This window comes from Gracilibacillus sp. JCM 18860, assembly GCF_055395245.1.
In genome coordinates this window covers 979826-1210511 of the sequence record NZ_AP043868.1, presented here as the reverse complement: position 1 = coordinate 1210511, position 230686 = coordinate 979826, and the positions used below count along the sequence as shown (strand labels likewise).

At 36.8% G+C, this 230686-nt stretch carries 210 protein-coding genes, 3 rRNA genes, 2 pseudogenes, 4 riboswitches and 4 other annotated features (2 of these 223 cut by a window edge); of the genes and pseudogenes, 162 read left to right on the top strand and 53 right to left on the bottom strand.

Annotation, left to right across the window (positions count from 1 at the left end):
* Positions 1 to 177, top strand: the 3' portion of a protein-coding gene (locus ACZ5R4_RS06290) for a metal-sulfur cluster assembly factor (RefSeq protein WP_054787398.1). The gene continues 123 nt to the left of window position 1, outside the view; the window shows 177 of its 300 coding nt (coding positions 124–300); its start codon lies beyond the left edge, outside the window; it ends in the stop codon at positions 175 to 177.
* 52 nt (positions 178 to 229) lie between these two features.
* Here ACZ5R4_RS06290 and ACZ5R4_RS06285 read toward each other — a convergent pair whose 3' ends face one another.
* On the bottom strand, positions 230 to 1207 hold the full coding sequence (locus ACZ5R4_RS06285) for a family 43 glycosylhydrolase (protein ID WP_054787399.1): 978 nt from the start codon (positions 1205 to 1207) through the stop codon (positions 230 to 232).
* A gap of 190 nt (positions 1208 to 1397) precedes the next feature.
* Between ACZ5R4_RS06285 and ACZ5R4_RS06280 the strand changes: the two genes are divergently transcribed.
* Complete coding sequence (locus ACZ5R4_RS06280; protein WP_109984965.1) at positions 1398 to 1757, top strand: VOC family protein; 360 nt, start codon at positions 1398 to 1400, stop codon at positions 1755 to 1757.
* Positions 1758 to 2327: a winged helix-turn-helix transcriptional regulator gene (locus ACZ5R4_RS06275; protein WP_464368206.1), complete on the top strand. Its 570-nt coding sequence runs from the start codon at positions 1758 to 1760 to the stop codon at positions 2325 to 2327.
* Positions 2328 to 2394: 67 nt separating this feature from the next.
* On the opposite strand, the gene panF is transcribed toward ACZ5R4_RS06275, so the two are convergent.
* Together panF and ACZ5R4_RS06265 are read right to left on the bottom strand one after the other, a co-directional pair.
* A complete protein-coding gene (gene panF / locus ACZ5R4_RS06270; protein ID WP_054860627.1) occupies positions 2395 to 3822 on the bottom strand; it encodes a sodium/pantothenate symporter in 1428 nt (475 codons plus the stop codon).
* The gene (locus tag ACZ5R4_RS06265) at positions 3819 to 4106 is read right to left on the bottom strand and encodes a DUF997 family protein (protein WP_054860628.1); all 288 of its coding nucleotides are present in this window, start codon (positions 4104 to 4106) and stop codon (positions 3819 to 3821) included. Before ACZ5R4_RS06265 ends, panF begins: the two co-directional genes overlap by 4 nt.
* A 193-nt stretch (positions 4107 to 4299) precedes the next feature.
* Positions 4300 to 4401: riboswitch (purine riboswitch) on the top strand.
* Positions 4402 to 4542: 141 nt separating this feature from the next.
* Here ACZ5R4_RS06265 and ACZ5R4_RS06260 point away from each other — a divergent pair.
* The 12 genes from ACZ5R4_RS06260 to ACZ5R4_RS06205 all read left to right on the top strand — a co-directional run bounded on the left by ACZ5R4_RS06260 (position 4543) and on the right by ACZ5R4_RS06205 (position 18617).
* Entirely contained in the window at positions 4543 to 5130 is a 588-nt protein-coding gene (locus ACZ5R4_RS06260; protein ID WP_109984963.1) for a xanthine phosphoribosyltransferase, read from the top strand.
* On the top strand, positions 5127 to 6425 hold the full coding sequence (locus ACZ5R4_RS06255; protein ID WP_109984962.1) for a nucleobase:cation symporter-2 family protein: 1299 nt from the start codon (positions 5127 to 5129) through the stop codon (positions 6423 to 6425). Before ACZ5R4_RS06260 ends, ACZ5R4_RS06255 begins: the two co-directional genes overlap by 4 nt.
* Positions 6426 to 6613: 188 nt before the next feature.
* The gene (locus tag ACZ5R4_RS06250) at positions 6614 to 7963 is read left to right on the top strand and encodes a VWA domain-containing protein (RefSeq protein ID WP_054860631.1); all 1350 of its coding nucleotides are present in this window, start codon (positions 6614 to 6616) and stop codon (positions 7961 to 7963) included.
* A gap of 154 nt (positions 7964 to 8117) precedes the next feature.
* The gene (locus ACZ5R4_RS06245; protein ID WP_054860632.1) at positions 8118 to 8741 is read left to right on the top strand and encodes a TetR/AcrR family transcriptional regulator; all 624 of its coding nucleotides are present in this window, start codon (positions 8118 to 8120) and stop codon (positions 8739 to 8741) included.
* Entirely contained in the window at positions 8738 to 9145 is a 408-nt protein-coding gene (locus ACZ5R4_RS06240; protein ID WP_054860633.1) for an OsmC family protein, read from the top strand. Before ACZ5R4_RS06245 ends, ACZ5R4_RS06240 begins: the two co-directional genes overlap by 4 nt.
* Positions 9138 to 10475, top strand: a complete 1338-nt coding sequence (locus ACZ5R4_RS06235; protein WP_277678920.1) for a purine-cytosine permease family protein — start codon at positions 9138 to 9140, stop codon at positions 10473 to 10475. The genes ACZ5R4_RS06240 and ACZ5R4_RS06235 overlap by 8 nt, the downstream gene beginning before the upstream one ends.
* A 13-nt stretch (positions 10476 to 10488) precedes the next feature.
* The gene (locus ACZ5R4_RS06230; RefSeq protein ID WP_109984960.1) at positions 10489 to 12585 is read left to right on the top strand and encodes a hydantoinase/oxoprolinase family protein; all 2097 of its coding nucleotides are present in this window, start codon (positions 10489 to 10491) and stop codon (positions 12583 to 12585) included.
* Complete coding sequence (locus ACZ5R4_RS06225) at positions 12582 to 14048, top strand: hydantoinase B/oxoprolinase family protein (RefSeq protein WP_109984959.1); 1467 nt, start codon at positions 12582 to 12584, stop codon at positions 14046 to 14048. The genes ACZ5R4_RS06230 and ACZ5R4_RS06225 overlap by 4 nt, the downstream gene beginning before the upstream one ends.
* Positions 14049 to 14050: 2 nt before the next feature.
* The gene (locus tag ACZ5R4_RS06220) at positions 14051 to 15775 is read left to right on the top strand and encodes a hydantoinase B/oxoprolinase family protein (RefSeq protein WP_464368205.1); all 1725 of its coding nucleotides are present in this window, start codon (positions 14051 to 14053) and stop codon (positions 15773 to 15775) included.
* 220 nt (positions 15776 to 15995) lie between these two features.
* Entirely contained in the window at positions 15996 to 17015 is a 1020-nt protein-coding gene (locus tag ACZ5R4_RS06215; protein WP_464368204.1) for an ABC transporter ATP-binding protein, read from the top strand.
* Complete coding sequence (locus tag ACZ5R4_RS06210) at positions 17015 to 17800, top strand: ABC transporter permease (protein WP_277678925.1); 786 nt, start codon at positions 17015 to 17017, stop codon at positions 17798 to 17800. The genes ACZ5R4_RS06215 and ACZ5R4_RS06210 overlap by 1 nt, the downstream gene beginning before the upstream one ends.
* 28 nt (positions 17801 to 17828) lie before the next feature.
* Positions 17829 to 18617: an ABC transporter permease gene (locus tag ACZ5R4_RS06205; protein ID WP_109984956.1), complete on the top strand. Its 789-nt coding sequence runs from the start codon at positions 17829 to 17831 to the stop codon at positions 18615 to 18617.
* A 65-nt stretch (positions 18618 to 18682) separates the two neighbouring features.
* Here ACZ5R4_RS06205 and nagB read toward each other — a convergent pair whose 3' ends face one another.
* Positions 18683 to 19420, bottom strand: coding sequence for a glucosamine-6-phosphate deaminase (gene nagB, locus ACZ5R4_RS06200; RefSeq protein ID WP_054860637.1), 738 nt, complete (start codon positions 19418 to 19420; stop codon positions 18683 to 18685).
* A gap of 451 nt (positions 19421 to 19871) precedes the next feature.
* Here nagB and ACZ5R4_RS06195 point away from each other — a divergent pair, with 451 nt between their 5' ends.
* Positions 19872 to 23015: a rhamnogalacturonan lyase family protein gene (locus ACZ5R4_RS06195; protein ID WP_464368203.1), complete on the top strand. Its 3144-nt coding sequence runs from the start codon at positions 19872 to 19874 to the stop codon at positions 23013 to 23015.
* Positions 23016 to 23149: 134 nt separating this feature from the next.
* Here ACZ5R4_RS06195 and ACZ5R4_RS06190 read toward each other — a convergent pair whose 3' ends face one another.
* Positions 23150 to 23704, bottom strand: a complete 555-nt coding sequence (locus tag ACZ5R4_RS06190; protein WP_054860638.1) for a hypothetical protein — start codon at positions 23702 to 23704, stop codon at positions 23150 to 23152.
* 93 nt (positions 23705 to 23797) lie between these two features.
* Here ACZ5R4_RS06190 and ACZ5R4_RS06185 point away from each other — a divergent pair, with 93 nt between their 5' ends.
* Positions 23798 to 24712: a phosphatidate cytidylyltransferase gene (locus ACZ5R4_RS06185; RefSeq protein ID WP_109984953.1), complete on the top strand. Its 915-nt coding sequence runs from the start codon at positions 23798 to 23800 to the stop codon at positions 24710 to 24712.
* 66 nt (positions 24713 to 24778) lie between these two features.
* Here ACZ5R4_RS06185 and ACZ5R4_RS06180 read toward each other — a convergent pair whose 3' ends face one another.
* Positions 24779 to 25264 carry a universal stress protein gene (locus ACZ5R4_RS06180; protein WP_054860640.1) on the bottom strand — a complete coding sequence of 162 codons (486 nt, stop codon included), beginning with the start codon at positions 25262 to 25264 and terminating at the stop codon, positions 24779 to 24781.
* 19 nt (positions 25265 to 25283) lie between these two features.
* The gene (locus ACZ5R4_RS06175) at positions 25284 to 25574 is read right to left on the bottom strand and encodes a hypothetical protein (protein ID WP_054860641.1); all 291 of its coding nucleotides are present in this window, start codon (positions 25572 to 25574) and stop codon (positions 25284 to 25286) included.
* Positions 25575 to 25803: 229 nt separating this feature from the next.
* Between ACZ5R4_RS06175 and ACZ5R4_RS06170 the strand changes: the two genes are divergently transcribed.
* The 5 genes from ACZ5R4_RS06170 (at position 25804) to ACZ5R4_RS06150 (ending at position 28631) form a co-directional block, all read left to right on the top strand.
* Positions 25804 to 26289, top strand: coding sequence for a hypothetical protein (locus ACZ5R4_RS06170; protein ID WP_109984950.1), 486 nt, complete (start codon positions 25804 to 25806; stop codon positions 26287 to 26289).
* 18 nt (positions 26290 to 26307) lie between these two features.
* Positions 26308 to 27336, top strand: a complete 1029-nt coding sequence (locus tag ACZ5R4_RS06165) for a DUF3231 family protein (protein ID WP_464368202.1) — start codon at positions 26308 to 26310, stop codon at positions 27334 to 27336.
* A 9-nt stretch (positions 27337 to 27345) separates the two neighbouring features.
* On the top strand, positions 27346 to 27846 hold the full coding sequence (locus ACZ5R4_RS06160; protein WP_464368201.1) for a fluoride efflux transporter FluC: 501 nt from the start codon (positions 27346 to 27348) through the stop codon (positions 27844 to 27846).
* Positions 27843 to 28229 (top strand): fluoride efflux transporter CrcB, encoded by a 387-nt coding sequence (gene crcB / locus ACZ5R4_RS06155; protein ID WP_054860645.1) that lies wholly within the window; start codon positions 27843 to 27845, stop codon positions 28227 to 28229. Before ACZ5R4_RS06160 ends, crcB begins: the two co-directional genes overlap by 4 nt.
* A 213-nt stretch (positions 28230 to 28442) precedes the next feature.
* Positions 28443 to 28631, top strand: a complete 189-nt coding sequence (locus tag ACZ5R4_RS06150) for an aspartyl-phosphate phosphatase Spo0E family protein (RefSeq protein WP_109984947.1) — start codon at positions 28443 to 28445, stop codon at positions 28629 to 28631.
* Positions 28632 to 28893: 262 nt separating this feature from the next.
* Here the strand turns inward: ACZ5R4_RS06150 and ACZ5R4_RS06145 are convergent, their stop codons facing one another.
* On the bottom strand, positions 28894 to 29760 hold the full coding sequence (locus tag ACZ5R4_RS06145) for a Cof-type HAD-IIB family hydrolase (RefSeq protein WP_109984946.1): 867 nt from the start codon (positions 29758 to 29760) through the stop codon (positions 28894 to 28896).
* A gap of 188 nt (positions 29761 to 29948) precedes the next feature.
* On the opposite strand from ACZ5R4_RS06145, the gene ACZ5R4_RS06140 reads away from it, so the two are divergent.
* A complete protein-coding gene (locus ACZ5R4_RS06140) occupies positions 29949 to 30746 on the top strand; it encodes a methyltransferase domain-containing protein (RefSeq protein WP_464368200.1) in 798 nt (265 codons plus the stop codon).
* A gap of 96 nt (positions 30747 to 30842) precedes the next feature.
* Here ACZ5R4_RS06140 and guaC read toward each other — a convergent pair whose 3' ends face one another.
* The gene (guaC, locus tag ACZ5R4_RS06135) at positions 30843 to 31826 is read right to left on the bottom strand and encodes a GMP reductase (RefSeq protein WP_464368199.1); all 984 of its coding nucleotides are present in this window, start codon (positions 31824 to 31826) and stop codon (positions 30843 to 30845) included.
* Positions 31827 to 32168: 342 nt separating this feature from the next.
* Here guaC and ACZ5R4_RS06130 point away from each other — a divergent pair, with 342 nt between their 5' ends.
* Entirely contained in the window at positions 32169 to 32987 is an 819-nt protein-coding gene (locus ACZ5R4_RS06130) for a helix-turn-helix transcriptional regulator (protein ID WP_054787420.1), read from the top strand.
* An 89-nt stretch (positions 32988 to 33076) separates the two neighbouring features.
* Entirely contained in the window at positions 33077 to 33496 is a 420-nt protein-coding gene (locus ACZ5R4_RS06125; protein ID WP_054787421.1) for a VOC family protein, read from the top strand.
* Positions 33497 to 33565: 69 nt separating this feature from the next.
* On the opposite strand, the gene ACZ5R4_RS06120 is transcribed toward ACZ5R4_RS06125, so the two are convergent.
* Positions 33566 to 34873 carry a lysine N(6)-hydroxylase/L-ornithine N(5)-oxygenase family protein gene (locus ACZ5R4_RS06120; protein WP_245902346.1) on the bottom strand — a complete coding sequence of 436 codons (1308 nt, stop codon included), beginning with the start codon at positions 34871 to 34873 and terminating at the stop codon, positions 33566 to 33568.
* Positions 34874 to 35020: 147 nt separating this feature from the next.
* Positions 35021 to 35794 (bottom strand): FixH family protein, encoded by a 774-nt coding sequence (locus ACZ5R4_RS06115; protein ID WP_181397580.1) that lies wholly within the window; start codon positions 35792 to 35794, stop codon positions 35021 to 35023.
* A gap of 220 nt (positions 35795 to 36014) precedes the next feature.
* On the opposite strand from ACZ5R4_RS06115, the gene ACZ5R4_RS06110 reads away from it, so the two are divergent.
* From ACZ5R4_RS06110 to ACZ5R4_RS06055, 12 genes are all read left to right on the top strand, one after another.
* Positions 36015 to 37010, top strand: coding sequence for a metal ABC transporter solute-binding protein, Zn/Mn family (locus ACZ5R4_RS06110; protein ID WP_109984942.1), 996 nt, complete (start codon positions 36015 to 36017; stop codon positions 37008 to 37010).
* A 208-nt stretch (positions 37011 to 37218) separates the two neighbouring features.
* Entirely contained in the window at positions 37219 to 37818 is a 600-nt protein-coding gene (wrbA, locus tag ACZ5R4_RS06105) for an NAD(P)H:quinone oxidoreductase (protein WP_109984941.1), read from the top strand.
* A 235-nt stretch (positions 37819 to 38053) separates the two neighbouring features.
* A riboswitch (TPP riboswitch) is annotated at positions 38054 to 38163 on the top strand.
* Between the two features lie 118 nt (positions 38164 to 38281).
* Positions 38282 to 39226: an ABC transporter substrate-binding protein gene (locus tag ACZ5R4_RS06100; protein ID WP_425454588.1), complete on the top strand. Its 945-nt coding sequence runs from the start codon at positions 38282 to 38284 to the stop codon at positions 39224 to 39226.
* Between the two features lie 15 nt (positions 39227 to 39241).
* Positions 39242 to 39535 (top strand): MTH1187 family thiamine-binding protein, encoded by a 294-nt coding sequence (locus ACZ5R4_RS06095; RefSeq protein WP_109984940.1) that lies wholly within the window; start codon positions 39242 to 39244, stop codon positions 39533 to 39535.
* A 43-nt stretch (positions 39536 to 39578) separates the two neighbouring features.
* Positions 39579 to 40325 (top strand): ABC transporter permease, encoded by a 747-nt coding sequence (locus tag ACZ5R4_RS06090; protein ID WP_109984939.1) that lies wholly within the window; start codon positions 39579 to 39581, stop codon positions 40323 to 40325.
* Between the two features lie 2 nt (positions 40326 to 40327).
* Positions 40328 to 41062 carry an ABC transporter ATP-binding protein gene (locus ACZ5R4_RS06085; RefSeq protein ID WP_464368198.1) on the top strand — a complete coding sequence of 245 codons (735 nt, stop codon included), beginning with the start codon at positions 40328 to 40330 and terminating at the stop codon, positions 41060 to 41062.
* A gap of 4 nt (positions 41063 to 41066) precedes the next feature.
* Positions 41067 to 41858 (top strand): TatD family hydrolase, encoded by a 792-nt coding sequence (locus tag ACZ5R4_RS06080; RefSeq protein WP_464368197.1) that lies wholly within the window; start codon positions 41067 to 41069, stop codon positions 41856 to 41858.
* 187 nt (positions 41859 to 42045) lie between these two features.
* Entirely contained in the window at positions 42046 to 42435 is a 390-nt protein-coding gene (locus ACZ5R4_RS06075) for a hypothetical protein (RefSeq protein ID WP_054787425.1), read from the top strand.
* 89 nt (positions 42436 to 42524) lie between these two features.
* A complete protein-coding gene (locus ACZ5R4_RS06070; RefSeq protein ID WP_054860652.1) occupies positions 42525 to 43358 on the top strand; it encodes an ABC transporter permease in 834 nt (277 codons plus the stop codon).
* Entirely contained in the window at positions 43330 to 44205 is an 876-nt protein-coding gene (locus tag ACZ5R4_RS06065) for an ABC transporter ATP-binding protein (RefSeq protein ID WP_109984936.1), read from the top strand. The genes ACZ5R4_RS06070 and ACZ5R4_RS06065 overlap by 29 nt, the downstream gene beginning before the upstream one ends.
* Positions 44199 to 44963 (top strand): hypothetical protein, encoded by a 765-nt coding sequence (locus ACZ5R4_RS06060; RefSeq protein ID WP_277680118.1) that lies wholly within the window; start codon positions 44199 to 44201, stop codon positions 44961 to 44963. Before ACZ5R4_RS06065 ends, ACZ5R4_RS06060 begins: the two co-directional genes overlap by 7 nt.
* Positions 44964 to 44979: 16 nt before the next feature.
* Positions 44980 to 45717, top strand: coding sequence for a hypothetical protein (locus ACZ5R4_RS06055; RefSeq protein WP_054860654.1), 738 nt, complete (start codon positions 44980 to 44982; stop codon positions 45715 to 45717).
* Positions 45718 to 45751: 34 nt separating this feature from the next.
* Here the strand turns inward: ACZ5R4_RS06055 and ACZ5R4_RS06050 are convergent, their stop codons facing one another.
* Complete coding sequence (locus ACZ5R4_RS06050) at positions 45752 to 46432, bottom strand: thermonuclease family protein (protein ID WP_109984934.1); 681 nt, start codon at positions 46430 to 46432, stop codon at positions 45752 to 45754.
* Positions 46433 to 46621: 189 nt separating this feature from the next.
* On the opposite strand from ACZ5R4_RS06050, the gene ACZ5R4_RS06045 reads away from it, so the two are divergent.
* The 20 genes from ACZ5R4_RS06045 (at position 46622) to ACZ5R4_RS05950 (ending at position 71351) form a co-directional block, all read left to right on the top strand.
* Entirely contained in the window at positions 46622 to 46996 is a 375-nt protein-coding gene (locus tag ACZ5R4_RS06045; protein ID WP_054787433.1) for a cupredoxin domain-containing protein, read from the top strand.
* A 116-nt stretch (positions 46997 to 47112) separates the two neighbouring features.
* Entirely contained in the window at positions 47113 to 48141 is a 1029-nt protein-coding gene (locus tag ACZ5R4_RS06040) for an LLM class flavin-dependent oxidoreductase (protein WP_109984932.1), read from the top strand.
* Positions 48142 to 48204: 63 nt separating this feature from the next.
* A complete protein-coding gene (locus ACZ5R4_RS06035) occupies positions 48205 to 48384 on the top strand; it encodes a hypothetical protein (RefSeq protein WP_054787434.1) in 180 nt (59 codons plus the stop codon).
* A 149-nt stretch (positions 48385 to 48533) separates the two neighbouring features.
* On the top strand, positions 48534 to 48722 hold the full coding sequence (locus tag ACZ5R4_RS06030; RefSeq protein WP_054860656.1) for a hypothetical protein: 189 nt from the start codon (positions 48534 to 48536) through the stop codon (positions 48720 to 48722).
* Positions 48719 to 50197: a sodium:solute symporter family protein gene (locus ACZ5R4_RS06025; protein WP_464368196.1), complete on the top strand. Its 1479-nt coding sequence runs from the start codon at positions 48719 to 48721 to the stop codon at positions 50195 to 50197. Before ACZ5R4_RS06030 ends, ACZ5R4_RS06025 begins: the two co-directional genes overlap by 4 nt.
* Before the next feature lie 102 nt (positions 50198 to 50299).
* A complete protein-coding gene (locus tag ACZ5R4_RS06020; RefSeq protein ID WP_464368195.1) occupies positions 50300 to 52051 on the top strand; it encodes a methyl-accepting chemotaxis protein in 1752 nt (583 codons plus the stop codon).
* Between the two features lie 71 nt (positions 52052 to 52122).
* On the top strand, positions 52123 to 52341 hold the full coding sequence (locus tag ACZ5R4_RS06015) for a YdbC family protein (protein ID WP_054787435.1): 219 nt from the start codon (positions 52123 to 52125) through the stop codon (positions 52339 to 52341).
* Positions 52342 to 52541: 200 nt separating this feature from the next.
* Positions 52542 to 53912 (top strand): type I glutamate--ammonia ligase, encoded by a 1371-nt coding sequence (gene glnA, locus ACZ5R4_RS06010; protein ID WP_109984929.1) that lies wholly within the window; start codon positions 52542 to 52544, stop codon positions 53910 to 53912.
* 180 nt (positions 53913 to 54092) lie between these two features.
* On the top strand, positions 54093 to 55313 hold the full coding sequence (locus ACZ5R4_RS06005) for an EAL domain-containing protein (RefSeq protein ID WP_464368194.1): 1221 nt from the start codon (positions 54093 to 54095) through the stop codon (positions 55311 to 55313).
* Positions 55314 to 55333: 20 nt separating this feature from the next.
* Positions 55334 to 56212 carry a diacylglycerol/lipid kinase family protein gene (locus ACZ5R4_RS06000; RefSeq protein WP_109984927.1) on the top strand — a complete coding sequence of 293 codons (879 nt, stop codon included), beginning with the start codon at positions 55334 to 55336 and terminating at the stop codon, positions 56210 to 56212.
* Positions 56213 to 56607: 395 nt separating this feature from the next.
* Positions 56608 to 58926, top strand: a complete 2319-nt coding sequence (locus tag ACZ5R4_RS05995) for a helix-turn-helix domain-containing protein (protein WP_464368193.1) — start codon at positions 56608 to 56610, stop codon at positions 58924 to 58926.
* 13 nt (positions 58927 to 58939) lie between these two features.
* Positions 58940 to 61453, top strand: coding sequence for a glycosylhydrolase-like jelly roll fold domain-containing protein (locus ACZ5R4_RS05990; protein WP_109984925.1), 2514 nt, complete (start codon positions 58940 to 58942; stop codon positions 61451 to 61453).
* A gap of 12 nt (positions 61454 to 61465) precedes the next feature.
* The gene (locus ACZ5R4_RS05985; RefSeq protein ID WP_054787445.1) at positions 61466 to 62089 is read left to right on the top strand and encodes a rhamnogalacturonan acetylesterase; all 624 of its coding nucleotides are present in this window, start codon (positions 61466 to 61468) and stop codon (positions 62087 to 62089) included.
* 112 nt (positions 62090 to 62201) lie between these two features.
* Positions 62202 to 64766 carry an exo-rhamnogalacturonan lyase family protein gene (locus ACZ5R4_RS05980; RefSeq protein ID WP_109984924.1) on the top strand — a complete coding sequence of 855 codons (2565 nt, stop codon included), beginning with the start codon at positions 62202 to 62204 and terminating at the stop codon, positions 64764 to 64766.
* Between the two features lie 224 nt (positions 64767 to 64990).
* The gene (locus ACZ5R4_RS05975) at positions 64991 to 66520 is read left to right on the top strand and encodes an extracellular solute-binding protein (protein ID WP_109984923.1); all 1530 of its coding nucleotides are present in this window, start codon (positions 64991 to 64993) and stop codon (positions 66518 to 66520) included.
* Between the two features lie 250 nt (positions 66521 to 66770).
* Complete coding sequence (locus tag ACZ5R4_RS05970) at positions 66771 to 67724, top strand: ABC transporter permease (RefSeq protein ID WP_109984922.1); 954 nt, start codon at positions 66771 to 66773, stop codon at positions 67722 to 67724.
* A 26-nt stretch (positions 67725 to 67750) separates the two neighbouring features.
* Entirely contained in the window at positions 67751 to 68629 is an 879-nt protein-coding gene (locus ACZ5R4_RS05965; RefSeq protein WP_109984921.1) for a carbohydrate ABC transporter permease, read from the top strand.
* A 71-nt stretch (positions 68630 to 68700) separates the two neighbouring features.
* Positions 68701 to 69393, top strand: a complete 693-nt coding sequence (locus ACZ5R4_RS05960) for a DUF1961 family protein (protein ID WP_054861272.1) — start codon at positions 68701 to 68703, stop codon at positions 69391 to 69393.
* Positions 69394 to 69416: 23 nt separating this feature from the next.
* The gene (locus tag ACZ5R4_RS05955; RefSeq protein ID WP_109984919.1) at positions 69417 to 70058 is read left to right on the top strand and encodes a YesL family protein; all 642 of its coding nucleotides are present in this window, start codon (positions 69417 to 69419) and stop codon (positions 70056 to 70058) included.
* A 27-nt stretch (positions 70059 to 70085) separates the two neighbouring features.
* Complete coding sequence (locus ACZ5R4_RS05950; RefSeq protein WP_464368192.1) at positions 70086 to 71351, top strand: hypothetical protein; 1266 nt, start codon at positions 70086 to 70088, stop codon at positions 71349 to 71351.
* 117 nt (positions 71352 to 71468) lie between these two features.
* On the opposite strand, the gene ACZ5R4_RS05945 is transcribed toward ACZ5R4_RS05950, so the two are convergent.
* The gene (locus ACZ5R4_RS05945) at positions 71469 to 73571 is read right to left on the bottom strand and encodes a methyl-accepting chemotaxis protein (protein ID WP_464368191.1); all 2103 of its coding nucleotides are present in this window, start codon (positions 73569 to 73571) and stop codon (positions 71469 to 71471) included.
* Between the two features lie 303 nt (positions 73572 to 73874).
* Positions 73875 to 74579: a DsbA family oxidoreductase gene (locus ACZ5R4_RS05940; protein WP_054861273.1), complete on the bottom strand. Its 705-nt coding sequence runs from the start codon at positions 74577 to 74579 to the stop codon at positions 73875 to 73877.
* A 244-nt stretch (positions 74580 to 74823) separates the two neighbouring features.
* Here ACZ5R4_RS05940 and ACZ5R4_RS05935 point away from each other — a divergent pair, with 244 nt between their 5' ends.
* The 8 genes from ACZ5R4_RS05935 to ACZ5R4_RS05900 all read left to right on the top strand — a co-directional run bounded on the left by ACZ5R4_RS05935 (position 74824) and on the right by ACZ5R4_RS05900 (position 85584).
* Complete coding sequence (locus ACZ5R4_RS05935; protein ID WP_054861274.1) at positions 74824 to 75084, top strand: phage holin family protein; 261 nt, start codon at positions 74824 to 74826, stop codon at positions 75082 to 75084.
* Between the two features lie 18 nt (positions 75085 to 75102).
* Positions 75103 to 75969 carry a peptidoglycan-binding protein gene (locus tag ACZ5R4_RS05930; protein ID WP_109984917.1) on the top strand — a complete coding sequence of 289 codons (867 nt, stop codon included), beginning with the start codon at positions 75103 to 75105 and terminating at the stop codon, positions 75967 to 75969.
* Between the two features lie 424 nt (positions 75970 to 76393).
* Complete coding sequence (locus ACZ5R4_RS05925; RefSeq protein WP_277678372.1) at positions 76394 to 78232, top strand: diguanylate cyclase domain-containing protein; 1839 nt, start codon at positions 76394 to 76396, stop codon at positions 78230 to 78232.
* Positions 78219 to 79502, top strand: coding sequence for an ABC transporter substrate-binding protein (locus ACZ5R4_RS05920; RefSeq protein ID WP_464368190.1), 1284 nt, complete (start codon positions 78219 to 78221; stop codon positions 79500 to 79502). Before ACZ5R4_RS05925 ends, ACZ5R4_RS05920 begins: the two co-directional genes overlap by 14 nt.
* Positions 79503 to 79657: 155 nt before the next feature.
* Positions 79658 to 82201 (top strand): PEP/pyruvate-binding domain-containing protein, encoded by a 2544-nt coding sequence (locus ACZ5R4_RS05915; protein WP_464368189.1) that lies wholly within the window; start codon positions 79658 to 79660, stop codon positions 82199 to 82201.
* 81 nt (positions 82202 to 82282) lie between these two features.
* Positions 82283 to 82852 carry a biotin transporter BioY gene (locus ACZ5R4_RS05910; RefSeq protein ID WP_109984913.1) on the top strand — a complete coding sequence of 190 codons (570 nt, stop codon included), beginning with the start codon at positions 82283 to 82285 and terminating at the stop codon, positions 82850 to 82852.
* A 247-nt stretch (positions 82853 to 83099) separates the two neighbouring features.
* Positions 83100 to 84188 carry a D-alanine--D-alanine ligase gene (locus ACZ5R4_RS05905; RefSeq protein ID WP_109984912.1) on the top strand — a complete coding sequence of 363 codons (1089 nt, stop codon included), beginning with the start codon at positions 83100 to 83102 and terminating at the stop codon, positions 84186 to 84188.
* Positions 84189 to 84204: 16 nt separating this feature from the next.
* Positions 84205 to 85584 (top strand): UDP-N-acetylmuramoyl-tripeptide--D-alanyl-D-alanine ligase, encoded by a 1380-nt coding sequence (locus tag ACZ5R4_RS05900; RefSeq protein WP_109984911.1) that lies wholly within the window; start codon positions 84205 to 84207, stop codon positions 85582 to 85584.
* 106 nt (positions 85585 to 85690) lie between these two features.
* On the opposite strand, the gene ACZ5R4_RS05895 is transcribed toward ACZ5R4_RS05900, so the two are convergent.
* Positions 85691 to 86557, bottom strand: coding sequence for a helix-turn-helix domain-containing protein (locus tag ACZ5R4_RS05895; RefSeq protein WP_109984910.1), 867 nt, complete (start codon positions 86555 to 86557; stop codon positions 85691 to 85693).
* Between the two features lie 217 nt (positions 86558 to 86774).
* Here ACZ5R4_RS05895 and ACZ5R4_RS05890 point away from each other — a divergent pair, with 217 nt between their 5' ends.
* Complete coding sequence (locus tag ACZ5R4_RS05890) at positions 86775 to 89063, top strand: beta-L-arabinofuranosidase domain-containing protein (RefSeq protein WP_347836406.1); 2289 nt, start codon at positions 86775 to 86777, stop codon at positions 89061 to 89063.
* A 35-nt stretch (positions 89064 to 89098) separates the two neighbouring features.
* Here ACZ5R4_RS05890 and ACZ5R4_RS05885 read toward each other — a convergent pair whose 3' ends face one another.
* Positions 89099 to 89242, bottom strand: a complete 144-nt coding sequence (locus tag ACZ5R4_RS05885; protein ID WP_109984909.1) for a YjcZ family sporulation protein — start codon at positions 89240 to 89242, stop codon at positions 89099 to 89101.
* 489 nt (positions 89243 to 89731) lie between these two features.
* On the opposite strand from ACZ5R4_RS05885, the gene ACZ5R4_RS05880 reads away from it, so the two are divergent.
* A complete protein-coding gene (locus ACZ5R4_RS05880) occupies positions 89732 to 90739 on the top strand; it encodes a methyltransferase domain-containing protein (protein WP_464368188.1) in 1008 nt (335 codons plus the stop codon).
* A gap of 113 nt (positions 90740 to 90852) precedes the next feature.
* Here the strand turns inward: ACZ5R4_RS05880 and ACZ5R4_RS05875 are convergent, their stop codons facing one another.
* The 3 genes from ACZ5R4_RS05875 to ACZ5R4_RS05865 are packed head-to-tail and all read right to left on the bottom strand — an operon-like array spanning position 90853 to position 93441.
* Positions 90853 to 91644 (bottom strand): HAD family hydrolase, encoded by a 792-nt coding sequence (locus tag ACZ5R4_RS05875; RefSeq protein ID WP_464368187.1) that lies wholly within the window; start codon positions 91642 to 91644, stop codon positions 90853 to 90855.
* Between the two features lie 18 nt (positions 91645 to 91662).
* Complete coding sequence (lipA, locus tag ACZ5R4_RS05870; RefSeq protein WP_277678378.1) at positions 91663 to 92610, bottom strand: lipoyl synthase; 948 nt, start codon at positions 92608 to 92610, stop codon at positions 91663 to 91665.
* 12 nt (positions 92611 to 92622) lie between these two features.
* The gene (locus tag ACZ5R4_RS05865; RefSeq protein WP_464368472.1) at positions 92623 to 93441 is read right to left on the bottom strand and encodes a lipoate--protein ligase family protein; all 819 of its coding nucleotides are present in this window, start codon (positions 93439 to 93441) and stop codon (positions 92623 to 92625) included.
* Between the two features lie 219 nt (positions 93442 to 93660).
* Between ACZ5R4_RS05865 and ACZ5R4_RS05860 the strand changes: the two genes are divergently transcribed.
* Positions 93661 to 94572, top strand: coding sequence for an AEC family transporter (locus tag ACZ5R4_RS05860; protein ID WP_109984906.1), 912 nt, complete (start codon positions 93661 to 93663; stop codon positions 94570 to 94572).
* A 131-nt stretch (positions 94573 to 94703) separates the two neighbouring features.
* Positions 94704 to 95450 carry a sulfite exporter TauE/SafE family protein gene (locus tag ACZ5R4_RS05855; protein WP_109984905.1) on the top strand — a complete coding sequence of 249 codons (747 nt, stop codon included), beginning with the start codon at positions 94704 to 94706 and terminating at the stop codon, positions 95448 to 95450.
* Positions 95451 to 95825: 375 nt separating this feature from the next.
* Here the strand turns inward: ACZ5R4_RS05855 and ACZ5R4_RS05850 are convergent, their stop codons facing one another.
* Together ACZ5R4_RS05850 and ACZ5R4_RS05845 are read right to left on the bottom strand one after the other, a co-directional pair.
* Positions 95826 to 96998, bottom strand: a complete 1173-nt coding sequence (locus tag ACZ5R4_RS05850; protein ID WP_277678381.1) for an aminotransferase class I/II-fold pyridoxal phosphate-dependent enzyme — start codon at positions 96996 to 96998, stop codon at positions 95826 to 95828.
* A complete protein-coding gene (locus ACZ5R4_RS05845) occupies positions 96991 to 98097 on the bottom strand; it encodes a methionine biosynthesis PLP-dependent protein (protein ID WP_109984903.1) in 1107 nt (368 codons plus the stop codon). Before ACZ5R4_RS05845 ends, ACZ5R4_RS05850 begins: the two co-directional genes overlap by 8 nt.
* Before the next feature lie 83 nt (positions 98098 to 98180).
* A riboswitch (SAM riboswitch) is annotated at positions 98181 to 98280 on the bottom strand.
* A gap of 230 nt (positions 98281 to 98510) precedes the next feature.
* A riboswitch (SAM riboswitch) is annotated at positions 98511 to 98611 on the top strand.
* Positions 98612 to 98850: 239 nt separating this feature from the next.
* On the opposite strand from ACZ5R4_RS05845, the gene ACZ5R4_RS05840 reads away from it, so the two are divergent.
* Together ACZ5R4_RS05840 and cobA are read left to right on the top strand one after the other, a co-directional pair.
* A complete protein-coding gene (locus ACZ5R4_RS05840; RefSeq protein ID WP_109984902.1) occupies positions 98851 to 99927 on the top strand; it encodes an inorganic phosphate transporter in 1077 nt (358 codons plus the stop codon).
* Positions 99920 to 100684: a uroporphyrinogen-III C-methyltransferase gene (gene cobA, locus ACZ5R4_RS05835; protein WP_109984901.1), complete on the top strand. Its 765-nt coding sequence runs from the start codon at positions 99920 to 99922 to the stop codon at positions 100682 to 100684. The genes ACZ5R4_RS05840 and cobA overlap by 8 nt, the downstream gene beginning before the upstream one ends.
* Before the next feature lie 45 nt (positions 100685 to 100729).
* Here the strand turns inward: cobA and ACZ5R4_RS05830 are convergent, their stop codons facing one another.
* Positions 100730 to 101002 (bottom strand): hypothetical protein, encoded by a 273-nt coding sequence (locus tag ACZ5R4_RS05830; protein WP_054787460.1) that lies wholly within the window; start codon positions 101000 to 101002, stop codon positions 100730 to 100732.
* Positions 101003 to 101242: 240 nt separating this feature from the next.
* Between ACZ5R4_RS05830 and ACZ5R4_RS05825 the strand changes: the two genes are divergently transcribed.
* Positions 101243 to 101674, top strand: a complete 432-nt coding sequence (locus ACZ5R4_RS05825) for a cell wall hydrolase (protein WP_054787461.1) — start codon at positions 101243 to 101245, stop codon at positions 101672 to 101674.
* 11 nt (positions 101675 to 101685) lie between these two features.
* Here the strand turns inward: ACZ5R4_RS05825 and ACZ5R4_RS05820 are convergent, their stop codons facing one another.
* The gene (locus ACZ5R4_RS05820) at positions 101686 to 103167 is read right to left on the bottom strand and encodes an MDR family MFS transporter (RefSeq protein WP_245902344.1); all 1482 of its coding nucleotides are present in this window, start codon (positions 103165 to 103167) and stop codon (positions 101686 to 101688) included.
* 132 nt (positions 103168 to 103299) lie between these two features.
* On the opposite strand from ACZ5R4_RS05820, the gene ACZ5R4_RS05815 reads away from it, so the two are divergent.
* A complete protein-coding gene (locus tag ACZ5R4_RS05815) occupies positions 103300 to 104463 on the top strand; it encodes a serine hydrolase domain-containing protein (RefSeq protein WP_277678385.1) in 1164 nt (387 codons plus the stop codon).
* A gap of 11 nt (positions 104464 to 104474) precedes the next feature.
* The gene (locus ACZ5R4_RS05810) at positions 104475 to 105263 is read left to right on the top strand and encodes an alpha/beta hydrolase (protein WP_109984898.1); all 789 of its coding nucleotides are present in this window, start codon (positions 104475 to 104477) and stop codon (positions 105261 to 105263) included.
* A 21-nt stretch (positions 105264 to 105284) separates the two neighbouring features.
* Here ACZ5R4_RS05810 and ACZ5R4_RS05805 read toward each other — a convergent pair whose 3' ends face one another.
* On the bottom strand, positions 105285 to 106289 hold the full coding sequence (locus ACZ5R4_RS05805; RefSeq protein WP_464368186.1) for an LLM class flavin-dependent oxidoreductase: 1005 nt from the start codon (positions 106287 to 106289) through the stop codon (positions 105285 to 105287).
* Positions 106290 to 106420: 131 nt separating this feature from the next.
* On the opposite strand from ACZ5R4_RS05805, the gene ACZ5R4_RS05800 reads away from it, so the two are divergent.
* The 5 genes from ACZ5R4_RS05800 (at position 106421) to ACZ5R4_RS05780 (ending at position 113477) form a co-directional block, all read left to right on the top strand.
* Entirely contained in the window at positions 106421 to 106783 is a 363-nt protein-coding gene (locus ACZ5R4_RS05800; RefSeq protein WP_464368185.1) for a DUF488 domain-containing protein, read from the top strand.
* Positions 106784 to 106902: 119 nt separating this feature from the next.
* The gene (locus ACZ5R4_RS05795; protein WP_109984895.1) at positions 106903 to 108627 is read left to right on the top strand and encodes a pyruvate oxidase; all 1725 of its coding nucleotides are present in this window, start codon (positions 106903 to 106905) and stop codon (positions 108625 to 108627) included.
* Positions 108628 to 108639: 12 nt separating this feature from the next.
* Positions 108640 to 109332: a cytochrome c oxidase subunit II gene (coxB, locus tag ACZ5R4_RS05790; RefSeq protein ID WP_464368184.1), complete on the top strand. Its 693-nt coding sequence runs from the start codon at positions 108640 to 108642 to the stop codon at positions 109330 to 109332.
* Positions 109333 to 109402: 70 nt separating this feature from the next.
* Positions 109403 to 111889 carry a cytochrome c oxidase subunit I gene (gene ctaD, locus ACZ5R4_RS05785; RefSeq protein ID WP_109984893.1) on the top strand — a complete coding sequence of 829 codons (2487 nt, stop codon included), beginning with the start codon at positions 109403 to 109405 and terminating at the stop codon, positions 111887 to 111889.
* Positions 111890 to 111905: 16 nt separating this feature from the next.
* On the top strand, positions 111906 to 113477 hold the full coding sequence (locus ACZ5R4_RS05780; RefSeq protein WP_464368183.1) for an FMN-binding glutamate synthase family protein: 1572 nt from the start codon (positions 111906 to 111908) through the stop codon (positions 113475 to 113477).
* Between the two features lie 73 nt (positions 113478 to 113550).
* Here ACZ5R4_RS05780 and ACZ5R4_RS05775 read toward each other — a convergent pair whose 3' ends face one another.
* Complete coding sequence (locus ACZ5R4_RS05775) at positions 113551 to 113751, bottom strand: cold-shock protein (protein WP_035726336.1); 201 nt, start codon at positions 113749 to 113751, stop codon at positions 113551 to 113553.
* Positions 113752 to 113973: 222 nt separating this feature from the next.
* Between ACZ5R4_RS05775 and ACZ5R4_RS05770 the strand changes: the two genes are divergently transcribed.
* The 8 genes and pseudogenes from ACZ5R4_RS05770 to ACZ5R4_RS05735 form a co-directional block, all read left to right on the top strand.
* Positions 113974 to 115101 (top strand): tellurite resistance/C4-dicarboxylate transporter family protein, encoded by a 1128-nt coding sequence (locus tag ACZ5R4_RS05770; RefSeq protein WP_245902343.1) that lies wholly within the window; start codon positions 113974 to 113976, stop codon positions 115099 to 115101.
* 76 nt (positions 115102 to 115177) lie between these two features.
* On the top strand, positions 115178 to 116254 hold the full coding sequence (gene rlmN, locus ACZ5R4_RS05765; RefSeq protein ID WP_054861293.1) for a dual-specificity RNA methyltransferase RlmN: 1077 nt from the start codon (positions 115178 to 115180) through the stop codon (positions 116252 to 116254).
* 77 nt (positions 116255 to 116331) lie between these two features.
* Positions 116332 to 116542: a binding site (T-box leader), on the top strand.
* Between the two features lie 68 nt (positions 116543 to 116610).
* Positions 116611 to 119028: a leucine--tRNA ligase gene (gene leuS / locus ACZ5R4_RS05760; RefSeq protein ID WP_109984891.1), complete on the top strand. Its 2418-nt coding sequence runs from the start codon at positions 116611 to 116613 to the stop codon at positions 119026 to 119028.
* A 389-nt stretch (positions 119029 to 119417) separates the two neighbouring features.
* Positions 119418 to 120979, top strand: a 16S ribosomal RNA gene (locus ACZ5R4_RS05755).
* Between the two features lie 427 nt (positions 120980 to 121406).
* Positions 121407 to 124320, top strand: a 23S ribosomal RNA gene (locus ACZ5R4_RS05750).
* A 100-nt stretch (positions 124321 to 124420) separates the two neighbouring features.
* Positions 124421 to 124537: ribosomal RNA gene (rrf, locus tag ACZ5R4_RS05745) — 5S ribosomal RNA — on the top strand.
* The 16S, 23S and 5S rRNA genes sit together here, the layout of an rRNA operon.
* Before the next feature lie 87 nt (positions 124538 to 124624).
* Positions 124625 to 125380: a transposase gene (locus ACZ5R4_RS05740; protein WP_464367501.1), complete on the top strand. Its 756-nt coding sequence runs from the start codon at positions 124625 to 124627 to the stop codon at positions 125378 to 125380.
* Positions 125338 to 126342: pseudogene (locus ACZ5R4_RS05735) on the top strand (IS3 family transposase); the annotation flags it as partial. The gene ACZ5R4_RS05740 and the pseudogene ACZ5R4_RS05735, both read left to right, overlap by 43 nt.
* A 149-nt stretch (positions 126343 to 126491) precedes the next feature.
* Here the strand turns inward: ACZ5R4_RS05735 and ACZ5R4_RS05730 are convergent.
* Positions 126492 to 127751 (bottom strand): BaiN/RdsA family NAD(P)/FAD-dependent oxidoreductase, encoded by a 1260-nt coding sequence (locus ACZ5R4_RS05730; protein WP_109983029.1) that lies wholly within the window; start codon positions 127749 to 127751, stop codon positions 126492 to 126494.
* 192 nt (positions 127752 to 127943) lie between these two features.
* Between ACZ5R4_RS05730 and ACZ5R4_RS05725 the strand changes: the two genes are divergently transcribed.
* The gene (locus tag ACZ5R4_RS05725) at positions 127944 to 129566 is read left to right on the top strand and encodes a putative polysaccharide biosynthesis protein (RefSeq protein ID WP_464368182.1); all 1623 of its coding nucleotides are present in this window, start codon (positions 127944 to 127946) and stop codon (positions 129564 to 129566) included.
* Positions 129567 to 129587: 21 nt separating this feature from the next.
* Complete coding sequence (locus ACZ5R4_RS05720; RefSeq protein WP_277679889.1) at positions 129588 to 130301, top strand: pseudouridine synthase; 714 nt, start codon at positions 129588 to 129590, stop codon at positions 130299 to 130301.
* 142 nt (positions 130302 to 130443) lie between these two features.
* Here the strand turns inward: ACZ5R4_RS05720 and ACZ5R4_RS05715 are convergent, their stop codons facing one another.
* The gene (locus tag ACZ5R4_RS05715) at positions 130444 to 130662 is read right to left on the bottom strand and encodes an HTH domain-containing protein (protein ID WP_109983026.1); all 219 of its coding nucleotides are present in this window, start codon (positions 130660 to 130662) and stop codon (positions 130444 to 130446) included.
* A 143-nt stretch (positions 130663 to 130805) separates the two neighbouring features.
* Between ACZ5R4_RS05715 and ACZ5R4_RS05710 the strand changes: the two genes are divergently transcribed.
* From ACZ5R4_RS05710 to ACZ5R4_RS05695, 4 genes are all read left to right on the top strand, one after another.
* Positions 130806 to 131822, top strand: coding sequence for an ion channel (locus ACZ5R4_RS05710; RefSeq protein WP_054861379.1), 1017 nt, complete (start codon positions 130806 to 130808; stop codon positions 131820 to 131822).
* Between the two features lies 1 nt (position 131823).
* Positions 131824 to 132381, top strand: coding sequence for an RNA 2',3'-cyclic phosphodiesterase (gene thpR, locus ACZ5R4_RS05705; RefSeq protein WP_464368181.1), 558 nt, complete (start codon positions 131824 to 131826; stop codon positions 132379 to 132381).
* 2 nt (positions 132382 to 132383) lie between these two features.
* Entirely contained in the window at positions 132384 to 133310 is a 927-nt protein-coding gene (locus tag ACZ5R4_RS05700; RefSeq protein WP_109983024.1) for an NERD domain-containing protein, read from the top strand.
* 127 nt (positions 133311 to 133437) lie between these two features.
* The gene (locus ACZ5R4_RS05695; protein ID WP_054789108.1) at positions 133438 to 134235 is read left to right on the top strand and encodes a phosphotransferase family protein; all 798 of its coding nucleotides are present in this window, start codon (positions 133438 to 133440) and stop codon (positions 134233 to 134235) included.
* Here the strand turns inward: ACZ5R4_RS05695 and ACZ5R4_RS05690 are convergent.
* On the bottom strand, positions 134216 to 134500 hold the full coding sequence (locus ACZ5R4_RS05690) for a YtzH-like family protein (protein WP_054789103.1): 285 nt from the start codon (positions 134498 to 134500) through the stop codon (positions 134216 to 134218). The two genes, ACZ5R4_RS05695 and ACZ5R4_RS05690, sit on opposite strands and share 20 nt — an antisense overlap.
* 88 nt (positions 134501 to 134588) lie before the next feature.
* Between ACZ5R4_RS05690 and trmB the strand changes: the two genes are divergently transcribed.
* Positions 134589 to 135230 (top strand): tRNA (guanosine(46)-N7)-methyltransferase TrmB, encoded by a 642-nt coding sequence (gene trmB / locus ACZ5R4_RS05685; protein WP_054861382.1) that lies wholly within the window; start codon positions 134589 to 134591, stop codon positions 135228 to 135230.
* Between the two features lie 110 nt (positions 135231 to 135340).
* Here the strand turns inward: trmB and ACZ5R4_RS05680 are convergent, their stop codons facing one another.
* Entirely contained in the window at positions 135341 to 135646 is a 306-nt protein-coding gene (locus ACZ5R4_RS05680) for a PepSY domain-containing protein (protein WP_054861383.1), read from the bottom strand.
* 140 nt (positions 135647 to 135786) lie between these two features.
* On the opposite strand from ACZ5R4_RS05680, the gene ACZ5R4_RS05675 reads away from it, so the two are divergent.
* From ACZ5R4_RS05675 to ACZ5R4_RS05630, 10 genes are all read left to right on the top strand, one after another.
* A complete protein-coding gene (locus ACZ5R4_RS05675) occupies positions 135787 to 136851 on the top strand; it encodes a M42 family metallopeptidase (protein ID WP_109983021.1) in 1065 nt (354 codons plus the stop codon).
* A 5-nt stretch (positions 136852 to 136856) separates the two neighbouring features.
* Positions 136857 to 137366: a DUF84 family protein gene (locus tag ACZ5R4_RS05670; RefSeq protein WP_109983020.1), complete on the top strand. Its 510-nt coding sequence runs from the start codon at positions 136857 to 136859 to the stop codon at positions 137364 to 137366.
* A gap of 80 nt (positions 137367 to 137446) precedes the next feature.
* On the top strand, positions 137447 to 137971 hold the full coding sequence (locus ACZ5R4_RS05665; protein WP_054861386.1) for a hypothetical protein: 525 nt from the start codon (positions 137447 to 137449) through the stop codon (positions 137969 to 137971).
* Between the two features lie 15 nt (positions 137972 to 137986).
* The gene (locus ACZ5R4_RS05660; RefSeq protein ID WP_109983019.1) at positions 137987 to 138301 is read left to right on the top strand and encodes a thioredoxin family protein; all 315 of its coding nucleotides are present in this window, start codon (positions 137987 to 137989) and stop codon (positions 138299 to 138301) included.
* Positions 138302 to 138493: 192 nt separating this feature from the next.
* On the top strand, positions 138494 to 139297 hold the full coding sequence (locus ACZ5R4_RS05655; RefSeq protein ID WP_054861388.1) for a DUF1444 domain-containing protein: 804 nt from the start codon (positions 138494 to 138496) through the stop codon (positions 139295 to 139297).
* Positions 139298 to 139318: 21 nt separating this feature from the next.
* Positions 139319 to 139921 carry a YtpR family tRNA-binding protein gene (gene ytpR / locus ACZ5R4_RS05650; protein WP_109983018.1) on the top strand — a complete coding sequence of 201 codons (603 nt, stop codon included), beginning with the start codon at positions 139319 to 139321 and terminating at the stop codon, positions 139919 to 139921.
* A 198-nt stretch (positions 139922 to 140119) separates the two neighbouring features.
* Positions 140120 to 142237 carry a DNA translocase FtsK gene (locus ACZ5R4_RS05645; protein WP_464368180.1) on the top strand — a complete coding sequence of 706 codons (2118 nt, stop codon included), beginning with the start codon at positions 140120 to 140122 and terminating at the stop codon, positions 142235 to 142237.
* Between the two features lie 368 nt (positions 142238 to 142605).
* The gene (gene murC / locus ACZ5R4_RS05640) at positions 142606 to 143901 is read left to right on the top strand and encodes a UDP-N-acetylmuramate--L-alanine ligase (protein ID WP_109983016.1); all 1296 of its coding nucleotides are present in this window, start codon (positions 142606 to 142608) and stop codon (positions 143899 to 143901) included.
* 161 nt (positions 143902 to 144062) lie between these two features.
* Positions 144063 to 144470 (top strand): DUF948 domain-containing protein, encoded by a 408-nt coding sequence (locus tag ACZ5R4_RS05635; RefSeq protein ID WP_054789097.1) that lies wholly within the window; start codon positions 144063 to 144065, stop codon positions 144468 to 144470.
* Between the two features lie 17 nt (positions 144471 to 144487).
* Positions 144488 to 144922: a YtxH domain-containing protein gene (locus ACZ5R4_RS05630; RefSeq protein ID WP_277678819.1), complete on the top strand. Its 435-nt coding sequence runs from the start codon at positions 144488 to 144490 to the stop codon at positions 144920 to 144922.
* A gap of 171 nt (positions 144923 to 145093) precedes the next feature.
* Here the strand turns inward: ACZ5R4_RS05630 and ACZ5R4_RS05625 are convergent, their stop codons facing one another.
* Entirely contained in the window at positions 145094 to 147223 is a 2130-nt protein-coding gene (locus ACZ5R4_RS05625; RefSeq protein WP_464368179.1) for a cell division protein FtsA, read from the bottom strand.
* A gap of 153 nt (positions 147224 to 147376) precedes the next feature.
* On the opposite strand from ACZ5R4_RS05625, the gene ACZ5R4_RS05620 reads away from it, so the two are divergent.
* The 4 genes from ACZ5R4_RS05620 to motS all read left to right on the top strand — a co-directional run bounded on the left by ACZ5R4_RS05620 (position 147377) and on the right by motS (position 151665).
* Positions 147377 to 148444 (top strand): bifunctional 3-deoxy-7-phosphoheptulonate synthase/chorismate mutase, encoded by a 1068-nt coding sequence (locus ACZ5R4_RS05620; protein ID WP_054789096.1) that lies wholly within the window; start codon positions 147377 to 147379, stop codon positions 148442 to 148444.
* A 544-nt stretch (positions 148445 to 148988) separates the two neighbouring features.
* Positions 148989 to 149990 carry a catabolite control protein A gene (gene ccpA / locus ACZ5R4_RS05615; RefSeq protein ID WP_464368178.1) on the top strand — a complete coding sequence of 334 codons (1002 nt, stop codon included), beginning with the start codon at positions 148989 to 148991 and terminating at the stop codon, positions 149988 to 149990.
* 81 nt (positions 149991 to 150071) lie between these two features.
* Entirely contained in the window at positions 150072 to 150890 is an 819-nt protein-coding gene (gene motP, locus ACZ5R4_RS05610) for a flagellar motor protein MotP (protein WP_109983012.1), read from the top strand.
* On the top strand, positions 150880 to 151665 hold the full coding sequence (motS, locus tag ACZ5R4_RS05605) for a flagellar motor protein MotS (protein WP_464368177.1): 786 nt from the start codon (positions 150880 to 150882) through the stop codon (positions 151663 to 151665). Before motP ends, motS begins: the two co-directional genes overlap by 11 nt.
* A gap of 21 nt (positions 151666 to 151686) precedes the next feature.
* On the opposite strand, the gene ACZ5R4_RS05600 is transcribed toward motS, so the two are convergent.
* The 4 genes from ACZ5R4_RS05600 to ACZ5R4_RS05585 all read right to left on the bottom strand — a co-directional run bounded on the left by ACZ5R4_RS05600 (position 151687) and on the right by ACZ5R4_RS05585 (position 157158).
* Positions 151687 to 152847 (bottom strand): acetoin utilization protein AcuC, encoded by a 1161-nt coding sequence (locus tag ACZ5R4_RS05600; protein ID WP_109983011.1) that lies wholly within the window; start codon positions 152845 to 152847, stop codon positions 151687 to 151689.
* Positions 152844 to 153491 (bottom strand): CBS domain-containing protein, encoded by a 648-nt coding sequence (locus ACZ5R4_RS05595; RefSeq protein WP_054861393.1) that lies wholly within the window; start codon positions 153489 to 153491, stop codon positions 152844 to 152846. The genes ACZ5R4_RS05600 and ACZ5R4_RS05595 overlap by 4 nt, the downstream gene beginning before the upstream one ends.
* A 14-nt stretch (positions 153492 to 153505) precedes the next feature.
* Positions 153506 to 154129, bottom strand: a complete 624-nt coding sequence (locus ACZ5R4_RS05590; RefSeq protein WP_464368176.1) for a GNAT family N-acetyltransferase — start codon at positions 154127 to 154129, stop codon at positions 153506 to 153508.
* 86 nt (positions 154130 to 154215) lie between these two features.
* Entirely contained in the window at positions 154216 to 157158 is a 2943-nt protein-coding gene (locus tag ACZ5R4_RS05585; protein WP_464368175.1) for a transglycosylase domain-containing protein, read from the bottom strand.
* A 185-nt stretch (positions 157159 to 157343) separates the two neighbouring features.
* Positions 157344 to 157550 (top strand) — a binding site (T-box leader).
* 49 nt (positions 157551 to 157599) lie between these two features.
* On the opposite strand from ACZ5R4_RS05585, the gene tyrS reads away from it, so the two are divergent.
* On the top strand, positions 157600 to 158874 hold the full coding sequence (tyrS, locus tag ACZ5R4_RS05580; RefSeq protein ID WP_464368174.1) for a tyrosine--tRNA ligase: 1275 nt from the start codon (positions 157600 to 157602) through the stop codon (positions 158872 to 158874).
* Between the two features lie 30 nt (positions 158875 to 158904).
* On the opposite strand, the gene cydS is transcribed toward tyrS, so the two are convergent.
* From cydS to ACZ5R4_RS05565, 3 genes are read right to left on the bottom strand one after another with little or no spacing between them, the layout of a single operon-like run.
* Positions 158905 to 158991: a cytochrome bd oxidase small subunit CydS family protein gene (gene cydS / locus ACZ5R4_RS05575; protein WP_425454557.1), complete on the bottom strand. Its 87-nt coding sequence runs from the start codon at positions 158989 to 158991 to the stop codon at positions 158905 to 158907.
* 18 nt (positions 158992 to 159009) lie between these two features.
* Positions 159010 to 160026 (bottom strand): cytochrome d ubiquinol oxidase subunit II, encoded by a 1017-nt coding sequence (locus tag ACZ5R4_RS05570; RefSeq protein ID WP_109983006.1) that lies wholly within the window; start codon positions 160024 to 160026, stop codon positions 159010 to 159012.
* Positions 160027 to 160028: 2 nt separating this feature from the next.
* Positions 160029 to 161354, bottom strand: coding sequence for a cytochrome ubiquinol oxidase subunit I (locus ACZ5R4_RS05565; RefSeq protein WP_109983005.1), 1326 nt, complete (start codon positions 161352 to 161354; stop codon positions 160029 to 160031).
* A 384-nt stretch (positions 161355 to 161738) separates the two neighbouring features.
* Between ACZ5R4_RS05565 and ACZ5R4_RS05560 the strand changes: the two genes are divergently transcribed.
* The 3 genes from ACZ5R4_RS05560 to ACZ5R4_RS05550 all read left to right on the top strand — a co-directional run bounded on the left by ACZ5R4_RS05560 (position 161739) and on the right by ACZ5R4_RS05550 (position 163992).
* Positions 161739 to 163172, top strand: a complete 1434-nt coding sequence (locus ACZ5R4_RS05560) for an alanine/glycine:cation symporter family protein (RefSeq protein WP_277678592.1) — start codon at positions 161739 to 161741, stop codon at positions 163170 to 163172.
* Between the two features lie 75 nt (positions 163173 to 163247).
* Positions 163248 to 163703 (top strand): ASCH domain-containing protein, encoded by a 456-nt coding sequence (locus tag ACZ5R4_RS05555; protein WP_054861409.1) that lies wholly within the window; start codon positions 163248 to 163250, stop codon positions 163701 to 163703.
* A 112-nt stretch (positions 163704 to 163815) separates the two neighbouring features.
* Positions 163816 to 163992 carry a hypothetical protein gene (locus tag ACZ5R4_RS05550; protein ID WP_181397408.1) on the top strand — a complete coding sequence of 59 codons (177 nt, stop codon included), beginning with the start codon at positions 163816 to 163818 and terminating at the stop codon, positions 163990 to 163992.
* 124 nt (positions 163993 to 164116) lie between these two features.
* Here ACZ5R4_RS05550 and ACZ5R4_RS05545 read toward each other — a convergent pair whose 3' ends face one another.
* The 4 genes from ACZ5R4_RS05545 to ACZ5R4_RS05530 form a co-directional block, all read right to left on the bottom strand.
* The gene (locus tag ACZ5R4_RS05545; protein ID WP_464368173.1) at positions 164117 to 165016 is read right to left on the bottom strand and encodes a nucleoside hydrolase; all 900 of its coding nucleotides are present in this window, start codon (positions 165014 to 165016) and stop codon (positions 164117 to 164119) included.
* 298 nt (positions 165017 to 165314) lie between these two features.
* Entirely contained in the window at positions 165315 to 165755 is a 441-nt protein-coding gene (locus ACZ5R4_RS05540) for an NUDIX domain-containing protein (RefSeq protein ID WP_464368172.1), read from the bottom strand.
* 470 nt (positions 165756 to 166225) lie between these two features.
* On the bottom strand, positions 166226 to 166828 hold the full coding sequence (rpsD, locus tag ACZ5R4_RS05535) for a 30S ribosomal protein S4 (protein ID WP_054788238.1): 603 nt from the start codon (positions 166826 to 166828) through the stop codon (positions 166226 to 166228).
* A gap of 378 nt (positions 166829 to 167206) precedes the next feature.
* Positions 167207 to 167686: a GAF domain-containing protein gene (locus ACZ5R4_RS05530; protein ID WP_054861398.1), complete on the bottom strand. Its 480-nt coding sequence runs from the start codon at positions 167684 to 167686 to the stop codon at positions 167207 to 167209.
* 303 nt (positions 167687 to 167989) lie between these two features.
* Here ACZ5R4_RS05530 and ACZ5R4_RS05525 point away from each other — a divergent pair, with 303 nt between their 5' ends.
* The 5 genes from ACZ5R4_RS05525 to ACZ5R4_RS05505 all read left to right on the top strand — a co-directional run bounded on the left by ACZ5R4_RS05525 (position 167990) and on the right by ACZ5R4_RS05505 (position 174279).
* A complete protein-coding gene (locus tag ACZ5R4_RS05525; protein ID WP_054861399.1) occupies positions 167990 to 169693 on the top strand; it encodes a septation ring formation regulator EzrA in 1704 nt (567 codons plus the stop codon).
* A 214-nt stretch (positions 169694 to 169907) separates the two neighbouring features.
* Positions 169908 to 171050, top strand: a complete 1143-nt coding sequence (locus tag ACZ5R4_RS05520) for a cysteine desulfurase family protein (protein ID WP_109982999.1) — start codon at positions 169908 to 169910, stop codon at positions 171048 to 171050.
* A gap of 5 nt (positions 171051 to 171055) precedes the next feature.
* Entirely contained in the window at positions 171056 to 172255 is a 1200-nt protein-coding gene (gene thiI / locus ACZ5R4_RS05515; protein WP_109982998.1) for a tRNA uracil 4-sulfurtransferase ThiI, read from the top strand.
* A 106-nt stretch (positions 172256 to 172361) separates the two neighbouring features.
* Positions 172362 to 172568, top strand: coding sequence for an alpha/beta-type small acid-soluble spore protein (locus tag ACZ5R4_RS05510; RefSeq protein WP_054788239.1), 207 nt, complete (start codon positions 172362 to 172364; stop codon positions 172566 to 172568).
* A 121-nt stretch (positions 172569 to 172689) separates the two neighbouring features.
* Positions 172690 to 174279, top strand: a complete 1590-nt coding sequence (locus ACZ5R4_RS05505) for an amidohydrolase (protein WP_464368171.1) — start codon at positions 172690 to 172692, stop codon at positions 174277 to 174279.
* 433 nt (positions 174280 to 174712) lie between these two features.
* On the opposite strand, the gene ACZ5R4_RS05500 is transcribed toward ACZ5R4_RS05505, so the two are convergent.
* A complete protein-coding gene (locus tag ACZ5R4_RS05500; RefSeq protein WP_054861400.1) occupies positions 174713 to 175513 on the bottom strand; it encodes an NAD kinase in 801 nt (266 codons plus the stop codon).
* 141 nt (positions 175514 to 175654) lie between these two features.
* Here ACZ5R4_RS05500 and ACZ5R4_RS05495 point away from each other — a divergent pair, with 141 nt between their 5' ends.
* The 4 genes from ACZ5R4_RS05495 (at position 175655) to ACZ5R4_RS05480 (ending at position 179119) form a co-directional block, all read left to right on the top strand.
* Positions 175655 to 176185 carry a DUF2953 domain-containing protein gene (locus ACZ5R4_RS05495; RefSeq protein ID WP_464368170.1) on the top strand — a complete coding sequence of 177 codons (531 nt, stop codon included), beginning with the start codon at positions 175655 to 175657 and terminating at the stop codon, positions 176183 to 176185.
* A gap of 18 nt (positions 176186 to 176203) precedes the next feature.
* Entirely contained in the window at positions 176204 to 176665 is a 462-nt protein-coding gene (gene ytfJ / locus ACZ5R4_RS05490; protein WP_109982995.1) for a GerW family sporulation protein, read from the top strand.
* 158 nt (positions 176666 to 176823) lie between these two features.
* Positions 176824 to 177789 (top strand): class I SAM-dependent methyltransferase, encoded by a 966-nt coding sequence (locus ACZ5R4_RS05485; RefSeq protein ID WP_054861403.1) that lies wholly within the window; start codon positions 176824 to 176826, stop codon positions 177787 to 177789.
* 130 nt (positions 177790 to 177919) lie between these two features.
* Positions 177920 to 179119, top strand: a complete 1200-nt coding sequence (locus tag ACZ5R4_RS05480) for an acetate kinase (protein WP_109982993.1) — start codon at positions 177920 to 177922, stop codon at positions 179117 to 179119.
* A 92-nt stretch (positions 179120 to 179211) separates the two neighbouring features.
* On the opposite strand, the pseudogene ACZ5R4_RS05475 reads toward ACZ5R4_RS05480, so the two are convergent.
* The 3 genes and pseudogenes from ACZ5R4_RS05475 to ACZ5R4_RS05465 form a co-directional block, all read right to left on the bottom strand.
* Positions 179212 to 180045, bottom strand: a pseudogene (locus ACZ5R4_RS05475) (IS3 family transposase); the annotation flags it as partial.
* Complete coding sequence (locus ACZ5R4_RS05470; RefSeq protein WP_464368471.1) at positions 180003 to 180704, bottom strand: helix-turn-helix domain-containing protein; 702 nt, start codon at positions 180702 to 180704, stop codon at positions 180003 to 180005. The pseudogene ACZ5R4_RS05475 and the gene ACZ5R4_RS05470, both read right to left, overlap by 43 nt.
* A 124-nt stretch (positions 180705 to 180828) precedes the next feature.
* Complete coding sequence (locus ACZ5R4_RS05465; RefSeq protein ID WP_109983874.1) at positions 180829 to 181272, bottom strand: universal stress protein; 444 nt, start codon at positions 181270 to 181272, stop codon at positions 180829 to 180831.
* Between the two features lie 225 nt (positions 181273 to 181497).
* Between ACZ5R4_RS05465 and ACZ5R4_RS05460 the strand changes: the two genes are divergently transcribed.
* From ACZ5R4_RS05460 to ACZ5R4_RS05425, 8 genes are all read left to right on the top strand, one after another.
* Positions 181498 to 182250, top strand: coding sequence for an SDR family oxidoreductase (locus tag ACZ5R4_RS05460; RefSeq protein ID WP_054788242.1), 753 nt, complete (start codon positions 181498 to 181500; stop codon positions 182248 to 182250).
* A 94-nt stretch (positions 182251 to 182344) separates the two neighbouring features.
* Positions 182345 to 182866 (top strand): DUF4178 domain-containing protein, encoded by a 522-nt coding sequence (locus tag ACZ5R4_RS05455; protein WP_464368169.1) that lies wholly within the window; start codon positions 182345 to 182347, stop codon positions 182864 to 182866.
* 1 nt (position 182867) lies between these two features.
* Positions 182868 to 183539 (top strand): PspA/IM30 family protein, encoded by a 672-nt coding sequence (locus ACZ5R4_RS05450; protein ID WP_054861410.1) that lies wholly within the window; start codon positions 182868 to 182870, stop codon positions 183537 to 183539.
* A gap of 202 nt (positions 183540 to 183741) precedes the next feature.
* Complete coding sequence (locus ACZ5R4_RS05445) at positions 183742 to 184380, top strand: DUF4247 domain-containing protein (RefSeq protein WP_347836531.1); 639 nt, start codon at positions 183742 to 183744, stop codon at positions 184378 to 184380.
* A gap of 20 nt (positions 184381 to 184400) precedes the next feature.
* The gene (locus ACZ5R4_RS05440) at positions 184401 to 184796 is read left to right on the top strand and encodes a DUF350 domain-containing protein (protein WP_109983877.1); all 396 of its coding nucleotides are present in this window, start codon (positions 184401 to 184403) and stop codon (positions 184794 to 184796) included.
* A gap of 91 nt (positions 184797 to 184887) precedes the next feature.
* Entirely contained in the window at positions 184888 to 186417 is a 1530-nt protein-coding gene (locus ACZ5R4_RS05435) for a polyamine aminopropyltransferase (protein WP_464368168.1), read from the top strand.
* Positions 186418 to 186495: 78 nt separating this feature from the next.
* Positions 186496 to 187176, top strand: a complete 681-nt coding sequence (locus tag ACZ5R4_RS05430; RefSeq protein WP_464368167.1) for a metal-dependent hydrolase — start codon at positions 186496 to 186498, stop codon at positions 187174 to 187176.
* Positions 187177 to 187437: 261 nt separating this feature from the next.
* On the top strand, positions 187438 to 188751 hold the full coding sequence (locus tag ACZ5R4_RS05425; RefSeq protein ID WP_109983880.1) for a DRTGG domain-containing protein: 1314 nt from the start codon (positions 187438 to 187440) through the stop codon (positions 188749 to 188751).
* Positions 188752 to 188992: 241 nt separating this feature from the next.
* Here ACZ5R4_RS05425 and ACZ5R4_RS05420 read toward each other — a convergent pair whose 3' ends face one another.
* Entirely contained in the window at positions 188993 to 189289 is a 297-nt protein-coding gene (locus ACZ5R4_RS05420; RefSeq protein WP_054861414.1) for a YtpI family protein, read from the bottom strand.
* A 164-nt stretch (positions 189290 to 189453) separates the two neighbouring features.
* Here ACZ5R4_RS05420 and ACZ5R4_RS05415 point away from each other — a divergent pair, with 164 nt between their 5' ends.
* Positions 189454 to 190395: a DHH family phosphoesterase gene (locus ACZ5R4_RS05415; protein WP_464368166.1), complete on the top strand. Its 942-nt coding sequence runs from the start codon at positions 189454 to 189456 to the stop codon at positions 190393 to 190395.
* A gap of 22 nt (positions 190396 to 190417) precedes the next feature.
* Here the strand turns inward: ACZ5R4_RS05415 and ytrI are convergent, their stop codons facing one another.
* On the bottom strand, positions 190418 to 190927 hold the full coding sequence (ytrI, locus tag ACZ5R4_RS05410) for a sporulation membrane protein YtrI (RefSeq protein ID WP_109983881.1): 510 nt from the start codon (positions 190925 to 190927) through the stop codon (positions 190418 to 190420).
* Positions 190927 to 191259 carry a sporulation membrane protein YtrH gene (gene ytrH / locus ACZ5R4_RS05405; RefSeq protein ID WP_054788245.1) on the bottom strand — a complete coding sequence of 111 codons (333 nt, stop codon included), beginning with the start codon at positions 191257 to 191259 and terminating at the stop codon, positions 190927 to 190929. The genes ytrI and ytrH overlap by 1 nt, the downstream gene beginning before the upstream one ends.
* A 150-nt stretch (positions 191260 to 191409) precedes the next feature.
* On the opposite strand from ytrH, the gene dnaE reads away from it, so the two are divergent.
* From dnaE to ACZ5R4_RS05375, 6 genes are all read left to right on the top strand, one after another.
* A complete protein-coding gene (gene dnaE / locus ACZ5R4_RS05400; protein ID WP_464368165.1) occupies positions 191410 to 194709 on the top strand; it encodes a DNA polymerase III subunit alpha in 3300 nt (1099 codons plus the stop codon).
* Between the two features lie 280 nt (positions 194710 to 194989).
* Positions 194990 to 195871, top strand: a complete 882-nt coding sequence (accD, locus tag ACZ5R4_RS05395; RefSeq protein ID WP_109983883.1) for an acetyl-CoA carboxylase, carboxyltransferase subunit beta — start codon at positions 194990 to 194992, stop codon at positions 195869 to 195871.
* Positions 195849 to 196814 (top strand): acetyl-CoA carboxylase carboxyl transferase subunit alpha, encoded by a 966-nt coding sequence (gene accA / locus ACZ5R4_RS05390; protein ID WP_109983884.1) that lies wholly within the window; start codon positions 195849 to 195851, stop codon positions 196812 to 196814. Before accD ends, accA begins: the two co-directional genes overlap by 23 nt.
* Before the next feature lie 405 nt (positions 196815 to 197219).
* Positions 197220 to 198179 carry a 6-phosphofructokinase gene (gene pfkA, locus ACZ5R4_RS05385; RefSeq protein ID WP_054861422.1) on the top strand — a complete coding sequence of 320 codons (960 nt, stop codon included), beginning with the start codon at positions 197220 to 197222 and terminating at the stop codon, positions 198177 to 198179.
* Positions 198180 to 198261: 82 nt separating this feature from the next.
* On the top strand, positions 198262 to 200025 hold the full coding sequence (pyk, locus tag ACZ5R4_RS05380) for a pyruvate kinase (RefSeq protein ID WP_109983885.1): 1764 nt from the start codon (positions 198262 to 198264) through the stop codon (positions 200023 to 200025).
* A 137-nt stretch (positions 200026 to 200162) separates the two neighbouring features.
* Positions 200163 to 200555: an FxsA family protein gene (locus tag ACZ5R4_RS05375; RefSeq protein WP_054788251.1), complete on the top strand. Its 393-nt coding sequence runs from the start codon at positions 200163 to 200165 to the stop codon at positions 200553 to 200555.
* Here ACZ5R4_RS05375 and ytvI read toward each other — a convergent pair.
* Positions 200552 to 201670 carry a sporulation integral membrane protein YtvI gene (ytvI, locus tag ACZ5R4_RS05370; RefSeq protein WP_109983886.1) on the bottom strand — a complete coding sequence of 373 codons (1119 nt, stop codon included), beginning with the start codon at positions 201668 to 201670 and terminating at the stop codon, positions 200552 to 200554. The two genes, ACZ5R4_RS05375 and ytvI, sit on opposite strands and share 4 nt — an antisense overlap.
* Positions 201671 to 201983: 313 nt before the next feature.
* Here ytvI and citZ point away from each other — a divergent pair, with 313 nt between their 5' ends.
* The 18 genes from citZ to thrS all read left to right on the top strand — a co-directional run bounded on the left by citZ (position 201984) and on the right by thrS (position 221827).
* Entirely contained in the window at positions 201984 to 203099 is a 1116-nt protein-coding gene (gene citZ / locus ACZ5R4_RS05365; RefSeq protein WP_054788255.1) for a citrate synthase, read from the top strand.
* Between the two features lie 60 nt (positions 203100 to 203159).
* Positions 203160 to 204425, top strand: coding sequence for an NADP-dependent isocitrate dehydrogenase (gene icd, locus ACZ5R4_RS05360; protein ID WP_109983887.1), 1266 nt, complete (start codon positions 203160 to 203162; stop codon positions 204423 to 204425).
* A 657-nt stretch (positions 204426 to 205082) separates the two neighbouring features.
* Complete coding sequence (locus ACZ5R4_RS05355; RefSeq protein ID WP_109983917.1) at positions 205083 to 205778, top strand: response regulator transcription factor; 696 nt, start codon at positions 205083 to 205085, stop codon at positions 205776 to 205778.
* Positions 205778 to 207157: a two-component system histidine kinase PnpS gene (gene pnpS / locus ACZ5R4_RS05350; RefSeq protein ID WP_464368164.1), complete on the top strand. Its 1380-nt coding sequence runs from the start codon at positions 205778 to 205780 to the stop codon at positions 207155 to 207157. Before ACZ5R4_RS05355 ends, pnpS begins: the two co-directional genes overlap by 1 nt.
* Before the next feature lie 113 nt (positions 207158 to 207270).
* Entirely contained in the window at positions 207271 to 208266 is a 996-nt protein-coding gene (gene hflK / locus ACZ5R4_RS05345) for an FtsH protease activity modulator HflK (protein WP_054788258.1), read from the top strand.
* The gene (gene hflC / locus ACZ5R4_RS05340) at positions 208253 to 209182 is read left to right on the top strand and encodes a protease modulator HflC (protein WP_109983919.1); all 930 of its coding nucleotides are present in this window, start codon (positions 208253 to 208255) and stop codon (positions 209180 to 209182) included. Before hflK ends, hflC begins: the two co-directional genes overlap by 14 nt.
* Before the next feature lie 92 nt (positions 209183 to 209274).
* Positions 209275 to 209850: a histidine phosphatase family protein gene (locus ACZ5R4_RS05335; protein ID WP_464368163.1), complete on the top strand. Its 576-nt coding sequence runs from the start codon at positions 209275 to 209277 to the stop codon at positions 209848 to 209850.
* Complete coding sequence (locus tag ACZ5R4_RS05330) at positions 209847 to 210005, top strand: hypothetical protein (protein ID WP_464368162.1); 159 nt, start codon at positions 209847 to 209849, stop codon at positions 210003 to 210005. Before ACZ5R4_RS05335 ends, ACZ5R4_RS05330 begins: the two co-directional genes overlap by 4 nt.
* 102 nt (positions 210006 to 210107) lie before the next feature.
* The gene (gene polA, locus ACZ5R4_RS05325) at positions 210108 to 212747 is read left to right on the top strand and encodes a DNA polymerase I (RefSeq protein WP_464368161.1); all 2640 of its coding nucleotides are present in this window, start codon (positions 210108 to 210110) and stop codon (positions 212745 to 212747) included.
* A gap of 18 nt (positions 212748 to 212765) precedes the next feature.
* On the top strand, positions 212766 to 213593 hold the full coding sequence (mutM, locus tag ACZ5R4_RS05320) for a DNA-formamidopyrimidine glycosylase (RefSeq protein ID WP_464368160.1): 828 nt from the start codon (positions 212766 to 212768) through the stop codon (positions 213591 to 213593).
* 16 nt (positions 213594 to 213609) lie between these two features.
* On the top strand, positions 213610 to 214209 hold the full coding sequence (coaE, locus tag ACZ5R4_RS05315) for a dephospho-CoA kinase (protein WP_109983922.1): 600 nt from the start codon (positions 213610 to 213612) through the stop codon (positions 214207 to 214209).
* A 280-nt stretch (positions 214210 to 214489) separates the two neighbouring features.
* Positions 214490 to 214864, top strand: coding sequence for an adenosylmethionine decarboxylase (gene speD, locus ACZ5R4_RS05310; RefSeq protein WP_109983923.1), 375 nt, complete (start codon positions 214490 to 214492; stop codon positions 214862 to 214864).
* A gap of 152 nt (positions 214865 to 215016) precedes the next feature.
* On the top strand, positions 215017 to 215406 hold the full coding sequence (locus ACZ5R4_RS05305; RefSeq protein ID WP_054861431.1) for a hypothetical protein: 390 nt from the start codon (positions 215017 to 215019) through the stop codon (positions 215404 to 215406).
* Positions 215407 to 215448: 42 nt separating this feature from the next.
* Entirely contained in the window at positions 215449 to 215913 is a 465-nt protein-coding gene (gene nrdR / locus ACZ5R4_RS05300; RefSeq protein ID WP_054788263.1) for a transcriptional regulator NrdR, read from the top strand.
* Positions 215914 to 215976: 63 nt separating this feature from the next.
* Positions 215977 to 217365: a replication initiation and membrane attachment family protein gene (locus tag ACZ5R4_RS05295; RefSeq protein ID WP_054861432.1), complete on the top strand. Its 1389-nt coding sequence runs from the start codon at positions 215977 to 215979 to the stop codon at positions 217363 to 217365.
* Positions 217349 to 218311: a primosomal protein DnaI gene (gene dnaI / locus ACZ5R4_RS05290; protein ID WP_347836535.1), complete on the top strand. Its 963-nt coding sequence runs from the start codon at positions 217349 to 217351 to the stop codon at positions 218309 to 218311. Before ACZ5R4_RS05295 ends, dnaI begins: the two co-directional genes overlap by 17 nt.
* Before the next feature lie 194 nt (positions 218312 to 218505).
* Positions 218506 to 219360 (top strand): sporulation protein YtxC, encoded by an 855-nt coding sequence (gene ytxC / locus ACZ5R4_RS05285; RefSeq protein ID WP_109983924.1) that lies wholly within the window; start codon positions 218506 to 218508, stop codon positions 219358 to 219360.
* A 45-nt stretch (positions 219361 to 219405) separates the two neighbouring features.
* Positions 219406 to 219642, top strand: a binding site (T-box leader).
* Positions 219643 to 219883: 241 nt separating this feature from the next.
* The gene (gene thrS, locus ACZ5R4_RS05280; RefSeq protein WP_109983925.1) at positions 219884 to 221827 is read left to right on the top strand and encodes a threonine--tRNA ligase; all 1944 of its coding nucleotides are present in this window, start codon (positions 219884 to 219886) and stop codon (positions 221825 to 221827) included.
* A 54-nt stretch (positions 221828 to 221881) separates the two neighbouring features.
* Here thrS and ACZ5R4_RS05275 read toward each other — a convergent pair whose 3' ends face one another.
* On the bottom strand, positions 221882 to 222046 hold the full coding sequence (locus tag ACZ5R4_RS05275; RefSeq protein ID WP_347836539.1) for a DUF2197 domain-containing protein: 165 nt from the start codon (positions 222044 to 222046) through the stop codon (positions 221882 to 221884).
* A 119-nt stretch (positions 222047 to 222165) separates the two neighbouring features.
* Positions 222166 to 223545: an alanine/glycine:cation symporter family protein gene (locus ACZ5R4_RS05270; protein ID WP_109983927.1), complete on the bottom strand. Its 1380-nt coding sequence runs from the start codon at positions 223543 to 223545 to the stop codon at positions 222166 to 222168.
* A 223-nt stretch (positions 223546 to 223768) separates the two neighbouring features.
* Positions 223769 to 223901 (top strand) — a sequence feature (ribosomal protein L20 leader region).
* Between the two features lie 124 nt (positions 223902 to 224025).
* Here ACZ5R4_RS05270 and infC point away from each other — a divergent pair.
* From infC to ACZ5R4_RS05245, 5 genes are all read left to right on the top strand, one after another.
* The gene (gene infC, locus ACZ5R4_RS05265) at positions 224026 to 224532 is read left to right on the top strand and encodes a translation initiation factor IF-3 (RefSeq protein ID WP_109983928.1); all 507 of its coding nucleotides are present in this window, start codon (positions 224026 to 224028) and stop codon (positions 224530 to 224532) included.
* A 48-nt stretch (positions 224533 to 224580) separates the two neighbouring features.
* The gene (gene rpmI / locus ACZ5R4_RS05260; protein WP_109983929.1) at positions 224581 to 224775 is read left to right on the top strand and encodes a 50S ribosomal protein L35; all 195 of its coding nucleotides are present in this window, start codon (positions 224581 to 224583) and stop codon (positions 224773 to 224775) included.
* Between the two features lie 35 nt (positions 224776 to 224810).
* Positions 224811 to 225167 (top strand): 50S ribosomal protein L20, encoded by a 357-nt coding sequence (rplT, locus tag ACZ5R4_RS05255; RefSeq protein WP_054861435.1) that lies wholly within the window; start codon positions 224811 to 224813, stop codon positions 225165 to 225167.
* Between the two features lie 83 nt (positions 225168 to 225250).
* Positions 225251 to 225526, top strand: coding sequence for a DUF1294 domain-containing protein (locus ACZ5R4_RS05250; RefSeq protein WP_054788267.1), 276 nt, complete (start codon positions 225251 to 225253; stop codon positions 225524 to 225526).
* Positions 225527 to 225589: 63 nt separating this feature from the next.
* Positions 225590 to 226165, top strand: coding sequence for a TVP38/TMEM64 family protein (locus ACZ5R4_RS05245; protein ID WP_109983930.1), 576 nt, complete (start codon positions 225590 to 225592; stop codon positions 226163 to 226165).
* Here the strand turns inward: ACZ5R4_RS05245 and ACZ5R4_RS05240 are convergent.
* Complete coding sequence (locus ACZ5R4_RS05240; RefSeq protein WP_109983931.1) at positions 226156 to 226542, bottom strand: sigma-w pathway protein ysdB; 387 nt, start codon at positions 226540 to 226542, stop codon at positions 226156 to 226158. The genes ACZ5R4_RS05245 and ACZ5R4_RS05240 overlap by 10 nt on opposite strands.
* Positions 226543 to 226676: 134 nt before the next feature.
* Here ACZ5R4_RS05240 and ACZ5R4_RS05235 point away from each other — a divergent pair, with 134 nt between their 5' ends.
* Positions 226677 to 227162, top strand: coding sequence for a dUTP diphosphatase (locus ACZ5R4_RS05235; RefSeq protein ID WP_054861437.1), 486 nt, complete (start codon positions 226677 to 226679; stop codon positions 227160 to 227162).
* Between the two features lie 78 nt (positions 227163 to 227240).
* On the top strand, positions 227241 to 228326 hold the full coding sequence (locus ACZ5R4_RS05230) for a M42 family metallopeptidase (RefSeq protein WP_109983933.1): 1086 nt from the start codon (positions 227241 to 227243) through the stop codon (positions 228324 to 228326).
* A 172-nt stretch (positions 228327 to 228498) separates the two neighbouring features.
* On the opposite strand, the gene ACZ5R4_RS05225 is transcribed toward ACZ5R4_RS05230, so the two are convergent.
* On the bottom strand, positions 228499 to 228918 hold the full coding sequence (locus ACZ5R4_RS05225) for a nuclear transport factor 2 family protein (RefSeq protein ID WP_054861438.1): 420 nt from the start codon (positions 228916 to 228918) through the stop codon (positions 228499 to 228501).
* 312 nt (positions 228919 to 229230) lie between these two features.
* Between ACZ5R4_RS05225 and ACZ5R4_RS05220 the strand changes: the two genes are divergently transcribed.
* Positions 229231 to 230686, top strand: the 5' portion of a protein-coding gene (locus ACZ5R4_RS05220) for a family 43 glycosylhydrolase (protein WP_464368159.1). It continues 1844 nt past the right edge of the window; the window shows 1456 of its 3300 coding nt (coding positions 1–1456); the start codon lies at positions 229231 to 229233; the stop codon falls past the right edge of the window.

The following is a 230686-nucleotide window of genomic DNA, read 5'->3' as shown; positions in this document are numbered from 1 at the left end:
AGAATGACACTTACTACACCAGGCTGTCCTCTCCATGCAACCATTGTTACAGGGGTAAAGACAGCTATCGAAAAAGTAAATGAAGTGGAAAATGTCGAGGTAGACTTAGTTTGGACACCAGCATGGTCACCAGCTAACATGAGTGATTACGCGAGAGTGCAGTTAATGCATCGGTAGTTGGTACAAAAACACCCTGTTCCAGTAAATGGACAGGGTGTAATCATTGGAATTAGTCTTCTGGATAGGGATCAATGGTTTGGATCGTTCCATCCTCATTATAAGTCAATTCAGTAAATTTAACAGAGCGCTGATGATTCAATCCTTTAGATAAGGAGCTGTCATGATAGAACAGATACCACTTTCCTTTAAACTCTACAATAGAGTGGTGAGTGGTCCAACCAATGACAGGCTTCAGAATCGTTCCTTTAAAGACAAATGGTCCTAGAGGATTTTCACTAACAGCATAAACTATTTTATGTGTCGTTCCTGTTGAATAGGAAAGATAATAGAGGCCATTATATTGATGCACCCATGGTCCCTCGAAAAATCTTCGATCCTCATCGCCTGCAAGAATTGGATGACCATCTTCATCGACGATGGAAATTTCTTTCGGTTCTTCTTTAAATGTAAGCATATCCTCACTTAATTCTGCAACTTGTGGCCCTAAAGCAGGTTCAGTAGGTGCTGGCCCTTCCGCATCAGGATTAAAGCTTCCTGTTTGCCATTTTTCTAGCTGACCGCCCCATAATCCCCCGAAATAAACATATGCTTTCTCATCGTTATCAATAAAGACAGCTGGATCAATGCTGAAACTTCCAGGAATATAATTATCTTCTGCCTTAAAAGGTCCAGCAGGGCTAGAGCTTGTGGCAACACCAATTCTGAAAATGTTCTCATGATCTCTAGCAGGAAAGACAAGATAATATTTGCCATTTTTGTAGGCAGCATCTGGTGCCCATAGCTGTTTGCTTGCCCATGGTATATCTTTAACATGAAGTACCTCTCCATGGTCCTCACATGCAGCGCTTACATCATTCATTGACAAAACATGATAATCTTCCATCGCATATTGATCACCATTATCATTAGATGGACGATCATGCTCCAAATCATGTGAAGGATAAATATAGAGTTTTCCCTCAAAAACATGTGCAGAAGGATCTGCTGTATAAATATGTGTCACAATAGGTTTATTAGGCTTTGTCATCGTATTCCTCCTGTTTCATAAATAATTAGATATAATGCTAGTATACTAGAGGATCAGAACTTTGTATAGTCGAAAAACAAACTTTTCAGAAGAATAATAGTGGAATGGTATTTCATTTATCAATTTTATTCATTGACTTCCGTTTTTATAGTTAATATAATATAGGTATTAACTATGAGGAGTGGGAAATATGTATAAGCCTGGTCTAACGATTTGGTACAATGTCAAAAGTTTTGAGCGATCTGTAAAATATTTTACAGAAGGTTTGGGATTTTCATTAGACTTTAAGGATGAGGATCAAGGAATAGCGATAGTAACAACTAATACAAAGGATTGTTGTATTGGCTTTGCTGAGTCAGAGACAGTTGTTCCTGTTACTTCTTCCGCCGTTTTTGAAGTAGAAGACATTGATTTAGCATTTTCTGAGTTGAAAAAGAAGGGTATCCAGTTCACAGGGGACATAGAAGTAATTCCTGGTTTTGTAAAGCTTGCTACTTTTCAGGATCCAGATGGTCATAGTTTTGAATTATCCCAGACGATAGTGGATTAAATGAATTTAGAAGAGGCGATTCAACATACACAACAACTATCTGGACGGTGGATAATGCCCATTTTACTTCATCTAAAGTCATCAGGAGGGCGTTTTACTCCTTTGCAAAAACAGTTACAAATATCGCCATCTCGATTAAGTGATAATTTTTCTAGACTTGTTTCGAAACAAATTGTGAAGCGGTTATCTCCATATGAAAGGCGACATCCTTTGTTACCTGAATATGAATTGACAGAATATGGGGAATTATTATTTGTGATTACACAATGCCTTCAAAAAGCAGAGGAGACTATAGAAGCTGGTCCATTACACCGCAAATCCTGGACATGGCCACTAATGATTTCCTTATACCACGATTACACCCGATTTCAAGCTTTACAAAGACTTTTAGGTAACCCTTCACCACGAATCTTATCGATGAGATTAAATGAGCTTTGTGATCTAAAACTAGTAAAAAAAGAGATAACAGAACAACCGCGCCTTCGCTATACCTATCAATTAGAGGATAGATTGTATCCGATTGTTGATATGCTATGGGGAGAATTATTAAAAATAGAAATTATTCAATAGAGCATAACGAATAAATCTATAGGTAAATGACAAAGAACCCTGTTGAAAAATACAAGGTTCTTTGTTATCATTGAATACGGTTTTTCATCACTAAACTAAACCCAATATAAGACACAAATGATAAAACAATAGAACTTACCACTGTATGCATTCCAAATGGATCAGGGTAGTAGGCCTGAAATAAAATATAAGAGCTAATCCCCACTATCATCGAAGCAAGTGCCCCAAAACGATTTCCTTTATCCCAATAAAGTCCCATAACGATTGGCCAAATAAAAGCAGCCTCCAGTCCACCTATTGCAAATAGATTTAACCATATAATTAAATCAGGTGGATTTATAGCAAGTAAAAAAACGATAATACCTAAAATTGCTGTGATCGACATACTTAGTATTTGAACTTTTTTTCTAGTTACATTGGGATTTATGTAGTTGATATAAATGTCCTTTACGATGGTTGAGCTAACTAATAATAACAGTGAATCTACCGTAGACATAATGGCAGCGAGTGGTGCGGCTAATACAAACCCTGCTACCCAAGGTGGCAATACATCTAAAGCGATTAATGGCATCACCTTATCTCCAACCTCGATGCCAGGTAATACAGCACGTGCAAAGACACCAATTAAGTGCATATTCAACATAATAAAACCAACAACAATTGTTCCAATAATTAATGCTCGGTGAAACGATTTCGTTGACCGATAGGACATAGCACGAACGGCGATTTGTGGTAAAGCAACGACACCGACCCCTACTAAAACCCAGTAGGAGGAGACATATGCCTTGGTCAGGGTTCCATCAGCTCCAAAAGGTGTAATTAAATTTGGATTCTCTACTTGAAGCTTTGTCATAATTTCTGTTACTCCTCCGCCAGCAATAATCACAGCGATTAACAAGACTAGTGTACCGATAAACATAATCGTTCCTTGGATCGAGTCTGTTAAAGTAACCGCACGGAACCCACCAAATGTAACATAAATAAGTACAGTGATAACAAAAATAAATAACGCTCCATCGTAAGAGAGTCCTGTAAGGGATTGAATTAGACGTCCACCACCGATCCATTGAGCTGCCATTGCAGAGAATAAGAATATTACGATACTAAAAGACGATAATACAACCACCCACTTTGATTGATAGCGTTCCTTCAGAAAATCGACCATGGTGACCGCATTATATTGTTTGGTGATAATCGCGAATTTTTTTCCTAGTATCATTAAGGTAAAATAACCGGTTGCTACTTGTGTAACGGAAAGCAATACCCATCCTAATCCTTCATTATAGGCGACACCAGGACCTCCGATGAAACTACTGGCACTTCCATAGGTTGCAGTCATTGTCATGGCAAGCACAAACCCACCTAAACTACGGCCACCTAAATAGTAATCTTGTATAAAAGATGTACTTGTTTTACTTTTTCTGCTAGCAAATAATCCGATGATAAAAATAATAGCAACAGAACCAAATAATGAAATAGTCGCATGCCAATTCATTTATCTTCAAACCCTTCCTCATCAAATGACACATCCACGAAAAAAAATTTTACCATAATAAATACAAGTATTGCCATGATGGTTACCCCGATAATACAGCTGTAAAAAAACCAAGCTGGGAAACCAAAGACATAGTTATACTCATTAACATCTTGGCTTCCTAATCCATAAGCAAAGCCATACCACCAGATAAAATTAAAAAGTACTAGTCCAATTCCTACCAGTGCTTCTCTGTTGGCGATTTTAAACCGAGGATCTTTTTTGTTTAGGTTAGGCTTATTCAAAAAAATACCTCCCTTATTGAAAAAAATATATAAGAATAAATTACATGATCCTCCATTGCAATTCAAATGATCGCAATTATAAATGGCGTACATCATAAAAAAATTAAATGAGACTAGTATCTAGAATTCTAATAAACCACATAAATCTTACAAAAAATCGCTTGTCAACAGCTGATAACATGTTACAATATAGAATATCATTATACAAATCACTCGTATAATCGTAGGGATATGGCCTACAAGTTTCTACCAGATTACCGTAAATGATCTGACTATGAGTGAGCAATGAAGGTTTTACTAGTATAGCTATGCTATTCTATTCGAATCGATGCCCAAAGATCATTGCTCATCACATAGGATGAGTTTTCGATCTTTGGGTTTTTTGTCGTTCTATTTTGCAAGAATTTAAGGAAAAAATATAGAAGAGGTGAGCATCGTGGAAAAACTACAACAAAAGATTTTAACAGAAGGGATAGCATTGTCTAATACTGTTTTAAAAGTCGATAGATTTCTTAATCATCAAATAGATCCTCATTTAATGAAAGAAATTGGGGAGGAGTTTGCTAATCGATTCAAGAATGAAAAGTTAACCAAAATTGTCACACTGGAATCATCTGGTATTGCGCCAGCTGTGATGACAGGCTTAATCCTAGATGTACCCGTGATTTTTGCTCGAAAGAAAAAGTCATTAACTTTAACAGAGGGTTTGATTACTTCGAAAGTTTATTCCTATACGAAGCAAGAAACGAATGATATTTCGATATCGAGTAAATTTTTAAACAAAGATGATCGAGTTTTAATCATTGATGATTTTCTAGCAAACGGACAGGCAGCACTTGCCTTAATTGACATTATCGCTAAAGCGGAAGCAGAAGCTGTGGGACTTGGAATTGTCATCGAAAAGGCATTCCAGGACGGAGGAGAGCTCTTAAGAAAGAAAGGATATCGGGTGGAGTCATTAGCAAGAATCAAATCCTTAGAAAACAACACGATTCAATTCATCAATGAGGAGGAAAAAATATGAATTTATCAAAAGGTAAAATGGCCTCACTAGGCTTTCAGCATGTATTGGCAATGTATGCTGGTGCTGTTATTGTTCCATTAATTGTTGGTGCAGGTATTGGGCTGACAAATGAACAGCTTACTTATCTAATTTCTATTGATATTTTAATGTGTGGAGTAGCAAGTATTCTGCAGGTATGGAAAAATCGCTTTTCTGGTATTGGACTACCAGTGGTACTCGGTTGTACCTTTACAGCGGTTGGACCAATCATTGCAATAGGAAATGAATATGGGGTTACATCTGTATATGGTTCCATTCTCGTTTCAGGGCTAGTAGTGGTTGTTATTGCAAAGTTTTTTAGTAAACTAATTAAGTTCTTCCCACCTGTCGTAACAGGAAGTGTTGTGACAATTATTGGGATTACATTAATACCTGTTGCCATGAATGATTTAGCAGGCGGAGAAGGAAGCGAGAACTTTGGTAGTTTGACGAACTTAGCACTAGGCTTTGGGACATTACTGATTATCTTACTTATCTTTCGTTTTGGTAAAGGTTTTGTTCAAGCGATTGCGATTCTAATCGGTATCCTCCTAGGAACGATAGTAGCATCCTTCTTTGGACAGGTCGATTTAAGTCCAGTGGCGGAAAGCTCCTGGTTCCATATGCCAACACCGTTTCACTTTGGTGTTCCAGAATTCCATCTTACCCCAATCCTAACAATGATCTTAGTTGCGATAGTTAGTTTAGTAGAATCTACTGGTGTATACTTTGCATTAAGTGATATTTGTGATAAAAAGATTGAAGATAAAGATTTGGAAAGAGGTTATCGAGCAGAAGGGTTAGCGATTATTTTTGGTGGAATCTTTAATTCTTTTCCATATACTACCTTTTCTCAAAATGTTGGCTTAATCCAATTATCTGGTGTAAGAACGAATAATGTTATTTATACTGCCGGATTCATGCTTGTTCTACTTGGACTTGTTCCTAAAATCGGTGCCTTAACCTTAGTGATTCCCAAATCAGTACTAGGTGGAGCGATGATCGCGATGTTTGGTATGGTTATTTCTTACGGTATAAAGATGTTGAGTAAGGTGGACTTCTCGTCACAGGAGAATCTTCTCATCGTCGCTTGTTCTGTCGGAATGGGGCTAGGTGTAACCGTGGTTCCAGAAATCTTCGCAGATTTTCCTGAAAGTGTACAAATCCTGACAGATAGTGGGATCGTGCTTGGCAGTTTAACTGCTATATGTTTAAATATTGTTTTTAATGTCAGAAAATCAAAAAAAGCAATCCTAGCAGAAAAGAAAACAGCATAAATAGCTTATCACCAGGGGTTAGAGGACTCTGGTGATTTTTTTTTGTTTCATAAGAAGGCTTTTTCACAAATTATAGGTCTAATGACACCTAAAAAAGTAAAATGAAGGGAGATAAGAACCATTGAACAATATTACCAAGTTATGAGAAAATATGTTGGTATGCTAATTAAAGTGGAGGTTAGATTGGTGTGAAAAAGCATGTCAAATGGATTTCTCTTCTAATTGCTTTATTGCTAATGACAGGTTGTGGTGATAAAGAAGATGCTTCCTCGGAGGAACAACCTAGTAAGAAAAACTCAGAAGAAGGAACGAACGAAGAGATCGATAATTTAAACTATGAAACATATTTAGTATCAACCGTTGAAGAAAGGATGCAATTAGAACCTGGTGACTATAGTGGAGAGAAATATAAGGAAGAAAAGATAAAAGATTTGATTAATCAGTTTCCTAAGGATTTATCTGGTGAGGAGTATTACTCTCGCTTACTAGCATTAACAGCTGAGGATTATCGGAATTATTATGAATTTTTCAATAATGTGGATACATCTTTTGAATCGGCAAGCTCACAGCCTGGCGAAATAGAGACACCAGACCAAGCGGAACAACACAAGGTAAATATAGAAATATTGTTTGACGCAAGTGGAAGTATGGGCGCATTAATTAATGGGAAAACAAAAATGGAGCTTGCCAAAAATGCGATTGACACCTTTGTCAGTGAACTACCAGAACAAGTAAATATTTCATTGCGAGTTTATGGACATAAGGGTACTGGAAGTGATGAGGATAAAGAGCTTTCCTGTAGTAGTACCGAAGAGATTTATCCATTGGGTCATTATGATGAAAAAACATTCAATCAAGCATTAGATAGTTTTTCGCCTGCTGGCTGGACTCCTCTTGCTAGTGCCATTCAAATAGCGAAAGAGGATTTAAGTAAGCAAACTGGTGAAAATGTTGAAAATATTATTTATGTCGTAAGTGACGGTGTAGAGACATGTGATGGAGATCCCGTAAAAGTAGCAAAAGATCTAAATGAATCAGACATTGAAGCAATCGTTAATATTATAGGCTTTGATGTTGACGATGAAGGACAACAGCAATTAAAAAAAGTTGCGGAAGCAGGAAAAGGGAAGTATTCCACGGTACGAAATGAACAAGAATTGAAGGATTACTTTGAAAAAGAAAAATCTAGCTTAATCAATGAATGGTTTGAATGGGAAAGTGAAAATGTTAATAAGTATTTTCAATCAGAATCCGAAAGAGTCAACAAGCTATTCGAAGTAGAAAATGAAATGGTGACATTAGCTCAAGAGGAAGAGAACCGCATTATAGAGCTTTCCTATTATATGGAGGAAACTTTAGAAATTGATGGTTATGACATCCGAGAAATAGCACGCGATCTAGGCTATCAGCTGAGAGAATACGCACGTGATACTGCTTATCAGTATAGAGAAGAATTAAGAAACAAAGGTTATGAAAATCGCGAAAAGGTTCGAGACGAAGCATATGAAAAAAGAGAAAAATTACGCAATGATGAGTAAGATCCGATAAAGCATACTTCTTTGAAGTGTGCTTTTTTTTATTTTCTAAAAGAAGCTTTGCAGATTGACAATTAGGAATCCAGAAACTATAGTAAATCTATCGGAATAGTTTTGTTCAAAACTGACTGAACTGTCAATCGAGGAGGATTGTTCTTTGAAAAAGGATACGAGGGATCTACTGTTAGAAGTGGCATTAGAGCTATTTGCGACCAAAGGATATCATGCGACTAAGGTATCTGATGTCGTAAAAAAAGCTGGAGTAGCACAAGGAACTTTTTACTGGTATTTCGAGAGCAAAGAGGAAATTGTCTTAAAAATTATGGCAGAAGGAAGAAAAAAATTACTAGAAGTTGTCCATAGTGGTTATCGTAAAGAAGAGGGTAACATCCGCGATATGGTGGATTCATCCAAAAGGTTAATGAAAAAGCTACTAAGCTTTGCGAGCAATAATCGTAATCTAATGATTTTACTACTGTTAAAAGGACAAGGTGGTGATGAAAAACTAAGAAATGCCATTTCGGAAACATTAGTCGCAATTGAAAAAGAATTTGCCAATAATATTCAAAGGGCGATTGAATTGCAAATGCTAGAAGATCGGGATTGTGTTGAATTTCAGGCACAAATGCTAACAAGCCTTGTAACCGGAACGATATCACGATGGTTATTTGGCCCAATGCATGAACTGAATTATCAACCAAGCCTTTCCATTGATAAGGTGGTGGATGAAATGGTCCGCTATGAATTTTTTGGTCTGATAGGACAAGGAGGCAGACAATGAAAACAACCGTTAGATCAACGAATCAAACAATGATTATCACTAATGATAATGGGACACAGATTAATGGGGGAACAACTTCAGATAAGCATGGCTACACACCAATCCAGTTATTAACAAGCTCACTGGGACTATGTATGTTTATTACTATTTCCAAATTGTTTGAGCGAGACCAATTAGAATTAGAAGAAGAGGAATTTTCCGTTACGGTTGATGCAAAAAAAGCAACAACAGGTCCTTCTAGAGTGGAACAATTTATGATAGAAATAGAATGGCCAAAAGGCTTAGATAAGGCTTATCAAAATAAATTATCTAAACTAGCTGAAAGAGCTTGTACAATTGGTAATACATTAAAAAATAGTACGACCATATCCATTGTAGAGAAAGGAGAGACTAACAATGAGTAAGAGTCATAAGTCACAGCTAGAGGATTTTTCGATTCGTACGGTTCCAATCGAAGAAAGAAAAAATACATTCAATGTCTCTATTACAAGCTGTGCTTGGATTATTTCTTTATCCACATTGTTTACTGGAGGGGCACTTGTTGCAGGAATGGACTTTCAAAGCGCTGTACTTGCGGCTGTCTTTGGTATGCTGATTCTTGCTATTTTAGGATTTTTTCAAGGATGGATGGGAGCAAAATACGGGGTTTCTACTACCATGCTAACAAGACAAGCCTTTGGTAGATATGGAGCGAATCTATTCGGTATCCTTTTGGCACTAACGATGGGTATAGGCTGGTTTGGCTGGCAGATTGCATTCTTTGGAATGACGATTGCAGAAATGTTTCCTAATCAATGGTTTGCGGAGCCAAAGATTGCAATGGTTTGGGGTGGGATCTTGATGATCTTAACAGCATTTATTGGCTATAAAGGATTGTCCACCCTAAGTATGATTGCCGTACCACTAGTTGCTATTCTATCTATTTGGGGACTTGCAGAAGCAGTGAATCATTTAGGTAGCTGGGAAGCACTTCTTAGCACCAAGCCAACTGGAGAACCCTTATCCATATTTGCTGGTATTACAATTGTTGTCGGAAATGCTGCAGCAGGAGCAGTCGTATTTGCAGATGTCACTAGGTATGGAAAAACAGCAGCGAAAGGTGGATTTGGGGCAGCAGTCGGTTACTTTCTAGGAGGAGTGTTCTGTGTTATTGCGGGTGCAGCGATGACTTTAGCTGCTCAGGTACCAACAATTGGTTCGACACCAAATATTCCTGCAGCAATGAGTCAAATTGGACTTGGATTTTTTGCCTTTTTAATTTTAGTGTTTGCACAATGGACAACAAATGATAACAATTTATATACAGGTTCACTCGGACTTCGAAATGTGGTTAATCTATCAAAGACAGTGATTGTCATCGTTCTTGGAGTACTTGGATTAGGCATTGCTTTAATCGGCATTCAAGATTATTTCGTTCCATTTTTAAATGCGCTAGGGACCTATGTACCTCCGATTGCGGGTGTGATGATAGCTGATCATTGGATTGTAAAACCAAAGATTTTACATAAAAGCTACCAATTCGGTGAAGGGACGAAATATGCTAAATGGAATGTTGCTGCAATTATCGCTACCGTAGTAGCAGGAATTATTGGATCAAGGCTAATGTTTGGCATTACCGCAATTAATTCGATTGTCATTGGATTTGTCCTTTATGTCATCATTGCTTATCTTTTAACTAAATGGAATATTCAATTTGAAATTGGTGAAAAATCAGAGGAATCAAATGGTTTTTAGGGAGGATATCAATATGAATCAAGATAAGGCAACAAAATGGGTGTTAGGTGTGGATGTGGGAGGTACTTTTACTGACCTTGTTGCTTCTACAGAGGATGGCCAACTAGTCTCAACAAAAACCCCCTCCACCCCCGATCAATCAGATGGTGTAATAAACGGAGTACAAAAAATTGCTGATTTACTGGATATTAGTATAGAAGATTTTCTAGCAAACTGTCCGTTAATTGTTCATGGGACCACTGTCGCAACAAACACCTTGTTAGAATATAGTGGGGCAAAGGTAGGCTTATTAACAACGGAAGGCTTTCGAGATGAAATTGAATTCCGTCGAGCATATAAGGAAAGTGTATTTTCCGTTAGACTAAAAGCACCACATCAAATTGTGCCAAGAAGATTCCGGATTGGAATAAGGGAAAGATTAGATAAAGACGGAAATATAATAAAAGAATTGGATGAACAAGCAGTTAGACAAGCTGTTCAACGCCTTGTTGAAGAAGGTATCGAAGCAATCGCGGTTTGCTTTTTATTTAGTTTTGTTAATCCGATGCATGAAAAAAGAGTGAAAGAGATCATAGAAGAAGAGGCACCTCACTTGTTTGTTTCTTTATCCAGTGAAGTACTACCTCAAATTCGTGAGTTTGAAAGAGTATCAACAACCATTGTGAATGCTTATACTGGTCCAAGCTTACAATCATATCTTAATCACCTTGAATCTAAATTACAGGAGCAAGGTTTTCGTGGAGAATTATTTGTCATGCAATCAAATGGTGGTGTCCAAAATGTGGAGCAGACAGGAAAATTAGCAGCAGGTAGCCTGTTATCAGGTCCAGCAGGTGGTGTATCAGCAGGTGCGTTCATCGGAGAAAAATCGGGGAATGATAATATTATTACAGTAGACATGGGCGGTACTAGCTACGATGTATCGGTTATTGAACAACTCCAACCGACCATTACAACAGAAAGCTGGATTAGTCGATATCGTGTGGCTCTACCGATGATGGATATTCACACCATTGGATCAGGTGGTGGAAGTATTGCTTGGATTGATAGCGGGGGCGCCTTACGAGTTGGGCCACAAAGTGCTGGTTCCTTTCCCGGCCCTGCTTGTTACGGTAGAGGTGGGACAGAACCAACTGTAACAGACGTGAATGTTTTATTAGGTTATATTAATCCAGACAATTTTCTTGGAGGAGAAATGAAACTTGATCGGAATTTAGCGGAGCAAGCGATAATGAAACATATTGCAGACCCGTTAGGAATTAGCCCGATAGAAGCAGCATTAGCGATATCTAGGATTGTCAATAGTGATATGTCCAATGCCGTACAGTATGTATCATCGCAAAGAGGCTACGATCCTCGTGATTTTGCCCTAATGGCAGTTGGTGGTGCAGGTGCTATTCATGCAGGAAGACAAGCCGAGGATTTGGGCATTAATACCGTTATTGTACCATCCTTAGCACCCGTATTCTCTGCGTTCGGTGATGTTGCGGCGAATTTAAAAGTAACAGAACTAAAAACAAGGTTCGAAGATCTTCCTTCATTAAATTTAGAGCAAGTAAATCAAGATTTTGAACAAATGGAGAAAATAGCCCGCGAAAAATTAGGTGGGGAAAGCATAGTCGATCATTTTGAAACACGTCGCTATATGGACATGCGTTATAAAGGGGAGGTACATGAAGTTACCGTGCCGGTTCGTTCTAGAACAAAACGAATTACTAGTCTTAATTTAGATGCGACGGTGAAGGATTTTCATGAAATGCATGAAAGGCTGTATGCCCATCAAGACCCGGAACAAACGATCGAAATACTAAACCTTCGTCTAGATCTAATTGGTGTTCGTAAAAAGCTTGTTATCACTGATGAATCATTTGGAGAGGAAGATCCATCCCTAGCAAAAATAGCGGAAAGAACGGTATATTTTGAAAATAATCCAATGACTATTCCTATATATGATGGTTCTTTATTAGCACCTGGTAATTTAATCGCAGGTCCTTCCGTCATAGAGGAATGGGGAACAACCATTGTTGTTTATCCAGGGCAAGAAGCATTAATTGATGCGAATCGGAATTGTATTATCGAAGTACAGCAGATGAGGGGGAATCAGCAATGATTGAAGCCCAAATCGTTTATTCTAAACTTCAAGCCGTTTGTCGCCAAATGGGTGAAGCCCTTCAAAGAATATCACGTTCCCCATTAGTTTCACAGGATCGAGCATTTGCTACAGCTATATTTACTAATGAACTGAAGCTTGCTATCCAGCATCAGTATGAGCCTGAGCATTTATATGCTATGAAAGATAGTGTTGATCATTTATTTGATTACTTTTCATTTGATATTTCCGATGGAGATATTTTACTTGTAGCAGACCCTTATAATGGAGGAACAAAAGGTCAAACATTAACAATGGTTGCACCACTTTTTTATCATGGAGAGCTTGTTCTGTTTCCGGCAGTTCGCGTTCAAATAGCTGATCTGGCAGGTGAATTCCCAGGTGGTTTTAATCCCGATGCATTCGAAATATGGCAGGAGAGCATGCGCATTACTCCAGTGAAATTATATAAGCAGGGACTATTACAACAGGATGTTCTACGTTTTTTATTAGCAAATAGTCGTGTCAAAAGCCTTTATCAATCAGAATTAGATGCAATGTATGCTTGCCTGCGCTATGCCCAGAAAGAACTTCAACGATTAATTAAGCAATATGGACAAAGGCTGATTGAATCAGTTTATACAATGACTAACTATTCAAACCGTAGAATAGTAGAACATATCAGTCAATATCCTAAGAAAACGATGGATTCTAAAATAACATTTGCGAGTAATGGGGAGAATATAACAATTTATGTCTCGATAAATACATCAACAAATCAAGTAGCAATAGATTTTAATGGAACAGGAATGCAAGTCAATACACCGGTCAATGCCTCTTTATCTACAACAAAGGCATTTGCTACTTGGCCAATTCTCGCACCATTAGCAGATGAAATAGCTATTAATGAAGGTGTATTAGAGGCTTTTGAGATTCATGTACCAAAAGGTAGCTTGCTAAATCCAGATTTCCCAGCTTCTGTAGGGTTTAGTACTTTTATAACAGGCCATTTTATATCTGGTGTAATCACAAAAGCATTACAACAAGGAAATACTTCTACCAAGCTTTATTCTAAGATACATGGACCTGGACCACAGGCCATTTTGTTTTCGCCCTTCGGAATGTTAAAAGAAACAGTTCCACTTTTTCTCGTACCTGGGTACCCCGAATCTAGTGAAGGCTGGGGGCCATCAGCATTGTTTGGCGATCGAGAACTTGTATCAGCAGAAGAACTTGAATTTAATTATGGATTTAAAATGGTTAAGCGGGAGAAAAAAGCAAATCAAATGATTGTGGAAATAATTAATGAGAATTTTGTCTTTAATGTGATTACCATAATTCCAGAAGTAGAGAATAACACTTATGGAAATATTACGATACAAACTAATGAAAACAGGAAAACCTTTCATAAGAGCAGTACGGGAATATCTATACGTCCAGGAAATAGATTGGAATTCGTATATGAGAGGACTGGAGGTCAATAGAAATGGATCAAAGTATGATTTTATCACAAGTAGTTGGTGGTTCTTTGGATGCAATTGCCCGGGAAATGAGTGCAACTGTAACGAGAACAGCACGATCTCCCCTTTTTAATGAAGCACATGATTTTACAACAGGAATCTTTGATTTATCTGGTAGGAAGTCTAGGCTTGTCGCACAAGCTCCAGGCTGTACACTCCATTTATATGCAGTCGTAGGAGCGGTGGATCATTTAATCGAAACATTCCGATATGACCTGCACCCTGGTGATATTCTACTTGTAAATGATCCTTACCATGGTGGATCTCATAGTTTGGATTGGACGATGGTGATGCCGGTATTCTATAATCGAAAACCAATACTACTTCCTGCAGTGAGAAGTCATATGGGGGATAATGGAGGGCCAGTAGCTGGTGGATATAATCCTAAATCAAAGGATATTTGGCATGATGGCTTGCGTATTCCTCCATTGAAGATTTATGAAAAAGGGGAAAAGCGTCAGGATGTTTTTGATATGATTGTCGCCAATAATCGTTTATCACATTGGCTGGAAGGTGATCTCGATGCCATGATTGGGGCATGTAAACTTGCTAGTAGAAGGATTCAGCAAATGCTAGATCAATATGGCTCTGAACCAATGATTGGTGCGATTGACGAACGTATTCAATATACAGAGAGAAGAGTACGAGATGAAATAGCCAGTTGGCCTGATGGTACTTACTCCGCTGAAACGTATGCAGATCATGACTTTCAAGGGAATCGTGATATAAAAATCAAAGCTACTGTCACAGTAGCAGGTAGTGATTTGAAAATTGATTTTACTGGTTCCTCTCCACAGGTTGATGGATTTATCAATAGTCCATTATCGAATACGACTTCATTTGCCTTCGTCGGCATATCTACTTGCTGTGATGAGGATATTCCGATTAATGAGGGATATATGAATCCTGTCACCGTTACTGCACCTTCTGGAACAGTAGTCAATCCAGAACTCCCGGCTCCATGTGGACATGCTACGGCATGTGTGGGTGCTGAAATTGCTGAAGCTGTTTTATTAGCTATTTCCAGGTGTGCTCCCAAAAGAGTAGGTGTCAATGCACACAAGCTACCATTAGCTTATACAAACGGTATTGATAAAGAAGGAAACCAATGGGTAAACTTGAATTTCTTTGGCTACACAGGTGGAGCGGGGGCAGCATATCAAACGGATGGATGGGGGTTATACCCTCCTGTGATGACAGGTGTTACCTTACCCTCTATTGAGATGAATGAGATTCAGTATCCAAGTAGAGTTTTGCTTCATGAATATGTGGAGGATTTCACCGGTGCAGGTAAGTGGCGAGGCACTCCCGGACTTGTCGTCCAAATTCAACATTTAGAGGATAGTTCGACAAGTGTCATGATGGCAGGTGTTCGCAATACGACAAAAGGATTTGCCGGTGGTCACGATGCCCCAAGTAATAAGGTTATCGTAAATTACGGAACAAAAGATGCTCAAATTGTGGAGGAAACAGCATTTGGAGTTAAAATGCCTGCGGAAGGAATCATTCAGTTTTATCGAGCCGGTGGTGGAGGCTGGGGCAATCCTTTGGAACGGGATCCAGAGCTGGTACTAGAGGACGTGAAAAATGAATTTGTTTCCTTAGAAGCTGCTGAAAAAGAATATGGTGTCGTAATCCAAGATGGAGAGATCGATCAACGAAAAACGAAGAAAATAAGGGAACAAATTTAAACAATTACTTAGAATATAAAAGCAAGGACCTTTTCTCTTTATCCATTTCATTATGGGAAATTAAGGAGAAAGGTCTTTTTTATTTAATTATATGAACTACTAGAGTTTTTACGTGTTTTTATCTCTAAAAAGTATTGTATATTTTTGAAGCCGATAGTGTTAAGATTATCCTTATATTTACAAAAAATGAAAGCGATTAAATAATAAAGGAGGACTGATAATGAATATTATTGAGGCTCAAAATCTGACTAAGGAATACAAAAGGTTCAAGCGATTTCCAGGTTTTTGGGGGGCAATGCGCACGTTAATGACACAACAGTATTCAAAAGTTCCGGCAGTAAATGATCTTTCCTTTAAAATTAATGCAGGTGAAACAGTGGGTTATTTAGGCCCTAACGGTGCTGGAAAATCAACAATGATAAAAATGTTAACAGGTATTTTAGTTCCCACTGCTGGCCAATTGTTTGTCAGAGGTAAAATTCCTCATCAATCTAGGATGGAGAACGCTAGGAAAATGGGGGTCGTTTTTGGACAGAGAAGTCAATTATGGTGGGAGTTACCTATGATCGATTCATTTGAGGTTCATCGACACGTGTACAAAATTGATGAAAAAACCTATAAAAAAAATCTTGATTTTTGTACAGAGTTATTAGATTTGGGTTCTTTTCTAAATAGTCCCGTTAGGCAGCTTAGTTTAGGCCAAAGAATGAGAGCAGAAATTGCCATTTCTTTATTACATGATCCAGAAATTTTATTCTTAGATGAGCCGACAATTGGATTAGATGTACTAGCGAAGGATAATATTCGCCAATTTTTAAGAAAGGTGAATCAAGAAAAAAATGTGACCATCTTATTAACTACACATGATCTACAAGATATTGAAGAAGTATGTTCCCGAATGTTAATCGTAAATAAAGGTAATCTAGTTTATGATGGTACCACCATGAAATTAAGAGAGAATTTAGGTAATTTACGAAAAATACGCGTAGAATTAAAAGAAAATCTGGATAAATTGGTGATAAATGATCTTACATTTCAAAATGGTGATGGAAATATAAAATATTTGATTTATGAAAGAGAATTAACAAATATTTTAGAGGTTATTGATTACCTTTCTCAGAAGTATACCGTTATCGACTTATCGATTGAAGCTGCTAGTATTGAGGATGTAATACGAAGGCTATATCATCAATTAGGTGCCTCAAATATGAATGAGCTAGATAGAGGTGTGATTAGCTGATGGGTTATATCTCTTATGGAATAAAGGCTTTCTTGCAACAAATATCGTACAGAACAGAAGTATGGTTGCAAGTGTTAGGTAATTTCTTACTGATCTTAATACAAGTATCTATCTGGAAGGCAGTGATAGGGAATGATCAAGTTGAAGGAATTTCTCTAGAACAGATGATTACGTATAGTGTAATAAATACACTTATCGCAACCTTATTATTAACAGAGGTATTTAAGTCTGTTGATAACGAACTGAAAACAGGGAAGATAGCGATATATTTAATTAAACCCGTTCTATATCCACTTTTTTTAATTGCTGAAAATATAGGACGTGCATTGTATCGATTTATTTTTACAGCTATTCCCACGATGATCATTTGTATATTTATTTTTGAGGTTCATACCCCGTTTTCATTCATGCATGGTTTCGCTTTTATCATTGCTCTTTTTCTCGGTATCATCATTTCTTTTTTGATAGGTTATTTCATTGCATTAGTTTCATTTTGGTTCTTGACAACTTTTGCACTTGATTGGTCTTTGGGTGCTTTAATGACGGTGTTCTCAGGATCTTTTTTTCCACTCTGGTTTTTCCCACCGACATGGAGATTCTTTGCGGAAATATTACCTTTTCAATTTTTAGGTTTTATTCCTGCAGCTATTTATCTTGGTGAAATTCCGAAGGAGCAATTGTTTCAGACGTTGTTTATTGGTTGCAGCTGGACAATACTGCTTGTCATAATGGTCATTCTATTATGGAAAAAAGCAATGAAGCGATTAATTATTCAAGGTGGTTAATAATGGTACATAGGGAGTTTGATATGAAGTGAAGCTGTTTTTTGTGTTTTTTAAATACCATATTAAAGAAAGAATGGAATATAGGAGTGCTTTTATTGTAGGTGTTTGTGCTCAAACATTAGCTTATGCAGCAAATTATTTGGTGGTTTGGATGTTGATGCAAAAATTTGGGGCAATTAATGGCTGGAGCTGGCCTGAGGTAGCATTTTTATATAGTATTGGTTTATTTGTATATGCAATTGGTGCTTCTTTTACTTTTGTTCAAATGCAGTCACTTGAAGAAATGGTTCGTGATGGAACGTTTGACATAATTTTAATTAAGCCAAGAAATCCTTTTTATTATTTTGTAACGAGTACTTTTAATAATGGTTATATTGCTCATTTACTATTATCAGGTACTATTCTTGTATGGTCTCTCTCTCAATTAAAAATAGAATGGAATCTATTGAAAGTGATCTATTTCTGCCTGAATATCGCAAGTGGTTCATTAGTAATTGCAGGATTATTAACTATTATAGGTTCTTTAACCTTTAGAGTAATTCGACTGCAATTTTTATTTCGGTTATTTAATCGTTTGAGAGAGTTTATATCCTATCCAATTTCTATATATAGTTTGTTTATTCAAATATTACTCGTGTTTATTATCCCCTTAGCTTTTGTTAATTTTGTTCCAAGTAGTTTTATTCTTGCAAAAGAATTTCAATACGATGGAAATATAACCTATATCCTATCTCCTTTTATCGGTCCTATTTTATTTTATATTGCCTATTTATTTTGGATGTCGAATCTTAATCGTTATCAAGGAGCAGGGGGATAACTATCTATACTACCAATACAATAGCCTGGGCTATATTGTAATATTACGATATAGCCCAGGCTCGCTTATGACGATTCTAACTTCGACAAAGCTTCCTCATCGGCAATGATGGTAACATTCTCATGTTTTCGAAGAGCGGAGGCAGGGAAATCTTCACTGACCTCATTTGATTCAATTAGTCTCTTTAAAGCAGCTTGTTTACTTTTTCCTGTAACAAGTAGCAGTATTTCCTTGCTTTTTAGAATCGTCGCAATGCCAACAGTAATCGCTTTTCGAGGGACTTCATCGATACTGTCAAAAAAACGTGCATTTGCTTCAATAGTTGATTCGGTCAATGAAACAACATGGGTCCTTTGATTGAATGGAGTCCCTGGCTCATTAAATCCTATATGGCCATTTTCTCCGATTCCAAGTAGTTGTAAGTCGATTCCACCATAATCCTTTATTTTTCTTTCATAGGATAAGCACTCATTTGCCAAGTCAGTGGCTAAACCATTAGGTAGAAAAATTTGATCCTTTGGAATATCAATTTTGCTAAACAGTTGCTTGTACATGTAATAATGATAGCTATTTGGATCTGATGGCGCTAACCCAATGTATTCATCAAGATTGAATGATGAGACTGTTTGATAAGAAGTGTGATTATTTTCGTAATCCTTTATCAAATACTCATATGTCCTTCGTGGTGTCCCACCTGTTGCCAGCCCAAGTGTAAGTCGGTTGTTTTCATGAATTCGTTTAAGAATAAATTGGGCAGCTTTTTGACTGATATCTTCGTAGTTTTTTCCTTTAATTATTTGCAATTGAACTGTCCTCCCTATAAGTAATACCTTATCTTTAATAAAGTGTTACCATTCTTTCTATTTCTAACAAAAAGAGTTTCTTTAATAATAGTCTATCAACTTTTAGTATAGTTGTCTATACCTTTAAAGCGAAAGAAAAGGCTTATTTATTGTATTTTAGATAAATCATTTTCTTGAATAATGTCTTTTTCCAATATTTTTGCTTGCAAAAATTATACCATTTTCCATTTTAAATCTTGTTATTACATGACTTTAAGGCAAGATGCAAAAAAGTATTATAGACATTCTAGGCTAATAATTGCTAGTCTATATGTGAGAGCTATACTAAATCAATAAATTGTATACGCTTACAGTTAGAAGGAAGGTGGTAATGGTATAAAGACTTAGGAGATTAGTGGTCATTTAAAAACTAAACTTTTACGCAACTGGTCGATTAAAAGGAGGAAAATGAATGCAGGATACGCATAATAAGTTGAAGAGGTATTTTATATTAATGGCAGTATTTCTTTTGATTTTTGCGAATTTTCCAGTAATATCCACAATGGCAGCAACTGATATACCTGAGGTCGATGGCTATCAAGGTGTGTATTATAGCGATTTCGGTGATACCGAGGAATTATCTCCTGAAAATTGGGGCTTTACTACTTTTGGAGCAAACCTTTCTATTCATGATGAAGATATTGCAGGGAATGATTCACCGAAACTTGAATTTAATGTTTTAGATCAGTCAGGTGGTAGAGTTGCTACAAAGGAATTAGACTCTGAGGTAATGGGAAAACAGATCCTTGTATCCTTTGATTGGTATCCAGGAATAGTTAATGACAAAGGTGATCATTTATATGAGAATGGTGGAGAATTTCGAATTGCTGATAGTGAAGGAAAAACCATTTTTACCTTAAATAGTACAAATAAAGAGCCTATTACTTATTTTGCAGGAAAAAATGAACCTCAATCCACTTCCTTTACAGACCAGGAAGCATGGTATAGTATTTCTGTAATATTCAATTTAGCTACAAATGCTGTCACTCTTGAAATGAAAAATCAAGCTACAAATGTGAAGGAAACCTATCAGTCTTCACTTGATGAGGTTGATTTTGATGGCAGTGTTTCAATATTAAGATTAGTTGGAATCCGAACTTCTGGAAACAATCTTACATGGACAACTTATTTAGACAATGTTGGGATTTATCATGTACCGATAAACGATAATACGATTACTAGTATCCCAGCATTACCATATCAAAGAGTATATGTTGGAGAAACGACTGAGGATATAACTTCTATCGGACTACCGGAGATAATTCCAGTAGCTCTTGCAGACCATACGACAGTAGATGCTCCTGTCCATGAATGGAAGCCAGTAGATAAGGATTGGAATCCGAACGAACCTGGTATATATGAATTCGAAGGAACGATTGCTGAATCAGAGGCAGTGGATAATGCTTTTAATCGAAAAGGAACGGTCTTTGTTTATAATCGATTAACACCACCGGAAACGAATCGGGGCACAGAATGGTTAGATAGGGGTGTAATAGCACTACAATCAGATGATGGTATCTTTGTTTCATGGAGGCTGTTAGCGGATGAATACGGCAAGGATGTAACATTTAACATTTATCGTGATGGAAAGAAATTAAATAAACAACCACTAAATGTTACTAATTTTACTGATAAAAATGGAACTCTAAACGCGACATACAAGGTAGAAACTATCGTTAATGGTAAGCCTTCAGAGCAAAATGAAGTAATGGTAGAAAAAAAGGATTATTTATCTTTACCTTTACAAAAGCCTTCTGGAGGAACTACGGCAACAGGAAATTATACGTATAGTGCAAATGACGCTAGTGTTGGTGATTTAGATGGGGACGGAGAATACGAAATCATCCTAAAATGGCGTCCATCTAATGCAATGACTGCACTAGAAGATGTTATTACAGGGCCGACTATTTTTGATGCTTATGAGTTAGATGGCACGATGCTTTGGAGAATGAATATGGGCATGAACTTAACCTCTGGTCCACAATATCATCAATTTGTAGTGGCAGATATGAATAGTGATGGAAAATCAGAATTTTTAATCAAAACTGCGGATGCTACTACCGTATATGGAGCGACTGATGGGAAATATGATAGCAATAAGGTAATCAGTGTCATCGGAAATGCGGAAGATGATGGAAAGTGGATTAATGAGGGTGGACATGTTGTAGATGGTCCTGAGTATATTTCTGTTTTTGATGGAGAAACAGGTGAGGCGATTGATACCATTGACTTTGCTTTCCCTGTTGAAAAAGAAGAAGGAGATCAGGGCGCATCATGGGGTGATACATTCTACAATCGTTCGGACCGATTCTTATCAGGTGTAGCCTATATTGATGGGGAAAAACCAAGTGCTATTTATGGAAGGGGTTATTATGAGCGAACAGCATTCGCCGCCTATAGCTTAGAAAATGGTGAACTAATAGAGGATTGGACTTTTGACTCAGATGAAGCAGGTAGAGGAGGAGGTTTAGGTAATCATAACCTAGCAACAGGTGATGTAGATAATGACGGTTTTGACGAAATAATCGCCGGTTCACTAACGCTTGATCATGATGGATCCATTCTTTATGCAATGGATGGTGAAATGGGTCGAGTAGCAGGCTCCCACGGTGATGCTTTACATGTTGGTGCTTTTGACCCCAATCGAGAAGGATTACATGTCTTTGGGGTAAGGGAATCTTCTGAAGTTGCATCACTCGAATATCATGATGGCGCTACTGGAGAAACGCTACAAGCATTTTATGCTTATAAAGATGCAGGACGTGGTGTAGCGGCAAATATCACATCAAGACCTGGTTACGAATTCTGGGGTACTGGAGGTTCGACTGTAGAAACTGGTGGGGGAGTATATAGTGTTCAAGGAGATGTTATAGCAGATAGCTTCCGAAATATTGGATTACCAGTCAATTTTGTCACATATTGGGATGGTGATTTGCTAAACGAACTTTTGGATGGCACAAGAATATCCAAATATGATGAAAAATCTGGTAGTGTTAATGTCATGGAAAGCTTTGAGGGTGTAGTGAGTAATAATGGGACTAAAGCAAACCCAACTTTACAAGCTGATATTTTGGGTGATTGGCGAGAGGAAGCAATCTATCCAACCGAGGATAGCTCTGAGCTTAGAATCTTTAGTACAACTATTCCGACTGAATATCGCTTACCAACCTTGATGCACGATTCTGTTTATCGAATGGGCATTGCTTGGCAAAATACGACTTATAATCAACCACCTCATTTAGGCTATTACTTAGGAGAAGACATCAGAGAAAAAGTGCTTTCCAATGATTTAGATTTACCAGAGGTTGACTATACACCTAATTTGGCGGCAATAAAGCATATGACAAACCTTGAAATTACAAAACAAAATCAAAAAGTTCTTTTAAATAAATTAAAACAAGTAGAGCATCATTTAAACAAGGAACGTCCTGCACAAGCAATTAAACACATGCGTGGTTATCTTAAACACTTAGAAAGAAGTAGCTTCACTCAAACGATAAAAAGTAAATTAAAGCAAGATGCCCATGCCTTAATCAAAGGATGGCAAAACGAATGACATAACTTCCACAGAAATAGGTGAGCTTAAGGCAAATAAAACGAATGATTATAAACTGATCATTCGTTTTTGCCTATTGTATTTTATCTATTTTCCTTTTCGTGAAGATAGTTTTTTTACTAAAGAATTAAAGCTTATTTTAATCGCTTCTTAACTGGTTCAAATTCATAAAGCTTCCCTTCATAAATCAATTGCATTCGTTCATTTGTTCGGAAATCGTCTGGTGTTACCATTGCTGGTAGCTTATCCCAGAGATGAATTCCGGAACGTTTTAAAATTTCTGCAACAAATTGTGAACAGAAATAAGAATTACTAAATTCAATTGGCTCTTTGAGTGAGACACCGATAACTCCTAAAATATTATATAAAAATTTATCATCATTTTTTATGAATATATGAAGGATACGTTTCATTTTCTCTATTTCTCGATTAGTTACTTTTAACTTATAGATAACACAGGTAGTATCTCGATATTGATTAAAGGTACCGGTTAAGACGTCCTCTTTTACAAAGCCTCCATAAAGTGGATTTTTGGGTTTTTTCCTGCCGAAGCTATACATCTCTTTTAATTCAGAATCAAATGAAATGGATGCATGATTGTATGGGGCTCTTGTATATTTTTTTATTACACTTGTAAATAGAGTACCTGTATCGGATAGCATAATATAAATATATTTCTGATCATTCATCGGTCTTCCCCACCTTACAAATTTCTTTCACCTTCTCATTATACACAAAATCTTGTAAAATGAAGGAAGCTTTTAAGAAAGTTAGGTGATGCTATGGAAGAAAAACTGTCCATATTAGCGATTATCTTTATCGTAATACTAGTTGCAACACTTTTATTAAAGTTTACTAGAATGAAGCAACCAAATAAAGATTTCTCTAATATTCATTCTCGCGTAAAGGCGTGGTGGGGAATGTATGTCGTATTTTGTTTTGCGACATTGTTTACACCTATTGTCTCTTTGCTTGCGGTCATGATCCTTTGTTTCTATTCGTTAAAAGAATACTTCTCCATGATGAAAACAAGAAAATCAGATCGACGTTTATTTCTTTGGTCTTATTTAATGATACCCTTACAGTTTTATTGGATTTACATTGGTTGGTATGGAATGTTTATTGTCTTTATTCCTGTCTACGTTTTCTTGTTTTTACCTTTACCAAGGATCATTGGGAAGGGTACGATAGGTTTTCTTCGTTCTGTCAGCTTTGTTCAATGGGGATTAATGCTAATGGTCTTTGGTCTGAGTCATTTAGCCTTTTATCAAATTGCAACACCAGAATTTGGATCGAATTTGGTCTTATTTCTCATTGTTTTAACCCAAACGGGAGACGTGGTTCAATATTTAATCTCCTTGTATATAGGAAAGAAAAAATTAATACCATCTGCAAATCCCAATATTACATTAGAAGGTTTTGTCGGAGCATTAATCGTAACAACACTGGCGTCTTACTTACTCTATGAGTATTTAACACCATTTGATTTAATATTTGGAATTTTTTCAGGTGTCATTATAAGTGTGGCAGGTTTTGTAGGGATTTTGAGTATTTCTGTATTAAAACGAGATTTGTTAATTGGTAACACAGCAAAACAAAAACAGCTACAGGGACGTTATTTAAGTCGGATAGATAGTCTTACTTATACTTCTCCAGTCTTTTTTCATATCATTCGTTACTTTTTTGACTTTATGTAAAAAATTGTATCAGCCATTCGATGCTGATACAATTTTTCCTTATGAGAAACCAGGTGTAAAACGATATTACTTAATCACTAATACAGGACAATGGGCATTATTTGTTACTTTATTGCTTACACTTCCCATCATCATTTTTTTGATTTTACCTAGACCTCGACTACCGATTACAATCAAATCTACTTTCATGTTGTTAGCGAAGTCACAAATTTCCTTCGCAGGATTGCCATAAAGTGTTTCGTAATCAGCATTGTATTGAATAGATTCTAATAAGTTTCTTGCTTTTTCCAATACTTTCTCAGGAGTATGATCCATCTGTTTAGAAGCTTCTCGTTCCATCCGATTAGGAGATGGTGCCGTACCAACAAAACCGTGAGAATGTGCTGGTATGACAGTTTGTTCACTAGCAAGTGGTGCAGCATAGTTCTCATCATGAACGTAAGCGATGGTTAAATTACTCTTACATTCAAAAGCCAATTCTTTTGCCTTCTGAAGGGCAAGTACACTATCCTCGGAACCATCAAAAGCGACTAAAATTTGGCTAAATACCATCAAAAATCACTCCTTATTTTTAAATCAAATTTCCTGCAACCTTGTTCCAATGACCTTGTAGACATTCCTCGATTTCTTCCATCGTCTTTTGGACTTCAGTACCTTCAACTACAACTTTGATTTCATTCATTTGGTGATAAGTAAGAAAAAATGATACTAGGTTTGTTATTTGATTTAAATGTACAATCTCATGGTTCGCTAAGAGTAAAATATTACCTTCGTAAGATTTTTCATATTGATAAAGGGTTAAGATTTCTTTTATGGTAAGCTTGCCTTCTATAGTAATGTTTTTGGATAATATTTCTTTCATTTTATAACCTCCTTCAAATTCTCTTCGCTTTTTATATTCACTTTAGAAAAAGAATATAAACTTATTTTTATATTAAAAAATGATGACAAATGTAACATCATTCGTCATGAATATTTATTAATGCATATTATTTATCATTTATGTTAAACATATGAAATGTATTTGGGGGTGTTTGGATTGGGAAATGAAATGTCAAACGAAAAAACTTATGTAAGGTAAGAAATGAGGAATGGAAAATAATCAAAAGCAAAATTCATTAGAAAAGATTTTATGGAGTATAGCATTTCCAGGTTTTGGCCAACTTTTGAACGGAAGAATGATAAAAGGAATTATTCTTATTATATTGGAAGTGATAATTAACCTACAATCTAACTTTAATAAAGCTATTCTTTATAGTTTCTATGGAGAAATTGATCAAGCGATTACAATTACCAATTATCAATGGCTGATGTTCTATCCTTGTATTTATTTGTTTGCGATTTGGGATGCATACAAAGATTCTGGCGGAGGACAAAGCCCATTTGAATTCATTCCATTCGTGACATCCGCTTACTTTGTAACGGTTGGGCTTATTTATTCCTCTACTTTAGAGATATTCGGGATATTAATGGGACCGATTTGGTTACCAATATTATTTGTAGGAGTAGGGGTCACAATTGGTTTGATAGTAAGAAAAATATTAATTATGCTTTTTATAAAAAGTAAAGGAACATAAATAACACGGAGGGAACCCATGGAACATTCTAAGATAAGCCTTACATCTTCAGAAATAGCGGCAATATGGACAGCTTATATGAATGATAGTATGGCAGTCTGTGTATTATCACATATGATAAAATATATGGAAGACGAAGATTTAAAAGGGCCAGTACAAACTAGCCTAAGTATGGCTAAAAAACATGTGGAAGAATTAAAGCAATATTTTCAAAAAGAAAATCTTGCTACTCCAGTTGGTTTTACAGAAGATGATGTTGATTTAGATGCACCACAACTAAGTACGGATACCTTTGGTTTAACGTATGTTACACAAATGGCTCGGGTCGGAATGGTTGCTTACAGTGGGTATGTCTCAACGAGTGTGCGAGCAGATATACGCAATCACTTTATTGAAGGATTACGTGAAACATCATTACTCTACGATGAAGCGATTCAAGTTGCTTTAGAGAAAGGAATTCTTGGACGAGCTCCATATATTGAAACAACAAAGGAAATCGATTTTATCGATAATAAGAGCTATTTAAGTGGTCTTGGTATATTTAAACAAAAGCGACCTTTAAATGCTGTTGAAATATCCCATCTATACTTAAATTCGATGACAAATTCAGTCGGTGTAAAATTGTGTATCGCTTTTGCCCAAACAACGAATAATCCTGAAGTACGCGATTATATGCTAAAGGGGAAAGAGATCGCCAAAAAGCATCTTAAGAAATTCGCAGAAACGCTATTAGATGGAGACATCGAAACTCCACATTTACCCGATTATGCTATTATGAATTCGACTACACCTACTTTTTCAGATAAGCTGTTAATGTTTCAAATGTCGTTGCTTAGTGCTGCAGGTATTGGGAATTACTCTACAGCAGCATCGGCAAGTCAACGGAGTGATTTAGTTTTAAGCTATGAGAAACTTTCTATGGAGATAGCGTTATTTGCCAAAAAAGGGCTAGATATTATGATCAAAAATAATTGGTTAGAACAACCACCTGGGACATTAGATAGAAATAAAATATCAAAAAAAAGTACGAATCAGCCATCGAACTAATTTGCTTCGATGGTCTTTTTCTTTTTAGAGGATCGACTTGTAATCCTTTTGAAAATGGCTGTATACTATACCATAGTAAATAAAGAGAAGGTGAATCTATTGGGATCACAGGGCAAGAATCTTCTAGCTATAAGTATTGGTGCTTCTGTCGGTACGTATTGTCGATATAGTTTGAGTATATGGATGAATAATATCCTCTTTCCACTCGGGACACTAGTGGGCAATATCATGGGAAGCTTTCTGTTAGGTCTTTTTACATCAATCTTTACAAGAATCATTCCAAAAGAATGGTTGAAGCTTGGATTAGGTGTTGGGTTTTGTGGAGGTTTTACAACGATGTCCACTTTTTCGGCAGAGGTAGCTCATTTTTTTATCCACAACTCTACCATTATGATCATCGGCTATGTTACTCTTTCTGTGATAGGTGGAATTGGGAGTGCCTTACTTGGTTATTTAATTGGAAACCTATTTTGGAAAAACTCAGTTACAGAAGGCAGTGAAGCTGAATGAAAATACTATTATTAACAGTCGGAGGATCATTCGGTGCCGGGTGTCGTTATTGGCTTGGTTTACGCTTTGCAACATGGTGGAACAATTCCACATTTCCAATAGCGATGCTTCTTGTAAATATTCTCGGATCCTTTGGTTTGGGTGTATTTTATTATTTATCCTACCAAACCGTACTACCAATCGGTATCAATGATCGGTTATACATTTTTTTAGGTGTCGGTTTTTTTGGTGCTTTTACTACTTTTTCTACCTTCAGTGTAGAAGCTATGCAACTGTGGAAACAAAGGAATTATTCCCTATGTATTGTTTATGTATTGTTAAGTATATTTGGGTCTATTCTATTTTTTTCTGTTGGCTTCTATATTGTAAGACTTTTTAATTAGGATGGAAAACATTAGTTTTATGCGGTTAGCTTGCCCTAACCTTATTTTTTGTAACCATTTGCCACATTTTTTAATATTCTGACAATAATTGTTGGCAAATGCAAAAAAAATAGGTATTATGTACATAATGACAATTTTTAACTAAAAAGGCGGACATAAACATTATCCCTCGAATCGAAGATATTGTTAGAGAACAAAAAGGGGCGACAGTATATGTTGCAAAACGATTATGAGAATAATTTAAAACATCAAATTCAACAGAAACGAGAAGAGTTAATTCAATCGGGGCTTCGAAAAGGGCTTGAGCATAGGGATACCATTATGATTAGTGAAGAAATGGACAAGTTAATTTATGAAATGCAAAAGAAATTATTAAAAGTAAAAAGTTCCTCAAAAAAATAATATAATTAATCCTTGAAAACGGATACTATAATCTGAATTATCTGTTACCATTCACGGGCATAACCTGAGCTGATAGGAACACATGATGATCATGTGTTCCTATCAGCTCAGGTTTTTTTATTTCCTTTCTAGAAAATTTTTTCTGAGGAAGTGTTTAAAATGTCGGTGGCAAGGACTAAAACAATACTTTTTAGTAAGCTGAGTTCTCCATTAATGGGGAACTCAGCAATATTCCTAATGTCATAAATTCCACTTTTCATTACTAGCTAAGCTCTTTAGATAGCAATGTTTGAATGGCATGGGCGACTCCATCTTCATGGTTAGTTTTCGTGGTGAAGTCTGCCATATCTTTAATGGCCTCTGCAGCATTTCCCATTGCTACGCCATAGCCTGCCATTTCGATCATGGATGCATCATTGAAATTGTCGCCAATTGCCATCACATCTTTCATTTCGATGCCAAGTTGTGCGGCAAATTCTTTTACTGCAATGCCTTTTTGCGCTTTTGGATGGTTAAATTCAAGGTTGGAAAAACCAGAGGAAGTAATGGCAATGCTTGCATCATCCTTAAGATTTTGCTCGACTTGCTCCAAGACCTCGTCGTCTAACGAGAACGCTAATATTTTATAGACATCGATATCTTCACGATCGAATAATTGATCAAAGTTGTCAATGATTTCGACCTCTTCATCTTGGAAACGATTTTTTGCTTGAGCTTCAACTTCTTCTCGTGTTAGTTGAGGAAAGGCTGACGCCATAATATCTACCATTACTTGGATAAACTTTTCTCTACTTTCTGAAAAAGTAGCTTTATTTGTAAACACTTCAAAATAAACATGCTGAGCTGTGCAAATCTGTTTGATTTTTTTACAAGTTGCCTTATCGAGTGGTGCAGAATTAAGGAGTTGTGCTCTCTCATTGTAAATTTTTCCGCCATTTAAGCAGATAATTGGAAAATTCAATCCTGCCTTATCAAGTGGAATTTTTGCTGCAGAGTAGGATCTGCCTGTTGCGACAATAATTTCCACGCCTTGTTCACTTGCAAGCTTAAGTGCTTCCTTGTTTGCATCACTAATTTCGTGATTTTTGCTAAGTAATGTTCCATCTAAATCTGTTGCAATTAATTTCATCGCATTATCCCCCAAACCATTTGGATCTATCTATATTCCTAATCTAATCATAATCGAAACAACGTATAATTGTAAGTAAAGTGTATCTAAATATTTGTAAACTATTTTTACTTAAAAATAAATTCAAGTTGAATTTATAAATGGAATCGAGTAGAATTTTGTGAAAATAGTGGAAGGAGAGAGCTGGATTGAATAATTTGGCAAAGAAGCGGGTGGAACTTCCGAAGACGACGATTATTGATAATCGAAAATTGTCTACATCCCATCAAAGATTAGCAGAAATACTTCAAGAAGGCATGGCAGTTTTGGATGTTGGTTGTGGTACTGGTGCGATAACTAGGGGAATAGCGGAGACTGTTGGTGAGAAAGGAAAGGTAATAGGTATTGATAATAATGAAGACATGATTCGAAAAGCTAACGAAAAGCACTCATTACCGAATCTTAGTTTTGAAGTAGCCGATATTTATGCATTACCATTTGATTCGGAGTTCGATATCGTTACCTCAGCTAGAGTACTACAATGGTTGGAAAATCCAACAAGAGCATTAAGCTCAATGAAGAATACTGTGAAATTAAACGGTAAAGTACTTGTTCTAGACTATAATCATAAAAAGATTATTTGGAAGCCTAAAATACCGAAAGAAATGGAAGCTTTTTATTCATCGTTTCTTAAGTGGAGGGAAGATGCAGGAATGGTAAATACCATAGCAGATCATTTAGCCTATCTGTTTGAGAAGATAGGTTTAGATAACATAGCTATCTACCCTCAGCATGAGCTTGTACGAAAAGGAGAGAAAACCTTTGAAAGTCAAATTAACATCTGGTCTGAAGTTGCTGAGATAAAAGGGAAGCAAATGGTTGAAGATGGGTACCTAACCGAAGAAGAACGAGTGATTGCTGAAAAGAAATATCGATCATGGACCCAAAATAAAGGAGAATATCTGTCTATGTATTTGCTTGCGGTAGAAGGGGTAAGACGAAATTAAAATTAGGTTAAGTTCTCCTACAAGCTGAGTGTTATAAATATCCCTTGCATATTTCCACGTAAAAATCCGGACATTTTGAAAGTCCGGATTTTTGTGTTAGTATACTTTATCTCCATTAAATATCGAATTTTTCACTATAACATAATCTACGGTTCTAATGACATCAAGACTTTTTCCGCCTGCATAAGAGATAGAGGATTGCAAGTCTTGCTCCATTTCTGTTAATGTATCTTGTAAAGAGCCTTTATAATCGACATACATTTTTTTCCCTTCGACGTTTTTCTTTTCCCCTTTTTGAAATTCAGAGGCAGAGCCAAAGTATTCTTTATAAAGCTTTCCGTTCTTTTCAATAGTTGTTCCTGGTGATTCCTCATGACCAGCGAAGAGTGATCCAATCATTACCATAGATGCACCAAATCGAATCGATTTTGCGATATCCCCATGGGTACGTATACCGCCATCTGCAATGATAGGCTTAGTTGCTGCCTTCGCACACCATCTTAGAGCTGCAAGCTGCCAACCCCCTGTACCAAAACCTGTTTTGATCTTAGTAATACAAACCTTTCCTGGTCCAATCCCTACCTTAGTTGCGTCAGCACCTGCATTTTCGAGCTCACGAACAGCTTCAGGTGTACCGACATTCCCTGCAATGACAAAACTATCTGGTAAATGTCTTTTTAAGTGTTTAATCATATCAATGACAGCATTAGAATGTCCATGAGCAATATCAATCGTAATATAATCTGGGATAAGCTTTTCTTCTGCTAATTCTTCTACAAAACGATATTCTGGTTCTTTTACGCCAACGCTAATGGAAGCGATTAATTTACGATCCTGCATTTTTTTAATAAATGCCTTTCGTGTTTCTGGTTCAAATCGGTGCATGATATAAAAATAACGATTCTTTGCTAGAAATTCTGCTATATTTTCATCTATTATTGTTTGCATATTTGCTGGTACTACTGGTAATCGAAATCGATGATTTCCAAAAGTAACAGAAGTGTCACATTCTGAACGACTATTTACAATACATTTTGCAGGAATTAATTGAATATCTTCATAATCAAATACGTTTTCCATTGTTTACACTCCTAAAGACGAATGATTTAATTGATTAAGGCGAAAATATTCGCCTCTAGTACTATAATACACATCCACCTAGATGTCAATTCAATCGTTTTTACATAAATAGAGGAATTAAAGTTATTTTGTCGAATTATTTAATAAATATAATATTTTTCTAAATATTATTGACCGAACATACATTCTGTGTTAATGTTAAGAGAGCGTGGTTTATCGTAGCACAATCACTTGCAACGAGGACAATTCCCCTATTGTTAGGAATCCGCTTTTTTCTAACTAGAATACTCATCATTGAAAAATTTCCAAGTTATCATGCCATTTTTGCAGAGGAGATACACTATGGCAAAACGAAATATTGAGATTGATGAAGCTATTAAATTTATCCATCAAAACCTTCATGAACCAATTAATCTGAAGCAGCTAGCTCGTTATGTTTCCTATAGTCCCTATCATTTTTCACGGATGTTTAAAGAGGAAATAGGTTTACCTCCATTATATTATTTATCAGCACTTCGATTACAAAAAGCAAAAGAGCTATTATTAAAAACTAATTTTAGTATTCGAGATATAAGTTTAGAGGTTGGGCAACAGAGCTTAGGGACGTTTACTTCACGGTTTACTGAGAAGGTTGGGGTAACTCCGTCCGTCTTTCGTCAATCAACTACTAAAACAGAACAACAGTTTCAACAAATAACAAAAATGCCGGATTTCACCCAACAGACTAGAAAAGTATTACATAATACCATTTATGGGCATATTAATGCTACTCAACCCTTTCTTGGAATTGTATTAATTGGACTGTTTTCGAAGCCGATTCCAGAAGGATTTCCCTTATATGGTTTGATCCTTCCCTCGTTAGGAGAATTTTATTTCTCGAATGTGAAGCCGGGGAGGTATTATTTATTAGCTACATCGGTTTCGATGGAGATGAACTCAAAGGATATCCTTTTGACAAATACAAATTTACGGGCAAAGCGAAGCGAACCGATTTTTGTTAATCATAAAGATGAAGTGCCTGCTATAGAACTCACACTTCGCTCACCTAAAATGGATGATCCACCTATTCTCATCTCGATTTCTGCTTTAATGCAACAACATATTAATAAGATCAATCCACTTTATCGAGATTTAGCGAACAGTAATCGTTTAAATAGTTAAGATAAAAGTGGAGTTTTCCTTAATTCAGGGACAAATTTTTAAGAGGAGACCTAGTAAAATTAGAATTTTCAAAGAAAAGGAGCTTAAAAATGATTAAAAAGATGTATCCGTATTTAGTTATGAATGGAAATGGACAGGAGGCAATTCAATTTTACGAGAAGGCATTAAAAGCGAAAATAGTAAATGTCCAAACCTTTGGAGAAATGCCCCCAAATCCTGAAATGCCACTTCCAAAAGAAGCTGAAAGTAGGATTTTAAACGCACATCTACAGATTGGAGATATAGATTGGATGTTATCTGATACTTTTCCAGGGCAAGAGCATCAATCTGGTAATCATGTTACCATTGCCTTAATTTTAGATAATGTGGAAGAAACAAGGGAGCTTTATGATGCTTTAAAAGAAAAAGGCAACATTGGAATGCCACTACAGGAAACATTTTGGAGTCATGCATATGGACAAGTAACCGATCAATTTGGAGTCATTTGGCAATTATCTGCAGATAAGTAAGAAGGTCGTGCCAGAAATTCAATAGCTAGATCACACTGTGGAGATCTAGCTATTTTTGACTTTTGTAACTTACTTATTATTAGGTGAAAACTGAGAAAATATCGTCCCACGTTGGTTTCCATATACGGTTCGGCCTGCAATATCGTTAATAATTTGAATATTACGATCAACAGCCAAGCCGAGGTTCGTTGCCCCTGTTCCATGAGAATGCTCCAAATTTGTTAATGTATAGAAATGATGGGAACGATTTTTGTCCTTAAATGCCAATTGGAAATTTTTGCGAACCTTAAATCTTTTTTCATCCTCCCATTCAATCTTATCTTGGAATCGATTGTAAAACCAATCTGGAATATTAGGTACATATCCTGTGGCTAGAATGAGAATATCCGTGTTGAATGTAATGCTTTCTTTTTTCTGCCATTGCTCCCCTTCAACCTTTAATTGATCACCAGTGTAACTTGCCTTATGGATTTCCGTTAATGGTTGAATGGTAATTGGTAATGGTTTATTCTCAACAGAATGATGATATAACCATTCATGAATATGGTGTAAGGTATCTCCATCAATTCCTTTACGCAGCTGTCCAAGATAATCTAATGATTCGATTCTTTCTTTAAATTCTAAATGATAGAAGTAATCCACATAATCAGGTGTGAACACTTCTTGTCCTAATTTTGACTGGTCTAGCTGAAGAAATCCAGGTGAGCGTGTATACCATGATAATTGGTAAGAGAAGTGCTCCTGTAGTTTTAATAAATCATAAAAAATCTCCGAAGCACTTTGCCCTGAGCCGACTACTGTAATGTTCTTCGCTTTTATAGTACGATCCTTATGATACAAATACTGGCTCGAATGATGGACATTTTCTATTTCTGCTCCCTCTAACTCGATAGGGATATTCGGTTCACTTCCTGTTCCCATTACAACGTGTTTTGTGAAATAAGACTCTGTAGTCTGTTTACCCCAATGGTTAACTACAACTTCATAGTGATCTTTCTGATCAATCACATCAACCACCTCTGATTGAAAGTTGCAGGTTGGTAATTGGTCTGCAACCCATTTTAAATAGGCTGCATATTCAGCACGAGGCATTTCGAGTTTTTGAAAAAAAAAGAACTTATATAGACGGTTTTTTTGATGTAAGTAGTTAGTGAATGTAAATTTACTTGTAGGATTTGCAAAAGTGACTAAGTCTGCTAGAAAAGGAACCTGAAGATCCGTCCCGGGGATTAGCATGCCAGGATGCCAGGCGAATTGGCCATTCTGATCAAAGAAGATTGTTTTTAAATCGCTTCTTTCATAGCTTAAAGCTGCAAGTCCTAAATTATAAGGTCCTATTCCAATTCCAATAACATCGTACATTGTCGAGTTACCCATTATGTTCCCTCACTTATTATAAAAATCTTTCGAAAATGTCGTCATCTTCAGGCTAGCTGAAGATTTTGTTTTTTCCATATTCAGTTACCTTCCATTATACCCTAGAGTTTTATAAAATAAAAAAAGTGCGCTTAAGCTTGCGCACAATTATTTTGTAACTGTTATTTGGTGTTCCTCATGTTCATGTAATCCTTCATCATTTGAAATATGAATGATAACCTGATAGTTTCCATTACTCTGAAAAGTATGTTGAGTGGAATAGGTGCCTTCCTGTACCTGATCTGTTTCTAATAGTTCATGGTTCTCGTCTGGATCAATCAGTTCAAAGAGCACGGTAGCATCAGTGAGGGGTTCATTTCCTAATTCAACATCTACTGTTAGGCTTGTTTCCTCTTTTAATTTGGCTTCGTTAATTTTATCAAATTGAATAGAAACATCCGCTGAAGGGGTATGTCCATCTTCTGAATTTGTTGCCTCGTGTGAATGGTCGTGAGCCGCTTCATCCTCGGAATGAGCTGATTTCTCACCAGTAATAGTAATCGATTTCTTTGGCATTGTGTGAAGTCCACCTGCTGTTGTATGAGCATAAATCTCATAGGTCCCAGGTTCATTAAAGATTACTTCAGCAGTGTATGTTCCGTCCTCTTGATTGGTCGATTCTACATTTGTCGTATTTTCTTCATCGTTAACATTCCAATATTCGAAGGTCATTTCTTCTGCATCTGTTATGGGATCTCCGTTAGAAGTAACGTTAGCTTCTAATGGAACAGTTTGCCCTACCTCCGCTGTTTGAAGTAAATTAAATTCAACTTTTAGGTCTTCTAGTGTTTTTTCTTCTGTATCTTTTTTATTATCAGAGCCACACGCAGTTAAAGCCATTATTGCAATGATTACTACTAGGACAAATTTAAAACGCTTCATTGATTTTCCTCCATATTCTTCATTAGTCATTGTTAACTATACGCTGAAATATATTTGGAATCAATGGATAATATTTGAACATTTTTTAACATCGGATAATCAAATCGTAATAATTACTATTTACAAAAATGTATTCATCCTTTATAATAAAATCAAATCGTATTAATTACGTTTTAATAAGTTATTTCAAATTCTTATTACATATTATGGGGGAATTATTTTGAAAAGATTAAGTATTGGATTGTTTATCTTGATCGCTTTATTATTGACAGCTTGTGGAGAAGAGGGTTCAGAAGCAAATGGAGAAAGTGATGACAGTCTGTCGATCTATACAACACTTTATCCATTAGCATATTTTGCAGACGAAATTGGAGGAGATGACGTAGAGGTTTCCACTATATTACCTGCTGGTGCTGATCCGCATAATTTCGAACCAACCTCTAAAATGATGGTTGAGATTGCTACTGCGGACTTATTTGTTTTTAATGGTGCTAATTTAGAAGCGTACGCAGGTGAGATAGAAGAAGCCTTGCAAGGAGAAGATGTAAAAATGATAGAAGCAGCAGAGGGGATTGATTTAGAGGAACATGTTCATGAACATGAACATGATCATGGTGATGAAGAAGGACATGACCACGAACACTCCCACGAAACCGAAGAGGCGCATGATCATGCAGGCCATGATCATGGTGATGTGGATCCACACGTATGGTTAGATCCAATAAAAGCGGTACAGCTCGCAGAGAATATTAAGGATGCACTTGTGGAGATTAGACCTGAACAAAAGGAAAGCTATGAAGAAAACTTTCAAGATTTAGAAGAAAGGCTAACAGCACTTGATCAAAGCTTCCATGAGCAATTAGAACAATCTGACAACAAAGAAATCCTAGTAACACATGCTGCATACGGATATTGGGAACAAGGCTATGGAATAGAACAAATTGCGATTTCTGGATTATCACCAACCGATGAACCATCACAAAAGCAGCTGGAAGAAATTATTCATCAAGTTGATGAGAAAGGAATTAAATATTTGTTGTTTGAGCAAAATGTAGAGCCTAAAGTTGCAAAGGTGATTCAAAATGAAGCTAATATTGAGTCACTCCAATTACACAATTTATCTGTATTAACGGAAGAAGATATAGAGAAGGAAGAGAATTATTTCACATTAATGGAACGAAATCTAGAGGTTTTGGAACAAGCGCTTCATTATTAATGAAAGTTAACCATTAGGAAATATTAAGATTATATGCTTAAATATTTCCTAATGGTTATTATTTCTTTACTTGTTGAAAGCCTGTTCGGATAGTTCCACTTAGTCATAAGCAATTGTCTTGAATTAGAGATAATTACTTGATATGCTATGTAGGCCTAGAAGTTTGAACTAGGCATGCAAAAAGGAAGGAAAGAAGGAGTTTTAGGATATGGTAAAAGTAGCAGTAATTTATTATAGTTCAACTGGAACCAATTATCAACTTGCTAATTGGGCAGCAGAAGCGGTGAAAGCAGCAGATGCTGAGGTAAGAGTGGTGCGTGCGCAAGAGACGGCGCCAGAGGCTGCAGTAGCTTCTAATCCAGCTTGGAAACAGCATTTAGAGGAAACTCAACATGTCCCTGTAGCAACCTCTGATGATATAGAATGGGCAGATGCGATTATTTTCAGTATTCCGACTAGATTTGGAAATGTTCCATCTCAAATGAAGCAATTTATTGATTCACAAGGCGGATTATGGGCTGCAGGAAAAACGATGAATAAAGTAGTAACAGCCATGTCTTCTGCTTCTAATGCGCATGGTGGTCATGAGGGAACCTTATTACATTTATATACCTCTATGATGCACTGGGGTGCGATCATCGTCCCTCCTGGATATACAAATGAATGTATCTATGGGGCAGGCGGAAACCCTTATGGAACTAGTGTCACACAAACTCCAGATGGTAAAATGCTGGAGGATGTAGAAGCAGCAGTGAAGCACCAAGCAACTCGTGTAGTGGAAGTAGCTTCAAAAATAGTTCAATCATAATTGTAGAAGGCAGATCTTCAGCAATGAAGGTCTGCTTTTTTTTGCACGTTAGGAAGATATAAAATTTCTACACAGCAGAAGCTTCGACCAAGTTTTTTAAGGTAACAAGTAAAAAAAACTAGGTACTTGTTAAAGTAGAGAGAATGCCTCGTTTTTTTCATATCTCCAATGAAGTACACAAAACTTGAATAATTACGATAAATATGTCAAAGTATGAATGTGATAGCAATAAGATATGGACATGTAGGGGGACTGGTGTTGCCAGTTGAGATTGTATCCGGAAGATACTGACCCTTAGAACCTGATCTGGTTAGCACCAGCGTAGGGAACATATGGAATTATGAATCTATATGCGCTCTAGGCTTCTGTCTAGAGCGCTTTTTCTATATGTATCCCTTAAAAACGACATAAGGGGGAAATCAAATTGAACAAACTATTAGTTGTCTTAGCATGTATGTTTTTTATGTTAACAGGATGTGGCCAAGACTCTTCTCAAACAGACAAACAGAATTTAACAGAAGTCACGTTTGTTTTGGATTGGACACCGAATACAAATCATACCGGATTATATGTCGCCCAAGCAAAGGGTTATTTTGAGGAAGAGGGATTAAATGTCAATATTGTGCTTCCGGGTGAAGCAGGTGCTGATCAAACGGTAGCTGCAGGGAAGGCCGATTTTGGAATAAGTGCACAGGAGGCGGTTACTGAAGCAAGAGTACAGGATATTCCGATTGTATCGATAGCAGCTGTTATTCAACATAATACTTCTGGTTTTGCGGCCCCAGTAGAGAAAGGAATCCAATCCCCTGCCGATTTTGCCGGAAAGACATATGGAGGCTGGGGTGCACCAGTGGAATCAGCAGTAATCGATTCCTTGATGAAACAAGAGGGTGCATCCGTAGATGATGTTACCATTACGAATATTGGCAATACCGACTTTTTTACTGCAGTTGAGCGAGATGTAGATTTTGCCTGGATTTACTATGGTTGGACTGGTGTTGAAGCAGAGCTTCGTGGTATCGACCTAGATATGCTCTACTTAACCGATTATTCAGAAAAACTAGATTACTATACTCCTGTTATCACAACAAATGAAACAATGCTAGAAGAGAATTCTGAAACGGTTCGTTCATTGTTAGCAGCAGTAACTAAGGGTTATCAATATGCTATCAGTCATCCAGCTGAAGCAGCAGATATATTAATAGATAAAGTACCCGATTTAGACCCAGAATTGGTAAAAGCAAGTCAAGAATGGCTCTCTCCAAAATATCAGGACGATGCTACAAGATGGGGAGAACAACGTCCAGAGGTTTGGAGAAATTATTCTGATTGGATGTTCGAAAATGGTCTATTAGAAAGGGAGCTAGACGTAGAATCAGCGTTTACAAATGAATTTTTACCTGAATAAAAAGGAGAGAGAAAAATGGCAAATGCATTAGTGAGTATTCAAATTATCCCGAAAACACCAAATGGGGAAGATGTGATTCCATTTGTAGATGCAGCAATTGAGGTAATCGAGGCTGCTGGAGTGAAGTACCAAGTGAATCCATTAGAAACAACAATGGAAGGGGAGCTATCTGCACTACTAGTGATTATTGAAAAAATGAATCAACGTATGCTAGATATGGGCTGTACGAGCAACATATCCCAAATTAAAATTTATACAAGGGCGGACAATCAGGCGTCTATGGAAAAATTAACAGAGAAATATCACTAAAGTAGTGGAAACAACATAACAGAGTAAGGACGGTGTTGAGCACATGATAAAAAAATCATGGCTTCCTATCTCAGTGATTGCGATAATGCTTTTTATCTGGGAGCTATCGACGAGAATCTTTCAAATACCAGATTGGATACTACCAGCACCCACTGTCATTATACAGGAGGCACTTAACAACTGGCCGAACTATAGTCATCATATCTTCTCAACAATTCAACTAACGATACTCGGTTTGGTTATGGGGATAGTGGTTGGACTAACGGTAGCGGTTATTCTACATTTGTTGCCAAAGGTGAGAGAAGCAGTATATCCAATTATGATCCTTTCACAAAATGTTCCAATTATAGTGTTGGCACCACTACTCGTGATTTGGTTTGGTTTTGGCATGACACCAAAGCTATTGATTATAATCCTTGTGTGTTTTTTTCCGATTGCAGTAGCTACGATTGATGGATTGAGACAAACTTCGCCAGAGCTTATTCATTATATGAAAATGACAGGTGCGACCAAGCAACAGATTTTTAGAAAGTTAGAGCTACCACACGCTTTGCCTGCTATATTTTCAGGACTAAAGATTTCAGCAACCTATAGTGTGATGGGGGCCGTCATCTCAGAATGGTTAGGAGCCAATCAAGGTATTGGGGTTTATATGACATTAGCATCCTCCTCATTCCGAACAGATAGAGTATTTGTAGCGATATTATTTATCATGATATTATGCTTATTCTTTTTTGCGATCATTTTAATCTGTGAAAAAGCTTTGATCAAATGGAGAAAGGAGGGGTAGGCTTGAGCACATTACAAATTAATCACTTAACGAAAAGCTTTGAACCACATACCATTATTCAAGATTTGAATCTAGTGGTAAATGAAGGAGAATTTGTGTCATTACTAGGTCCATCTGGAAGTGGAAAGAGTACGATTTTTCATTTAATTGGAGGCTTGTATGAGCCAGATCAAGGAACCATTCTCTTAAACGGCGAAAATATTATCGGAAAGAAAGGTGCCATTAGCTATATGCCTCAAAGTCCTTCCCTTTTTCCGTGGCGTACGATTCTTGAAAATGTAGTATTGGCCGCAGAGCTTTTTGAAAGACCTGATAAACGAAAGGCAAAGAAAATGTTAAAACGTGCAGGACTTCATGATTATATTGATGCTTATCCTCATCAGCTTTCTGGTGGGATGCAGCAACGAGTAGCTTTTGTTAGAAGCTTATTAAGTCCACAATCCTTTATTTGTCTAGATGAACCTTTTTCTGCGCTAGATGAGTTTACTAGGGTAGATATGCAGAAATGGCTATTATCCATCTGGGAGGAAGAACGTCCTTCGGTTTTATTTGTTACACATAATATTGAAGAAGCAATTTTTTTATCCGATCGCATTCTAGTCTTAGGCGAACGCCCAGCAAAAGTAACCGAAGAGGTTCATATCCCTTTTGAACGACCTCGAACAGATCGCTTACTTTTATCACCTGAATTATTAGAAATAAAGAAACGAATTTACAGAATATTAAGGGGCTCATAAACTGATGATTGATGCACATATTCACCTTGACTGGTATAAAAAGGAAGAACGGGAAACTATCCTAAAGGACTTAAAGGATAAAAGGATTGCAGGTCTTATCGCCATTTCAAGTGACTTAGCATCTTGCAAAAAAGTATTGTCATTATCTCAGAAAAACAAGCTAGTTTTTCCTGCTTTAGGATGGCACCCTGAGCAGTCATTGCCAGATGAGAAAGAATTAGCTGAATTGGAAGAGTTAATCAGAAAACACCATCATTCTATAGTCGCAATTGGAGAAGTGGGTTTACCTTATTATCTAAAAAAAGAACGTCCAACGTTAGATATAAATCCATATATTCATATTTTGGAGAGATTTATCAATTTGGCAAAAGAATATCATTTACCGATTGTGCTTCATGCTGTATATGAGGATGCTGACATTGTGTGCGACCTATTAGAAAAACATGGTCACAATAAAGCACATTTTCATTGGTTCAAAGGCTCTGGCGATACGATGAAGCGGATGATTAAGAACCAATATCGTATTTCTGTCACACCAGATTGTGTTTATGAAAAAGAAATTCAAAGGATAATAGATATCTATCCTTTAGAATTTACCATGGTAGAGACTGATGGACCATGGCAATTCCATGGCCCTTTTGAAAATAAAAGGACTCATCCAGTAATGATGGCCGAATCTATCAAGCAAATCGCAACAATAAAAAAGGTCTCTCTTCCTGAAGTAGAAAGGAAAATATTAGAGAACACAAAGGAATTCTATCAAATTTTGTTAAGGGGCTCATCTTATTTAAGATGAGTCCCTTATAGTATTCAAGCGAGACAATCTTAGTTTTATAGAAAGCGCAATCAAGAAAAATATGGTAATATTTTTCTGTTTTTGGCAGGAATTTATATAAGGGATATCGAATTAATTATTAATCTAAAAGAAGGGAGGGTAGTGATGTCATTAGGGAAAGTCAAATTTTATAAGGGAGTTGAACTAAATGAAAAAGGTTAAGATTATTGGTGCTTCCTTGATCATTCTAATGGGAATCTTGGTAACTAGTGGGATAACATTTGCTAGCCAATATCATACCTACTCAGGAAATGTACCCCGATTTGGCGGAAATTTATTCACTCCTATTCATCCTGCAATGGATCCAAAAGTACAACAGGTATACCTTCTTACTGTTGAAAATAATGCCGCACTATATGCAACAGTAGTGGACGATAATAAACGTATTCATCTTGGACAAGAAGAAGTGCCATTAGCGATAGCAACATGGCGACGTGTACGCAGCAATGCAACGAATTTAAGAGCAATCCGAGTAATGCTAGAAACAAGGCTTACTAATCCCTCTACTGTATATACAAAATATCGTGTGAGATGGTAACTTCCATTAGGGCAGTTCCATCAACTGCCCTTAGTTCTTAGGCTCCCCCATTTTTCAAATATTCTGATGGTGAATGGAGTGTAGTGATGATGGTCAAATTAATCCGTACGGAGATGAAGAGAAATCTGTTTACATGGAGTACGCTCATTGCCTTTCTATTATTTGTTGCGTTATTTGTTTTAGGTGCCGAAAAATTCCGCCCAAATACGGAATTAGGCTTAGAAAGGAATAGCTATAATTACTTCTCGGCATTCCTATATACACATGGCGTTGGCCCAAAAGCCATTTTGCCAATTGTTTTTCCCTTCATTATTGCCCTTTTATCTGGTTCATCTTTAGCATTGGATCGAAAAACAGGATATATAGAGTTTATCCTATTAAGAACGACATACAAAAAATATATTTTCTCCAAAATGATAGCTGCATCGATTATTAGTTTTCTATTCGTTTTCATTGTGGAGATACTTTGCTTTTTATATCTCCGAATATCTTTCCATCCACCCAATTCTATAACCGAAATGGAGGGCTATGTGCCAAGCTTCGGTCATGACTTATTTACTCAATCACCTTTTCTTTATATTTTCTTCATCGTGTTAAATACTGCCATATTGGCGGTGTTTATATCGCTCCTCTCTATATTATTGGCAACATGGTCAAAAAATGTCTATATCGTAATGTTTGCTCCTTTTTTCATCTTTATCATTGGTCAGCTTTTGTTCTTTGCTCTTCATATTAATAAATTCGCTCCATTTGAATTAGTGGGAGGATATATGCTGAATAGTTTCGAATATTCTTTATTAGAACTGCCGATTATACTACTCTTTTCCTTACTCATTACTTCTTTTTTAGTGTATTTTCGTTTCTCATTAAAATTTAAGAAAGGACTGCAATTATATGGAAAAACAAAGATTAATTCAATTTAAAGGTGTAAAGAAGAAACTAGGAAAAACGATGATTTTGGATGGAATCAATTTTTCTGTATCGGCAGGTGAAGTAGTTGGTATAACAGGTGCGAATGGATCTGGCAAAACAACGATACTACGACAAATATGTGGTTTTTTATACCCTGATCAAGGAGAAGTGATCGTTTCCAATGAAATAGTAGAGCCAGGACTTGTTGGGAAAATCCCAGCAGGAATAGGTGCTCTGATTGAAACACCAACATTTTTACCACAATTTACTGGCTTTCAAAATCTAGCATTACTAGCAGGAATCCAAGAAAAAATCGGTAAAGAAACGATTAAAAAAAGTTTAAAAATGGTTGGTTTAGAACCTATGGATAAGAAAAAGGTAAGGAAATATTCTCAAGGTATGCTACAACGTTTAGGTATTGCACAAGCAATTATGGAAGAACCGAAAATTTTACTATTGGACGAGCCAACAAATGGATTGGATAAGGATGGAGTTGATTTATTTCGCCAGATCTTAGAAAAACAAATTAATGATCATGTTGCGATCATTCTCGTCTCTCACATTGAAGAAGAAATAAGCAGGTTTTGCGACAAAGTTTATTTGTTAAAGGACGGAAAATTAGAACTGATCCAGAAACAAAAACAACGTGAATGGATTATTCTTGTTCGTACAGTTGAGGAATTAGAACAGTTAAGTTATGTCTTAACTGATTTCCGTATCATCAAACGGGTTGGCGGCTTTGCAACTGGCCAGTGTAAAGGGGAGTGGGAAAGTAAGCAAGAATTATTAGCTTTTTTAATGAGTTACCATATAATACCAGAAAAGATTATGATGGAGGAAGAGGTTGTGTTATGCTAACTGTCGGATTGATTCAGCTGTTTATTCATAATGGATGGCGTTGGCTTGTTGTAACAGGTACACTATTTGGTCTCACCTTTTTTATTGATCGTACAGGAGTGCAGAAGTCTGAAAATATATTTGAATTTATCGTCACGGGGCTAACCCAACATTATCTAACGTTAATTGTTATTCCATTACTCTACTTCCTTCTAATAGTGGATTTTATTCCTAAAATAATGGCTTCAAATGTTATTTATATAAGGGCTAGATCAAAGGTCAGACTTCTTTTTTATTTTATTGTAGTTCATTTTGCTGCAGCATTCACTTTTTCCGTTCTTTGTTTTATTCTGTTTTTTATTTCTGGATGGGTTCAAGGGATGCATGTGGAATTGAGCTGGGATAGTGCACAATTTTTTTATGAGGAGCAAAACCCACTGACAATCCTTACTTCGTTAATTACCTTATATATCGTGACATTAACTTCAATTGGTACATTTACGATGTTTATTTCTTTAAGATATTTTAATTCAGTGATAGCACTAGGATTCGGTGTATTCATTTGTTTATTGAGTTACATAGTTTGGATGATTTATCCGATACGAACAATGTTTAAATTTACGCCCATTGCACAAATGATGTTTTTCTCCCTATATCCAAATAAAATCAGTGAGCAAGTAGAGAACTTTACGATCGATTGGTCGATTCGTTATAACCTTATTGTGTTATTTATTTCTATTATTTTAATGTTTATACACATTAGAAAAAAACAGTTTTGAAGAGGGTGACAATAGAATGAGAAAAATCTTTGTGGCAAATCTTGTTTATCTTCTAAACGGGAAGACTATTTTTTCTCTTCTGTTTCTTTTTTTGTGCTTAGCCATGACTCGTATCTTCCTTGTTTCTGATTTGTCGATCGAGAATAATGTCAACCTTATGGATTATCTAGTTTATTCTTTAGCTGGCATTAAATCTCCTGATCACCTTATTAGAATGGTTGGTTGGTTAGCGAATTTATTACCTATTTTAATTTGTATAAACTCTCTAATGAGTGTTTTCTCTAAATACGATCAACTGGTATTGTTAAGAATTCATCGGTGGTCACATATGCTCATTTGTAAAGCAAGTGCTATTACTTTCTTTATTCTTCTCTATACTTTTTCTCTGTTTATCTTACATATGTTGGTTGGTTCCCTATTTTTCGAGGTTCATCTTAACCGAGAATTCATTCTAAATATTACAGGTAGCTATCTTATTCTCGTTTCTGGCCTCATGACATTATGTGCAATCGCGATTTTGGGAACTTATCTATTTCAAAAAAATCAGATCTTTTATTTATTGTATACGGTTTTACTAGTTATTTTGTGTATATTTCGAACATATGAATGGATCCCACGTTGGTTGTCACCTATTCATTATTCCTCCTTCGCACAATTGAATACTAGTGAGCTAGTATTCTATCATTGTTTCAATCTGCTTATCATCTTGCTTTGTTCCATGGTGACCTTGCTCATAAGTTATAAGCAAGGATAGGAGAAACAGCCCAATATACTTCGTTGGTTGTTTCTTATTCACATGCAATCCCATCTCGATCACCATCCAAATCTAAATGATATCCAAGGTCTTCTTTGTATAGGGGAGTGACCCCTGCTTCTTTAGCTTCCGCACAACTCCCATAAATAACATTGTCTTCTGAGTCCGCGTGAAATCCATCCTCTGAAACGTAATCATCTATACTCCAGATACCTATCCCTTCTTGCCTTGCTTGTTTTTCCGCCATCTTCATTTCTTCTTGATGTGTATAAGGAGGATCATATTCGTAGGCATATCTCGCTAAACCTTCTTTTAATAGCAATTTATTGAAGTTTTCTCCATCTATCCATACATAACCTAATAATCGATTATATTTATCACGTTGTGGACCGTCAAATTCAATTTGGATTTGCTGATTTGATAACAAATTCTCCGTGAATCGTGATGCTTCTTCACCAAATGGCTGAACGGGAAGGTCGGGATGCTTCGTTTCTGGTGTATCCACAAGAAGAAGCCGCATCGTCTCTTCCTCTCCATTTATTTCTATTTTTAATGTATCCCCATCAACAACTCGTAAGACTGATGCGGTTACTAAGTTTTCTTCCTTATTTGTTACATGATTAGTTTGAACAGTTGATTGATCTACGGACATACCACATCCAGTAAGCAGGCATAAAAGTGTAATCAAACAAATGATTGTCTTTCGAAAGATCATGAGTTCCCTCCATGTTGTTTATATTCCTTAACAGTGTACTATAGAAAATAATTCCAGACAATGGCAAACCGAACAATTATGCGTTTGTCATAATGTGAAAAATTTGTGAAGCTTGATATAAGTCACTATAAAAAATAGATTTTTGGTATATACTAGTAATAGAAACACATATGAAAGGGAGTAATAATTATGAAAAAGTGGACTTTATTACTAGTTTCAAGCCTATTTCTAGTATTACTACTTGCAGCTTGCGGTGGCGGTGAAGAAGATAATAAAGCTGACACAAATGAATCAGCTTCAAGTGAGAATGGTGAAGTAGTAGATATAAAAGCATCTAATTGGGAATTTGACAAAGAAGAATACACAGTTCCAGCAGGAGAAGTAACTGTCCAACTTACAAGTGAAGATGGGTACCATGGAATTTCGATCGATAATACAGATATCGCAATAGAAAATGAGGGCACAGCTACTGCAAACTTAGAAGCAGGTGAATATACTATTCGTTGTAGCATCCCTTGTGGAACAGGTCATGACGAAATGGTAGCAACATTAGTTGTCCAATAATTTTTTGAACCGGGCTATATGCTCGGTTATTTTTTTGGTAAATAGTAGAATAGAAAGGTCAGAGAATTATGGTAAAATAGATTAGTGGATATACACTGAAATAAAGGAAGAGTGAAATGAAAAAATTTGAAATTGGTATCTATTCATTAGCAGAAATATTAGAGGATCCATTCAGCCGTTATATTCCTAGCTTTAGTCAAAAAATAAACGAAATGATTCAGATGGCTGATTATGCAGATAAACTTGGCCTTGATTTGTTTGGAGTTGGTGAGCACCATCGTCTTGACTATGCGGTTTCCTCACCTCAAGTCGTCCTATCATCCATTGCGCAAAGAACAAAACAAATTAAACTCACTGCACTCACATCCTTACTAAATACAGCTGATCCAGTTCGACTTTTTGAGGATTTTGCAACACTCGATCTGTTGTCGGATGGTCGTGTTGAATTTACTGCAGGAAGAGGAGCGTTTGTCGAGGCATTCCCTTTGTTTGGATATGATGAAGCAAAATATGATGAACTGTTTGAGGAACATTTACAGCTATTTCTTACTTTAAATGAAGAAAAACGCGTGACATGGGAAGGTCAATTTCGACCAGCATTACAGGATGCAGAGATCTCGCCTAGACCGAAGCAAGCGAAACTACCAATTTCAATTGGGGTTGGTGGAACGATAGAGAGTGCTCAACGAGCAGGGCAGAATGGCTGTGGTTTAACCGTTGTGATGATTGGTGGGATAGTTAAAAAATATCTACCATTAATCGAAACATATAAACAATCATTTCAAGGAAATTCACCATATATCTCGATTGCAGCTCATACTTTTATTAGAGAAACAGAGGCAGAAATTGAAAAGGAATTTTACCAATACTATGGGAAATATTGGAGCCATCTCACTAGTCACGGAATTGGAGGAGCGATGGGGGTTGCGAGAACAGATATGGCATACATAACAAGTGAACAATCTACACTTTTAGTTGGAACACCTGCACAAATTATTAGAAAGATCCATTATCAAAGAGAGCTGTTTGGTCATCATCGTTTTTTGGCTCAAGTCGATTTCGGTGGACTGCCTATTGAAAAAGTGAAAAAAACAATTCATTTACTTGCAACAGAAGTAGCACCTGCGATCAATAATTCCTTCTAGTATAAAAGAATTTGGTGTGATAAGATATAATGAATGAAAGCGTTTGAAAGAAGGGGGTCTTTGATGTATTATAATAAAATTCGTATACCACTTTTAACGATATTAGTTATTTTAATGATTCTTGATTTGACTGGGGTAATTTATATTCCTGGGATAGTTATTTTTATTATTGCTTTTGCTTTAATTGCTTATAATATTTATATCAGAAGAAATATTTCGAGACAACATCAGAAAAAGAATTAATCTAGGTTAGAGTAAGATCCGATTTCATTAGTCGGATCTTTTTTTATTTGAAGCAGTAGAGCTATAAGAGGCGTTTGAACATGTGTCTTTACAGATGTAATATAATGTGTATAATGAAAATGATGTGAAGAAAAATGAGGGGGAGCTAAATGAATAAAAAAGAAAAAATGTGGGGACTTATCATTCTATTTATCGTATTTCTAGGATATTTTCTCCCATATACCTTATTTTCTAATATAGAAAAATGGTATGGTAGTTTTTTGTTATGGACTATTCTTGCAATAATAGTTATTATCATCAATTATATCTTGACAAAAGAGTGGGGTGATGAAGAGTGAGCACAACAATGGTTTGGATCACCATTACCCTCTACATTTTAATTGGAATATTTATTGCTTTCCTATCTAGAGTAGGAAAACAAAACAGTATGGCTGGCTATTTTCTCGGTGACCGGAAGCTAAATGGTTTTGTTTCTGCACTTAGTTATAGTGCAACAACCTATAGTGCTTTCATGCTAGTAGGTCTTGCAGGATTAACCTACAATGGTGGCGTTGGAGCATTTGGATTTGAGATTATTTATTTCATGGGTGTTTCTTTGGTGGCTATTTTTGGCCCACGCTTTTGGTTAGTTGGAAAAAAATATGGCTATGTGACACCATCAGAAATGCTAGGTGATCGCTACCAAAATAAATGGGTAGCAATTGTGACAGCTTTATCCAGCTGCTTATTCTTAATTCCATATAGTGCAGTACAACTTACAGGGATTGGCTATTTATTAGAAGGGGTAACAAGTGGTGCAATTTCCTATACAACAGGCGTTATTATCGCAACCATTTTAGCATTAGTTTTCACATATATTGCGGGAATTCGCTCAGTTGCTTGGACTGATTCATTACAATCGTTAATTATGATCATCGCGTCTACCATTGTGGTTTTATTGATTATAGATGGATTAGGGGGCTGGAATGGATTTTTTGACTCCATTGAAAAGACAAAACCAGAAGCCTTAGCGGTACCAGGAAATGGATTTTTTAACTTTTGGACATTTTTAGGTTTAACTATTCCTTGGTTTTTCTTTAGTATTTCTAATCCACAGGTAAGTCAGCGTTTATTTATGCCATCATCGATGAAAAGTATGCGACATATGCTACTAGGCTTTTTAATTTTTGGATTTATTTATACGATTGTATCTGTTGTATGGGGATTATCTGCGACAGTTCTTTTTCCAGAATTAGATAATGCCGATTTAGCAACACCAATACTGTTATCATCCGAATTGGTTCCAGATCTCCTAGGCGTTATTGTCATGGTAGGAATATTAGCTGCGGCTATCTCGACCATTGATTCGATTTTATTGACACTCTCTTCCTTATTTTCTAGGGATGTATATCGTAATATTATGAAGCATAAACAAACAACAGACCAAAAACAATTGCAAATAGGAAAAATTGTAATACCTATAATTGCAATTCTGGCCTATTTATTTGCACAATTACAACTAGATTTAATTGCCGTATTATCAGTAGCATCTTCTGCTGGTTTAATTGTTGTAGTGCCAGGAATTATCGGCGCATTCTTTTGGAGAAAAGGAACAGCAAGTGGTGTGATTATAAGTGTTATCATAGGAAGTATTTTTGTGATTATTCTTGAAGCCTTTCAACTTTTACCTTTAGGCTTGAAGTCAGGTATTTGGGGGATTATTATTTCTACTATTCTCTTTATTAGCACAAGTTTCATAACCAAAGCCCCTGAAGACAAAGCCAATGAATTTATCGATTATTTACAGGTTAAGTTGAAGAAAAACTCTAGATAAATCCAAAGAAGTGCTAATTTTTCCCTTTTAAATAGTTTTAAAACATGTATTGATAATACGCAATTAATGTCGATATAACTATTTAGAAGGGGAGGAAACAGCTTGAAAAAACAGAAGTGGAAATCTAGTGTATCAACTAAATTAATCTCATTAATTACCGTTATCGTTGCCATAACAGGAATTGTCATTGGAATATTTAGTTATAATGTAGCAAAAGCTCAATTAGTAGAATCAGGAGAAAGTGAATTAAGGAAGATAACAGATGGGGCATATTCCATTCTAGAATTATTAAATCAAGAAGTGGAAGAGGGAAGATTAAGCTTAGAAGAGGCGAAGGATGAGGCTCGTCTCCTATTAAATGGACCAGAAAATAATAAGCAAGAATATGACTATTCTCAAACAAATTTTGTTTATAAAAACAATGGATATGTTCTAGCTTATGATGAAGAGCTTGTCTTGCAATTACATCCTACCGAAATAGGTAGCGAGCCTGCTGATGATTTAAATCGGAGTAATCGCGCATCACTTGTAAAAGCAGGTAAAGCATCAGAACCTGATGATAGAATTGCTGAATACAGTGATCTCCAAGAGGATGGAAGTTATAAAGACAAAACAGCTTATATGAGATATTTTGAGCCATGGGATTGGACTATAGGTGTTGCTGTATATCAGGATGAGTTTTATGAAGGGTTACATCAATTATTGTTGGTTATTATTAGTAGTGTTGTCGTAATTATCGTTATTAGTGCTATTATTTTTTATTTGTTAACAAGAAAAAAATTAGTATCTCTTACAATGGTGGCAGATGTTGCCACATCCATTGCAGAAGGTAATATTAAAAAGACAAATTTAAAAGAGTCTCAGGACGAAATAGGCTTACTTGCTGCAGCATTTAATAAAATGTCTGATCAATTAACTACATTAGTAACAAATGTTCACCAATCAAGTGATCAATTACTTGATGCAGCAACAGATTTATCAGCAATCTCGGAACAAACCTCTGCAAGCAGTGAGGAAGTTGGAAATGCGATGGAGGAAATCTCTCGAGGCACTCAAGAACAAGCAAATGATTTAGAGGATATTAGTTATAGAGTAGATCTATTATCACAAGCCGTGCAAAAAATGCAAGGCGAAACCACTAAGGTGGATACGATCACTACAGAGACAGAAGAGCTATCAAGTAATGGCCAAGAAATCGTCTCAAAATTACAGAAATCAAATAGTGAAGCCGTTCATGCATCTAGGGCAATTGCAGAAGATATCCAACAATTGAATCAAAAAGTTACAAAAATTACATCTGTTATGGATACGATAGAGCATATTGCGGAAGAAACGAACTTACTGGCACTAAATGCAAGTATTGAAGCAGCAAGAGCGGGGGAACACGGTAAAGGATTCTCTGTAGTCGCTGATGAAATCAGAAAGCTTGCAGAACAGTCTAAGGATGCGACACACCAAGTACAACAGGTTGTTTCAACCATTGTTGCAGAAACTGATAAAACCGTTGAGGCTGTTCGGAGTAACGTCCAGAGTTCAGAAGGGTTAAACAACGATGTGGAGGAAACAGAGGGTATCTTTGTGGACTTACAGCAAGCTGTTAAGGAAATTGTGGCAGCAATCGGTTCTGTTAAGACAGAGATGGATCAGATTACGAACGAAGTAGAAAAAATGAATGAAAATATTGAAAGTGTATCCAGTGTATCTGAAGAAACAGCTGCGTCTGTGGAGGAGATCACTTCATCCGTTGACGAGCAGATAAACGCGATTGCCAATGTGGCAAAATCAGCAGAAAACTTAACAGGGTTAAACCAAGATCTTAGTAACATTATTAACCGTTATACCATTTCCAAATGATGAGTGCAGATTGAATCATCATCTATAATCACGTAAAATAGAATCATTATAGCATGTAATGAGGTGAGATGATGGCAGGGATTAAATTTGAAATCGTGGAGAACATTGCTGTATTAGCTGAATCACCTTCTGGTTGGACGAAGGAAGTGAATTTGATCAGCTGGAATGACCGCGAGCCTAAATATGACATAAGAGATTGGTCACCAGATCATGAAAAAATGGGTAAAGGTATTACGTTAACAATGGAAGAATGGAAAGCATTAAAAGACTTTATGGTCGAGTCAAATTAAAAAAGCTTGATATGAGGTGCTAGACACTCATATCAAGCTTTTTCACTATCATCAAATTTTCCAATTCGATATTCCCAAAACCTCTAAAAAAGTTTGTTAGATTTCCTTACAGAAAACATGACGTTAAATGTTCGTAAATAGTAGGATGGTAAATAACAAAAGATGTTAAATGATTTAACATAAAAAAGGGGATATGAAAAATGGCGACATTAGCACCAGATAGAACGAAGGTTCACAAGACCAACTTAGAGATGATCAAGGATCAAATCGAGAAAAGACATGTAGAACTATTACATCTACAATTTGTCGATATTGAAGGTTCCTTAAAACAAGTAACCGTCACTTCGGAGCAATTAGGTGACGTGGTTGAAGGAAAAACAATGTTTGACGGTTCCTCTATTAAAGGATTCACTCCAATTAACAAATCAGATCTGTATTTATTACCAGATTTAAATACATTTGCTGTATTACCATGGACAGAGGAAGACGGATATGCAGAGGCAAGATTTTTATGTAGTGTGACGAACCCAGATGGAACTCCCTTTGAAGGAGATCCCCGTACGATTCTAAAAAATACTGTAGATAAGGCGAATGAGAAGAATTTTTCTATTCAGGTAGGTCCTGAGCTTGAATTTTTCTTATTTGAAACAGATGCCAAAGGAGACCCTACCAACAGAGTGGCCGATCAAGGGGGTTATTTTGAACCGGCACCATATGATTTAGGAGAAAAAGTACGCTTGGAAATTTATCGAACATTGAAAAAAATGGGCTTTGTAATTGAAGCTTCCCATCACGAAGTAGCCATTGGTCAACATGAGATTAACTTTAAATATGCCGATGCACTGACCACTGCTGATAATGCAACGACATTTAAATGGGTAGTAAAAACAATTGCTCAGCAATTTGGTCTTAGAGCTACATTTATGCCAAAGCCTATCTTTGGTGAAAACGGAAATGGAATGCATGTAAATATCTCCTTATTTGATCAAAAAGCTGGGAAAAATGCTTTTTTCGATGAAAAGGACTCAAGACAATTGTCAGAAGAAGCTTATCAATTTATTGCAGGGCTTTTGACACATGTTTCTTCCTTTGCGGTATTTACTAATCCACTTGTAAATTCTTATAAAAGGCTTGTTCCGGGTTATGAGGCACCATGCTATATCGCATGGTCTGCTTCCAATCGTTCTGCATTAGTTCGTATCCCAGCAACCCGTGGTGCTGGAACACGTGTCGAAATTAGATGCCCAGATCCATCAGCAAATCCATACTATGCTTTCGCAGCTATTGCACAATCTGGTATTAACGGAATAGAGAAAGAAATGAACGCACCTGCAGAAATAGTCGACGATATTTTTAGTATGGACGACGATGAAAGAATCCTACGAGGCATTCAGAATCTACCAACAACCTTAGGTGAATCCATTCGAGCATTAGTTGATGGTGAAATAGGTAAACAAGTGCTTGGAGAATACGCATTAAAGGAATACCTTTCACTAAAACAAGAAGAATGGAACAGTTATCGTACCGCTGTGACCGATTGGGAGTTGGCAAGCTATCAAAGTAAATTCTAATTATTCGCTTAATTATATACTTTTAGTTGATATACAACCCGAACTTTAAAAAGGTCCGGGTTGTTTTTTTGATAAGCGTTCTACAACGGATTGAATTCCTATAAAACTCGTATTCTTTTCAATTAATTTAGAAAATCGATATAATTCAATTATAGGTGAATGTATAGTGAGGTGTTTAAAATGGATCCTTTAGATATCATGCTTGATATGGAACGAGTTAAACCATATTATCAACCAGTGTTTAGTGCTGATAGTCATGAGGTCGTCGGCTACCAAGTACTTGGTTATTTAGAAACAGAGAGAAAAAGAGAAAGTATTCGTGCCTTCTTTCAGAACCAAAATGTCCCTGATGATTTCAAAGTAGATATGGATCGACATATTCATCGAAGAGCATTAGATATATATCTGAAGCATAATGTGGATGCAAGTATTTTCCTCATTGTCCATCAAAGCTATTTAACAAAAACAGAGGAAGAAAAGGACTTTGTTCAAGAGCTGATTTCTTATCAAGAAAAGGGATTGGATTTATCCAAGGTTATTTTAGAAATTGTTGAACAAGAATCAGTAGAGGAAATGGATAACCTATCAAACTCATTAAAATATTTAAAAACCTTTGGCGTCAAAATTGCGATTAATGATGCCGGAAGGGGTTCAAGCAATATGGATCGTATTAGCACACTTGAACCAGATATTATCAAAATAAACCTAGCTTCCTTACTAGACCAATCACTTTCTGTTAACTATCAGCATACCATTTACTCCTTATCTATCTTAGCAAGAAGAGTGGGAGCAGAACTGTTATTTGATGGAATAGAATCTAACTATCATTTTCATTATGCATGGCGAAATAACGGAAGATACTACCAGGGCCCATTTCTATCGACCCCGAGTGAAGCTTTTATAAGGAGAGACCTTTTAAAAACTAGGTTTAGAAAGGATATCCAACAATTTATCTATATTGAAAGATCAAAAATTAATGCAAAATATCAGTTAACCGAAACATTAAATGAAAAATTACAGCAAAATATTAAAATGTTAAGTTTAGAAAAGAACCTAGAGGAAGAGATTGATCGTTTTATTACCAATTGGGACGAGATGTTTTTCCGTATTTATGTGACAGATGCAGATGGCTTTCAAAAAACCGCTAACTATATTTATACCAAGGATGCTTGGAGACAGGATCTTACAGTGAAGGGAAAAAACTGGAGTTGGCGACCATACTTTATTGAAAATGTCATTCGAATGAATCATGATCAAACGGGGATACTTTCAGACATCTATAATGATATCGAAACAGGAGAAAGAATTCGTACATTTTCTTATCCTATCGACGAAAATTTATACGTATTTATGGATATTTCACCAATGTATTTAGACGAGCATGAGGATTTATTATGGTAATTATGAAAGGAGGTCTCTAATTGAAAACAGCTATGGTCATTGTAAACCCGAGTTCTGGTTCCGAAGAAAGTGAGAATTATCGTAATAAAGTGCTAGATAAATTACAGAATAAGGGGTATAGAGTGACTAGTAGAATCACACAAAAAGTAAGGGATGCGGTTCATTTTGCGCAGGAAGCTTGTGAGAGTAACTTGGATCTTATCGTAATCATGGGAGGAGATGGTACAATAAATGAAGTGATCAACGGAATTGCTCCAACTAATCATTATCCGACATTACTCATTATTCCATTTGGTACAGTGAATAATTTTGCAAAAGCATTAGAACTTCCTCTAAACCCAGATGAAGCTATTGAAATAATAGAAAAAGGTCAATTCCAAAATGTCGATATTGGCAAAGTTAATGATCAGTATTTTATGAACTTAATCAACTTAGGTGTGATAGCAGAAGCAACCTATTCTGTAACTGCTGAGCAAAAATCGAAATATGGATCTTTTGCCTATTTTATCGAAGGTGTAAAGAAGTTTTCCGAAAAAGACGTATTTCGAGTACAAATAGAAACAGATATAGACACCTTGGACACTGATGCGATGTTTGTATTAGTGGCGGTGACAGACACCTTCGCTGGCTGGAAAAATATGATCAAGGAAGCGGAAATAGACGATGGATATTTGCATCTATTCATTTTTAAAGAATTAACAAGTATAAAAAGCATAGCAATGATTGCAAAATTAATGAGTGGTTCGTTAAAGGAACAAAACAATGTCATTTATAGGAAAGCTAAGGAAGCAATCATCCAGACTAATACAACGAAAGTGATAAATGTTGATGGCGATGAAGGGGAAGAAACTCCATTAAAAATAAGAATTCTTCCAAGCCGTTTACGGGTAATGGTATAACCATTACCCCTTTTTATACGTTAGGAAAATATAAAATTTTTGTAGGAAGGAATGCGATGAAGCAAAAATTTTGAAGTCCAAAGTATAAGAAAAGCTAACGCATCCGCTAAAGGACGAGCGAATGCGAGTTTTTCTTATGTAGTAGTGCAAAAAAGTGATAATTTTACTCAAAAGTGCTAATTTATTAGATCCTTATATAATAACTAGTTGTGATTGTATACAAAAATTTATTATTGCAGGAAAAATTCCAACATAATATATTATCCATATAGTTTGGAGGTGAAAGCAAGTCTTCATTCCACTCTTTTCCTCACACTATTTGTAAGTGCTTACATTTGTGATAGAATTATTCAAGTGAGGTGAAGAATATGAGAGATAAAAAAATTTTCTCCAATATGAAAAAATGGTTTTCCTATCGTTGGCAGAGCAATTATTTTCGGAAAAGCTTTCTATTAATTTTATTTATTACTTCTATTCCAGGGATTATTTCAGGTATTGCTATTTATACATTCGGATTAAGCTCTACCGAAAAAGAGTTGCGTAAAGTACATGTAGAGGAGATTGATGATCGTGCTCAAAATATTGATACACAATTTAGTTACTTGGAAGAGTCCTTAACCTATTGGGCATTTGATCCAAGTTTTAATTATCAACTAATTACCACTGATTTTGTTTATGAGTTCCAAAAAACAAGAGAAATTATGCAGAAGTTAATGATCCTTGAAGGAAGCCAGCCACTTATTGGTGAGGTGGAATTATTTGTGGAAACAAAGGAAGGCCCTGTTTTATTCACACCTTACATAGAATACATAAAGGATGAAAAGGAACAAGAGGGCTATCATTCCTTATTAAAAACATCAAAAAATATAACTTGGGATCATACGGAAGACTTTTTTCAACATACAGGATATCGAAATAACTTAATATTAACCCACCAAATACCAGGGGTGATTAATAATCCTTTTGGTGCCATCGTTGTTACAATAGATGATAAAAGTCTTGTTCGTACACTAGAGACACTAACCCCATACAGCAACGGAGTAACAATGTTAATCAATGAAGAGAATGAATTACTTCTATCGACAGAAGGATCCTCAGATAAGGAATTCACAAAAGAATTAATTAATGTATTTACGAATAATAATAAGATGGATCGATCATTTCAAATGGATTGGAAGGATAAAACCTATTCTGTTTCGTATGGCACCTTTGATCGAATTGGATCGAAATGGACTTACATATCAGCTGCACCTATTTCAGCAATTACAACACCTATTATCACGATTTCAAAGGTCATACTTGTCGCAAGTTTAATTGTGCTCGGATTAGCCTTTTTCTTAACCTGGTTTGCCTCAAACCGTTTGTATCAGCCTGTGAAGAATTTAGCCAGTAGTTTTACAGCAACAAGTAACTTAACCTCTAATGGAAGGAAGGATGAATTTAAGCAGATTCGAGACAGGTTAGATTCTTTAACATTTGAAAGTGAACAATTGGAAAAGCGTATAAATCACCAAATACCGCAGTTAAGGCAAAATTTTCTTATTCAGCTTACTAAAGGGTATTTATATGATTTTGATGAGGATGCCTTAAGAAGAAGAATGGAAAATTATCGCTGGAAGGTCCATCATCATTCCTTTGTTTTATTAGATATCCAGCTAACAAGAGGAAATGAACATCTCCAACGAACATATGAGGATGATAGCTTGATTGCTTTTGCGATGGCAAATATTGCGGATGATATGACAGCAAAATATCTCGATCAGTACACGGTTTTAAATCAATATGATTTGACGGCAAGCCTTTTTTTGATCATTCCAGATGACATGTCGAATTGGTCAGATCAATTGAATCAATTAGCAGAGGATATTATGACAGCAATTAATCGTATTCTATCAAGCTATGTGACAATAACGATCAGTTCTGAAACAACAAGAATCAAAGATATTCCTTTTCTTTTCGAGGAAATAGGGAGGGCGAGGAGGTTTAGAGACTTCAATAACCAGAATCAGATTCTTATGTTAAATGAAGTGGAGAAAGAAGTGAAGGGACAAAAATTATTTTATCCATTTGAAACAGAAAAAGAGATCATTCAAAGCATTAGAAGAGGTAAAATTAATGAATCAGAAGAGTTGATTCGTCAATTTTTTGATGAACTTTTACACAATAGTACAAAAGAGGTAAGTGTTCATGCAGGTATTATGCAGCTTTATAGTACGATTCAACACGAAATTTTACTATCAGGGGTAGATCCTGTCGTTTTATATAAAGGACGAAATATGTATGAGGAGCTATCACAGCTTCGGGAAATGGAATGGGTAGTGAAATGGTTAATTGTACAAGTGATTGAACCATATATAACCTTTTTAGAGAATAACATGAATATGGAAATGAAAGTGATAGTAGAAAAAGTAGTTTCTTACCTTGAGGAACATTATATGGAGGATATCTCACTGGAGAGTTGTGCTGAATATGTTGATATCACGCCTTATGCCTTAAGTAAAGCATTTAAAAAGATTCATGGCGTCAATTTTATAGATTATCTTACTACGATCAGAATGGATAAAGCAAAAGAGTTATTATTGTACACGAACATGAAAATTAATGAAATATCAGAAAGTGTAGGGTATAGACATAGTTACTTTAATCGAATATTTAAAAAACATGTAGGCTTGCCACCTAGTCAATACCGAAAAACAAGAGCAAGTAGTTCTTAGGAGGAAATTAAATATGGGTTTTTCTTATCAACAATTTTTGAAGCCTGATACAGAATTTTCAGCCATGCCGTTTTGGTTTTGGAATGACCAGCTTGATAAAAGTAAATTGCGGTCACAATTAATCGATTTCCAGTCTAAAGGTGTAGAAGGTTTTGTGCTACACCCACGTAAAGGAATTCCTAATAATACCCCCTATTTATCCGATGAATTTATGGATTATGTAAAATTTGCTGTAGAGGAAGCAGACAAACGAGGCATGCATGTTATCTTATATGATGAAGCCATGTATCCTTCAGGAGCAGCCAATGGAAAAGTAGTCGAGAAGAATCCTCAATATGGAAGTAGAGGATTATATGCGTTGGAGACAGACATATTTGATAGCACAGTGGAAATACCATTAAAACCGGAGGATCGAATTGTAGCAGTGTACCTGGCGTGTAAAGATTCTGATCAAGACTATAATCCAGAGAAAATTAGCTGTATTTTTCCACTTAATGCTCAGATCATTCAATTACGAGAGAATATTGCTACTATTCCAAATGAAGTGATGGATCAATTCTTTCAAACTAACCAACGCAATAAGGAAGATTACCGCTGCATAGCCTTAATAGAAAGCTATACATTCGGAACGATTCGAGGAATACATGCCAATCAAGATGATGGGGAAGTTAATGCGCCTCGATCTGCTGACCTATTAAACCCCGAAGCTGTAGAGAGTTTTATGGAGATTACTCATGAGCGATATCGGCAAGTGGTAGGAGAATATTTCGGAGGGACAATTTTTGCTATGTTTACTGACGAACCCGACATAACTGGAAGAAACGCTCAGTCAGGAGGTATTGCTTGGACGAACAATTTTGAAAGGTATGTTTATCAAGAGGGAGTACATGTGGAGGATCTTCTTGGATTATTTTTTTCTGTCGGTGAAAAAACAGATGATGTTCGTCAAAAATATGAAAAAGCCGTAAATAAACGATTAATGGAGACGTATTACATACCTATTGCCAATTGGTGTCAACAAAATAACCTTCATCTTACTGGTCATCCTGCCAAAAGCGATGATATAGAGCTTCTTGAGCCTTTTACTATTCCAGGCCAGGATGTTGTGTGGAGATGGGTAGCACCTGAAGACGAAAAAGGATTGATAGGAGAACATTCTACAGCCGGAAAATGTGGGGCAGATCTTGCTAGACATTTTGATCGTCGTCGAAATTTAAATGAGTATCTAGGAGTATGTGGTGTTGATAATTCCTGGAATTTATCTGCGGCTGATATGAAATGGTATACAGATTGGCTTGCGGTTAGAGGTGTTAACTTATTTTGTCCACATGCCTTCTATTACTCTATAAAGGGTAGAGAAAGAAGTCATGAGCGTCCACCAGATGTAGGACCAAATAATGCATGGTGGCCATATTACCATTTTTTTAGTACTTATATAAAACGTGTAAGCTGGTTAATGACAGATAGTGTCAATCAAGCGGAAATTGCGATATTAGCATCGAATAACCATTTACCATGGAAAATGGCCAAATATTTTTTTCAACACCAAATAGAGTTTAATTATTTGCATGAATCTTTATTTACTAAGGAAAAGATCATGATTTCGGGTGATCGTTTGAACATTGGTAATTATTCTTATCAAGCTGTCGTTATAGATGAACAAAAATGGCTAGAAGTGGATCAGGCAGTGAAGCAAACCTTAACCAAATTCACCCAAAATGGTGGAAAGGTATATTGGGTGACTACTAAAAGTAAAGCAGAGAGCATGCCTGATATTATCACTGTTTCACCTGATGATCTAGCATCAATCCATCATTATTTCTCCCATTATCGATATGCAAAGCTTTCTAATGAATGTCCGAATATTCGGATAACGAAAGGGAATAAATCAGGCCAATTATTTTACTTTATGACAAACGAAGGCGAGGAGCTTTATAAAGGAACGATTAAATTTTCGAATGATTTCCCAGTTGAAGAGTGGAATCCGTGGACTGGTTCACGACAGAAATTGGCAACAACTAATGGAGAATATCAGCTAGAGCTTCCGTATCGAGAGTCAGTGATCTGGATAGTAGATTCTAGTCAAGGAGAGAGAGAAAGGAAGAAGGAAGCACGACCAGCAAAATGGATCGAGATAAATCCAAGATTACAACCAGAATCCAATAAATTAGAATACTGGGATAAGCAAACACTTTCTGACTGGAGTAAAACGGATGGTTTACAATACTTTTCAGGAACGATGACATATCCGTTTGTTTTCGACTATCAGGGAGATAAGGTAGATGAAGTGACTATTGATTTGGGGGAAGTTTATGAAATAGCAGAGGTTTCCCTTAATCATAGTGAACCTGTAGTGAAAATGTGGCCTCCTTATAAGGTTAATGTTCCCGGGGAAAGTCTAGTAAACGGGGAAAATTCCCTTAACATACGAATTACCAATAATAGTGCAGTGAAAATGGATAAACAGCACTTGCCATCAGGCTTAATCGGGCCAGTTAAAGTGCTTGGGAAAATATATGACGAGTAAAGGGTGTAAAAGATGAACAGGGTATTTTTGGCGAGTGATTCAACCTGTCAGAGTTATGACAGAAAAGAGGCCCCACAGGCTGGATGGGGGCAGTTTTTACAACAATTTTTGAAAGATTGTACCGTTATCAATCACGCAATCGGAGGTAGGAGCTCTAAAACCTTCATTCAGGAAGGTAGATTAGAAGTTATTGCAAATGAATTGAAAGAAGGTGACTATCTACTAATACAAATGGGCCATAATGATTCGACAAAGGAAAAGCCAGAGCGTTATACAGAAGCGTATAAGGATTATAAGAAATTTTTACAGCAATATATTCATACAGCAAGAAAACATCACGCAATACCAATATTGTTGACACCAGTTTCTCGCCTACACTACGTAAACGGAGAGTTTTTAGTAGATTTTGGGGATTATTGTAATGCGATGAAGGAAGTAGGTGAAGAGGAAAAATGTCATGTGATCGATTTAATGAAGCTTTCCGTTCAACATCTGACTAAAGTGGGGATACAAGAAGCAACCACGTATTATATGGTGGACATAAATGGAACCGATCACACGCATTTTACTGAAAAAGGTGCAAAACAAATGGCAAAGATCCTCTCAAGCTCCTTACAATTAATCATAGAAGCATAACCATATCAACTGATGAAGCCTCTCCCCGTACTTATTCAGTATGGGGAGTTTCTTATTAAATGAAACGTCTAAGAAAATAGTTTATAAACTGAATGGGAAGGATGAATAAAAAATGAAACTAGACCTTAAATGGTTAACAAAAAAACCGAATATACCAACAAATATTACATGGGGGGTCCCGTGGCCAAAAGGTAAAATAAATAGAGATCAAGCTATAACCTTGCTCAATGAGCATGAAGAAATGCTACCACACCAAACCTGGCCTCTCGCCTACTGGCCTGATGGAAGTGTGAAATGGACGGCACACTCCGCGAACTTAAGTCAGGAACAAAGCCTGTCCCTTTCTACGGATAAGGTACCTTTTGAAAGCAAAGGTCTTGTAGTGGAGGAAAAAAAGGATAAAATGATTATCCGTAATGGAACCATGGTATGTACCGTTTATGCAAAAGGTGCTAAGATGCTTGAGTTAGAAAAGGATAGTCAATCATATCAAGGTTTTTTAGAAACATTGGTAGAAGAGCGAGAGGAACAAGGAGATCATTTAGTTATCTCACACACGATGGCTATCGGACATATTGAGCAAATCGAGCTAGAAAATAAAGGAGAGATTCGCACTGTTATAAAGGTGAAAGGAGCTCATTACACAAAAGCTGGCGAGCGTTTTCTACCTTTTATTGTCAGACTATCTATCTATCGTGATTTATCTGATCTCAAAATAGTGCATACGATCATTCATGATAGTGATCCAGATCGTTATTATATAAAAGGAATTGGATTAAAGATAACAACTAGTTTCACAGGGGAAGCATGGAAAAGGCATGTGCAAATGGCGGGGGATGAAGGAGTATATAGCGAACCAGGACAATTATTATTAACTAGAAAATACCGTAATGCAGATGGACTATTTAAAAAACAGATTGAGAATGAACAAGTGAATTTAGACGATACACCTGACTTAAAAAAATTGGTGAAAAGAAATGCTACATGGAATGATTTCAAGCTAATACAAGATAGTGCTGTTCACTATAAAGTTATGAAACGTAGAGAAAAAGAAAATGCATGGATTGATGTGTTACATGGTGGTCGTTCGCAAGGCCTGTTATATGCAGGTGGCGATAGTGGGGGTATTGCGATCGGTCAGAAAAAATTTTGGCAAAAGTTCCCGAGTTCCCTTGAAGTAAAAGGTCTAACGAAGGACACATCATCCATTATCTGTTGGTTATGGTCGCCAGATAGTGAGGCAATGGATCTTCGTCATTATAGTAACGAAACCCATGTGGAGAGTGCCTATGAAGGCTTTGAAGAAATGAGAGCATCGCCTATTGGAATTGCGAATACGAATGAGCTGTTTTTGTCACTTTACTCATCTACCCCATCTACTCATCAATTATTTGAAAAAGCCTTGGCTTGGCAGAATACAAATTTATTAGTATGTGATCCAGCCTATTATTATCAAACGAAGGCGACTGGAGTTTGGAGCTTGCCAGATAAGTCAAATGAATTCTCAAGTTTTCTGGAGAGGGAGCTTGAAAAAGCATTGCGTTTTTATCGAAAGGAAATCGATCAACGAAGCTGGTATGGCTTTTGGAATTATGGCGATGTGATGCATACATATGATCCAGTGCGTCATCAATGGCGTTATGATTTAGGTGGCTTTGCATGGCAAAACACGGAACTAGCCCCTAACATTTGGTTATGGTATGCCTTTCTCCGCTCAGGTGATCCAGCTGTTTTTGAAATGGCAGAGGCAATGACTAGACATACAAGTGAGGTGGATTGTTATCATTTAGGGGAATACAAAGGATTAGGCTCTCGACATAATGTTGTTCATTGGGGATGTGGTTGTAAGGAAGCCCGGATTAGTATGGCAAATTTATATAAAACTTATTATTACTTAACAGCTGATGAACGGACAGGTGAAATTTTAAAAGATTTCAAGGATGCCGATGAAGCTACCGTAAAGCTGGATCCGATGCGTGAATTCTATCCGAAGGATGAACACCCAACACATACTCGGGTAGGTCCTGACTGGGCAGCATTTTGTTCTAACTGGTTATGTGAATGGGAACGCAGCGAGGATAAGAGCTACTTCCAAAAAATCATTACAGGCATAGAGGATATAAAGAGTACACCATTTCGATTGTTGTCTGGCCCAACATACGGTTATAACCCAGAAACATCCCATCTTTTTCATATAGGTGATGGCAACAAAGGTGGTTTCCATATGATCATTGCCTTTGGTGCCCCCCAAGTGTGGATGGAGCTTGCAGAATTGTTAGATGATGAAGTATGGAAAGAGATGCTCGCAGAGTTTGGGGAATTTTATGCACTCTCTGACCAAGAAAAACAAGACAGAACTAGTGGCATTCTTCATAATAAGATGTTTAATTGGCCAATGTTTTCCGCAGCAATGATCGCATATGCAGCGAGAAGAAAAAAGAATCATGAATTAGCACAAACAGCATGGAGATTATTGTTAGATCCTAAACAAAATCACACGCCATTACCAATAGTAGAGCATAAAGTAACGAGCTGGAAAACCTTGAATGAAATTCCTTGGGTGACAACGAATACCATTTCGCAATGGTCGATAAATGTGATAGTATGCCTTGAATTATTGAAGGATTATCCACCAAAAAGTTCCTTGCAAAAAAGTATTAAATCAGAAATAAAATGATAATTTTCTGGTGAAAAGTATTGATAGCCATGAGATAAAAGCAATGAGATTAAAATGGACAAAAATTGAATATTGTAGGAAAAATGTAAGCGTTTTATATTTGGTTTAACGACAAGGAAGTTTGCACCTGGACAACTAAATAAAAGGAGGGGTACCTATTTTAAGTGGAGTGAAAAAGGTGCATATCCATGTCAGTTATGTGAGTAAATTGAAGGAGGGTCAAGATGAAAACAAAAAATTACCGTTATTTATGCATGGCTTTATTTGTATTTATGATGATAATCATTACTGGATGTAGTAATAGTGAATCATCTGGTCAAAAGAAGGAAGGCGAATCAGGTGGGGATGATGCAGGGGATAGAATGCATTTGCGAGTGTTTGTTCCAACCTTCTCTACCGAACCCCCAACAGATGATAGTCCGGTGTTAAAAGAGATTGAAGACTATACAAATAAGGAAATTACGATGGAATGGGTACCGAATAGTAATTTAGAAGATAAGTTTAACATTACTTTATCATCTGGTGACCTGCCACATGTCATGTATGTTCCGAATAAATCTCCGAGCTTTATTAGTGCAGTAGAGGATGGGGCGTTTTGGGAGTTAGGTCCATATTTAAAGGATTATCCTAATCTAAGTCAAACTAATGAAATTGTCTTAAATAATAGTTCGATTAATGGAAAAATCTATGGGATTTACCGTTCACGTGATTTAGGTCGAAATGGAGTTATTATCCGAAAAGACTGGTTACAAAACCTAGGGTTAGAAGAACCTAAAACGATTGACGAATTTTATAACATGTTAAAAGCCTTCTCTGAAGAGGATCCTGATGGAAATGGAGAAGATGATACTTATGGTATGGTCGTCTCTAAATATGAAGGTCCTTGGGATGTGATGCAAACATGGTTCGGTGTACCGAACAAATGGGGCGAGGATGAGAATGGTGAGCTATATCCATTCTTTATGGATGACAATTATATAGAAGCATTAAACTTCTTTAAGAAGCTTTACGATGAAGGTCTCGTAAATGAAGACTTTGCTGTAATGGACCCTGCTCAATGGTCAGAGCCAGTTATTGGAGGAGAAGCTGGTGTGCAAGTAAATGTATTGGATGAAGGCCACCGTATTCAAGAAAAAATTATTGAAGCAGAGCCTAACAATACAGATCCAATTACAGTCATTAAAGCGGTAGAAGGTCCAACTGGACTGCATAATTTACCAACTTCTGGTTACTCAGGCATGCTCTCAGTTTCCAAAACATCGGTTAAATCAGAAGAAGAATTAAAGCAGGTTCTCGACTTTCTTGACAAAATGAATGATGAAGAAGCACAAATTCTTGCTGAAAATGGTATTGAGGGTCGCCATTATGAAATAGTAGATGGAGTATACCAATCAAACATCAACGAGGATGCTGCACTTAAAGCAGAAGTTGATGGGTTTAATCAAATGTTGATGTACCTCCCAGAGCCTAAATCATTAACAGCTGAGTCCACACCATTACGTGAATTAGAAACGCAATTGAAGCTAGAAAATGAAGATATTGTGGTCGGTAACCCTGCAGAGGCGTATATTTCCGAAGTATATTCTAAAAAAGGACAACAGCTTGACAATATTATTTTAGATGCACGTATTAAATATATTGTTGGCCAAATTGATGAATCTGGTTTGGAGGAAGCTGTTGAGCTTTGGAAACAATCTGGTGGTACCGATTATATTGACGAAATCAATCAATTACATCAAGAAGCTCAAAAGTGATCGATAAATTGCGCAGGATCTCTTAAGGCAAGAGAGTGAGTGTAATGACTTTGAATTACTGACAATGTCTAGAATTCCTACACATGACAAAGTGACTAGGGCATAACTAAATAGGGAATCCGAATAATTTCCTGATTGAGAACTGTTCGGATTTCCCTTATTTAGTCCCTTCAACTAGAGATTAATTTTAGTTGCATTGAAGCAGGTGGATCGAATTTGTCTACAACAATAATGTTAAGAGGGGGATTAGATGGAAAATGTCCAACAAAGTAAGTTAAATACTTTAGATACTAAAAAGAAAAAAAGTAAATGGAATCAAATATTAAAAGAGAAATGGCTTTATTTTATGATTTTGCCTGGATTAGCTTATTTTATCATTTTTAAATATATACCGATGTGGGGAATTGTGATTGCATTCCAGGACTACTCTCCATTTTTGGGTGTGCTTGGCAGTGAGTGGGTAGGACTAGAGCATTTTAAGTATTTTTTTACCAATCCTGATTTTTTACGTCTATTAAGAAATACATTTATTTTGGCGTTGTATGATTTAATATTCTTCTTTCCAGCACCAATTATTTTAGCATTGATGTTGAATGAAATACGTCTAAGTTTTTATAAACGAACGCTTCAAACATTAGTTTATGTACCTCACTTTATGTCATGGGTAATTATTGCAAGTATCAGTTATGTATTTTTAACAACAAGTGGTGGGGTAGTGAATGAGTTATTAGCCAAATTCGTCGGTGAAGAAGTCAATTTCTTATCAAGTCCTGATTGGTTTAGACCAATGATTATTGGACAAATTATATGGAAGGAAACTGGTTGGGGAACTGTCATTTTTCTTGCGGCATTAGCAAGTGTAGATCAGGAGCAATATGAGGCTGCAATTGTGGATGGTGCAGGTCGTTTTAGAAGACTTTGGCATGTTACGTTACCAGCATTGCGGAGTACCATCGTAATTCTATTAATCCTAAGATTAGGAAACTTTTTAGATACAGGTTTCCAACAAATCTACTTAATGTCGAATTCGCTAAATCGAAGTGTAGCGGATGTGTTTGACACATATGTTTACTTTGTCGGTATTACCGAAGGTGCATTTAGTTATAGTACCGCAGTTGGGCTGTTTAAATCAGTAGTTGGTATTGTACTAATTGTTGGGGCTGATCGATTAGCGAAAAAACTTGGACAGAATGGTTTATTTTAACGAGAACCAGGAGAGGAGTATTAAAAATGCACCGCATGCATAATACAGGCCCAGGTAGGGTGTTTGATATTTTTAACCATATTTTTTTAGCACTTGTTGCGATCATCACAGTGATCCCATTTCTATATGTCGTAGCTGGCTCCTTTGCCTCAGAGACGGAATTGGCAACAAGATCTTTTTTTCTGATACCAAATGATTTTACCACAAATGCCTATAATTATATTTTCTCGACTAATGCTGTTATTAGAAGTTTAGGAGTTTCTATCCTTGTGACAGTAGTGGGGACTGCTGTGAGTATGGTGTTAACATTAACGATGGCATATCCACTTTCTAGATCAACAATGGTTGGCAGAAATCTAATCTTAAATCTTATTCTCTTCTCCATGTTATTTGGTGGAGGAATGATTCCTACTTATTTACTTGTGAAAGGCTTAGGATTATTAGATTCTTATTGGGCGTTGATATTACCATTAGCGATTAATCCATTTAATTTAATTATTGTAAAAACCTTTTTTCAACAATTACCAAAGGAACTAGAGGATGCATCCAAGATCGATGGTTGTACAGAATTTCAAACATTTTGGCGAGTGATGCTACCTTTATCGAAGCCGGTTATTGCTACTTTTACATTGTTTTATGCTGTATTTTATTGGAATGATTTTTTTCAAGCCCTTCTTTATATTACGGATACAACAAAATGGCCAATTCAATTGTTACTGCAACAATTAGTTATGGTAGCCAATTTAGGAGTAGGTGATCTACAAGAGGCACAATTATACGAACCACCAGAAGAATCGGTTAAATTAGCAGTCATTGTTATTGCCACCGTTCCTATTCTATTATTCTATCCATTTTTGCAAAAACACTTTGCAAAAGGAGTCATGTTAGGATCTGTTAAAGGATAAAATTTGCTCATGCATAAGTGTAAATATCCCACCCTTTTTTACAAAAGATAGTTGGCAAGGAGGCGGACCATATGCAAAATATTTCTTTTAAAGCTGGTGAAACCATATACACTAACACATTAGCTGGAGAAAAATCTGTTGAGGATTGGGTAAGAGAAGGTGAGGTATTAACGAAAACCTGGCAAAATAAATTATTGTTAGAAAACAAATTAGATCCAGAGGAATATGGTGATCATGCTCATTGGGTATTATGGTGTCCAGTAGAAATCCCTGATAAAGTAGTCATAAAATGGGAGTTCTATCCAATCAAAGAACCAGGACTATGTATGCTGTTTTTTGCTGCGAGAGGACGAAATGGAGAGGATTTGTTCGACAAGTCATTACCAGAACGTACAGGGTACTATCCTCAATATCATTCAGGAGCTATTAATGCATTGCATCTGTCCTATTTCCGTCATAAGCATCCAGATGAACGAGCTTTTAGAACGTGTAATTTGCGTAAAAGTAATGGATTTCATTTAGTTACCCAAGCAGCAGAGCCATTGCCACCGGTCGATGATGCCGTTTCACCATATCTCATGCAATTAGTCAAATATGAGCAATATGTTCAATTTTCTATTAATAACATGGTTATTTTGGAATGGAAAGATGATGGGAGTAGCTTTGGGCCGATTTTACATGGTGGAAGAATCGGCTTTAGACAAATGGCACCAATGGTTGCAGCTTATGCGAATTTGTCAGTTAGTCATGCGATGATAAACTAGTGAATAAAGTGTGGTGAAATAGGATGCAGAATGAAGGTTTAATTGGTAAATTTTATATGTTCGGAGAAACTGTTTTTCTGTTACTCTATGTCAATTTTCTTTGGATTTGTTTTACACTTGTGGGTTTCATCGTGTTCGGTATTGGACCAAGTACTGTTGCCATGTTTACGGTATTCAGGAAATGGTCGATGGGTGAGGATGGAATTCGGGTATTTAAGCTCTTTTATAAAACATACAAAAAAGAGTTTCTTCGAGCTAATGCAATTGGCATTCTTTTACTTGTATTCGGCTATATGCTTTATGTTAACTTGAATTTCTTACAGCTTGATCGAGAATGGTTACAACAGTTGATGAAAACATTATTTATTGTTGTGACAATTGTTTATGGGATAATGCTGCTTTATATTTTTCCGTTGTATGTTCATTATGAGAATAAGTTATATTTATATTTCAAAAACGCTATTCTGATTGCGCTCTATTCACCAGTTAGAACAATCTATTTAATTGCTGCTTGTTTAACATTATATTATCTATATTTTGTACTTCCTGTATTTATTTTTTTCTTCGGAGCTAGCTTATCTAGCTTGGTCATTATGTGGATCGCTTATCGAACTTTTATTCGCTTAGAATTAAGACAAGAGCAAATGCAGGAAAGTAATGCATAATAATAGGGATAGGGAGGGGAATGCCATATGACGGTTGATAAAAAATTGTCTATGCCTTATTTACTTGGAAGAGTGGATATTTCTTCAGCAGGGAAAAATTGCAAAATGTTTCTAGGTGATTTAACAGGTGACGGTAGATTAGACATTTTGATGGTACAGCCAAATGGTGGTATTGACGATAGATATGAACCGCATCAAGTAGAATCAATGACGGCCTTTGATTTGGAAGGTAATGAATTATGGCAGGTTGGAGCACCAACAGACCAACCTGGAGGCCCTGGTAGTGACTATCCGATTCAAATTTATGATATAGATGGTGATGGAAATAACGAGGTTCTTTTTATAATGAAAAAGAGCTTTTTCATTATCGATGGCAAAACAGGAGAGGTAAAGAAAAAGCTTCCTTTACCAAGTGAGGATGCGCATGATTGCATCATTATTACCAATATTTCAGGAAATGCCTTTCCAAATGATATTATTCTAAAGAACAGGTATGAGCAGATGTGGGCGTTAAGTAGTAATTGGGAGCTTCTCTGGACACACGAAGGGAATATCGGGCACTTTCCATGGGCATTTGATTTTAATAGAGATGGAAAAGATGAAATAATGGCAGGCTATGATTTTTTGAATGCAGCTGGTAAGATAGTCTGGTCCTGTCAGGAGCTTGAGGATCACGCCGACTGTATATGGGTAGGCAAGGTGCAACCAGACGCTGATCATTATCAGTTAGTGATTGGAGGTAGTGTAACCGTTTTATATGATTGCTTAGGAAATGAATTATGGAGATATAATGGATCAATAGAATCACAGCATGTATGTTTAGGTAAGTTTCGTCACGATTATCCTGGCTTACAGGTTGCTGGACTGGATCGAATCGTTCGAGGTTCCAATTATTCAGATGGGAAGGACGGTATTTTTTTATTAGATGCTAATGGGAAAGAGATTTGGAAGGAAAATAGAGATACTGGAGGCTGGTTAACGATTATAGAAACAATCGAAAATTGGGATGACGTTGGTCTCGATTATATTCTAGCTTATCGACGTGGTGGCAATGTTCTTCCAACCATATATGATGGTTACCAAAATGTAATTACTACCTTTCCAATCGATGGTTATCTCGTATATGGTGATTTAATTGGTAGTAATCGCAACCAGGTTATTGTTTATGATCAGCAGGCTGCCTATATATATGGAAGTAGTAAACTAGACCTAAGAAAGAAAAATGGAAAAACACAAACACAGAGTAAAAGATTATATTCCCAAACATTATATCCTGGTGGGGAGTATATATGAGAAAAGTAGTTAGTGAATTAAAAAATAAGAACACATTTACTTTTGTAAAAAAGTAATATGTGTTCTTTGTATATTTCTCGTTAATAGGATTAGAGCCTTCCTTTGATCCCCGTCAAGTTATATTTGAAATTTTTTCATCATCTCTTGTAATTCTTCTGATAATATTTTTAACTCATCTGATGTTGTTACTAATGATTCGCTTACTTTTAATTGTTCCTCAGTAGTTGCGGACACTTCCTCACTTATTGCAGAGGATTGTTCTGCTGTTGCACTTACTTGATGAATCGTAGAAGTTAGCACCTCTTGAGAATCACGTAATTGCTGAATAGATTCGGTAATTTGTTGGATCTTACCTGTAAAGGCAGCCATATTACTACCAACACCATTTAAGATGGTTTGCGTCTCTTCTGCTTGGGAAACCTGTTCCTTGAATCTAGGGTTTGCTTCCTGTAAAACACCTAAAGTATCATTTACTTCATGGACAATACTAGAAGTAATTTCATCTACCTTGTCAATGGATTGCTTAGATTGTTCAGATAGCTTTCGAATTTCGTCTGCGACTACAGCAAATCCTTTACCAGCTTCACCAGCTCTTGCTGCTTCAATCGCAGCGTTTAATGAGAGTAGATTCGTCTGAGAGACAATATTCGTTAACATAAGCATGACATCATTAATTTGCTCTGTGCTTGTCTTTAAAGCGTCAACTTTTTCCACAAGTGCTGTGGTCATTTCCTCGCTGTCTCTTGTTTTTTGAACTAACTCATTCATTTTTTCTAACCCTTCATGGCTTCTTTCTAATACATCAATCGCGTAATTCTCCATTTCTACATTATTTCCATATACATTTTCTACTTCATCATGGATTGTTGCAGCAAGTGTGTTTCCCTTTTCCGCTTCATCCGTTAATCCTGTTGCACCACTAGCGATTTCCTCAGAAGCAGCAGCTACTTCCTTAGCTGATTGTGACTGTGTTTGAGAAATATCGTGAAGGCTGATAGCAGCTGCTAAAACCTTACTTGTTGATAGCTTTGTCTGGTCCATCATTTCAGCAATATTTTGAAGCATATCATTAAAGCTCCTTGATAAAACGCCGATCTCATCATTTCGTTCTGTATCTATAGACTTAACACGTAGATCACCATTTTGTGCTTCGGCCATTAGATTGGATATGCTAGCTAGCGGTGTAGCAACCTTTTTCACCATTCGTGAAGCAATAAATATAGACATGAGTAAGGAAAGAACAATGATGGCAAGGGTTACATAAAAGATAACTCTTGTATCTTTCGTCAAATCAGCTTCCGAAACAGATCCAACTAGATACCAATCGGTGATCCCAGAAGAATCTTGAAAAATTAATTCGCCATCCTTTTCACTCACATGCTTATCAGAGTCCAACTGAATCGGATAAGGGTATTCTTTTGTAATTTCATCCCCATCATAAGAGAAAACGATCTCATTGTTTTGATCAACGAGATAAACTAATCCATCTTCCCCGACGGTTACATCCTGAAGTGCTTCCTCAAAGACGACTGTGTCTAATTCGACAAAAAGTATGTAATTTTGGCCACCAATCTGTAAACTTTGTCCGAATGTTACCGTCGGTTTATCATTAGTTCCCGTAATTCCATTTTCGGTACCACCAATCCATGCTACTGCCTCATCTGCTTCCAATGCTTTTTGATACCAGCTACTATCTTTTAAGGTTTCTTCATCCAATGTCTGTGTAGAAGAAATGACTCGTTCCTTCTCGGTATGCACAAGGTACAAGCTAACATTTCCATCCACCATTGTAACTTGTGTTAATGCATCATCAATCGTACTTCTTAATGAAAAATAATCAAAGCTGTTTGGATCTTCAAATTTATCTAATTGGGAAAGTGTATTGCTAAAATTAGGTGCCATTAAGATTTCTGTCACTCGATCCCGATAACTTTCCATCATAAAATCTATTTTATCTCCTGCTTGTACCATTGTTTGCTCTGTGGCATCGGTTACTTTTTCCTTAATGATATTGTTTGATATGATGTAAGAAGAAATTCCAACGATTAGGACACTTATTAAAACGGTTGCTAAAATTCTATACAAGATGACCGAACCGATTGAATTCTTTTTGGGAACACTCGAATGGCTAACTTCCTTAATTCCATTTCGGTCTTTTTTTATTTTCAGTTTTAGATTATTCCATTGATCTTTCACCTTAACTTTCTTAAATTTAGACATGATTCTATCATAATTTTTCCGCAGTTTCTTTCTCAATTATAGAACCCCCATTTTATATTTATTTTTGAAAAGGCTTACGATATTAATGATACAATAGTAGGATGGAAATGGATAAAATAATAGGAAAATAAAATTACCTAATAGTACAAAATGATTATAACACAAGTAGGAGAAAATGACGATAAAAAATAATAAAATTTGACAGGAATGATTGGATTGATTGATTTTATATAACAAAAAATAGTGCCTATATAACTATAGACACTATCATTAAATCATCAGGATGATTTTCTTACTCTTCTACTAAAATTTACATTGGTCGCCTTCACAAAAGCTTCTTTTTTTATTAGGGGTTAAATCTTTCTGGTTAGAGTTTTCTTCTTCTGTGATCCGCTCTAATGCTTGCATAAATGTTTCGACTGGCTGTGCACCTGATATAGCATATTTTTGATTAAAGACAAAAAACGGAACTCCGGTAATACCTAAATTCTTTGCCTCTTCAATATCTTCTAAAACGTCCTGCTCAAACTGAGAAGACTCGATAATTTGCTTCACCTTTTCAAGATCTAGAGAAAGTTCCTTGCAAACCTGAAGAAGTATTTCCGGATCACTTAAATTAGAAGAATGTGTAAAATAGTGTTGAAACATATTGTTTACAAATTGCTCCTCTTTCCCTTCTGCGTGGGCAAATTTAGTAACACGGTGTGCAGTAAAAGTATTTGTAGCCTGTAATGTATCCATATGAAAGTGTAATCCTACACCTTTTGCTTGATCAACAAGTTGTTGATTCATTTGTTTTGCTCTTTCCACTGTCATGTTATATTTTTTTGCTAATATTTCGTGAATCGATTTATCCGTTGTTTTGGGAGCTTCAGGATCTAATTGAAAACTTTTATATTTGATCAAAATATCTAATTTTTTTGGATATCTTTCCACCGCTTTTTCTAATCTCATTTTCCCAATATAACAAAATGGGCAACTAAAATCAGACCAAATCTCAATTTCCATGGTTACACCTCGCTTTACAATCCTCTATATTTTCACATAAAAAAAAGCTACCTTAAAGTAATTTGCTTAAACAACGATACCTTTATTCTATAAATTTGGATTATATAGATGAGGAAGAAACAGGATGAATGCCATTTCACTTAAATGGTATTCATCATAAGATACTATATGCTCCTACAATCTTCTGTTATTCGTTTACTAGCTGCCGTTACAGCGGTAACCCCTTATTAGAGGAGGTGTTCCTATGTTAACAGATTTTAGGGCATTGTTACGGGATGATTTTTATTTTATTGTACCAGCTCTTTGGTTCATCGGCTATGCATGTAAACGAACACCACTAATACCTGATTGGTTGATTATTTGGATTTTATTAGCCTGTGGAATATTTGCAGCATGTCATTTGTTTGGTTGGAATATTCGCTCAATGGTTGATGGCATTATCGCAACAGGTGTTGCCGTATTTAGTCATCAGCTTGTTAAGCAAACAATGTGTCAAGATAAATAATGATAAAGGAGTGATTAGATGGCGGAATTTAAAGGCTTTAGAATTTCAAGTCCATATGGGTCTAGGATTCACCCTATTAGAGGATCAAAGGATTTTCATGGAGGGATCGACTTAGTAAAACAGCATAATGCCCCTATTAAGGCATTTACAGCTGGTACTGTTCTATATGCAGGCATGGGTCAAAGTGGTACAGGCTTAGGTGGCTATGGAAATGTTGTCTTATTGAAGGACACTAACAACCGTGGGCAATTATATGCACACCTAGATCGTGTAACGGTAAGTAAAGGACAGAAAGTTCGTGCGAATCAAATTATTGGATACCAAGGGCAAACTGGTGAAGTGACAGGTTCCCACCTACATTATGAAGTTAGAAAACATGCGGAGGCAGCACCCCCATATGGCTATCGCTCTAATAAACAAACCTCTACCTTGAATCCGGTAGAATATTTGAACCAATTCACTGAAAAGTCAGATTTAATAAAAGAAGGAATGCGTGGTAGTGAGGTAAAGACATTACAATTAAATTTAATAAAGCTTGGCTACTCGCTTTCTAAATATGGAGCAGATGGGGTGTTTGGTGCGGAAACAGAAAGGGCTGTTAGAAATTTTCAAAGTGATCAAAAGATTACAGTAGATGGGATTGTTGGACCTGTTACGAAAAACAGAATAAATCAGGCATTGAAAGCATGGAGTAAATATCCTGGTACCCTAATAAGACTTGGTAGTAAGGGAGATAATGTAAAGAAAATCCAACAAAAAGTTGGAACAAAAGTCGATGGTATTTTCGGGAAGAAGACAGAGCAGGCAGTGAAAAATTTCCAGAAGAAGAATGGGTTGGCGGTTGATGGTATTGTTGGACCAAAAACATGGAATAAATTATTCTAGCAGGTTTAGAACATTTAAGATCCGAACCTTCGTTCATTTGATATGTTAGGTTCGGATTTTACATATTGTTTAGTTGGTATAGCTAATTATAGTTATAACCTTATTATCTGACTTAACTCTAAAAGTGTATTTTAGGTTGTAAAATTTATGAAAAAGCACTTGATCAACCTTCATTCTATGATATGCTAATTGAGAGAATAGGACTATATAATACTAGACTTAGTCATTAAATAAACTAAAAATAGAGGATCAAGGATCGGTACGAAAATAAGACAAAACATTTTGATTCTTTATAAAATAGTATATAATAATTTATAGTTCTTTTTTACTATATTTATTCAGTTATATTCTACTATATTGGAAGATTGCAATATTGTAATAATAAATGAGATATGGGTGAAGAAAAATGATGCTCCAAAAATGGATGAATAAGCGGTTTTTATTATATCTAATCTTCTTAACAATAGCGATCATCTTCCATGTATTTACTATTCCTCTTATATTTGGTGTCAGTATAAGTTTTGCACCTATTTTCTATTTAGCGATAATTCGTTTATTTGGTTTACGCTATGCCTTAGTTGCCACTCTAATCATTAATGGGATTTCATATACCTTCCAATTCAATGAAGCTTTTTACTTTTTAAATGTCATTGAAGTATTAGTTATTGGTAGTTTGTATAAAAAGAAAGGTAAAGACTTGTTTACATGGAGCTTTGTCTACTGTTTTTTATTGATTTTATATTTCATGATCTACCAGTTTTTTATTCCAGTGGACATATCTAGTGAATTTATTAATTTTACTATTTTTCAATTAGTGTTGTCGACACTATTCTCAGCACTAATAGCGGATATTCTATGTGACTACTTACCATATATTCCGAAAATTGGGTCTATTTTTATGGATCGTAATCGTCTTTATTTTGGTCAAATCATCTCACATATTTTAATCTTTTTCGCTGTTTGTCCTATTTTAATTTTCATCTTGTTATATTCTAGATCGCTAGAAGCCGATATGTATGAACAGTGGAAGCAAAGTTTAACCCAGTTAAATTATACACTTAGGCAAGAGGTCGTTGAAATGGATTCAGAGGAAATCCAAAATTTTTCCCTTGATTCGGATTTAGAAAAGGCAAGATTAAAATCATTGTTAGAGCATGAGGTTGGAGACAGTAATGCGAGAATATACCTCATAAATAGTAATACTGAGGTTTGGTTATCGACAGCAGATCAGTTAGATTCTAATGAAGATGGTCAGGTATTTCAAACGGGATTTGTAAAGGAGATACACGAGAATGGGTTTATTTGGTTTTCCGAGAACAACCCGAATTTCTTAGCGTGGTATGAAGGAAAATATATAGGACATACTACGTTTCTTAATAAGGATGTGTATCTTTTAATTCCAGTAGATAAAGCTATCTATAAAGCAGCAAATAAATTGGAAAGATATTTATTAATCGCTATGCTTATCTTATTTTTTGCTTTGGTTTGTGGGATCGTATCTAATCATATTCTATCTCAATCATTAGGATTTATTACGAAGATTACAAGTGATCTTCCAAGGAAGGTTCAGACGAAGCAAGCATTTAATTGGTCAGATACGAATATTTATGAATTTGCTCAATTACGTGAAAATATCGAAAAAGTAGCATTAGAGCTCCAAAAGATGTTTCGAGAAACAAAATTGAAAAATAAATTGTTAATGGAGAAAACGAACCAGTTAACCGAATCAGAAACAAAACTATCCTATTTGGCCCATTATGACTCTTTAACCAATTTGCCAAATCGATATTCTTTTTATAAAGATATGGATGCCTTACTAAAGAATTCAGTAGATCATATTTTCGCTGTCGTTTTTCTTGATTTAGACAAATTTAAACAGGTTAATGATACATTAGGCCATAGTGGTGGGGACGAACTATTAAAACTATTCGCTAAAAGACTATTATTATTTGAAGAAGAACATCGATCGTTTCACGTATATCGTTTAGCAGGCGACGAATTTGTATCGACAATCAAAAAGAGCTTAAAGGAAGAGGTATATGCAGTTTGTGATGAACTAGAAAAAGTAATTCTTCAACCAATAAATATTAAAGGAACGTCTATTACATTATCTGCAAGTGTTGGTGTAAGTTTTTATCCGGTTGATGGTAGAACAATTGATGAATTACTACATAATGCTGACACTTTAATGTACAAAGAAAAAGAGAGAAATCATCAAAGAGAATTATCTATTATCAAGGAGAATCATAATGCAAACATCTAAGAGTTTCGTCTTGTTCTTAATGTTCTTTATACTAGCAGGATGTACGTCTCCTCCAGTACAATCGGTCCACGATTCGACCCTTATTAGGGAGACAGATTCGGAAGAGGAGACTCAAAATGCTAAAACAAATGAACTACTCATTTGGACACCAGATAATATTTTTTCAAATAGCTTAGAAGGATTCCAAGAGAAGTTTCCGGATGCTTTAATCAACATTAAAGAAATAGATCCAAATATCATAGCAGAAAAGTACCGAGATAGCTTGATCAAAGGAAAAACACCAGATATCTATGTTTTTCCAATCGATAAAATAGGAGGCTTTTCTGGGGTTCATGGATTAGAGGATTTAAGTAAACCAATGTATGATGATAGTCTTTTTATGCAAGCCTTACCCAAGGAATTGGTAGAAGAGTTTAGAACGAGTGATTCAAATAAACTGTTTGCTTTACCGCTATTATATTTTCCTTATGTAACCTATTATCGGGCAGATATCCTAAAGAAATATGGTTTTCCAAGTGAACCAGATCGACTGAGTGAATGGATTTCAGATAAGGAGAAATGGATCGAGATGGCGGAAGTCTTAAAGCAGAAGGGACATTATATTACGGAAACAGACCATCAGATCATTGAAACAGCTTTACGAACCTCTAATCTATTTAATGGCACCTATGATTATATTGCAAAGAAAAATGCTTTTGGAAAAGCATTAGAAGGTGCTGTTGAGGTCGAGGAAAATGATTTAGATCCTTCCTTGAATATATGGGAAGAAAGTGGCAAGGCAGCGCTTAAGAACGACGAGCTTGTTATGTTTTATATGGCAAATTATGTCCAAGATCAGTTAAAGGAATGGGTGCCAGACCAAAAAGAAAACTGGGGTATAACGACTCTTCCTTTTGGACTAAATGGGGTAGATAGAAAGGCGAGCACTGCGATTGCTATTTCTTCTCAAAGTCAAAATAAAATGATAGCATGGGAATTTATCAAACATATGTGCAAAGATATGATGAATATATACAAAGGTTCTAATAAAGATCCCTTTTATATAAATAAAGATATTAACAGGATTTATTGGAATTCAGTTACTAACAGCATCGCAGGACAGCCAACCATACTTGACAAAGGAAGTGAAAATATTTGGAAAGTAGCTCTTGCAGAGTTCAGAAATGGAGAAGAGATTACGGAACACGCTATTGAGCAAGTGCATCAGGATATAGGGGATTTAATTAGACAAGATCAGAAAGCATTACAAAATTTAATAAATAAAAATTAATTTTGGGAAGGATACTTCTAGTTTGGAAAGAAGTCTATCGAGGAATAATACTTATCCTATCGAATAGTAATATGAGAATCATGCTGAATAGATATAGTTCATTCTTCAATCATTGCTATAATGAGAATATAAAAGGATTGGATGGATGTGATGATATGAAGTTTGAACTGAAGGTTTCTACAGGTATAAAAGATTTCGATCATGTAATCGATTATTTACATCTAGGAGACAATGTCGTTTGGCAGGTCGATACTTTAGAAGGATATAAAGATATGGTAATACCCTTTGTTTTGCAGGCAATGAAGGATCAACGGAAAATAGTCTACGTTCGGTTTGGTCAGCACATACCGATAGTAAAAGATGACCCTTTAATCAAAAAATATGAAGTCGATGCAAGTAAAGGATTCGAAAGCTTTGCAACAGAAATCCACCGTCTAATTGAAAAGGAAGGTCCAAGGACTTTTTATATTTTCGATTGTTTAACAGATTTATTATCGAATTGGTCCTCTGATTTAATGATTGGAAACTTTTTCAAGGTATGTTGTCCATATTTATACGAATTAGATACCGTTGCCTATTTTGCTATTATACGGAATATTCACACATTTAGTACAATCGCGGGAATTAGAGAAACCACTCAAGTACTGTTAGATCTGTATCAGTTGAAGGAAAAGTATTATATTCATCCATTAAAAGTATGGCAGCGTTATTCACCAACGATGTTTTTTCCTCATTTGATTGAAGGAGATCGGTTAAAAAGTATTACTGCTAGCGCAGAAGCGTCTACTCTTTTTGCTAATATAAATCGAATTGAAGAAAGGATGGATTATTGGGATGTTATCTTCTCAAAAGCTAAGGAAAAGCTGGAAGAAGACATTGTGGAGCAGGAAAAGACAAAGCAGATGCTAATGCCACTATTGATCGGTGAAAAGTCAAGAATGTATCATCTATGTGACCAATATTTTACTTTACAGGATCTATTGCAAATCGTATCAAGAGAAGTAGGGACAGGATTTATCGGAGGTAAAAGTGTTGGTATGCTTTTAGCTAGGAAGATTTTAGCGGATGATAAAAAAGGTCGCTTCTCAAGATACATCGAGCCACATGACTCTTTTTATATTGGATCTGATATTTTTTATACTTATATTGTTCAAAATGGATGGTGGAAACTTCGATTAAAGCAAAAAACGAAAAAAGGCTATTACCAGTATGCAAAGGAATTACAAGACAAACTAATGAAAGGGAAGTTTCCTGCTACTATTAAAGAACAGTTTATTCAGGTTCTTGAATACTTTGGACAGTCACCTATCATTGTGCGATCTAGTTCTTTATTAGAGGATAATTTCGGTAATGCATTTGCTGGAAAATATGATAGTGTTTTTTGTGTAAATCAAGGCACGCCAGAACAAAGATATCAGGCCTTTGAAAATGCTATACGAACTGTTTATGCGAGTACAATGAATGTTGATGCTCTCGAATATCGGATGAATCGTGGATTGTTTGCAAAGGATGAACAAATGGCCATTCTCGTCCAGCGAGTTTCTGGTGACCATCATGGAGAGCACTTCTTTCCACATATTGCTGGAGTTGGTAATTCTTCTAACTTATATGTATGGGATAAAAGCGTTGAGATGGAAGCTGGGATGATTCGTCTAGTATTTGGATTAGGAACAAGAGCAGTTGATCGAACCGTTGATGATTATGCAAGAATTGTTACATTAGACCAACCAACAAGAAAACCGTTAATGCATATGGATGACCAACAGAAATTCTCTCAACATGAAGCAGATGTTCTTTCCATTAAGGATAATAAATGGACGAGCATCCCACTAAATAAGGCTATTTCTGATGTGTGGGATGTTGATCAAGGTTTATTTGCTTCTATTGATACAGGAACAGTTTTAAGATTAAAGGATTTAGGCTATCAACATATGCCTACACCGTATATTCTTGATTTCAAACAGCTTTTAGGTAATACTACTTTTCCTAAAGTAATGAAACAATTACTGGCAGAATTAGCAAGAGTGTATGATTACCCTGTAGATATTGAATTTACCGTTAATTTTCAACATCAGGATGACTATAAGATTAATCTCGTTCAATGTCGCCCATTACAAACAAAAGGATTGGGAAAGTCTGTTGACATCCCGCAATTACTAGAAAATGAGCGATGTTTAATAAGTACAAATGGTAATTTTATGGGGGGGAATATACGTTTACCGCTCGATTATGTAGTTCATGTAGTGACAGATGAATATATTAAATTAAGTGAACAAGATAAGTATAATGTTGCAAGATTAATTGGGAGAATTACATATGATCTAAGAAATGATAGAATACTATTAATCGGACCTGGAAGATGGGGCACATCCACACCCTCACTTGGTATTCCTGTTCATTTCTCAGAAATTCAGCATGTTGATGTAATTTGTGAGGTTGCTTCAGAGGAAAAAGGTTTTATACCAGAATTATCCTATGGCAGTCACTTTTTTCAGGATATGGTAGAAGCAGACATCTTTTATGTCGCGCTTTTTGAAGGGAATAACGGAGTACATTTTAACCCTTCTTATCTTTCTAGTTCATTCAATCTAATAGAACAATGGACCTCTCCTGCTTGGAAAGACATCCTTCACGTTTATAAGGTGGAAGGGATGGAGTTAACTGCAGATATAATTCAACAAAAACTTATCTGTAAATGATTCCTCCAATAGATTGATTTCCTCCATAGAATATGTTAACTTATATTCATTATAGGTTTACATATCATGGAGGAAGAAAAAATGACATCGACTAAATTAACAGCACTTATTCTAGCTAGTATTTTCTCAGCTATAACGGCCATTTTAGCACAGATACAATTTCAAGCTTTTATCGTTCCATTTAGTGGTCAAACATTAGCAGTGGGATTAACAGCCACGATTTTAGGTAGTAAAATTGGTGCACTTGCCATGTTCTGTTACATGCTACTTGGACTGATAGGTATTCCTGTTTTTGCAGGCTTTGAAAGTGGTCCACATGTCCTTATTGGCCCGACAGGAGGGTATATTATTGGATTTATTGCTACTGCCTACATTACAGGCAAAATTCTAGAAAAAACATCCTTTAATATGTGGATGGCAATCATCGCAAATATTGTGGGGATGTGTGTCACCTTAACGTTTGGTGTCATTCAATTAAAGTTCATTGCTGATTTATCCTGGCATGCCGCTATCGTATCAGGAGCTCTCCCATTTTTAATTGTCGGTATCATTAAAGCGATTCTTGCTAGCTGGATTGGTATTGTTGTCAGACGAAGTTTAGAAAATGCCAAACTTCTACCAGTAAATCATTCCATTAAAAAAGCTGTCTAACTATTAGAAAATCGCTCTGTTTGAGCGATTTTTTTGTTCTACAAGCGATTTGTAATCGCGTATTCTTTAGTCAATACCAAGCTCAAAGACTAAGAAACTAACTTGTGTAAACCCCCAAAAAAGAGGTATACTTATAGGTATGTATGTAGTATATTACCAATATAATAGTAGATATGTGACTGATTATACATCATAAATATAATGTTGGTTTTAAATAAAGTGCGAAATCATTGGAGGTATTTGTTTTATGAAAACTAAATTACACTTATTGTTCGGGGGAAAGTCAGCTGAGCATAAGGTTTCCATGCAAACAGCGAAAGCAGTTATGAATGCAGTTGATCAATCAATATATGAGGTGCATCCTATTTATATCGATCAAGAAGGTAGCTGGAATAAGGGCCCAGTGTTAGAAGGTAAAGTAGACGATGTTCATGCCTTAGCATTTCAAGGGGAAAAAAATACTGTATCTCCTCTCGCGATCAGTGAACGAGCAGTAAAGGGAAAAGAATTAGATTCAGCACAAGTCAATGAAGTTGTTTTCCCTTTATTACACGGTCCAAACGGGGAAGATGGAACGGTTCAAGGACTGCTAGAAATCTTAGGCTTACCATACGTTGGTAACGGAGTGTTAGCCTCATCAGCTGGAATGGATAAGATTGCCATGAAGGCTATTTTTGAGCAAGCTGGTTTAACACAAGTAAAATACGTTGGATTTATTCGTAAAGACTGGGAAGAACAAGCAGAAAGGGTAATGAGTAAGATTGAGACTGATATCGGTTATCCGTGCTTTGTCAAACCAGCTAATCTTGGATCAAGTGTAGGAATCAGTAAGTGTAAAAATCAGGAACAGCTAAAAGAAGCAGTCAAAGAAGCACTTCGATATGATCGGAAAATTATTGTAGAAGAAGGGGTAAATGCGCGAGAAATAGAGATCGGCGTTATTGGAAATGACGAGCTTGAATGCTCTGTAGTAGGAGAAATTGTTCCTAAGACAGAATTCTATGATTATCAATCGAAATACGAGGATGAAGATACAGGGTTAATCATACCTTGTGAGTTACCTAACGAAATTTATGAGCAAATAAAGGATATTGCAAAAAGGGCATACAAATCGTTAGATTGCTCAGGTTTAGCAAGAATGGATTTCTTTTTAACTAAGGATAATGAAATATTAATCAATGAAGTGAACACAATGCCAGGCTTTACGCCATACAGTATGTTCCCACTATTATGGAAGCATAGTGGTCTAGAATATCCGGCTCTTATTAACAAATTAGTAGAGCTAGCAATCGAAAAACATCAAGAAAAACTGAAAATCTCTTATACGATGGATTGAGCGGAGGATTTATATAATGATAACAAGGACGTTAGAACAAGTTGCGAGGATGGCAGAGGCTGAATTATCTCATGATAAATGGAAGGATGTTCAGATAGAAGGGGTTTCTATTGACACTCGGTCGATTCAGCAAGGTCAATTGTTTATTCCATTACCTGGTTCCAATGTTGATGGTCATAAGTTCGTGCGACAAGCATTTGAAAAAGGTGCTAGAGCTACTTTTTGGAAAAAGGGTGTAGATGGTGCACCTGAAGACATTCCATTAATTTTTGTGGATGATCCCCTTATAGCCATGCAGCAATTAGCGAGAAGCTATCGGGATCAAACTGGTGTAAGGATAGTAGGGGTAACCGGTAGTAATGGAAAAACTTCGACAAAGGACATGATAGCGGAAGTTCTTTCGAGTACATTCTCTGTTCAAAAAACGAAAGGCAATTTTAACAGCCAATTAGGTCTACCTTTATCCATTTTCGAACTGGAAAAAGACACAGAGGTGATGGTGCTTGAAATGGGTATGAGTGATGTCGGGCAGATTGAAATCCTTTCGAAGATAGCTAAACCCGATATTGCGGTTATCACGAATATTGGTGAATCCCATTTAGAGTATTTGGGGTCAAGAGAAAAAATTGCAGATGCAAAATTTGAAATCACGACAGGTCTGAAGAATGATGGAGCTTTTATTTATGATGGAGATGAGCCACTACTGCAACAAAAAATTTCTAGTAGCACATTTTCGTTTCAAACCATCTCTTTTGGTGAAACAGATACTTCCGATTTATTTCCTCTGTCCATCGAATTGAAAGATAACGGGACAGAATTTACGGTAAATACCATTCCGCAGACACCGTTGTTTTTACCTGTACTTGGTATGCATAACGTGAAAAATGCGCTTGCTTCTATCGCAGTTGGACAATTTATGGGGATTAATGAAGAGAAAATGAAGCGTGCATTAGCTAAAGTGACTTTAACTTCTATGCGAATGGAAGCACATCAAGGTAAAAATGATTGCTTGATTATCAATGATGCATACAATGCTAGCCCAACCTCTATGAAAGCTGCTGTATCATTAGTAGATTCACTAGAGAAGTACCATAAAAAGGTTTTAGTACTTGGAGATATGCTAGAGCTGGGGAAAGCAGAAAAAGAATTTCATCAAGAGGTGGGTTCCTTTATTTCAAATCTAACTATCGATTATGTGTTCACATATGGAAGATTAGGTCAATTTATTGCTAGTGCTGTTAAGGAGAAGAGCGAGGAAATAAAGACTAGAGCATTTGATGATAAACAAGATTTAAAGGAGAGCTTATTACCTTTATTAGATAGGGATACCGTTGTTTTATTCAAGGCATCAAGAGGAATGAAATTAGAAGAGATCGTAGAAGATATCATTGGATAACATGACTAGGAGAGTTTTTAATCTGATGCCAACTATTAATTACCTAAACATCAACCAAGCGCATGGACGACTTTTATTCTCGTCCATGCGCTTGGTTTTGATTCCTTTAATTACGGTAAATTTGTTGTAAGTAAGTAGATGGGGAAACCCCTGTAACCTTTTTGAATACACGACTAAAATAGAATGGATTAGAAAATCCTAGGTAATCACTTACTTCTGATACATTTTGATTGTCTTTTTTAAATAATTGGATCGCTTTTTCGATAAGAATCTCATTTTGGTACTGGGTAACACTTTTACCTGTATGGTTCTTAAAAAGGGAAGAAAGATAGGAATAATTCATCCCCATCGCATTTGCGATCTGATCTCCTGTTAGCTTTTGGTCTTCATTTTCGTGTAAAAGCTTCACCATTCGTGCAATTATCCGGTGGGATTTTTTGTTTGCGTTTTCTTGCATTTTATCCATGTATAGTTCTAGAAATATTTGGTGTGCTTCCATGCTGGAAAGAATCGGCCGCATTGGATTGGTCGATTCATACAATTCTAATAATTTAACTAGCTTCGTTTCCATCCATGGAGCATTCGTGACCTTTCCATACTTCGGAAGTGTGAAAATGGCTTGATAGGCCTCTTCGCCGATCAATGAAGTTTGGCGAAAGGGAGTGAATTCGACATTGGGAGCTCCGGTATTTTTATCAGAGAAATGAATATAGTACCATTCAGATCCAGGTAAATATAATTCACGTCCAAAATGATAGATATCTTTTCTAAGAAAAAGATAGGAACCTTTATCCACATAATACTCAATGTCATCCTCTATTACGTGTATTCTTCCTTTTTTAACGTAAATAAAGACATGTAAGTATTCCATAACCCGATCTGGATGCTTAAACACCCCATCAATATCATACATAAAGCCGACCTCGCGAATTAATGGAAGTGTATGTGCTTCAATCTTTACAGGATTTTTCATGCTTTGAATCACCTCTTGAATGGTGGTAAACTTAGTGAATTACACCTACACATCTTAATTATACCGCTAACAATTAAAGTGTTTTATATAGGTAATCTTTTCTACTTAAGATCATAACAAAAAATACAAAAAAAAGATATGTTTTCTTATTTTATGGAATGTACATTTGTAGTAATCGCCTTCATACTAGATAATGTAAAAGTTTTTTGGAGGTGCGATGGTTGTGGAAAAAGTATACTTACTTGAAGGTATGTTTAATGAATCACAATTAAAAGGAAAGGAATATTTATTATATCTAGATGTGGATCGTCTCATTGCTCCTTGTTATGAAGCAGCTGGACAAAAGGCGAAGAAGGAGCGCTACGGAGGCTGGGAGAAAACGCCTATCGCTGGTCATTCCATTGGTCATTGGCTTTCAGCAGCAGCCAATATGTACCATGTAACAGGAGATAAACGATTAAAAGAAAAACTAAACTATGCTCTAGCAGAACTAGCTCATGTTCAATCCTATGATACGGATGGGTATGTGAGTGGGTTTCCTAGAGATTGCTTTGATAAGGTGTTTACTGGTGAATTCGAGGTGGATAATTTTAGTCTTGCTGGCTCGTGGGTACCTTGGTACTCCATACACAAAATCTATGCTGGTTTAATAGAAGCTTATCAGCTTTTAAGCATGGAAAAAGCATTACAAATTGTTACGAGATTAGCTGATTGGGCTTATAATGGATTAATTAATTTGTCAGAGGATCAATTCCAAAAAATGCTAGTTTGTGAACATGGCGGAATGAATGAAGCCTTTGCGGATTTATATGATATGACAAAAAACCCCAATTATCTAGAATTAGCAGAAAGATTTTATCACCAAGCAGTATTGGATCCTCTGGACAATCAACTGGATGAGTTGGAGGGTAAGCATGCCAATACCCAAATTCCAAAGGTAATTGGAGTAGCCAAGCTCTTTAATATAACAGGTAAAGAAAAATATAAAAGGATTGCCACCTTTTTCTGGGAGCAAGTGACCAATTATCGCACTTATGCTATTGGTGGTAACAGTATTCGTGAACATTTTGGTCCAGAGAATGCAGAGGAACTAGGTATTTTAACAACGGAAACTTGTAACACCTATAATATGCTGAAGCTAACAGAGCTCCTATTTGAATGGGAGCATCACTCCAAATACTATGATTTCTTTGAGAAAGCATTATATAATCATATTTTAGCATCGCAAGATCCAGAGTCTGGAATGAAGACCTATTTTGTTTCCTCCGAGCCTGGCCATTTTAAAGTATATAATTCAAGGGATGATTCCTTTTGGTGTTGTACAGGTACTGGGATGGAAAATCCAGCAAGGTATAACCGAGGTATCTTCTCTCACCATGATGATCGCCAATTTTTTATTAATTTATTTATCTCTGCTAGGGCTGTGTACGAAGATAGAGGCTTGATAGTAAGGCAGGAAACAGGATTTCCATACAAAGAGGAGAGTAGTATTTTTTTCGAACAAACACCAGAGGAAGAGTTTGACTTACTAATTCGGATACCATATTGGGTGAAAGACGAAATGACATTTATGGTGAATGGGGAACAGGTAGAAGTAGTGAAGGTAAATGGGTATGCCAAAATAACGCGAATTTGGCAACAGAAGGATTGTCTAACAGTAGTAACACCGCTTTGTTTACATCGATATGTGGCAAAAGATGATGAACAGAAACAAGTTATCATGTATGGTCCTATTGTTTTGGCAGGTGCACTCGGTCGAGAGAATTTTCCTGAGACTGATATTTTAAGTGATCATTTATCATTGAATAATCATCCACTCATAGAAGTACCTGCACTTGTAACAGATCAACAGGACTTAGAAAAATGGATTCAACTGGTTGATCCTGATAAATTAATTTTTACTACAACAGAGGTTGGGCAACCAGGGAATCAGAGTCTAACACTAAAGCCATTTTATGAAATTCATCATGAAAGATATACGATTTATTGGAATATTTTATCAACAGGAGCCTATGAGCATTTTGTAGACAACGAAAAAGATAGAAGACTAAGGGAACAAAGGATTACGATTGATGTTGTTACACCACATGAACAACAACCAGAGGTGGATCATAACATGGAGGCAAGCTTGTCTACCTCTGCTTATAAAAACGTCGTTCATAGCGGTTACCGCGAAGCAAAAGATGGGGGATACTTTAGCTACGAAATGAAGATTGATGCGTCAAAGTCAATGTATCTTGCTGTCACTTATTTCGGAGGTGATGGTAGAGAGCATATGGATGGACGTGTAGTGGAACGTGACTTTACTATTTGGATCGATGAAAACGAATTAACGCGTCAGAAATTAACCAACCAACATCCAGGAGAGTTGTTTACAGAGGTTTACCCAATACCGTTTGCTTGGATGAAAGAAAAAGAAACGATAAGGGTAAAATTTCAATCCTCTAATGGAAAAATAGCTGGCGGGATCTATCGTGTGCGTATTATAAATGAACCAGAAATATAAAAAAATCGGGCATATGCCCGATTTTTTATGTCGAATTAGCTATAGAAAGAAGCACCAACGATAATTAACAAAATGAAAAGTACAACGATCAAAGCAAATCCGCCGCCATAGCCACCGCCGTAGCCGCCGCCATAGCCACTTCCGTATCCGCCACAAGGATATCCACCATAGTAACTCACTTATATCAACCTCCTTCAATATTTTCACTATATAATGTATGTCATTTTCATTAATCGGTTAGGGTAAATGACCATGTTCACGAAAAATGGGCGGATGATTGTATAAGAAATCTTGCATTTTAAAAGGTGATATAATAAAATTACAGATATTCGACAAATTAGTGGAGGTATTCTAATCATGATGATGGCAGTGTTCTTGACAGTTATTCGATAATTACTAATCGAATAGAAGTGATACTAAAAAAGCTCCTAGAAAGGGGTTTAGTTTGTCTTATTCTTTTTTAAGTATCCATTGTCCATGAACTTTATCATCAAATACCGTTCAAGCTTACTAAAGACACAGGGTAAGAACAGCTTATTCCTAGTTTACAAAAAGGTTGTGATGAATCTCAATGATGGTTCATTCACGGCCTTTTTTGTATATCGGACAGAATACCCCTGTAGTTAGCATGGATGTCTTAACGGTATTCATAAATGGGAGGCGTTAGAATGACTCTATATTTTGCGAGCATTTTACCCGGATTAGAATATGTTTTATTAGATGAAATGAATCAAAAGGTGAGTGAAGTGGAAATCATTCAAATAAAAAGAGGCAAGGTATTCTTTACTACAAGTAGTATAGATACATGCCTGCATGCTTTAAGATCTGCAGATAATTTGTTTCAAGTATTGGATCAATTTCAACTAGGACCACATAAGAAACATTTATCTCAGCTAAGTGGACGTATTGCAAGTTTGGATTTGAAAGATATGGACCACCACTCTCTATTTTGGATAAATGCCAGTCGTAAAGGAAAACAAACTTATAGTCGCTATGAGTTAGCGTGGGCCGCTGCAGAAGGTATTCAGAGACATTACCCTAATTGGTCCCTCGGAACGAATCGGGATAATCAGGTCGAATTCAGGGTTGATTTGGAGCATCAGAATCTTATTTTTTCTCTTCGACTTACCGATCCTACATTTCGCTATCGTAACCAGGTGCGTCAGTTCTCTCGTGCCGCACTTCGCCCTACAGTTGCTCATTCAATGGTTTGGTTATCCGATCCAAAATCAACGGATATTTTTGTGGACCCGTGTTGTGGTTCTGGTACTATTTTGTCAGAGCGGACTGCTTACCCTGTCAATCAAATCCATGGTGGGGATATATCTGAGTCAGTGACAAGGATAGCTAAACATAATCTTGAGCACACTAAGGTAAAAATAAATGTTTGGGATGCTAGAGAATTGCCCCTATCAACCAATTTTGTTGATAAAGTCGTCACAAATCTACCATTTGGGAAGCAAATTTCAATCGACGAGGATTTAGGATTGTTCTATAGGTATGTAATGAATGAAATAGCGAGAGTGCTAAAACCAAGGGGCAGGGCAGTTATTTTGTTGGGAAATTTCCAGCAATTACATGTTGAAGTAAATCGTTTAGGAATGGTTTGCTTGGAAGCCTATCCACTTAGCTTGAAGGGTTTGCATCCCACATTGATGGTTTTAGAGAAGCAATAAAAAAAGCAAGGCGAAAAACCGGATTCACATCGAATCCGGTTTAACTAATTCAACAAATGATGCATTGAAAATAAGCTACTGAAGGTATTTTTGAACCAACTTGCAAATACTCTTTATGTAATGATTCCAAGCTTTCTTAATCCATTGAAGATACCTGAATTCTCCACTGTAGTGGTTCGGTATTTAGCGTATTGGAATAATTCCGGGTTTGCATTCCCCATAGCAAAGCTATTTCCGACAAATTGAAGCATTTGTTTATCATTCATCCCATCACCAAAGGCAATGGCTTGATCAGGACTAAGATGAAGCTCCTCTAAAATGCTTTTAATGGCCATGCCTTTATTGACATTTTCTCGAATCACATCATAGCTATGTTCTAAACCTTTAACATTTACTTGGGAGAAGTAAATATTTTCATGATCAAGGTTATAGAGAGCAATCTCATCTGGAGATACGTTCATTATCGTAATCCCTAGAATTTGATTTCGATATTTATCTTGATAAAGTGCCGTATCGCTTAAAGCAAAATAGTCAATAAACTGCCTAACAGCTTTAGTCTCTAGCGATGTTAATAAATTGTGGCTATTAGTATAGAGAATCACCTCATGGTGGTTTTGTTTCGCAATTTTTAAATAATGTTCGATAATAGTCGCAGAAATCGGTTCATCCACTAGTATCTTCTCTTGATATAAGGCATAAGCTCCATTATAGCCTATGAAGGAATGAATACCTAATTCTTCTGCAATTGTATAAATTTCATGTAAAGGTCTACCAGTAGCCAGAAAAACTTCGATTCCTTTTTGCCTTGCGATACTGATGGCTTCCTTTGTAGATGGTTCGATCGTGTGATCTTGTCTTAATATTGTCCCATCAATGTCTAAAAACAATGCTTTATATTGCTTCATTTGATGTCTCCTTTATGATTAAAACGGAAGCTTTGAAAGCTTTTCTCCTGTATTTTCTTCATAACCCTTCATATATTTAATTCTACGTTGTGCAGCAGATTGACTTACTTGTTCATCTGCATGATAGGAGGAGCGAACTAAAGGACCAGCTTCACAATGCTTAAATCCTTTGGAAAGAGCAATTTCTCTAAGTTCTGTAAATTCATCAGGATGATAGTAGCGCTCAACCTTTAAGTGTTTTTTGGTTGGTTGTAGATATTGACCAATGGTCATAATATCAACATTATTAGCACGTAAATCGTCCATTGCTTCCACTATTTCTTCCTTGGTTTCGCCAAGACCTACCATAATACTGGACTTAGTCGGGGTATTTGGTGCGATTTCTTTCACTCGTCTTAATAATTCTAACGAACGGTCATACATCGCAATCGCACGAACACGTTTCGTTAATCTGCGTACTGTTTCAATATTATGATTAAAAATATCGGGAGCACTATCCATTAGTGTATGTAAGCTTTCATAATCACCTTTCATATCAGAAGGTAATATCTCAATTGTGCATCCTGGTACTTTCTCACGAATTTGACGAACTGTTTCGGCAAATACTGCTGCACCACCATCCTTTAAATCATCACGTGCAACTGCAGTAACAACCACGTGTTTTAGTCCCATAATTTCTACTGATTCAGCAACACGTTTCGGTTCGCCCCAATCTAATTCATTGGGAAGACCTGTCTTTACTGCACAAAAACGGCATCCACGTGTACAAGTATCCCCAAGTATCATGAAGGTCGCTGTTTGTCTTTCGCTCCAGCATTCGTGGATATTTGGACATTTAGCTTCCTCACAAACAGTGTTGAGACGTTTATCACGCATTAGATGTTTTAAACGATTATAGGATTTATTCGTATTGATTTTTATCTTTAGCCATTCCGGTTTTCTTAAGTATTCTTCGTTTTTTGCCATTCTACCCATCTCCTATCTAGATAAATTCCATGCGTCGTCTTTATATTTTTGATTCATTACACTATGTATTTCTTCTTCTTGTTCCATTGATAAAGTGAAATTTTCGAAGACTATGTCCAAGCCTTTTTCAAATCCTTGCTTAAATGCTCGTTTTGCTAAATCTATTTTGATCTCCCCAGGTGAAGCTTCTTCTAATGAAACTGCTTTGTCTTTAAATGCATGCATTGCCCTTGCTTTTACCTTTTCACTTGGATATTCAAATAGATCATAGAGCTTGGTGTTATCGACATGGATGGGGATGGAGCCATGCTGTAAAATAACACCCTTTTGTCGAGTTTGAGCACTGCCTGCTGCTTTTTTACCATCGACAATTAATTCATACCACGAAGGTTCCTCAAAGCAAACCGCTGATTGAGTTGTCTGTAGTTTACCTTCTGGAATTGCAAAAGATGCTTCGATATCAAGGTTTCGGAATCCTTCTAATAATCCTTTAGAAATTACTTTATATGCCTCTTTAACGGAAGCAGGCATTTTCGGGTGGCTTTCTGCAACGATCACGCTATAGGTCAGTTCTTGATCATGAAGAACAGCCCTACCACCTGTTAATCGCCGTACTAATTCAATATGATGTTCTGTTAATGCTTTGAAATTAATTTTACCCTTTGTTTTTTGAAAATACCCGACAGATAACCCAGCAGGCTCCCATTCATAGAAACGTAAAACTGGAGGGATTTCTTTATTCCTATGCCACTTTAATAGACATTCGTCTACTGCCATGTTATAGGCGGGGGTATTTTTTTCCGTATCTAGATAATACCAAGTTTCTCCCATACGTAATTGGCGAAAACTACTTCTTATCGCCACTAACCTCCCATACTGTATCCATTGTTGAAACTGTTAAAAATATACTAATTTGCAATCATTATCATGGTACTCCTTCTCATGCTCTCTGTCAAAAATATTATTTTTAGTTTATCCCCATTTGTATTTCATCTATGCTATAGTGAAAAAAGTATTCATTATTACAGCATAGAACGAAGGAGTATTTACATGGATGGTTTCAATGAACAATTTTTAATTTCTGTTTTTATCATTGCGATTGGGTATCTATTAAAGAAGGGGAATATTGTTAAGGAAGAGGATGGGGAAGCGATTGCAAGAGTGGTGTTTAATCTAACCCTTCCATGTCTCATTATTGTTACATTTAGTGATGTAGAATTTTCCAACTCCTTACTTTATTTAATTGTGATTGCTTTTGTTTATGGTCTTGGAATTGGTTTACTTGGACTTATTCTCTTAAAGAGGGATTCTAGATATGATCGTGGTATGTTTGGCATGATGATTCCTGGCTTGAATATTGGGTTATTTGCTTATCCATTAGTCGAGGGCTTGTGGGGCTTCGAGGGATTAAAGTATTTTGGTATGTTTGATGTTGGAAATGCTTTTATAGTATTTGGTATGAGCTATATTATCGCAGGCATGTATGCAGAGAGAGCGAATATGCTTGAAACAAGAACGATTATCTATAAGCTGTTTCAATCCATTCCATTAATGACCTATCTTATCATGTGCTTACTAAGTATCATGAAGATTCAACTGCCAAGCTTTGTCGTGGATGTATCGAGTATTATTTCGATGGCGAACATGCCATTGTCCTTACTATTATTAGGATTGTATTTGAATTTTACGTTTGCGAAAGGATATGGAAAACTAATATTGAAGTTTTTAGCTGTAAGATATGGAATTGGGATTATTACAGGGTTATTATGTTATTACCTTCTTCCCGTTGATGAAATGTTTCGTTTTACATTGCTTATAGGCTTTATTTTACCAACCGCTGTATCTGTCGTCCCATATTCCATTATATTTGGCTATAACCAACGGCTTGTAGGTACAGCCTCTAATCTGACCATGATCATTAGCTTTGTATTAATTTGGGGAATGGTTAATCTAATTATGTAAGGTTTTAAGTATATTCTTATACTAATACAGTTGAAATTCAAAATCTATGGAAAAAGATCGTTTCATTATGATAAAATGGATAACGTTTACAACCTGGATAATAGCGTCTAAGTAGAAGTGGGGGGATGAATATGTTTGACTTATCGGTTTTTGAATGGATTGTTCTAGTTATAGCTGCAATGCTAATTGGTTTTTCCAAAGCAGGAGTATCGAGTATGGGGATCCTTGTAGTCACGCTCTTTATGATACTATTCCCTGCAAAAGAATCTGTTGGAATACTACTACCATTATTAATTGTTGGCGATCTATTTGCCGTTACATATTATCGAAAAAATGTGGTCTGGAAGTATTTGTTCTCTCTAGTTCCATCCGTTCTTGTAGGGGTTTTAATAGGGTATTATGTATTGAGCTATGTAACAAGTGATCAATTAAAGCCAATGATTGGCATTCTAGTTTTAGCATTAATCATACTCCATATAAGTAGAGAACGATTAGGAGAGAAATTTAATCAGATGCTTCCAGAAGCAAAAATTTTCACCATGATGATGGGAGCATTAGCTGGATTTGCGACCATGATTGGAAATGCAGCTGGTGGTGTGATGGCGATTTACTTTTTAGTAAAAGGACTACCAAAGAAGGAATTTGTTGGGACAGGGGCATGGTTCTTTTTATTTGTTAATATGATAAAGGTTCCTTTTTATATTAGCCTTGGTATGATTAATATGGAATCTATCATGTTTAACCTATGGTTAATTCCAATGATTTTAATAGGAGCAGTTATTGGAGTAAAGGTTTTACAACTAATGCCTCAGCGTTTATTTCAGATCCTCGTACTAGTCTTTGCGGGTATTGGTGCCATTCGTTTATTAATAGGTTAATAGATATAGAAAGGACGCTTTATAAACTGTATTTCAACTTAAACACCAGACCAAGTTGCGGTTTATTCACTTTATAAACGGCATTTCAAGCGAAGCAACAGCCAAATTTGCGGTTGATCCGATCTATAAACGGCATTTCAACGGAAGCACTAGGCAAATTTGCCGTTTATTCACTTTATAAACGGCATTTTAAGCGAAGCAACAGCCAAATTTGCCGTTTATTCGCTTTATAAACTGCATTTCAACGGAAGCACTGGGCCAAGTTGCCGTTTATAGTCTTTTTAACCGCACTTCAATTGAGGCAAGAAGCCAAATTACAGTTTATCGAAGCGATGCATTTAGGAAATCAAGCCCCCAGTCCTTTTCTCTTCTCCTCTATAATGGAAGGCTTAATTTGCTTTGTTGGAAAGATTGATTAAGATCCTTGATCAAATCATCGACATTCTCTATACCTACAGATAAACGGAACAAGCGATCCTCGATCCCTCTTTCTTTTCGTTCATGTGGAGGCATTGCTGCATGAGACATGGTAGCAGGATGAGAAAGAATAGATTCCACAGCCCCTAAGCTTACGGCAAAGACTGGTATTTCGAGCTTTCTAACGAATCCCTCTATGTCAACATTTTCTGATAATAAAAAGGATAGGACTGCTCCACCACTTTTGGCTTGGGAATGATGAACGTTAAAACCAGGATGATCCGTAAGACCTGGATAATACACTTTTTCAATCGCATGATGTTCATCCAAAAATTTAGCAATTTCAAGTGCAGATTGGCTTGATTTGGTTAGTCGAGTCTCCAAAGTTTTCATTCCTTGAATTAAGGTATAGGAATCCTGTGCACTTAGAATGGATCCAATTGTATTCTGAATAAATTTTAATTTTGCAGCTAACTCTTCTGTTTTTGCCACAGCTAATCCAGCTACTACGTCACTATGACCAGATAAGAATTTAGTCGCACTATGGAGCACAATGTCTACACCAAGATCTAGTGGATTTTGATACAATGGTGTCATAAATGTATTGTCTAAATAAGTATAGCAATCATTGGCTTTAGCTAACTCCACCACTTTCTTAATGTCAGTGATTTGCAATAAGGGATTTGCTGGTGTTTCCATATAAATAACCTTTGTATTACTTTGAATAGCTTTTTCAATTTCTGCGATGTTTGTCATGTCAACAAAAGTATGGCTAATCGAGAAGCTGGTCAATAGCTGACTGATAAATCGATAGGTACCTCCATAAACGTCTTTTGTCACAACGACATGATCTCCCGCTTCCAATAATAAAAAAGCTGAGGAGATGGCTGCCATGCCTGAAGAAAAGGCATAGCCTGCGTATCCATTCTCTAACTGCGCAATCGTCTTTTCTAAAATTTCTCTGGTTGGGTTACCTGAGCGGCTATAATCGAATGGTCCGAATTCATTTATTTCTTTCTGATGATAAGTAGATGATAAATAAATCGGAGGATTTACGGCACCTGTCACCTTTTCGTTAAATCCTTGTTGTAGCCCTGCATGAATAAGCTTTGTATCAAATTGGTTAGACATGAAGTAATTCCTCCTTGCTCTTTAGTAGAGCTTGATCTAGATCTTCTTTTAAATCTTCTATATGCTCAATACCGACAGAGAAACGTAACAGCCTTTCACAAATACCACGTTTTTCACGTTCTTCTAAAGGGATATCTGCATGCGTTTGTGTTGTTGGATAAGTGATAAAGCTCTCCACCCCACCTAAGCTTTCCGCAAAAGAAATGACTTTTAAATGGGATAAGAAGGGGCCAACCATTTGTTTCTCCTTAATCCGGAAACTAACCATTGCACCTTTACCGGGATACAGAATGTCTGTTACTAAAGGGTGCTCCTTGAAAAACTGTTCAAGTGCTCTAGCATTTTCCTGTTGCTTCTCAAGGCGAAGACTTAACGTTTTCATGCCTCGAATAAGTAACATACAATCAAATGGTGACAATACAGCTCCTATGGCATTGTGTAGATGGGTTAGTTTTTCTGCTAACGGTTGATCCTTCACAGCAACTAGTCCAGCAAGAACATCATTATGTCCACCTAAATATTTCGTTGCAGAATGGACGACAATATCTGCTCCTAGTGTAAGTGGCTTTTGGAGATATGGTGTGAAAAAGGTGTTATCTACGATTAAAAGCAGCTGGTGTTCTTTAGCGATCTGGGCAACTTTATGAATATCTAACTCGATTAACAGTGGATTTGTTGGCGTCTCAATAAATATTGCCTTTGTTTTCGATGTGATTTGTTCTGCAATTTCTTCTGGTTTCACATAGAGAAAATCGACCGCATATGCTTCACTATAGTGACTAAATAATCGGTATGTTCCACCATAAACATCCTCTGTCACGATGATTTGATCTCCTTTTTCAAATATGGCAAGCACTAATTGAATCGCAGCCATACCGGATGAACAAGCAAATCCCTTAGTGCCTTTTTCAAGGTCGCTTATGGCCCTTTCTACAATATCTCTGGTTGGATTACGCGTTCGCGTATAATCAAAACCGGTAGAATTGCCAATTGTTTCATGCTGGTAGGCTGTCGATAAATAAATAGGTGGCTCGACGGCACCTGTCTTTGGATCAGATTTATTCCCAATTTGAGCTAATGATGTTTCGATATGCTTCATTTCGATCATTCCTCCTACGATATGCTATAAAACGAAAAGGGACTTTCTCCCGATAAGAAGAAAGTCCCCACATTTATACATACTTCTTATCTTCGGTAATTACCTTCTGGATTTAGCACCATGCATAAAATGCTGGTTGCTGAGGCATCATCGGGCCAGTCCCTAAACCTCTCTTGATAAGCTTAAAATATTTAGTTGTTAAAAAGTTTTGGAAATACTATACAATATATCATACAATCACCAGTAAAAAAATACAAGAAAAAATTTAAAAAAATTAAACCTAGTAAAACCATTGGTTATAAAGGATTTTTAGTGGATTGCAGTAGCAATCCAAGGAATTGACCTATTGACATTAATTGTATTTACCATTATATTCAATACAAATCATTTAATAACTTAAAACATTATATGCTTTCTTATCCAGAGAGATGGAGGGACTGGCCCGATGAAATCTCAGCAACAGGCATTTGAGGCACTGTGCTAATTCCAGCAAGACAACCTTGGCAGATAAGAAGAAGTATTTAACTTCTACTTTTAGACCAAGTAGAAGTTTTTTGTTTTTTTGAAAGAAAATAGGATCTCGCTAATAAATCTGGACGCGAGGGTAAGAAAATTAGCGGCAACCCTATACGACATTTTGATGAAGCATTATGTTGATATGGAGAGAAAAGCATTCACGCCCGGAGATTCACTTGAAATAAAAATGCAGGTTTCATTTCTAAGAAGATAAAAATAGAGGAAGTAGGATGAAAAATGTTAGTCATTTTAGCTTTTTTTGCCGCATGTTTATTTGCTTTTAATATCGGCGCTAGTGGCTCTGCCGCTAGTATGGGAGTCGTATATGGAAGTAAGGTAATAAAACATAAAAAAGTGGCATTATTTCTAGCTGGTTCAGGAGCCATAGTTGGTGCTCTTTGGGGAGGAAAGCATGTTACTCATACACTAGGAAAGGGAATTATTCCAGAGGAAATCATGGATGTTCGCATCGCTACAATTATACTGGCCGTTTCTGCGTGTACTTTATTTGTTACGAATTATATTGGTATTCCACTTTCTACTAGTGAGGTAACCGTTGGTGCTATTGTCGGAATTGGTTTGTCTTTTCAGCAAATATATGCCGTTTCTATATTAGAAATCGTCGGTTTATGGCTTCTTATCCCAATTTTAGCTTTTTTTGTGACATATACGCTTGAAAAAGTAAGAATGAAATACCGAGACAAGATAAAGGTCTCATTTTCTAGTAAAATATTAGCAGGACTGTTAATTATAACAGGTATTTTTGAGGCAATAGCCGCTGGTATGAATAATGTGGCGAATGCGTTAGGACCATTGGTGGGAGCAAATTTAGTAACAATGGAGATTGGTTTACCTGTCTTAGCGTTAGTGGTAGCGCTTGGTAGCATCTTATTTGGGGGAAAAGTGTTAGATACCAATGCCAAAAAGATCACAAATCTATCACTGGCAAACGGAATTGTTGTTTCAAGCACAACAGGGATATTAGTTATTGCTGCCTCCTTTTTAGGAGTTCCTATCCCAATGACCCAGGTAACGACGACGGCAATTGTTGGAATCAGTGCTACGAAAAGCTGGCAAAATGTTTGGAAGGAAAAAATCATCCATCGTATTGCAAAGGTTTGGATTTCTTCACCAATCATTTCATTAGTGATTTCCTATAGTTTAACCGAAATCATTATTCGTCATTCTTACTATACTGTAATCTTATTATTCTTAACGATACTTATTACAATCGTGTTAATGAAATATCAAGTAAAGTCAGAAACAAAGCAACAAGAACATCAATTAAGAAGGGAATGGGAAGAGATTGGGTAAAGTATATTTAGTAGGGGCAGGACCAGGCGACAAGGAACTAATTACGTTAAAAGGAATTAGAGCGATTGAAGAAGCAGACGTTATTTTATATGATCGTTTAATTAATCAAGAATTATTAAACTATGCAAGAAGTGAGGCAGAATTAATTTTTTGTGGGAAGGAACCGAAATTGCATGGTGTTATTCAGGACGAGATAAATCGTTTACTCGTTCAATATGGAACAGAGGGAAAAGTCATCACGAGATTAAAAGGTGGCGATCCGTTTATTTTTGGTAGAGGCGGGGAAGAAGCACTTGTTTTAGAAAAAGCTAATATTCCTTTTGAAGTAGTACCTGGTATCACATCAGGTATAAGTGCACCTGCATATGCTGGAATTCCATTAACCCATCGTGGGCTCAGTGGTTCCGTAAGCTTTATTAATGGGTCCAATCCTGAATCAAGATCATTAAAGGAATGGCAGCATATAGCTAATGGAACAGAAACTCTTTGCTTTTACATGGGTGTGAGGAATTTTCCTAAAACTGCTGAATACCTTATCCAAGCAGGTTTAGAAAAGACAACACCTGTAGCAATCATTCACTGGGGAACGACTAATAAACAAAAAACGATTGTAGGTACACTCGAAACAATCACGGATCGATTAGATGAGATCACGAATCCGTCAATGATTGTTATAGGTCAAGTTGTCTTATTGCATGATCAACTACAATGGTTTAATAAGCAAGCATTAGAAAATGCTGGAGCTTCATCATTATAAGTAATAAAACCTTGATTCATTACGATGAATCAAGGTTTAGTATATTTAATCGACATCTTTCTCTCGTGCTTTTTGCATTTGTTCTTGTTCTTGCTCCCAACCCCATTCAGGATTAATTTGATTAATTAATTGATCTATCTCTTCTTGTGACAAGTCTTTCTTTCCATTGGAGTTGTTAATATAGGATTTTAGCTCCCATTCACCACCTTTTTTATTATCTAATTCCTTCCATTTTACCGTAAATATATAATCATTGCTATGAATATCGGCATGTATAAGTAGTATATCTTTATGAAGTATTAGCTTCGACAATCTCATGTTATACCTCCTTTTCTTAAGGAAAATTCACAACATTGCTAGTATTCGAAGGAGACGAAGAAAATAAGCTTCCAATTATAAGGACTAAAAATAAACGATATTTTAGTCTTTGAATATTTCATATTCATTATACCATAAATGTAAGGGTTTTCTTTAAGTGTTACCTAAATCCTTTCGTTCAAACCTGGTACATTTTGAAAGCTTTTTGAATATAAAGAAAGTAGGTAAGGGGTGAAAGAATTGGCGGTAGTGAAAGCAACGGAAGAAGATGTGAGATTACTAGCTAGACTCATGCGAGCTGAAGCAGAAGGTGATGGCAAATTAGGTATGCTTATGGTAGGTAATACGGGAGTAAATCGGGTAAGAGCAAGATGTCTTGATTTTACGGATATTAATACCATTAGAAGGATGGTATTTCAAAGTCCAGGAGGCTTTGAGGCCACACAAAAAGGCTACTTTTATCAACGAGCTAGAGAGCAAGATATAGAGCTTGCAAGAAGGGTTATTAATGGGAAAAGATATCATCCTGCAAGCTATGCATTATGGTTCTTCATGCCAGGAGGTAGCTGTCCTGCACAGTGGTTTGGACAATGGAATTCAGGTAGGTTTAAAAGTCATTGTTTTTATACACCACTTAGTTCTGAGTGTCCGGAAGTTTATGGCACATTTTAAAAGCAGAAGAATTAAGATTCCTCTGCTTCTTCTAATTGGACATTTGGGAAGAAGAGAATAATTAGGAAGGCTAAGATTCCTATGATAAAAAGACCGTTAAACACATGATCTAACCCGAAGCTAAGCCCATTTTGAATCTTCTCTAACATCTCTGTATCCATTGATTTTCTTCTATTTTCATCAAGTAAAAGGTCTATATTACTAACATCTAAGGACTTGCTTTCTGTTCCTATAAATGCTCGCATTTGTAGATTTAAAATCCCTCCTAATAATGCAGCTCCAACCGCACTTCCTACAATTCGCATAAACATGTTAAGAGAAGTGGCAACTCCACGTACATTCCAATTTACATGATTTTGGATGGATACAATAAAGGTTGTACTTGAAAGGCCCATTCCTACTCCTACGATAAATGAACTGATCCCAGCATAAATGGGGCCTTTTTCAGCAGTTAAGCAGAAAAACATAAATGTTCCAATTAAAAGTGCGCAACCACCAAGTAAAGCTGTTTTACGAAAACCAATTTTTAAAACTAAGTGACCTGCGATGGTCGAAGATATCGGCCACCCAATGGATAGAGTACTTAATGTAAAGCCAGCGATAATGGCGGATTCCCCCATAACACCCTGTACATAGGTGGGTAAGAAGCTAGATAATCCGAGAATTATCATACCTGAAAAAAATGTAGCCAGATTAGCGATGAGAATAAGCTTATTTCTCCATAGAAATAATGGCATGATAGGAGACGGTGCTTTCCCCTCTTGAAAAATAAAAACAATCATAAAAATAATAAATAAGGAAAATAAAGAAATGGTTTCCCAATCAAGCCATGCCCATACCGTTCCTGCTTGAACGAAAACGATAATTAAAGAAGAGATGCCAATCAGGAATAATCCTGCTCCATTGTAATCAATTGCCTTCTTCTCTTTATTCACTTGTTCATGGAAATATCGAATGACACCTAGAAGGCCAATAATACCAAGTGGAATATTCATCCAGAAAATCCAAGACCATTCTACGAATTGGACAATAATCCCACCTAATAATGGACCAATAACAGAAGAGATCCCCCAAACACTTGCAAGGTACCCTTGAACCTTTGCTCTTTCTTTAACAGTATACATATCTCCAACAATTGTTGTTACAATTGGCTGAATAGCCCCTGCTCCAACACCTTGGAGTAAACGAAATATGACAAGCATTGTCATTGTTGTTGCAAATCCACATAACAATGATCCGATTAAGAAAATACTTACACCGATGATAAAAATCGGTTTTCTTCCAAATAAATCAGCTAATTTTCCGAAGATCATCGTCGTAATAGCTTGCATCAACAAAAATCCAGAGAAAACCCAGCTATATAATCGAAAGCCACCCAAATCAGCGACTATATTAGGCATTGCAGTTGCTACTATGGTCCCTTCAATGGCTGCCATGAACATCGAGAGGACTAGTGCTATTAGAACTAATGTCCGATTGGTTTTTTTCTGCATCGATTCTTCCATCCCTTCTTGTCTAAATGCTATTGTAGCAAATAAATCAAGACTTGAGCAGTAGAAAGATGATATCTTTTTTAAAGATATGGTAAAATAAAGTAAACGATTGCAAAAAGGAGGAAGGTCGAATTGAAACAACATGTGGATAGATTATTAAAGCATTTTATAGAAAATGGACCAAGTGGTGTCGCACTTTCGGTTAGACGAAATCAACACACCCTATATGAGAATTATTTAGGTTATTCGGACATTGAGAAAAAAGTTCAAATCTCTGCGGATACGATTTATCGCATTTATTCTATGTCAAAGCTAGTTACATGTGTTGCCGCATTACAGTTATATGAACAAGGAAGGTATCTATTAAATGATCCCGTTTCAAATTATCTACCAGAATTTGCGGAGATGAAGGTCTATAAATCTGGACAAGAAGAGAATATCCAGGTGGAAGCCGCACAAAATCCAATTCTTGTTAAGGATTTATTTAAGATGACTTCAGGCATTTGCTACGGGGGCAGTGGTTCCGAAGTAGAAAAGCTAACAAGCAAAGTAATGGCTACTGCTCACAAGCTAGAGAAAAAAGAAGGTTCTTCCAACTTACGAGAATTTGTGAAGCAATTGGCAAAACTTCCTCTAGAATTTGAACCAGGCTCACACTGGAAATATGGTTTAAGCCATGATGTATTAGGCGCATTAATAGAAGTGATATCTGGTAAATCTTTCGGAGAATATCTTTATACAAACATCTTCGAACCATTAGGAATGAAAGATACCTTTTTTCAAATTCCAAAGGAAAAAAAGCATCGCTTAGCTACTTTATATGATAGATTAGAAGATGGGACGCTTGTGCCGAATAACGCATTAGACCGTGACTCAGAACCAATTGCAGTCTTTGAAAGTGGTGGTGCTGGATTACATTCCACCTTAAATGATTACCAACGGTTTGCCCATTGTTTAGCAACTGGTGGTACAGCGAATGGAATACATATACTCAGTCAAAATACAATTCAGTTACTTGCGCAAAATCATTTGCTCGATTCACAGCTACCGGACCTTGGTTGGAATTATGAAAATGGCTATGGATATGGTTTAGGAGTTCGGGTGATGATGGATCAAGTTATTGGTGGAAGTAATAGTAGTTTAGGAGAGTTTGGCTGGTCCGGTTTAGCAGGGACCTATGTCTTTATCGATCCGAAGAAAAAATTATCCGCTGTTTACATGCAACAAATGCTTCCTAACCTTGAGTTTTATCATCAACCTAGAATTCGAAATGTGATCTATGGAGCTATTCATTAGGAGGGATAGAAATGGCACTAATCCAATGTAATTTTTTCTCAGAGGTTTTATCTGTAAGTACCTCCATCACCGTTATATTGCCACAGGAAACATCTAATCAGATTGGAATGAACAATAAACGAAACCATGAAAAAATCCCAACACTTTATTTGCTTCATGGCTTTAGTGATGATCATACAATTTGGACAAGACGTACTTCCATTGAGCGATATGCTGCCGAATATGGATTGGCAGTTGTAATGCCACAAGTGGACCATAGTTTTTATGCCGATATGGTTTATGGTAAAAAATATTGGACATTTATTTCGGAAGAGCTTCCGAGAGTGGTGCGTTCCTTTTTTCCTCTATCGGATAGAAGAGAAGATAACTTTGTAGCCGGATTATCAATGGGAGGCTATGGTGCCTTTAAATGGGCCTTGAGAAAGCCAGGAATGTTCTCTGCTGCTGCAAGTCTCTCTGGTGTCCTTGATATTGTTGAACATACAAATCGTGTACAGGGTGAGAATAATCCTATACGTCATGCATTAGATTGTGTATTCGGAGAAAAGGACATCAAAAATACGGAAGAGGATTTATTTTATCTGCTGGAAAAAAGGCTTAAGGAAGATCAAGCATTACCAGCTTTGTTTCAAGCCTGCGGAACAGAAGATTTCCTGTTTGATGAAAATAAACGATTTTTCGATTTCACCAATGCTAAAGGGGTAGGAATTACGCACACTTTTACAACAGGCAATCACGAATGGGACTATTGGGATAGTAAAATACAAGAAGTTCTAGCATGGCTTCCAATTCAAAAATAGAGAGGGGAACCCCCTCTCTTTCTACATTTGATTGACAATATCTGCTACTAGTTCATAAGAATATAGGCGTTCATTATGATCATAAATTTGACTATTAATAATTACTTCATCTGCATTTGTTTCATCGACGAATGCTTGTAATTTATTTTTAACTGTTTGTTTATCTCCAACGATGGTTGTTTTACTATTCACTGATTTCTCCACAGAAGCCTTTTCATAAACATTCCATGCTTGATCAATATCATCAATAGGTGGCATCAATTCAGAAGGTGCGCCACGAACTAGACTTAAGAATTGCTGTTGCTGAGAGGTAGCTAACCATTTAGCTTTCTCAACAGTATCTGCTGCAATAATATTGACTCCAACCATCGCACGTGGCTTTTCAAGCTGCTCTGAAGGCTTAAATCGATCACGATAAATCTTTAAAGCAGGAAAAGTGTAGTCTGGTGAGAAATGACTCGCAAATGCAAAAGGAAGTCCTTTCTCTGCTGCAAGTCGAGCACTGAAATCGCTCGATCCAAGTAGCCATAGTGGAATATTTGCGCCTTTGCCTGGAACTGCTGTTACATTTGCAGTGCCTTTAAAATAAGCTTCTAGCTCTTCTACTTGTTGAGGGAAATCCTCTGCACTACTATTCAATGTTCTTCTAAGAGCGTAGGCAGTTGCTTGATCACTACCAGGTGCTCTTCCAAGACCTAGATCAATTCGATTAGGATAGAGAGCATCGAGTGTTCCGAACTGTTCTGCGATGACTAAAGGGGCATGGTTTGGTAGCATAATTCCACCTGCACCGACTTTGATTTTCTTCGTATGACTTGCTACATGGCTAATAACTAGTGATGTAGCAGAGCTTGCGATTCCTGGCATATTATGGTGCTCTGCAAGCCAATAGCGGTGATATCCCCATTTTTCCGAATGCTGAGCTAAATCAGCACTATTTTGAAAGGACAAGCTTGGGGTATGACCATAAAGCACTGGTGCCAAATCTAATACAGAAAATTGAACATTGGTAAAGGATTGAGACATAAGATCACTCCTATTTATCATATTGGACTACCTTTTCCTAGGGAAGGTCTCTACTTTTGTTACTCAATGTAAAAAATGATACGCTTATCTTCAAGGTTCGTCTAATATTATGCTTAACGGGAGATGAAATCATGCAATTAAAGAGAGTATATGAAGACGCAGAGAAAAAAGATAATTTTCGTGTATTAGTCGATCGAATCTGGCCAAGAGGGGTTTCTAAGCAAGAAGCGAAACTAGATTTATGGTTGAAGGAAATCGGGCCATCGAAAGAACTACGCAAATGGTTTGGGCATGATCCAGACAAGTTTGATGAATTTCGCCAAAAATACTTAAAAGAATTAGAGGAAGATACAGAAAAAAAAGAGGCTTTTGATCACTTAATACAATGCTATGAAGAACAGAACGGAGAAATCACACTCGTTTTTGCTACAAAAGAATTAAAATATAATCATGTTGTTATTATCAAGGAAAAGCTTATAAATGAACGGAAATAGTTAAAACGAAGGGGGAACTTTAACCCTTCGTTTTTTTAATACCACAGAAGGGGTGTAAGTGAAATGTTTTAATCCATAGTTAACGGGTAGATTTGTTATAAGGTTAATTTGACTAAGGAGTGGATCGAATGAAAGCCGGAGATGCTGTAGTTGATATATTAAAAGATTGGAATATTGATCATGTTTATGGTTATCCAGGGGACTCTGTTAATAACCTAGTAGAGGCATTAAGGAAAGCAAAGGAACAAATAAAATTTATTCAAGTTCGTCATGAAGAAACTGCTTCTTTAGCAGCAGCTGCAGAAGCAAAAATAACGGGTAGAGTGGGGGTCTGTTTATCTATTGGAGGGCCTGGTGCTATTCATCTATTAAATGGCATGTATGACGCAAAAGAAGACGCAGCCCCGTTGGTTGTGATTACTGGACAGGTCTCACACCAGCTTTTAGGAACAAATAACTTTCAAGAAGTAAACTTGGAAAGAATGTTTGACGATGTAGCTATATTTAACCGACGAGTTACATCTGGTGAACAAATACAACCATTATTAAAACAAGCTTTTAAAGAAGCATATGAACAAAAGGGTGTAGCCGTATTAAATGTCCCAGATAATATCTTTAAAGAGACGGTGAATAAAGTGGAGCTTCGCTCATCAAAAGTAGCCGAATATCATCTTTTTCCTAATAAAGAAAGTGTGAAACAAGCTGTTTCATTAATACAGCGTTCAAAAAAGCCTGTAATTTTAGCTGGAAAAGGAGCGATGGATGCACGAGAGGAATTAATAGAGTTCGCAAAGAAAATTGCAGCCCCGGTTGTTGTTTCACTAAGAGGAAAAGGAGTGATACCAGATCAACATCCATTGAATCTAGGAAATTTGGGACAGATAGGGACAAAACCTGCATATGAAGCAATGGAAGAGACTGACTTACTGCTACTTATAGGGACTTCCTTTCCATACCGAGAATTTCTACCGAAAAAGGTACCTGCTATTCAGTTAGATATTAACCCTGAAAAAATAGGAAAATGGTATCCTGCAGAAATAGGTTTAATAGGTTCAGCAAAAGAGATACTAAGTAGATTTAATCAACAGCTGTTTCATCGTAAAGATCGAAAATTCTTAGAAGCATGTCAGGAGAATATGGTCAATTGGTGGAAGCACATGGATCATCTTGTCGAGGTGGAGGAAGGTAAAAAACTAGAGGGACCACAGGTTATTCACAAGCTCCAAGAATATACAGAAAATGATGCGATACTATCTGTCGATGTTGGAAATGTCACCACATGGATGGCGAGATTTTTTCGAATGCAGAATCAACAATTTGTCATTTCGAGTTGGTTAGCAACAATGGGCTGTGGCTTACCTGGAGCGATCGCAGCAAAATTAACCCACCCAGATAAACAGGTTATTGCAATTTGTGGTGATGGTGGTTTTTCTATGGGTATGCAGGATTTTCTGACATCGGTAAAATACAACCTACCTATTACTGTTATTGTCTTGAATAATGAAAAAATTGCGATGATTGAGTATGAACAAGAGGAAATCGGCAATATCCCATATCAAACTGATTTACAAAATTTCCAATACGCTAAATTTGCAGATATATGTGGCGGGAAAGGTTTCATGGCTCAAACAATAGAAGAACTATCAGATGCTTTACATGCCTCTAAAAATAGTGAACGTCCTACATTGATTGAGGTAATGATTGAAGATCGTGCACCATTACCAGGGAAAATTGAATGGAATCAAGCCATTCAATATTCTAAACATTTATGGAAAAGGTTGATAGAGCGTGAAGGGGATTTTGAGATGCCATCCTTAAAAACAGTGCTAAAACGGCTATTGTAAGGAGCAAAAAAGATGAAACAAATTATCTATCTATTTAGCTTGATGGGTGTTTTCTTGAGTGGATGTCACATTCGCGTACTAAATCCGAAGAGTGATACTGCGGAAGCACAAAGCTTTTTAATTTATTTTAGTTTTGGAATCATGATCCTTGTGCTTCTTACCGTATTTTTCCTTTTGTCCCGATTTGTGCGTAAATATCGTAACAGGACAGGAAATCATCAGGCTTTAAAACATGAGAAAGGCAATAAGAAACTTGAAATCGTATGGACAATCATTCCTGTTTTGTTACTGGCAATATTGGCCATTCCAACCGTTATCGTAACCTATAATCAATCACCTAATCAAGCGGATCAGTCAGGTGATAGAAGGGAAGAGGTTCATATTAATGTAACAGCAGAGCAATATCAATGGACCTTCATCTATGAAAATGGAAAAACGACATCTGGTGAATTATATCTCCCAAGTGATAAAACGATTGTTTTACATTTGCGATCAAAGGATGTCATTCATTCCTTTTGGGTCCCGTCTATCGGGGGAAAGGTGGATGTTTTACCACATAAAGAGAACACCATGAAATTAGAAAATATAGAATCCGGAGTATATCAAGGGAAATGTGCTGAATTTTGTGGCACTAATCATACAGATATGAGATTTACGACAAGAGTTATTTCTTCTAAACAATTTTTAGATTGGCTAGATGAATAAGGATAGCATTGGCGAGATGTAGAGTCTTGTCAAAATAGCAAATATCATTTAGCAGGAAAGAAGGGTAAGAATGGATATGGATCTTACATCACAAGCCTTATATCAAGCATCTGATATTATTGTTGCATGGATTTTTTCAATCGTGTTGGCTCTTTTTATTGGCTATTATATATGGAAAAAAAGAAAATGGGGAATTTTATGGGATTATGTAACGACCACTAATCATAGAAAAATTGGAACAATGTATATTTTAAGTGGCTTGCTTTTCTTTTTTCGTGGTGGAGTAGACGCCCTTTTGATTCGGACACAATTAATAGCACCAAATACTGAATTTTGGGTATTTCAAGGAGATAAATACAATGGTTTGTTCACAACGCACGGAACGATCATGATTTTTTTTGTTGCTATGCCAATATTAATAGGATTGATGAATGTTGTTGTTCCGCTTCAGATCGGTGCAAAGGATCTAGCCTTCCCCATTCTTAATTCATTAAGCTTTTGGCTGTTCTTTAGTGGTGCAATTTTATTCAATCTTTCCTTTTTCTTTGGTACACCACCGAATGCTGGTTGGACTGCCTATGCGCCGTTAAGTATATCCCAATTCACTCCAGATGTTGGTAACAGCTTTTACATATTTAGTATCCAGCTATCTGGCATAGGGACATTGCTAACAGCCATTAATATGATTGTCACCATCCTTCGCTTACGAGCGCCAGGTATGAAAATGTTTCGCATGCCATTATTTACATGGAGTACCTTCGTGACATCTGTGTTAATATTGATTGCTTTTAGCACTTTATCGGTTGCTCTTTATTTGTTGATGTTTGATCGAATGTTTGGAACGAGCTTTTTTACTGGTTCAGAAGGTGATCCTGTTTATTGGCAGCATCTATTCTGGATATTTGGGCATCCAGAAGTATACATTTTGGCATTACCTGCATTTGGTATCTTCTCGGATGTTATCTCAACTTTTTCGAAAAAGATTATTTTTGGATATTCATCCATGGTGTTATCCATTATTTTAATAGGCTTTTTAGGTTTTATGGTATGGGTGCATCACATGTTCACAGTTGGTTTAGGACCAATGGTGAATACATTTTTCGCGATTACGACCATGCTAATTGCTGTCCCCACAGGAATTAAAGTATTTAATTGGCTATTTACTATGAGGGGTGGCCAGATTCAGTTAACAGTACCCATGTTGTTTGCCATCGGATTTATCCCCTCTTTTACAATGGGAGGGGTAACAGGTGTTATGCTAGCAATACCTTCAGCTGATTTTCAATTTCATGACAGCTATTTTGTTGTGGGACATTTTCACTATACGATTCTTGGTGCTACCGTATTAGGTATATTCGCTGGAATCTATTATTGGTATCCTAAAATTACTGGGAAAATGCTAGATGAACGATTAGGTAAATGGCATTTTTGGCTTTTTATCATTGGATTTCACTTAACCTTTTTACCAATGCATTTCGCTGGACTAAATGGTATGCCCCGCCGTGTTTTTACTTATACAAAGGAAGATGGTGTGTTTTTCTTTAATAGTTTAAGCACAATAGGTGCTTTTGTGATGGGAATTGGAATGCTATTCTTTGCATGGAATGTGTATAAAACCTATCGATCAAAACAACAGGTGGAAAATGATTGCTGGGATGGACGGACATTAGAATGGGCAGTCTCTTCTCCCCCTAAAGAGGATGATTTTAACACTGCACCAATTGTGGATAGCTTAGAGCCCCTATGGCAACTAAAGAAGAATCAACAAAAATGGACAAATAAACTACCACAACGGCCTAATCCTATTTCCACCAAAAGTGTCATTCCTGCTGTTATTGCAGCAACTTTGTTTCTTTTTTCTCTTGCAATGATCTATCAGTGGCATACACTTGCCAGCTTAACAGCTGTAGTGACAATAATCATCATTATTTTTTTATCATGGTGTGACAAAAGAGTAGAGAATGTACAAAAGGGAAATCTATTAAAAAAAGATTTAAATATTCTATTTGATGACAAGAAAATGGGTTTCTTCCTATATCTAGCAATAGATGGTATTATGTTCGCTGTCTTGTTTGCGACTTATTTCCTTTATACACCAGCATCTATTGGACCGAGGCCAGAGCAGGTATTCGAATCGAAAACCGTTATTCTATCATCTATTTTCCTATTAACATCGAGTGGAACCATCGCTTTGTCAGAGAGAGGTCTTAAAAAACAAAATAATAAGATCTTTCATACAGGATTTATTATGACGACTATTTTAGCGCTAGCTTTTTTAAGTTCTACTTTTCATGAGTTTTACAACTATTGGATGAAAGGATTTGTGATAGACCTTAATGTCTTTCTTTCTTCCTTTTTCGTGCTTGTCGGTTTACATGCAGCACATGTTCTTTTTGGATTAGGTTGGCTACTTCAGCTTTATATACAACTGAAGATGCATAAAATTCCTTTAGTCTTGTATCAGGAAAAACAAACAATTTTAAGTTATTATTGGCATTTTGTTGACATTGTGTGGGTGTTCATCGTGCTAATCGTATATTTGCCATATTTAGGTTGATAGGAGTGAGAGTAAAATGAATACTTGGTTTATGATTTTTTTCATTACGATCATTGTGATTTTAATGATTCCAGCTTTCTTTTTATTATGGCTTTATCTTCACGATATTAAACAATCAGAGCATTCGGTTCTACAAAATTATCCGCTCCTTGGAAAAATACGCTATATTTTAGAGAAGGTTGGACCAGAATTAAGACAATATTTATTTCACCATGATTTAGAAGGAAAACCATTTAATCGCAAGCAATTTGAATATGTTAATAAGGCAGGAAAATATCAAACAAGCTTAATGGGCTATGGAGCGGAAAGAGATTTTGATAAGGATGGATTATATCTTGTTAATGACATGTTTCCAGCTAAAACAGAGGAATTGAAAATAAATCAAAAACCTAAAATAGAGACATTTATTTATGAAATAGAGGATGAAAGCTTATTCAATCGTAAGGAGCACCACAAGAAAGTAAAAATTAATCCAGCATATCTCCAAGAGGAAGATTATGTTTTATTAGGCGAAAATACCGTTAAAAAGCCATTTCGATTGAAGGGGTTGATTGGCCAATCTGCTATGAGCTATGGTTCACTTGGCGAAAATGCCATTACCTCTTTATCATTAGGCCTTGGAATGGCAGGTGGAACATGGATGAATACAGGAGAAGGAAGTCTATCACCATACCATTTAAAAGGGAATGTCGATATTATAATGCAAATTAGTCCTGGATTATTTGGAGTCAGAGATAAGGATGGTCACTTTTCATGGGAAGAATTTAAAAAACATGCCGATACCGACCAGATTAAGGCATTTGAATTAAAGCTCGGTCAAGGGGCAAAAACTCGCGGTGGACATGTGGATGGGGCTAAAATCACCGAAGAAATTGCACAAATTCGAAAGGTAAAGGTTGGAGAAGATATTAATAGTCCTAATAGATTCCCTGGCATCTCAAATGCGGAGGAATTGTTATCCTTTTTACAGCAATTACGTGAATTTGGTGGTAAGCCGGTTGGGATAAAAATTGTGGTTGGTAGCGAAGAACAAGTAAACAATTTAGTAGGCGCTATGAAACGAACTGAAATCATTCCTGATTTTATAACAGTGGACGGTGGAGAGGGTGGCACAGGTGCTTCCTACTATGCCTTGGCGTATTCCGTTGGATTACCGTCTTTTTCGGCAGTGCCCTTAGTAGATGATTGTCTACGAAAGTACGATTTAAGAGATAGGACAAAGATTATTGCTTCTGGAAAGCTTTTGACCCCTGATAAGATTGCGATGGCCCTATGTATTGGTGCAGATCTCGTTAATATTGCACGTGGGTTTATGATGAGTGTTGGGTGTATCATGGCACAAGTTTGTCATAAGAATACTTGCCCCGTTGGGGTTGCAACTACTGATAAAAAATTACAAAAAGCATTAGTGATTGAGGAAAAGAAATTTCGTGTATGTAATTATCTTGTCACTTTAAGACAAGGATTGTTTGACTTAGCAGCTGTTTCTGGATTGGATAGTCCAACGAAATTCAAGCGGGACCATATTAAATTTCATTCTGAATTTAAAAACTTTACCAATTGGAGTGAAGTGCAAAGCCGAAGATAAGTGAAAGAATTTTTTTATTAATCAAAAAAAACACTAGTTAGAATAACTAGTGTTTTTTTGATTGCAAGCTATATTAGTTTTTTTCAACGTTAGCTGCTTGTGGTCCACGGTTACCTTCTTCGATATCGAAAGTTACGCTTTGACCTTCTTCAAGTGTTTTAAAGCCTTCGCCTTGGATAGCAGAGAAGTGTACGAATACATCGTCTTGTCCTTCTACTTCGATAAATCCAAAACCTTTGTCTGCGTTAAACCATTTAACTGTACCTTGTACCATAATTCTTTTCCTCCTAGTGTGAACCGTTCACACAAATGTATTACTATTCTTGCTCTTGCCTCAAAACGAAAACTTTACGTTACGATACTTGAAGGTGTCATCGAACAAAATAGCTAAAATCATTATAGCAAGTGAAACAATAAATTGCAAGCGTATCCCAAAAATAATTGATTTTTGTTTGAGTCAGTAAGGAGTCTTATATGTCTGAAATTAGAATTTTGAATGGGATTAGGTAGATTTTCCATATTAATAGTACTATACTTTGTTAATGTAAAAAGCTTGTTAGGAATGGAAGTGTATGTTCAATTGTCTGTTATTTTTGATAAAATCAAGCATTTATTTCCTGGATACTTTGCATTGGTAATGGCCACTGGGGCTTTATCCATTGCTACATATTTACTCGATTATGATAAATGGAGTAACTATTTGTTTTACCTCAATACTCTTTTTATTATTACTCTAGCGATTGTTGTTACGATTCGGTTTTTATTTTTCTTTTCATATGTGAAGGAAGATTTAACAAGTCACTTAAGAGGGCCTGGTTTTTTTACGATTGTTGCAGGTATTAATGTTTATGCAACAGAGCTTCTTTTTTTCGTAAACAAAACTAACCTGGCATTAATCTTATGGTTGATCTCCATTATTTTATGGACTGCCATTATGTATACATTTTTTACAGCCATTACGATTCAAGAGGATAAGCCGAGCTTAGCGGAGGGGATTAACGGAGCATGGTTAATTGCAGCTGTGGCAACACAGTCGATCTCTGTTGTCGGGACACTACTTGTGTCCTCGATTCGGGATGAGCAGTGGGCAGAGTTTATATTCTTTGTTTCATTATCTATGTATTTGTTAGGTTGTATGTTGTATTTAAGTATTATAACCTTAATCTTTTATCGATTTACTTTTCTGCATCTTAAATATTCTTCCTATACTCCACCTTATTGGATTAATATGGGTGCGGTCGCGATAACTACTTTAGCTGGTTCCCTAATTATTCTGAATTCACAGCAATCACTTTTGATCCAACAATTCATTCCATTTGTGAAAGGATTCACTCTTTTTTTCTGGGTAACAGGAACATGGTGGATTCCGTTATTAGTCATTCTAATGTATTGGCGCTATATCATACATAAATTTCCGCTTAACTATGACCAGCAAATGTGGGGGATGGTATTCCCTGTTGCAATGTATACAATAGCCACCTTTAAATTATCAAAGGCGCTAGAAATTCCTTTTTTAGCTAATATCTCTACATTTTTTATTTATCCAGCTTTCTTAATTTGGCTATTAGGTATTATTTTAATGGTTATCCATTTAGTTCGTGACATCCTTCTGAAGGATAAATGAAAACTTGATTTATTGCCTTATACCAATTATGATAAAGGGATGTAATGAATCGGAAAATTGAAATGAGGTATTTATAATGAACAAAGTTTCCATCTATTCATTAACCTTTGATGAATTGACTAGTTGGTTACTCGAACATGGACAAAAGAAATTTAGAGCGAAGCAAGTTTGGGATTGGTTATACAAAAAAAGAGTGGATACTTTTTCAGCCATGTACAATTTAAATAAAGATTGTCTTTCACTATTAGAGGAACACTTTATCCTTGGAACATTGACGGAAGAAATTAAACAGGAATCAAAGGATGGTACGATCAAATTTTTGTTTAAAATGCAGGATGGGAATCTTATAGAAACAGTTCTGATGAAGTTTAATTATGGTTATTCCGTTTGTGTTACCACACAAGTAGGTTGTAATATTGGTTGCTCCTTTTGTGCGAGCGGTTTGCTGACGAAGGATCGCGATTTAAATGCAGGTGAAATAGTTGAACAAATTATGAAGGTTCAGAAACATTTAGATCAGCGTGGGAAAGACGAGAGAGTGAGTCATATTGTTGTGATGGGAATAGGGGAACCTTTTGATAATTATGATAATACAATGAGCTTTTTAAGGATCGTAAATGACAAAAGTGGCCTCTCAATAGGTGCAAGACACATAACCGTGTCTACAAGTGGTTTAGCAAAAAGGATATATGATTTTGCTGATGAGAATATTCAAGTCAACTTGGCATTATCTCTACATGCGCCAAACAATGAGCTAAGAACTAAAATAATGAAAATAAATAAAGCATTTCCTTTAGAAAAATTGATGCCTGCAATTGATTATTATCTAGAAAAGACCAATCGAAGAATTACATTTGAATATATCTTGCTAAGGGATGTAAATGATCATGTAGGAGAGGCGAAGCAATTAGTCCAGCTATTAAAGGATAAAAGACATTTATCTTACGTCAATCTTATTCCTTATAATCCAGTAGACGAGCATAATCAATATAATAGAAGTGAGAAAAAGGCAATTCTTGATTTTTATCAAGTATTACTTGAAAATGGGATAAATTGTGGTGTGCGTGTCGAGCATGGTACAGATATTGATGCTGCTTGTGGACAATTAAGAAGTAAACAGATTAAAAAAGATAAGCAAAAGGTATCCCAATGAAAGCCCAAAGGCACGGGACTTCTTGACAAAAGAAAGACATTTCATTAAACTATCAGAAAGTAATCAACAATTAAAGTAAAAAAACGATGAAGAGGAATAGTAATAAAGCAATTAGTTCAAGAGAGATGGCGTTTGGTGAAAGTCATTACTAATCTTTACGAACTCACCTCAGATGTTACAAAAGTGAAGCAGTAGCTTTTGTCGTAATCCGCGTTAAGGAAATAAAGTGAGTGTAAAATACTAACACTAATGTTGGGTGGTACCGCGGGAATCTCTCTCGTCCCATAACTGGGATAGGAGAGTTTTTTTGTGTTTAAGAACAAATGTTCGTTTGTTGTTAATAAGGAGGGAATAAAATGTCATTTGAGCATTTAAAAATAGAAAAAAAATGGCGTGATTATTGGATTAATAATAAGACTTTTGCGACTGATACCCATTCCGATAAAGAAAAGTTCTATGCATTAGACATGTTTCCATACCCATCTGGAGCGGGACTTCACGTGGGGCATCCAGAAGGGTATACCGCAACAGATATTTTGTCAAGAATGAAAAGAATGCAAGGCTACGAGGTGTTACATCCAATTGGTTGGGATGCTTTCGGTCTTCCTGCAGAACAATATGCATTGGATACAGGTAACGACCCTGCAGTTTTTACAGAGCAAAACATCAATAATTTCCGTCGTCAAATTCAAGAACTAGGCTTTTCCTATGATTGGGACCGAGAGGTAAAGACAACCGATCCAAATTACTATAAATGGACCCAATGGATTTTTCTAAAGCTTTATGAGAAAGGGTTAGCCTATATTGATGAAGTACCTGTCAATTGGTGTCCAGCTCTAGGTACTGTGTTAGCTAATGAAGAGGTTATTGATGGGAAAAGTGAACGCGGTGGACATCCAGTGGAACGGAAGCCAATGAAACAATGGATGTTAAAAATTACTGCATATGCCGACAGACTTATAGAAGATTTAGAAGAGTTAGATTGGCCTGAGAGTATTAAAGATATGCAAAGAAACTGGATCGGACGTTCTGAGGGGGCTGAAGTAATCTTTGAGGTGGAAGGCTTTGAAGAGACCTTCACTGTTTTTACAACACGGCCTGATACTTTATTTGGTGCGACCTATGCCGTGCTATCTCCAGAACATCCACTTGTAAGTAAGATCGTTTCACAAACAGAAAAAGAAGCAGTTGCACAATATATTAATCAAGTGAAAGCTAAAAGTGACTTAGAACGAACAGATCTTGCTAAAGATAAAACAGGTGTATTTACGGGAGCATATGCCGTTAACCCTATTAATGGGGAAAAGCTTCCAATTTGGATTGCAGATTATGTATTAATGTCATATGGTACAGGAGCTATTATGGCTGTGCCTGCACATGATGAAAGAGACTATGAATTTGCGAAAAAGTTTGGCTTGAAGATTGTACCTGTATTAGAAGGTGGGGATATTGAAAAAGAAGCCTTTACAGGAGATGGCCCTCATATTAATTCAGATTTCTTAAATGGCTTAAACAAGCAAGATGGAATAGAACAAGCGATTAAATGGTTGGTAGATCATAATAAAGGGGAAAGAAAGGTAACCTACCGATTACGCGACTGGTTATTTAGTCGTCAACGGTACTGGGGTGAACCTATTCCGATTATACATTGGGAAGATGGCACGATGTCGGCAGTCCCTGAAGAAGAATTACCATTGGTTTTACCAAAAACAGAGGAAATAAAACCGTCGGGAACGGGAGAATCACCATTGGCTAATATGGATGACTGGGTAAATGTCGTGGACGAAAAGACTGGCAAAAAGGGTCGTCGTGAAACAAATACTATGCCTCAATGGGCTGGAAGCTGTTGGTACTTCTTAAGATATATTGATCCACAGAATTCTAAACAATTAGCGGATCGACGATTGCTAAATGAATGGCTGCCAGTAGATGTTTATATTGGCGGTGCAGAACACGCGGTACTTCACTTATTATATGCACGCTTTTGGCATAAATTTTTGTATGATATAGGTGTAGTCCCAACAAAAGAACCATTCCAAAAATTATATAATCAAGGAATGATCCTAGGCGAGAATAATGAAAAAATGAGTAAGTCAAAAGGGAATGTAGTGAATCCTGATGAAATCGTTAAAAGCCATGGAGCAGACACACTTCGGTTATATGAAATGTTTATGGGTCCTTTAGATGCTTCCGTAGCATGGTCAACTAACGGGCTGGATGGAGCAAGAAGATTTTTAGATAGAGTGTGGCGTCTTTTTGTAACAGATGATGAAAAGCTTTCGGGTAAAATCTCTGATGATAAAGAATCTCAAGAATTGGAAAAAGTTTATCATGAAACAGTAAAAGTAGTGACACAAAATTTTGAGGACTTACGTTTTAATACAGGCATTTCACAAATGATGGTATTTGTTAATGAAGCATATAAGACAACTAGTATTCCTCTAGCTTATGCTGAAGGATTTGTAAAACTTTTATCTCCTGTTGCCCCACATCTGGCCGAAGAATTGTGGCAATTTCTAGGGCATGATGGAACTATAACGTACGAAGAGTGGCCGACCTATGATGAATCTAAGCTTGTGCAAAATGAAGTCGAGATGGTCATTCAAATTATGGGGAAAGTAAGAGCGAAAATGATGGTGAAAAAAGATGCACAAAAAGAGGAAATGGAAGAAAAGGCATTGTCTCAAGAGGCAATAAAGGAAAAATTAGAAGGGTTAACCGTTCGAAAAGTAATCGTGGTACCTGGGAAATTAGTTAATATTGTAGCAAACTAGTATAGATAAAAAAGCCACAATGACATCTCTAATGATGTTTGTTGTGGCTTTTTTCGTTTTTGAATGCAAAGAGATTCTTTTGTTATGACTACAAGGAAAGTGACACATTTTAACTACTAAAGAACATGAATGTTTAGATCACTGAATTACCATTATTTTCTCGCGGAATTTTGTTGACTTTTTTTATCAAAGTATGTATTATAGAAAAAGTCGACATTACAGATAAACTTTTTATCGGGTGGTTGACAATTTTCTAGTGTATTTGTTATAATTTATATGTCGCTTTAGACATTGATCATTGAAAACTGAACAAAACAACCAGTACAAAAAAGTAAGAACATGCTAGCTTTAAGCGAGCTTGATCAACACAAGCACTTCGGTGCATCTATTTTATGGAGAGTTTGATCTTGGCTCAGGACGAACGCTGGCGGCGTGCCTAATACATGCAAGTCGAGCGCGGGAAGCTGACTGAATCCTTCGGGAGGACGTGAGTGGAACGAGCGGCGGACGGGTGAGTAACACGTGGGCAACCTGCCTGTAAGACTGGGATAACTCCGGGAAACCGGGGCTAATACCGGATAGTACTTTGGTTCATAGGAACCGAAGTGGAAAGGTGGCGTAAGCTACCACTTACAGATGGGCCCGCGGTGCATTAGCTAGTTGGTGAGGTAACGGCTCACCAAGGCGACGATGCATAGCCGACCTGAGAGGGTGATCGGCCACACTGGGACTGAGACACGGCCCAGACTCCTACGGGAGGCAGCAGTAGGGAATCTTCCGCAATGGACGAAAGTCTGACGGAGCAACGCCGCGTGAACGAAGAAGGTTTTCGGATCGTAAAGTTCTGTTGTTAGGGAAGAACAAGTACCGTTCGAATAGGGCGGTACCTTGACGGTACCTATCGAGGAAGCCCCGGCTAACTACGTGCCAGCAGCCGCGGTAATACGTAGGGGGCAAGCGTTGTCCGGAATTATTGGGCGTAAAGCGCGCGTAGGCGGTTTCTTAAGTCTGATGTGAAATCTTGCGGCTCAACCGCAAGCGGTCATTGGAAACTGGGGAACTTGAGTACAGAAGAGGAGAGCGGAATTCCACGTGTAGCGGTGAAATGCGTAGAGATGTGGAGGAACACCAGTGGCGAAGGCGGCTCTCTGGTCTGTAACTGACGCTGAGGTGCGAAAGCGTGGGGAGCGAACAGGATTAGATACCCTGGTAGTCCACGCCGTAAACGATGAGTGCTAGGTGTTAGGGGGTTTCCGCCCCTTAGTGCTGCAGTTAACGCATTAAGCACTCCGCCTGGGGAGTACGGCCGCAAGGCTGAAACTCAAAAGAATTGACGGGGGCCCGCACAAGCGGTGGAGCATGTGGTTTAATTCGAAGCAACGCGAAGAACCTTACCAGGTCTTGACATCTTCGGATGTCCCTAGAGATAGGGAGTTCCCTTCGGGGACCGAATGACAGGTGGTGCATGGTTGTCGTCAGCTCGTGTCGTGAGATGTTGGGTTAAGTCCCGCAACGAGCGCAACCCTTGATCTTAGTTGCCAGCATTGAGTTGGGCACTCTAAGGTGACTGCCGGTGACAAACCGGAGGAAGGTGGGGATGACGTCAAATCATCATGCCCCTTATGACCTGGGCTACACACGTGCTACAATGGATGGTACAAAGGGCAGCGAAGCCGTAAGGTGAAGCCAATCCCATAAAACCATTCTCAGTTCGGATTGTAGGCTGCAACTCGCCTACATGAAGCCGGAATCGCTAGTAATCGCGGATCAGCATGCCGCGGTGAATACGTTCCCGGGCCTTGTACACACCGCCCGTCACACCACGAGAGTTGGCAACACCCGAAGTCGGTGGGGTAACCTTTGGAGCCAGCCGCCGAAGGTGGGGCCAATGATTGGGGTGAAGTCGTAACAAGGTAGCCGTATCGGAAGGTGCGGCTGGATCACCTCCTTTCTAAGGATAAAGTGAAAGGCGGAAGCACCCGGTTAGCGACGTACAAACTGGACTGAACCGAAGGAGATAAAGGAAACACAAGGAGCTTAGCGACTTGATGTTGACTTATCGTACGGAGGTGAGGGAAGTTGTGCTAGTCGCTGGGTGCTGGAGCTAGACACAATAGGAAATGGTCTACTAGTGTAGATCATCATAGATTGTACTTGGTTGTTTGGTTCAGTTTTGAGCGATTGATGCTCAGAGGATCTTCTGTTAAAACCCGTCACGTCCTGTGACGAAAACAGAAGTCACCACCTCGTGTGGAAGCTGTACCTTGAAAACTAGATAAGAAGAAATCAGGACGTGAAGGCACCAATAGGCGCCAACACGAAACTGATGACAAGACATCAAATAAAACCAACGACTTTTTCATCTGAAGCATGAGTATAGTTAAGTGAAAAAGGGCGCACGGTGGATGCCTTGGCACTAGGAGCCGAAGAAGGACGGGACAAACACCGATATGTCTCGGGGAGCTGTACGTAAGCATTGATCCGAGAATTTCCGAATGGGGAAACCCTCTACTCGTCATGGAGTAGAACCTCTATCTGAATCCATAGGATAGAGGAGGCAGACCCGGGGAACTGAAACATCTCATTACCCGGAGGAAGAGAAAGCAAACGCGATTTCCCGAGTAGCGGCGAGCGAAACGGAATTAGCCCAAACCAAAAAGCTTGCTTTTTGGGGTTGTAGGACACTCTATACGGAGTTACCAAGAAATACGTTAGACGAATCGATCTGGAAAGGTCAGCCACAGCGGGTAACAGCCCTGTAGTCGAAAGCGTGTTTCCTCCAGAGTGGATCCTGAGTACGGCGGAACACGTGAAATTCCGTCGGAATCCGGGAGGACCATCTCCCAAGGCTAAATACTCCCTAGTGACCGATAGTGAACCAGTACCGTGAGGGAAAGGTGAAAAGCACCCCGGGAGGGGAGTGAAAGAGAACCTGAAACCGTGTGCCTACAAGTAGTCGAAGCCCTTTTATGGGTGACGGCGTACCTTTTGTAGAATGGACCGGCGAGTTACGATCTCCTGCAAGGTTAAGTGGAAGACACGGAGCCGCAGCGAAAGCGAGTCTGAATAGGGCGAGATAGTAGGGGGTCGTAGACCCGAAACCGTGTGATCTACCCATGTCCAGGGTGAAGGTCAGGTAACACTGACTGGAGGCCCGAACCCACGTACGTTGAAAAGTGCGGGGATGAGGTGTGGGTAGGGGTGAAATGCCAATCGAACACGGAGATAGCTGGTTCTCTCCGAAATAGCTTTAGGGCTAGCCTCAAGGGATGTATGTTGGAGGTAGAGCACTGATTGGACTAGGGGCCCTCACCGGGTTACCGAATTCAGTCAAACTCCGAATGCCAATCATATTACCTTGGGAGTCAGACTATGGGTGATAAGGTTCATAGTCGAAAGGGAAACAGCCCAGACCGTCAGCTAAGGTCCCCAAGTATACGTTAAGTGGAAAAGGATGTGGCGTTGCTTAGACAACCAGGATGTTGGCTTAGAAGCAGCCATCATTTAAAGAGTGCGTAATAGCTCACTGGTCGAGTGACGCTGCGCCGAAAATGTACCGGGGCTAAACGTATCACCGAAGCTACGGATTGTTCTACGAACAATGGTAGGAGAGCGTTCTAAGTGCAGGGAAGTCAGACCGTGAGGACTGGTGGAGCGCTTAGAAGTGAGAATGCCGGTATGAGTAGCGAAATAGAAGTGAGAATCTTCTACACCGAATGCCTAAGGTTTCCTGAGGAAGGCTCGTCCGCTCAGGGTTAGTCGGGGCCTAAGCCGAGGCCGAAAGGCGTAGGCGATGGACAACAGGTGGATATTCCTGTACCACCCAATTCCGTTTGAGTGATGGGGGGACGCAGTAGGATAAGGAAAGCGCACGACTGGACGTGTGCGTCGAAGCAGTGAGTGAGTCAGATAGGCAAATCCGTCTGGCAATCACAAGCTGTGATCGGGAGGGAAAATGAGTACCGAAGTTCCGGATTTCACACTGCCAAGAAAAGCCTCTAGCAAGGAAAAGGGTGCCCGTACCGCAAACCGACACAGGTAGGCGAGGAGAGAATCCTAAGGTGATCGGGAGAACTCTCGTTAAGGAACTCGGCAAAATGACCCCGTAACTTCGGGAGAAGGGGTGCTTACTTACGAGTAAGCCGCAGTGAAAAGGCCCAAGCGACTGTTTAGCAAAAACACAGGTCTCTGCGAAGCCGAAAGGCGAAGTATAGGGGCTGACACCTGCCCGGTGCTGGAAGGTTAAGGGGATGCGTTAGCATTAGCGAAGCGTTGAACTGAAGCCCCAGTAAACGGCGGCCGTAACTATAACGGTCCTAAGGTAGCGAAATTCCTTGTCGGGTAAGTTCCGACCCGCACGAAAGGTGCAACGACTTGGGCACTGTCTCAACGAGAGACCCGGTGAAATTATACTATGCGTGAAGATGCGCATTACCCGCGACAGGACGGAAAGACCCCGTGGAGCTTTACTGTAGCCTGATATGGAATGTTTGTACAGCTTGTACAGGATAGGTGGGAGCCTTGGAAACGTGAGCGCTAGCTTACGTGGAGGCGCCGGTGGGATACCACCCTGGCTGTATGAACCTTCTAACCCAGAACCGTGATCCGGTTCGGAGACAGTGTCAGGTGGGCAGTTTGACTGGGGCGGTCGCCTCCTAAAGAGTAACGGAGGCGCCCAAAGGTTCCCTCAGAATGGTTGGAAATCATTCGAAGAGTGTAAAGGCAGAAGGGAGCTTGACTGCGAGACCTACAAGTCGAGCAGGGACGAAAGTCGGGCTTAGTGATCCGGCGGTACCGAATGGAAGGGCCGTCGCTCAACGGATAAAAGCTACCCCGGGGATAACAGGCTTATCTCCCCCAAGAGTCCACATCGACGGGGAGGTTTGGCACCTCGATGTCGGCTCATCGCATCCTGGGGCTGTAGTCGGTCCCAAGGGTTGGGCTGTTCGCCCATTAAAGCGGTACGCGAGCTGGGTTCAGAACGTCGTGAGACAGTTCGGTCCCTATCCGTCGTGGGCGTTGGAAGTTTGAGAGGAGCTGTCCTTAGTACGAGAGGACCGGGATGGACACACCGCTGGTGCACCAGTTGTTCCGCCAGGAGCATCGCTGGGTAGCTACGTGTGGAAGGGATAAGTGCTGAAAGCATCTAAGCATGAAGCCCCCCTCAAGATGAGACTTCCCCACACTTTAAGTGAGTAAGATCCCTCAGAGACGATGAGGTAGATAGGTTCGAGGTGGAAGCATGGTGACATGTGGAGCTGACGAATACTAATCGATCGAGGACTTATCTATACGTTCTTTGGATGAAAAACCAATGGTTTGTCTACTTCTTATCTAGTTTTGATGGTATAGTTTCTCCCATCTTAATAAGGATTAGCTTATATCCACCAAGTCTGGTGGCGATAGCGGAGAGGTCACACCTGTTCCCATACCGAACACAGTAGTTAAGCTCTCCAGCGCCCATGGTAGTTGGGGCTCACGCCCCTGCAAGAGTAGGACGTTGCCAGGCAAAACGAAAAAAGGTTTCTTAGTGTAAATGATATGCTCCCCCTAAAGTAGACACTTAAAAAAGTAAAACTACTTTAGGGGGATTTTTATGCGTTTAAATAGTAAGCATACAGCTGAAGAGTTGGAATGGTATATTCAAATGTATCTGAAAGATGGAATAAGTATTAAAGAATTACGTGAAACATTTGGTTTATTATTAAGTGAATCGGCCTTTCGTCAAAAGGTGCTGAGATACCAAAATCATGGTCTAAAAGGAATTCAAACGACATCAAGAAATAATCATTACAGTGAAGAGTTTAAACAGTCCGTTATTAACGAGTACCTCGTAGAATGTATACCCTTTAAACAATTAGCTCGGAAATATAATATTCCAAATCCTGATACTGTAAGAAGTTGGATCATCAAGTATACTAGAGGGGAAAAGAATAGGAGTTATTCTCCCAAACCCGAGGTGTATACGATGAAGAGTCGAAAAACGACACAAGAAGAGAGAATTGAAATCGTCAAAGATTGTTTAAATACTGGTTTATTGTATAAGGAAACAGCTAAAAAATATCAAGTTTCTTATAATAATGTTTATTCATGGGTTCAAAAGTACAAAGAGCATGGCCCTGACGGGCTGGTAGATGGACGAGGTCGCGGAAAGCCAGACAAGATCCAAACAGATGAAGAAAAGTTACGAACGGAAATTGAGGCATTAAAAGCACGAAATGAGTACCTTGAAACAGAGAATACTGCGTTAAAAAAGTTAGAAGAAGAGGAAAGAGAGTTGATGTTACGCAAACGCGGCATGAGGCCGAATACCAAACCATTAAAAAACTCGAAAAAAAGGGATTCAAAATAACCATACTTTGTGAAGCATTAGGTGTGAGTCGCTCGGGTTATTATAAGTGGTTCCATCGGAAACCAACAAAAACAGAGAAGCGCTTAAGACACTTGAGCGCTTGCATTCAAAAGATATATGACGAACATAAAGGGATTTATGGTTATCGTCGAATCACGATCTATCTCAACCACTTCCTTAACGCTCAAGTGAATCATAAATGTGTGTACCGCTTGATGCGCTTAGTAGGCTTAAAAGCCGTTATCCGTCGGAAACGTTACAACTATAGACCACATAAACCGCAACACGTGGCTGAAAATGTCCTAAATAGAGAATTTCAAGCAGAGTATAACGCGATGGAGGTCTTATTAACAGATGTCACTGAATTTAAGTACGGAGTTCATTCGAAAGCTTATTTAAGTGCCGTCTTAGATTATGGTGAAAATAAAATTGTAGCCTATAAATTATCCCGACATAATAACAATGCCTTAGTACGAGATACGATTACTCAGATTAAAGATACCATTATACCAGCGAAAACATTATTTCATAGTGATCGCGGCTTTCAATATACGTCCCATGGATTTAAACGTTTTGTGGAAGAACACCAGATTACCCAAAGCATGTCGCGTGTTGGTAAATGCATTGATAACGGTCCGATGGAAAACTTTTGGGGGATCATCAAGGAAGAGATGTATCGACTAACCACTCATAACACATTTGAGGAATTAGAAAAAGATATTGAGGCTTATATTGAATTTTATAATACAAAGCGCGTGACGTTGAAGATGGGGTTAAGAATTCCAGCTAAAAAAGCCATGCATGGAAACCATACATGGCACAAAATATTTTGTTTATTTACCTGTCTACTTGACAGGGGGCAGTTCAAAAGCTACATTAAGAAACCTTTTTTTATAAAAAAATATGTGGTGGGCTTGCAACTAATTTTTCTCCATTATTTTGGAATGAATTCACAATATTAAATGTCCATAGAACCCCATTTCAATTTTTGGGATTGAGTTTCAGGGTAATGGACACTAAACATTGTAATAGTTGCTAAACAGCTGATTTTTTTCCGCAATGTACATAAACGAATATAAAGATCTCCATTAGTTTTTTGTTTTCAAAAGAATTACCCCAAGCTTTCCCATGCTGCGTGCATTCCAGCTACTCTTCCAGTGACAAGGGCTGCCGTAATGTTATATCCACCTGTATAACCGTGGATATCTAAAACCTCTCCACAAAAATAAAGTCCATTCATTAGCTTTGATTGCATGGTACTAGGGACAATTTCTTTAATGGAGACACCTCCACCTGTAACGAATGCTTTTTCAAGAGGTAGACTCCCATGTACATCAAACCGAAAATCTTTCAGATCATTTACTATGGAAATTACCATTTCCCGGGAAATGTTACCAGTATTCAACTGTGGTTCAAGGTTATTTTTGTTTAAGATAAAATCTAAATATCTTTCTGGCACAATACCTTTTAGCAAATTTTTAACACTTCTTTTAGGGTTTTCTTGAATTTTTAAGAGAATTTCATTAAGTAATTTTTCTTTGCCTTCTTCAGGAATAGCATCAATCGATACTTGAACTTTTTCTAAGCCAGATCGGAGTAGTTTTACAATAAATTGTGAACATCTTAAAGTAGCCGGACCTGAAATTCCAAAATGGGTAAACAGCATATCCATTTGGTGTGAGATCACCTTCTTTCTATTAGCATCATATACAGATAACTCTACATTTCTCAAGGAGAGTCCTTGTAGAGTTTTGGATCGTATAAATGACTCATTAGAAAGAATAGGGACTTCAGTCGGATACAAATCTGTTACCGTATGTCCAGCTTTTTTAGCCCAAGGAAATGCATCTCCTGTCGAACCGGTATGTGGAACTGCCTTTCCACCTGCAGCAATGACTATAGACTTTGTTTCGATTTTCTCCCCATTTTCTAAAATAACTCGATGGTTGGAATCTCCATAATCTATCGCTTGAACAGCCGTTTTCTTGCGTATAGTCACTTCGTATTTTCGTAATTCGTTTAGTAGCGCATTGACGACGTCCATTGCTTTATTACTGACAGGAAACATCCTTCCATGGTCTTCCTCTTTTAATGCAACACCTAAGCCTTCAAAATATTCAATAATGTCATAATTATCGAAAATAGAGAAAGGACTATATAAGAATTTTCCGTTACCTGGAATATGTTTAATCACTTCTTCTTTTGGTAGCCGGTTTGTAACATTGCACCTGCCCCCACCAGAGATAGCCAGTTTTTTCCCTAACTTATTTCCTTTTTCAATTAATAAGGTGCTTGCTCCCTGTTCAGCTGCAGCAATTGCTGCCATTAAGCCGGAAGGACCTCCACCAATAACGGTAACCTGATATGTCATACAAGATAACCTACTTTCTAATGTGAATCTCATTACCTAATCATAAACTAATTTACTTCAGTAGTAAATGTCAACTTCTTATAGAGCTAAACCATTACTAATGCCTTATTTCGTCATGAATCGATACCATTCACTAAGTAGTTTATGATAGAATAAAAATGTTAGACGAATTTGTAGAATTTAGGTGAAAAAATGTCAAGCTCGAATTTTATACGAGGAACGATGTTGTTAACTGCAGCAAGTTTTCTCTCTAAATTTTTAGGGATGATTTATGTTATACCCTTCACTAACATTGTTGGAGAAACGGGAATGACTTTATATGGATTTGCGTATACACCATATAGCATATTAATTAGTGTATCGACAGTTGGGGTACCTTTAGCTGTTTCTAAGTTTGTATCGAAATATAATTCATTAGATGATTATTATACAAGTATGCGAATATTTAAACTTGGTACGGTATTAATGTTCATAACAGGTATAGTAGCCTTCTTCATTATGTACTTTGGTGCGGATGTCATTGCTAAATTATTTTTAGCTGAAGAAAAAAAGGAAATTTCTTTAGAAGATGCAGCCCATGTTATACAAATGGTAAGCTTTGCTTTAATTATAATCCCGAGCATGTCGATCATGCGGGGCTTTTTTCAAGGGAATCAGTCCATGGGACCGACTGCTGTATCACAAGTAATTGAACAGATTGCAAGAATTACCTTTTTACTAATTGGTGTATTTTTAATTAAGGTGGTATGGGATGGTTCTAATTCTACCGCTGTCGGGTTGGCGACATTTTCCGCCTTTGTAGGTGCCATTGCTTCATGGGTCGTATTATTAATGTACTGGAAAAATAGAAAAAGATTTCTATCTGAAAAACTAGATCAACAAAAGAAAAAAGTAAGGATACCTAGATCAAAGCTATTAAAGGAATTATTCCAGTATGCTGGACCATTTGTTTTAGTCGGAATTGCAACCTCACTGTATCAATTGGTCGATTTAATTACTTTCGATAAGGCAATGGTTGCTATTGGAAAAGGGGATATTTCCACAATCGCTTATTCTGTTTTCAATGTGCAAGGTCATAAAGTAATTTTAATTCCTGTAACCATTGCTACAGGACTTTCATTGGCATTGATTCCTGAAATAACTAAATCCTTTAATCTAAACCAGGTCGATCGGTTAAATAAACAGATTAATCAATCATTGCAAATAATTATGTTCTTTGTCTTACCAGCGGTTGCAGGGTTAGTCATTTTATCACATGAAATCTATGGGGGATTGTTTGGCATTGATAATATTTCGATTGCTGGACCTTTATTTGCTTGGTATGCCCCGACTGCATTAACCTTTGCCTTCTTCACCGTAACCTGTTCTATTTTACAAGGAATTGAACAACAAAAATTCACATTGATTAGTCTATCAGCAGGTATATTAATAAAAATCCTTTTAAACTCTTTAATGATTCAATTACTTGCTGAAAAAGGAGCAGTTATTACGACATTACTGGCAACAAGTGTTGCTGTTTTCTTAAACTTGTGGAGAATCAAAACTTCACTCAAATTCAGCTATCGAAGATTTCGAAAATTATCGCTATTAATGCTAATCTTTACCATTGTTATGGCGATATTGTTATTGCTTGTAAAATGGTTGTTTGGATTCTTTATTTCCTACAATGATGGGCAATTGATTGCTTTTGTCATTACAATAATTGCCGTATTTATAGGTGGAGCATTCTATATGTACTTCGGTTATATGTCTACGCTTTTTGAACGAATAGTCGGTAAACGAATACCGATCTTAGATCGAATCTTCAGACGATGATTATATTGGGGGACAATTTAAATGCGTCTTGATAAGCTATTGGCTAATATGGGGATTGGAAGTAGAAAAGAAGTGAAAGAGCTGATCAAGAAGAAATCAGTCTCTGTTAATGGGAAAATAATAAAATCAAATCTTTCGATTGACCCAGAATTTGATAGAATTGAATGTAATGGTCAGGTAGTGGAGTACCAAAAATATGTTTATTTTATGCTCCATAAGCCTTCAGGTTATCTCTCAGCTACAAGAGATCAAGAACAAAAGACAGTGTTAGACCTTTTGAAGACAGAGGACCAGGCCCGTTCACCATTTCCAGTTGGTAGATTGGACAAGAATACGGAAGGGTTATTATTATTAACAAATGATGGTCAATTGGCTCATGAGCTCTTATCACCAAAAAAACATGTAGACAAAACCTATTTTGCGAAAATCTCTGGATTTGTCACAGAAAATGATGTAGCAGAATTTTTGCAAGGAGTGGATATTGGTGATTATATTACAAAGCCAGCCAAACTGAAGATTCTTAAGGTAGAAGAAGTTTCGGAAATAGAAGTTACGATAACAGAAGGAAAGTTTCACCAAGTAAAACGAATGTTTGAAGCTGTTGGTAAAGAAGTGTTGTATTTAAAAAGGTTAACGATGGGATCACTGGAACTTGACCCAACCTTAAAATTGGGGCAGTATCGTGCTCTCACTGATCAGGAGATACAAAATATTTTAGAGGAAACGAAGGGATAGGTTAGTAGTATTCAATTAATGTAGATCGGTTATCCCTGATTGAATGCTGCTTACGACCATTGATTTAGCATGATGATAAAAAAACCAGCATTCTTTATATGCTGGTTTAAAATTGAATTTTATTATATATATATTTAAAATTTTACGATATCTTTACTTTTTTCTTTGTGATTTCCCAACGTCCCCGATTTGGGCTATTGACAAGCCCGTTATAAGCTAATAAGTGTAAATCTCGCTGTACAGTACGGTCTGTAATACCAAACTCTTCTGCTATTTCGTTTGTGGTTACACATCCATTCTCTTTAATAAAAAGATAGACTGATTTAACACGAGATAGCATACGGGTGGTTGATTGACTCAAAGAATCACTCCTTAAAAGTTATCGAATCCAATTACTATCATTCTATTCATGTTGCCTAACCTTATTTTACACTTATCGAAGAAATATTTCTAGCGTAATTGTGAATATTTACAGATAATTAAAAGATGAAAGGTGGTTGCACGATGTATTTAATAAGAAAATTTTTAACGAAGGTTGTTCATATCTCAAATTTAGCCATTTTCATCGTTAGCTTGCTACTTATTGTTTCGACAGCTTGGTTAATTATGCTAGTCGAGCGTGAAACCTTTCCGACCTTTTTCGACGGGCTATGGTGGGTGATGACGACTGTTACAACAGTTGGCTATGGAGATTTTTATCCAGTGTCGATTGGAGGTCGACTTATTGGGGTATTTTTGTACCTTTTTGGTATCGCACTTATAGGATTGGTATTAGGGAAGATTATCGAAGCATTTGCAATCTACCGTAAAAGAAGAGAAGAGGGTGAAATAATGTATAAAGGAAAGAATCATTATATTATTATCGGATGGTCTCAAAAAGCAAAATATGCGATAAGAGAAATGATTAATACAGACAAAAATATTGAAATTATTATCATTGATGAACTGGAAAAAGCACCGATATTAGATCACAATATTCATTATATTCAGGGGAATGCTTCTGAAAGAAACGTCTTAGAAAAAGCCAATATAAAAGAAGCGAATACAGTCTTAGTTTTTGCAGATGATAAAATCGAAAACGGCCAATTAACAGATGGAAAAACACTCTTGATTGCTTCTACCATTGAGTCGATAGCGCCAGAGGTATATACGATAGTGGAAATTATGGAAGAAATTCATATGAAAAATTTTAAATATATGAATGTGGATGAATTTATCCTTTCACATGAAACGATTTCTTCTTTATTTGTTAGGTCCGGCTTTAGAAAAGGAATATCTAATATTTTTTCTCAACTATTAAAACACGCTGAAGGTGACGACTTATACTATATTCCCACTCATTCTAAATGGAAAACCTATCGAGATGCGTTTGATGCATTACTTGAAAAAGGTGCGACTTTAGTAGCAGATCGTGACCAGTTAAACATAAATCGAATGCTCGATCATACTATTCCTAAAGATGCAGAGCTATATGTAATTTGTGATTCAGAATCACATCAACGGATTCTGGAGGAGGTGTAATATGTCTTTCCATTATTTTATTGCAATGAAGCTGGATCATTCCACTAAAGAATGGCTCGATTCATGGAAACCCGATATCAATAAATATCATCTGCCTTATAAAACATGGGTACATAAGCAAGATTATCATATTACACTTCAATTTTTGGGGGGAATCAAGGAAGAAAAGCGGAACCAATTGATGGACCTTCTAAATCGCGTTGAAAAGCTACCAGCATTCGCTACGCAAATTACAGGTTTGGACTATTTTGGACGTGAGGATAGACCGAAAGTTTTATACGCAAGTGTTGATAAAGCACAAGAATTAGAAAAACTATATTTAGCCATAAAGGCGATTTGTAAAGAGATCGAAATCCCAGTAGATAGTAGAGAGTATCATCCACATATCACTATAGCGAAAAAGTGGACAGGAAAGACCGAAAAGATAGATAAGAATATATTTAATCTTAAACTGAACAAATTAATTTATCTTTCTGAAGTCGCCTTATATCAGATAAATCCACGAAAAGAGATAAAATATCAACCTATAAAGGTCATCCCATTACAGAGAGGGTGTTGAACTTGGCGCAATTAATTAAATTAAAAAACTATATTTCTCGATACGAAAAAGATATGTACCATTATCCTAGTCAATACAGTCGTCTAAAAATGGAAAATTGGAATCGACTAAGGGAGCTTTGGCAGGAACAAAAGAATGATCAACCAGTGGAGATTTTAGAGGAGAAAGAGAAACACAATACCAAATGGCCTACTCTTTTTAAAGGGAAGGAAGAGGAAATGGTTAAGGAGGAACAAGCTCGGAAATTGGACCTACCAGAGGGTGAAAAGGAATTGAAGCAATATTTCCTTGATAAGTTATTGCCATTTCAACTAAAATGGGCATCTTCTACTACACATGAAATGTCATTCTTGGAGAAGGATTTTTACCATGATGAACGATTGAAATACTTTCTACAACGGATACCTGATACCTTTTTAATCCTTTATTCCCCCATTTTTAAATTGAAAAATCATTTATTGGATGGGGAAATTATCTTGATTAGTCCTGTTGGAATTGAGGTGATCACACTTTTAGAAAAATCCTACGATAGAAGAATTACAGCAAAGGATAATCGTTTTTGGTACATAGAGGAGAATAATGTTCAGGCAAAGATGCTAAGTCCACTCATTTCCTTGCAAAGAATGGAAAGAATTATTCGAGCAATTTTAGCAAAGCATGACGTTGAATTTCCGATAAAAAAAGTCGTCCTCTCTAGAACGAATGTATTCGAATACCTCACAGAGCCTTATCAAACAGAATATGTAGGTAAAGAGGAACATGAGGATTGGTTAATAGCAAAACAGAAGTTCATTTCACCCTTTAAGCATAATCAATTGAAAGCTGCTGATTTAATTGTAAAATATTGCGAAACAAAATCGTTTAAAAGACCGGAGTGGCAGCAAGAAGAAGAAAAAAATAATGACATGAACAGACATAATTTCTTATAAATTTAGAAAAAATCTCATTTTTTACTTGAAAAGTTGTCTACTTTTGCGGTAATCTATTATTACTATTCCCTATTTTTCGGAATAATAAATAGACAGATTTTTGTGAGAGGAATTGAGGGTGACTGCTGTGGAACATATATTGGGAGAAAACTGGAAAATCGTATCTGCAGGTGGTTCTACTGGTGCAGCATACTACGCTCATTCGGAACAAAAGCAATTGTTTCTTAAACGCAACTCATCCCCATTTTTAGCAGTATTGTCAGCACAAGGCATTGTCCCGAAGCTTGTCTGGACAAAGCGTTTAGAAAATGGAGATGTTGTTACGGCACAGCAATGGTTAGACGGTAAAGCATTAAATAATGAAGAAATGCAACACCCTAAAGTAGCCAAATTGCTTAGTAAAATACATCATTCCTCTGAATTATTGGATATGCTTTTAAGGATTGAAAAAACAGAAGTAACCCCTGAAAATAGTCTGAAAACAGTGAAAGAACTTATTCAAAATAATTCAATTCAAACATTAGTCCTTTATAAGGCATATAAATACTTAGAAAGCCGCCTACCTTATATTCATATCGATCATCAAGTTGTTTGTCACTGCGATTTAGATCATCACAATTGGATGCTTTCTGAGAACGGAGAGCTCTATTTAATTGATTGGGACAATGCGCGTGTTGGTGATCCAGCAATGGACATTGGTCGAATTCTCCAGTCCTATATTCCGATGGAGGATTGGAACCAATGGTTAGCTTATTATGGTGTAGAAAATAGTACACATTTGATGCAGCGGATGCATTGGTACCTTATAATTGATGCTATTATCGGTTACGTTTGGAATTATCAGCATCGAAAAGAAAAAGAAGCCCATCAACATTTAATGGAACTAAATCAGCTTCTTTATCAAGTTAATAATTGGAATCTTTAATCGTTTCTAACCATCCCTGAATAGATGTTTGATTGTTTATGATGTGCTGATCTAAATCTTCTGAATTGGCACCATCAGTACCGTATTGATAAATACCGGTGAAGTGTTCCATTAGTTTAGTATGTGGTAGATCTGTTTTTTGCTGGAGTGATTCCACTAATCGAGCGATTTGCTCACATTCGGAAGAACTACCACAGCCTTCTTCGGCATGTAGGCTTAATAAATCATGCAATAAATCCAATTGATGTTGTGTATTTAACGTCATAAATATCCCACCTTTATCCTTAGCTTATACAAAAGTTATGGATTTATTCTATCGATAGAATAGCTTTTTTTTAAAGGAGAACACTTAAATGAGAGCAAGACATAAGCCTTGGGCGGATGAATATTTGAACAAGAATAAAGATATCATCGAGCCTGAACCAAAACAATTCAAAGGAAACTGGAAAAGTTTATTTGAAAGTGAGAAGCCTATTCATTTAGAAATAGGTACAGGAAAAGGTCAATTTATTGTAGGAATGGCAAAACAATATCCGGAAATTAATTTTATCGGATTAGAAGTAGTCAAAAGTATTATTGTGTCTGCTGTTGAAAAGGTAAAAGAAACTGATATTCATAATGTTCGTTTATTGAATGAAAATGCTGAAAACTTATCCGAGTTATTTTCAGAAGGCGAGATTGACACACTATATTTGAATTTCTCTGATCCTTGGCCGAAAAATCGTCATGAAAAACGTCGATTAACGTTTCCAGCTTTTTTAGAACAATATAAAGCTATTATGAAAAAAAGTGGCCAGATTATATTAAAAACAGACAACAGAGGGTTGTTTGAATATTCACTAACTAGCTTTTCAAAATTCGGCTTTGTGTTAGAGGATGTTACGTTAGATCTTCATGCAGAAGATGATCCAAATAATATAAAAACAGAGTATGAAGAGAAATTTTCAGCAAAAGGACTACCGATTTATCGTTGTGTCGCTAGAATTAAGAGCTAGATGTCTGTACATTACTTTAAATAAAAAAAGAGCTAAGCTTAGACTTAGCTCTTTTTTTTGATCTAACTGCGCTCTTCGCACCTAGGAGATGTCCGTGTGGTCGAATATACTCACTCTGTTTTTGTTTGAATAACTGATCCTGTTCTAGCATCGACAAAAAACTCTAAAGAAATATGTTGCCCGTCTACATGCTTGGTAATTCCACCATGGTATACATCATAGGTTAGCCCATGGATTTGATATTGCTCAGGTTTCATATAAATCCACGAACCACTTACATCATATTGTTGCTGAAATTTTTGCTTGGCCATTTTAAGAGCATTTTCTGGCTTAATCCACTGATTAGTTTTCTTCTGAATGGTATAACCTAGTATAAACCCAACTCCAACTGCCAGTATCCATTTATTTGTTTTCACAGTATCCTCCTACATTATGACAATGATAGATGTTTGCACTTTCCTTTAGTGTAAATAGAAATATTAAAAAAATGCAAGTATTTTAATGAAAATAAAAAAAGTGTTATAGTTAAGAAAATGATAAAAGAGGGTGCTTGTTTGTGAATCAAGAAACAATACAATTATTTCGTGAATTAACAGAGTTACCTGGAGCGTCGGGTAATGAACACCAAGTGCGTGATTTTATGCGCAAAGAGCTTGAAAAATATGCGGATGAAATTATCCAAGATAAATTGGGCGGTATATTTGGTCTGAAGCATGGTAAGGGACCTAAGGTTATGGTTGCAGGTCATATGGATGAAGTAGCCTTTATGGTGACACAAATAACCGAAAATGGGATGATTAGATTTCAACCACTTGGTGGGTGGTGGTCCCAGGTTTTATTATCTCAAAGAGTAGAAATTATGACAGAGCATGATAAAGTAGTTGGGGTAGTAGGATCGATTCCACCACATCTCCTCACAGCAGAAGAAAGAAAAAAACCGATGGAACAGAAAAACATGTTAATTGATGTCGGAGCAGATGACAAAGAAGATGCTAAAAAAATGGGAATTAAACCAGGACAATCGATCATACCTGTATCTTCTTTTACCCCAATGGCTAATCGTAAAAAAATATTAGCCAAGGCTTGGGATAATCGCTATGGCTGTGGTTTAGCGATTGAGCTATTAAAGGAATTAAAGGGAGAAAGTTTACCAAATCAGCTTTATTCGGGAGCAACTGTCCAGGAAGAGGTAGGACTAAGAGGTGCAAAAGTAGCAGCGAATATGATCGAACCAGATATTTTTTATGCACTAGATGCATCGCCTGCAAATGATATGTCAGGTGATAAAAAAGAATTTGGGCAGCTAGGAAAGGGTGCTTTACTTAGAATCTTCGATCGTTCCATGATTACACATAAAGGAATTCGTGAGTTTGTTTTAGATACTGCAGAATCACATAACATTCCATATCAGTATTTTGTATCACAAGGTGGGACAGATGCTGGTGCGGTACATTTGTCTAATCAAGGTGTACCATCCGCTGTTATTGGCATTTGTTCACGCTATATTCATACACATGCTTCCATCATTCACGTAGATGATTATCAAGCAGCGAAAGAATTACTCGTTCATCTCGTTAAAACAACAAACCAAAATACAGTAGACCAAATAAGGAAGTATTAAAAAAAATGAACATGATTGTTGGTTCTTTTAATAAAGCAAAAGTAAATGCAGTAAAACGAGTTTTTACAGAAGCTAGCGTGGAAAGTAAAGAGGTTTCCTCACAGGTTAGTGGACAGCCTAGGAGCGAGGAAGAAACATTAGAAGGGGCGATTAATCGAGCAAGAGCGTGTCGGAATGATACATCATTTGGGATCGGATTAGAAGGTGGCGTTACTTATCTTAACAACCAGCTTTTTCTTTGCAATTGGGGTGCATTAGTAACACCATCAGATGAATTATTTATAGCCAGTGGGGCTAAAATACCCTTACCGGAAATAATAGAACAAAAATTAGTAAAGGGTTTGGAGTTAAGTGAAATAATGGCTAATCTAACACACGAAGAAGATATTCGTCATCATTTAGGTGCAATCGGTGTGTTTACAAATGGAGAGGTATCAAGAGAAGAGATGTTTGTACATGTATCCTTACTTTTGAAAGGACAGTATCAATCATCGCATATAGGAAAAAAGAATTAAAAAATTCCTCTTGTTTAGATAAAGAAAAAAAAGTATGATTATAATGGGGAATATAGGACTATATGATCAGGAGGATCTCTATGAAGGTAAATGCGCCAGGATTGGCAGTAATTTGTGTATTACTAGTTTGTGTCGTAGCAATTAGTATCTTGAGCATAGAGCCAACAGAGGAAGTCTTATCAGAGGCAATTAAGGTAGCGGAAGAGAATTTTGATAATACAACTGTTGAGCCCAATGAGGAAACAGATCGTTTTTCCTTTTATTTACCGGAAGAATATGACATTGAAAAACAAACGAAAAATAACCTTATTTTAATTAGGGATGATCAAACGTACATTTTGTTTTACAATGCCTTAGAGGATAGAATGAGCCGTTTAAATTATGAGGCTGCGAAGGAAAGCGATTATACAGTGCTCGAATCGTTTGAAAAAAAGGATCGTTTCGGTTATATTCATATTTTAGAGGATGAAGAAGAGATGCTACAGCTCCAGATTGGAGTAGGTGGTGTCAAAATTACTACAATTAGTGAGAAGGGTCGGTTAGCGGAGGATGCTAAACAAATGATGCTTATCGCTAATTCCATTGCCTATGAAAATCATCAATAATTGGAGGTTTATACATTGCAGCCATTACAATCAGAACAACAATTTAACGAATTGATCCAAGGGGAAAGAGTCATCTTTCTATTTACAGCTGGTTGGTGCCCAGATTGTCGTATCATCGAACCAGTCTTACCGGAAATAGAAGAAAAATTTAATACGTATCAATTTGTTTCCGTTGATCGAGATCAATTTATCGATATTTGTGCAGAATATGATATATTCGGCATTCCAAGCTTTTTAGCATTCGACAAAGGTCAAGAAGTTGATCGGTTCGTAAGTAAAGATCGCAAAACACAGGAAGAAATTGAAACTTTTTTAACAGATTTATTTTAATTAATCGATGAAAAGGGCTTATCATAAAGATAGGCTCTTTTTATGTCTAATGAAATCTTAACGGAAATTAGCAATGGTGTACTTGCTAGAATCTTAAGCAGATCAATCATTCGCTCATTTTCTTGATTCCATGAAGTTCTACATGCTAAAATGAAGATTGGTTGTTTTCTTCCTAGAAGGAGGATGCTAAAAATGAAGATGACTACATTAAAAATGAAAAAAAAATTAGACGAGCTTTTTATAAATGAAGCATGGCGTGTATCCTTTTTAAGAGATAAAGATATTTATCGAGTAGAGTGGAAGGACACGAAGCAAGGTGTTTCGATCCAAATTCCCAATGTGATTACAAAATATGAACAAAGAGGAAACAAAGCATTAGACGAGCTTCAGTTTCATGTATCGGAATCTTTAAAAATGATGCATGAAGAGCATGAGTTAGATGGAAAGGAAAAGAATATCTTTCCAGTAATTCGTGCAACTTCATTTCCAAAGAAGACAAAGGCGGGTATCAAGTTAGTTTATTCCGAACATACTGCGGAAACGAATATTTATTATGCCCTTGATCTTGGAACAACCTACCAACTAATTGATGAAAAAATGTTAGAGGAACAAGGCTGGACGAAGGAAAGGTTAAGAGAGATATCGATATTTAATCTACGATCTTTAGACATAGATAGTAAAAAAGACACAGTTGCTGGAAATGATTATTACTTTATTGCAACTCAAGATGGCTATGATGCCAGCCGTATATTAAATGAATCCTACTTGGAGGAAATGAAAGCTAACGCACTTGGGGAATTAGTTGTCGCCGTTCCTCATCAGGATGTACTGATTGTTGCAGATATCCAAAACGAAACCGGTTATGATATTATCGCACAGATGAATATGAAATTCTTTGCTGAAGGACGAGTTCCTATTACTTCATTGCCATTCGTTTATGACAACAAGCATTTAGAACCTATATTTATTCTGGCAAAAAACAAACCAAAAAAATAAACCGAAGGGAAGAACGAAGAAATGTATGCTTTTTATAATAAACAAGGTATTGGAGATGTGTTACTTTTTCCGATTAAATCAACCAATGACAAAATTGATTTTGAAAGAAAACAAGACATTGTGAAAATAATGGATAGAGAAACTAATCAAATTATTGGCTATAATATTTTCCAAGCATCCACTTATTTTGCTTCTTTGGAACAAGGAAAATTAAAAGTAACTGAATCTCTTTTAAGTGAAATAAAACATGCATTTCAACAAAATGGAGTGGAGGATGATTTAGAGCTTGATCTTTCCCCTAAATTTGTGGTGGGGCATGTTCAATCGACTGCACTACATGAAAATGCCGATAAACTAAAGGTATGTAAAGTAGATGTTGGTACGGAAACACTACAAATCGTATGTGGTGCCCCCAACGTGCAGGAAGGACAAAAAGTAGTCGTAGCAAAGGTTGGGGCGATTATGCCTAGCGGTATGGAAATTAAGGAGTCAAATCTTAGAGGAATAGATTCATTTGGTATGATCTGTTCTCAGAAAGAATTGGGCATTCCTAACGCTCCAAAAGAAAAAGGAATCTACGTATTAAATGAAAACATGAAAATAGGAGAAGAATTTCAGCTATAAGCCTTTGTCCATGAACAAAGGTTTTCTTTTTCCTTATAATTTATGGAGAAAAATTCTTGAAGTTATGGAGGATTTTAGAATTTTTCAATCTTTTGAAAAGTTAAGTTTCATCAGCTGCTATTCATTAACAATGATTCATGCTAAAATAGTTAGGATGGAAACTTATCGTACCAATTTGAGGAAGTGAGTGAACGTACGATGTGGAAGGAATTTAAGAATAAGTGGAATAATTTGTTCGATGAGGAATTAGAGAAAACCGAAAAAAATACCGATCATCGACAGATAAGAAGCTTTGGACATAAAACAATAGAATCAAAAATATCTTATCAATATCCTAAAAATAAGCATAATCAACCGAAGGCTATAGAACCAAATACAAAAAAGGTACAAAAAACAAAAGAGCATAACGAGGAAAGAGATAAACCGTTTCAAGAGAGAACACAGCCATTTAAAGCAAGTGATGTTCCTTCTCCAGTCCATGGCTTCCGTGGTTATAAGCAAACGGAGCCAAGCACGATAGATAGAAGAGATGTGCCAAAGGAAATGGGAAAGGAGGAGCCTAAAGCCAATGCACCTGCTCAAGAAGTACATACTAAGGCTATACAAGAGCTACAGACAGAGAAGGTTTTAGAGAATACTCATCGAGCCCTTGGAACAGATGAGATGCCGAACGAAAACAAACAAGATGAATCTGTTAGTAGGTCATTCGATGAAAGAGAAACTGATTTATCTAATCATCAGCCTGAAAGAACGATCGAAGCACAACCCTTATCACACCAGAAATTAAACAAGGAAAGGTCATTTTCGAAAAAGCCAATCAATGTCATGATGACACCGAGAGATAAAAAGGTGTTAGCCGATAGACAGAGGAATATGCCGAATAGACCAAATCAGATGTCAAATAATATCGTGAAAAAGGTACCATTACATTTACTGAATGATGCTTCTGATCATGAAGAGGTGAATCATGAGGAATGGGTGAGGAAGCAGGCGGAAATTTTACAAACAACATTACGGTATTTTCATATCAAGGCGAAGGTAGTAGGTGCTACACAAGGACCTTCTGTTACGAGATTTGAAATTCAACCAGAGCCTGGCGTGAAGGTAAGTAAAATAAAGAATTTATCGGATGACATCAAATTAAATCTTGCAGCAAAGGATATTCGAATGGAAGCTCCCATTCCAGGTAAAAATACCATCGGAATTGAGGTGCCTAATGCAAAGTCTGAACCAGTATTCCTACAACGCATGCTAGAATCGAAAGAATTTCAGGATCAACCCTCTCCACTTACGGTTGCACTAGGGGCTGATATCGAGGGGAATGCGGTAGTAACAGATTTGCAGAAAATGCCACACGGCCTGATTGCAGGGGCTACGGGTTCAGGAAAAAGTGTTTGTATTAACACGATATTAATTAGTATGCTTTACAAGGCGAATCATGAAGAAGTGAAATTTTTATTAATAGATCCGAAAATGGTAGAGCTGACACCATATAATGAGATTCCCCATTTAGTAGCACCAGTAATTACTGATGTAAAAGCGGCAACTTCCTCGCTTAAATGGGCTGTTAGTGAGATGGAGAACCGGTATCAATTGTTTGTCGAAGAACGGGTACGGGATTTAACACGATATAATGAAAAAATGGTCCAGCAAAATCGCACCACTGAAAAATTACCTTATATTGTCATTGTAATAGATGAGCTTGCTGATCTAATGATGACATCACCTCAGGATGTAGAAGATGCTATTTGTCGAATTGCGCAAAAAGCTAGAGCGTGTGGAATACATTTATTAATCGCTACTCAAAGACCTTCGGTGGATGTCATCACTGGTTTGATTAAAGCCAATATACCGACGAGAATAGCTTTTAGTGTTTCATCACAAGTTGATTCGAGAACGATTCTAGATGTAGCTGGAGCCGAGAAGCTACTTGGAAAAGGGGACATGTTATTTATTGAAAATGGCTCTGGTGAAACAAGGAGAATACAAGGCGCTTTCGTATCTGACGAGGAAATTGAAAGAATTACTCACTATGTTAAACAAATGGCATCACCTAATTATCTATTCGAACAGGAACAATTGATTCAACAAATTGATTCATCTGAGGAGCGTGATGAATTGTATTCGGAAGCGATAGAATTTGTTTTGGATCATAATGGCGCTAGTGCTTCATTACTTCAACGGCGTTTTAAAATTGGTTACAACAGAGCGGCACGTTTGATTGACTCGCTAGAACAGGACGGCATAATTTCTGGACAAAATGGTAGTAAGCCCCGAGAAGTGTTAGTGAGTAAAAGTGAAATCTTTGAGCAATAGATGCATTGAATAAGGAAAGACTTGTCGAATAGATGGGATTGTTTTATGATAGATCTATTGGATTTTTAGTCTAGATGAACGTCAGCTAGGCAAATTGTATATAATATGACAACAGACAAATGAAACATAACGATGCCCTTACTATTTAATGAATTTATACGTAAGGATTTCATAAATAATAAGATAACAAAAAATTAATCCATTTATTCGACTGGGCGTTTTCGAAAAGCCATTCTAGGTTTCGCAGTCAAATAACAAGAAGAGAATTCTCTTCGCCATTGAAGGAAGAAGGGAAAAATTAAGAAGGTCAGTTTGTCTGAATGATCAGCCGAACTTACGAGAGATTACAGATGTTGGAGGTTCATTTTATGGGAATTTACCATTTTGTTGGTATAAAAGGAACTGGTATGAGTTCACTTGCGCAAATTTTATCTGATACAGGGATGCAAGTACAAGGTTCTGATATTGATCAATATATTTTTACACAAGACCAATTAGAAAAAAGAGATATACCAATCCTGTCTTTTTCAAAAGAAAATATTAAAGAAGGACTTATTATTATTGCAGGTAATGCATTTAAAGAGGATCATGAGGAAATCAAAGAGGCAAAACGGCTGGGTTTACCCTTTTATCGTTATCATGAATTTTTGGGAGAATGGCTCGGGAAATATACGAGTATTGCAGTTACTGGAGCTCACGGCAAAACCTCTACCACAGGTTTATTAGCACACGTATTGGAAGCATCCTTCCCTATCTCTTATTTAATTGGTGATGGTACAGGTAAGGGAGCACCTGAAAGTAAGTATTTTGTTTTTGAAGCTTGTGAGTATAGACGCCATTTCTTGGCGTATCAGCCAGATTACGCAATTATGACAAATATTGATTTTGACCATCCGGACTATTTTAAGGATATTGAGGATGTCTATTCTGCTTTTCAAGAGATGGCAGAAAACGTCAAAAAAGGAATTATCGCTTGTGGTGATGATGAATATCTTCAATCTATTCAAGCAAAAGTTCCCGTATTATATTATGGTTTAAACGATAACAATGATTTTCAAGCAAAAAGTATTCGAATAGAGAATCAAAGAACAGTTTTTGATGTCTATGTTCGAAATACTTTTTATGATACCTTTGAAATTAATACATTCGGTACACATAATATTTTAAATGCATTAGCTGTGATTGCAATTTGTCATTATGAAGAGATGAATCCAGCACAAATTAAAGAGATAGTGTCTTTCACTGGTGTTAAAAGGCGCTTTTCAGAAAAAAAATGGAACAAACAAGTATTGGTGGATGATTATGCCCATCATCCGAAAGAAATTGAAGCAACAATCGAAGCAGCAAGAAAAAAATATCCAGACAAAGAAATTGTCGCTATTTTTCAACCACATACGTTCTCAAGAACAAAGACATTCTTAAAAGAATTTGGAGATTCTTTATCTGCGGCAGACGCTATTTATCTTTGCGATATTTTTGGCTCAGCAAGAGAAACAAAGGCTGATTTAAGTATTGAAGATTTAAAGGAGCTTATCCCAAATAGTAAAGTATTGGAATTAGATGAAGTAGAAAAACTCAATAATCATGCTAGTGGAGTATTAGTATTTATGGGGGCAGGAGATATTCAAAAATATCAAGATGCTTATGAAAGAATTTTCATTTAAAAAAAAGCAGGAAAATGAATAATTCTTGTAGAATAAAGTAAGGAAAGAAGATTTTTTTCGCTTCTTTCTTTCTTTTTTGTTTAGAAATCTTGTCTTCGGGTATACCATAATTATAATAAACTTTCTAACTAATCGATAATTACATAAAGAGGAGTGAGCTTATGGAAATACTAGGATACCTTGCTGCGATTATAGCTGCAATTGCCTTTGCTGTTCTTGTTGTTTACCTTGTAAAAGTTTTAAAAGAAACACAAAGGACGATGGCAAATGTTGCAGATACTTTAGAAGGCCTAGAGAAACAGATGGAAGGTATTACACTCGAAACAACTGCTTTATTAAACAAAACCAATAAATTGGCAGAGGATATTAATGACAAGGCAACTAGACTAAATACCCTTGTCGATGGAGTAAAGAACATTGGTGACAGTGTAAAAGAATTTACACAGTCGATTAAAAATGTTTCCAAATCAGTGAACCGAGTAGCTGAGGAGAATAAAGAAACGACTGCACAAGCTATTAAGTGGAGTACTGTAGTATTAGAGATGTTTAAAAAAAATAAAACTAGATAATATAGGAGGAATTGGAAATGACAAATCAATCAAACAATTATGAAGACAACAAAAACATCAATAGTAAGGATTTTTTAATTGGCTCTCTGATTGGGGGAATTGTCGGAGCATCATTAGCACTAATTTTTGCACCGAAATCAGGTAAAGAGCTACGTGGGGATTTAAATCAAGGTGCGCATTATGTAAAAGAACGTGCAAACGAATTAAAAGGTGTAGCCTATGAAAAAGGAAATGAATGGAAGAGTTATGCAAAAGATCAATCAGAGAATATAGGAAGAGTAGTATCTGAGAAGTCACAAGACATTACGAAAAAATTAAAAGAAACAAAAGCTACGATCCAAGATAAAATGAAAAATGAAGATGATCCAGAAAAAGCTGCTGAAGAGGTAGCTCAAGCTATTGATGAAGCAGCACGAGAAATAGAATCAGAAGAGAATGCAACAAACATTTAAGAAATAGACTTTTATAAATAGTTACCCGGACTTTATCTAAGTCCGGGATATTTTTTGGTTTATACGTTAGTGCAGTAAGTAATGTGATGATGTGAAAATTTTGAGTCTAAAGTATAAGAAAAGCTAACGCATCCGCTAAAGGAGGAGCGAATGGAAGAAGTTCTATCCTGATTAGTCCAATATTATTTCTATTTCATCATTGGCTTTTAATTCATCTAAAAAGGAAACTTTTTCTCCATTTTTTCTTAATATGACTTTGCCTTTTACATTGGCTAAGTCAAGGGATATGTGGCGGAAAAGATCTTGAAATAGAAAGGGCTCTTCCTTTAATTCTGTAACTTCTAACTTGTCTTGATCATTTATCCTAGCATTTTTTTCAATTGCCTTTCCATTTCGACTCACTTTAATGAACGATTTCGTTAGAACCAGAGGCTCATGATTATAAGTAACAGTAATCGTTTTCTCTGTTGGAATATTTAATTTCAAGAGAATATCCTCTAACAGTGGATGATCGTTAGAGATCAAATCGATTCGATCACCATTTTTAATCGATTGCTCTTTACTAGCAGGCTTTCCATTAATAACTAGCTTCTTACTATAATCTTCTAAGAGCATTTGTTCATTATTCACCCAAATAATGAAGGAATTATTAATGTCTTTGTCTATCCTATTATCCTTTAGGACATCTTGTACCTTAAACTGTTGTTTGAAACTCACTTGATCCCCATCCTGGAGCAGATAATCCGCACCAACTTTTTTCTGATTTACAAAGATTCGCGGGGATAGGTGTTGTTCTTTCTGATTGAAATAAATAGTGATAGGAGTTGGTTCGCCAATAAACTCGCCTATTGTCATTTCAGGGCTTGTCCCGTCCACTCCCTTTGTTATCGTAATATTGTCACCATCATGGATGATGGTATCAATGGTTGCTTTCTGTTGATTAACATAAATAGTTGGGCCTTGTCCAAAGCTTCCCGGTAGCGTCATCTGTTTGCCGTTAAAATCAATCATATATGCCATTCCTGGTCGACCGTAAAGTTTTTGAACCTGAATGCCTGCAGCAAGTAAGGAATCTGCGACAGTTAATTGCTTCATCTCAAAAAGCCGTATGGTACGATCATTTACTGTAAGAGTAACATAATGAACTGGGTTCTGTTTAGCTGCGATCGCTATGCCGATTGGCGTAATAAATTCAGGGCCAATCGGCATATCATCATTTTGTTTTAGTAGAGTAATCGCATCTACTCCTCTAATTGCTACTCGATTCGAAGGGAGCTTCAATTTATTGGCTAGTCGAATAGCAAGCTCCGGCGTCTGACTTCCACCACCGACAAGCATAACAGCCTTAGGTGGCGTTCCGTTTAATGTGAGCATTTCTTCCGCTAGTGCATTTGTCAGATTGTCTACAGCAGGACTTATAACCTCTGCTAAATCTTTGTAGCTTACCTCTTGTTCAAAGCCTAGAATATCTTGTACCTTTGCCGTTTTATGCTTCGTTATTTCCTTTTTGAAAACTTCTGCCTGGTTGAAATCGAGCAAATAATGATCACTAATCGCTTCCGTGATTTCATCACCAGCCTTTGGAACCATGCCATAAGCGGTAACTGCACCTTCAGACGTAAGAGCAATATCACTTGTCCCTGCGCCAATATCCACCAATGCTACATTTAATCGACGCATTGACGGAGGGATTAACACATGTATGGCAGCGATTGGCTCTAGAGTTAAAGCCTCTAATTGAAGATTAGCGCGATGCAATGCAGAAAGCAATGATTCCACCACAATTTTCGGTAAAAATGTAGCAATAATTTCTACCATTGCCTCATCGCCTTGTTGATCAATTAAGGAGCCAATCTCTTCTTGATCAATGTAATATTTCAAAACAGAATAACCGACACAATAGTAATCATTTTCTTTATCCGTAGACTTTTCCTCTGCTAATTGATATTGAGTCTTTTGAACCGCATCGAGTTCTAAAAATAATACATCCTCTTCATTTAATAAAGGCTGTTTCACAATATTTTTTGTGGTATGTGTTCTTTTTGTTTTTAAGGCTCTTCCGGCTGCGGCAACACAAGCCTTGTTTAGTGTTATACCATGCTTTTGTTCCAGGTGTGATTTTACTCGTTGTATGACATTAGATACAGATACGATATCATGGATTTGGCCATCTAGCATAGACCGTTCTTCATGTTCAATGACATAATAATCTAGTAATTGGTATTGATTATCCACTTTCTCCATCAATAATCCAACTACAGATCTTGTTCCAATATCAAGTGCAAACATTTGATCAGACATAGACGTTTTTCCTCTCTGTTATGTAAAAAATTTTAAATTATCTAAAAATATTATAACTAACTGGTGACAAGACGAAAAATTTTAGCTATAATTATCCCTAATTATATAAAAATTATAACATAGTAATTTATAATAGAAGTAGGGGGATTTATAATGAGTAATGAACAATTGGATCAGCTGCGAACAAAGCTTGATGAAATAAACTTAGAAATACTAGAGTTAATTAATAAACGTGCTGAACTAGTGAAAGAAACTGGTCAAGTAAAGGAAAAACAAGGGGCAAATCGTAGCTATGACCCAGTCCGTGAGCGAGATATGCTAAATCTAATTACTAAAAATAATAATGGACCATTTGAAAATTCAACAATTGTTCATTTGTTCAAAGAGATCTTTAAAGCTGGTTTAGAATTACAAGAGGATGACCATTCAAAGGCATTGCTTGTTTCCCGTAAAAAGAAAGCAGAAGATACTGTTATTGATATAAATGGCGACAAATTTGGTGATGGTAATCAACATTTCATCTTCGGACCATGTGCGGTAGAAAGCTACGAACAAGTTGCGGAAGTAGCTAGCGCCATTAAAGAAGAGGGTTTGAAGTTGATCCGAGGTGGAGCATTTAAACCTAGAACCTCCCCATATGATTTCCAAGGGTTAGGATTTGAGGGCTTAGAAATATTAAAACGCGTATCAGACGAATATGGTTTAGCGGTCGTAAGTGAAATTGTCAATCCTGCTCATATCGAAGAAGCCATTAATTATATTGACGTAATTCAAATTGGTGCTCGTAACATGCAAAACTTTGAATTATTGAAAGCGGCAGGAGAGACCAATAAGCCCGTATTATTAAAACGCGGAATGTCCGCTACGATTTCTGATTTTATTAATGCTGCGGAATATATTAATTCTAAAGGGAATGGACAAATTATTCTTTGTGAGCGTGGTATAAGAACATATGAAAAAGCAACAAGAAATACTTTAGATATAACAGCAGTACCTATTCTAAAACAAGAGACACACTTACCAGTAATGGTGGATGTTACACACTCTACAGGTAGAAGAGACTTATTGCTGCCAGCAGCAAAAGCAGCGCTTGCGATTGGTGCTGATGGTGTGATGGCAGAGGTGCATCCTGATCCTGCTGTTGCTCTATCTGATTCCGCACAGCAAATGGATATTCCAACATTCCATAACTTTATGAATGAGTTATTGCAAAGAAAATAAACGATTTGCATCTGCATGAAAAAGTTCATCTTCTATTTACGTGATACTTGAATTTAAGACAGAGCAAAACCTCTTGCATGAATAAGACTGCAAGAGGTTTTTCAATGCATGTAAAGTATAAAAGCTTTAAGCATTGTAGTTAAAGACACGAATGTTGGTAGGAAGCTAAGTATATAACAATAATGACATATATTTGCGTATTTTGATACTTATTGTCGTATAGTTTGGATAGGATCGTGTATACTGAAAATTAACAGTATATCCTTTAAAATTTTTGCATTCATAGGTTTTGATAACGAGCTTTAGGGAAATAATTTATTTATAGGATACTTGTTTTTTTGAGAAATTCATCATACTTTAAGCTAGAATAATATGAAAAAAAATCGAATTTTATGCGAAATATTGTAAATTAATCTATGAGTTTTGTTATAATAGTAATGATATACTATCCTTTTTGGACTGGTTTTAATTCGTGGAATAAATACTAGTAATGGATGATGAAAAAATATACTAATGAAACTAATAATTTTTGGAGGTTTAGAAAATGAATGTAACCATTTATGATGTAGCAAGAGAAGCAAATGTGTCTATGGCTACAGTATCAAGAGTAGTGAATGGTAATCCGAATGTGAAACCGGCTACTCGTAAAAAAGTATTGAATACGATTGAACGGCTAGGATATCGTCCAAATGCCGTAGCAAGAGGTTTAGCAAGTAAAAAGACAACAACGGTTGGAGTTATTATCCCTGACATCTCAAGTATCTTTTTCTCTGAGTTAGCACGAGGAATTGATGATATTGCTACAATGTACAAATATAATATTATTTTAAGTAACTCTGACCAAAATAAAGATAAAGAGCTTCGATTAATCAATACAATGTTTGAAAAACAAGTAGATGGTCTCATATATATGGGAGCAACCATTTCAGAAGAGCATGTGCAACAACTAAAAACATCACCTGTTCCAGTTGCTCTTGCGGCTACAATTGATGCGACAGAGACTATTCCATCGGTTAATATTGATTATGAACAAGCGGCATTTGAAGCGACATCCCACTTAATCAATAATGGGACAAAGCATCCTTTCTACGTAACTGGGGAGGAAGAATCGGTCGTTAATGAGCTTAAATATAAAGGTTATGAACGAGCGATTACCGAAGCAAAACAAGCGGTTAATGAAGATTATGTAATAAAAGGTGAATTTTCTTATGAATTTGGAGTACAAGCAGCAAACCAAATTATTCAATTAAAGGATTATCCAAAGGCTGTTTTTGCGGCAACTGATGAGATTGCTTTAGGAATTATACACGGGTTACAAGACAATGGGGTAAAAGTCCCAGAGGATGTAGAAGTATTTGGTTTTGATAATACGAGACTTGCGACAATGGTTCGACCAACATTAACAACAGTTGTTCAGCCAATGTATGATATCGGTGCTGTTGCTATGCGTTTACTTACTAAATTTATGAACAAAGAAAATGTAGATGAACAAAATGTCGTTTTACCACATCAAATTGTCAAAAGAAACTCAACAAAACAAAATTAATGCCGATACTATTGGTGTAATGTAATTTTCCTTTTTTAGTGAGATATTTTAATGCTTTTCATAGTTTAGGGAGAGAAAAAAATGAAAAAGAGAGACATTTTTACACCAATTGGTATTACGGTAGGATTTATGATGATCATGTTCGGAATTGTATCAAGTGGAGGAATGGGAGGCTTTGTTGGTTTTATTCACGGGTCTTCCGTTCTTATCGTTCTTGGAGGATTAGTTGCTGCACTTTTGGTTAATTTTAATATTAAACAAATCAAAACAACGAAAGATGTTCTTCAAGAAACCTTCAGACGAAATGACCATGATCTTGCAGAATTAATTACACTATTTGAAAGATTGTCAGAAAGAGCTAGAAGAGAAGGGCTTCTAGCATTAGAAAATGAATTAGAAGAAGTAGAAGATCCATTTATTAAAAAAGGGGTTCTACTAGCGATTGATGGAATTGAGCCAGAAGTGATCAATGACATTATGAATGCAGAAATTGATGCAATGGAAGATAGACATTATCGTGGAAGATTAATCATTGAAAAGGCGGGCGAATACGCGCCAGCATGGGGAATGATTGGTACATTAATTGGCTTAATTTTAATGCTACAAAATTTACAAGACCCAGAAACCCTTGGCCCGAGCATGGCAGTTTCCCTTATTACGACTTTCTATGGATCTGTATTAGCTAATCTTGTATTTTTGCCAATGGCAGGTAAATTAGAAGAAAAGACAAATGAAGAAGTTTTTATCAAACAGGTGATCATCGAAGGTGTTATCGGTGTCCAATCTGGACAGAATCCTAGAATTTTAAATGAGAAATTGAGTGCATTTCTATCTGATAAAGTAAAAAATAAAAAAGAAGATGTGGAAGAGTTAGTAGAGGAGTCTTTCAATGAGGCGTAATAGAGAAAGACGTAAATCTGTTGACAAAGGTGCCCCAAAATGGATGGTTACGTATTCTGATATGGTCACTTTAATTCTAGTCTTCTTTATCTTATTATTTACTATGTCCCAAATTGATGCTGAAAAATTCAAAAAGGTTGCCGAAGCATTAAGAGCTGAAAATATTTTTGATTCCATGCCATCCATTGTTGAAAAAGAAAATGCGATGAATGAGGTTAAAGGTCTAAATGATGAAATGGAAGAAAAGAATGATGTGACCGATCAACCGAAGGAAACACCAGAGGTACATAATGCAGAGATAACGGAAAATAAAGATACATTAGATGAATTGTTAGCTGAGGTCGAGAGATTCTTAAATGAAAACAATTTGAATGATGTTATTTCCGCTTCTAGAACAGATCAAGGTGTTGTTCTTGTTCTACAGGAGAATGTGTTGTTCGAAACAGGGGAAGCAGATGTTCTTGAGCCTGCCAAACCTTTTCTCGATAAAGTTTCTACCTTAATTTCCAATATTCCTAACGAAGTAAGAGTGGAGGGTCATACGGATGATCGACCTATCTCTAACTATCGTTACCCTTCTAACTGGGAATTATCGGTTGCAAGGGCAAGTAGTGTAATACGCTATATCTTAGCGAATAATAACTTTGACTCCTCTCGATTTATCGCAGCCGGTTTTGGTGACACTCGCCCTGTTGTTCCAAATAATTCTCCAGAGAATTGGAGTAAAAATAGAAGGGTAGAAATGGTGATCTTAGAATTAGATGTGAAAGAGTAAGGATGCTTAGAGCATCCTTTTTTAGTTTTTGGCGTTTTCCACAAATTTCAAGACTTGCTCTAACACTTGTCGATTAAATTCGCTAATTTCCTTTCTTCGTGGAATTGCTTTATAATTCTCCAATGAGTCATGCCAAGTAGTAGGTAAAGTGACTGGACTTTCTTTTTGCCATTCTTCAATCCAATCAGATGAGATGGCACCAGAAAATGAAGTGTTTGTCTGCATAATATTCCATAGCTGTGCCCAAGCTCGTGGAACAACTCGCCAAATATCATACCCTCCACCACCAAGCGCTACCCACTTCCCACCACAATATTGTTGAGCAAGCTGATGGATTTTTTTCGGTATTGTTTCATAGATTTTCATAGTAGTATGCATATGTGTTAAAGGATCTAGATAATGAGTATCTGTTCCGTGCTGACTCACGATAATATCAGGCTGAAAATAACTAGCAATTTTGTCGATCGATTCGTTAAACGTATGTAAATAGGAATCATCTTCTGTGAATGCATCTAATGGAAAATTAAAGCTATATCCAAAGCCTTTTTTTATCCCACGTTCACTAATCTTCCCTGTCCCTGGATATAAATATCTGCCAGTTTCGTGAAAGGAAACGGTACAGACGTTAGGATCATCATAGAAACAGTGCTGTACCCCGTCACCGTGATGGGCGTCTATATCAATATATAAAACTTTAAGGTGATAATGTTGACGAATATATTGAATGGTGATAGCAATATCATTTAATATACAAAATCCAGATGCATGTGTCGGAAAGCCATGGTGAAGTCCTCCCGCTAAATTCAAGGCATGATCTACTTGGTTTGTTAGAACAAGGTTAGCAGCTTCTATACTACCACCAACTATTCGTCTAGCGGCATCATACATATTCTGAAACATAGGGGTATCTGTTGTCCCTATTCCATAAATCTCTTGATTAGCTACAGGCTCGAGTTTACTAGCATGTTTCACTGCATGGATATATTCTGGAGAATGAATGGATAAAATGTCTTCTTCCTCTGCCACAGGAGGAGTAATCACTTGATCTATAGTAAGGGCATGGTGATTTTCTAATAATTTTTTGGTCAAGAGAATTCTCTTTTGATTAAAGGGATGATTTTCATGGAAAGAATAGGCTAGAAAATCATCTGAGTAAACAAATGCTGCCTTACAAGCGTTCATTCGTTATCCTCCCTCATTGGTGTCACAACTTCAAATTCCTTACTCTGTTTGATATCATGGATCATATTCATTGGGTTCATTGTTTGAATCCGAAACACCAGTATTTTAAAGCCCGATTGCTGTGGAGTAGGATAGGTGTACACAGAAACAATTTTAATATTGCGCTTGGAGAAGAAAGTGCTTACATCTGAAAGTATACCCACTCGATCCGGTACCCTTATTTCTAAACGTGTACTTGGTCCTTGTGTTCCGGTTAATTGTATAAAGGCATAGAGCAAGTCTTTTTCTGTGACCATTCCAATTAATTTCTTTTGATGGACAACTGGGACACACGCAAATTCCTTTTCGTAAAAAATATTTGCCACCTCTTCAAACAGTTCATCAGGGTGTGTGGTAACAACAGGTGATGACATAATTTGATCAATGGTGTGGTCTAATAATGCTTGATTAATCTCAGAGTCAAGTATAGAGGGACTAGCATCACGGATATCACGATCTGATACGATTCCTATCAAATGTTGATCGTCATCTACGATTGGAATATGACGAATGTGATGCTTGTGTAATAAAGACAATGCATCTGCAATGGTATTATGCTTCTTGAGACTGATTACCTTTTTCTTCATAATTTCTTGGACAAACATGGCTACCATCCTTTCTATGCATTTAAAAATCTTAATTGATCGAATAGCTTCCTATCTTTTTCTCTTACGTTTTTTCCAATACGAACCATTAAACAGTTGGCAGGATGTGCCATGATTTCTGGATCATTAGTAGGGGCCGGGGTTAGCCCACCAGCAAACATCATTTTTTCCATAATCTTACGATAATCCCACACACTTAGCTTTGAATTGTTCAAATCCCAATGCCAATAATATTCTGTGGAAATAATGATGTAATTTTCCATAAATGGATCAGTAACAGATAGCTCAATTAGCTTGGATCCCAATCCTATTCCACGATAAGAAGGAGCTATTTCAATCGCTCCTAATTCTAATAAATTTTCCATATAAAAGGTAGACCATCTTTCAATAGGGTCGGGGTGTAAAAATGTCACATAACCAATAATTACTTTTTCCGATATGGCAACGTTCACTCGGCCTTCCTCAAGATTAGCAATTTCGATGAGTGCTTGATGCTGTTGATTAGCCCTACGAAAGGAATCAAGTCGTGAATGCAATGGGTATTGCTTCAATTCTTCTTCTGTCATTGGTCCTTTTAGCTGAATTTCTCCTAATGATGTTGATAAATGGCTGGAGAATGTTTTTTTGGAATGGATCAATGGAAGTATCACCTCTTTGTACTCTAGTACCTTTATTATACAAAAGAAACCCCTGATCATCAAAAGTCGATCAGGGGCAGGATGGATCATTCTTCTTGTTTCTTGTCTTCTTTTTTCGCAGATTCTTTTTTCTCTTCTTTCTTTACATCCTTTGAAGAGCTTGTCTCTTTTTCACTTTTTCCTTCTTCTTTTTTCTTCTTTTCTTCCACTTTCGTATCACCATAGACGACACTTTTAGATGGTCGTGATTCTAGACCTGAATAATCAACTGCTCGTATGTGATATACCGCATTATTATCAGGAACTTTAAAGCTAGTGGACGTTGTGCTACCAACCCGTTGAAATTTATCACTGGAGCTACTTGAGCGATAAATTCGGTAGCCAACAACGTCACTGCTACTTGAGTCATTCCACTTTAATGTTTGACCTGAAACCTGAAGTGTAGATGGTGGGTTAGGATTTTCCCCATTTGTTTTTAACGTTCCACTATTAGGGAAGGTTAGTTTTAACCATCCACCAGATGCGTTTCTAGGTATCAATTGCTTGATATTTGATAATTTGTCATAACCCTTTTCTTTCAACCATTCAGGGTTAAAAATGGCACCTTCCTCTTTCGTAAATTCACTTGGTGTCTTATCACTTGCTAGTACAGCCTTGTCACCAACCATTACATAATTTTCGCGAATTAAACTGTTATCCTTTTCAGTAGGTACGTATTTCGCATTGTAAATATCCGTTCGGACAAGACCTAAATCTTTACATACATCTGATGGCAGATCTCCTGATGTTGCACAATAGCTTCTAGAAACAATACCATCAGGTCGTTCAAATGATTGGGATGGCGCCATTAATTCAGGACGAACCTCCGTAGCCGCATTGACAAGCTTGCCCCAAAAGATATTATTTCGACTACTATAACCTTGCGAATCTAACTGCTGGTTATAGTCATAGCCCATCCATGTACCGATCGTTACATTCGGATTCGTTGCTACAAACCATGTATCTTGGAAGTCGTTTGACGTACCCGTCTTTCCGGCCCAGTCCACACTTTTGTTAGTTAAAGTTGCTCTAGCTGCTGTACCTGTACCACGAGTTAATACGTCACGCATCATATCAATGGTCAAATAGCTTGTTTGAGGGCTAAAGACTTCTTCTGATTCACCTTTATGTTCATATACAACCTTGCCATCTTTTGTTTCAATTTTTTCAATCATGTAAGCATCCACGAAATTTCCCATGTTTCCAAATGTAGCATAAGCATTGACATTCTCCTCGACAGTAACCCCATTGTAGGGACTACCTAGTGTTAAGGAGAGATTTTCATAATCACTATGTCCTTGAACCTCTGTTAATCCGTCAAAGCCCATCTTATCTAAAAATAGCTTGGCTGGATTTTGATCTAAGATTTTGTCATAAACCTGCAATGCTGAAATGTTATGAGATTTGTATAATGCTTCCCTTACAGAAACTAATCCATAATACCCTCCAGTGTAGTTAGTAGGAGGTCGATTATAGCCTCTAAAGTTCTTGGCAACATCGGCGACGACTGAGCCTGGCTGTACAACTCCTAATTCCATAGCTGGTGCATATGCTGCTAATGGCTTCATGGTACTACCATTAGGGTTTCTCGTTTCTGTTGCATGATTGTATTGAGATGTTTCAAAGTCACGACCACCGACAAAGCTTAATATTCTACCAGTACTGTTTTCAATTAAAATACTTCCCACTTGTACTGGCTGTAGTCCTAACTGTTCCATTTCACCAGTTTCAGGATTTTCTACCATAATTGGTTCATTCGTATTTTCATTTACTGCTAATTTATCTCTTCCATAATTATCATAGCTTTTCGCCACTTGTTGAAAAACATCATAGAGCTTTTTATCGATGGTAGAATGGATACGGTAACCGTTACTTCCGAGCTCTCGTTCTGCTCTAATTTGGTACTCTTCTTGAAGAACATCACTAGATGCTAAATCCTCAGCGGTGTATCCATCTTGCTCTGCTAACACATTAGTGAGGATATCAATAGATCGCTCTTTTAATTCTTTCACAAGCCAAGGGTATTCCTCCAGCATCGAATCCTCTGGTTTTTTAAAATCTGCCACGATATCATAGTTAACTGCTTCGTCATATTGCTTTTTATCAATATAACCAGCATCTAGCATCCGTGACAATACAGTTTTCATTTTGGTTAGACCAGGTTCTAAGCCAGCTTGATCCTTTAATCCACCATTATTAACAAAAGGTGTGTAATAAGAAGGACTTTGAGGCAAACCGGCGATATAAGCAGATTGTGCTAAGTTAAGATCAGCCGCATTTACACCGAAAATTCCCTGAGCAGCTGTTTGTACTCCTGCAATGTTTTGACCAGATGCATTTCTACCAAATGGTACGATATTTAAATAGGCCTCAAGAATCTCATCTTTTTCAAAGAATTTCTCCAATCTTAAGGCTAATAACATTTCCTTTGCTTTTCGTTCAAAAGAAACTTCATTGGTTAGCAGCTGGTTTTTAATAATTTGTTGTGTAAGTGTACTCCCACCTGTTTTCGTCTGAGCGTTCGTCACCTCTTGGAATACAGCACGTAAAATAGCTTTCGGGACAACACCATTGTGTGTTTCGAAATACTCGTCCTCTGTAGCAATAATTGCTTTCTTAACAAATTCGCTTACTTTGTCTAAGGAGACTTCATCCCTTTGTAAATCTGTTTGAACATCTGCTAGGAATTGATTCTCGGCAAAATATAATTCAGAAGTCTCTTCATAATTATAAATAGCTGTAGACATTTCCTCTTTTGTTTGGATTTCCTCATCAGACACTAGGGAAGCAAAATAGCCTGCACCTAGCCCACCGACAAAAAAGAAACCAATGATAGCGAGAGTTATAAAAAATAACATTATATTCCAAATGATGTGATAACTTATTCTTGCAGATCTTTGAATCTTGTTTTTCTTCCAAAGTTCCCAAAAAGAGTGCCAGCCTTTTTGTATGTATTGCCAGCATATATGAAAGAAGTTTTTATTATTCATTCAACAAACCTCCATTTCCCCAATCATTATTATAGCATAATCGTCAATGTAAAATGCTTTCTTTTTTTGATTTGAATGGTGTCTATGAGTGAGGATCATGACGTTTTCTTTGCAAATGATAAAAATATTAAATTTTTATTGCATTTCATTTAGATATATGCTAAAAATGTAATAATAACTTTATAAGCTAAACGTTGATTGATTGCAGTAAGGACATGATTCCCTTATGAAGAGAGCTAACGGTCGGTGGAAGTTAGTAATAATCATGGAATGAATTACGATCAGGAGTTTCTTCATGAAGATGAAGACGGTGTATCCAGCATCGATATTTGTTAAGTGGCAATACTTTTTTATTGCAACAAGGGTGGTACCGCGATAATCTCGTCCCTTATTTAGAGGGAGGAGTTTTTTTATTGAATAAAAATAGGAGGAATGAAATACATGCATATTTTGGATGATCTGAAACAAAGGGACTTAATTCAACAAACAACAGATGATGAGGGACTTCGCCAACATTTAGAAGATAATATCGTTACCCTCTACTGTGGGTTTGATCCTACAGCTGATAGTCTTCATATTGGACATTTGCTACCAATTCTAATGCTCAAAAGATTTCAACAAGCTGGACATCGCCCTATTGCATTAATCGGTGGGGGAACAGGCTTAATTGGCGATCCAAGTGGGAGATCGACAGAACGTTCGTTAAACAGTGAAGAGGTTGTACAAGGATTCAGTGATAAGATTAAAGAACAGCTAGCAGGTATTCTTAATTTTGACAATGGAAAAAACAGTGCCGTTGCTCGGAATAACCATGAATGGCTTCATTCTATGACATTTATAGAAGTATTGCGCGATGTAGGTAAACATTTTGGGATTAATTATATGCTAGCAAAAGACTCTGTCGATTCAAGGATCGAAAATGGGATTTCATTCACAGAATTCAGTTATATGATTTTACAATCCATTGATTTTATGAACCTATATGAAAAAGAAAATTGCACATTGCAAATCGGTGGTAGTGACCAATGGGGTAATATTACTGCAGGTATGGAGCTAATAAGACGTACTAGATCTGAAAAAAATCAAGAAGAAGCGAAGGTTTTCGGATTAACGGTCCCACTGATCACCAAAAGTGATGGCACAAAATTTGGAAAAACAGCAGGTGGAGCGGTTTGGTTAGATTCTGATAAAACTTCTCCATATGAATTTTACCAATTCTGGATCAATACAGACGACCGTGATGTCATTCGTTTTATCAAATATTTCACCTTCCTTGATATGGACGAAATAAAAGCTCTTGAGCAAGAATTAGAAACAGCGCCTGAAAAACGGGTGCCACATAAACGGTTGGCAGAAGAGATGACAAAACTTGTTCATGGTGAAGAAGCATTGAGCCAAGCGATAAAAATTACCGATGCTTTGTTTAGTGGAGAACTAAAAAGTCTCAATGCTGCTGAAATAGAACAAGGCTTTAAGGATGTGCCTTCAGTCGCCATAGAAGATAAAGAGATCGGTTTAGTCGATTTACTCGTAACAGCTGGAATCTCTTCCTCTAAACGCCAAGCTCGTGAGGACATTAAGAATGGGGCAGTTTATATAAATGGAGAAAGAAACCAAGATCTAGAGCACCAAATTTCTGCCTCAGATCGAATCGAAGAGAAATTCACCATTATAAGAAGAGGGAAGAAGAAATATTTCCTCATTCGTTATAAATAAAAGCAAGAGGACTTTCTATTAGAAGGTCCTCTAGTCTTTACTCACAAACCAAAAGGAAAAAATCATCGAAATCACTATGACGATAAACGGAGCGTAAAAATGTATAAAATCATCCATGTAAGACCACCCCTTCCACTACTTAATTTTTCCTTGAACATAATTTTTGTTAAATAAGAATAATCGAAGTAATAGATATAAAGAAGGTAACAATAAGCAAAATCCAGCAATGAATGCGATAATTAATGCTATAGCCATTCCTTCATTTGTAAAGCCCTCTGCAATAGTTAGGTAAGGATAAAGCAAATATGGATAATGGGAGATACCATAAGCAAAGAACGCGATCAAGAATTGACCAATTAATAACAAAAAAGCAACCCCGTAATTTCTTTTTTTCCAGATCAGATATACAGTTGCAGCAAATAAAATTCCAGATAGCAGAAACATCCACCACACATTGAGCATGTTTTGAAAATGCAGTTCATTATGGACACGGAGTTCTACTATAATTCCACCTGCTGTAATAATCGCAGGAAATGCCCAAATAAGCGCATATTTTCTTAATAATGCAGTTGCCTGCTCATCCTTAGCTTCATTGGCATACCAAGTGAGAAAGACAGCCGATATATACAGGACAGAGGTTAAGCTTAATGTGACAATACTCCAAGTTAGTGGACTGAAAAATAGTGCCACATAATCTAGAGATAACCCTGCTGACGTGTTGTCAATAAATCCTCCTTCAGAAATAGTGAGAACGATTGATAAGGAGGCAGGAATTAATAAACCTGAAAATCCATATAAATAGGTCCAAAAGTGACTCTTTAACTTTCCGTAGGTCGTAAAAGCATAGTACGAGCCCCTAATAGCAAGTAATATAATTCCTAAGCTTGCAGGTACGAGTAAAACAGTTCCATAATAATAAGCCGTGGATGGGAAAAAACCGACGATACCGACAAAGAAAAAAACAAGAAAAACATTGGTAACCTCCCATACAGGGGATAGATATCTTTGGATAATATTACTGATGATATGATTTTTTCTCGTTAATAAACTATAGGCATTAAAAAAACCTGCACCAAAGTCGATCGAAGCAATAATAATATACCCGAATAAGAAAAGCCACAAAACAGATATTCCAATTAATTCATATGACATGGTTACTCCCCACCTTCTCGATCTCTTAATTCACGTTCGATTGGGTTTGCTTTAAACATACGGATAAGTACAATGACACTCGCAATCCCTAATAGAAGGTATAAGCCGATAAAGAGATATAGCATGATGTCGACATCATTACTCGTTGTAGCCGCATCCTCTGTTCTAAGTATTCCTCTTAGTACCCAAGGCTGTCTTCCTACTTCTGCAAGCCACCAGCCAGCCTCGATCGCGAGCATACATAATGGCCCTGTCGTGACTAGTGTCCATAAAAAGAATTTTTTGTAAACAAATTTCTTCCTTAGCCAATTTCCGACGATATAGATTAGGGCAACTAGTGCAACGAACATGCCGATCATGACCATAATGTTAAATAGATAATGTATATAGAGCGGTGGAACATCTTCCTTTGGGAATTGATCCAATCCAAGCACTTTGGAGGTTGGATTCCCATGTGCCAAAATGCTTAGGGCATAAGGGATTTCAATAGAATACTTGATCTCATCACCATTAGTTAAGACGCCAAATAGAGTAAGAGAAGCCTCTTCTTCTGTTTCGAAGTGCCACTCCATAGCGGCTAGCTTTTCTGGTTGGTAGGCTGCTAAATATTTTCCTGAGAAATCCCCGATAATTGCAGAAGCAATGGCAAATACGAGACCGACCTTTATCGTTAGTAAGAGGGCCTTCTTATGGTAGATATGATTGGAGCCTTTGATAATGCGATAAGCACCAATAGAAGCTAGTATAAAGGCAGCTGTCATATAAGCAGTTGCAAGCACATGAGCAACCTTTGTCGGCATTGCGGGATTAAACATGGCAACTAATGGTTGAACATTAATGAATTCACCATTCATCATTTCAAATCCCTGAGGTGCATTCATAAAAGAATTCACCATTGTGATAAAAACAGCAGAACAAGATGCCCCGATCGCAACAGGAATTAATAAAAGCATATGCTTCTTCTGATCCTTAAAACGATCCCATGTATACAAATAAATACCAAGGAAAATAGCCTCAAAGAAGAAGGCGAAGGTTTCCATAAATAAGGGTAATGCAATTGCCTTACCAGCAAGCTGCATAAAGGTTGGCCAAAGCAAATTCAACTGTAAGCCAATAGCTGTTCCTGTGACAACTCCTACAGCAACTGTAATAATATATCCTCTTGTCCACCTTCTTGCCATGAGAATATAATGCTCATCCTGCTTTTTAATCCCCATCCATTGAGCCATAAAGATGAATAGAGGAATGCCAACTCCTATCGTTGCATAGATAATATGAAAGGTGAGGGTTAGTTCCGTTAATACGCGACTATAAAATACACTATCCATGAATAAAACTCCCTTTATCCCATTAAAATTCTTCTCAGAAGTGCAATACCTAGTAGAATAGCGATGACGACTAGTAAAATGACTAATTTCCGCTCATGCTTTTGGTACATGTAAAAACCTCTTTTCATTTCCCGTGCTTCTTATTCATTTTCAGCTTAAAAGATAATATTATACGTCTTAATTGAATAGGATACCTTTAAGTGAGGATATCAAATCAGATATCCCTTTTCAAGATTTGGTAATAATACCATTCTTTCTTATTGAAATCGTAACGGTCTATTGGTAATGTTATATGGGTGAAAAAAATTCTCTTTTGACGTTTTATGATATTTTTAATGGAAATAGGGTATATATTGGAGAGAAAAGAAGGGAAGGTGTTGGAGAATGAGTATGATAGAAGAAATACTCAACAAGATAGTAGAATGGGGAAACCTCATATTATGGGATTATGTCCTTATTTATTTATTAATAGGTGCAGGATTATTTTTTACACTTAGAACAAAATTTATCCAATTTCGTTTGTTTGGAGAAATGTTTAAGGTTATTCGTGAGGAGGCAGTAGAGCAAAGTGGTAAGCGAGGAACAAATGCCTTTCAAGCATTTAGTATCTCTATCGCCTCAAGGGTTGGTACTGGTAACTTAGCAGGTGTAGCATTAGCAGTTGCTATTGGTGGACCTGGAGCTGTATTTTGGATGTGGGTTGTCGCACTAATCGGTATGGCAACAGCATTTGTGGAAAGTACACTTGCTCAAGTATATAAGGTGCCTGATCGAGACGGATTTCGTGGCGGACCAGCTTATTATATGGAAAAAGCATTAGGACAAAAATGGATGGGTATTTTATTTTCCATTTTAATTACAATTACATTCGGCTTTGTCTTTAATGCAGTGCAAGCGAATACAATATCTGGTGCTGTGGATGAGGCATTCAATGTTGATCCAATCTGGACTGGTATCATTCTAGTCGTTTTAGCTGCCATTATTATATTTGGAGGAATTAAGCGAATTGCGTCTATAGCTGGAGTCATTGTACCATTCATGGCAATCATCTACATAGTAGTTGGTTTATATGTAATGATCACAAATATTACGGCTCTACCTGATGTTTTCATGATGATAATCAAGAATGCATTTGGACTGGAGGAAGCTATCGGTGGAACAATGGGTGCAGCTATGATGTACGGGATAAAAAGAGGGTTATTTTCTAACGAGGCTGGTATGGGTAGTGCGCCGAATGCAGCCGCTTCTGCTGGTGTCAATCACCCAGTAAAGCAGGGGCTTGTACAATCATTAGCTGTTTTCTTTGATACGATCGTGATTTGTAGTATTACCGCATTTATCATTGTGTTATATGATGGCTTTTATCAAGCATCAGAGGATGGTATTCAACTGACACAGGTCGCTCTAAGCTCACATGTAGGTGAATGGGCATCCATTTTTGTAGCGATAACGATTTTCTTATTTGCGTTTAGTTCCGTAATCGGAAATTATTACTATGGGGAAACAAACATTGCCTATCTAAGAGAAAGCAAGACATTACTAACAATCTATCGTCTTATTGTTTTAGCAATGGTGATGTTCGGCTCCTTAGCTTCGATCCAAATTGTATGGAGTATGGCAGATTTATTCATGGCAATGATGGCTGTCGTTAACCTTGTGGCAATCCTATTCCTAACAAAAATAACGATCAATGTACTTAATGATTATATTAGTCAGAAAAAGGAAGGCAAAGATCCTGTATTCCATTATAAAAATATTAAAGGTTTGAAAAACGTCTCATGGTGGGGAGCACAGGATAACCAAAAAGGAACGAAATAATGGTATAGTAGAAAGAAGGCTTTTGTAATGGAAGCCTTCTTTTTTACTAGAACAAAGAGAGAGAAGGAATATGAAATGAATGAAGCGGCACAGAGTTATTGGATTCACTATACCTTATCAAAATCAGTAGAAAATCAACATACCGTAACAGCCTGGCAATTTGGAGGAAACCCTGATTATTTAGCACAGCTCGTTATGGAAGGTATAAAAACAGCAACCTGCTCAGCAAAAATTTTATACGATAAAGAAGAGGAAAAGCTACCAGCAGTGGGTGATTATAGCATTATTTTAAACAGTAAAGACGAGCCAGTGGCAATTATTAGAACAACAGAAGTAGAAATCATGCCGATGAATCAAGTGTCAGAGGAATTTGCCATAGCAGAAGGAGAGGGAGATAGAACCTACGATTATTGGAAAAGGGTTCATATAGAGTTCTTTACAGAAGAATTAAGTCGATATGATCTTGAATTTTCTGAGGATATCATGCTTGTTTGTGAACGGTTTGAATTGGTCAATGTAAAAGGTGAATGATGGATTGGCATTATTATTTTTAAAATTTCGGTGGACTAACAAACCCTAAGATTATCTCGAAATAGCGCTACTGTTCATATCTGGCGTAACATATGGTATCAGTGGTAGTACAATGGTTGGGACATTACAAAAGCTTATCAATACAAAAGTTGATAAGTATCTCGGACCACAACCTATTAGTACGTTGCAAAATTACTTAGATACACCTATTGATCGGAAGGTTAGTAAACCCTCTTTAATGGTTACGGAAATGCAAAAACGTTTGAATGCAGGTACGTTTGTAAAATAAGATAGTATATACAATATATTGATGATGTTTTAAAACTATGGGATAGCCCTCACGAGTGTCAGGGCGTCTCTTTTTTTATGCTTCTTATAATGTGGACATTTTAAAATTCATCATGTCATTTTATTTACTCATAACTACAATTTGCTCTAGAAAAATGACTTAACTTTGCAAAGAAATCTTCGAGAATAAATCGTGAATCAATTGTTTCATATACTTTAATCGGTCGAAATTTACCGGAATGAAAATAATTCATGTTCTGATCAAAAACTGGTGCAGGTTTCCATGTCCATTTACCACAATCCGGATATATCATTACACCAACAGCTGGGGAATCACCAAGTATTCGGTATTCTGCAGGTCTCGATATACTTTGATTATTAAAATAAATAACCTCCTCTGCCAGGTATTTGCCGATTTCACCATGCGGGTATACTCTTTCAATAAGCTCTGCATAGCCGACAGGCATCATACGATATACATTTCTTGGTATTTGCCACACTTCAAGGTTAGACTTAAATACTACATTTGCGGAATGAATATCGTTTGATAAATTATATTCCTGCCCCCCAGATGGCCACTCACCACCACCAATCCAAATTACCTTTATGTCTTTGTCAGCAATTTTTGGTTCAATTAGTAATGCAGAGGCCATATCAGTAAGCGGGCCATAGAATGCTACATGAAGAGGTCGATTATCATCCTTCATTGCTTCTTCTATAATTAATCTTGCTCCTGGAGAATCTACGGGCGTTACTTCATCCGGCATAGCATTTGCTGCACCATCTTCAATACGGAATTCCTTCTGCAAACTCATTAATTCTAGAAGCAACATTGTTTCGTCATGACTATCTTGTAAACTTGTCTTTGATTTACGATCGCCGAAATGAGCAGGTATAATTCCATGAAGATTAAACGAAGAACTTAGTACCGCATGTACAATTGCAAACTGATCATCTACTTCATTCTTGGCATCAGTATTAATAATTACCCTTATTTTTTTGTCCTCTGGTATAAAATAGTCCATTTTCATAAACCCCGTTAGTTCATTTTAATTACATGTCAAAATAAATAAATCCTGCAAAAAGTTTTTAAAATTTAGATAAACATTTTCCACTATAAAAGGGAATCAAAAATGAAAAGAAAGGATTTATTAAATGTGCTAAATGTAATAGTGATGTGTATTTAACCTATATGTTAAGGTGAATGGAAAGTCAATTCCAAAAAGTTATATAAAAGTTAAAGGAGCACCTCAGAAAAAGTGCTCCTTTTCTATTTAAATTAAAAATTCAGCTAAAGCATCCGATACTTCAATAAGAATTTCACTAACGAATAAACGCCAAATCTCTATTAGCAAGTGCATCCTGTAACCATTGAGGATGCATTTTCAATAAGTCTTGCGGTAGGTTTTGTTGTTCAAAAAACTTAATTTCTAGCGATTCAGAAGAGTTACATCGTAGTTCACCACCAGTAATTTCAGCAAGAAAACAAGTTGTTATAAAATGTACTATCTTCTCATTTGGATAGGCAAACACCTGTGAATTCGGGTCAGAGTAAACACCAATAAGTTTTTTAATTTTTATATCTAAATTTGTTTCCTCTTTTACTTCTCTGATAGCTGCCTCAGTAACTGTTTCCCCTATTTCTATATGTCCTGAAGGAATACCCCAAAGTCTTACATCTGACCTTTTCTGTAACAAAACTTGTTTTTCCTCATTCAAAATTATAACTGCAACTCCAGCTTTTAAGTCATCAATTCTTTTCATAAAATATACCTCCCTTAAAGTAATGAAAAGGTCAAAAGAGAAAGTTTTCAACGCATCACAAATACGCTGAACCTTTCCCCTCGGACCTTTTATGTCAATAGGTGCCTTTTACATATTGTAAAAGATGTAGCCCTTGGTCACTGACCTATATAGATAGCGGAACCCTAGCTACAATTTTCCAGTTCATTTTTATTTTACAACTAATACTCGGAATATGGAAGATATTCCTTCCCTTTCACTAAACTGCCCGTTCGTTTAAGATCACTATTTCACAATTAATAATTAAATTGTAGAGGCTAGTTATGTCCCTCTTTCATTTCAATCCTTAACTATCTACTCACGTATTTTTAGCCCCAATTTAAATTAATTATATGCATTATTTTGCAAAGTTCATATAAAAAAAAGCCTTGAAATATTGATATAACAACATTTCTAAGGCTTTTTTGCATTTCTTATTCACTCTATCCCGATTAACGAGAGTAGAACTCAACAATAAGCGCTTCGTTAATCTCAGCAGGTAGCTCAGAACGCTCTGGTAGGCGAGTAAACGTACCTTCTAATTTGTCTGCATCGAAAGAAACGTATTCTGGTGTGAAAGTGTTAGCCTCAATAGCTTCTGCGAGGATATCTAGCTTTTGAGATTTTTCACGAACACCGATTACTTGACCAGGCTTTACTTGATAAGAAGGAATGTCTACACGACTTCCGTCTACAAGAATATGACCATGGTTTACTAATTGACGAGCTTGTCTACGAGTACGAGCAAGTCCTAAACGGTAAACAAGGTTATCTAAACGAGATTCCAAAAGAATCATGAAGTTTTCACCATGGATACCTTTCATTTTACCAGCACGCTCGAATAAGTTACGGAATTGACGTTCGTTCACTCCGTACATGAAACGTAGCTTTTGTTTTTCTTGTAACTGTAAACCATATTCAGATAGTTTACGACGTTGATTAGGTCCATGTTGACCTGGTGCATAAGGGCGTTTGTCTAACTCCTTACCAGTACCTGTTAATGAGATACCAAGACGACGAGACTTTTTCCATACAGAACCTGTATAGCGAGCCATTGTACATCTTCTCCTTTATATAGTAGATTTGCATAAAATAAGACAGTGTGTTCCTACATTCGTCAGCCATTTTGTTTTCATGTACCTTCGCCCTAGTAGCAGAGAGTTACGTGATACACCTCATTTCCACAGGAAGTGGTGGCTTCAACATTCACCACAGGACGTGGTGGTACTTAGTTGAAGATCCGCTGTAAGGAACAAAATGGTCAGCCGGCGGTTCACATAGGCTACCTTTTTTACACAAAGTCCATTATATGATTTTAGACAGATAAAGTCAATACTAGAATGCTTGAATTTCTGTAAGATCATTGCTTTACCCAAAGCTATTAACAAAAAAACATCAAAAACAAAAAAATTGTTTTTGATGCCCTAGAGAAATTAAATATATTTTTCCAGTGTTTGTACAAACTGTTCTAGGTACTTTTGGTCAATTCCATCAAAGCGATTCGTTGTAGGACTATCTATATCTAAAACACCGAAGATTTCTCCATCCTTAAGGATAGGTACAACGATTTCCGACTGACTTGCTGCATCACATGCAATGTGGCCTGGGAATTGATTTACATCGGCTACAAGCTGTGTTTTTTTCTCGGAAATGGCTGTTCCACAAACACCTTTTCCACTTTTAATCCTTACACAAGCAGGTAAGCCTTGAAATGGTCCAAGTACTAATTCATCTTCCTTCCAAATATAAAATCCAACCCAATTGATATTATCTAAAAATTGATTTAATAGTGCGGAAGCATTGGATAAGTTGGCGATCACATCTGGCTCGCCTTGAAGCAGTGCATCTAACTGTTTGATTACTAGTGAGTAGTCCTTTTCTTTGTCTCCATTATAGAGGGATGCTTGAAACATGCAGTCTCCACTCCTTTATGCAAATAGTTTTAATCATCATACAATATTCGCCTTTAAGTGACAAATAAATCGTTTCAAAGTGCTGTTAATTTTGTAGCCGAAAAGTTCTGGTCTATCCGAAATAGGTCAAAAAATAAAATATTCTAGAGAATTTTGTTAAAATTTTCGCCAAACCATGGGGAAACATGATATTATTTACATATACAAAAGTTTTGAAAAGGATACATACAAAAGTCTTGAAATAATCATTAAATAATTTTATTTATGTTACTATATAGACAGGGTTCATTGGGAGGGTATCGTATGGAGTATTTAATCGGGTTTATACTTTTAATAATCGCACTATTAATTCTAGGATTAATTCTTCGAAGGAAGATATATGACCATGTCGATCGGTTAGAGGAATGGAAAATTGACATCATGAATAGAAACGTGACAGAAGAACTAAGTCGTGTAAAAAAACTAAATTTACTAGGAGAAACACAACAAAAATTCGAGGCATGGAAAAATAACTGGGATCTTATTGTAACAGAAACCCTTCCTGATATGGAAGAAGATTTAATGGATGTCGAGGAAGCAGCCAATCGTTTTCAAATAATGACGGCTAAAAAAAGACTGCAATACATAGAGGAAAAGCTACAGTCAATCGAGGCAAACATAGAAGAGATTTTCAAGGATTTAAACCATCTAATGGATTCCGAAAAATATACGCGCCAACAAATCGAAATTGTTAGTCCTAAATTAAAAGAGTTAAAAAAATATCTTCTCCATAATCGAACACAATTCGGAAGAGCGGAAATAATGTTTGAAGCAACCTTAACAGAAATGGAAAAAGAGCTTCAATCGTTTAGTGAATTAGAGGAAGGCGGAAATTATTTAGCTGCCCAGCAAAAAATTGATCAAATAAAAGAAGAGTTAGAAGAGATAGAACAACGTATCAGTGCATTTCCTAGTATTTACCGAAAATGCAGAAAGGAAATTCCTGATCAAATGAATGAGCTTATTCGAGATATGGAAGAAATGGAAGCAGAAGGATATCGAGTGGAGCAATTCGGCTTTGAAAAAGAATTAAAACAATATGAGCTTGTTTTAAAAAATAGTATGCGTGAATTAGAAAAAGCGGAAACTGCGGAAATTAATGAGACATTAGAGCAAATAGAAGAGCGTTTAAATGAAATGGAACTTTTGCTTGAACAAGAAGAAAAATCAAAATCAATTGTGGAGAATCAATTGCCGAAAGCAAAGCAAAAAACAATGGAGCTTGAAGAAAATTTCTTAAAGATGAAAGAAGAGGTAAATGAATTACAACAAACCTATTTTATTGAATCTTCTGATTTAGAAATGTTTTTAAGTGTGGAAAAATGGCTGGAAAAGATTACAAATCAATTTCATCAAGTGGAAAAGGATTATGAGGAACAAACAAGTCATCATGTCGAAATTAAAGAAAGACTAGACCTCTTTGAAGAGGAAGTAGACGAGCTTGAAAAAGCCCAGATTGAATTTAAAGAAAAGGTTCGAGATCTAAGAAAAGATGAAATCGAAGCAAAGGATGATATTGCTAGTATTAAACAAAAATTAATCCAAACGAATAAGCGATTAGATAAAAGTAATATCCCTGGTGTTCCTTCCAGTATTCTCAACATGCTAGAAGAGGCAACAGAAAAATGTGAATTTGTAATTCAGCATTTACAAAAACATCCATTAGATATGGGGAAAGTCCAGCATGCGTTAGAAGAAGCAAATAAATCTGTTAATAATTTTGTCAATCAGACGAATCAAATACTTGATAAAGCAAGATTAGTCGAAATTGCGATCCAATATGGTAATCGATATCGAAGAAAACACCCCGAACTTGCCTCTCAACTATCGGAAGCAGAAGCAATGTTCCGTAACTATAAATACGAAAGTGCCTTCGAATTGACCATTAAAGCACTGGAACAGGTGGATACAAATGCTATGGAAAAAATAGAAGAGCTAGATGAGCGGTATCAAGAAATGTTAGGTTAAAGAGAATGGCATAAAGAACTTCATATTTGGTATAGGGAGAAGATATTCCTGAAACGTTAGGGATATCTTTTCTATTTGTATCATTTGATGAATCTTCTATCTATAAATGATAAAGGAATTATGATAAAATAAGGTCAATTTTGTAGGAAAAGAGTACAAAAAAGAAAGAGAAGCAAAATAAGAATACGCATATTGATAAATGAGGGATTGAGAAATGATTTATTTGGACAACAGTGCGACAACCAAACCAAAAGAAGAAGTAGTCCAAAGCTTCCAACAAGCTGCATTACAATATTTTGGAAATTCATCCTCCATTCATGGCCTCGGTATGGATGCCGAAAGATTACTGCGCATGTCTAGAGAGCAGGCAGCATCCATTTTACAAGTCGATTCGAGAGAAATAATTTTCACTTCTGGAGGAACAGAAGGAAATAATGTTGCGATAAAAGGGGTAGCACTAGAGCATCAAAATAGAGGGAAACATATTATTACAACACAAATAGAGCATCCTTCCGTACTGGAGACATGTCGATCATTAGAAAAGCATGGTTTTGAAATCAGTTATTTGCCAGTTGATCAAGATGGAAGAGTATGCGTAGAAGACTTAAGAGCTTCATTAAGGGAAGACACCATCTTAGTTTCGATTATGCATGTCAATAATGAGATCGGAACTATTCAACCAATCGAACGATTCGGAGAAGTATTAAAAAAATATCCAAAAGCGTTATTCCATGTGGACCATGTACAAGGATTTGGCAAGGTTCCTTTAAATATTAAACAAAGCGGGATTGATTTATTAACGATTTCAGGTCATAAAATACACGGACTTAAGGGAACTGGTTTACTATACGTTAAAGGTGGCACGAAATTATTCTCTTTACATCATGGTGGAGGACAAGAAGCAAACCTCCGCTCAGGAACGGAAAATTTACCAGGTATTGTAGCACTAGTGAAAGCAATGAGATTAGTAAATAATGACAGAGAACAGCATTTAAATCATCTAGAACGGCTTAAAATGTTTTTATATAAAAAAATAAGCAATCTAGAATCTTGTGTTCTGAACACACCAGAAGAAAACAGTGCCCCACATATCATTCATTTTTCTGTACCAGGATTAAAGCCAGAAGTGGTGATCCATGCGCTAGAGGAAGCAGAAATATATATATCTACAAAGTCTGCATGCTCGTCTAAAAGTGCTGACGAGAGTGCTGTTCTTGTGGCTTGTGGTAAAGCAAATAATATTAGCACGTCAGGACTTCGTGTAAGCTTATCCTATGAAACAACTCAACAAGAACTTGATTTTTTTGTAGAGAAATTGCAAGAGGTATTGGAAAAACTAAGTAAAGTAATGAGGTAGATATTATGCAATATGATCACATTGTTATTAGATATGGAGAATTGTCTCTTAAAGGTAGAAATCGAAAACTTTTTACTTCACAGCTAATGAAGAATGTCCGAGTAGCTTTACGAGCATTCCCCAACATTCATATTCAGACAAAACGAGATAGAATGTATATTGTTTTAAATGGGGAAGATCAGGAAGCGATTATAGAGCGGTGCAGTAAAATTTTTGGTATCCAGAATATGAGTTTGGCGATAAAAGTGGCAAGTGAAGAAAAAGCAATAAAGGAAGAGGCATTAGCCCTTTTAAAAAATAGTAATGCTAAGACATTTAAAATTTCAACGAAGCGGTCGAATAAAGATTTTCCGATTGGATCACAGGATTTTAATCAATTATTAGGTGCCCATTTATTAATTAATACAGAGAATATATCAGTAGATGTTCATCATCCAGATCTGGAAATTACAGTTGACATTCGAGATGAAGCAACTTACTTAACCTCAGAAAAAGTGGTTGGAGCAGGAGGTCTACCAGTAGGTACTGCAGGTAAATCTTTATTATTATTGTCTGGCGGTATTGACAGTCCAGTAGCTGGTTATCAAGCAATGAAACGTGGAGTGGAACTGGAGGCTATCCATTTTCACTCACCACCATATACAAGTGAAAGAGCAAAGGAAAAAGTGTTAGACCTAGCTGAAAAGCTTGCTTTTTATGGTCGTAATATTAAAGTGCATGTTATTCCATTTACAGCATTGCAACAAAAAATTCATCGTGAAATTCCACATGGGTATTCCATGACCATTATGCGTAGAATGATGATGCGAATAAGTGAAGCAGTTGCAAAAAAAGAAGAGATACTTTCGCTCATAACAGGTGAAAGCTTAGGACAAGTGGCCAGTCAAACAATGGAAAGTATGCACGCTATTAATGCTGTTACTTCTTATCCAGTCATTCGACCCCTTATTGCAATGGACAAGGATGAGATTATTCACATCTCAGAAAAAATCGAGATGTACCCCATTTCGATTCGACCATATGAAGATTGTTGTACTGTTTTTGTTCCAAAATCACCGAAAACAAAACCAAGATTAGAAAAAGTAGAACAATTCGAAAGCCAATTAGATTTTAAACAAGATATAGAAGAAATCCTTGAGAACGTAGAAACTATTACGATAGCAGCGAATAATCATCACCAAGATTCCATGAGTGATCTATTATAATATGTATAACTATTTTGAATTAATTAACAACAAATACCAGTAAAAATTGTGCATGATTTCATCTCACTCCGAGCAAGATACTATTGTACAAGAGGAGGTGAACAACATGGCAAATAACAACAGCTCTAATCAATTAGTAGTACCTGGAGTAAGTCAAGCACTTGATCAAATGAAATACGAGATTGCACAAGAATTTGGCGTAAGCTTAGGTGCTGATACTACTTCACGTGCAAATGGTTCAGTTGGTGGTGAGATCACTAAGCGTCTTGTCCAAATGGCTGAGCAACAACTAGGTGGACAAGCAAATCAATAATCGTATTACATGATGATAAAGGATAGTGTTTTTAAAGCACTATCCTTTTCTTTCTATCTAGACTTTGCTATCGTAGTATATTATAAACTCAGACTTTTGTTCGTACGTGGTAGGTGAGAAAATGGGGAAATTATGGTACGGAGGAAAAATATATACATTAACGGAGCCAAATGCAACTGTTGAAGCTATTTATACGGAAAACGGATCTATCGTAGAAATCGGCAATAAAGTGTCATTAGAAAGACGCTATAAAAATAAAATAGAAGCTAGCTATAATCTTATTGGAGATACAATGTATCCGGGATTTGTAGATAGCCATTTACATATTATCGGACATGGGGAAAAGCTTACTCGTTTAGATCTATCACCAATGACTTCCGCCAATCAAGTTTTAGAAGCTGTAAGAAATAAACAACATCAATTAGAACACGGGGAATGGCTGATTGCTGAAGGATGGAATGAAAATCAATGGACGAATGCAAAGATTATTAGTAGATGGGATTTGGATAAAGCTTGTCCCAAAAATCCAGTATTATTAACAAGAATCTGTCGCCATGCTGTCATTGTAAATTCGAAGGCACTAGAGCTCGCATGTATTACAAAAGAGACCAAGGATCCCCAGGGCGGTAAGATTGTTCGCAATGAAATGGGAGAACCAACTGGTTATTTACTGGATAAAGCACAAGACCTTATCAAGCAAATTTTATCACCTATTTCGAACAGCCAATTGGAAAAAACAACAGAAGTAGCGATCAAGGATCTATTATCTAAAGGTTTAGTAGGCGGACATACCGAAGATCTTTCCTACTATGGCGGGTTTGAAAGAACATTACAAGCATATCAACATATCCTACCAGCAAAATATAAATTTAGAGCCCATTTGTTAGTTCATCATCTCGTATTTGATGATATGATCGAAAGCGGATTATCTTATGGTGATGGAGGACCATTCACAACACTAGGTGCGATGAAAATTTTTTCTGACGGTGCGTTAGGTGGGAGAACGGCATGGTTAACGGATGTCTATACAGATGACCAAGATAATTACGGAATTCCAATTCACGAATCGGACAGGCTAGAAGAATTGGTGAGAAAGGCAAGAAAATACGATCATCCGATAGCTGTTCATGCGATTGGAGATAAAGCAGTAGAAGAAGTTGCAAAATTAATTAAAAAATATCCACTTAAAAATGGAAAGCGAGATCGAATTATCCATGCACAGATCATCAATAAAAACGTTTTGTCGTTATTAAAAGAGATTAACGTCGTCTTAGATATTCAACCATCCTTTGTATCATCGGATTTCCCTTGGGTGCTAGAAAGGATAGGAGATGAACGAGCACCTTTAGCGTATGCATGGAGGACTTTCATCGAGGAAGGAATAGCTTGTGCCGCAGGATCAGATGCACCTATTGAGGAAGTAAACCCATTAAATGGAATCAAGGCAGCAGTGAGTCGCCAATCAGATTTAGATCAACAAGTATATGGAGAAACACAAAAATTATCGATGTACGAGGCTGTTTCGCTCTATACGAAAGGTAGTGCCTTTGTTATTAATCATGAACACGACAGAGGATTAATCCAGCCAGGCTATGTCGCGGATTTTACTATTTTATCACATGATCTATTTTCGATAGAGAATTACGAAACAATCGACGAGGTTACAGTAAAAGGTACGATAGTCGATGGAGAATGGATGTATAAGGCTTAGTGTAGTGCCGGGTGAATCGCCCGGATTTTTATTATACGCTAGGAAACAGCATGAAATATTTGCAGGAAGTAAAACGACGAAATCAAAATTTTGAAGACAAAAGTATAAGAAAAGCTAACTCATTTGCTAAAAGACGAGCGAATGTGAGTTTTTCTAATCGGAAAAATACAAAATGCAAAAGCTGTATCTTGGAAATAGTGCTTAGTCAAAGCCAGATAACCAAGAAAAAAGGCTATATCTAGGTAAAGTTGTTTTAGTGGAGCTAGATAACCAAGAAAAAAGGCTATATCTTGGTAATGTAGCTTAAGTGAAGCCAGATAGCCAAGATAAACAATTAAATTTTTTAATAAGACATGAGAAAAGCTAAATAACCAAGATATAACGAATAAAACCATCTGCCGAATAAATGATTTATTTGGCAGATGGCATGACATTACAAAAATGTTCGTTTAACACGATCCCAATATGAATTATTTTTTAATTTAACTGTCTTAATGCGTTTATCACTAAGCCTAATCGTAATTGAATGAATATTCCGAATCGAATAAGCCTCATTATCTAGTCCAATAATTGGGTAATCGTTCCCGTCTTGGAGTACTTCCAATCTTAGTGTTCGGTCTTGATTTAATAGAAAAGAAGAGCCAAGTGTACGATACCTGTTATTATTAAGCGAAGCGAGCTCTGAGACTTGAATACAAGCTAATTTAGGATCAACTACAGCTCCATGTGTAGACTTGTTATAGCCAGTACTTCCTGTCGGTGTTGCAACAATTAATCCATCCCCCCGAAATCTCTCAAAGTGAGTATCGTCTATGTAGACATCCATAACGATTGTTTTGATTATCGCAGAGCGAATGGCAGCCTCATTCAGACAATAAAAGCTCGATTCTCCGTTAATAGTAACTTCGATTACTGGAAAACGACGAACCTCTAGCTCTTCATTTTTCATCGCATGAATCATGTCGACATAATGTCCCAGATGAAAATCACAATAAAGTCCAGCTTCATTTTCTTTTGTAATACCTACATAGAGACTATCTTGTTTAAAGTTGGTATGACGAACCGCCTGTAGAAATTCGCCATCACCACCAACACTAACAATGATATTTGCTTCCTTCGGGTCATCCACGATTTCAAATCCGCTTTTTTCGATATGTTCAAACAATGGGTTTATTTTTTCCTCTAAATCATCACTTTTTGAATAATAAAAGTAGATATATTTTCTTTTTTCCATAGAAAAGCCTCCTGTAAAAAGTAATTCCATCATTATTTTATCACGGTAGCGCTTACCTTACTATTAGGAAAACTCAAAATCTAAAGGAATGCGATACTCCCTTTGATTAATCTACCCAAACTTTGTAAAGAATAATAAGAAATGGTGGTGATCAATGAAATGATTCTCCTAATACTGATTGGAATCTTTTTTATATTAATCCTTGCATTAATCATTATTTTATCCATCGCACGCTTTTATTTTACCTTGTATTGGAGCATAAATGAAGAAGAACAAATGGTCATTCTTTCTGTCCATCTCCTAAAGATCAGAGTTTATTATAAAGAAATAGAACTGGATAGTTTCGATTTTTCGGATAATAAGAAGACAGCTACAAATAAGAAAAAAGATCTACGGTTAATTGGGAGCTTGCTGTTGGATCAAGGTAGACTAGAACAGTTTGAAGTAGACGCGATCATAGGAACAGGAGAACCGGATACTACGGCAATCCTTTATGGCCTATGTAAAGGAATAATGGAAGCATTAAAGAATTATTTTTCAACAAAGACAATGACCCCTATTCATTGTAATATCTCTGCGGACTTTGACGAAGAAATTTTAGAGACGGAAGGAATATGTATGATTTCCTTAAAAATGCGAAAAACTATTCGTGCATTGCGGAAAAACAAATAAGAAGGGAGTCCAGTCAACATGGAAGAAAATAATGTGCATCCATTAGAAGGATTCATGTCTTTAACTATGGATAATTTAAAGCAAATGATTGAAGTAGACACAGCTATTGGAAAGCCTATAGATACACCTGATGGAAGCTTGATTATTCCTTTATCTAAGGTGAAGTTTGGATTTGCAGCTGGAGGTAGTGAATTCAATGGCAAGGGGCAGTCCTCTGATAAACAGTCAGATTCGGAGTCAGAATCAGAAGCCATTATTCCGTTCGGAGGAGGTAGTGGTGGTGGTGTAAGCATTACTCCAAGTGCTTTTTTGGTTGCAAATAAACAAGGAGTAGAATTAGTGACATTACACGAATCTACGACTACTCGTGTTTATGAAAAAGTTATGGATAAAGGGCCAGAACTTGTTGATCAAATTATGGAAATGCTTAAGAAAAATAAAGATGATAAAGATAATCATGAAGAACGTAAACGTCGTTAATCATCAGAGTAGACTTCAGCGTCCACTGCCTTCATAATATAAGAGGCAGTGGATTTCAAATTTATCACAGCACAATTGGAGTCACACTTTATTATTCTCGTTTCATGAATCAGAGAGAGAATATTTAATAAATAGAAGAATTGCTTGGAGGAGAAACAATGGAATTTTCAGTAGAAAGAGCATTTGATCTGTTAGATCAATCCATACAATTGATTCAAAATGAAGAGCGAGTAACCTATTTAGATGGATTGGCATTAGCATTAAAAAAATTTAATGCTGGGGTAGAGTTGACAGAACCATCTTTACAAGAAATGGCCAAAATGTTGGAAGAAACAGAAGTGACGAGTGAGCAAATTCGCAAGGTCATTCAACTAGCCATTATAAAAGGAATGAAAGGCTCCACTCAACAGCAGCATATGATCACTCCGGATTCTATCGCCTTGTTTATTGGTTACTTTCTTCAAAAGTTTTTGAACAATAAAGAAGAGTTTCGGGTGTTTGACCCTGCAAGTGGCACCGGAAATTTATTAACTGCAGTAATCAATCAAGTGGAGGCTAACGGAACAGGCTATGGAAGTGAAATTGACCCAACCCTAATTCAGATCGCAGTAGAAAGTGCCAATCTTCAGGAACAACAAATTGAATTTTTCCATCAGGATAGTTTAACACCTTTATTACTAGAGCCAGTTGATTTCGTCATTGCCGATTTGCCAGTAGGCTATTATCCTGATGATACGCAATCTTTACAATATCAATTAAGGGCGGAAGAAGGTCACTCCTATGCACACCATCTATTTATCGAGCAATCGATAAAATATACGAAAGAGGGAGGGTATTTATTATTTTTGATACCTAATTTCCTCTTTACTAGTGATCAAAGTGAGAAGCTACAAAAATACTTGCGAGAGCATACCCACATTGTCAGCTTAATGCAGTTGCCCTTAACTTTATTTACATCGGAAAAATTTGCAAAGAGTCTTTTTATACTACAAAAGAAAGGACAGGATACTAAGCCACCAAAACAGGCATTAATGGCACAGTTACCTTCTTTTAAAGATGTACAGGCAACGGATAATATGCTTAAAAAAATAGACAAATGGTTTAAGAACGAAAATTTAGAATAGTCTGAAAATAAAAATATTTCAAAGGAAACGGTAACAAAAGGAATAGCTGTTGCAAACTTGTACTTACGGTGGTTAAATGGAGTTGGGAATGTTTTTAGAATTATAGATCGGAACGAAAGGATGGAAAATGTTGCGTAAAATTTTAGCAATAAATGCTGGAAGTTCTTCCTTAAAATTTCAGCTTATTGAAATGCCAAAAGAAACGGTTTTGGCAAAGGGCTTAATAGAACGTATCGGCATTGACAACTCTGTTTTTACAATTGAGTATAAAGAAACGAAAGATCAAGTTACAGAAGATATAGAAAACCATGAGAAAGCTGTTAAATTGTTACTAGATAAGCTTACAAGTACAGGAGTCATCTCAAGTCTTGATGAAATTGACGGTGTGGGACATCGGGTAGTACATGGTGGAGAAAAGTTCAATGATTCTGTTCTAATTACAGATAAAGTAATCAAAGAGATCGAAGAAGTATCCGATTTGGCACCATTGCATAATCCAGCCAATTTAACTGGAATCCATGCATTTCGTGAGGTTTTACCTCATGTACCGGCAGTTGCAGTCTTTGATACCGCATTTCATCAAACGATGCCAGAGCAAGCTTATTTATATAGTCTTCCTTATGAATATTACCAAGATTATGGGATAAGGAAATATGGTTTTCATGGAACTTCCCATAAGTATGTTTCAGAGAGAGCAGCGGAAATGATGGGTGTACCATTAAATCAGTTACGTTTAATTTCTTGTCACCTAGGAAACGGTGCGAGTATTGCAGCTATCGAAAATGGTAAGTCTATCGATACTTCGATGGGATTCACGCCATTAGCTGGTGTTACGATGGGTACAAGATCTGGCAACATCGACCCTGCATTAATTCCATACATCATGGAAAAAACAGGACAAACCGCAGCAGAAGTGATGAACGTATTGAACAAAAAAAGCGGTATGCTAGCTTTATCAGGATTCTCTAGTGATTTACGAGATATAACAGACCGTGCGAGCGATGGTGATGGACGAGCAGAGCTTGCATTACAAGTATTTGCTGAGCGTATCCACAAATATATTGGATCATATGCAGCAAGAATGCATGGGGTAGATGCCATTATCTTTACGGCAGGTGTAGGGGAAAATAGTGTGACTATTCGAGAACGAGTGTTGCAAGGATTAGAATTTATGGGTGTTTATTGGGACCCTAGCCTCAATAATATTCGTGGAAAAGAAACATTTGTGAACTATCCACATTCACCTGTTAAGGTAATTGTGATTCCAACCAATGAAGAAGTCATGATTGCGAGAGATACAGTTAGATTAACGGAAGATGTCAAAGTATAAAAAACGAGAGGGGAGTGAACTGCCCCCTGTCAAGTAGACAGGTAAATAAACAAAATATTTTGTGCCATGTATGACTTTCATGCATGGCTTTTTTATGCTGGAATATTTAAACCCATCTTCAATGTCACGCGCTTTGTGTTATAGAACTCAATATACGCCTTAATATCTTTCTTCAACTCTTCAAATTCGTTATAAGTGTTTAATCGATACATCTCTTCCTTGATGATCCCCCAAAAATTCTCCATTGGACCGTTATCAATACATCTACCAACACGTGACATACTTTGGACAAGTTGATATTTTTCGGCAAAACGTTTAAATCCATGTGACGTGTATTGAAATCCGCGGTCACTATGAACTATTGTTTTCCCTGGGATAATGGTATCTTCAATTTGAGTGATCGTATCACGTACTAAAGCATTGTTATTATGTTGGGATAATTTGTAGGCTACAATTTTATTTTCACCATAATCTAAGATGGCACTTAAATAAGCTTTTGAATGACCTCCATACTTGAATTCAGTGATATCTGTTAATAAGACTTCCATCGCGTTATAGTCTTTTTGAAATTTCCTATTTAGAACATTTTCAGCTATATGTTGTGGTTGATGTGGCTTATACGTATAACGTTTCCGACGGATGACGGCTTTTAACTCGAATAACCTCATTAAACGGTAAACACATTTATGGTTCACTCGGGCGTTGAGATAATGATTAAGATAGATCGTGATTCGGCGATAACCATAAATCCCTTTATGTTCGTTATACACATTTTGAATACAATGGATTAAATGTCTTAAGCGTGTTTCTGTTTTCGTTGGTTTCCGGTTAATCCATTTGTAATAACCAGAACGACTCACACCCAAAGCTTCACAGAGTGAAGCTATTTTGAATCCCTTTTTTTGGAGTTTCTTAATCGTTTGGTATTCTGCTTCAAACCGCGTTTTTGTAACATCAACTCTCTTTCCACTTCTTCTAACTTTTTTAGCGCAGCGTTCTCCGTTTCAAGGTACTCATTCCGTGCTTTTAATGCCGCAATTTCTGTTCGTAATTTTTCCTCATCGGTTTGGACAGTGTCTGGCTTCCCACGGCCACGCCCATCTACTAGTCCTTCAGGACCGTGGGTTTTATACTTTTGTACCCATGAGTAAACATTATTATAGGAAACTCGATATTTTTCAGCTGTCTCTTTATACGATAAGTTATTGGCTAAACATGCTTGGACAACCTCTATTTTTTCTTCTTGTGTCACTTTTCTACTTTTCATTGTATACACCTCGGGATATGGAGAATAAGTTTTTAATCCTTCTCCCTTAGTATACTTGATGATCCATTCTCGAACAGTATAATCAGATGGAATGTTATATTTACGAGCTAATTGAATGACTGGTATGCCTTGTTCTATGTGCTCTTTAACAATAGAGTCTTTAAACTCTTTAGAATAACGATTATTTCTCTTTTTCGTTTGAATGCCTGTAAGCCCATGTTCTTGGTATCTTAGTACCTTATCATTAAATATCGAATCACTTAGCAACAAACCTTTTTCACATAGCTCTCTATAACTCCATCCTTCATCCAGATACATTTGAATATATCTTTCAAGTTCTTCAACGGTATGCTTACTATAAGAACGCATAAAACTCCCCCTAAAGTAGATTTGTTTTTTTCAGTGTCTACTTTAGGGGGAGCATATCAGAGCCCTCTCGTTTTTAACTTCTTACAACAAGCACATCACATTTTGCATGTCTTGTGATGCTTTCAGAGACACTACCGATTAAAAATCTTTCCACTGCATTCATTCCTGTTGCACCACAAATAATAAGATCTGCTTCATATTTTTTTGCAATATCTTTCGGTATTTTAATCTTTGGTGAACCGATTTCTACATGTGAAGTAATATCGGTAACTCCACTTCTATTCGCTTTCTCTTTATAATTATCAAGTAAACCTTTGGCATAATTTTCTGAACGTGCCGCGAGCGATTGATCATATACCTCGGGGGCAACGGTCGTAATGGTTCTCGTATCAATGATATGCACAAGAAACATTTTTGCATTATTTCTTTTCACAATATCTACTGCTTTTTTGAAAGCTAGTTCAGATGCGTCGGATCCATCTACAGCAACGAGAATTCGATGATATTCAAATGCCATGATGATCACTCCTCTCTTTCTTCTCTTTTATTATAACATGAATACGTTTTCACTCGCTATCATTAAATTTAATTACCTATTATTATTTTACCACTATGCTTTCTTCTTCAAACATAGCCTAATTGTTAAATTTTCGTGTACTTCCTTATAATATTAGAAAAAATTTTGAGCTTATTGTAGGATAGAATAAGAATGTTAAGTTTTAAAATGAAGGAGAGAAGTTGGATGGGGCATGCTTTTATTACGGCTGGTACAAAAGGTCTAGGCTTAAAAGTGACAGAAGCCTTTTTAAAATTAGGACATTCTGTAACGGTCACTTATTTTAGAGATAATAACCGAGCAAATGAAGTAAAACAAAAATTTGCAGATTATTCCTTACATATTGTGCAAGCTGATGTTTGTGATAAGAATGATCTAACCAATGCTGTCCAAGAAGCTACACATACATTTGGTACAATTGATTATCTCATTAATAATGCAGGGCCTTTCATCTTTGAACGAAAGAAATTGCTAGATCACACGGAAGATGAGTGGCAACAAATGATTAGTGGTAATCTGGATAGTGTGTTTCATCTTCTACAACTAACCGTCCCAGCAATGAGAGAACAACACTTTGGAAGAATTGTGAACTATGGTTTTCAAGGTGCAAATCATGCAGCTGGTTGGGTTAATCGCTCTGCCTTTTCTGCAGCAAAGGTAGGCTTAGTCTCTTTAACCAAATCCATTGCATACGAAGAAGCAGAAAATGGCATTACTTCCAATATGATTTGCCCTGGTGATATTGTTGGGGATATGAAGGAAGCAAGTATAGAAGAAAGTAGAAAAGCACCAGATCAAGAGACACCCATTGGAAGGTCAGGTACAGGAGAGGATATTGCAAGAACAATTTTATATCTATGTGATCAAGATTCTGACATGATTACTGGGACAATTATTGAGGTGACAGGAGGATTAGATGTCATTCACCAAAATCGATAAAAAATAAAAAAATTTTAAAAAAGATGAAACCTATCGAATCCTGGTTCGTAAACATTACTAACAACCCATATTTGTTTGAAATGAGGTGCACCATTTGGGTTTTCTATCAAAGCTTTTTCCAAAAAAACAAAAGCAACATAAGGTGGAGAAACGAACTCCTTTAACGATTCAAGTGGGAGATATCGTAGAGTATAATCTTGAAGACTATGAGGTGGTAGGGAAAATCACGTATAGACAAAGTAGCTATGAATGGTTAAGTTATCAATTACTAGGACCAACTGGGACAATTTGGTTAGCAGCCGAAATGGATGATGATTTAGAACTAGGCATCTATAAGAAAATTCAACTAGCGGATGCAAATCAAATACCAAAGGAACTTACTTATCAAGGAATTAAGTACTACCTTGATGAAAAAGGTCAAGCACATATTAACGGGGAAGGCAGAAGTAGTAACCTAACAGGTCAAACTATGAAGTATGTGGAGTATTGTGATGAAAGTGAAACCCATTTTATAAGCTTAGAGGATTGGGGTAGTGAAATAGAAGCAAGTTATGGCTATCCCATTGAGCTATATGAAATAAAAATAATTGCTGGATCAAATGAAGGAGGAAATTAATATGTTTCAATTTTTCAAAAGAGTAAAAACTATCGTAGGATCAGAACTAAATTCATTGTTAGACAAAGCAGAAGACCCTGTAAAAATGCTAGACCAATTTATGCGTGATATGGCAGAGGATATTCGTGAAGCAGAATCAGCTGTTGCAAAACAAATTGCAAACGAAAAAATGTTAAAACGCAGATTAGATGATGCAACCGCTCTTGTGGAAAAGCGTCAAGCACAAGCAGAAAAAGCAGTGGAAGCTGGTAATGATGATCTTGCTAGAAGAGCTTTAGAGGATAAGAAAGCTCAAGAGCAACAAGTTACGACAATGACAGAAGCTTGGGAACGTGCGAAGAAGGATTCCGATCAACTACGTGTGAAACTAGATGAAATGAAAAAAGAATATCAAGAAATGCAACTGAAAAAGGATTCCTTGAAGGCACGTGCAGAATCTGCTAAAACAAGGACAAAGATGAATCGTGCCATGTCCTCTATTGGTAATGATGCATCAAAGCAAGGCTTCCAACGTATGGAAGAAAAGGTTATGCGTTTTGAAGCAGAGGCAGACACTAGTGAGGATTTATCCGCAGCTAGTAGATCATTAGATGATGAGTTTGAGGATCTAGATAAAAATGATGTAGATGATGAATTGGCTGCACTTAAGAAGAAAATGAATAAGGAAGAATAAGCAATTAAAAAAGGGTAAACATAACCCTGTTTCCTTTAGTAGAGAAACAGGGTTATCTGTTTTGTTCATGTATCTATGATGAATTACATATAGTATGTTTAGCATAAGAATTGCTCTTTCTTTCTAAAATTAACCTAGGTGATAAAAGTAACCAGCGATGTATCGATACTGCTATCGGAAAAAGGTCATAGGAGGTGAGTATGTGCGTTTAAATTCCGTTTTATTAGGAGCAGGCATGATAATTTGTTTATTATTGGTTGGTTGCAGCCAAGATAATTACAATGAAGCCACTTCCTTTACAGAAGATGCTATCCAAACATCTGAATCTAAAAGTGAAATTATTGAAAGCGTGAAAAATGAGAATTCAACGAATATAGAAGCACTTATTTCAAACCATTTTCCCTTTGTAGATTCTGTCGTAAAAGACAATTCAACATCTAATATTTATGGAACAGATCAATTTTCAGTGGAGGAATTAGCTAATTTGTTAGCAGAAACAGTTACACCAGAGGAAAAGAGTGAATATATCGATCAACAACAAATATTGATTTACCCTGATCACTTTATTGTATTAAAAGACAGTGAAGAAGTACCGGGTGCTACTATAATAGAAGTAGCGAGTGACGAATTTGTACGAAATCATTATTCTCCGAATTTCCTAAGTACATATTTTGCGATAAGAATTTTAGATGATGTATTGGATGTGGACGACTGGGCGAAAAAACGACGTAGAGCATGTAGCTCAGGGGATTGTTATGGTGGATATTCTACTTATAAAAGAAGTACTACCAATAGAGGAATGTCATCTGTAAGAGGTGGAGGCCCGAGCGCGGGTAAATAATAAAAGGAGGGAATTAGAGAATGGAACCATTTATTTGGACATTTGTTTATTTTATTGCTGCCATTGTTATTGTTATTATTGGATTAGTTATTTTTGAGTGGTTGACGACGAAGTACAAAGATTGGGATGAAATTAAAGAAGGAAATCAAGCTGTGGCTTTATCGATAACAGGGAAGATTGTCGGTATTTGTATCGTTTTAGCCTTTGCCATTTATAATAGTATTACGATTTGGGAAACTTTTATTTGGGGTGCTTATGGTGTAGTACTTCAGTTGGTTGCTTACTTATTATTTGAACTATTTACTAGGAAATTCTCTGTTGAACAGCAGTTGAAAGAAAATAATATAGCTGTTGGTATTGTTTCATTAGGCGTTTCTATTGGCCTGGCCTTTGTAATCGGGGCATCTATTACGTAATATATAGAAAACCTGGCCACAAATGGTCAGGTTTTCTATTTCCGTGGTAACAAGTGTTAAATAAAAGTGTACTTAGATGGAGTGGCAAAAAATGAAGGATTTGAAAATTAGACAGAGTTATTTTATTTACTGGGCATCAGGAATCGTCTCCATTTGTGGAATTGTATTTGAAGTATTATTCGGTGCGCTTGGCTCTTATATATTAGGAGATGGTGTAAAGCAATATACACTAACTATCTCGTTTTTCCTTACAGGGATGGGGATTGGAGCTACCTTAAGTGAAAGGGTAACGAAAAATTTAATTTTATCGTTTATTTATATTGAATTTCTTGTGGCACTAATTGGTGGGTTTTCAAGCTTTCTTATGTTTGGTGTAACTGCATTTGCAGCAGGTGGAGCGGACGCGATCTTTTTATATGTGATTACCTTTCTAGTTGGTGCCTTAACTGGTGTGGAGCTTCCTATTTTAATAAGAAAAGCGAATGAAATTGGTGTAACACTTGAAAAAAGTACAGCGAGAGTTTTATTTTCTGACTATGCGGGTGGTCTAATTGGAGGCCTGCTTTTTGTTTTTTTTCTCCGGCCTCAGCTAGGAATGGTCAAAAGTGCTTTTTTCGTTGGATTAATTAATCTGATTGTTGCAATGGTGGTTCTCTATCTCTTTCGACGAGAGCTTAAAAATAAGGCTCTACATACATTCGTAGGTATTGTGATCGCTATTCTCCTAATATTAGGGTTGTTTTTTGGTGAAAATATTGCCTATAAATTTGAACAGAAAATTTATCAAGACCCTATCGTTTATGTAGAGGATACAAATTATCAAAAAATGGTTTTAACAAAAGACAATGATGACGTTAGGCTTTATCTTGATGGAGGCTTGCAATTTAGTTCCATTGATGAACACCGCTATCATGAAGTACTTGTGCATATTCCGATGGCACAAGCTCAAAGTCATCATAAAGTACTTGTATTAGGAGGTGGAGATGGATTAGTAGTTAGAGAGCTACTTAAATATAAGGACATAAAGGAAATTACATTAGTAGATCTTGATCCAGCAGTCGTGGAGTTAGCCAATTCAAATCCTCATCTATTAGCATTAAATAAAGGATCATTAATGAATGACAAGGTAGAAGTTATTCATCAGGATGCATTTGAATATTTAGAGCATAACAAGAGTGTTTATGATGTTATAATTGTCGATCTGCCTGATCCAAACAATGAAAGCCTTAATAAACTATACACAAAAGAGTTTTATTCGCTTAATCGCAACCATTTAAAAGAAGCAGGGGCAATGATGGTACAAGCTACAAGTCCAGTTTTTGCAAGAGAAGTCTATTGGACTATTTCTAATACGATACGTGCAACAGGTCTTCATATAGAGAACTTTCACGTGGATGTTCCTAGTTTTGGTAATTGGGGCTTTGTACTCGCTAGTCGAAAAGAAATACAAGCGAATCAAATGATGATCAAACCTAAAACAGCGTATTTAACTACAGAATTAGTGGAAAGCCTGACGTACTTTGGAGAAGATGAGGGGCCTGATGGGGTAACTAAGGAAGTGAATACATTAATTGACCCCATTTTGATTCCTATATATGAAAAGTCATGGGTTCATTATTGAACATTGTTTTAAATTTCGATAAAGTTGGGTATAGAGGATTAAGTAAGTAATATGCAAATAAAGGAGTGTTGCTTTGTCATGAAAGTATCTTTTCATGGTCAATCTGTCGTTAAAATTGTTACAGAAAATCACACGATCTTAATCGATCCTTTTATTACAGGTAATGACACCTGTGATTTACATGGGGAAGAAGAAAATCCCGATGCTATCTTACTAACTCATGGTCATAATGATCACGTTGGGGATACGATTAGTATTGCTAAAAGAACGAATTGTTTGATCGTGGCTCCTAATGAATTAGCCGTCTATATGGAATCAAGAGGACTAAATGCGCATCCGATGCATATTGGAGGTGCACATACGTTTGATTTTGGAAAGGTAAAATTCACCCCTGCATTTCATGGCTCAATGTTCGAGGATGAAGAAGGGAATAAAATTTATGGTGGAATGCCAGGCGGAATCCTATTATCAGTAGAAAATAAAACAATCTACCATGCAGGTGATACGGCATTGTTTTCTGATTTAAAGCTAATCGGAGAAATGAATCAAATTGATCTTGCCTTTTTGCCAATAGGAGATAACTTTACGATGGGACCAGAGGATGCGTTAATTGCAGCGGACTGGATCAAAGCGAAGCGCATTGTTCCGATGCACTATAATACTTTTCCACTAATTGAACAAGATGGAGAAGCATTTGCAAACAAAGTAAAAACAGGCCAAGGAATCGCCTTAAAGCCGGGTGAAGGGATAGAATTATAGGGAAAGCAATTGTTAAATAAAATGAATAAGAGGAGTGAAGACAAGGTATCTTTTAAGCCTTGTCTTTTCATTTAGTAAAGTCGTCATTTCCATTCATTCTTTTGAAAGTAGTACAGGTAATGAATAAAATATAAAACAGTAGAAAATAATGAGGAAGAACCATATACTTTTATAACAACTAATTGAATCTTGACAGAATGATCTGTATAATAACAATAAGGAATAAATTAATAGTACAGATGAAAGAATGGTGAGCTATTATTGGCTACAAAACATGAACAAATTTTATCTTTTATAGAATCTCTTAAAGTAGGAAATAAAATCTCTGTTCGTCAAATTGCCAAGGAATTAAACGTCAGCGAGGGGACCGCATATCGGGCAATTAAAGAAGCAGAGAACAAAGGATTAGTTAGCACAATTGAACGGGTAGGAACCATCAGAATTGAGCGAAAGCAAAAAGAAAACTTTGAGAATTTAACCTTTGCAGAGATTGTAAGTATTGTCGATGGACAAGTATTAGGTGGTAGAGAGGGACTATATAAAACCTTGAACAAATTTGTCATCGGTGCAATGGAATTAGATGCGATGATGCGCTATACAGAAAAGGATTCCTTGCTAATAGTAGGAAACCGGACGGAAGCCCATCAATTTGCACTAAAAGAAGGCGCTGCCGTGTTGATTACAGGTGGCTTTGATACAGATGAAGCCGCAAAAGAGCTTGCAGACCAAAAGAAATTGCCAATCATTTCTACTAGCTACGACACATTTACGGTAGCTGCAATGATTAATCGTGCTATCTATGATCAGCTGATTAAAAAGGAAATCGTCCTTGTTGGAGATATCTATACCAAAAAAGATAGTACGTATTATCTGTCCACAAAGGATAGAGTGGCAAAATGGCATGAGTGGGAGGAAAAAACGACACATAGTCGATATCCGGTGGTAGATGACAAACAAAAAGTTGTCGGGATTGTTACTTCTAAAGATGTTATTGGCAAAAAGACAGAGATGAACATTGACAAGGTAATGACGAAAAACCCTTTAACCGTAATGAAGGAAACTTCATTAGCTTATGCAGCACATATGATGGTATGGGAAGGGATAGAAATAATGCCTGTTGTGGATCAACATCACCACCTTGAAGGTTTAATCTCTCGCCAAGATGTATTGAAAGCATTGCAACATATTCAAAAGCAACCACAGGTTGGAGAAACAATTGATGATATTGTGTCGAACTATTTTGATCTTCATGATAACGATGCACATCACGTCACTTATGAAGCAGAAATAACGCCACAGATGACGAATCAACTTGGAACCCTTTCCAATGGTGTATTTGTTTCTTTTGTTATCGAAGCAGCTAGTAGTTTATTGCGTCAACAGAAAAAAGGTGATCTAGTTGTGGAGAATATTACCGTTTACTTTATAAAACCGATTCAACTGGAAACAAAGGTATCTTTTCATCCAAAGATCATAGATGTAGGACGTAAATCTGCTAAGATTGATGTAGAGGTTTATCATGAGCGTAAAATGGTCGGCAAAGCCATGCTAATGGCCCAAATAATTGACCGATAGAGAAAGGGGGCCGGGACATAATTAAAAAGGAGCATGAGAATCCGAACAATATTCTGACTAAGCGTATCCAAAATACGGAGACTCCTGTGGGAACAGCACGAGCTGATGATCCACTTTGCAAAGTTAGCAGATCGCAGTGCCCGCGGAAAGCGAAGTATGTTGACGGAGCGGTTTCTGTGCAGAAATACTAATGTTCGGGTTTTTCTTCCTATAATATTCTTTTTGTCCCAGCCCCAAATCATTATATGTTTTCCTTTCTCTTTCGTTGTTCACTTTTATAATGCTGGTATCTTTTTATACCTGTATACATTTGTAGCAGACCAAATATCAAAAAGACGATTGCAACATATAAAGCGATTTTTGTTTGATAGTATAAGTATTGATTTACTCCAAAAAAGCTGATAAATATTCCTAGTGAAATACGTGCCTTTGCATTCAAAATCTCTTGAATTAATGGGTCACTGCCTCGTAAAATCATCACCTTATAATAGACATATAAAACAATGGAGATAATGATTACAATAGGAAAGACGACCATCGTATCCCCCCTTAAAAAAGTACTGCCTAAATACATATCAAACTATTTAAAGTTATAGTCCGTTATCATTGTACCGTTATCAAGTATGAAATTCTAGCAAAATGTAAAATTTGATATTACGATGATAATGGTATAAATTGAATTTAATTGAAAGAGGGAAGACTATGATCACAGCTAAAATTATGGAAAAGATAAAACAATATGAGGATATTATTATTCATCGACATGTGCGCCCAGATCCTGATGCATACGGTTCACAGAATGGGCTTGCCACGATTATAAAGAATTCCTTTCCTGACAAACGAGTGTACGTGGTTGGGGAAGAAGAGCAATGGTTATCGTTTATGGGGAAAATGGACAACATTCCTGATCATGTGTATAACAATGCATTAGTCGTTGTTTGTGATACGGCTAATCGGGAGCGTGTATCTGACCAAAGATTCCATTACGGGAAAGAGTTAATTAAAATTGACCATCACCCGAATGTCGATCCATATGGTGACCTTCAATGGGTAGAAACAGAAGCAAGCTCAACAAGTGAGATGATTTATCAGCTTTTTAAGGAACACGAAAAGGGTGGATTAGTAATGACAGAGGAAAGTGCTTCATTACTATATAGCGGGATTGTTGGAGATACGGGTAGATTTTTGTTCCCAAGTACTACAGAGAAAACTTTTCAGTATGCTTCGGAGCTTGTTAGCTATCCATTTGATCGGACCATCATTTATGAAGAAATGTATAAAACAAGTCTGAATATCGCGAAATTAAAAGGATACATCCTACAAAATGTCGTCATATCGACAGCTGGTGTAAGCCATGTAAAGCTGACAAAGGAAATATTGGAAGAGTACCAAGTTACACCATCAGAAACAAGTTCAGTTGTTGGAGTATTGGGAGATATTGAAGGAATAAAAGTATGGGTAATCTTTGTTGAAGAAGAGGACACCATCCGGGTAAGACTTCGCTCCAAAGGACCAATTATTAATGAACTAGCAGCACAATATGAAGGAGGTGGCCACCCTCTTGCATCTGGTGCTAAAATTCATGATTGGGCAACCGTTCCCCAGCTACTTAAAGATTTAGAATCAATATGTGCACAAGAATAAGATGGCAGCCATTAAGCAAAAATTAATCTGCCACACTTAATTCAATGGAAAGCTGAAGCTGTTCCATAACAATGATTCGAGAGATTTTTGATTGATAGGAGAAATCGTCAATATTGATTGTTTTATTTTCAATTGTCGAAATAAGCAGATCAATACTTGTTGCGATTTCTTCCACTGATTTCCCCATCGCATAATTTGCCTCTTCACGTATAGCCTCCTCGATTTGATGAACCATGATACGGTCATTTTCGAGCTTTAATTCCTTTAGATTAGTAAAGGCGATATCAATCTCTTTTATTTCAATACCTTCCTTCGATTGTTGGTCTAAGGCACGATGATTTTCAAGCAAGGTTTCATAACTTTTATTTAAATCTTGATATTCTGCTCTTAAGGCCATATTTTCTTGAATCCAATTTTCCTGTAATTCGCCAAAGATAAATAAAAAAATCATATAAGCAATAATAGCTCCGATTGCCGTTCCTGCTAAGAACCTTTGCCAGCTGGCTCGTTTATATAGTGGAGGGATATGCATTATTGTATCTCCTCTTGAATTAGCCATTCAATAATGAGGAGGGCAGTTTGAGCGCCTCCCATTGCAGCAATAATCATGATTATTTGTTTAACCATATCCAAGGTAGAACCTTCCCATATTCCTCGTTCAAAATTGGAAATGGCATCAAAGGTTCCTCCAATTGCTGCAACAATTGCCCAAATATGGAGGCTTTTTGCGATTCGACTGATATGAGTAAGGGGAGCCTCTCCAGTTGCATAAGCACCTATACTTCCGATAATAGAACCACCAATCATAACACCAAAAGCAATAAAGTAACATTGGATCATTGTCGTAATAAATCTTTCTTCCATCTAAACACCCTTTCATGCTTCAAAGCAATCATGGTAGATAATATATTTCTTACTTAAATATATGACAAGCCTTTCAAGATATGTTTCCATTTCATAACATGTATCAATACGTTATAATAAAAGAAGTTAGTACGGACAGTAGGTGAGGAAATGACCTTAGCACAATTACAAATAAAAAGTAGTTTTTCATTCCTGAAGAGTATGGTGCAAATAGATGAGCTCGTACAGCAAGCAAAAAATTTAAATTATGATACCCTCGCTCTTACAGATGAGAGCGTTCTTCATGGGGCTATCTCGTTTTATCAAGCATGCGAAAAGGCAGGAATAAAGCCTATTATCGGAATGGAAGCATCTATCCTAATCGAAGAACAACTCTATTCTTTTCTTCTATTAGCAAAAAATGAGTCGGGCTATAAGGAACTAATCCAATTAAGCTCTCTAATACAACAAGGAGGTGTCTGTCAATTAGACGGATTGAGAGAGGCTTCTGAAAACTTTATCCTCGTTTTACCAATCTCTCCACTTATTGAAGAGCAAAAGGAATGGTTTGATCATCTAAGTAGAATAGTAAGAGCATGTGAGGGATTTTCTCTTTATTTAGGTATTTCACCGAACACAGGTGATTTCTGGCCAATGCTTCAAGAATGGGTGAGGAAAACGAAGCAGAAGGCAGTAGCACTTCCTGATGTACGATATGTATATAAAAATGATGCACTTGCCTATAGCTGCTTGGAAAAACTTGCGATTGGAGACAAATGGGATCCATCAGCCGCATCATTTGACAAGCATCTTTACTTAAGAAATGAGCAGGAATTGAAGCAAATTTATCAAAATTGGCCTGAACTATTGGAAGAAGCAAGTTCTGTGGCAAAAAAATGTCAGATAGAGCTTAAGCTTGATCAGCGGCTTTTACCAAAATACCCATTGGCTGAAGGGCAACGTGCCGACGACTATCTCGAAAAACAATGCCATCTAGCATTATCTAAAAAGTATGATAACATTACCGATGTGATAGTTGATCGGCTTCATTACGAATTGGATGTTATTCATTCAATGGGATTTAGTGATTACTTTCTTATCGTATCGGATTTTGTCCGATATGCGAAAGAATCGAATATCATGGTTGGACCGGGAAGGGGATCAGCTGCTGGTTCTCTCGTTGCCTATTTATTAGGAATAACGAATGTTGACCCATTAGAATATGGATTGTTATTTGAACGTTTTTTGAATCCTGAACGGGTATCCATGCCAGATATTGATATTGATTTTTCCGATGAAAAGCGTGATCAAGTGATTCAGTATGTATCTGAAAAATATGGTGTCGAACAAGTCGCACAAATTATTACATTTGGAACGTTTGCTGCAAGGTCTATTCTAAGAGAATTATCCAAAACAATGGAAATACCTGATAGTGACCTATACTATATTTTGAAAAAACTGCCGAAAGAATCTAATGAAAAGTTAGCAGTGTTATTAAAAAAATCACCAGAATTGATTGATTATGTAAAGCATTCAGAAAAATTAAAAATACTTTTTAAGGTTGCCAATCGATTAGAAGGCTTGCCAAGACATCATTCCACACATGCAGCTGGTGTCATAATCAGTGATCAACCGTTGACGAAATATGTCCCTGTCATGCCTTCACAGAATCAAATGTTACTTACTCAATATCCAATGAATGATTTAGAGAAAGTTGGATTATTGAAGTTTGATTTTCTTGGATTAAGAAACTTAACTTTAATTGAAAGGATCTGTTCGCAGATTAATCATCATTCGACAGAGCCTATGGAAATAGATGCAATTCCATTTGATGATGCCAACACATTTTCCTTATTAAGAGAAGGACGAACAAATGGTGTCTTTCAGCTTGAATCCCAAGGAATGAAGCAAGTGCTAAGAGATTTAAAGCCAACTAATTTAGAAGATATCGTTGCGGTCAACGCTTTATATCGACCAGGACCAATGCAGTTTATCTCATTGTTTATTAACCGAAAGCATGGTAAAGAAGAGGTGCATTATCTACATCCAGATCTTGGACCTATTTTAGCCAAGACTTATGGAGTACTCGTCTATCAAGAGCAAATTATGCAAATAGCGAATAAAATGGCTAATTTTTCCTATGGAGAAGCGGATTTATTACGTCGTGCAGTTAGTAAAAAAGAAAAAAATATACTTCTTGAGCAAAAGGAGAAGTTTTTACAAGGCTGTCAGGAAAACCAATATCCTGCTTCATTAGGTGAAGAGGTATTTGAATGGATTCTCCGCTTCTCTAACTATGGTTTTAATCGAAGTCATGCCGTAGCATACAGTATGATTGCTTATCAGTTAGCCTATTTAAAAGCAAATTATCCATTGGCATTTTTTGCTGAGATGTTAAGTATGCAAATGGGCAATGCGGATAAAATGCAAAGCTATATTCGAGAAGCAACGAATCAATCGATTAAGATATTACCCCCATCAATTAATAGAAGTATCGGAAAATTCAAGGTAGAGGATCAATCGATCAGGATGGGGTTAAGTGCGATAAAAGGTATCGGTTTTCAAATTGTTCAAGAGATTTTACAAGCACGTAAGGAGAAGCCATTTAAAAATATCTTTGACTTTTGTCTCCGAGTTCCGACAAATAGAGTGAAACGCAGTGCTATTGAATCACTAATTTTAGCTGGGGCATTTGATGAAACCTATTCGAACAGAGCGACATTGTTAGCGAGCCTTGATGATGCTATTGAACAAGGGGAATTATTTCGTGGATTTGATGATCAGTTAGCCTTATTTCAAGGGGACCTAGCATTAGATGCTGTCTATGTTGATAAAGAACCATTTCCACCAATCAAACAGTTGATGATGGAAAAAGAAGTAGTAGGTTTTTTTGTTTCTACACACCCTTTAACTAATATACGAACGAGGATAGGCAAAATTGGTTACCTTACGATTCAACAGGCCAAATATCAAAAATCAAGAAAGCTAAAGCTTGCCGCAGTAGTTCAAACCCTCAAGGTCATTCGTACTAAAAAGGGAGAATCAATGGCTTTTATAACGATAGCAGATGAGACGGATGAGTTGGAGGGAGTTATTTTTCCTCCTGCTTTTCGGAAGGTTAACCATTGGTTGAAAGAAGAAGAATTTGCCTTTGTCCATGGACGAGTGGAAAACCGTGGAGATAAATTGCAAATTATCGCAGAAGATATCCAACCACTTGTGATGGAGCAACAAACACAAAGCAATGAAAAAATCTTTATTCAGACCCACGCAACAGAACATGCACAGCTACTCGATACAATTGGCAAACTAGCTCAAAAATATCCTGGGTTAACCCCTGTGTTTTTGTATCGAACAATGGATAAAAAATTATACAAATTGGATGAGGACTACCATCTTAACAGTAATTGGCATGTTATAAAAGTATTGAAGCAGCACTTTGGCGAGGAAAATGTCGTGTTACGTCCATAATGAGAGACTTCCATCAGTGGCGCTCTTCCGTGCATCCTTCACTGATGGATAAAGTCCATTATCTAAAGCGACGTTACTTTTCTTGTGAAGGTAATAGTAGAATGGTCTAACTTTACACAAGATTTGCTTCTGATATAATATAATAGTTAATGCCTGTCAATATATTACCTTGTCTACATATACATAGATAGATACTGCTAACAAATCATATGTATGCATGGTTTAGCGCCTTTTCAAGATTGAATTGGACAAGACGTGTAATATAAAGGAGGAGTATTCCTTGCAGTTGAAAGAATTATTTGGTAAGAAGAAAAAATATGCACCAATACCAAATGAGGGTGCAAAAATAGATGTGCCAGAAGGCTTAATGCAAAAGTGCAGTCAATGTCAAAAAATTTACTACCAAAAAGAATGGAAGAAGAACTTAAATGTCTGTCCTAACTGTGGCCATCATCATCAAATCACGTCATATGAAAGAATCCTCCACTTATTTGATGAGGATACATTCAATGAATGGGATAAGGAATTAATCTCTGGCAATCCCTTAGATTTTCCACAATATGAGGAAAAACTAGACAAGGACCGGGTAAAAACAGGATTAAATGAAGCAGTTGTTACAGGGGAAGGTAAAATTAAAGGCAATAGAGCTGCTGTAGCTGTTATGGATGCCAGATTCCGAATGGGAAGTATGGGGTCGGTAGTTGGGGAAAAGATTACTAGGGCGATTGAGAAGGCCCGTGAACAAGGAATCCCGATGATTGTTTTCACTGCATCTGGTGGTGCAAGAATGCAAGAAGGGATGCTAAGTCTCATGCAAATGGCTAAAACCTCTATCGCTATCGAACGATTACATCGGGAAAGGGGTTTGTTTATCTCAGTGATGACAAATCCAACCACAGGAGGAGTTTCCGCTAGCTTTGCGTCCATCGGAGATTATAATTTTGCAGAGCCTGGTGCTTTAATTGGTTTCGCAGGACGTCGGATCATTGAACAAACCATTCGAGAAAAGCTCCCTGAGGACTTTCAGACTGCTGAATTTCAATTAAAGCATGGGCAGTTAGATAAAGTAATTCCTCGAGATGAAATGAGAGACACATTAGCAACAATACTAGAAATTCATCAAGTAGGGGGTGCTACCATTGAAACAAGTACTAGAGTTTGAAAAACCAGTAATCGAACTTCGTGAAAAGATTGAAGAATTAAAAAAGATGACTCAAAATAGCGAGATCGATCTATCAGAAGAGATTGCTAAAATGGAAGCACGTCTTGCAAAATTAGAAAATGATATCTACGGTAAGTTAAAGCCTTGGGATCGTGTTCAAATAGCTCGTCATGCTGATCGACCAACCTCACAGGATTATATTGCGGAATTATTTACTGATTTTATTGAATTTCATGGGGATCGTTTTTATGGTGAGGATGAAGCAATAGTAGCCGGTATTGCTAAATATCAAGGAAAACCTGTTACTATTATTGGACATCAGCGAGGCAAGAATACGAAGGAAAATATAGACCGAAACTTTGGGATGCCACACCCAGAAGGTTATCGCAAAGCGCTACGTCATATGAAACAGGCAGAGAAGTTTCAACGTCCAATCATTACGTTTATTGATACAAAGGGTGCTTATCCAGGAAAGGCTGCTGAAGAGAGAGGACAGAGTGAGGCGATTGCTCGTAACTTAATGGAAATGGCTGGCCTTCAAGTTCCGATTATTTGTATCGTTATTGGTGAAGGTGGTAGTGGTGGAGCTCTTGGATTAGGAGTAGGTGATCGCATTCATATGTTGGAAAATTCCACCTATTCCGTTATTTCTCCAGAAGGTGCGGCAGCATTATTATGGAAGGATTCCAAGCAAGCAGAAAGAGCTGCTAAGTCATTAAAAATTACAGCACCAGATTTAAAAGAGCTTGGTATTATCGATGAAGTAATAGAAGAGCCCTTGGGTGGTGCACATCGAAATGTCTCCGTACAAGCTGATAACATTCGAAATGTGTTGGATCAATCACTACAAGAATTATCCATTTTAAAGGAAGAGGATCTTTTGGAACAACGCTGGTTAAAATATAAAAAGATTGGCGAGGTTCGTGAAACAATGAAAGCATAAAGCCAAAAAGCATCTTCTAGCTTGTAAAGAAGATGCTTTTTGGCTTGCATATTTTATACGTTAGGAAAGTATAAATTGTTTGCAGGAGATAAAGCGAAGATGCGAGAATTTTGATGTCCTGAGTATAAGAAAAGCTTGTTCTGAATTAAATACGGGAATGAAAAATCCAAAACTTGTACAACATTGTAATATATTGGATAACAATTGCACGCTTAGTTTACAATATTGTAACAAACTATTGGAAAAGCGTTTGTTATTACTTCTCTTTTACTGTCAAGTTAGCTAAAATAGTAATGTTGAGGTGTGTTTTGACATCATTTCATGTATAATTTGTGTTGATGTTAAAATTATTATAAACAATAGAGAAAATAGGGACAATTATTATGTGGAAGAAGAGGTGATTACATGAAAAGAATAGGTGTATTAACAAGTGGTGGAGACGCTCCTGGTATGAATGCAGCCGTCCGTGCAGTTGTTCGTAAGGCTATTTTTCATGAATTAGATGTTTATGGAGTTTATAATGGTTTTGAAGGTTTAATGGAAGGCAATATTAAAAAAATGGAACTAGGTTCAGTTGGTGATATTATTCAACGAGGTGGGACTATTCTTTATTCAGCGCGTTCCATGGACTTTAAAACAGATAAAGGTCAGAAAATTGCCATTGAACAAATGAAAAAATTCGGTATCGAAGGACTGATCGTAATTGGTGGCGATGGGTCTTTCCGTGGTGCGCAAAAGCTTACGGAAAAAGGATTTCCTTGTATTGGTGTCCCTGGAACCATTGATAATGATATTCCAGGAACAGACTACACAATTGGATTTGATACAGCACTAAATACGATTGTTGATGCAGTGGATAAAATTCGAGATACAGCAACATCTCATGAGCGTACATATGTGATCGAGGTAATGGGACGGGATGCAGGTGATTTAGCATTATGGGCAGGTCTTGCAAATGGTGCGGAAAGTGTGATTATTCCAGAAAAACAAGAAAGCTTTGAAAGTGTAGTGGCAAAGCTGAAGCGTGGACAAGTTCGTGGTAAGAAGCATAGTATCATTATCCTAGCAGAAGGTATTGGTAGTGGCATGGACTATGGAAAACGAATCGAGGAAGAAACAAAGATGGATACACGTGTAACGGTATTAGGACATATCCAACGCGGTGGTTCTCCATCTGGCTACGATCGAGTCTTAGCAAGTAGATTAGGAGCAAAAGCAGTTGATTTATTAATGGATGGTATTGGTGGAAGAATGGTAGGAATACAGAACAATGTGGTGGTAAGTCATGATTTTTCTGAAATTCTAGATAAAAAACATGAAATCAATATGAATATGTATGAGCTATCTAACCAATTATCTATTTAAATAATGAGAAGATCGCCATCCACAAGGTGATAATCTACTATGATAGAACAATGCAGGAATGATGACGAAGGAGGAAGTTGTAATGAGAAGAACGAAAATAGTATGTACGATAGGCCCAGCCTCAGAATCAATTGATAAATTAGAGCAGTTAATAGAAGCTGGAATGAATGTAGCGCGTCTTAACTTTTCACACGGTGACTTTGAGGAGCACGGTGCTAGAATTACGAATATAAGAAAAGCTGCTAAAAAATTAGGAAAAACAGTAGCCATTCTTTTAGATACAAAAGGTCCAGAGATTCGTACAGGTGTATTAAAAGAAGGACAAGCAAATATTATAAAAGGAAATACCGTTTATGTATCCATGGATGACTCACTCCAAGGGGATGCTAGCAAAATCTCGGTTACATATCCTCAATTAATTCATGATGTAGAGCCAGGCTCTAAGCTGTTATTAGATGATGGTTTAATCGCATTAGAAGTAACGGAAGTGTTGGAGGAACAAAACGAATTAAAAACAGTTGCCTTAAACTCAGGTCTATTGAAAAATAAAAAAGGCGTAAACGTGCCTAATGTTAGTGTGAACTTACCGGGAATAACGGAAAAGGATGCTGCCGATATTAAATTTGGTATCGAGCAAGGTGTTGATTTCATCGCTGCTTCTTTTGTACGCCGTGCTTCCGATGTGTTAGAAATCAGAGGATTACTTGAAGAAAATAATGCTACACATATTCAAATCATTCCTAAAATTGAAAACCAAGAAGGTGTAGACAACCTTGATGCTATTCTCCAAGTTAGTGATGGCTTAATGGTTGCACGTGGTGATTTGGGAGTAGAGATACCACCAGAAGATGTGCCTTTAGTTCAAAAAGAAATGATTTTCAAATGTAATAATGCAGGAAAACCAGTTATTACTGCTACGCAAATGTTAGATTCTATGCAACGAAATCCAAGACCGACAAGAGCTGAAGCGTCAGATGTTGCCAATGCTATATTAGATGGTACGGATGCTATTATGTTGTCAGGAGAAACTGCGGCAGGTGACTATCCAATTGAAGCAGTACAAACCATGAGCAATATCGCTAAAAAAGCAGAAACGGCGATTGATCATAAAGCAATGCTTGATTTACGCTCTAAAGCATCCGATATGACGATTACAGATGCGATTAGTCAATCAGTAAACCATACTGCTATGAATCTAAGTGTAGATGCGATTTTAACCCCTACTGTTAGTGGATTTACAGCAAGAATGATTTCAAAGTACCGTCCACAAGCTCCAATTATTGCGATGACTTTTGACGAACAAGTAAGCAGAAGATTGGCTTTAGTATGGGGAGTAGAATCAATAGTAGGCAACCTACTTCATACAACAGATGATGTATTAGAAGAGGTTATTGAGCGAGGGTTGGAAACAAATCACTTCAAACGAGGAGATAGAGTAATTATTACAGCAGGTGTTCCGGTTGGAGAGAGTGGTACAACCAACCTAATGAAAGTTCATGTTATTGGCGATGTCCTAGCTAAAGGCCAAGGTGTGGGAAAAGGAAGTGCTTATGGTAGAGCGGTACTTGTGAAGGATGCGAAAGAAGCGGAACTAAAAGTACAGCAGGACGATATTATTATCACATACGGTACAGATAAAGATATGATCAAATCGATCGAAAAAGCAGCAGGTATTATTACAGAAGAGGGCGGTTTGACTTCCCATGCGGCAGTTGTCGGCTTAAGTTTAGGCATTCCTGTCATTGTAGGTGTAGAGAAGGCACTTGAAGTGATCAAGGATCAGCAAGATATTACCATCGATGCTTCGAAAGGTGATATTTATGCAGGACATGCTAGCGTATTATAAAAGTAAACTTCCGTTTAATAGGTAATGAAAACTAGACATGTTATAATAGAGAGAGGGACCTTAATAGGATTCTTCTCTCTATTTTTTTCAAGTACTAAGGCATTCAATGATTAACTAAATCGGAAGGAGACAATCACATGCTACGTTGGCTTCTACTATTAATATTGATCGTTCCAGCATTGGAAATAGGCCTGTTTGTCTGGGCAGGCGGATATATTGGACCATGGTGGCTAATTTTTCTTATTATTCTAACAGGTGTTGTTGGAGCATGGCTTGCCAAGCAACAAGGCCTTGATACGATAAATAAAGCACGTCAATCGATGGCAATGGGTTATGCGCCACAGGAAGAGATATTTGATGGACTTTGTGTCATCATTGGTGGTGTACTATTGTTGACACCAGGGTTTGTAACAGATTCAGTAGGTTTAATATTACTCATTCCATATACGAGAAGACCTATCAAACAATGGATGAAAAAGATTTTACAAAGAATGATTCATAATGGTAAGTTCAGGATATATCGTCGTTAACCGAACTTCCCTTTTTGGATATAAGTAAGAATCATCGAAAATAACCCTGCATGATAACATGCTTTCATAAAAAATAAAAAGGCAGGGGCGATCCATAAGCCATTTATCCCGAATAGCTGAAAGCCAAGATAGATGGCTAAAATGGTGAGCATTGGGTGAATACCGATTGCTTGTGAGATTAACTTAGGCTCTAATACCTGCCTTTGGATCATGACAAAACCAAAAAGACTTAGTACACAAAAGCCAAGCCACGAGTTTCCACTAACAAATAAGAATAGAATCCAAGGGATAAAAATTAGTCCTGTGCCTAATATAGGTAAAACATCCATAATAGCAACAATAATCGAAATGGTAAACGCGTGTTTTACCTTTAATAGTAAAAGCCCAATGAAGATAGTGACCCAAGATATACTGACTAAAATGATTTGTGCCGTGATATATTTGACTAGCGTTACCTTTAATTGTTGGTAGATGTTAAATGGAACGCTTAATAGATCACTAGATACTTTTTTGGACACATAGTGATAAAATCTCTCCCAATCCTTACAAATAAAAAACGTGCAGAGTAATGAGAAGATTATAATGGTAATCGTCCCAGGTAAGGCAGCCAATTGTAAACCGAGCCAGCTCAGGAAATTTTCGAGAAAGTTGGCGATTTGGTCTGCAAAGCTTATGCTAATTTCATCAAGCTGTTCTTTCATAAGCGCACTTTGCTCTGGTGAAAGATTATCGAGATATGCACCAATCTTTTGAATATAAGGTAAAAGAAAGGAATTAACCGCCGCTGTAAAATCTATTAAAAAGGCATGAAATGGTTCAGGTAGCCATTTCGCTAGATAAATAACCCCTTCTATCACTTCAAATACTACAAAAACAAGCAAAAAAATAATGAAAGCAATCGTGAAAAAAATAACAAATAAACATGCCCAAAGGTGAGAAATAGTGGTTTTATCACTGATAAGCTTAATGATCGGATATAGCAACAAGGAAAAGCAACATGCTAGAAGTAATGGGAATAAGTATTGGAACAAAAAATAAAAAATATAAACCGTAAGACCAAGTCCAAAAATAAATAAGCCAATTCGATAGAGCATTTTTGCATTTAATTTCGCCATGCTGCTTCACCTCAAGAAATTGTGAATGAATAGAATTTTTCCAAATAAAGTTCTTTTATGTTATGATATAGGCTGGTACAAACCTTTCCTAATCTCCGTCATGACCACTTTTATATATATTCTGCATTAGTACAAGCTATGCAATGGAAAAGATTATATTCTCAATTTTAATCGTTTTCATTTACTAACTATTTTTGATTGTTTATAATAGGCATGGGGATGTTCAAAAGCTTCTCGAGAGCTTTTGAGGATAAGAATGGTTAGCGAAACGAAGCTAACGAGTGAAAAAGGATAAGAAAAGGAGAGAGATGTTATGTCAACAACGAAAGGACTTGAAGGGGTAGTAGCCGCTGAAACGAAGATTAGTTCCATTATTGACGATCAGCTTACATATGTTGGTTATACGATCGATGATCTAGCTGAGAATGCTAGCTTCGAAGAGGTTATATACTTACTATGGAACAAACGACTACCGAATAAGGAAGAGTTAACACAATTAGAAAAGGACCTTGTGGAAAATATGACATTACCGCAAGGCGTTGTAGAACATTTTAAATCCTATGACATACATAACGTTCATCCAATGGCTGCTCTACGTACAGCAATATCATTACTAGGTTTATATGATGAGGAAGCAGATGACATGAGCGAAGAAGCTAACAAGCGAAAGGCTATTCGACTACAAGCAAAGGTTGCTTCAGTAGTTGCTGCATTCTCACGTATTAGAGATGGCAAGGATATCGTGAAACCAAAGGAAGGCCTAAGCTATGCCGCAAACTTCTTATTCATGCTTAATGGAGAGGAATCGAACGAATTAGAGGTGGAAGCAATTAACAAAGCGCTTGTCCTTCATGCCGATCATGAGTTAAATGCCTCAACTTTTACATCTCGAGTTTGTGTAGCAACACTTTCAGATATTTATTCGGGTATTACTGCAGCGATAAGTGCATTAAAAGGACCGCTCCATGGGGGAGCAAACGAAGCGGTTATGAGCATGCTATTAGAAATTGAAGAAGTAGATAATGCGATTCCATATGTAAAAGAAAAAATAGCAAATAAAGAAAAGATTATGGGAATGGGTCACCGTGTATACAAGACTGGAGATCCACGCGCTAAACATTTAAAGAAAATGTCGAAGGAATTAACTGCTCTTCACAATATGGAAAAATGGTATGAAATGTCTGTTAAAATTGAAGATTATATTAAAGAAGAAAAAGGCTTGCCAGCAAATGTTGATTTTTATTCAGCATCTGTTTATCATAGTCTAGGAATCAAGCATGATCTATATACACCAATCTTTGCAATGAGTCGTTTTTCAGGCTGGATTGCACATATTTTAGAACAATATGAAAATAACCGTTTAATTAGACCGAGAGCAGAATATGTTGGTCCCACAAAACAAGCATATGTAGATATTAATGAGCGATAAGCATTTTCTTATGGAAAATGATATAATATATTTGAATTTTATTTTAGGAGGAATTGAAGAATGGGAGAAAAGATTACAGTAGAAAATGGTGTCGTACAAACACCAAATAAACCAATCATTCCATTTATTGAAGGAGACGGAACTGGGCCGGATATTTGGGCAGCGGCTAGCCGTGTTCTCGAAGCAGCAGTGGAAAAAGCATATAATGGTGAAAAAGGCATCGAATGGAAAGAAGTACTTGCTGGGGAAAAAGCGTATAATCAAACAGGTGAATGGCTTCCTGAAGAAACTCTAGATGCTATTCGTGAATATAAAATTGCTATTAAAGGTCCTCTTACAACTCCAATCGGTGGGGGTATCCGTTCATTAAACGTAGCATTACGTCAAAAGCTAGATTTATTTACTTGCCTACGCCCAGTGCGTTATTTCGATGGTGTTCCATCCCCTGTTAAGCATCCAGAAGATACAGATATGGTTATCTTCCGTGAAAATACTGAGGACATCTATGCTGGTATCGAATGGCAAAAAGGTTCAGATGAAGTGAAAAAAGTTATTGATTTCCTCCAAAATGAGATGGGTGTAACGAATATTCGTTTCCCTGAAACTTCTGGTATTGGTGTAAAGCCGGTATCTGAGGAAGGTACTAGTCGATTAGTTCGTGCCGCTATTGATTATGCTATTAAAGAAGGCCGTAAGAGTGTTACTTTAGTACATAAAGGTAACATTATGAAATTTACAGAAGGTGCATTCAAAAACTGGGGTTATGAGCTTGCTGAAAAAGAATACGGTGATAAAGTATTCACTTGGGCAGAATATGACAAGATTGTAGAAGAAAAAGGTCGTCAAGCAGCGGATGAAGCACAATCAGCAGCAGAAGCAGCTGGCAAAATCATCGTAAAAGATGCTATTGCGGATATTTTCTTACAACAAATATTAACTCGTCCGAAAGAATTTGATGTAGTAGCAACCATGAACCTAAATGGTGACTATATCTCTGATGCATTAGCAGCACAAGTTGGAGGTATTGGTATAGCTCCAGGCGCTAATATTAACTACGAATCTGGACATGCGATTTTTGAAGCTACTCATGGTACGGCTCCAAAATATGCGGGTCTTGATAAAGTGAACCCATCTTCTGTCATTCTTTCAGGTGTTCTTATGCTTGAACATCTTGGCTGGAGAGAAGCAGCTGACTTAGTCCTTAAATCCATGGATCAAACAATCGGATCAAAAGTCGTAACCTATGACTTTGCTCGATTAATGGAAGGTGCAACAGAAGTAAAAACATCTCAATTTGCTGATGAATTAATTAAAAATATGGGATAATAAGATTGTATCAAAAGCCTCTCTGCTAAGAGAGGCTTTTTGCAGAGAAAATTGGACAACAAGCAGAAGCAACGTAAGACTTGTCCAATATCCTGATATATTGACAAGTAAAAGCAGAGAAATCCTGAAGCTAATTTGGCACTTAACTCCCGCCTAAGTACCAAAAATAAAAATCCTAAATCTAATTTGGCACTTAACTCCCGCCTAAGTACCAAAAATAAAAATCCTGAGTCTAATTTGGCCCTTAACCCCCGTCTAAGTACCAAAAATAAAAATCCTGAATCTAATTTGGCACTTAAAGCGTTAGACTTGTCCAATATATTGATATATAGGACAGCATTAAGAGAATTAACACTAAATCTGTCCAATATATTAAAAAGCCAAGAAAGAGATAGCTTTTCCCCAGCCTAGACCGAAAGAGAAAAGCATTATCATCATAAATATTTTCACAAAGCTTACCCGCAATACCCTAAACTCACTCGCCAGAACAATAGTTGTTTCCGTACTTTCAATGAATAACAGTGGATTGTAAAGATAATATTAACCAATGTAAATTAAATTTTACATATTTTTTGACTTTTTGTGGACTTTATCTATTCACTTTAAATGTACGTCCATGTATGATAGGAGTATATAGATAGTAGATGGGGTGCTGGAATGGAAGAGAAAGTTTTAATCGTTGATGATGAACAATCTATTGTGACTCTTTTACAATATAACATTGAAAAGTCAGGATTTCAGACAGAAGTAGCCTATGATGGTACAGAGGGGCTACAGAAGGCGTCAACTGGGGAATTTGATTTAATAGTGCTTGACCTTATGTTACCTGGATTAGAAGGAACAGAAGTGTGCAAGGCGTTAAGACAAAAACAAATAGACACACCAATCCTGATGTTAACTGCTAAAGATGATGAATTTGATAAAGTACTTGGATTAGAACTAGGAGCAGATGATTATTTAACCAAGCCTTTTAGTCCTAAAGAAGTAGTAGCTCGTATCAAAGCAATTCTTCGCAGAACAAAACAACGAGAAACAGCGACAGATCAACCATACATAAAAATTGCAGAGTTATTAATTTACCCTCAACAATACGAGGCGACGATTGATGGAAAGACATTGAGTTTTACACGTAAAGAGTTTGAATTATTACATTATTTAGCGAAGCACAAAGGAAAAGTCTTATCAAGAGATCAACTATTAAGTGCTGTATGGAATTATGATTTTGTAGGAGATACGAGGATAGTGGATGTGCATGTGAGCCATTTACGGGAGAAAATTGAACCTGATACAAAGCATCCAGTATATATTAAAACAATTAGAGGTCTTGGATACAAAATGGAGGAGCCCACTTAATGGATAAGGAGCAAAAAACCAATAGCTTTTATCGATATATGGTGATGATCACCTCCGTATTTTTTTTAATCGGATTAGTTGTGGTTCCTTTTACTACTGGTGATGACCAACTATTTGTTCTCTTTTCATTGCTAATTGGCTATATAGTTGTCTTAATACTAATGTATCATATGTATGAAAACTACGTGAAGCCAATACGAGCAGCCATCAATGTGACAGATGAACTTGTAAAGGGTAATTACAATGTTCGCACATATGTAAAGCCGAGTGGGGAAGCTCAACAGCTGAGTAATCAGCTAAATATGCTCGCTAGGAACTTACAAGAGATGGCAATCCAAGAAAAAATGCAAGGAAGTCAATGGAAAACTGTCATTAACAATATGGAAAGTGGACTTATGCTTATTGACGAGAGAGGCTATGTTCATTTAGTAAATCGTAAATTTTTACATATGTTCGGTAAACAATCCACAAATTATATAGGCTATTTATATTATGACGTATTGGATGATAAGAGCATTCACAAAGTAGTCCAAGAAACATTCTTGTATGAAGATAAGATGATCGGTGCGATTACGCTAACGATTAAGGAAGATAAGCATCATATTGAAGTGGTAGGAGCCCCAGTTATCAATGATGTTCGAGAATTAAAGGGCACGGTACTCGTTTTCCATGACATAACGGATTTGAAACGTGTGGAACAAATGCGAAAAGATTTTGTTGCCAATGTATCTCATGAGCTAAAAACACCGATTACTTCGATTAGAGGGTTTACTGAGACTTTACTTGATGGGGCGATGGATGAGGAGAAACTAAGAAAACAATTTCTTGATATTATTTTAAAAGAGAGCACTAGAATTCAAGCGCTTGTACAAGATTTGTTGGAGCTATCAAGACTGGAAAAAGAAGAGATGCAATTATCGCAGAAAATTATTAAGGTCGATGATTGGATTCCTAATATCTTAACATTAATGGAACAACAGGCTAATAAAAAAAGCATCGCATTTCATGCTGATATTGAAAAAGGCCTATCTATATATGGAGACCCAGACCGGTTACAACAGGTAGTATTAAATTTATTGTATAATGCTTTCAATTATACGGCCGAAGGCGGAGAGGTCTCGTTACACATTCAAAACCAACAGAATAATATAGCTTTATTGGTTCAAGATAATGGGATTGGTATTCCAGCTGAAGCTAAACAAAGGATATTTGAGCGATTTTACCGGGTTGATCGAGCGAGAAGTCGAAATACTGGAGGGACAGGATTAGGATTAGCTATTGTGAAACACATAGTAGAAGCACATCATGGAACGATAGAAGTGGAAAGCCAGCTTAACAAGGGATCAACTTTTATAGTAAAGCTACCTAAAAAGTGGTAAGAAAATGTATTAATTTTCTTACCACTTTTGTCATTTTAATGAAACCTTTTTCCTACATATTCGTAGTTGTAGTAAGGGAAGATGGAAGAACATACATAAAAGGGGGAAATCAAATGACGCTTAAACAAATCTATAGCTGGGTTGGCATTGTTGTTGCTGTAATTTTACTCGGTGTCATAGGTTTAACAAGCTGGTACACAGTGGATGAATCCGAACAAGCGGTTGTGGTTACATTTGGAGAGGCCGATGAAGGGACGACAGAACCAGGACTACATTTTAAATTACCTTGGCCCATTCAAACGGTGGAAACATTATCAAAGGAGACATTTAGTCTAAATTTTGGTTATGATGAGGAAAAAGCGGAAAATGCGGATATCGTAAGGATGATTACAGGAGATGAGAATATTCTCCAAGCAGATCTAGTTGTGCAATGGAAAATTGTAGAGCCGAATAAGTATTTATTTCATTCGAACGATCCAGAACAAATTTTGTATAATGCCACCTCTGCTTCATTAAGAAGTATTATCGGGTCATCCACTATTGATGAAGCATTGACAGACGGAAAAGCAAAAATCGAGAATGAGGTTTTGGACTTATTAGTATCCTTAATGGAGGATTATGATGTTGGGATTGCAATACAAGACGTCAAGCTTCAAGAGGTGGATTTACCTAATGAGGATGTCCGTCAAGCATTCATGAAAGTTACGGATGCAAGAGAAACGATGAATACAAAGAAGAATGAAGCAGACAAATATCGTAATGAGAAATATGAAGAAGCTTTAGGGGAAAAAGATGCCGTTATTACGAGGGCAGAGGGTGACAAGATTCAAAGAATTGAAACAGCACGAGGGAATGTAGCTGCTTTTGATGCATTATATCAAGCCTATGAAAGCAACCCACAAGTAACAAGACAACGACTTGTGTTAGAGACTTTAGAGGAAGTCTTGCCAGATGCTAATATTTATATTATGAATGATGATGGGAATACGATTAAATACTTACCTTTAGGCCAAAACGGTAACACTGCCACCATTCCACCTGCTACTGATGAGTCTCCTAATGATTCTGAACAAAACAGTGAGGAGGAGTCTACAAATGACGAACAATAATGTATATGAGATGAAGAAAATGTCACCAAAAGAGATTAAGCGGTATATTAAAATAGGTATCACGCTTTTACTTATCGTCATTCTCCTAATCATTTTAATCAGCAGTATGTTTGTAGTGAAGGAAGGAGAATATAAGGTGGTTCGCCAATTTGGTGAAGTAGTGAGGATTGAGAGTGAACCTGGATTAAATTTTCGGATTCCTTTACTTCAATCTATTACGACACTTCCAAATAAAAAGCTTGTTTATGATGTCATAGAAAGAGAAATTAATACTTTAGATAAAAAGCGGATGATTATTGACAATTATGCTATTTGGGAAATAACGGATCCTGAGGCGATGATTGCTAATGCTCGTACTGAGATAGGAGCAGAAGCGAGAATGTCAGAGTTCATTTTTTCTATCATTCGTTCTGAGCTAGGTACGCTAAATTATGATCAGATTATTAATGAAGAAGGTAGTACAAGAGGGGATTTAAACCAACGGGTGACAGATCGTGTAAATGAGCTCTTAGAAAGAGATAATTATGGTATTCAGGTGGATGACGTCCGCATTAAGCGTTCTGATTTACCTGAAGAAAACGAGCAATCTGTCTACAATCGTATGATTTCCGAGCGTGAGTCCCAAGCACAACAATATTTGTCACAGGGTGAGGCCGAAAAGAACAGAATCATGGCAGAGGCTGATCGAGATGTAACGGAGATGCTGTCCAAAGCAAATGCCCAAGCAGAGCAAATTCGTGCAGAAGGGGAAGAAGAGGCAGCGAAAATATATAATCAATCCTTTTCAAAGGATGAAGAATTCTATCAATTATACCGTACACTTGAATCCTATAAGAAAACAATAGATGGTGAAACGACCATTATCATTCCACAGGGCTCTCCTTATGCTGATTTACTGATGGGTTATATGGAATAGTAATGCTTGGATAGAGATACAAAGAAAATTTTTTGTATCTCTATTCTGCTTTTATGGAGCAAAACACTATAATATAAAGGTGGTGAGAAAAATTGAAGACAACACTAATTATGGTTAGGCATGCCGAGTCTCCATACATATTCGGTAAAGAAAGATCAAGAGAGTTATCTGCTAAAGGGAAAGAAGCGGCGAATAAAGTGAAAGAAATTTTAGCAGAACACAAAAATATTTCTATTGTTTCAAGTCCTTATACGAGAGCAGTACAAACGGTTCAGCCCTTAGCAGAATGGAAAGGGCTTTCGATCACCGAGTACGAGGAATTAAGAGAAAGACCAATAAAAGGGCTAAATTATAAACTGGAGGAGAGAGAGTTAGTCAAAGCTATTCAGCAATCATTTGTAGATAAGAACTTCTGCCTAGAAGGTGGGGAATCCACAGCGGAGGCGCAGAGTAGAGCAATCCCTGTTATTCACCAGTTACTGAAGGATCATCAAGGCAAAACAGTGGTAATAGGTACCTATGGAAATATTATGACAATTATGATGAATTATTTTGACGAAAAATTCGGCTTCGATTTTTGGCATCGTACTTCTAAGCCAGACATTTATGAATTAAGTTTTTTCCAAAATAATTTGGTAAGAATCCAAAGGCTATGGCAGCACGGATGACTGTGAACAAAGATTTGGAGGCTTTGCTTCACTATTGTTTAAAGGAAATGAAAGAGGCTGGTTATGAGTATGCGATCATCGGTCAGGCTAGGCCAATTGAGTTTTATGAAAAGGCTTGTCAAGCAAGGGTTATTCCTATAAAATCCTCATACTAATAAAGAAGAATAAAAATGATATTGTGTTCAAATAGTGGTAAAATAGTGGATAAGATTATACGTATATGCCATTCGGGCATAGATAAAGGAGTTTTTGTGCAAATGTCGAATAAATTAATTCTGATTGATGGAAACAGTATTGCTTACAGAGCTTTTTTTGCTTTACCTTTATTGAACAATGATAAGGGAGTGTATACGAATGCTGTCTATGGTTTTACTACAATGCTACTTAGAATATTAGAAGAGGAAAAGCCAAGTCATGTATTGGTTGCCTTTGATGCTGGTAAAACAACTTTTCGTCATGAAACCTATAAGGAATATAAAGGTGGACGGCAAAAGACACCACCAGAATTAAGTGAACAATTCCCGTTATTAAGAGAACTTTTAGATGCCTTTCAAATTAAGCACTACCAGCTTGAGAACTTTGAAGCAGATGATATCATTGGAACTATTTCAAAGCAAGCAAAGAAAGACGACTGGAACGTTAAAGTAATTTCTGGTGATAAAGATTTACTTCAACTAGTCTCCGAAAAGATCGATGTAAGTGTAACGAAAAAAGGAATTAGTGATGTGATGAATTATACTCCAGATACATTAAAGGAAGATATGGAAATTAGCCCAGATCAGGTCATTGATTTGAAGGCTTTGATGGGAGATAAATCTGATAATATACCAGGGGTCCCTGGAGTGGGACAGAAAACGGCAGTCAAGCTGTTAAAGGAATACCAGACTCTCGAAAACTTATATGATCATCTTGATGAGGTATCTGGGAAGAAGTTAAAGGAAAATTTAACAAATCATAAAGATGATGCCTTTATGAGCAAGGACCTAGCAACGATCAATCAGTCTTCTCCAATCGAAATTTCCGTAAAGGATACGTTATATGCTGGTTATGATGCAACAAATGTACGGAATTTATTTGGTGAATTAGGCTTTTCTTCCTTAATGGGGAGAATCTCTGGTGATGAGGAAGCGGATGTCGAAAGTACAACGCTTGAAGCAATAGATTTTGAAAAAATCGAAAGTATTTCTGAGGATCTTTTTACAGGTGTTGCTGCATTTGATATAGAGATCCTGGAAGAAAATTATCATCGGGAGCAGATGATTGGTGCATCACTTGTTAATGAAAAAGGTAAATTCTTTATTCCCATCGATGTATTCAAAGAATCTACAGCGTTTAAGAGATGGGCAGAGGATAGCTCGAAGAAAAAATATGTATTTGATGCCAAAAAAATTACGGTACTCCTGAACCGATTCGAAATTGGTATAGAAGGAATTTCCTTTGATTTACTACTAGCTTCTTATCTGATTAATCCATCTGAGAATAATCATGACATTCCTGCTATTAGTCATCGCTTTGGCAAAACCGCTATCCAATTCGATGATGAGGTTTATGGAAAAGGTGCAAAAAAGGGACTTCCTGATGAGGAAGATAAATGGATAGAGCACATTGTTAGAAAAACAACGATGATCTATGAATTAAAGAAACAAATGGAAGATGAGCTAGAGGGGAATAAACAGCTAGATTTACTCTATGAATTAGAGCTCCCCTTAGCACTCGTTTTAGGGGAAATGGAAGCAAGAGGAGTAAAGGTTGATAGTAGTCGACTAGTTGAGATGGGAAAAGAGTTGACCGAAAGACTGAAAGTATTAGAAGAAGAGGTTTATGAATTAGCTGGTGAAAAGTTTAATCTTAATTCACCAAAGCAGCTCGGTCCCATTCTGTTTGAAAAATTAGAGCTTCCGGCTATCAAGAAAACGAAAACGGGTTATTCTACTTCTGCGGACGTTCTCGAGCAGCTACAAGGAAAGCATCCGATAATTGAGAAGATTCTATTATATCGTCAACTGAAGAAATTAGACTCCACGTACATTGCAGGATTACTACGGGAAGTATTTAAACAGGATGAAAAAATCCATACTCGATTTAATCAAGCATTAACTCAGACAGGACGCTTAAGCTCTATTGATCCCAATTTACAGAATATCCCGATTCGAATCGAAGAAGGTAGAAAAATTAGACAAGCCTTTATTCCGTCAAAAGCAGGCTGGAAAATGCTTGCAGCGGATTATTCTCAAATCGAACTGCGTGTCCTCGCGCATATTGCAGAAGATGAGAAATTACAAGCAGCCTTCCAACAGGATAAGGATATTCATACTCAAACAGCAATGGATGTTTTTCATGTTTCGGAAAAAGATGTTACATCCAATATGAGGCGTCAAGCAAAGGCGGTTAACTTTGGTATTGTATATGGAATTAGTGATTACGGTTTATCCCAGAGTCTTGGTATTACTAGAAAAGAAGCTAAGAAATTTATTGAACGCTACTTGGAAAGCTATCCATCTGTTAGAGATTATATGAAGGATATCGTTGCCAAAGCAAAGCAGGATGGGTTCGTTACAACGATTATGAACCGAAGGCGTTATCTTCCAGACATTACTAGTCGTAACTTTAATGTTAGGAGCTTTGCTGAGCGAACGGCGATGAATACACCGATTCAAGGAAGTGCTGCTGATATTATCAAATTAGCAATGATTGAACTTGACCGTAGATTAAAAGAAGCAGAGGTAAAAGCACGACTTCTATTACAAGTTCACGATGAATTGATTTTAGAAGTGCCAGAAGAAGAAGTGGATAAGATATCAGACCTTGTAGCAGAAGTAATGGAAAATGCGATCGAATTAAGTGTACCATTAAAAGTAGATGTATCCCATGGTGATACATGGTATGATGCAAAATAAGTTAGGAGAAGTTCAGAAATGCCAGAGCTACCAGAAGTGGAAACAATAAGACAAACATTAAGACAATTGGTCATTGGCAAGGAAATGGAGTCTGTCGATATAAAATGGCCAAAAATTATTCAAAAACCAGATGATATGGAAGAATTCAAGCAGCTATTAGTGGGACAAACAATAGAGGAAATACGAAGAAAAGGGAAGTTCCTTTTGTTCGATTTAACAGATCTTGTGTTAGTTTCCCATTTAAGAATGGAAGGGAAATATGGCGTGTTTCAAAAGGGAGAAGAGATTGCCAAACATACTCATATCACCTTCCATTTTGTGGATGGAACAGAGCTTAGATATCGGGATGTTCGAAAATTTGGCACGATGCATTTATTTGAAAAAGGTGCAGAACTTGATGAAAAGCCTCTAATTCAATTGGCAATGGATCCATTAGAAGAACATTTTTCTTTTACACTTTTTGCCCAAAAAATTCAAAAAAGCGAACGTGTCATTAAAAACATCTTATTAGATCAAACAGTAATCGCAGGACTTGGTAATATTTACGTGGATGAGACACTTTTTCTCGCAGGTATTCATCCATTACGTAAAGGTAATAGCCTAACCTTAAGCGAAATAGAAACCATTTATCAATCAGCAGTGCTTACCTTACAGGAAGCAATTAAGCAAGGTGGAACAACGATTCGTTCCTATGTGAACAGTCAGGGGCAAATCGGCATGTTCCAACAGCAATTACATGTATATGGTCAAACAGACAAAGCCTGTCGGAAATGTCATGACAAGATTGTAAAAATGAAGGTGAATGGTAGAGGCACGCACTTTTGTCCAACCTGTCAACAGCTATAAATGGTGGTGGAGATGAATGATTATTGGCTTAACAGGTAATATTGCTAGTGGGAAGTCAACGGTAAGCAACATGTTAAAAGAATCGTATCAGATTCCAATTATTGATGCAGATATTATTGCAAGACAAGTGGTAGAGCCAGGAGAGACTTCTTATGATCAAATTGTCGAGACATTTGGTCGGGATATTTTACTGGATGATCAGACCATTAATCGAAAAAAACTCGGACAGCTTATTTTTCATGATTCCTCTTTGCGGGAAAAATTAAATAATATCGTTCACCCCGCAGTCAGAAGAAGAATGGAAGAAGAAAAACAGGCACATCTTTCCAGAGGGGAAAAGGTTATCGTTTTAGATATTCCGCTTCTGTTCGAAAATAATCTAACACATTTAGTTGATCGAACCATCGTCGTCTTTACCGAAGAAAAGCAACAATTAAAAAGGTTGATGAATCGTAATCATTTAACAGAAGCAGAAGCAAAGGAGCGAATGAATGCTCAAATGGATCCAGTAAAGAAAAAAAGACTTGCAGATGCGGTTATCGACAATAGCGGTTCTCTAGAACAGACCGAACAACAGTTAGAGAAACTCATGCAAAAATGGAGAATTTTTAATTAGAGATAGGGCATAAATAACCGTTCTGACAGATGGAAAAATTCGTCCTAAAAATAGCTTGTAAAATAGGCGGAAAGCATATATAATCTTTTTGGCATATCTTTTTACTTAGAAATCTCTAACGAAGATGAAGTGAACTTTTGAGGAGAGGAAATGTAAAAAGATCTTTTGGCTAAATCCTTATTGATGAATGCTTAAAGGGTTAGGACCTCTTTGGACTAACTTTCCCCCGTGGTTATTCATGCATGGATTTCAAAAGAATTAGCAAAGGGGGAGTAAGACATTGGATACAATGGGAAGACATGTTATTGCAGAGTTATGGAATTGTAACCTTGACATTTTAAATGATTTAGACCGTTTAGAGAAGACTTTTGTTAATGCGGCATTAAAGGCAGGAGCAGAAATAAGGGAAGTCGCTTTTCACAAATTCGCTCCATTTGGGGTGAGTGGTGTAGTAATTATTTCAGAATCCCATTTAACGATTCATAGTTTTCCTGAGCATGGATATGCAAGTATTGATGTCTATACGTGTGGAGATATTATTGATCCACATATCGCAGTAAAGTTCATTGAGGAAAAGCTTGAAGCGAAAACAGTAGAAAAATTAGAAGTCCCACGTGGTATGGGAACTGTGAAACTTAAACAAATGAAAGCATAATATGGAGAAACCCTTACATTTCGTAAGGGTTTTATCGTTCATTGCTTATATTCTCCGACATACTTTTCTAATTTATTCGATTTAATCGTTTTCTTCATGAAAACGTGTTAAAATAAAATAAATATAAATACATAGTAAGGTGTGAGGAGAATATGGCATTTCGTGACGTAATAAACAAGAATTTTAACAACCACTCTGAAACAAGAGATAAGCATTGGGACCCAGCGCTTCAAACTCATTATTTTAAAACAACAAAGGATAAAGCTTTTGATAAACTAGTTCCATTGTTTAAAAGTAGAAAAGAATTTGAAGTAGTAGCTGTTTCAAAAGATCATGGCGAAATTAGTTTTAATTATAGAAAAGGAAGAAAAGTCTTTATCATTATGACTATTATTATGGTTAAGCCATATCGAACTGCAATTGATATCTCTGCAACAACAGAGTCTGCGATTCCATTTGATTTTGGCTATAGTCATAAGCTAATTCCAAAGCTTTATGATATAATAAAAAAAGAACTTGACTATATCGGAACAAAGGAATAATGTGTTACGATGAAGAATCGAAAAAACAAGGGATGATTCAAATTGCGATGTCCACATTGTCAATATAAAAGCACAAAAGTATTAGACTCACGGCCAATTGAAGATGGACGATCGATACGTAGAAGAAGAGAATGCGAATCTTGTAGCTTTCGCTTTACCACCTTTGAACGAATTGAGGAAGTTCCACTCATTGTCGTTAAAAAGGAAGGAACGAGAGAAGAGTACAGTCGAGATAAGCTAATGCGAGGCTTGATTCGCGCTTGTGAGAAGAGACCAGTTGCTCTTGAGAAAATCGAGAATATTGCTGTGGAGATTGAGAAGGAATTAAGAAATCGAGGAACTTCCGAAGTGGAAAGTAATGAAATTGGCGAAATGGTTATGGATCGATTAGTAGATGTAGATGAGGTTGCCTATGTTCGTTTTGCATCTGTTTATCGACAATTTAAGGATATCAGTGTGTTCTTAGAAGAATTAAAAGATTTAATAAGAACAGATAACAATCATTAAGAAGAGATTTGGATCATGATGATCTAATAGAATTATTTTATCAGCAATAAAGGGGCTATGTATATGAGTCTAGGCGACTTAGGAAAAATATTACCATCAGAATTATATATAGTCGATTTATCTCGTGATGTACAGCTTTCTTTTACAAGCTCCCTAACACACTTGTATCAACCATTAATTGGGATTGATGCCCTTTCTCTATATCAAACACTATATTCGGAGTCTACTTTGCAAATCGATCGATCCGATTATCAGACACATCATGTGCTGATGAATTATCTCGGTTTACCTCTGGATAGAATTTACCGTGCGAGAAGAAAGCTTGAAGCGATCGGTTTATTGCAGACATTTGAAAGCAATCAAGATGAACAAAAAACTTACCGATATTTGTTACATCCTCCTTTATCCAGTACAGCTTTTTTTCAAAATGATTTTTTAAGCCACTTATTATATCATCAACTAGGTAGTGAAAAGTTTAAGCTTGTGAAATCAGCTTTCTTAAAAAAAGAAGCAAAACAATCTCCATCCTCACTCGAAACGACGGCAAAATTTGAGGATGTTTTTCAATTGAGGGATAAGGACATGGATGCGGAGCTCATACACAAATATGATGATGAAGTGTCAGAAATTCCTATCAACACGGTCGTTGATTTTGAATGGATAACACAAATATTAGAACAGAGAATGCTACCAGTGAATAAAATTTTGACGGCAGAGAATAAAAAATTGATCAACCAAATGGTAGCAATGTATGATTTGACCAATCATGAGATAGAAAAAGCTTTATTATGGGCAATGAATGATCAGAATCGATTAAATAGAGCAGAATTCCAAGCAGCATGTCTTGACTTAGTTAATGCGAATGGAAGCAAAATATCCTTAAAGGTAACAGAATATAAACAGAAGATTAGTCCCATACCTGAAACATCCGCTCAACCGAAATCAAAAGAAGAGCTTCTAGTGGAACGGTTGGAGCATATTTCACCAAAGCAATTGCTGGAGGACCTATCGGATGGTGCCGCTGCATCTACCCAGGATCTAAAGCTTATAAGTGAAATTATGACACAGCAAGGTTTAACGGCAGGCGTTATGAACGTACTAGTCCATTATGTTATGCTGAAAACAGATATGAAGCTATCAAGGAATTATTTGGAGAGAATTGCAAGTCATTGGGCGCGTAAAAATGTAAAAACCGTTAGACAAGCCATGACATTAGCAAAATCAGAAAATAAAAAATATCAGCAATGGACGACCAATACTTCGAACAAAAGATATCATTATACATCGAACAAGAAGGACATTGTGCCAGATTGGTATAAAAAGCAGAAGGAATCTGCAAAAAAGGAAAAAAGCAAGCAACCAAAAGAATCAGAGCTTGATAGAGAACGGAAAGCACAGGAGGCAGATGCACTCCTAGCAGAATATTTACAACAACATGCAAATGAAGATTAGGGATGATATGATGGAACCAATTCAATCCTCATTAAAAAAATGGATGAAGTCAAATAAGGAATTCCAAACTACCTTCCGGGATATTAAAGCACAGGTGCTACAGGACGAGGGGATTCAAGCACTGTTAAGCGACCATTTGGAATTTGAAGAATCAGATATTGACCGTCATTTAATAAAGCTGTATGAATATAAGGAAGCCTCAAAAGATTGTAAAGATTGCCCCAACTTAGCAGGCTGTAAGAATATTATCAAAGGCTATACACCACATTTAGAATTAAATGATCAAGATATTTCTATTCGTTATGAGAAATGTTCGTATAAAATACAGGATGAACTTCAAAAAGAAAAGGAATCCTTAGTGCAAAGCCTTTATATGCCAAAGCAGATAAAGGAAGCGACATTAGCGCAACTTGATACAACCAGTTATGAAAGAAAAGATATAGGAAAGGAAATCATAGAATTCGTCAAGCATTATTCCCAAGACTCCTTTAGAAAGGGTTTATATATATACGGGCCATTTGGTACAGGGAAATCTTTCATTCTAGGGGTTTTGTCGAATGAATTAAAGAAAAAAAGAATCAATACGGCGATGATCTATATGCCAGAATTTGTACGAGAAATGAAAGCATCGATCCAAAATGATTCCTTACAATCTAAAATCGAGCATTTTAAAAAGGTGGATGTTTTAATGTTTGATGATATTGGTGCAGAATCGATTTCACCTTGGTTTAGGGATGAAGTGTTAGGTGCCATTTTACAATATCGGATGATGGAGGAATTGCCAGTATTTTTCACTTCGAACTATGATTTAGATCAATTAGAAGCACATTTAGCTACATCAAATCGTGGAGATGTAGAGACAATAAAAGCAGGAAGAATTATCGAAAGAATTAAACAGCTTAGTAAACCAATAGAACTTCATCAACGGTTTCGTGATAATGGATAACTTTTAGGCGCATTCGCTTGTACAGCGGATGCGTTAGCTTTTTTCTCCTTTGGACTTCAAAATTTACACTTCTTCGTTTACTCCTTGCATCCATTTTATACTCCTAACGTACAAAGTTAAAAAGACTTGAGGTTATTTTTTTTGTTTTTCACCCATATAATATATCAGTTTGATGGTGATGAGGGTGATGAGAATTGTTAGAAGTATATTTTGAACAAGAGCAAGAAGCGGATGTATTTTATCAGCTTGCTAGAGAAGAAACAGAAACACAATTAAAAGCCATTCGACGTAGGGGAAATAGAAATAGTATATTCATTTTACAGGTCGAATCGGTTGATATGGACATCAAGAAGAAAACATTAGCTAAGCTGTTAAGCAATGTGTATATTACGTGTCGTGAAATTCCTCAAATACGTACCATTTTAGAAAAAAAATATCATTTTTCCAACAAGGAGGAAATAGAACGAATTACGAGTATTGCCCATTCATTGCTTGAGAAGGATGAAGATATTTATGAGGACAAGATTCACCAGCATGAATTACGAGATATATTAATGGCTATTTTTTTGTTGCATTTGGAACCAGACGTTATCCGATTTGATTCGATTGTTCATTTTCGCTTACATCATTATCTAGAACAGCTTACCGAAATTGTAGGACTAGCCATTGATGAATTTAAGCGGGAAGAAGAATACCAATCCTTTATTAACTCTATTCGAGAGTTCGTACATCGTAAACAAGCAGAAGAGGATGTTATTTTTGTATTGGCCGGAGAACAATATCAATTTTATCGAGAGGATGGTACGTGTCTAACTAAAGAAATGCTGGAGGAACTGATGAATCATTTCCCGCTATTTATTTTTGGAATGCAGGAGAATGAATGGAATATTTCCCCATTACTCATGCTTGCGCCAAAGCATCTTTTTCTTTACACGGAGGACCCAAATGACGCCCAAATCAATACTATTCTAAACATATTTCAAGAAAAATGTTCACTATTTCCTTCTGATGCATTTCCATTTTTTGATGCAGAAGAAAAAGAATCTTGATTTTTTTCGCAACAGTCGTTATAATAAACCGCATATAGTAAAAATGTAATTGTTTTGATGAGGACATGATAGTAGGTATGGCTTACTGTTAGAGAGGAGAGTCTTGGCTGAAAGCTTTCTGTAGGACCACTTATTATTACCACCTCTGAACTCTACTTATGAACATACGGGAATGTTTAGTAATAAGTAGCGATTCATCATCGTTAACCGATGCAAGGAAGCTTACATGATTTGGATGTAAGGAAATTGGGTGGAACCACGGGTACAACGCTCGTCCCTTTACTAATAAGTAGAGGGATGGGCGTTTTTATTTTACCTTATTAAAGGATAAGAAATACTAACACATCTGCTAAAGGTCGAACGAATGCGAGTTTATCTAATACGTTAGGAAGGTATAAAATCTCTACACAGCAGAAGTTCGACATAGCTGAGATTTTAAGGTGCCAAGTATAAGCAAAACTTGACATTCGCTAAAAGACCAGCGAATGCGAGTTTATCTAATGTAAAGAAGGAGTGTACAAGTATGAGTCATATTCAGATTACTTTTCCAGATGGAAATAGCAAGGAGTTTCCTAAAGGAACAACAGGAGAAGAGATTGCTGCATCGATCTCACCAGGATTAAAAAAACAAGCGATAGCAATTAAGCTTGATAATACGTTTTATGATTTGCGAACACCACTTGAAACAGATGGTGTGATAGAAATTATTACATTAAAAAATCAAGAAGGATTGGAGATTCTTCGTCACTCTACAGCTCACCTGATGGCACAAGCAATTAAGCGAATTTTCCCAAATGTCAAATTGGGCGTAGGGCCAACCATTGAAAATGGGTTCTATTATGATATAGATATGGAAGAAAGCCTAACACCAGAAGATTTACCACGTATTGAAAAAGAAATGAAGCGTATAGTGGACGAGAATTTAGAGGTAGTACGTAAAGAAGTATCACGTGACGAGGCAAAAGCGATATTCGAAGAAATTGGTGATGACCTCAAGTTAGAATTACTTGATGCGATTCCAGAGAATGAAACAGTTACGATCTATGAACAAGGGGAATTTTTTGATCTTTGTCGTGGGGTACACGTCCCGCAAACTAGCAAAATTAAAGTGTTCCAATTATTGAGTATATCTGGCGCATATTGGCGAGGAGATAGCAATAATCAAATGCTTCAACGCATTTACGGAACTGCCTTTGAAAAGCAAAGTCAGCTAGATGAATATTTACGACTTAGAGAAGAAGCAAAAGAACGTGATCATCGCAAGCTAGGTAAAGAGCTAGGTATCTTTACAATCTCTCAAAAGGTTGGGCAAGGGTTACCATTATGGCTTCCAAAGGGAGCAACTATCCGTCGTACGATTGAACGATATATTGTCGATTTGGAAGAAAGATTAGGATATAATCATGTGTATACACCCGTTTTAGGGAGTGTGGAGCTATACAAAACAAGTGGACACTGGGATCACTATCAGGATGATATTTTCCCACCAATGGAAATGGATAATGAAGACTTAATCTTGCGTCCAATGAACTGTCCACATCATATGATGGTATACAAAAATGAACTGCATAGCTATCGAAATTTACCTGTACGTATAGCAGAGCTTGGAACAATGCACCGCCATGAAATGTCGGGAGCACTTGCAGGATTACAACGTGTACGTGGTATGACTTTAAATGATGCTCACATCTTTGCAAGACCAGATCAATTAAAGGATGAATTCAGTCGAGTGGTAGAGCTTGTACAAAACGTGTATCAAGATTTCGGTATTGAGGATTATTACTTCCGTCTATCTTATCGTGATCCAGAGGATACGGAAAAATATATCGATAATGATGAAATGTGGGAAAAAGCACAAAGTATGCTCAAAGAGACGATGGAAGACTTGAAGCTAGATTATGTGGAAGCAGAAGGAGAGGCAGCCTTCTATGGTCCAAAACTGGATGTACAAGTGAAAACAGCACTTGGAAAAGATGAAACGTTATCAACCGTTCAGCTTGATTTTCTATTGCCTGAACGATTTGATTTAACATACATCGGAGAGGATGGGAAAGAACATCGTCCTGTCGTTATCCATCGCGGGGTAGTTTCTACTATGGAACGATTTGTAGCTTTCTTATTAGAGGAATACAAAGGTGCCTTTCCAACATGGCTCGCACCAATTCAAGCACGAATTATTCCAGTTTCCAATGAAGTACATCTCGACTATGCGAAGAAGGTTGAGGATGAACTTCGTTTTGCAGGTGTTCGAGTGGAATTGGATGAGCGTGAAGAGAAAATCGGCTATAAAATCCGTGAAGCACAAACACAAAAAGTACCTTTTGCTATAGTCGTTGGGGATAAAGAAGTAGAAACCAATGCTGTAAACATACGCCGATATGGAGAGAAAAACTCAGAAACGATTGATTTCGAAGAATTTAAGCAATTGATTCAGAAAGAAATAGAAGAGCGTCAATTAAGAAAATAGCTTAAATAAAGGAAAACTCCCCACCTGTTATAAGTGGGGAGTTGTTTTCTAAATCTATCTGAAAAAATTTTTGATTGCTGCCAGTCGTATCTTATGGCCACAGTCATCGCAACAAAATATAGCTTTCCTATTTTCTTTGAATTTTTTGTATCTTTCACTGCCTTCATAAACTTTAAACGCATTTTTGCAGTTATAGCATTTCACTTCATAATGAAACATTTCATCCCCCATTTTGCCCTTCCCTTCTAGTTGGTTTGTAAAAAATTGTTATAAATTCTTAAGCTTTTACATTTACATAAACCAGGTAAAATTACAGATAATGCTTAGCTAACAATTGATTATTTTCTTCCTCTTTCTTCTTTTGCAATTTTCATAAATTTGTTCGTTTCTGCTACAACGACACCCGACAATAGCAACAATCCTATTAGGTTTGGAAATGCCATTAGTCCGTTCATAATATCGGCAAAATTGAATACAACATCTAATGATACAATAGCGCCAATGAAGACAAAGAAGATAAAAATATAACGATAGATTTTTACCCCTTTTTCCCCAAAGAGGTAATCGATCGATTTTTCTCCATAATAAGACCAGCCTAAAATAGTAGAAAAGGTAAAGAACAGGATTCCAAATGTTACAATAATTGAACCAGCATCACCTAGGAATAGTGCAAATGCCGAACTAGTAAGTGCGGACCCATCAAGGCCACTTGTCCATTGATCTGCCATGACAATGGTAATTCCGGTTATGGAACAAATAACAATCGTATCAATAAATACCTGTGTCATGGATACGAGCGCTTGCCGTGCGGGGTAATCGGTTTTTGCAGCTGCAGCGGCAATTGGAGCAGAACCAAGACCTGCTTCATTAGAAAATGCACCACGTGCTACCCCATAACGGATGACAGTACCTAATATCCCACCACCAATTGCTTTTCCAGTAAAAGCATCCTGAAAGATATAACTTATGGCTGTTGGCACAAGGTCAAAATTAAGCACAATGACGACTAATCCACCCAATACATAAAAGACAGCCATAACCGGAACAAAAAATGCGGTTACGCGACCAATACTTTTAATTCCACCAATAATAACTAATCCGGCAAGTACTGTGAAAGCAATTCCTGTTACAAATGGATTGATCGAGAAGGACTCCTCTAACGATGCAGCCGCTGTATTGGATTGAACCATATTCCCAATTCCAAAAGCAGCAATAGAAGCAAATATGGCGAATAAAATCCCTAAGAAACGACCAATGCGTTTATTTTTTAATCCATGTTCTAGATAATACATTGGTCCACCAGACATTTCACCACGCTGATTTTTTTTACGATATTTGACAGCTAAGAGGGCCTCTGCATATTTTGTCGCCATTCCAAAAAGTGCGGTGATCCACATCCAAAAGACAGCACCTGGTCCACCAGCAACCACAGCTGTAGCAACCCCTGCGATATTACCAGTTCCAACGGTTGCAGCTAAGGCAGTCGTTAATGCCTGATAATGGGTTATGTCTCCTTCTGAATTTTTATCTTGATTTTTGCTAAAGGAAAGCTTTAATGCATAGGGAAGAGCACGAAATTGTAAGAAAAGTAGTCGACAAGACAAAAGAATCCCTGTACCAACTAATAAAATTAATAAGGGAGGACCCCATACCCAGCCGCCAATTTCTCCTAATATTTCTGCCCCTTTTTCATTAAAGCTTTGTAACCAATCTAACATAATATCCCTCCCTTTTAAGATTGCGCTTTCATATAACCATATTCATTGAAAAAAAGGATGATGTCAACTGAATAGACAATCTTTTTACTAAAGAGTATAATGTTTAACGGAAGAATCCTATTGTGGTTAAATAGATTGTCTATTATTTATCTATTTTCGAAAAACGATTATTGACTTGTTAAGGTGTACATGTTAAGATAGTTAAAGTGAATTAAATATGATCAGAGACAAGTAGAAGCACCCGCTTCTCACCTGATTGACACAAGTGTTGTAGTTGACAGGTATTTATCCGACTTATTTGTAATGAAATCGAGGATGTGTGGGTGCAGTATGTGTACCGACACTTTTTTGTTATTGAACAAAAAGGGATAAAGTCAATCAGTATTTAAAGGATGATCGACTTGTCTTATTGTTAATATATGATCATGTTTCATTACGCTTTTTATTAAATTTCGGAGGTGGCTGATTATTAGCAAAGATATGAATGTCAATGAGAATATTCGAGCACGTGAGGTTCGACTCATTGATTCTAATGGGGATCAATTAGGCGTAAAATCTCGTCAGGAAGCATTAGATATTGCTCAAACTAGAAATCTGGATTTAGTATTGGTTGCGCCAAAAGCAAAACCACCCGTTTGCCGAATCATGGATTATGGGAAATATCGCTTTGAGCAACAGAAAAAAGAGAAGGAAGCGCGCAAAAAGCAAAAAGTTATTAATGTGAAAGAGGTTCGACTTAGCCCTGGTATTGAAGAGCATGATTTCAATACAAAATTACGTAATGCACGTAAGTTTTTATCTAAGGGAGATAAAGTAAAGGTCTCTATTCGCTTCCGTGGACGTGCGATTACCCATAAGGAACTAGGTCAAAAAGTATTGGAACGAATGGCCGAAGCATGTAAAGATATATCTTCTATTGAGCAAAGAGCGAAAATGGAAGGTCGTAGTATGTTCATGATGCTTGCACCTGTTTCTGATAAAAAATAACGAATATTTACGTCAAATATAGTTTAGTTTTACAAGGAGGAAGCTATTATGCCAAAAATGAAGACTCATAGCGGTACTGCAAAAAGATTCAAAAAAACAGGATCTGGAAAGGTAAAACGTTCGCACGCATTTACTAGTCATATGTTTGCAAACAAAACGCAAAAACAAAAACGTAAACTACGTAAATCTGCTATCGTTTCCGCAGGAGATTATAAACGCATTAAACAAATGTTACCGAAATAATAGGAATTCGTTGATATATATAGGAGGGATTTATTATGCCACGTGTTAAAGGTGGAACAGTTACACGTAAACGTCGTAAACGTATATTAAAGCTAGCAAAAGGTTATTATGGTGCAAAACATTCACTATTTAAAACAGCTAAACAACAAGTATTAAAATCAGGTCAATATGCTTATCGTGACCGCCGTCAGAAAAAACGTGATTTCCGTAAGCTTTGGATTGCGCGTATTAATGCGGCAGCTCGCTTAAATGACCTTTCATATAGCCGTTTCATGCACGGATTAAAATTAGCAGGCATTGAAGTTAACCGTAAAATGCTAGCTGATCTTGCTGTGAATGATGAAAAAGCATTTGCACAATTAGCAGACCAAGCAAAATCTGCTTTAAAATAATTTTTATTTAAAGGATTGTTTCATCAGGTGATGGGACAATCCTTTTCTTACATATAAAATAATATAGGAAATGGAGACCTCAAATGATTTTGGTGGCTTATTATATTGTCATGAATCTTATTGGATTTTGGACAATGCAAATAGACAAAAATAGGGCGAAGAAAAATAAGTGGCGTGTTCCCGAGCGTAGAATTTGGTTTATTGCTTTTATTGGTGGAGGGATTGGTGCAACGGTGGGAATGAACGTATTTCGACATAAAACGAAGCATCTTGCGTTTAAGCTATTCCTTCCTTTGCTAGGTATTTTACAGGTGCTTTTAATAGTCTATCTATCTTTTACTCGTGTTCCAATCCCTTAGAAAAAAGCTGTCATAACAGCTCGTCTATTGTCATATTAGTTAAGATAGAGGAGTTGATGAAGCATGCAACTAGAATGGTTATTGCAGATGAAATTATGGGATAGTTATGTACTTGTCGCTCCAATGGCGTTCATTTTTGTTCATATATTAAGACCTATTCTTTTTTTACCTGTCCTGTTATTGTGTATCACGGGGGGATTGGTGTTCGGAATCATTGCTGGGACGATTTATTCTGTGATTGGCTTACTATTTTCCAGTATTATTTTCTATTGTCTTTTATCATGGCTACCAGTCCTATCCAAGAAGTGTGAACAAATTGAAAAAAGATGGCTGAAGCAACGAGAACTCACCATTGTTCAAATTTGTTTGTTAAGGTTATTACCATTTATGCACTTTCATTTGCTTTCCTTCTGTATTTATCAAAATACAAAGAGCTTCATTGAATATTTACGAACAACTCTTTTGTCAGTCCTTCCACTTGCCATTGTTTATACAGCCTTAGGGGATACGCTACAACAAATGCCAATATGGTATGCAGTTCCTGTCACCCTATTTATTCTCATACTTGTCTATTTCTTTAGAAGAAAACAAACCATCATTAAATGGCAAACCTTCTTCTCGCCTACGTCTCATCTTTGAAGATGTAGGCGATCAATAGGATGCTTCCAGTCAATTTCGGCGTGCGGATAGCGTATTAGAATTTCCTCTTCAAGAAAATATAGATCTTTTCGCTCAAAGCCTTGTAGTTTCTCTGGATTTCTGGCATGCATCATAATATGAATAACCTCAAAAGAATCCTCTGTTGTTCCTAAATATTTCTCTCCTTCGAATAAGTAACCATTATAGGTAATAAAAAAATTTTTCTTAATATTCTCATTGTTATCTAAAAAGTAAAATTCTTTCTTCTCTTGGGCAACCTCTAGCTTTCTTTTTGGATTAACGATATATTTAAATGCAGTATATATCAAGATAACTAAGGCAATTAACACTAATAATCGAAATAAAATGACAATCATGAAAGTCCCACTCCTTACATGCTATAAAAATTTCCGTACCCCATTTTCTTTATAGATACGAATGAACAAGTGATAAGGTTTCAAAAATATGAAAAAAACATGATATAATGACGACAGGTATTAGGAGGTGTACAATGAACTGGGAAACATTATTTAAAATGCAACGTGATCTAGACCATTATATACTAAAACAGCATCAATTAAAAAATGAACAAATTGTGGAGAAAAAAGTTTTGGCCCTTTTGGTAGAGATTGGTGAACTTGCTAATGAAACAAGATGCTTTAAATATTGGAGCGTAAAAGCACCAAGTCCAAAAGATGTCATTGCAGAAGAATATGTCGACGGTATCCATTTTATTTTATCTTTGGGATTAGTAATAGGAATAGAAGATTATCATGGTGAGATTGAGGAACCAAGTGAAGAGACGACAGAATTATTTCTCCGTGTATTTGAAGCAATTCATCAGCTGAACAAAGAAAGATCCAAGCAAGCGTTTAACCAGTTATTCTATGTCTATTTACAGTTAGGAAAGAATTTAGGCTTTACACAAGGAGACATTAAATCAGCCTATATCGAAAAAAATAAAGTTAATTTTGAAAGACAAAATCAAGGTTATTGAACTCGGATGTATGACTTTCATAGAATGGCAAAAAATAGACAAAAGTATCTTCAAACAAAAAATTAGGAGGAAATACATATGGCAAATCAGGAACAGATGCTTAACATGTTGAAGGAATTAACAGATGCTAGGGCTATACCTGGTGATGAAAGAGAAGCACGCCAGGTAATGGAAAAATGGATTACCCCATATGCAGACAAGGTATATACGGATCATTTAGGTAGCCTCATTGCTGAAAAAAAAGGAATGGAAAACGGTCCGAAGATTATGGTGGCAGGTCATTTAGATGAAGTCGGTTTCATGGTAACAAGAATTGACGATAAAGGGTTTGTCTATTTTCAGACCGTTGGAGGCTGGTGGAGTCAGGTTATGCTAGCTCAGCGTGTAACCATTCTTACTAGAAAAGGGGATGTTACTGGTATTATTGGCTCAAAACCACCGCATATTTTATCTCCAGAAGCACGCAAGAAGCCTGTAGAAATTAAAGACATGTTCATCGATATAGGTGCATCTAGCAAGGAAGAGGCTGAGAAATTCGGTGTGCTCCCAGGTGATTCGATTGTTCCCTACTTTGAATTTACCCCATTGAAAAATGAAAAGCTATTACTTGCAAAGGCTTGGGATAACCGAATCGGATGTGCCATTGCAATAGAAGTACTAAAACGATTGAAAGATGAATTGCACCCGAACATCGTTTATGGTGTAGCAACTGCGCAAGAGGAGGTTGGCTTGCGTGGGGCAAAAACAGCAGCACATACCATTAAGCCAGATATTGGGTTTGCGGTTGATGTTGGTATCGCAGGTGATACGCCTGGTATTTCTGCTAAGGAAGCGGACAGTAAAATTGGAGAAGGACCACAAATTATTTTATATGATGCGTCCATGGTATCTCATAAAGGGTTACGTGACTTTGTTGTGGAAACAGCAGATGCGCAGCACATTCCGTATCAGTATTCTTCCATGGCAGGTGGAGGAACAGATTCTGGTTCGATTCATTTAACTGCTAACGGAGTGCCTGCCTTATCTATTACGATTGCAACAAGATATATTCATACACATGCAGCCATTTTACACCAGGATGATTTTGATAATGCTGTCCAATTAATAGTTGAAGTTATCAAACGATTAGACAGTGATACCGTTGAAAAAATTACTTTTAGCTAATAGAAATGCAACGAGGATAGGGCAAAACTAAATAAGGAAAGGAAAATCCGAACAATTTTCTGACTAAGCGAAGTATTTTGACGGAGCGGTTCCAGTTCAGAAATATTACTGTTCGGATTTTTTCTTCTTTACTACTCATTTGTCTCTGTCTGTTATTTTTCTTGACGGACTATCAAGAAAAAATACTTTTCCGTGCTTCATAATGAATCGGCAGCGAAGTATGTTCATGAACGATGTACCAAGAGGAATCCTTCTTCTTCCTAAAACCTAATGTCAACCTTAATGTCATACTTTCTCCAGTATCTTCTATGTATGTAACGATTCCATGAGTAAATGCGATATGGTCACTTTCCTCCATGATTAAATCCTTCCACTCCACATCAAGACTAAGGTCACTTTTGGTTAATCCTTCGAACCATTCCGTCACTACTTTTCTCCATTGGGAAATACCTTCGATTTTCCAGTTATTCCAGCAGTCATAAATAAGAATGTCAGAAGAATAGGAGGAAAGGAAGCCTTCCACATCTATTTCCGAAATAGTAGCTTTATAATTTTCCAATACTTCCTGAGGATTATTCCAGTTAGATTTCATATATACTCACACCTCCATTTTGGCTCTATTTCTGTAAATTTTACCACAGAAGCAAAGGCCAAGTTTCTTTTAAATTGCTGAAAGTATGAAAGCGTTATTGTAATGTTTGATAAGATGTAGTAAAGTGTAAATAACTTATACGTATATTTTATGGGGTTAATTTATATATAAGATAATTTAATAATATACTAAGTCTAATATATTATAATATAACTAATAAAAACATTAATGTAAATAAGTAGTTTGGTGCCTAGTATTGTAAACGCTTTATAAATATACGTATAAGAATAAATAATTTGGAGGTATAGCATATTGAAAAAAGTATTGATGTTCAGCCTGATTTTTTCTTGTATTCTTATATTTATTGCCCCTAGCATGCTGGCAGTTGAGGAGCCTACTTTTACAGATGCTTCTGTCCATGATCCATCCGTCCTTTATACGAATCATACATACTATGTTTTTGGATCACATCTAGCAGCAGCTAAAACCAATAATTTAATGAATTGGGAACAAATAGAAGGTGACGGCGTCCATCCTGGTAATTCTTTATTTGAAGATGTAACAAAAGAATTGGAGGAGGCCCTTACTTGGGCGAAAACCGATACGCTATGGGCACCGGATATGATTCAATTAAAATCAGATGGTAAGTATTATATGTATTACAATGCATGTGAGGGAAGTTCCCCACGTTCAGCAATGGGAATAGCAGTGGCTAATCATCCGAAAGGGCCTTATCAGGATTTAGGACTCATTTTGCGTTCAGGAATGACAGCAGGGGAATCGGCAACGATCGATGGTACCCCTTACGATGATGCACATTTTCCAGAAATCTATGATGCTACCATTCATCCAAATGTGGTAGATCCAGACGTGTTTTATGATGAGGAAGGTAAACTTTGGATGGTATATGGATCTTATTCAGGCGGAATCTTCATTTTAGAACTTGATCCAGACACAGGTTTTCCAATACCAAATCAAGGCTATGGCAAAAAACTCCTTGGTGGGAATCATAGTAGAATTGAAGCGCCATATATTGTCTATAATAAAACAACCGACTATTATTATCTCTATCTTTCCTATGGAGGCTTAGCATCAGATGGTGGATATAACGTTCGTGTGGCAAGGTCAGAGAATCCGGATGGCCCATATACAGATATCCAAGGGAACAATATGATTCAAGCAAAAGGGGAAGATGGGACATTTTTTGATGATGAGTCCATTGCACCGACCGGGACGAAGCTTATTGGTAATTACGAGTTCGAAAAGCTATTCGGGGAGACTGGAGAAGCAACTGGTTATGTCTCACCAGGACATAACTCTGTTTATTATGATGAAAAGACTGGACAGCAGTTTTTGATTTTTCATACACGCTTCCCAAATAGAGGAGAGGCACATGAGATACGAGTTCATCAAATCTTGATGAATGAAAAAGGCTGGCCAGTTGTGGCACCATTCCGATATGTAACTGATGAAAATGTGAATGTTACTAAAGATGAAATTGCTGGAGACTATAAATATATTGCTTTCCAGCAAGCGATTAATGCAGACATAACAAAGTCTACCCATATAAAGCTAACAGAAGATGGAGCGATCACTGGAGATGTTTCGGGAACTTGGGAATTCAAAGAGGAATCAAATTTGACACTATCCATCAATGGAGAAACATTTAACGGGATAGTAATGAAGCAATGGGATCCAGTCTCGCAATCCGAGACAGTTACCTTTACAGCGTTGGCTAATAATGGATTATCGGTATGGGGAAGCCGAT

Excerpts from the sequence above, each read along its gene's own strand:
- ACZ5R4_RS05415 (WP_464368166.1), top strand. The coding sequence starts at position 189,454 with ATGATCACAGCTAAAATTATGGAAAAGATAAAACAATATGAGGATATT.
- ACZ5R4_RS05960 (WP_054861272.1), top strand. The coding sequence starts at position 68,701 with ATGCAAAATATTTCTTTTAAAGCTGGTGAAACCATATACACTAACACA.
- ACZ5R4_RS05975 (WP_109984923.1), top strand. The coding sequence starts at position 64,991 with ATGAAAACAAAAAATTACCGTTATTTATGCATGGCTTTATTTGTATTT.
- ACZ5R4_RS05740 (WP_464367501.1), top strand. The coding sequence starts at position 124,625 with ATGCGTTTAAATAGTAAGCATACAGCTGAAGAGTTGGAATGGTATATT.
- ytpR (WP_109983018.1), top strand. The coding sequence starts at position 139,319 with ATGTATGCTTTTTATAATAAACAAGGTATTGGAGATGTGTTACTTTTT.
- ACZ5R4_RS05270 (WP_109983927.1), bottom strand. The coding sequence starts at position 223,545 with ATGTTAGATTGGTTACAAAGCTTTAATGAAAAAGGGGCAGAAATATTA.
- ACZ5R4_RS06165 (WP_464368202.1), top strand. The coding sequence starts at position 26,308 with ATGGAACATTCTAAGATAAGCCTTACATCTTCAGAAATAGCGGCAATA.
- ACZ5R4_RS05275 (WP_347836539.1), bottom strand. The coding sequence starts at position 222,046 with ATGTTTCATTATGAAGTGAAATGCTATAACTGCAAAAATGCGTTTAAA.
- ACZ5R4_RS06035 (WP_054787434.1), top strand. The coding sequence starts at position 48,205 with ATGTATTATAATAAAATTCGTATACCACTTTTAACGATATTAGTTATT.
- pfkA (WP_054861422.1), top strand. The coding sequence starts at position 197,220 with ATGAAAAGAATAGGTGTATTAACAAGTGGTGGAGACGCTCCTGGTATG.
- ACZ5R4_RS06210 (WP_277678925.1), top strand. The coding sequence starts at position 17,015 with ATGGGTTATATCTCTTATGGAATAAAGGCTTTCTTGCAACAAATATCG.
- ACZ5R4_RS06190 (WP_054860638.1), bottom strand. The coding sequence starts at position 23,704 with ATGAATGATCAGAAATATATTTATATTATGCTATCCGATACAGGTACT.
- ACZ5R4_RS06040 (WP_109984932.1), top strand. The coding sequence starts at position 47,113 with ATGAAAAAATTTGAAATTGGTATCTATTCATTAGCAGAAATATTAGAG.
- ACZ5R4_RS05865 (WP_464368472.1), bottom strand. The coding sequence starts at position 93,441 with ATGGGAGAAACTTGGTATTATCTAGATACGGAAAAAAATACCCCCGCC.
- ACZ5R4_RS06230 (WP_109984960.1), top strand. The coding sequence starts at position 10,489 with ATGAATCAAGATAAGGCAACAAAATGGGTGTTAGGTGTGGATGTGGGA.
- murC (WP_109983016.1), top strand. The coding sequence starts at position 142,606 with ATGGGAATTTACCATTTTGTTGGTATAAAAGGAACTGGTATGAGTTCA.
- ACZ5R4_RS05665 (WP_054861386.1), top strand. The coding sequence starts at position 137,447 with ATGAAGGTAAATGCGCCAGGATTGGCAGTAATTTGTGTATTACTAGTT.
- ACZ5R4_RS05995 (WP_464368193.1), top strand. The coding sequence starts at position 56,608 with ATGAAAAAATGGTTTTCCTATCGTTGGCAGAGCAATTATTTTCGGAAA.
- ACZ5R4_RS05520 (WP_109982999.1), top strand. The coding sequence starts at position 169,908 with ATGATTTATTTGGACAACAGTGCGACAACCAAACCAAAAGAAGAAGTA.
- thpR (WP_464368181.1), top strand. The coding sequence starts at position 131,824 with ATGTCTTTCCATTATTTTATTGCAATGAAGCTGGATCATTCCACTAAA.
- ACZ5R4_RS05240 (WP_109983931.1), bottom strand. The coding sequence starts at position 226,542 with ATGATTGTCATTTTATTTCGATTATTAGTGTTAATTGCCTTAGTTATC.
- ytrI (WP_109983881.1), bottom strand. The coding sequence starts at position 190,927 with ATGCATATCCCTCCACTATATAAACGAGCCAGCTGGCAAAGGTTCTTA.
- ACZ5R4_RS05775 (WP_035726336.1), bottom strand. The coding sequence starts at position 113,751 with ATGGTACAAGGTACAGTTAAATGGTTTAACGCAGACAAAGGTTTTGGA.
- wrbA (WP_109984941.1), top strand. The coding sequence starts at position 37,219 with ATGGTAAAAGTAGCAGTAATTTATTATAGTTCAACTGGAACCAATTAT.
- ccpA (WP_464368178.1), top strand. The coding sequence starts at position 148,989 with ATGAATGTAACCATTTATGATGTAGCAAGAGAAGCAAATGTGTCTATG.
- cydS (WP_425454557.1), bottom strand. The coding sequence starts at position 158,991 with ATGGATGATTTTATACATTTTTACGCTCCGTTTATCGTCATAGTGATT.
- ACZ5R4_RS05430 (WP_464368167.1), top strand. The coding sequence starts at position 186,496 with ATGAAAGTATCTTTTCATGGTCAATCTGTCGTTAAAATTGTTACAGAA.
- ACZ5R4_RS05845 (WP_109984903.1), bottom strand. The coding sequence starts at position 98,097 with ATGAAGCATATCGAAACATCATTAGCTCAAATTGGGAATAAATCTGAT.
- ACZ5R4_RS05915 (WP_464368189.1), top strand. The coding sequence starts at position 79,658 with ATGAAGTTTGAACTGAAGGTTTCTACAGGTATAAAAGATTTCGATCAT.
- ACZ5R4_RS06015 (WP_054787435.1), top strand. The coding sequence starts at position 52,123 with ATGGCAGGGATTAAATTTGAAATCGTGGAGAACATTGCTGTATTAGCT.
- coxB (WP_464368184.1), top strand. The coding sequence starts at position 108,640 with ATGAAACAAATTATCTATCTATTTAGCTTGATGGGTGTTTTCTTGAGT.
- ACZ5R4_RS06115 (WP_181397580.1), bottom strand. The coding sequence starts at position 35,794 with ATGAAGCGTTTTAAATTTGTCCTAGTAGTAATCATTGCAATAATGGCT.
- ACZ5R4_RS05725 (WP_464368182.1), top strand. The coding sequence starts at position 127,944 with ATGTCAAGCTCGAATTTTATACGAGGAACGATGTTGTTAACTGCAGCA.
- ACZ5R4_RS05355 (WP_109983917.1), top strand. The coding sequence starts at position 205,083 with ATGGAAGAGAAAGTTTTAATCGTTGATGATGAACAATCTATTGTGACT.
- ACZ5R4_RS05910 (WP_109984913.1), top strand. The coding sequence starts at position 82,283 with ATGACATCGACTAAATTAACAGCACTTATTCTAGCTAGTATTTTCTCA.
- ACZ5R4_RS05555 (WP_054861409.1), top strand. The coding sequence starts at position 163,248 with ATGAATGAAGCGGCACAGAGTTATTGGATTCACTATACCTTATCAAAA.
- ACZ5R4_RS05495 (WP_464368170.1), top strand. The coding sequence starts at position 175,655 with ATGGTGGTGATCAATGAAATGATTCTCCTAATACTGATTGGAATCTTT.
- ACZ5R4_RS05450 (WP_054861410.1), top strand. The coding sequence starts at position 182,868 with ATGTTTCAATTTTTCAAAAGAGTAAAAACTATCGTAGGATCAGAACTA.
- ACZ5R4_RS06125 (WP_054787421.1), top strand. The coding sequence starts at position 33,077 with ATGATTAAAAAGATGTATCCGTATTTAGTTATGAATGGAAATGGACAG.
- ACZ5R4_RS06005 (WP_464368194.1), top strand. The coding sequence starts at position 54,093 with ATGGATCCTTTAGATATCATGCTTGATATGGAACGAGTTAAACCATAT.
- ACZ5R4_RS05780 (WP_464368183.1), top strand. The coding sequence starts at position 111,906 with ATGAATACTTGGTTTATGATTTTTTTCATTACGATCATTGTGATTTTA.
- ACZ5R4_RS05655 (WP_054861388.1), top strand. The coding sequence starts at position 138,494 with ATGAAGATGACTACATTAAAAATGAAAAAAAAATTAGACGAGCTTTTT.
- ACZ5R4_RS05635 (WP_054789097.1), top strand. The coding sequence starts at position 144,063 with ATGGAAATACTAGGATACCTTGCTGCGATTATAGCTGCAATTGCCTTT.
- ACZ5R4_RS05840 (WP_109984902.1), top strand. The coding sequence starts at position 98,851 with ATGTTAGTCATTTTAGCTTTTTTTGCCGCATGTTTATTTGCTTTTAAT.
- ACZ5R4_RS06195 (WP_464368203.1), top strand. The coding sequence starts at position 19,872 with ATGCAGGATACGCATAATAAGTTGAAGAGGTATTTTATATTAATGGCA.
- ACZ5R4_RS06080 (WP_464368197.1), top strand. The coding sequence starts at position 41,067 with ATGATTGATGCACATATTCACCTTGACTGGTATAAAAAGGAAGAACGG.
- ACZ5R4_RS05805 (WP_464368186.1), bottom strand. The coding sequence starts at position 106,289 with ATGTCTCAATCCTTTACCAATGTTCAATTTTCTGTATTAGATTTGGCA.
- dnaE (WP_464368165.1), top strand. The coding sequence starts at position 191,410 with ATGACCTTAGCACAATTACAAATAAAAAGTAGTTTTTCATTCCTGAAG.
- ACZ5R4_RS05945 (WP_464368191.1), bottom strand. The coding sequence starts at position 73,571 with ATGTCTAAATTTAAGAAAGTTAAGGTGAAAGATCAATGGAATAATCTA.
- citZ (WP_054788255.1), top strand. The coding sequence starts at position 201,984 with ATGTCAACAACGAAAGGACTTGAAGGGGTAGTAGCCGCTGAAACGAAG.
- ACZ5R4_RS05620 (WP_054789096.1), top strand. The coding sequence starts at position 147,377 with ATGAGTAATGAACAATTGGATCAGCTGCGAACAAAGCTTGATGAAATA.
- ACZ5R4_RS05985 (WP_054787445.1), top strand. The coding sequence starts at position 61,466 with ATGAACAGGGTATTTTTGGCGAGTGATTCAACCTGTCAGAGTTATGAC.
- ACZ5R4_RS05570 (WP_109983006.1), bottom strand. The coding sequence starts at position 160,026 with ATGTCATATGAATTAATTGGAATATCTGTTTTGTGGCTTTTCTTATTC.
- ACZ5R4_RS06030 (WP_054860656.1), top strand. The coding sequence starts at position 48,534 with ATGAATAAAAAAGAAAAAATGTGGGGACTTATCATTCTATTTATCGTA.
- ACZ5R4_RS05375 (WP_054788251.1), top strand. The coding sequence starts at position 200,163 with ATGCTACGTTGGCTTCTACTATTAATATTGATCGTTCCAGCATTGGAA.
- motP (WP_109983012.1), top strand. The coding sequence starts at position 150,072 with ATGAAAAAGAGAGACATTTTTACACCAATTGGTATTACGGTAGGATTT.
- ACZ5R4_RS05305 (WP_054861431.1), top strand. The coding sequence starts at position 215,017 with ATGGCATTTCGTGACGTAATAAACAAGAATTTTAACAACCACTCTGAA.
- ACZ5R4_RS06070 (WP_054860652.1), top strand. The coding sequence starts at position 42,525 with ATGGTCAAATTAATCCGTACGGAGATGAAGAGAAATCTGTTTACATGG.
- ACZ5R4_RS06045 (WP_054787433.1), top strand. The coding sequence starts at position 46,622 with ATGAAAAAGTGGACTTTATTACTAGTTTCAAGCCTATTTCTAGTATTA.
- ACZ5R4_RS05855 (WP_109984905.1), top strand. The coding sequence starts at position 94,704 with ATGTTTGACTTATCGGTTTTTGAATGGATTGTTCTAGTTATAGCTGCA.
- ACZ5R4_RS05645 (WP_464368180.1), top strand. The coding sequence starts at position 140,120 with ATGTGGAAGGAATTTAAGAATAAGTGGAATAATTTGTTCGATGAGGAA.
- ACZ5R4_RS05710 (WP_054861379.1), top strand. The coding sequence starts at position 130,806 with ATGTATTTAATAAGAAAATTTTTAACGAAGGTTGTTCATATCTCAAAT.
- ACZ5R4_RS05920 (WP_464368190.1), top strand. The coding sequence starts at position 78,219 with ATGCAAACATCTAAGAGTTTCGTCTTGTTCTTAATGTTCTTTATACTA.
- ACZ5R4_RS06275 (WP_464368206.1), top strand. The coding sequence starts at position 1,758 with ATGAATTTAGAAGAGGCGATTCAACATACACAACAACTATCTGGACGG.
- ACZ5R4_RS05850 (WP_277678381.1), bottom strand. The coding sequence starts at position 96,998 with ATGTCTAACCAATTTGATACAAAGCTTATTCATGCAGGGCTACAACAA.
- ACZ5R4_RS05420 (WP_054861414.1), bottom strand. The coding sequence starts at position 189,289 with ATGGTCGTCTTTCCTATTGTAATCATTATCTCCATTGTTTTATATGTC.
- ACZ5R4_RS06060 (WP_277680118.1), top strand. The coding sequence starts at position 44,199 with ATGCTAACTGTCGGATTGATTCAGCTGTTTATTCATAATGGATGGCGT.
- polA (WP_464368161.1), top strand. The coding sequence starts at position 210,108 with ATGTCGAATAAATTAATTCTGATTGATGGAAACAGTATTGCTTACAGA.
- ACZ5R4_RS06090 (WP_109984939.1), top strand. The coding sequence starts at position 39,579 with ATGATAAAAAAATCATGGCTTCCTATCTCAGTGATTGCGATAATGCTT.
- coaE (WP_109983922.1), top strand. The coding sequence starts at position 213,610 with ATGATTATTGGCTTAACAGGTAATATTGCTAGTGGGAAGTCAACGGTA.
- dnaI (WP_347836535.1), top strand. The coding sequence starts at position 217,349 with ATGCAAATGAAGATTAGGGATGATATGATGGAACCAATTCAATCCTCA.
- pyk (WP_109983885.1), top strand. The coding sequence starts at position 198,262 with ATGAGAAGAACGAAAATAGTATGTACGATAGGCCCAGCCTCAGAATCA.
- trmB (WP_054861382.1), top strand. The coding sequence starts at position 134,589 with ATGAGAGCAAGACATAAGCCTTGGGCGGATGAATATTTGAACAAGAAT.
- ACZ5R4_RS05245 (WP_109983930.1), top strand. The coding sequence starts at position 225,590 with ATGCAACTAGAATGGTTATTGCAGATGAAATTATGGGATAGTTATGTA.
- thiI (WP_109982998.1), top strand. The coding sequence starts at position 171,056 with ATGCAATATGATCACATTGTTATTAGATATGGAGAATTGTCTCTTAAA.
- ACZ5R4_RS05670 (WP_109983020.1), top strand. The coding sequence starts at position 136,857 with ATGAACATGATTGTTGGTTCTTTTAATAAAGCAAAAGTAAATGCAGTA.
- rpsD (WP_054788238.1), bottom strand. The coding sequence starts at position 166,828 with ATGGCTCGCTATACAGGTTCTGTATGGAAAAAGTCTCGTCGTCTTGGT.
- ACZ5R4_RS05895 (WP_109984910.1), bottom strand. The coding sequence starts at position 86,557 with ATGAAAAATCCTGTAAAGATTGAAGCACATACACTTCCATTAATTCGC.
- ACZ5R4_RS05540 (WP_464368172.1), bottom strand. The coding sequence starts at position 165,755 with ATGAAAAGAATTGATGACTTAAAAGCTGGAGTTGCAGTTATAATTTTG.
- ACZ5R4_RS06225 (WP_109984959.1), top strand. The coding sequence starts at position 12,582 with ATGATTGAAGCCCAAATCGTTTATTCTAAACTTCAAGCCGTTTGTCGC.
- ytvI (WP_109983886.1), bottom strand. The coding sequence starts at position 201,670 with ATGGCGAAATTAAATGCAAAAATGCTCTATCGAATTGGCTTATTTATT.
- ACZ5R4_RS05935 (WP_054861274.1), top strand. The coding sequence starts at position 74,824 with ATGTTAACAGATTTTAGGGCATTGTTACGGGATGATTTTTATTTTATT.
- ACZ5R4_RS05905 (WP_109984912.1), top strand. The coding sequence starts at position 83,100 with ATGAAAACTAAATTACACTTATTGTTCGGGGGAAAGTCAGCTGAGCAT.
- ACZ5R4_RS05925 (WP_277678372.1), top strand. The coding sequence starts at position 76,394 with ATGAATAAGCGGTTTTTATTATATCTAATCTTCTTAACAATAGCGATC.
- ACZ5R4_RS05460 (WP_054788242.1), top strand. The coding sequence starts at position 181,498 with ATGGGGCATGCTTTTATTACGGCTGGTACAAAAGGTCTAGGCTTAAAA.
- hflK (WP_054788258.1), top strand. The coding sequence starts at position 207,271 with ATGACGCTTAAACAAATCTATAGCTGGGTTGGCATTGTTGTTGCTGTA.
- ACZ5R4_RS06285 (WP_054787399.1), bottom strand. The coding sequence starts at position 1,207 with ATGACAAAGCCTAATAAACCTATTGTGACACATATTTATACAGCAGAT.
- ACZ5R4_RS06130 (WP_054787420.1), top strand. The coding sequence starts at position 32,169 with ATGGCAAAACGAAATATTGAGATTGATGAAGCTATTAAATTTATCCAT.
- icd (WP_109983887.1), top strand. The coding sequence starts at position 203,160 with ATGGGAGAAAAGATTACAGTAGAAAATGGTGTCGTACAAACACCAAAT.
- ctaD (WP_109984893.1), top strand. The coding sequence starts at position 109,403 with ATGGATATGGATCTTACATCACAAGCCTTATATCAAGCATCTGATATT.
- ACZ5R4_RS05730 (WP_109983029.1), bottom strand. The coding sequence starts at position 127,751 with ATGACATATCAGGTTACCGTTATTGGTGGAGGTCCTTCCGGCTTAATG.
- rpmI (WP_109983929.1), top strand. The coding sequence starts at position 224,581 with ATGCCAAAAATGAAGACTCATAGCGGTACTGCAAAAAGATTCAAAAAA.
- ACZ5R4_RS06095 (WP_109984940.1), top strand. The coding sequence starts at position 39,242 with ATGGCAAATGCATTAGTGAGTATTCAAATTATCCCGAAAACACCAAAT.
- mutM (WP_464368160.1), top strand. The coding sequence starts at position 212,766 with ATGCCAGAGCTACCAGAAGTGGAAACAATAAGACAAACATTAAGACAA.
- ACZ5R4_RS05820 (WP_245902344.1), bottom strand. The coding sequence starts at position 103,167 with ATGCAGAAAAAAACCAATCGGACATTAGTTCTAATAGCACTAGTCCTC.
- ACZ5R4_RS05810 (WP_109984898.1), top strand. The coding sequence starts at position 104,475 with ATGGCACTAATCCAATGTAATTTTTTCTCAGAGGTTTTATCTGTAAGT.
- ACZ5R4_RS05830 (WP_054787460.1), bottom strand. The coding sequence starts at position 101,002 with ATGAGATTGTCGAAGCTAATACTTCATAAAGATATACTACTTATACAT.
- ACZ5R4_RS06235 (WP_277678920.1), top strand. The coding sequence starts at position 9,138 with ATGAGTAAGAGTCATAAGTCACAGCTAGAGGATTTTTCGATTCGTACG.
- ACZ5R4_RS05880 (WP_464368188.1), top strand. The coding sequence starts at position 89,732 with ATGACTCTATATTTTGCGAGCATTTTACCCGGATTAGAATATGTTTTA.
- ytrH (WP_054788245.1), bottom strand. The coding sequence starts at position 191,259 with ATGGAAGAAAGATTTATTACGACAATGATCCAATGTTACTTTATTGCT.
- ACZ5R4_RS05545 (WP_464368173.1), bottom strand. The coding sequence starts at position 165,016 with ATGGACTATTTTATACCAGAGGACAAAAAAATAAGGGTAATTATTAAT.
- rplT (WP_054861435.1), top strand. The coding sequence starts at position 224,811 with ATGCCACGTGTTAAAGGTGGAACAGTTACACGTAAACGTCGTAAACGT.
- ACZ5R4_RS05970 (WP_109984922.1), top strand. The coding sequence starts at position 66,771 with ATGGAAAATGTCCAACAAAGTAAGTTAAATACTTTAGATACTAAAAAG.
- ACZ5R4_RS05770 (WP_245902343.1), top strand. The coding sequence starts at position 113,974 with ATGGGATTAGGTAGATTTTCCATATTAATAGTACTATACTTTGTTAAT.
- ACZ5R4_RS05560 (WP_277678592.1), top strand. The coding sequence starts at position 161,739 with ATGAGTATGATAGAAGAAATACTCAACAAGATAGTAGAATGGGGAAAC.
- lipA (WP_277678378.1), bottom strand. The coding sequence starts at position 92,610 with ATGGCAAAAAACGAAGAATACTTAAGAAAACCGGAATGGCTAAAGATA.
- ACZ5R4_RS05470 (WP_464368471.1), bottom strand. The coding sequence starts at position 180,704 with ATGTATCTGGATGAAGGATGGAGTTATAGAGAGCTATGTGAAAAAGGT.
- ACZ5R4_RS05435 (WP_464368168.1), top strand. The coding sequence starts at position 184,888 with ATGAAGGATTTGAAAATTAGACAGAGTTATTTTATTTACTGGGCATCA.
- ACZ5R4_RS05595 (WP_054861393.1), bottom strand. The coding sequence starts at position 153,491 with ATGTTTGTCCAAGAAATTATGAAGAAAAAGGTAATCAGTCTCAAGAAG.
- crcB (WP_054860645.1), top strand. The coding sequence starts at position 27,843 with ATGAAAATACTATTATTAACAGTCGGAGGATCATTCGGTGCCGGGTGT.
- ACZ5R4_RS05980 (WP_109984924.1), top strand. The coding sequence starts at position 62,202 with ATGAAACTAGACCTTAAATGGTTAACAAAAAAACCGAATATACCAACA.
- ACZ5R4_RS05950 (WP_464368192.1), top strand. The coding sequence starts at position 70,086 with ATGACGGTTGATAAAAAATTGTCTATGCCTTATTTACTTGGAAGAGTG.
- ACZ5R4_RS05955 (WP_109984919.1), top strand. The coding sequence starts at position 69,417 with ATGCAGAATGAAGGTTTAATTGGTAAATTTTATATGTTCGGAGAAACT.
- pnpS (WP_464368164.1), top strand. The coding sequence starts at position 205,778 with ATGGATAAGGAGCAAAAAACCAATAGCTTTTATCGATATATGGTGATG.
- ACZ5R4_RS05890 (WP_347836406.1), top strand. The coding sequence starts at position 86,775 with ATGGTTGTGGAAAAAGTATACTTACTTGAAGGTATGTTTAATGAATCA.
- ACZ5R4_RS06160 (WP_464368201.1), top strand. The coding sequence starts at position 27,346 with ATGGTCTTTTTCTTTTTAGAGGATCGACTTGTAATCCTTTTGAAAATG.
- ACZ5R4_RS06100 (WP_425454588.1), top strand. The coding sequence starts at position 38,282 with ATGTTAACAGGATGTGGCCAAGACTCTTCTCAAACAGACAAACAGAAT.
- panF (WP_054860627.1), bottom strand. The coding sequence starts at position 3,822 with ATGAATTGGCATGCGACTATTTCATTATTTGGTTCTGTTGCTATTATT.
- ACZ5R4_RS05900 (WP_109984911.1), top strand. The coding sequence starts at position 84,205 with ATGATAACAAGGACGTTAGAACAAGTTGCGAGGATGGCAGAGGCTGAA.
- infC (WP_109983928.1), top strand. The coding sequence starts at position 224,026 with ATGAATGTCAATGAGAATATTCGAGCACGTGAGGTTCGACTCATTGAT.
- ACZ5R4_RS05720 (WP_277679889.1), top strand. The coding sequence starts at position 129,588 with ATGCGTCTTGATAAGCTATTGGCTAATATGGGGATTGGAAGTAGAAAA.
- ACZ5R4_RS06280 (WP_109984965.1), top strand. The coding sequence starts at position 1,398 with ATGTATAAGCCTGGTCTAACGATTTGGTACAATGTCAAAAGTTTTGAG.
- ACZ5R4_RS06215 (WP_464368204.1), top strand. The coding sequence starts at position 15,996 with ATGAATATTATTGAGGCTCAAAATCTGACTAAGGAATACAAAAGGTTC.
- ACZ5R4_RS05525 (WP_054861399.1), top strand. The coding sequence starts at position 167,990 with ATGGAGTATTTAATCGGGTTTATACTTTTAATAATCGCACTATTAATT.
- ACZ5R4_RS05485 (WP_054861403.1), top strand. The coding sequence starts at position 176,824 with ATGGAATTTTCAGTAGAAAGAGCATTTGATCTGTTAGATCAATCCATA.
- ACZ5R4_RS05940 (WP_054861273.1), bottom strand. The coding sequence starts at position 74,579 with ATGGAAATTGAGATTTGGTCTGATTTTAGTTGCCCATTTTGTTATATT.
- ACZ5R4_RS06120 (WP_245902346.1), bottom strand. The coding sequence starts at position 34,873 with ATGGGTAACTCGACAATGTACGATGTTATTGGAATTGGAATAGGACCT.
- ACZ5R4_RS05965 (WP_109984921.1), top strand. The coding sequence starts at position 67,751 with ATGCACCGCATGCATAATACAGGCCCAGGTAGGGTGTTTGATATTTTT.
- ACZ5R4_RS05465 (WP_109983874.1), bottom strand. The coding sequence starts at position 181,272 with ATGGCATTTGAATATCATCGAATTCTCGTTGCTGTAGATGGATCCGAC.
- ACZ5R4_RS05630 (WP_277678819.1), top strand. The coding sequence starts at position 144,488 with ATGACAAATCAATCAAACAATTATGAAGACAACAAAAACATCAATAGT.
- ACZ5R4_RS05860 (WP_109984906.1), top strand. The coding sequence starts at position 93,661 with ATGGATGGTTTCAATGAACAATTTTTAATTTCTGTTTTTATCATTGCG.
- ACZ5R4_RS05510 (WP_054788239.1), top strand. The coding sequence starts at position 172,362 with ATGGCAAATAACAACAGCTCTAATCAATTAGTAGTACCTGGAGTAAGT.
- ACZ5R4_RS05625 (WP_464368179.1), bottom strand. The coding sequence starts at position 147,223 with ATGTCTGATCAAATGTTTGCACTTGATATTGGAACAAGATCTGTAGTT.
- ACZ5R4_RS06170 (WP_109984950.1), top strand. The coding sequence starts at position 25,804 with ATGGAAAATAATCAAAAGCAAAATTCATTAGAAAAGATTTTATGGAGT.
- ACZ5R4_RS06185 (WP_109984953.1), top strand. The coding sequence starts at position 23,798 with ATGGAAGAAAAACTGTCCATATTAGCGATTATCTTTATCGTAATACTA.
- hflC (WP_109983919.1), top strand. The coding sequence starts at position 208,253 with ATGACGAACAATAATGTATATGAGATGAAGAAAATGTCACCAAAAGAG.
- ACZ5R4_RS06255 (WP_109984962.1), top strand. The coding sequence starts at position 5,127 with ATGAATTTATCAAAAGGTAAAATGGCCTCACTAGGCTTTCAGCATGTA.
- leuS (WP_109984891.1), top strand. The coding sequence starts at position 116,611 with ATGTCATTTGAGCATTTAAAAATAGAAAAAAAATGGCGTGATTATTGG.
- ACZ5R4_RS05565 (WP_109983005.1), bottom strand. The coding sequence starts at position 161,354 with ATGGATAGTGTATTTTATAGTCGCGTATTAACGGAACTAACCCTCACC.
- ACZ5R4_RS05550 (WP_181397408.1), top strand. The coding sequence starts at position 163,816 with ATGGTTGGGACATTACAAAAGCTTATCAATACAAAAGTTGATAAGTAT.
- ACZ5R4_RS05230 (WP_109983933.1), top strand. The coding sequence starts at position 227,241 with ATGGCAAATCAGGAACAGATGCTTAACATGTTGAAGGAATTAACAGAT.
- ACZ5R4_RS05250 (WP_054788267.1), top strand. The coding sequence starts at position 225,251 with ATGATTTTGGTGGCTTATTATATTGTCATGAATCTTATTGGATTTTGG.
- rlmN (WP_054861293.1), top strand. The coding sequence starts at position 115,178 with ATGAACAAAGTTTCCATCTATTCATTAACCTTTGATGAATTGACTAGT.
- ACZ5R4_RS05500 (WP_054861400.1), bottom strand. The coding sequence starts at position 175,513 with ATGGAAAAAAGAAAATATATCTACTTTTATTATTCAAAAAGTGATGAT.
- ACZ5R4_RS06220 (WP_464368205.1), top strand. The coding sequence starts at position 14,051 with ATGGATCAAAGTATGATTTTATCACAAGTAGTTGGTGGTTCTTTGGAT.
- guaC (WP_464368199.1), bottom strand. The coding sequence starts at position 31,826 with ATGGAAAACGTATTTGATTATGAAGATATTCAATTAATTCCTGCAAAA.
- ACZ5R4_RS05505 (WP_464368171.1), top strand. The coding sequence starts at position 172,690 with ATGGGGAAATTATGGTACGGAGGAAAAATATATACATTAACGGAGCCA.
- ACZ5R4_RS06145 (WP_109984946.1), bottom strand. The coding sequence starts at position 29,760 with ATGAAATTAATTGCAACAGATTTAGATGGAACATTACTTAGCAAAAAT.
- ACZ5R4_RS05930 (WP_109984917.1), top strand. The coding sequence starts at position 75,103 with ATGGCGGAATTTAAAGGCTTTAGAATTTCAAGTCCATATGGGTCTAGG.
- ACZ5R4_RS05235 (WP_054861437.1), top strand. The coding sequence starts at position 226,677 with ATGAACTGGGAAACATTATTTAAAATGCAACGTGATCTAGACCATTAT.
- ACZ5R4_RS05800 (WP_464368185.1), top strand. The coding sequence starts at position 106,421 with ATGCAATTAAAGAGAGTATATGAAGACGCAGAGAAAAAAGATAATTTT.
- ACZ5R4_RS06050 (WP_109984934.1), bottom strand. The coding sequence starts at position 46,432 with ATGATCTTTCGAAAGACAATCATTTGTTTGATTACACTTTTATGCCTG.
- ACZ5R4_RS06075 (WP_054787425.1), top strand. The coding sequence starts at position 42,046 with ATGAAAAAGGTTAAGATTATTGGTGCTTCCTTGATCATTCTAATGGGA.
- glnA (WP_109984929.1), top strand. The coding sequence starts at position 52,542 with ATGGCGACATTAGCACCAGATAGAACGAAGGTTCACAAGACCAACTTA.
- ACZ5R4_RS06065 (WP_109984936.1), top strand. The coding sequence starts at position 43,330 with ATGGAAAAACAAAGATTAATTCAATTTAAAGGTGTAAAGAAGAAACTA.
- tyrS (WP_464368174.1), top strand. The coding sequence starts at position 157,600 with ATGCATATTTTGGATGATCTGAAACAAAGGGACTTAATTCAACAAACA.
- motS (WP_464368177.1), top strand. The coding sequence starts at position 150,880 with ATGAGGCGTAATAGAGAAAGACGTAAATCTGTTGACAAAGGTGCCCCA.
- ACZ5R4_RS05330 (WP_464368162.1), top strand. The coding sequence starts at position 209,847 with ATGACTGTGAACAAAGATTTGGAGGCTTTGCTTCACTATTGTTTAAAG.
- ACZ5R4_RS06240 (WP_054860633.1), top strand. The coding sequence starts at position 8,738 with ATGAAAACAACCGTTAGATCAACGAATCAAACAATGATTATCACTAAT.
- ACZ5R4_RS05295 (WP_054861432.1), top strand. The coding sequence starts at position 215,977 with ATGAGTCTAGGCGACTTAGGAAAAATATTACCATCAGAATTATATATA.
- ACZ5R4_RS05875 (WP_464368187.1), bottom strand. The coding sequence starts at position 91,644 with ATGAAGCAATATAAAGCATTGTTTTTAGACATTGATGGGACAATATTA.
- ACZ5R4_RS06055 (WP_054860654.1), top strand. The coding sequence starts at position 44,980 with ATGAGAAAAATCTTTGTGGCAAATCTTGTTTATCTTCTAAACGGGAAG.
- ACZ5R4_RS05440 (WP_109983877.1), top strand. The coding sequence starts at position 184,401 with ATGGAACCATTTATTTGGACATTTGTTTATTTTATTGCTGCCATTGTT.
- ACZ5R4_RS05690 (WP_054789103.1), bottom strand. The coding sequence starts at position 134,500 with ATGACGTTAAATACACAACATCAATTGGATTTATTGCATGATTTATTA.
- ACZ5R4_RS05600 (WP_109983011.1), bottom strand. The coding sequence starts at position 152,847 with ATGAACGCTTGTAAGGCAGCATTTGTTTACTCAGATGATTTTCTAGCC.
- ACZ5R4_RS06150 (WP_109984947.1), top strand. The coding sequence starts at position 28,443 with ATGTTGCAAAACGATTATGAGAATAATTTAAAACATCAAATTCAACAG.
- ACZ5R4_RS05585 (WP_464368175.1), bottom strand. The coding sequence starts at position 157,158 with ATGAATAATAAAAACTTCTTTCATATATGCTGGCAATACATACAAAAA.
- ACZ5R4_RS05530 (WP_054861398.1), bottom strand. The coding sequence starts at position 167,686 with ATGTTTCAAGCATCCCTCTATAATGGAGACAAAGAAAAGGACTACTCA.
- ACZ5R4_RS06175 (WP_054860641.1), bottom strand. The coding sequence starts at position 25,574 with ATGAAAGAAATATTATCCAAAAACATTACTATAGAAGGCAAGCTTACC.
- thrS (WP_109983925.1), top strand. The coding sequence starts at position 219,884 with ATGAGTCATATTCAGATTACTTTTCCAGATGGAAATAGCAAGGAGTTT.
- ACZ5R4_RS06180 (WP_054860640.1), bottom strand. The coding sequence starts at position 25,264 with ATGGTATTTAGCCAAATTTTAGTCGCTTTTGATGGTTCCGAGGATAGT.
- ACZ5R4_RS05990 (WP_109984925.1), top strand. The coding sequence starts at position 58,940 with ATGGGTTTTTCTTATCAACAATTTTTGAAGCCTGATACAGAATTTTCA.
- ytfJ (WP_109982995.1), top strand. The coding sequence starts at position 176,204 with ATGGAAGAAAATAATGTGCATCCATTAGAAGGATTCATGTCTTTAACT.
- ACZ5R4_RS05225 (WP_054861438.1), bottom strand. The coding sequence starts at position 228,918 with ATGAAATCTAACTGGAATAATCCTCAGGAAGTATTGGAAAATTATAAA.